General features: G+C 41.0%; 143 protein-coding genes, 3 tRNA genes and 1 pseudogene. 51 read left to right on the forward strand and 96 right to left on the reverse strand.

Annotated elements, in window-relative coordinates:
* From KHS79_RS16805 to KHS79_RS16830, 6 genes are all read left to right on the forward strand, one after another.
* The coding region (locus KHS79_RS16805; RefSeq protein ID WP_212720472.1) for an RHS repeat-associated core domain-containing protein at positions 1–1862 on the forward strand (1862 nt) is incomplete at its 5' end.
* A gap of 4 nt (positions 1863–1866) precedes the next feature.
* Complete coding sequence (locus KHS79_RS16810; protein ID WP_212720473.1) at positions 1867–2283, forward strand: DUF6896 domain-containing protein; 417 nt, start codon at positions 1867–1869, stop codon at positions 2281–2283.
* 119 nt (positions 2284–2402) lie between these two features.
* Positions 2403–2729 (forward strand): class I SAM-dependent methyltransferase, encoded by a 327-nt coding sequence (locus KHS79_RS16815; RefSeq protein WP_212720474.1) that lies wholly within the window; start codon positions 2403–2405, stop codon positions 2727–2729.
* Between the two features lie 10 nt (positions 2730–2739).
* Positions 2740–3063 (forward strand): hypothetical protein, encoded by a 324-nt coding sequence (locus KHS79_RS16820; RefSeq protein ID WP_212720475.1) that lies wholly within the window; start codon positions 2740–2742, stop codon positions 3061–3063.
* Between the two features lie 24 nt (positions 3064–3087).
* Entirely contained in the window at positions 3088–3222 is a 135-nt protein-coding gene (locus tag KHS79_RS26385) for an HNH/ENDO VII family nuclease (RefSeq protein WP_212720476.1), read from the forward strand.
* A gap of 206 nt (positions 3223–3428) precedes the next feature.
* Positions 3429–3833 (forward strand): hypothetical protein, encoded by a 405-nt coding sequence (locus KHS79_RS16830; protein WP_027710524.1) that lies wholly within the window; start codon positions 3429–3431, stop codon positions 3831–3833.
* Between the two features lie 489 nt (positions 3834–4322).
* Here the strand turns inward: KHS79_RS16830 and KHS79_RS16835 are convergent, their stop codons facing one another.
* The 24 genes from KHS79_RS16835 to KHS79_RS16945 form a co-directional block, all read right to left on the reverse strand.
* A complete protein-coding gene (locus KHS79_RS16835; protein WP_027710521.1) occupies positions 4323–5453 on the reverse strand; it encodes an acyltransferase family protein in 1131 nt (376 codons plus the stop codon).
* 295 nt (positions 5454–5748) lie between these two features.
* Positions 5749–6699: a phage baseplate assembly protein V gene (locus KHS79_RS16840; protein WP_212720477.1), complete on the reverse strand. Its 951-nt coding sequence runs from the start codon at positions 6697–6699 to the stop codon at positions 5749–5751.
* On the reverse strand, positions 6693–7376 hold the full coding sequence (locus tag KHS79_RS16845) for a hypothetical protein (RefSeq protein WP_212720478.1): 684 nt from the start codon (positions 7374–7376) through the stop codon (positions 6693–6695). Before KHS79_RS16845 ends, KHS79_RS16840 begins: the two co-directional genes overlap by 7 nt.
* Positions 7318–7914 carry a baseplate complex protein gene (locus tag KHS79_RS16850; RefSeq protein ID WP_212720479.1) on the reverse strand — a complete coding sequence of 199 codons (597 nt, stop codon included), beginning with the start codon at positions 7912–7914 and terminating at the stop codon, positions 7318–7320. The genes KHS79_RS16845 and KHS79_RS16850 overlap by 59 nt, the downstream gene beginning before the upstream one ends.
* A complete protein-coding gene (locus KHS79_RS16855; RefSeq protein ID WP_212720480.1) occupies positions 7911–8783 on the reverse strand; it encodes a hypothetical protein in 873 nt (290 codons plus the stop codon). Before KHS79_RS16855 ends, KHS79_RS16850 begins: the two co-directional genes overlap by 4 nt.
* Positions 8764–9276, reverse strand: a complete 513-nt coding sequence (locus KHS79_RS16860) for a hypothetical protein (RefSeq protein WP_212720481.1) — start codon at positions 9274–9276, stop codon at positions 8764–8766. The genes KHS79_RS16855 and KHS79_RS16860 overlap by 20 nt, the downstream gene beginning before the upstream one ends.
* On the reverse strand, positions 9269–10816 hold the full coding sequence (locus KHS79_RS16865; protein WP_212720483.1) for a phage tail protein: 1548 nt from the start codon (positions 10814–10816) through the stop codon (positions 9269–9271). The genes KHS79_RS16860 and KHS79_RS16865 overlap by 8 nt, the downstream gene beginning before the upstream one ends.
* Positions 10817–10829: 13 nt before the next feature.
* On the reverse strand, positions 10830–11426 hold the full coding sequence (locus KHS79_RS16870; RefSeq protein ID WP_212720485.1) for a phage tail protein: 597 nt from the start codon (positions 11424–11426) through the stop codon (positions 10830–10832).
* Positions 11419–12591, reverse strand: a complete 1173-nt coding sequence (locus tag KHS79_RS16875) for a baseplate J/gp47 family protein (RefSeq protein WP_212720487.1) — start codon at positions 12589–12591, stop codon at positions 11419–11421. Before KHS79_RS16875 ends, KHS79_RS16870 begins: the two co-directional genes overlap by 8 nt.
* Positions 12575–12904, reverse strand: a complete 330-nt coding sequence (locus tag KHS79_RS16880) for a DUF2590 family protein (protein WP_212720489.1) — start codon at positions 12902–12904, stop codon at positions 12575–12577. The genes KHS79_RS16875 and KHS79_RS16880 overlap by 17 nt, the downstream gene beginning before the upstream one ends.
* Complete coding sequence (locus KHS79_RS16885) at positions 12904–15216, reverse strand: phage tail tape measure protein (protein ID WP_212720491.1); 2313 nt, start codon at positions 15214–15216, stop codon at positions 12904–12906. Before KHS79_RS16885 ends, KHS79_RS16880 begins: the two co-directional genes overlap by 1 nt.
* Positions 15217–15222: 6 nt before the next feature.
* Positions 15223–15366, reverse strand: coding sequence for a DUF6890 family protein (locus KHS79_RS26390; protein ID WP_407704229.1), 144 nt, complete (start codon positions 15364–15366; stop codon positions 15223–15225).
* Positions 15367–15386: 20 nt separating this feature from the next.
* Positions 15387–15671, reverse strand: a complete 285-nt coding sequence (locus KHS79_RS16890) for a putative phage tail assembly chaperone (RefSeq protein WP_212720493.1) — start codon at positions 15669–15671, stop codon at positions 15387–15389.
* Positions 15664–15960: a hypothetical protein gene (locus tag KHS79_RS16895; protein WP_027710045.1), complete on the reverse strand. Its 297-nt coding sequence runs from the start codon at positions 15958–15960 to the stop codon at positions 15664–15666. Before KHS79_RS16895 ends, KHS79_RS16890 begins: the two co-directional genes overlap by 8 nt.
* A complete protein-coding gene (locus KHS79_RS16900) occupies positions 15941–16429 on the reverse strand; it encodes a hypothetical protein (RefSeq protein WP_212720495.1) in 489 nt (162 codons plus the stop codon). Before KHS79_RS16900 ends, KHS79_RS16895 begins: the two co-directional genes overlap by 20 nt.
* A gap of 1 nt (position 16430) precedes the next feature.
* Entirely contained in the window at positions 16431–16805 is a 375-nt protein-coding gene (locus tag KHS79_RS16905; protein ID WP_212720497.1) for a D-Ala-D-Ala carboxypeptidase family metallohydrolase, read from the reverse strand.
* A gap of 2 nt (positions 16806–16807) precedes the next feature.
* Entirely contained in the window at positions 16808–17254 is a 447-nt protein-coding gene (locus KHS79_RS16910) for a phage protein (protein WP_211233705.1), read from the reverse strand.
* Positions 17254–18369, reverse strand: a complete 1116-nt coding sequence (locus KHS79_RS16915; protein WP_212720499.1) for a DUF2586 domain-containing protein — start codon at positions 18367–18369, stop codon at positions 17254–17256. The genes KHS79_RS16910 and KHS79_RS16915 overlap by 1 nt, the downstream gene beginning before the upstream one ends.
* A 4-nt stretch (positions 18370–18373) precedes the next feature.
* The gene (locus KHS79_RS16920; RefSeq protein ID WP_212720500.1) at positions 18374–19036 is read right to left on the reverse strand and encodes a virion morphogenesis protein; all 663 of its coding nucleotides are present in this window, start codon (positions 19034–19036) and stop codon (positions 18374–18376) included.
* Positions 19020–19472, reverse strand: a complete 453-nt coding sequence (locus tag KHS79_RS16925; RefSeq protein ID WP_212720504.1) for a phage tail protein — start codon at positions 19470–19472, stop codon at positions 19020–19022. The genes KHS79_RS16920 and KHS79_RS16925 overlap by 17 nt, the downstream gene beginning before the upstream one ends.
* Positions 19469–19927 (reverse strand): head completion/stabilization protein, encoded by a 459-nt coding sequence (locus KHS79_RS16930; protein ID WP_212720505.1) that lies wholly within the window; start codon positions 19925–19927, stop codon positions 19469–19471. Before KHS79_RS16930 ends, KHS79_RS16925 begins: the two co-directional genes overlap by 4 nt.
* Before the next feature lie 97 nt (positions 19928–20024).
* Positions 20025–20696, reverse strand: a complete 672-nt coding sequence (gpM, locus tag KHS79_RS16935; RefSeq protein ID WP_212720506.1) for a phage terminase small subunit — start codon at positions 20694–20696, stop codon at positions 20025–20027.
* 2 nt (positions 20697–20698) lie between these two features.
* Positions 20699–21712 (reverse strand): phage major capsid protein, P2 family, encoded by a 1014-nt coding sequence (locus KHS79_RS16940; RefSeq protein ID WP_212720508.1) that lies wholly within the window; start codon positions 21710–21712, stop codon positions 20699–20701.
* On the reverse strand, positions 21712–22569 hold the full coding sequence (locus KHS79_RS16945; protein ID WP_212720509.1) for a GPO family capsid scaffolding protein: 858 nt from the start codon (positions 22567–22569) through the stop codon (positions 21712–21714). Before KHS79_RS16945 ends, KHS79_RS16940 begins: the two co-directional genes overlap by 1 nt.
* Positions 22570–22747: 178 nt before the next feature.
* Here KHS79_RS16945 and KHS79_RS16950 point away from each other — a divergent pair, with 178 nt between their 5' ends.
* Genes KHS79_RS16950 through KHS79_RS16960 form a run of 3 tightly spaced genes read left to right on the forward strand, consistent with a single transcriptional unit; the run spans position 22748 to position 25848 of the window.
* Positions 22748–24535, forward strand: coding sequence for a terminase large subunit domain-containing protein (locus tag KHS79_RS16950; RefSeq protein ID WP_233468477.1), 1788 nt, complete (start codon positions 22748–22750; stop codon positions 24533–24535).
* Positions 24535–25539: a phage portal protein gene (locus tag KHS79_RS16955; protein WP_212720510.1), complete on the forward strand. Its 1005-nt coding sequence runs from the start codon at positions 24535–24537 to the stop codon at positions 25537–25539. The genes KHS79_RS16950 and KHS79_RS16955 overlap by 1 nt, the downstream gene beginning before the upstream one ends.
* Positions 25540–25593: 54 nt before the next feature.
* On the forward strand, positions 25594–25848 hold the full coding sequence (locus tag KHS79_RS16960; RefSeq protein WP_212720512.1) for an ogr/Delta-like zinc finger family protein: 255 nt from the start codon (positions 25594–25596) through the stop codon (positions 25846–25848).
* Between the two features lie 512 nt (positions 25849–26360).
* Here the strand turns inward: KHS79_RS16960 and KHS79_RS26145 are convergent.
* Genes KHS79_RS26145 through KHS79_RS16970 form a run of 3 tightly spaced genes read right to left on the reverse strand, consistent with a single transcriptional unit; the run spans position 26361 to position 28071 of the window.
* Positions 26361–26489: a hypothetical protein gene (locus tag KHS79_RS26145; protein WP_267910759.1), complete on the reverse strand. Its 129-nt coding sequence runs from the start codon at positions 26487–26489 to the stop codon at positions 26361–26363.
* Positions 26486–27232: a replication protein P gene (locus KHS79_RS16965; RefSeq protein ID WP_212720514.1), complete on the reverse strand. Its 747-nt coding sequence runs from the start codon at positions 27230–27232 to the stop codon at positions 26486–26488. The genes KHS79_RS26145 and KHS79_RS16965 overlap by 4 nt, the downstream gene beginning before the upstream one ends.
* An 11-nt stretch (positions 27233–27243) precedes the next feature.
* Positions 27244–28071, reverse strand: a complete 828-nt coding sequence (locus KHS79_RS16970) for a replication protein (RefSeq protein ID WP_212720516.1) — start codon at positions 28069–28071, stop codon at positions 27244–27246.
* Positions 28072–28655: 584 nt separating this feature from the next.
* Here KHS79_RS16970 and KHS79_RS16975 point away from each other — a divergent pair.
* The 10 genes from KHS79_RS16975 (at position 28656) to KHS79_RS17020 (ending at position 34094) form a co-directional block, all read left to right on the forward strand.
* Entirely contained in the window at positions 28656–29339 is a 684-nt protein-coding gene (locus tag KHS79_RS16975; protein ID WP_212720518.1) for a helix-turn-helix domain-containing protein, read from the forward strand.
* A gap of 140 nt (positions 29340–29479) precedes the next feature.
* On the forward strand, positions 29480–29878 hold the full coding sequence (locus KHS79_RS16980; protein WP_212720520.1) for a helix-turn-helix transcriptional regulator: 399 nt from the start codon (positions 29480–29482) through the stop codon (positions 29876–29878).
* A gap of 16 nt (positions 29879–29894) precedes the next feature.
* On the forward strand, positions 29895–30194 hold the full coding sequence (locus tag KHS79_RS16985) for a hypothetical protein (protein WP_212720522.1): 300 nt from the start codon (positions 29895–29897) through the stop codon (positions 30192–30194).
* An 86-nt stretch (positions 30195–30280) separates the two neighbouring features.
* Complete coding sequence (locus KHS79_RS16990) at positions 30281–30961, forward strand: hypothetical protein (protein WP_212720523.1); 681 nt, start codon at positions 30281–30283, stop codon at positions 30959–30961.
* A gap of 36 nt (positions 30962–30997) precedes the next feature.
* A complete protein-coding gene (locus KHS79_RS16995; RefSeq protein WP_212720525.1) occupies positions 30998–31354 on the forward strand; it encodes a hypothetical protein in 357 nt (118 codons plus the stop codon).
* 9 nt (positions 31355–31363) lie between these two features.
* The gene (locus tag KHS79_RS17000; RefSeq protein WP_212720527.1) at positions 31364–32149 is read left to right on the forward strand and encodes a DUF2303 family protein; all 786 of its coding nucleotides are present in this window, start codon (positions 31364–31366) and stop codon (positions 32147–32149) included.
* Positions 32150–32210: 61 nt separating this feature from the next.
* Positions 32211–32426, forward strand: a complete 216-nt coding sequence (locus tag KHS79_RS17005) for a hypothetical protein (protein ID WP_212720532.1) — start codon at positions 32211–32213, stop codon at positions 32424–32426.
* 9 nt (positions 32427–32435) lie between these two features.
* Positions 32436–32765 (forward strand): hypothetical protein, encoded by a 330-nt coding sequence (locus tag KHS79_RS17010; protein WP_212720533.1) that lies wholly within the window; start codon positions 32436–32438, stop codon positions 32763–32765.
* A gap of 11 nt (positions 32766–32776) precedes the next feature.
* Positions 32777–32977 (forward strand): DNA-binding protein, encoded by a 201-nt coding sequence (locus KHS79_RS17015; protein WP_212720534.1) that lies wholly within the window; start codon positions 32777–32779, stop codon positions 32975–32977.
* A gap of 7 nt (positions 32978–32984) precedes the next feature.
* Positions 32985–34094: a phage integrase Arm DNA-binding domain-containing protein gene (locus tag KHS79_RS17020; protein ID WP_212720535.1), complete on the forward strand. Its 1110-nt coding sequence runs from the start codon at positions 32985–32987 to the stop codon at positions 34092–34094.
* A gap of 43 nt (positions 34095–34137) precedes the next feature.
* On the opposite strand, the gene KHS79_RS17025 is transcribed toward KHS79_RS17020, so the two are convergent.
* The 16 genes from KHS79_RS17025 to uvrB all read right to left on the reverse strand — a co-directional run bounded on the left by KHS79_RS17025 (position 34138) and on the right by uvrB (position 49754).
* Positions 34138–34638 carry a hypothetical protein gene (locus KHS79_RS17025; RefSeq protein ID WP_212720536.1) on the reverse strand — a complete coding sequence of 167 codons (501 nt, stop codon included), beginning with the start codon at positions 34636–34638 and terminating at the stop codon, positions 34138–34140.
* A gap of 239 nt (positions 34639–34877) precedes the next feature.
* A tRNA-Pro gene (locus tag KHS79_RS17030) sits at positions 34878–34954 on the reverse strand.
* A gap of 84 nt (positions 34955–35038) precedes the next feature.
* Positions 35039–35395 (reverse strand): MerR family transcriptional regulator, encoded by a 357-nt coding sequence (locus KHS79_RS17035; protein ID WP_027709078.1) that lies wholly within the window; start codon positions 35393–35395, stop codon positions 35039–35041.
* The gene (ihfA, locus tag KHS79_RS17040; protein ID WP_027709077.1) at positions 35370–35678 is read right to left on the reverse strand and encodes an integration host factor subunit alpha; all 309 of its coding nucleotides are present in this window, start codon (positions 35676–35678) and stop codon (positions 35370–35372) included. The genes KHS79_RS17035 and ihfA overlap by 26 nt, the downstream gene beginning before the upstream one ends.
* 5 nt (positions 35679–35683) lie before the next feature.
* Entirely contained in the window at positions 35684–38065 is a 2382-nt protein-coding gene (gene pheT, locus KHS79_RS17045; protein WP_212720538.1) for a phenylalanine--tRNA ligase subunit beta, read from the reverse strand.
* Between the two features lie 51 nt (positions 38066–38116).
* Positions 38117–39115: a phenylalanine--tRNA ligase subunit alpha gene (gene pheS / locus KHS79_RS17050; protein ID WP_212720542.1), complete on the reverse strand. Its 999-nt coding sequence runs from the start codon at positions 39113–39115 to the stop codon at positions 38117–38119.
* A gap of 209 nt (positions 39116–39324) precedes the next feature.
* Positions 39325–39681, reverse strand: coding sequence for a 50S ribosomal protein L20 (gene rplT / locus KHS79_RS17055; protein WP_094787767.1), 357 nt, complete (start codon positions 39679–39681; stop codon positions 39325–39327).
* A 49-nt stretch (positions 39682–39730) separates the two neighbouring features.
* The gene (gene rpmI / locus KHS79_RS17060) at positions 39731–39925 is read right to left on the reverse strand and encodes a 50S ribosomal protein L35 (protein ID WP_027709073.1); all 195 of its coding nucleotides are present in this window, start codon (positions 39923–39925) and stop codon (positions 39731–39733) included.
* A gap of 89 nt (positions 39926–40014) precedes the next feature.
* Positions 40015–40512, reverse strand: coding sequence for a translation initiation factor IF-3 (gene infC / locus KHS79_RS17065; protein WP_038291691.1), 498 nt, complete (start codon positions 40510–40512; stop codon positions 40015–40017).
* Between the two features lie 56 nt (positions 40513–40568).
* A complete protein-coding gene (thrS, locus tag KHS79_RS17070; RefSeq protein ID WP_212720544.1) occupies positions 40569–42506 on the reverse strand; it encodes a threonine--tRNA ligase in 1938 nt (645 codons plus the stop codon).
* A gap of 182 nt (positions 42507–42688) precedes the next feature.
* Entirely contained in the window at positions 42689–43399 is a 711-nt protein-coding gene (locus KHS79_RS17075) for a serine/threonine-protein kinase (protein ID WP_212720545.1), read from the reverse strand.
* A 171-nt stretch (positions 43400–43570) separates the two neighbouring features.
* A tRNA-Val gene (locus KHS79_RS17080) sits at positions 43571–43647 on the reverse strand.
* 133 nt (positions 43648–43780) lie between these two features.
* The gene (locus tag KHS79_RS17085; RefSeq protein WP_027709070.1) at positions 43781–44797 is read right to left on the reverse strand and encodes an NAD-dependent epimerase; all 1017 of its coding nucleotides are present in this window, start codon (positions 44795–44797) and stop codon (positions 43781–43783) included.
* Between the two features lie 56 nt (positions 44798–44853).
* A complete protein-coding gene (locus KHS79_RS17090) occupies positions 44854–46179 on the reverse strand; it encodes a UDP-glucose dehydrogenase family protein (RefSeq protein WP_212720547.1) in 1326 nt (441 codons plus the stop codon).
* A gap of 45 nt (positions 46180–46224) precedes the next feature.
* Positions 46225–47502: a Vi polysaccharide biosynthesis UDP-N-acetylglucosamine C-6 dehydrogenase TviB gene (tviB, locus tag KHS79_RS17095; protein WP_212720549.1), complete on the reverse strand. Its 1278-nt coding sequence runs from the start codon at positions 47500–47502 to the stop codon at positions 46225–46227.
* 236 nt (positions 47503–47738) lie between these two features.
* Complete coding sequence (uvrB, locus tag KHS79_RS17100; RefSeq protein ID WP_212720647.1) at positions 47739–49754, reverse strand: excinuclease ABC subunit UvrB; 2016 nt, start codon at positions 49752–49754, stop codon at positions 47739–47741.
* Between the two features lie 340 nt (positions 49755–50094).
* On the opposite strand from uvrB, the gene KHS79_RS17105 reads away from it, so the two are divergent.
* Positions 50095–50170, forward strand: a tRNA-Asn gene (locus tag KHS79_RS17105).
* A gap of 17 nt (positions 50171–50187) precedes the next feature.
* Here the strand turns inward: KHS79_RS17105 and KHS79_RS17110 are convergent.
* Positions 50188–50469 (reverse strand): ComEA family DNA-binding protein, encoded by a 282-nt coding sequence (locus KHS79_RS17110; RefSeq protein ID WP_094787772.1) that lies wholly within the window; start codon positions 50467–50469, stop codon positions 50188–50190.
* A 1294-nt stretch (positions 50470–51763) separates the two neighbouring features.
* A complete protein-coding gene (gene msrA, locus KHS79_RS17115) occupies positions 51764–52387 on the reverse strand; it encodes a peptide-methionine (S)-S-oxide reductase MsrA (protein ID WP_212720551.1) in 624 nt (207 codons plus the stop codon).
* Positions 52388–52589: 202 nt separating this feature from the next.
* Between msrA and KHS79_RS17120 the strand changes: the two genes are divergently transcribed.
* Positions 52590–53423: a dienelactone hydrolase family protein gene (locus tag KHS79_RS17120; protein ID WP_212720554.1), complete on the forward strand. Its 834-nt coding sequence runs from the start codon at positions 52590–52592 to the stop codon at positions 53421–53423.
* 64 nt (positions 53424–53487) lie between these two features.
* On the opposite strand, the gene glsB is transcribed toward KHS79_RS17120, so the two are convergent.
* Entirely contained in the window at positions 53488–54408 is a 921-nt protein-coding gene (glsB, locus tag KHS79_RS17125; RefSeq protein ID WP_233468478.1) for a glutaminase B, read from the reverse strand.
* A 491-nt stretch (positions 54409–54899) separates the two neighbouring features.
* On the opposite strand from glsB, the gene KHS79_RS17130 reads away from it, so the two are divergent.
* Complete coding sequence (locus KHS79_RS17130; RefSeq protein WP_212720557.1) at positions 54900–55151, forward strand: hypothetical protein; 252 nt, start codon at positions 54900–54902, stop codon at positions 55149–55151.
* A 563-nt stretch (positions 55152–55714) separates the two neighbouring features.
* Positions 55715–58030 carry an immune inhibitor A domain-containing protein gene (locus KHS79_RS17135; RefSeq protein WP_212720558.1) on the forward strand — a complete coding sequence of 772 codons (2316 nt, stop codon included), beginning with the start codon at positions 55715–55717 and terminating at the stop codon, positions 58028–58030.
* 93 nt (positions 58031–58123) lie between these two features.
* On the opposite strand, the gene KHS79_RS17140 is transcribed toward KHS79_RS17135, so the two are convergent.
* A complete protein-coding gene (locus tag KHS79_RS17140; RefSeq protein ID WP_212720560.1) occupies positions 58124–58459 on the reverse strand; it encodes a hypothetical protein in 336 nt (111 codons plus the stop codon).
* Between the two features lie 121 nt (positions 58460–58580).
* The gene (locus KHS79_RS17145; RefSeq protein ID WP_212720562.1) at positions 58581–59204 is read right to left on the reverse strand and encodes an alpha-ketoglutarate-dependent dioxygenase AlkB family protein; all 624 of its coding nucleotides are present in this window, start codon (positions 59202–59204) and stop codon (positions 58581–58583) included.
* A 112-nt stretch (positions 59205–59316) separates the two neighbouring features.
* Here KHS79_RS17145 and KHS79_RS17150 point away from each other — a divergent pair, with 112 nt between their 5' ends.
* The gene (locus KHS79_RS17150) at positions 59317–60312 is read left to right on the forward strand and encodes a ribonuclease Z (RefSeq protein ID WP_212720564.1); all 996 of its coding nucleotides are present in this window, start codon (positions 59317–59319) and stop codon (positions 60310–60312) included.
* A gap of 124 nt (positions 60313–60436) precedes the next feature.
* On the opposite strand, the gene KHS79_RS17155 is transcribed toward KHS79_RS17150, so the two are convergent.
* Positions 60437–64219 carry an RIFT barrel domain-containing protein gene (locus tag KHS79_RS17155; RefSeq protein WP_212720566.1) on the reverse strand — a complete coding sequence of 1261 codons (3783 nt, stop codon included), beginning with the start codon at positions 64217–64219 and terminating at the stop codon, positions 60437–60439.
* Positions 64220–66387: 2168 nt separating this feature from the next.
* On the opposite strand from KHS79_RS17155, the gene KHS79_RS17160 reads away from it, so the two are divergent.
* Together KHS79_RS17160 and KHS79_RS17165 are read left to right on the forward strand one after the other, a co-directional pair.
* Complete coding sequence (locus KHS79_RS17160; RefSeq protein ID WP_212720568.1) at positions 66388–67578, forward strand: adenylate/guanylate cyclase domain-containing protein; 1191 nt, start codon at positions 66388–66390, stop codon at positions 67576–67578.
* A 629-nt stretch (positions 67579–68207) separates the two neighbouring features.
* On the forward strand, positions 68208–68750 hold the full coding sequence (locus KHS79_RS17165) for a hypothetical protein (RefSeq protein ID WP_027710249.1): 543 nt from the start codon (positions 68208–68210) through the stop codon (positions 68748–68750).
* Positions 68751–68767: 17 nt separating this feature from the next.
* Here the strand turns inward: KHS79_RS17165 and KHS79_RS17170 are convergent, their stop codons facing one another.
* Positions 68768–68971: a hypothetical protein gene (locus KHS79_RS17170; protein WP_133296106.1), complete on the reverse strand. Its 204-nt coding sequence runs from the start codon at positions 68969–68971 to the stop codon at positions 68768–68770.
* 847 nt (positions 68972–69818) lie between these two features.
* Positions 69819–71249: an AAA family ATPase gene (locus tag KHS79_RS17175; protein ID WP_212720570.1), complete on the reverse strand. Its 1431-nt coding sequence runs from the start codon at positions 71247–71249 to the stop codon at positions 69819–69821.
* A 302-nt stretch (positions 71250–71551) separates the two neighbouring features.
* Between KHS79_RS17175 and KHS79_RS17180 the strand changes: the two genes are divergently transcribed.
* Both KHS79_RS17180 and KHS79_RS17185 read left to right on the forward strand, forming a co-directional pair.
* The gene (locus KHS79_RS17180; protein ID WP_212720579.1) at positions 71552–72646 is read left to right on the forward strand and encodes an NAD/NADP-dependent octopine/nopaline dehydrogenase family protein; all 1095 of its coding nucleotides are present in this window, start codon (positions 71552–71554) and stop codon (positions 72644–72646) included.
* A 176-nt stretch (positions 72647–72822) separates the two neighbouring features.
* Positions 72823–73440 (forward strand): hypothetical protein, encoded by a 618-nt coding sequence (locus KHS79_RS17185; protein WP_212720580.1) that lies wholly within the window; start codon positions 72823–72825, stop codon positions 73438–73440.
* A gap of 164 nt (positions 73441–73604) precedes the next feature.
* On the opposite strand, the gene KHS79_RS17190 is transcribed toward KHS79_RS17185, so the two are convergent.
* Positions 73605–74021, reverse strand: a complete 417-nt coding sequence (locus tag KHS79_RS17190) for a hypothetical protein (RefSeq protein WP_094787788.1) — start codon at positions 74019–74021, stop codon at positions 73605–73607.
* A 309-nt stretch (positions 74022–74330) separates the two neighbouring features.
* Between KHS79_RS17190 and KHS79_RS17195 the strand changes: the two genes are divergently transcribed.
* Genes KHS79_RS17195 through KHS79_RS17205 form a run of 3 tightly spaced genes read left to right on the forward strand, consistent with a single transcriptional unit; the run spans position 74331 to position 77789 of the window.
* Positions 74331–75962, forward strand: a complete 1632-nt coding sequence (locus tag KHS79_RS17195; RefSeq protein WP_027708887.1) for a DUF7401 domain-containing protein — start codon at positions 74331–74333, stop codon at positions 75960–75962.
* 51 nt (positions 75963–76013) lie between these two features.
* Positions 76014–76772, forward strand: coding sequence for a tRNA (N6-threonylcarbamoyladenosine(37)-N6)-methyltransferase TrmO (gene tsaA / locus KHS79_RS17200; RefSeq protein ID WP_325167629.1), 759 nt, complete (start codon positions 76014–76016; stop codon positions 76770–76772).
* A gap of 36 nt (positions 76773–76808) precedes the next feature.
* Positions 76809–77789 carry an NADPH:quinone reductase gene (locus KHS79_RS17205; protein WP_212720581.1) on the forward strand — a complete coding sequence of 327 codons (981 nt, stop codon included), beginning with the start codon at positions 76809–76811 and terminating at the stop codon, positions 77787–77789.
* A gap of 1 nt (position 77790) precedes the next feature.
* Here the strand turns inward: KHS79_RS17205 and KHS79_RS17210 are convergent, their stop codons facing one another.
* From KHS79_RS17210 to KHS79_RS17220, 3 genes are read right to left on the reverse strand one after another with little or no spacing between them, the layout of a single operon-like run.
* Complete coding sequence (locus KHS79_RS17210) at positions 77791–78525, reverse strand: amino acid ABC transporter ATP-binding protein (protein ID WP_027708884.1); 735 nt, start codon at positions 78523–78525, stop codon at positions 77791–77793.
* A 1-nt stretch (position 78526) separates the two neighbouring features.
* Positions 78527–79198, reverse strand: a complete 672-nt coding sequence (locus KHS79_RS17215; protein WP_094787792.1) for an amino acid ABC transporter permease — start codon at positions 79196–79198, stop codon at positions 78527–78529.
* On the reverse strand, positions 79195–79980 hold the full coding sequence (locus KHS79_RS17220; RefSeq protein ID WP_230400419.1) for an amino acid ABC transporter substrate-binding protein: 786 nt from the start codon (positions 79978–79980) through the stop codon (positions 79195–79197). Before KHS79_RS17220 ends, KHS79_RS17215 begins: the two co-directional genes overlap by 4 nt.
* A gap of 557 nt (positions 79981–80537) precedes the next feature.
* Here KHS79_RS17220 and udk point away from each other — a divergent pair.
* Together udk and KHS79_RS17230 are read left to right on the forward strand one after the other, a co-directional pair.
* On the forward strand, positions 80538–81158 hold the full coding sequence (udk, locus tag KHS79_RS17225) for a uridine kinase (RefSeq protein ID WP_027708881.1): 621 nt from the start codon (positions 80538–80540) through the stop codon (positions 81156–81158).
* Positions 81159–81564: 406 nt separating this feature from the next.
* Positions 81565–81951, forward strand: coding sequence for a hypothetical protein (locus KHS79_RS17230; protein WP_027708880.1), 387 nt, complete (start codon positions 81565–81567; stop codon positions 81949–81951).
* A 106-nt stretch (positions 81952–82057) separates the two neighbouring features.
* Here the strand turns inward: KHS79_RS17230 and KHS79_RS17235 are convergent, their stop codons facing one another.
* Complete coding sequence (locus KHS79_RS17235; protein WP_212720582.1) at positions 82058–83026, reverse strand: DUF3137 domain-containing protein; 969 nt, start codon at positions 83024–83026, stop codon at positions 82058–82060.
* Positions 83027–83456: 430 nt separating this feature from the next.
* On the opposite strand from KHS79_RS17235, the gene KHS79_RS17240 reads away from it, so the two are divergent.
* A complete protein-coding gene (locus KHS79_RS17240) occupies positions 83457–84602 on the forward strand; it encodes a Tim44 domain-containing protein (protein WP_212720584.1) in 1146 nt (381 codons plus the stop codon).
* An 820-nt stretch (positions 84603–85422) separates the two neighbouring features.
* On the forward strand, positions 85423–85839 hold the full coding sequence (locus KHS79_RS17245; protein WP_027708876.1) for a hypothetical protein: 417 nt from the start codon (positions 85423–85425) through the stop codon (positions 85837–85839).
* 34 nt (positions 85840–85873) lie between these two features.
* On the opposite strand, the gene KHS79_RS17250 is transcribed toward KHS79_RS17245, so the two are convergent.
* The 6 genes from KHS79_RS17250 to KHS79_RS17275 are packed head-to-tail and all read right to left on the reverse strand — an operon-like array spanning position 85874 to position 91858.
* Positions 85874–86368: a hypothetical protein gene (locus tag KHS79_RS17250; protein ID WP_212720587.1), complete on the reverse strand. Its 495-nt coding sequence runs from the start codon at positions 86366–86368 to the stop codon at positions 85874–85876.
* Complete coding sequence (locus tag KHS79_RS17255) at positions 86365–87072, reverse strand: OmpA family protein (protein WP_027708874.1); 708 nt, start codon at positions 87070–87072, stop codon at positions 86365–86367. The genes KHS79_RS17250 and KHS79_RS17255 overlap by 4 nt, the downstream gene beginning before the upstream one ends.
* A 51-nt stretch (positions 87073–87123) precedes the next feature.
* Complete coding sequence (locus tag KHS79_RS17260) at positions 87124–88338, reverse strand: hypothetical protein (RefSeq protein ID WP_212720589.1); 1215 nt, start codon at positions 88336–88338, stop codon at positions 87124–87126.
* Between the two features lie 53 nt (positions 88339–88391).
* The gene (locus KHS79_RS17265; RefSeq protein WP_027708872.1) at positions 88392–89738 is read right to left on the reverse strand and encodes a sodium ion-translocating decarboxylase subunit beta; all 1347 of its coding nucleotides are present in this window, start codon (positions 89736–89738) and stop codon (positions 88392–88394) included.
* 16 nt (positions 89739–89754) lie between these two features.
* Positions 89755–91551 (reverse strand): sodium-extruding oxaloacetate decarboxylase subunit alpha, encoded by a 1797-nt coding sequence (gene oadA, locus KHS79_RS17270; protein WP_212720591.1) that lies wholly within the window; start codon positions 91549–91551, stop codon positions 89755–89757.
* 46 nt (positions 91552–91597) lie between these two features.
* Complete coding sequence (locus KHS79_RS17275; protein WP_212720592.1) at positions 91598–91858, reverse strand: OadG family protein; 261 nt, start codon at positions 91856–91858, stop codon at positions 91598–91600.
* 754 nt (positions 91859–92612) lie between these two features.
* On the opposite strand from KHS79_RS17275, the gene KHS79_RS17280 reads away from it, so the two are divergent.
* A complete protein-coding gene (locus tag KHS79_RS17280; protein ID WP_027708869.1) occupies positions 92613–92819 on the forward strand; it encodes a YgdI/YgdR family lipoprotein in 207 nt (68 codons plus the stop codon).
* Positions 92820–93272: 453 nt separating this feature from the next.
* Positions 93273–94190, forward strand: a complete 918-nt coding sequence (locus tag KHS79_RS17285; RefSeq protein ID WP_212720593.1) for a glycerophosphodiester phosphodiesterase — start codon at positions 93273–93275, stop codon at positions 94188–94190.
* A 30-nt stretch (positions 94191–94220) separates the two neighbouring features.
* On the opposite strand, the gene KHS79_RS17290 is transcribed toward KHS79_RS17285, so the two are convergent.
* Both KHS79_RS17290 and yfcD read right to left on the reverse strand, forming a co-directional pair.
* On the reverse strand, positions 94221–95270 hold the full coding sequence (locus KHS79_RS17290) for an acyltransferase family protein (protein ID WP_212720594.1): 1050 nt from the start codon (positions 95268–95270) through the stop codon (positions 94221–94223).
* A 270-nt stretch (positions 95271–95540) separates the two neighbouring features.
* On the reverse strand, positions 95541–96077 hold the full coding sequence (gene yfcD, locus KHS79_RS17295; RefSeq protein ID WP_212720595.1) for an NUDIX hydrolase YfcD: 537 nt from the start codon (positions 96075–96077) through the stop codon (positions 95541–95543).
* A gap of 465 nt (positions 96078–96542) precedes the next feature.
* Between yfcD and ppnN the strand changes: the two genes are divergently transcribed.
* The gene (gene ppnN, locus KHS79_RS17300; RefSeq protein WP_027709979.1) at positions 96543–97922 is read left to right on the forward strand and encodes a nucleotide 5'-monophosphate nucleosidase PpnN; all 1380 of its coding nucleotides are present in this window, start codon (positions 96543–96545) and stop codon (positions 97920–97922) included.
* Between the two features lie 136 nt (positions 97923–98058).
* Here ppnN and KHS79_RS17305 read toward each other — a convergent pair whose 3' ends face one another.
* Together KHS79_RS17305 and KHS79_RS17310 are read right to left on the reverse strand one after the other, a co-directional pair.
* The gene (locus KHS79_RS17305; RefSeq protein ID WP_212720601.1) at positions 98059–98844 is read right to left on the reverse strand and encodes a substrate-binding periplasmic protein; all 786 of its coding nucleotides are present in this window, start codon (positions 98842–98844) and stop codon (positions 98059–98061) included.
* Positions 98845–99124: 280 nt separating this feature from the next.
* A complete protein-coding gene (locus KHS79_RS17310) occupies positions 99125–100276 on the reverse strand; it encodes a serine hydrolase domain-containing protein (RefSeq protein ID WP_212720603.1) in 1152 nt (383 codons plus the stop codon).
* A gap of 2055 nt (positions 100277–102331) precedes the next feature.
* On the opposite strand from KHS79_RS17310, the gene KHS79_RS17315 reads away from it, so the two are divergent.
* The 5 genes from KHS79_RS17315 to KHS79_RS17335 all read left to right on the forward strand — a co-directional run bounded on the left by KHS79_RS17315 (position 102332) and on the right by KHS79_RS17335 (position 126708).
* Entirely contained in the window at positions 102332–113992 is an 11661-nt protein-coding gene (locus KHS79_RS17315) for a non-ribosomal peptide synthetase/type I polyketide synthase (protein ID WP_212720605.1), read from the forward strand.
* Positions 113993–114001: 9 nt separating this feature from the next.
* The gene (asnB, locus tag KHS79_RS17320) at positions 114002–115846 is read left to right on the forward strand and encodes an asparagine synthase (glutamine-hydrolyzing) (RefSeq protein WP_212720606.1); all 1845 of its coding nucleotides are present in this window, start codon (positions 114002–114004) and stop codon (positions 115844–115846) included.
* A gap of 140 nt (positions 115847–115986) precedes the next feature.
* On the forward strand, positions 115987–123492 hold the full coding sequence (locus tag KHS79_RS17325; RefSeq protein ID WP_212720607.1) for a non-ribosomal peptide synthetase: 7506 nt from the start codon (positions 115987–115989) through the stop codon (positions 123490–123492).
* 55 nt (positions 123493–123547) lie between these two features.
* Positions 123548–124840: an MFS transporter gene (locus KHS79_RS17330; RefSeq protein WP_212720608.1), complete on the forward strand. Its 1293-nt coding sequence runs from the start codon at positions 123548–123550 to the stop codon at positions 124838–124840.
* Between the two features lie 416 nt (positions 124841–125256).
* Positions 125257–126708 (forward strand): hypothetical protein, encoded by a 1452-nt coding sequence (locus KHS79_RS17335; protein WP_212720610.1) that lies wholly within the window; start codon positions 125257–125259, stop codon positions 126706–126708.
* 120 nt (positions 126709–126828) lie between these two features.
* On the opposite strand, the gene KHS79_RS17340 is transcribed toward KHS79_RS17335, so the two are convergent.
* Both KHS79_RS17340 and KHS79_RS17345 read right to left on the reverse strand, forming a co-directional pair.
* Positions 126829–127299, reverse strand: a complete 471-nt coding sequence (locus KHS79_RS17340; protein WP_027710444.1) for a sll1863 family stress response protein — start codon at positions 127297–127299, stop codon at positions 126829–126831.
* 23 nt (positions 127300–127322) lie between these two features.
* Positions 127323–127604, reverse strand: a complete 282-nt coding sequence (locus KHS79_RS17345) for a sll1863 family stress response protein (protein ID WP_230413397.1) — start codon at positions 127602–127604, stop codon at positions 127323–127325.
* 982 nt (positions 127605–128586) lie between these two features.
* On the opposite strand from KHS79_RS17345, the gene KHS79_RS17350 reads away from it, so the two are divergent.
* Both KHS79_RS17350 and KHS79_RS17355 read left to right on the forward strand, forming a co-directional pair.
* Positions 128587–129615, forward strand: coding sequence for a YncE family protein (locus KHS79_RS17350; protein WP_212720612.1), 1029 nt, complete (start codon positions 128587–128589; stop codon positions 129613–129615).
* Positions 129616–129668: 53 nt separating this feature from the next.
* Positions 129669–134468 (forward strand): OmpA family protein, encoded by a 4800-nt coding sequence (locus KHS79_RS17355; RefSeq protein ID WP_212720614.1) that lies wholly within the window; start codon positions 129669–129671, stop codon positions 134466–134468.
* Between the two features lie 98 nt (positions 134469–134566).
* Here the strand turns inward: KHS79_RS17355 and hemG are convergent, their stop codons facing one another.
* From hemG to KHS79_RS17390, 7 genes are all read right to left on the reverse strand, one after another.
* Positions 134567–135109: a menaquinone-dependent protoporphyrinogen IX dehydrogenase gene (hemG, locus tag KHS79_RS17360; RefSeq protein ID WP_212720616.1), complete on the reverse strand. Its 543-nt coding sequence runs from the start codon at positions 135107–135109 to the stop codon at positions 134567–134569.
* Positions 135110–135439: 330 nt separating this feature from the next.
* Positions 135440–136714, reverse strand: coding sequence for a hypothetical protein (locus KHS79_RS17365; protein ID WP_212720619.1), 1275 nt, complete (start codon positions 136712–136714; stop codon positions 135440–135442).
* A 481-nt stretch (positions 136715–137195) separates the two neighbouring features.
* Positions 137196–138125 carry an ABC transporter permease gene (locus KHS79_RS17370; protein WP_027708283.1) on the reverse strand — a complete coding sequence of 310 codons (930 nt, stop codon included), beginning with the start codon at positions 138123–138125 and terminating at the stop codon, positions 137196–137198.
* Positions 138125–139102, reverse strand: coding sequence for an ABC transporter permease (locus KHS79_RS17375; protein WP_027708282.1), 978 nt, complete (start codon positions 139100–139102; stop codon positions 138125–138127). Before KHS79_RS17375 ends, KHS79_RS17370 begins: the two co-directional genes overlap by 1 nt.
* Positions 139103–139178: 76 nt before the next feature.
* A complete protein-coding gene (locus tag KHS79_RS17380; RefSeq protein ID WP_027708281.1) occupies positions 139179–140732 on the reverse strand; it encodes an ABC transporter substrate-binding protein in 1554 nt (517 codons plus the stop codon).
* 120 nt (positions 140733–140852) lie between these two features.
* Positions 140853–142589 (reverse strand): ABC transporter ATP-binding protein, encoded by a 1737-nt coding sequence (locus KHS79_RS17385; RefSeq protein ID WP_212720621.1) that lies wholly within the window; start codon positions 142587–142589, stop codon positions 140853–140855.
* 998 nt (positions 142590–143587) lie between these two features.
* Complete coding sequence (locus tag KHS79_RS17390; protein ID WP_027708279.1) at positions 143588–143794, reverse strand: hypothetical protein; 207 nt, start codon at positions 143792–143794, stop codon at positions 143588–143590.
* Between the two features lie 127 nt (positions 143795–143921).
* Between KHS79_RS17390 and KHS79_RS17395 the strand changes: the two genes are divergently transcribed.
* A complete protein-coding gene (locus KHS79_RS17395; RefSeq protein WP_027708278.1) occupies positions 143922–144230 on the forward strand; it encodes a hypothetical protein in 309 nt (102 codons plus the stop codon).
* Here the strand turns inward: KHS79_RS17395 and KHS79_RS17400 are convergent.
* From KHS79_RS17400 to KHS79_RS17425, 6 genes are read right to left on the reverse strand one after another with little or no spacing between them, the layout of a single operon-like run.
* Positions 144227–144895, reverse strand: coding sequence for a 2'-5' RNA ligase family protein (locus tag KHS79_RS17400; protein ID WP_212720623.1), 669 nt, complete (start codon positions 144893–144895; stop codon positions 144227–144229). The genes KHS79_RS17395 and KHS79_RS17400 overlap by 4 nt on opposite strands.
* Positions 144896–144929: 34 nt before the next feature.
* Positions 144930–146408 (reverse strand): AMP-binding protein, encoded by a 1479-nt coding sequence (locus tag KHS79_RS17405; RefSeq protein ID WP_212720624.1) that lies wholly within the window; start codon positions 146406–146408, stop codon positions 144930–144932.
* Positions 146396–147547 carry a hypothetical protein gene (locus KHS79_RS17410; protein WP_212720625.1) on the reverse strand — a complete coding sequence of 384 codons (1152 nt, stop codon included), beginning with the start codon at positions 147545–147547 and terminating at the stop codon, positions 146396–146398. The genes KHS79_RS17405 and KHS79_RS17410 overlap by 13 nt, the downstream gene beginning before the upstream one ends.
* The gene (menB, locus tag KHS79_RS17415) at positions 147547–148398 is read right to left on the reverse strand and encodes a 1,4-dihydroxy-2-naphthoyl-CoA synthase (RefSeq protein ID WP_267910758.1); all 852 of its coding nucleotides are present in this window, start codon (positions 148396–148398) and stop codon (positions 147547–147549) included. Before menB ends, KHS79_RS17410 begins: the two co-directional genes overlap by 1 nt.
* A 40-nt stretch (positions 148399–148438) precedes the next feature.
* Positions 148439–150298, reverse strand: coding sequence for a 2-succinyl-5-enolpyruvyl-6-hydroxy-3-cyclohexene-1-carboxylic-acid synthase (gene menD / locus KHS79_RS17420; RefSeq protein WP_212720626.1), 1860 nt, complete (start codon positions 150296–150298; stop codon positions 148439–148441).
* Entirely contained in the window at positions 150264–151712 is a 1449-nt protein-coding gene (locus tag KHS79_RS17425; protein WP_212720627.1) for an isochorismate synthase, read from the reverse strand. Before KHS79_RS17425 ends, menD begins: the two co-directional genes overlap by 35 nt.
* Positions 151713–151827: 115 nt before the next feature.
* Between KHS79_RS17425 and KHS79_RS17430 the strand changes: the two genes are divergently transcribed.
* On the forward strand, positions 151828–152250 hold the full coding sequence (locus KHS79_RS17430) for a hypothetical protein (RefSeq protein ID WP_212720628.1): 423 nt from the start codon (positions 151828–151830) through the stop codon (positions 152248–152250).
* On the opposite strand, the gene KHS79_RS17435 is transcribed toward KHS79_RS17430, so the two are convergent.
* Positions 152231–152464: a recombinase-like helix-turn-helix domain-containing protein gene (locus KHS79_RS17435; RefSeq protein ID WP_027708271.1), complete on the reverse strand. Its 234-nt coding sequence runs from the start codon at positions 152462–152464 to the stop codon at positions 152231–152233. The two genes, KHS79_RS17430 and KHS79_RS17435, sit on opposite strands and share 20 nt — an antisense overlap.
* A 72-nt stretch (positions 152465–152536) precedes the next feature.
* Positions 152537–155494, reverse strand: coding sequence for a DUF748 domain-containing protein (locus KHS79_RS17440; protein WP_212720632.1), 2958 nt, complete (start codon positions 155492–155494; stop codon positions 152537–152539).
* A gap of 326 nt (positions 155495–155820) precedes the next feature.
* Here KHS79_RS17440 and KHS79_RS17445 point away from each other — a divergent pair, with 326 nt between their 5' ends.
* From KHS79_RS17445 to KHS79_RS17455, 3 genes are all read left to right on the forward strand, one after another.
* Positions 155821–156363, forward strand: coding sequence for a hypothetical protein (locus tag KHS79_RS17445; protein ID WP_212720636.1), 543 nt, complete (start codon positions 155821–155823; stop codon positions 156361–156363).
* Positions 156364–156492: 129 nt separating this feature from the next.
* Positions 156493–157104 (forward strand): TetR/AcrR family transcriptional regulator, encoded by a 612-nt coding sequence (locus KHS79_RS17450; RefSeq protein ID WP_165773440.1) that lies wholly within the window; start codon positions 156493–156495, stop codon positions 157102–157104.
* A 115-nt stretch (positions 157105–157219) separates the two neighbouring features.
* Positions 157220–157357: a hypothetical protein gene (locus KHS79_RS17455; protein WP_157365445.1), complete on the forward strand. Its 138-nt coding sequence runs from the start codon at positions 157220–157222 to the stop codon at positions 157355–157357.
* A 64-nt stretch (positions 157358–157421) separates the two neighbouring features.
* Here KHS79_RS17455 and putP read toward each other — a convergent pair whose 3' ends face one another.
* From putP to ilvG, 12 genes are all read right to left on the reverse strand, one after another.
* Positions 157422–158912: a sodium/proline symporter PutP gene (putP, locus tag KHS79_RS17460; protein ID WP_094787838.1), complete on the reverse strand. Its 1491-nt coding sequence runs from the start codon at positions 158910–158912 to the stop codon at positions 157422–157424.
* A gap of 312 nt (positions 158913–159224) precedes the next feature.
* The gene (gene putA / locus KHS79_RS17465) at positions 159225–162398 is read right to left on the reverse strand and encodes a bifunctional proline dehydrogenase/L-glutamate gamma-semialdehyde dehydrogenase PutA (RefSeq protein WP_212720638.1); all 3174 of its coding nucleotides are present in this window, start codon (positions 162396–162398) and stop codon (positions 159225–159227) included.
* Between the two features lie 413 nt (positions 162399–162811).
* Positions 162812–163654: an AraC family transcriptional regulator gene (locus KHS79_RS17470; protein ID WP_212720640.1), complete on the reverse strand. Its 843-nt coding sequence runs from the start codon at positions 163652–163654 to the stop codon at positions 162812–162814.
* 148 nt (positions 163655–163802) lie between these two features.
* Complete coding sequence (locus tag KHS79_RS17475) at positions 163803–164075, reverse strand: PilZ domain-containing protein (protein ID WP_027708264.1); 273 nt, start codon at positions 164073–164075, stop codon at positions 163803–163805.
* 64 nt (positions 164076–164139) lie between these two features.
* On the reverse strand, positions 164140–164631 hold the full coding sequence (locus KHS79_RS17480; protein WP_212720642.1) for a GAF domain-containing protein: 492 nt from the start codon (positions 164629–164631) through the stop codon (positions 164140–164142).
* A gap of 10 nt (positions 164632–164641) precedes the next feature.
* On the reverse strand, positions 164642–166021 hold the full coding sequence (locus KHS79_RS17485; RefSeq protein ID WP_094787841.1) for a class II 3-deoxy-7-phosphoheptulonate synthase: 1380 nt from the start codon (positions 166019–166021) through the stop codon (positions 164642–164644).
* Between the two features lie 245 nt (positions 166022–166266).
* Entirely contained in the window at positions 166267–166689 is a 423-nt protein-coding gene (locus KHS79_RS17490; RefSeq protein WP_212720643.1) for a VOC family protein, read from the reverse strand.
* Positions 166690–166698: 9 nt separating this feature from the next.
* Complete coding sequence (locus KHS79_RS17495) at positions 166699–167391, reverse strand: aspartate/glutamate racemase family protein (RefSeq protein ID WP_212720657.1); 693 nt, start codon at positions 167389–167391, stop codon at positions 166699–166701.
* A 79-nt stretch (positions 167392–167470) separates the two neighbouring features.
* Complete coding sequence (locus KHS79_RS17500) at positions 167471–167806, reverse strand: hypothetical protein (RefSeq protein WP_094787843.1); 336 nt, start codon at positions 167804–167806, stop codon at positions 167471–167473.
* Between the two features lie 50 nt (positions 167807–167856).
* On the reverse strand, positions 167857–168957 hold the full coding sequence (locus tag KHS79_RS17505) for an agmatine deiminase family protein (protein ID WP_233468479.1): 1101 nt from the start codon (positions 168955–168957) through the stop codon (positions 167857–167859).
* Between the two features lie 199 nt (positions 168958–169156).
* A complete protein-coding gene (locus tag KHS79_RS17510) occupies positions 169157–169420 on the reverse strand; it encodes an ACT domain-containing protein (RefSeq protein ID WP_027708453.1) in 264 nt (87 codons plus the stop codon).
* On the reverse strand, positions 169407–171065 hold the full coding sequence (ilvG, locus tag KHS79_RS17515; protein WP_212720644.1) for an acetolactate synthase 2 catalytic subunit: 1659 nt from the start codon (positions 171063–171065) through the stop codon (positions 169407–169409). Before ilvG ends, KHS79_RS17510 begins: the two co-directional genes overlap by 14 nt.
* A gap of 689 nt (positions 171066–171754) precedes the next feature.
* Between ilvG and KHS79_RS17520 the strand changes: the two genes are divergently transcribed.
* Positions 171755–171991: a YdcH family protein gene (locus tag KHS79_RS17520; protein WP_027708451.1), complete on the forward strand. Its 237-nt coding sequence runs from the start codon at positions 171755–171757 to the stop codon at positions 171989–171991.
* A gap of 547 nt (positions 171992–172538) precedes the next feature.
* On the opposite strand, the pseudogene KHS79_RS17525 reads toward KHS79_RS17520, so the two are convergent.
* Positions 172539–173033: pseudogene (locus KHS79_RS17525) on the reverse strand (IS3 family transposase); the annotation flags it as partial.

Raw genomic sequence — 173033 nt, forward strand, 5'->3', positions numbered from 1 at the left:
AGTACGGTAATGGTGCGACAACGCTACGGGTGTTTGATGCCAAAACCGGACGTTTGCAAGACAGTGGCGCGTATATCAGCAGTACCACGCAAATTGAAGACCTGCACTTTGCCTACGACGCGTTAGGCAATCTCACTCAGCGGGAAGATAAACGACAGAAGATCCACGAGACGTTTGCTTATGATCAACTGAACCGTTTAACCGAAGTCACCGCCAAACTCAGTAGCAATACCTTAACCACCAGTGTGCAGTACGATGCGTTGGGCAATATTACCCATAAATCCGATGTCGGTGATTACCAGTACGCAGACAAGTGTGGCAGCCAACAAGCCGGTCCCCATGCCCTCACCAAAACCACGGGCAGCCAAAACGCTACTTACTGCTATGATGCCAACGGCAACATGACCAGTGGTAATGGTCGTACCGTGCGCTATACCGCCTTTGATAAGCCCGATCAGATCATTCGCGGAGATCATCAAATCGACTTGGTATACGGACCGGATCAAAAACGGGTACGCCGGATCGACCAAGGCCCTACCGGGTCCACCACCACAACCTACTACCAATCTGGTATTTATGAAAAGGTGGTCAGTGATACCGGCAAAATACAGCACAAGCATTACATTGCTGACGTTGCCATTATCACTAAAACCGAAAATACGGGTAGCGAAGATGGCACAAAAACCAATTACTTCCACCGAGATCACTTAAGCTCAATCACCGCCATTACCGATCAAAATGGCCAAGTAGTCGAGCGCTTCAGTTATGATCCCTGGGGTAAGCGCCGTCAGACCGACTGGCAAGCCGCGATTGATTTTACACAAATCACCAGCACCATTACCAAACGTGGCTTTACCGACCACGAGCACCTAGATGGTGTGGGCTTAATCCACATGAATGGCCGCGTTTATGATCCGAATGTGGGACGGTTTTTAAGTGCTGATCCAGTTATTCAATTTGAAAGCAATCTACAAAGCTATAACCGTTATAGCTATGGCTTCAATAATCCACTGAATGGAACTGATCCAACTGGATTTACTTGGGAAGAGTTTACGAATTGGTTATTTGGTAGCGATGACAACGCTGGAGGGGAAACTTGCAGTATATTTGATGGGTACAATTACAACCAAGGAGTTACTCCATCAACTAATGCAAGAAGCAGCTCTTTAAGTGACTTTGATAATGGATTCAGTCGCTACTCATCCCAAAGTAACAGCTCAAGTAGCATTATAAGTGAAGCATTTGGACACCAAGACTATTCAGCATTTAGTCCCTTTGCTCAATTTCCAAGTGCTTATGATTATGTCCAGTACTCAAAGCCGAAAGGACCCACAGTTGAGTCTATAAAGGGCAATGCACAACTGGGCTTTTTACAAAGCTTAGTTAGCGAAGCTCAGATCATTGACTTTCAAGAAATTACTTCAATTAAGAGCTTACAAAAAGGTATACAAACCAAGGCTAATGTAGAGGCAGCTAAGCGTGACTATAAGTATACTATGCTTACTCTTTCTGTTGTTGGTATGGTATCAAAACCTGTTGCAAAATTAGGAAAAAAAGGCATAGCAAAAACGTGGGAGTTATTTGGTCGACAAACAAAGTCTGAATTTACTAGCAAGCAAATAAAACGAATTAAAAAAAGCATAATAAAGAATGGCTATGACGAGTCAGAACCAATAGAAATTGCAATTGTTAATGGTAGAAAAATAATTATCGATGGACACCATAGAGCTAGAGCTGCAGGGGGAGCGAAGGTAGGTGATGTACCTGTAATGATACGGGAGGTAGATGCTGAAACAGCAATACGATTGGAGCAAGAGGCTGCTGAAGCAGCTCATTCCTTAGGTTTATCTCACAGGTGGTGATTAAATGAACAAACTAGTCAATCAAATTAAGATATTTATCAGCCTACAAAGGGAACTATGGGATAAACTTACCCAAGAAGTTGACTTTGATTTTGATCCATTCTTGTTAAATGCTCCGAAACAAGGATCAGTAACTCTCAATAATAAATGGAAGTATAGTAAACATGGCTTAGGTTTTCGCTTTACAGAAGAAATTACTGGGACTGTAATTGACTTTCATACAGTTAAAGCTGGAGCAGATTGCTTTGATGAATGGGGATTAGAAACATACTTTAACTCTTTAGGAGTTAAAGGGAGAAAATTACTTCAAGATAACTATGTAAATAATAAAGTACTTGATATAAAGCTTAAACATCAATTAGATCTTCTTGTGCAAGAGGGAATTCTAGAAAAAAATGAAAAATTTTATAAATTAGTTTAATACATTTGACATACTCCCCCACTAGAGCAACGACAGTCGTTTAATAGGAGAGTATGTCACCATGAACGATAACATAATAGTTGAATAAATGGCTGAATTAAATTCGTGCGGTTGAAGGCGTGGATGTTGTTGCTGATGCAACAAAACTTCCTTTTAAATCTAGAACTTTCAGCGAAGTACATTCGATAAATCCTTATGGATTTAATCCAGTTTCAGCAGAGACTGCTAGAGTTATGCAACCTGGTGGTTTATTGCATGTCACAGGTAACTCGACAAGAAACCGATTTGCTCGCTCCAGTGTAGACGAGGCTAGAGCAGCTGGTTTTGAAATTGTGAACACCGGACCAGTTTCTGCTACACATAGCTTTGGTGTTCAGCGGTCTACATCCGGAAAAGTTTTAGACACCTCTTACTCAACTACAACAATCTACAGAAAGATACAATGAGGAAGTAATAATGAACATGTCGGATGTGATGGCTTATTTATTGAGTAGGCTGGTAACTGGTTTACCAGTCAGTGAGCTTGCGAATGTGTTTGATTGCTTAATTTGGTGTATGGATGATAATGGAGCGGATATTGAGGCTGTTCGACAAGAATGGCTTTTATCTGATGATAAGAGAAAAGTAGAAGTTGCGTTAAGTATGTCAGAGACATACCCGTACGATTCAAGACAAGAGCTTATTGACGGCTTAAAATTAATTAAAAATAAATGGCCCGATTTAGAGCCTAAATGTAATGAAATATTGGGACGTTGGGATAAACAATTCCCTAATAATTAGTTGCTGCAAAGAATACAGGAGCAGATGACACAAGCCTTCCATCAACAGAATAGCAGTGTGATTCATATTGATTCCAATACAATATCTTCAGGAATTAACAGGAGCCAGTTTAATACTTGGAAGAGTAATTACTGGATGGATAGAGCCACAAACTTTTAGGTAGGTTGATATGGGCGAAATTTCTATGGAGGCAATTAGAGGGTTGCTACGACGTAACTGCTACATGGAATGATAAGATCGATCCAAACTTTACTTATCCAATGGATAAAGCCGCCGCAGGAGTTCTGAAGATATTCTATTCTCCGAAGAATTACAATATTCATATAAGTTGGCCAGTACAAAGATCGTTTGGAGGTGAATAAGTTATGCTATGTATAAAAAAGCTTGCTCGAGTCGTTTGTGGTTTATTTGTTATTTTGTCTATGAGTGGCTGCGTTGAAAGACTGCAAACTGGTCAGCCTGTTACTTCTCTCGGTGAGTTCGAGTTTGAGAGTGGTTTAACGTTATCTGTTGTCGATAACGAAGGAATTATTGATTATTCGTTGATAGATGAAAGTGGAAATCGCGTAATTAAGTCCAATCAAAGAGCCAGTATTTTTCAGCGTTGGATGATTGTTTGGGATGGAGATATTCTTTGGTTTTCAAGTGGAGATATAGGGAGTGTTGCTTGGGTTAAGGTTGATGGAAGCTTTACTTCCAAGGACATAAATAAGATCGGAGACTTGAAGGGGAATATGCCTAGAGAAATCATGGAGTTTATTAAAAGGTAATCTATCGTCCCCTAAACTAGCCCAGTTCGCTGGGCTTATTGCTGTTTGGCCGAAGCAATTTTGAATGGATTTTTGTTCAGTTAATCGCCGCCAGCGTTCTATGATCTTCCCCCCTCATTCAAGGGATTTATCTAGCCAGGGTGGTTGACCAGTACAAACTTCTCAGGCCTACCCGCCAACCTATATTTATTTTCATTAAGGCTCGCTTTTGTGGGCCTTTTTATTTCTCCGAGTAAATTTTAAAATGATAAGATCGATCCAAACTTTACTTATCCAATGGATAAAGCCGCCGCAGGAGTTCTGAAGATATCCTATTCTCCGAAGAGTTACGATATCCATATAAATTGGCCAGTACAAAGGTAAGCGCCAAAGCAACTACACCCTGCCATCAATCAAGGTAAGCAAAACTATCATCTGTTCTTTGATAAGACGAGACTAATCAATATATACTATCAAACTGATTAAGTGTGCAGACTCTCCACATAAAAATTAGTTTGATAAGACATTCTTAGTTGAAAACAATTTATTTGCTTTCGCTCTATTATCTTTATCTTTCAACGTATTAAACTGACGTTTTTTCAACTTCATACACGGTTTTTCAACTAAAAACCAAGACAGCACACCCAGTAAAAGGACAACTGTTAGCACTAAATATAGATATGAACTCGTGTGCAAATAACCAAAGTACATTAATACATTGATAACAGGTATATGGTAAATATAAATACCATATGAGAAATCATTTCCTTTTAATAAATAATTGCTTGTTTGTGTAAATGAGTAAGCAAAGGAGAAGATTGTGGTCGCTAACAGTAAAAATGCTATTGGATTAATACCATTTCCCTTATCCCAACCAAAAACATCAACGGTGACATATGATACTAGACAGTATAATGGGAGCAAGTAAAAAAATTTTCCCGACAGCATACTGTAAAAATATTCAAAATTCTTTTGAAAAAATACACCAACTAAAAACATCCATATCCAAGGTATAAAAGATACGACTAGGATTTTAAAAATAACATTATTCGCATACATTGCTTCTAGCTGATACTTAGCAATATGAAAAAACAAAAAGAAAACAATCAATACAGCTAGCTTCCAGTTTTGGTTAGTTTTTTTCGCTAATCCAAATAACCAATACAATACTGGCAAAACTAAATAGAACTGAATCTCTACCGTTATAGTCCAAAGACTTCCATTCAATACACCGGTACCAAAGTCTCGCATAAATGCAGGGTTATAGAACTGTAGAATACTAATTTGTCCTACTATCCAAATAATAAATTTATCAACATTGAAAGATCTATTATCAAAGTAACCTGTTACAAACACACTCACTAAAGCAATTACGGTACACACTATTAAAGCAGGATATAGTCTGAGGACTCTATTCCTTGTATAATCCCCTATATGAGAATTATTCTCATACGACTTACTAATGAGGAATCCACTAATAAAAAAGAAAATGGGAACGCCCGGAAAATACTCCAATAATGTTAAAAAAACCGAATCAGCATAGTTTATTTTTAAATGCGTAATGGTATGACTAATAGCTACCTGTAGAGCAGCTAATAAACGAATCACATCAAAATTGTTTGATTTAAAGGTATTATTCATGTATGACTTAACTACTGTGGACTACTACTTAACGTCTCAGCGCTACATATACACCCCATTTTGAACTAAGGCTCTAACTTAGTCCAGTTTTTCAAGGAAAACACCTTACCAAGGAAGCTTTATTTTTACTACACTATTGACTCAAGTTAAGCGCCTTCAAATGAGAAAAAGCATATATGATGTGTAAGCTTAACTATTATACTGATTAATAAGCATGATTATAGTTATAAAAGACTCTGTAATTAGTTTTAATGTCTTTAATCAAAGAATGTAATAGCCTTCTAAAGATAATTCTTTACAACATACCTTGTAAACACTTGTTCTGCCGATGTGTGTTTCCGGCTTGCGTTAGCAAGTCAGACTTATTCGTAGGCCCTGCTGGAGTATGATCATGGGTTGATAGCCCCAAAAACGCTTGCTCCACCACCGCCATAAACTCAGACAACAGCTGCAGTACATTATCGCTTTCATTTCCTAGCCAGACTTTGCCCCCGTCTTTGACTTGGGTGATTTGCTTAAGCTTAGCCAGGCTATGTTTAATACCATTAATGTGCTCCTGCATATCCTTACCCACCACGGTATGACTGTCATTACCAGTCGCCACTTTTAAATTATCAATGGCGGCCAACTCTGCCGTTCCCCCTGAATGCAGTTTTAATGCACCCATCGCCTCCAGCGTTTTGCTACCACCTATGGTTTCGGTGCTATGTTCGGCTATTGTTGTCTGTTGGCTTTGAGTGTGGGTTTCCTGGTGAATGGTTTCCAGCTGATAGTGCTGGCATTCATCCTTGATACTGGTATCCGTTAATCGTTCCCAAGCGCCGCTCTGGTCACAGCGTTGGTAGCTTATCGGATGTTGCTGCCAACGCTGTTCTCTTTGTTCCAGGCCAGGCAACGATAAACCATGAGGTAACACATGTTGTATAAACGGCTTATTGGGTAAGCCATAAGCAAAGCCCACCACAACCTGGGTACCCACTTCCGGTAACCCATAAAAACCCTGCTCTTGTCCTGCACTGGCCATCGGTACCATTAAGCTGTGTAAGATAGGCAGTTTCTTATCGGGTTTGCCCTGGGCGTCTAACACTTCCACATCCACCGCATAATGGGGCCTAAAGTCATCACAGAGGTCACCTTGTTTTGGTGTATCACTAATGGCTACAACTCGACCATAACGGGGTAAATGATAGTTGCCCGCTAATTCTGGAAATAAACTCAGCACAATACGTTTAATGGCGTCTACCATGTCACCACCATTTGGTTATTTTGCCATTGTGTTTTTTGAATACGACGACCATCGACTAACTTAACGCCAGGCCTAATATGCGGAATCGCGGCGATTTGCGCACTGTTATGCGACTGGTGATTAATTAAAAACTGATCGGGGATGGTCACGGGTTTATTGGCCCAGTAGCTGTGCTGCCAGCTGCCGACATATATTTGGCCATCGCCCTGTTGTTGCCAGCAATAATCCTCAATCGCAAACGCCTCCGCGAGGGAAGCCATGGCAAACAGCCCATTATTAAGGCTGTAAAAATAAGAAATTTTGGTGTTGGTGTAGGGTTGTTCTGGCGTAATAAAGGTCAGGCCAGTGTGTTTGGCGATCTGATTTAAGACGTCATTTAAATGTACATGCCGTAAATTCATCGGTAATGGATAATGCAAAATACCGGTTAATTCCCGGCAAAATAATTGCTGCTGGTGTTGGTCGACGGTAGTGATTTTTTCGATATAGCCTAAAAAGATTTGCTGTAAATTGTCACCATAACCAATGGCCATTTTTATGACTGATTTTGGTGTTAATGGTGTGTTAGGCCGAACCACGAACGTCGCTCGTCCTGGAGCATTCATCGCCAGCCGGATATCATGCCGTACCAGCGGTAGAGTCTGCTGGTTGATTGTCAGCACGCTGTTCAGTTTCACTGGGTCCTATCGCCTCATCGATTTCTTTTAAATACTGTTCAAACGACGTTAATTCCGGTTCGTTATTTGCGTTAGTACTGTCTTGTTGTGGTCCATCGGGTGGAATACTGTTTCCCTCGGCCTGCTGTTTTTTAGGGTCTTTTTTCGGTTGACGTTGTTCGACTTTTTCAGGGACAGAGCGGTATTCGGATAAGGTAAATTGCACCTGCCATAAGCGTTTATCTGATGCCTCACGTACACTAAAATTGTCGTTAAACTGCACCTGCCGAATATTCATCGCTTTAGCGGTCGGATCCACCAAGGTGTATACCGTTTGCTTACCTTGTTCATTGACGCTTTCCGCCAGCTCAATTAAGCGAGTTAAATGCTCGGGGCTGTTTTGGTTGATCTGCAGGGAAACGGTTAAGGTTTTTGGCTTAAAACCTTTATGCGCCCGATCGGTGGCACTGCTGGCACCGCTCAGCTCTTCATTACTGATGCGTAAATTACCCACCACTTTTAAGCTGCAGCCTTGTACCTGGTATTGCCCAATCATCATAAGCTCAACACCTCTTTTAAAAAGGCTAAGGCTGCCATGCTGCCCGTCAGTAATAAGCCCACCGTTAACACCTGGTCATGTCCAGGTGCACTTAATTGACTGAGTTGCTGGCTAATATTGCCCGTCAGGTATTGACCCACCACTTGTTGTAAGGCGTGTGTGGTGTGTTGCCAGTCCTGATTCATTTGAGCTAAGTGTTGCTGTTTTTTCGCCAGCAATGCGGTCAGCAATCCTTTGGGCGATGCATGATGACTGATGGCTTCAATGGCGGCTTGTGCGGCACCTAATTGGGTTAAATGATGTTTGGCAGTTGGCCATTGCGCTAATTTTAACGGCCGCCAATATGGCATTTGTGGCGCTTCGGGGACCTCCCATTTGTTGGTTTCTAAGCTAATCAGTGCTTTTACCCGACGCGTAATTTGCGGTAATTCGGGGATCGGCATTAATGCAGTAAAGGCGGTTAACGTCTGATAAAACGAGGTTATGTGCGGTGCCGTCAGTAATACCACTATCGCCGCCTGACTGTGTTGGGGTTGCTGTTGGTCGCGTTGATCCTGGTATTTTTTTGTCAGGGCTTTTAAGGCATTCGGTGCCGATAAATAACGATGGTGCCCTTCGCCCTCTCCCACCGTATGCTGATATGGATGCACCACACAACAATGGATACTTTGCTGTAATTGTTTTTGTAATTCACGGCGTAAATCGGGACCCGTGGACGCAATCGAAGCAGGTAAAAATCCGCTGTCATCTAGCGCATTAATTTGGGTTGCTAATGTCGTTAACTGCGTAGTCGCCTGTTTAATGAGCGTAGCCTGTTGTGCTTGCAGCTGACCGAGTGTCGAGGGTGTTTTAATCTGGACGGTTTTCATCCTCATTCCCTTCAGGCTTGGACGGAAATGGATAACGGGCTTTAATCTCAGCCACTTTCATTAACCAACGTTCTCGACGTTGACTGACCTCAGGGCGATTAAATTCCCGGTCATAGTCGTATTCATTTTTAAGGGGATCCGCTTCGATCATAAAGGCTTGCTTACGCTGTGCTTTGATGTGCTCACGTTGCGCAAAATAATGCTCCATTGGATTTTTGACGCACCAATGCCCCTCTTTATGCAACAATGCTTCATCAAATTGACAATGAAGTGGCTGCCAAGACAGCTCGTGCTGAATAATATGTTTGATGCCCTGCTGATCGATATAAAAGGCTGCATAGTCATGGGCGTTAACAATCGCCTCACCATTCCAGCGCAATGCATGAAGGGGTAGTTGGCCCAGTTTTTCTGGAATAGGATGCCCTTCAACATCACCACAGACTTTTCCGATAACAAGGTCATACGACACTAACGCTTTAAATGAATCAGGCATAAAAACGAATCCTTGTATTAATTTTTGAGTTTGGTAGCGAAGCATGTTCACCTAACTTAAATGCAAGCGAGGTAATCATGGTTTGTGCTTGATAACGGGTAGGATCGTAGCCGATGGCGCTATTATCGTTATCGATATAACGTCCCGCATAAATAGGGGCAATACTTAAATCAGTTTTCACATAGGCATCGGGATCATACACCGCTTCAATCAGAGGGTTTGGGGTGCGCGACCAATTCAATTTAACTGGGTAAACACCGGCAATGGCTTGGTCTAATAACTGAATAGCCACCAGTTGACTGGCATTTTTTAACGGCGTGATCGTCCCCTGGTCAACCCGGGCTAACAACATATCATCATAGGTTGTATCAAAGCGTTTATCGGTTTCAGCCCATTGCTCTGGATTGTAAGTACTATCCTGCAGTGCTTTTAATTCAAAACCGTTTTGCACACTCCAGCGAAGGTGATAAGTTCTATCGGGTAAATAACGAAAGGTGCGTTGTGCAAGACTGTAGTCACGGGTATTGATCCTAAGCCAACCACGAATAATAAAATGCTGCGCGTCATTAATGGTAAACGTACCATTCGCATGATGATGGATACTCAGGGTATTCGTTTCAGTTGTTATTTCAGGGTAAATCGGTAAACGAAACGCCTGATCCTTGGTTAAATACTGAGGATGAGGATTATCATGGTTCAAATGCGCCGTTAAATTATCCGTGACCCGTCGGCGATCAATCACATCCCCCTGAGCCGTAATATCCGCTAATTTGGCGACCCAATGGCGACGTTGAACGCGGTCGGTATAATCCGTTAATTCAGTATTCAGCTGAAACGCAACTTCGTTTTCTAAATCACTGGTAACACTGCCCTGCCGACACACATCCAGCCAAATCGCCGTGGGTTTGGTGTTCACTTTAATCAGGTGCGTTTCTGTGGTGACTCGCACCCCACCCACATAACCAACACCCGGTGTAATTTGATAATGGCTATCATGGCGAATGACTTTAAAACCTTCTGCAAAAAAAACAGCGTGGCCATATAAATCGAGATTCGCTAAACGCTGGCGTTCATCAATGCCGTTTAACCGTGCACTAAAATCAATTTGCCAAGTATCCGCACTGACCTCAATTTGGGTAATATCCTGAGCCCCACTGAACGCCAACATAAAATTACGGGTTAAACTATTCCCCGCCTGGGCTCCATGGGTTTTCTTTTTCCATTGGCGAGGTACATAACTGACCGCCACTAAGGTGTTATCCTCAGCGACCAGGCCTAACCAATTAAATTCAAAATCACCCACCGAGGTATCCATCACCAACGAATACACCACGGCATTGGGATTAATAAAGCCGGCCTGCGTGACGGGAGCTTGGTATTGAATGAATTCAGCGGTGGGTAAAGGTTCATGGCGGTTTTCCGGTTCTGTTTCATTTAAATCCGGCACATGCGCTAAGACAAAGTACTTAATGATCAACGGGCGTTGCATGCCTTGTTTTTCAGCAATTAAACGCTCACCGGCATGGGTAATGATTGGCATTTATTCCCTTCCCTTATAACTGAGCACACAACACCTGTTGTGCGTGATCGATGGTGCTGCTTTGGCTATATAAATATGCGGTCGTATCCAGCTGGGCGACGGCTGTCACCTGTTCATGAAAAAAAGTATTGGTCCCTATAAATAACGTCATCGGCGTGATGGTGCTAAACACATAACGCCGACAGGTACGGCCATACATCTGTAAAATAATGTCGAGTAATTCAGGATTTTGCGCGAGCTGACTATCGGATAATTTTAAGGTGATAATGTCCCAGTCCAGACCTGGGGTACGCTCATCCACTTCACAGTAGCCCACCCCTAACCGTTCTAAAATACGTTTAATACCCGCCGTGGAGCCGGCATCGACATTATTGATAAAGGCATAGGCCACCCGCTTGCGAAATAAACTCAGGGGCTCACCGTTAAAACGGCTAATATCCCGTTGCCAGGCCAATAGATTTAAAATACCTTCCGAACAGGTGACAGGATCCAACTGCGACAATGGCCAACGCAACCAACCTGCCACGTCGGTATAAAACGTCTCACAACTGTTTTTTAATTTGGTTAACTCCGGGCCACTGAGCCAAAATGGTAGCGTTAATTTAATCATGACAAACCACCGATAAGGATTGAATCGTCGGTAGCCATAACTCGCTGACAATATCGGTATTATTAAATTGCAGGGAATCAATGCCCGGAAATTGTCGGTGTAATTCCTCGGTTAATTTCGAAAAACTAAAACGACTGCGGGGATTCACCTGAGTGGGTTGATAATTATCGGTGCTATTTTCCCGAAAAGCGGTGCGAATAAAATGCGTGATATTTTGCGCGAGCTGTTGTTTTTGATCGGCGCTTAAAAAGGCGTTGGGCCATACCTCAACCTCAATATCAAAAGCTTTTTCCGGTAAAGCAAATACCTGTAAATCATCGCCATGACCATGGTTACCTTCCGCCTGAATAAAATGATTAATTTTTTCCAGGTATTCAACGGCCGGTGCATCGGCGGCAAATAAAATATAGGCATTGGCGGTGCCTGGTCCACGAGGCGCATGGTGTTCAAAATAAATATGGCGGCTATCGATCCCGGCAAACTGGGCAATTAAACTGCGATAGACACTGTCGGTATGCCACTGATTCACCGCGCCAAACTGATTGCGGGCCCGCCAGCGTAACGCCTCGTCGCTTTCTTCATCGGCGCCGGGCGAAGTAAGCCAGTCTTCCGCATTGGTGACCTGGGTAATCCCGTTAATAGGCTCCGGTAAAATCGCATAATAACCCGGTGCCAGGTTATAGGCTTTACCGGGTTGGCTGGCTTTGACGGGTGTTGTCGTGATTAATTCACCCGCCTTAAATACGGCTTCGGCCGTGGTCCGTACTTCATACACCTGGCCATTAATGGCGACGGATTGAATCGCCGTATTTTCAGGGATGGTGATCGCCAATTCAGCGGCGGCTCGTTGGAAGGTAATCACCCCTTCTGCCGTGGTCGCGGGTTTACGCTCCAGATGCACCGCCCACGCCAAAATATCTACGTAACGCCCTTTGGCATATTTTAAAAAGGCGTTGGGCAACACCTGGTCGATCAGTAGCTCAATTAACCACAACACTGGTCGGGTGACCAGTGCTGTGATAATGCGCCAAAACGGTGAATAACGGCTGTCATTACTGAGCTGACTACCCTGCTCGATGGCCAGTTGTTTAAACCGGCTTTTTAACTGCGCCTCCTCGGTGGGAATGTCGGCCTGTGCGACCAGGCTTTTAAACAGGGAGCGCATCGGTGACCTCAACCGGACCATAATCAAAGGTATCCGCCGTTAAAAAATAGCGGCCGGGACTGGATTCATGAAAAACTATGGTACCCGGAATTAAACGCTCATCGTCTTCGACTAATAACGTCAGTTCTTGAATTAACCGCTGACGTTGTTCAGGGTGACGTTCGCCAATCATTGTCACGAGTAAACCACTTTCACGAATGGCATGTTTAATATCCTGGGCTATGCTGGCACGGTCGCTAATAAGTTGCGGCTCACTGGCAATATTTAAGACAAGGTCATTATTTTCAATCAATAAATCGATAAATTGCGGCATTAGGGGGCTTCCATTTCCATTTGGTTGACTAAAAACTGGCTATCAACCGTTTGTGTATAAATATGGTTGGTTTGGTAGGTTTGTTGAGCATGTTGCTGCTGGTTGTTATTGATGGTGTTGGCTAAGCCCCCCGCAGGCACTTTCGACACCAAAGGTTTTTTTAATTGCGCAATATTCGGCTTTAAGGCCTCCTTATCAATTTCAATATGAATACCAGGGATCCTATTTATTTTTTCGATCACCCAATCGACAATACTGCCTAAAAATTCAAAGACACCAATATCGGCAAAGTTTTTTTTCAGGTCTTGCCACCACTGGCCCAGTAATTGAAAACCTTTTCCTAATAACATAATGCCTGGCGATAACAGCGAAAAGATTTTCATAATGATTTCAAAGGCACCGACATCGGCTAAATAGCCTTTAAATTGTTCCCACAAAAGGCCGACGCTATTAAAGCCCAGGGCCACATAATCAATGGCGGTTTTTAACCAGCCAAAAACCTGGGTTACCCACTGCAACACGCCAATACTGTCCAAGGCAGCGATTAACCAATGCCAGCCTTGCACTAACCAACCAATGGCATCGGTGGCCCAACTCACCACCGAATGAAACCACTCCAGGGGGAGTCCCAGCAGCGTTTGACCGAGTGCAGCACCATGGTTTTTTAGGTAGGCCCAACACACTCCGAGTAATTCGAACGCTTTAGTAATCAACCCAATACCCGGTGAAAGTAATGAAAAAATATCCAAAATAAACTGGAAAGCACCTACGTCGGATAAATACGTGGTTAATTGGTGCCAGCCTTGTACCAACCACTCAATGGCATCCGTCACCCAACCCACTAAGGTGTTAATCCAGCCTATGGATAACAAGGCGGCTTTGCAGGTTTCCCAATGTGTTATTAATTGATAAACGCCATAGGCTACCAGGGCAACAGCGCCAATAATTAATCCGACCGGACTTAATAAAAACGAAAAAGAAAATGCCAGCGCTTTACCCGCAAAACCGACACCGATAAAAGCCCACTTTAATAATGAAAGAGAACCCGTCAAAATGGGGACTAATAATTTTAAACCAGTGAGTGAGCCATAAACTAAACCACTCATTAAGGTCAGGGCTGACATGCTCGCCACTAACGTCATCACCACTAAAAAGCCATAACCTACCCAACGGGTTAGATTAGGAAATAACTGGGTCCACCGCTGTAAGGTTTGGCCTGCCTCGGTAAATCCATCAATGATCGGATTTAAGACCGGTAATAACGTTGCACCAAAGCCAATACGCACCGCGGTGATGGCTGCGCCAAAACGTTCCCAGGCATCGACTTGGGCCAATGCCATTTCTTCCGCTTTATCTAAACCCGAAATATCGCCCAGTTGATGAATCTTGCTTTGTAAACCATCGACATTTTTCATCAATAATTTAATTAAACTGACCGCCTCATCCGAACCAAAGGCTGTTTTTAACGCATCGGATTCCGCCACCTCCAAAGTCTTACCGAATTTCCCTTTTATTTTTTCGAGAATAGCCACCATCGGCAGTAAACGATCATGACTATCGGTAAATGACAAACCCAATGTGTCTTGTGCTTTGCCGACACCGGCTAAAAAGGCTTTGTACTTGTTCCCGGCTTCCGTACCCCGCATGGTGGCCTGCAGTTCGCCTAAAATACCGATTTGCTCATGCATCGCGATACCGGCGGCGGTGGCGTTAGCGCCTAATGAGGTAAAGGCCTGAGACATTTCACTACCGGTGGTTTTGAACATCTGTACGGCACTGGCCGTCTGTCCCGCCACCATGTTCACCCAATTGGCCTTGCCCATTACTTCGGCTTGCTGACTGAAAATACCGTACATGGTGCCCATGTAATTGGTAATGGTGGCGGTATCCGCTTTGGTGGCGGCCGCCAGTACGCCACTGGCTTTGGTAAACTGGGATAGCTCTTGACCACTTAAACCACTGATCGCTGATTGAATATCGTAGCTGGCACGGACAAACTCTGTCGCGGATTTGCCATATTCCACCGAAAAATCCAGGGCAGTATTACGCAGTTGTAAGAGATCATTTTCCAGCACACCCAGTGACCGTACTTCACCGATGGCCCGATCCATTTCAACGGCAGGCATTAAGGCGGCTTGTACCGTATACCCAGCACTCATGACCCCGGCCAGGCCAACACCGACATTGGCGAAGGCCTGGCTAGTACCTTGGGTTAAACGATCGATTTTATTTTGTAAGCCGGTAATCGGCCCGGTTAACCTATCCGATAGCGAAATAATAAAATCGAGTTGACTGGTGGCGGTTTGGGCCATACATCCTTACCCTTTAAATGCTTTGGCAATGCCATTGGCCACAGCGATTTGCATTTTTTCCCAATAATCGTGCTCAAAAAAACAGGCCGCGCCCATGGTTTCGGCCGTCACTGGCTCATGAGGAAAGTGTTTTTTAGCGAGCCAGTGCAATTGTAATAGGTGATTATTCGTTATTGCTTCACTGAAGTCGGTACAGGCTTTACCACGATATTTAATTCCGGCACGTAGGCTTCCATTAATGCGGTCGCAATTTGTACACCCGCAGCGGGTTGTTTTAATAACGCTTTTAACGCGTCTTTATCTTTGTCTACTACCGTTTGCATACAAAAATTATGTGCTGAAGCAATTTTATTTTTTTGATTAACCGCATTGACGAAATGATTGTGTTTATCCAGTGTCACAGTAAAACTTAACTCTTGGTCGTTTATGGATAACGTAAATGTTTGTTCACTCATCGTGGGGGTTCCCTTGGTTTAATAAAATAATAAAATCCAGACGTTTATTAATGTCATCAAAACGCTGGGTGATCGTTTCGAATTTACTGTCTATTTTCGTTTCTAAGCTTTTAATCGTGGTTTTCTTCGCAAAGTTTTCGTTAATCCACGCCTTCAGAATGAGAAATTCACGCTGATTACTGCTCATTTGGCTGTAGATATACACATTCCAGGCAATTAAATGGGTCACAAACAAACCCACAAACGACATAAATAATTTATGGCGTAATTCAGGATGCTTTTCGAGCATGACGCGTGACCTGCATAATTAAGGGCATGACATTTTTAATGGCCCGCTCGCCAAATAAAAAACCAAGCACTAACATATTAATCAATGTCAAAGCAGTTTCTTGTTGGTCGGTCAGTTGCCAGGTAGCAAACCAACACCAATCCAGGTACAAGGTGGCAAAACCCCAGACCGGACGTTGCGCACCACGCAAAAACAACAACAGCCGACCGATGACGGGTAAAGCTAAGAGATCCTGGGCGGTGCCTTCCAGCTGGCTAATACGCTGTGTGAGTAAGGCTTCTGCTTGGTTAATTAAGTGTTGTTGCTGTTGGGCGTACTTCAGCTCAAGTTGCCGGCACTCCAACGCAAATTGCTGTTTCTGTTCCGGTGAAACATCGGGCGGAAAATATTTAACCGCGGTATCCACCACCTTATCCACTAAACCACCACCGATTAAATTTGTTAGTTTTGCGGCGAGTCCTTGCAGCATGTTAATAACTCCACATCCAGGGCCGAGGTCGGGTGGCGGTTTTGGGGGCCATATCTAAATGAATAAAACGGCTGCCGCCTTTTTGCTTAATGCCAATGCCGGTAAAGCCTAGATCCAAGGCGTGCTTTAACACGGTCACGGCCTGTTCACCGCGACAGGCAATGTCAACGGCACAGCCCAGGCTATGGGCACCGGGTGTGGTTTTCTTTTTTTCTTCGGGGTGATTGGCACAGCGGTAACCACTGGTAACCGGTAACGGAAAACCACACAATATCCGCAGTTCAATCAGTCGTGACATAAAGTCAGGCTGCATCTGTTGTTGACCACAACCACAACGACAGGTTAATTCACGGTCAGAAAAAAATGAGTAGGCCATGATTACACCAGATTCTCGGTTTCTTCAGGGCGTAAATACGACACGCCATTGATTTTAATAAAATCCGGACTGGTGACGGCAAAGGGTAATTTAATGACGGATTTTTCACCGCCTTTACTGTCGATATCCAGCAAATTGGTGACTTTAATAAGGCAACCAAACGCTTCTACCCGTAATTCTTCGTCACCGGTTTTGGCAAAATACACCATGTCAAAGGGTTCCAGTCCTCGAAAACTCCCTGCTTGTTTCGCGGCATCCAAAACCAGCTGGAAATTCTGGGCATCCACTTCAAGCTCGCCAGAGGCTTCCACATCACCGTCGACGTAACCATTGGGCACGCCGTGGTTATAAACGGGTGAACGGTTATCGGTGATATCCAGTGAGGCTTTTTCGACATGCAGCATCACATCACCGAGGGTAATATCAAAACTTTTTCCCGAAATACGCATTATTTGTCCTCTTTATTGGATAAATCCAAGGCAATATTCACGGTGATGGATTTAGGGGCGTTATAGGGTTTGAGGCTTAAATATATTTCAACGTCGGTTTTACTTTTCCAAATAATTTCAATATCACTGTCCGTGGGCTGGTGAATTTCATTCGGAAAAATTCGCCCCATAAAGCGCACCGATTTACTCATTTGCCGCAACGGCGTCATAAAATAATTTTTATTACAGGCAATTGATAAATCGGTATTATTGAGTGAGCGATCGGCTATTTTACTGATCGCTAACAGCCGTATTTGGCGAGCGGCTTTATCAACGATGCGTAAATGCTCTATGACCTGATAATCACCGCCTGGTTGCTCTAACAGGCTGGCATCACCCCAATAGGTTCCCGGATAATCGGGATAGGTTTGTGGCACTGAGAGCCGTATTTTATCCAGCTCAGTGATCATGACACTGGGCAGCGCCATGCCCTCCTTATCTTTCGGGACAGGGCCTAACCCCACCAATGGACCTGTAGCGACCCGCATCGGACTGTCAGCAATGCTCACGCTGCTATTGCACAGCCGACCGGCTAACACACCGACATTATTGCCATGTAATTGAGGGACGACACACACCCGAGGGGCCGCCACGGAAATCACTAGGGCTTTTTGGCTGGCCAGGTACTGGGACCAGGTTTGTTCTGACGTGATACCTGGTGTCGTCGCCATAAAGATCATACGGCGACCATGTTCATTAATGGCGGATAATGACGCCGCATACATCGCTTGCAAATCCGTTTGATTGGCAACGGGTGTGGTAATCACCACCGCTTCTGGAGACACTTTTTGTTCCATCGCCAGCTCAAAGGCGTCTTGCCAGGTACCCCCTTCCGCTAAGGGTACCGCATACGCCGACCAGTGTTGTCCGCCATTAGCTTTGGCGGCAATTAATTGGCTTTTTAAATCAGAATCCGCTTCACCCAATAACGTATCCAGCTCGGTTTGGCTATTAATACTCAATACATCACCATGACGCTGTGGCGCTGGCCCGATAAATAAAAAGGTCCGCTCAATGGCTGTAATCGGGCCTTGAAAAAGATTTAAGTTATTGACCGTGACCTTGCCCAGTGCCATGTCATCACCTCATTGCCTGTAGGAATTCACGCAATTGCGCGTCCAGTATTTGATTAATGTCGTCATTCGTCGCCCCTAAAAAAGGCCGTGCGGCCAGGGGAATACGCCAGCGGGATTGCTGGGGTTTATCGGTTAATTCCCGCAAAATCGCGCCCGCCATACCAAAGGTTAAATGCTCGGTGATCCACGCCAGGCTAGGCCGTTTATGGCCTTTGCCGCGTTTACGTTTGATGGTAAAACCGGCTCGGATTAACGCCCGTGCGATGTTTTTGGGGCAGGGTTCGTCATACGTCGCCCGTGTTATTTTCGGTAAGTCACGGCTACTCATGGTCTGGCTTAAGCCTTCCTGTTGCCGCTTGGCAATAGCCCCCGTTACCGGATTACGCCAACCGATCACCGCCTGGTTTGCGTTGGCCTGTACGCCCATAGTGCGGGATAATCCGCGCAGCATTTTTTTACGTTTACGTCGATTTTTACGGGCGGCCATGTTTTGGCCCGAGAGTGTTTTTTGCTGACGAATACGCTGGCGGCTGTGTTTACGCACGGCTTTACCAGCATTGAGTAAGGCTTTGCGTTTATCACTGGGCGACAGTTGCAGTACGGCAAATTGCTCACGGACCGATAAACCATTGTGGCGGATATTGATGGGATTAGCGGGTGCTGGCATCGGTCACCTCACCGCGTTCAGCAATCCATAAATCATAATCCCCGGTATCCCAGCGTTTTCCTGCGTAATGAATCGGACCCTGTTCTTTCTCCACTAAACACACCGACTCACAAAAAGGAATCATCAGGCGTACATCCACTAACCCCTCTTCTGTCAGCTCATACTCAAACTCGGGTTTATCAACATCCTGCTGATTACGTTCCTGGTCATTCTCGGCCAGCCAGCCGCTGACAATGGCGACTAATGCCGTATAACTGGCTTTCACCAGGTTTAATTCAAACACGGCATCATAGCTGACCTGGGCCATTTCCAAACCCTGCTCGCCAGGCTTGGTAAGAATGTCCAGCTGATTATTTTCTGGATAGGCTTCCAGTTTTTCTGGAGTGACCAGTTTTAAATCCAGTAAATACTCTTTAAAGGCCGTGAGTTTTTTCATAATAATTCAGCGCTAATAAATAACTCGCTTTGCAATTGGCACAGCGCACGTTGTGACGCCGCCAACCAAAAGCCGTAAGTGTCGTCATTGGTTTTAGCGACATGCTCAGCTTTATCACTGGTCAAAATCGTTTGGTATTGCTTCAGCACATTGGCTTTGGTTAGGCTCATCACCGCCCGCTGATATAAAAAACAGTCACGATGTTCGCCATTCACGGTGCTGCTGGGACGCTCAGCTAAGGACGGATAGCCTTTGCTAATGACTTGGGTTTTAAAGGTTTCCAGCTGTCCATTAATAGTGATCACTGCCTGAATCAGCTCGCTTTCAATTAAATCTTCTGTGTACTCATGCAGCCGATACAACTGCTGAAAGTCACCTACGGACACCGTTGGAAAAAAGCCATCACTGACAATGTCAGCGGTCGCTGGTTGATATAAACTGTCGTGAATGCTCATACAAAGCCTTTTAAAACGACCAGGGCACAGCACCGATTAAAAAAATAAACGCGCGCGTCTTTTTTTAAGAGTGCGGCCCGGTCGGGTGCGGGGAGCTTTATTTAATTAATTTATTTCGTAATTTTTCGAGCTTAGTTTTAACCTGCACTTTTTCCCAGGTTTCATGGGCTTTTTCGTAAAACACTAACGCGTCGTCTAATTGGTTATCCGCTTCAAATTTCGAGGCTGCAATTTTATAAAAGCGCGCTTTCACTTCCTTAATGACATCCCAGGTGCCGTTCAGTAAATACTCCAGCACCCAGTCAAAAATAGTTTCCGCGTCCTCGATACGATGATCTAAGGCTTTTAACACTTCATCACAGACAAAGGTGGCCATCTCCCGACGCCGAAACGTCTCAGGCATTGGCTGTTGTTGTTGAATTGCAATGGTCGCCAGTTCGAGGGCGTCGAATAGCTGATTGGTATCAAACAGCCAAATCACCACATACACCAACACCTCATTTGGGTGTTCCCAACCGGACGCTAAATACCGTTGAATATAATCCTGATACTTAGGAATCAGTTGTCGTTTATAGTCGGCTTTGGCTTGATAACCTTGTAGTTTTTTAAGCTCGCCCAAATCCACCCGTAAACCACGCAGTTGCAATTGACAGAGCTGTTTAGCATTCGCCAGTGTGGCAAGCGCGGTTTCAGGGCTATACGGCACTCGTTCAGCCATCTGGATGGCATCCGCTTGTCGTTGCTTTTGCCGCATTGCTAAGCTCAACATGGTTACGATTCACCTTTAAACTTCAGTTTATCCGGTTCAACAAACGCTACTTTTTGATATTGCTCGACGACATAGCCCTCGTTCCGTGAATTATAATCTTCCACCTGATCGCGACGGGGATTATCCATCACCTGTTTACGCCAGGAGCTGCTTTGAAAATACAACGATAAATTATTAAAACTGGTGACCATCGCCAACCGAGGTGGCATGCCCGGAAATGAAAAAGAAGGCAATCCGCCAAAGGTTTTGATCACTTGCTGATTTTCCACTTTTTCTTTTTCAGAGGGGGTTTCACCCTGGGCGTGATACAACCGTAAGTGATAATGTGCCAATAAATCACTGCCCACTAAAAACACTAAATCAGGATCCGCTTTAAAGGGTTCACCGATCATGTATTTTAAATCCGTGGCCAATTCGTCCAGGTTGGCATAATCATCCCCCAAAATAATCGGGTTACCTTGATCGTCCTTATTAAGGATTTGATCGGGGGCTTTTTCTCTGATGATCTGCAACCAGCCTTTATTCACATCCTGTAACTGCGGGTTCGCCGCTAAATCCGTTTGCGTCGCCACACTGGTGCCATACCAACCCACCATAATCCGATCCACACCCATACGATGCTGCACCGCTCGGCTATAGCGTGACGCAAAATCTTTAAACTTGGCCCACACATCCATTTGCTCGTAGCTGATACAGACATCAGATTCAGTCTTATAGAGCTGGTAACCGTCATTATCCAAATCCACCAGGTTACGAGGGACACGGTCTTGTTTTTTGGTATTGGTGCGCCCTGTCACTGCACTGGCCACCCCTAAAAAGACTTTTTCACCCTGCAGCTCATTGACAGGTAGCACATTGATTTTTTGCAGCATGGGATTGGTGGCGACAATCGCATCATTGAGTTTTTGTTCAATGGACGGTGCAACATTAAATTTATGCGCCACATTACGTACATTATACGTACGCGCCATATTACGCTTTAAAGTGTTAAATTGCTGAATCGTTTCTGGACGCATTACAGCACCTCGTCGTGTTCTTCGGCAGGGCCTTCATTCTCAGGGATGTACGTGCCTTCCATGCTGAACTGCTTCACCACATTTTCCAGCTGGGTGAGAGACTGCTTAAGGCTGTTAAACTCCTCAGTAGAAACGCTGGATGCCTCTACGGTTGCGGTGGTTTCAGTGGTTGGTGTTGCACCAGACTCAGTCTCTTTAGATGCATCAGGCGTTGTTGAATCATCACCTTTAGCCGCCACCGTGCTGAATTTCTCCACCACGGCAGCCAACTGGGTGATGGCTTCTGCGTTTTTATTCTGACTTTCCAGCAATTGAGTAAACTGTTTATCGTCCATTGGGTTGCCTTGTTCTGGCGCGGATTTATCGCGGCTAAACATACGACTAAACCAGTGTTTTTCTGGGTTAGCGATGTCATCGTAAGTAAATTGCAAAGGTTGACTGAAATAGCTGTCAGGGTCTTGTCGGCGATGATTAAAATGTAACTGCGAAGTGCCCACACTGGCCGGCTGATCGGTAATGGCCAAACCAAATAAATAGGCTTTGCCGGTGTTACGAAAATCCGGCAGAATTTCCCCGGAGAAAAATAATTGCTGCTGTTGTTCATTTAACGCATACAAGCGTTGATTGGGCTTTATTTTAGCAAACAAACATTGTCGGTCTTTTGGATCCACTTCGGTTTTGAGTTCCACAACCTGACCGAAGTTGCCATAAAAGCGAAAATGCTCATACCAAATCATCGCGGTATATTCATCAGGGTTATAGGACTCGGCCATTTCCTTCACCGCTTGTGGCGCAATCTCGCGACCATCCACGGTCGGGCCACTTTTCATGATACAAAGCCAGTCAGTTGTCGCCATTACCTTTTCCAAGCCCTTGGGTTATTTCAGTTTATTCACGGTGGTTAAGGGTTAAATTAATGGCTTTTTTAACGACCAGCAATGCAATGATTTTCTGGTATTTCCTATTACGCGACGCTAAGTATTGATTAGGAATTTTCAGGAAGTTTAACCCATTATTTTTGCGTTAAGGTCTTTTATGATTAACGCACATCCTTTCATTATGCGTTGCAATACATCCATGAAATATTCCGAGTCGATTAAACAACAAGCCAAACAGTTGTATTTACAGCGCCATCGTGTACCTGAAATTGCTAAGCAACTGGGTATTGAATCGAAACGTATTATTTATTACTGGGCCGCCCAAGAAGGTTGGACCGACCTTATTCAAAGTGAAACCGCAGAATCCGCCCTCTCACGTCGTCTTATTGTTTTATCCGGTCGAGAAAACAAATCCGAGCGTGAACTGAATGAAATGGATCGCTTGGTCAGTCAATTAGCGAAACTGCAAAAGCATCATGTGGATCCAAAGCACATGGATGAAACGCATCCCCCCTCCTCTGCCGAAAAGTCCAAGACACGCAAAAAAAGAAAACAAATAAAAAATGATATCAGTGGTATCAACCAAGTCGATTTTGAACAGAAGTTTTTAAGTCAACTTTTTGATTATCAACGAGCACTCAGAAACGCTAAAAATGATCCACAACGGAATAGACTCCGTAATATTTTAAAAAGCCGACAAATCGGGCTAACTTATTACTTTGCCGGTGAAGCCTTTGAGGATGCCGTACTTACTGGTGATAATCAAATCTTTTTATCCGCCAGCCGTTCCCAAGCCGAAGTATTCCGCAGTTACATCCTTCAATTTGCCAAGGACTGGTTTGATATTGAGTTGAAAGGTGACCCCATTACCTTAAGCAATGGTGCCGAATTACGTTTTGTGTCCACCAATGCCAGCACCGCGCAAAGTTATCACGGTCATGTCTACACGGATGAATACTTTTGGATACCAAAATTTAAAAAGATTAATACCGTTGCTTCAGGTATGGCCATGCATAAGAAGTGGCGTAAGACGTATTTTTCAACACCCAGTGCTGTGGGTCATGAAGCGTATCCTTTCTGGACCGGGCAAGCCTTTAAAAAGAAACACCCTGATCAAGCATTCCCTACCGATGCCGAATTATCGAAAGGTATGTTATGCCCTGATGGCCAGTTTCGACAAATTATCACCATTGAAGATGCGATTGCGGGGGGTTGTGATTTATTTGATATCGACCAGTTACGTTTAGAGTATTCAGAAGACGAATTCAATAACCTACTGATGTGTCAGTTTATTGATGATAAACAAAGTGTCTTCAAGCTAACGGATTTAGAAAAATGCTGTTCTGATCGTTTATTCTGGCTGGATTATGATCCCCATGAAACCCGGCCCTTTGCGAATAATGAAGTATGGCTGGGCTTTGATCCTAGCCGCACCCAAGATGCGGCTACCTGTGTCGTTTTAGCCCCACCCAACCCGGCGTATGGTGACCGGTTTAGGGTATTAGAAAAACATCAGTGGTATAACGCCGACTTTTCCTATCAGGCAGAGCAGATTAGACAGCTGACACAGCGCTTTAATGTACAACACATAGGGATTGATATTACCGGTATTGGTCGGGGTGTCTATGACCTGGTACGCGGCTTTTTCCCCTTTGCCCGCGCCATCAATTACAGTGTCGACACTAAAAATCAATTGGTATTAAAAGGGCTGGATGTGATTCGCAAAGGTCGCTTAGCATTTGATGCGGAGATGACCGATATTCCTCACGCCTTTTTAACCATCAAACAAACCACTACCCCAAGCGGCCAAATCACCTACAGTGCCAACCGTACCCAAGAAACCGGGCACGCTGACGTCGCCTTTGCCATTCTACACGCGCTGTTTAATGAACCCATTAATACCGAATACCAGCAAGCGTCAACCTGGGATTTTGAGGATGAATAATGCAAGTCCAAAAAAATAAACCGACTCCCCCCCTGCCCAAGAACATCACGGTCTTTGGTTTTGGTGAGCCTGAGTCGGTGCTCGCCACCCAACTACACGACTATCTCGGTGTATTTGCCAATCATCAGGGCGATTATTACGAGCCCCCTGTTAGTTTAACGGGGCTCGCCAAACTGCTACGTGCCAATCCCCATCACAGCGCCTGTGCGGGTTTTAAACGTAATATGCTGGTGAAACATTATAAGGCCTGCGCCTTATTGCCCAAACCTGAACTGTATCGGGCAGGCTACGATTTTAATGTATTTGGTCAATGCTACTTTAAGCGTATTTTGAACCCCTATAAACAAACCTTGCGTTTACAGCAAGTCCCAGCGATTAATATGCGCAAAGCATTAAAGCCTGATCATTATATTTGGCTCAGTCCTGACCGAACGATTACCCGATTTAAAAAAGGGGAAATTATTGCATTAACTGAATACGATGTTAGTCAACAAGTGTATGGTATTCCCGAATACTTAAGTGCTATGCATTCTATTTTGTTAAATGAATCAGCGACCCTCTTCCGCCGCCGCTATTATGATAATGGGGCGCATGCCGGTTTTATTTTTTACACCAACGACCCAAGCTTAACCCCTGAAGGGGTGGCGAAAATGCAAGAAAAACTCAAACAGTCCAAAGGCGTGGGTAACTTTAGAAGTTTATTTCTGCACATACCCAATGGAAACGAACATTCTGTAAAAATAATTCCGGTCGGCGATATTGCCACCAAAGATGAATTTGAGCGCATTAAAAATATTAGCCGCAACGATATCATTAGCGCCTGGCGAATGCCCCCAGCTCTCGCGGGGATTATGCCGGAAAATACCGGCGGCTTTGGTGATATCCAAAAAATTAGTCAGGTGTATACGGATAATGAAATTCGTCCACTATCGGAAACCTTTATGCAATTAAATGAACATTTATCAGGAAACCAAATTCAATTCCAGCTGCCCAATTCCTTATAATAATATTTATGTCATCACCATTAGTTTAAGTGTACTTAAATAAGGAAACACCCCATGCAAGTGAACTGCCCACACTGCGAACATAAGGCCGTTATTAAATCGCGTTCAACGCTCAGCAAAGAAGTGTGTGATTTATATTGTCAGTGTAAAAATACCGACTGTAATCATGCCTTTGTGATGAAATTATCCTTTAGTCACTCTCTTTCTATCAAACCACAAGCCACCGTAAATCATGCACTTATGGCTTTGGTTCAAGAGTTAACACCCACAGAAAAGCAGCAGATTGCACAACACTTGATGGCGAGTTAATGCGCCATCAAGTGTTGCGTAAATTATTTATTCATCGGGAAGACATTGTTGATACATGAACTCCGCAAGTAGCAAAAAATATCTTAACTCCCCCGGTGTTAGTACTACAGGTTTCTTGAGATCTACCAGTGTTTCAAATATTTCGATAAATTCAATTAAATGCGTTTGAATTCGTCCTATTTTTTCCTTACTTAGGTACAAGTGACTTCCATCCTTAGCGCTAATCACTGCAAAGACTCCTATTTCACGCAATGTATAGAGTTATTATAAATTACAGATATACGACGATTTAAACCCTCTGAAATGGAAGGGGTACATCTTTCTAGTGTAAAGTTTTTTGACGGTTGAGTTGCTTAAAAGACTAATAAGTGACACATGTTACATGATCATGTCTGCAAAGTGAACAAAAAATCGAACAAATGTTTTACTTATTTAATGAGTAATTCTAAATGATATTTACAACAATAGAAGGGTACTACTTAGAACCACTCTATTAGTAATAACAAACTAATTCAAAATATAAAAATGGCTTGATGCTGAGCACATTGAGCTGACGTCTTACGTGATTCAATTTGATCCAGATAATAGCCAGCCAGTACAACGACAAAAACCAATAATGAGGCAGCTAACGTTTTTTTCATTGAACTGTACCTGACTCTGTGACTGTATCGCTTAGCAAGTTTCTGATAGCGGATAAAGCTTCTCTGGCACTCTTTAAATGGCTTAATCCACTTGATTCAACATACTGCTGATGCTGTTTATCAAAATATGCCTCATTTTGTTCTGCCAAGCTTCGTTGACCATCATTGGTCAATGCCTTGGGTATTTCATTAAGTGATTCTCCTGCTAAGACTCGGCGCGTGACGATGGCATAATTACGCTTAAAGAGTGGAAATACTTCAGCTTCCGTTCGTGTTTTTAACTCAAAATACCCCGTCTCTTGAGCGGCTACTTTTACGCCTTCATGCGACCAGTGTGCTTGCATTGGGTTATGACTATGATCACACGCTTCTCGGTAAGCCATGGCGGGTGAAGGTAACCCTACGTCTTCCGGTTGAGGTTGGCACCACTGAATAAAAGTTCCTACGCTCGGCACAAAGTCTTTATCCATGCCACGAGCTTTATTTAACCCTTTCCGTACCTGTTCAACATGGACAACACCATGCGTGATAAATCCTTTTGTCCAATTACGCTTTGCACTGGCCAAGACCTCTGGATCAGCAAAAGCTTGTTTCCAAGCTGGAAAGATTCCCACCAATTCCCGAAAAATTAAATTCACTAATTGCGCCGCATGTTCAGAGACATCCGGTTGAGCTGTCTGAGGTGGAGGACAACTTGGTTGGTCAAAGTTAATATGCGAAATAATTTCCTTGGTTGATTTCATCGTATTGGTCCTCATAGCCCTAAATCATGTCGCCAGCTGGTGTCATCCCAATTCATCGCAGTTGAAGAACTCGGGGTCGATGGCATACGTTGAACGCTTTTTTCAGTGGTAAAGCTTTGCGCTTTGAGCATCCAGTTTCGCCAAGCCGATACCCAACACTTGAAGCTTGATCCCTTAGCCCGGTGGTAATTTAAAAATTTCTCCGTTTCCAACCCAAGGTCAACATGAATCGATTTTTCATTGGCCCACTGCACAAGCTCAGGTGTCACGGCAAAGTGATCAGGTACTACAGTCGCTCGCTGAGTTACCTTTCGTTGTTGACTGGTTTGATTCGATTGTGAGTCGAAATTTTCCTGGGGGGAACTAAAGGGGGTTATAGTGTTTTTTGGTTTAGTGTATTTATGTCTTTTGTGGTGACCGTTTTCAGTCACTTTTTCTGACCGATTTCGGTCACTTACCTGACCGTTTTTGGTTTCTTTAGGTGTGACCGATTTCGGTTTGTTGAGTGACGGATTTTGGTTAGTTTCGATTTTACTAAAAAACCATTGATCACTTTGTTTATTGATACCTATTTTACGACCTTGGGTAATTATAATTTTACGCTCTTTAAGCAACCGTAAATCAGCATGCAGGTGAGTAGTAGCTCCATCGTATTGCATTAAATCGGCAAGTTGACTAGCAGAAATCCAGTCCACATCAAGGTTAAAACCAATTGTTTTTCTGAACACTGCCATTAAGATACGAAGCTGACGCCCTGAAATATCAAGACGACACATTGCTTCTAATAATTGATTATCAAATCGAACGTAACCATTGTATTTATCGTGAGATTCATCCATACTAATTACTCTTCTAGTGTTAATAAGCTGCCTTTTTCCTCCGAGAATCTGGCAGCTTTTTTTTATCTACAAAAATAAGAATCTTAATTTTTTAAACATGAAAAGATGGCTTAACCCACTAGTGTCACAAAGCAGATTCAAGAGCATTTGAAAATAAATGAGTTAAGTGGGAATCAGTTTAAGTACTTTTCACTAAACAATACCTCCTGTATTGATTGAGTGTAACAACTTCAAGGAAAGTTAAACGCTCAAAATGCAGCGTGTTAATTAGATAAAATATAACGAAATGATGTTAGATACTCCTTATCAGAACATTAGCTGTATGAACTTACAGTAAAGTTAAGCTAAGTGACGTTAATTTAAACTTGAGGTAAAGTTTTCTCACATAAACGCTAATATCTATTCGGGGTATGTGTTTTTGTCTCCCTTTACATATACCTTTGAATTTAGGCGCAAAGCCCCCTTAGCACTGGTGTTTGTGCCTTTTAGAGGTTAACATATCAACCAATACTCTCATGGGGTATCGGCTTTTTTAATATAATTATGGCTAAACGATATTTTGTCAACTTATAAGTTGATTTTTTATGGCTAATCTTTGGAAAAAACTAAGAGCACGCCGACGCGAGCTTGATCTAACTCAAAAAGAAGTAGCTGATTACTGTGGTGTCACAGTAGCATCAGTATCTCAATGGGAAGCCAAGGAGACTGATAGGCAGGCCTTTCCCAGGCAGGATAATATACAGAAGCTTAGCGAAATTTTACAGGTAGAGCCCAATTGGTTTTATACTGGAGATAACAACCAGTCACCTATAATTTCAGCCATTGCTAACTTAGAAGAAGATGACTTCATTAAAGTTAAAGCAAAAGTTGACTCACGCCAACTAAGTAAACTTTGGACTAAGTTAAAAGCTCGAAGAAAAGAGCTAGATTTAACTCAAGGAGAGATAGCTAAGTATTGCGATGTTACTACAGCAACTGTAAGCAAATGGGAGCATAAATCCATAGAAGGCCGAGCCTACCCCAGACGTGACAAGCTTGAAAAACTTTGTGAAATCTTGAAAGTTGATATGCTTTGGCTGTTAGATGAGAATAATAGTAAGACAAATACGTCAGTTGCTCAGCTAGAGCCATCAAATCAAACTCCAACCTTCCTTCAAGAACAAATGAAGGTCATTAATACCTATACAGACCTTATCGCTAAAAACAAACTTATTCCTGCAGACTTAACAATTCTTAAGGCTTTAGCTGACTACATCGAAAACAGATAGCCCTTCATAGATAAACTCTCCCCTTAACCTGTAGTGCGTGCTTACACACTACGCTTTTTCGAAAAAATATTATCATTTTAGTTGAATTTATATATTTTAATGATAAAGTAGATTTAAAAGTATCATTTAGAGACTTTGCTATGGAAAGCATAACACCCATTAATGACTACATTACTGATGGTCATTGGCAATCAAATCTTAACAACCCATATCTTGCCCCACGAGAAGTGGCCTATTGCATAGGGCTTCTGTCGGGTAAAACAGATAAGGTCATTGCCAGAGAACAAGGTGTTGAGCCCAGCTCCGTTAGCAACCGTATTAAAAACGCTCACTATAAGTTAAATACTAATAATCGAGCCCATTTAGTGGCTGAGCTTATTCGATTAAAAATTATCACGCCACTATTGATTGTATTCAGTGTAGGTGCTGTACCTGAGTGGCCAAGGGTAATGCAGGAGGACCCAAACAAACCCAGACCAGTCCGAGTAGCAAAACGATTAATAAGACGACAAGAATTACTCAATACATCACGTATATAAAGCAAGGAGGCCCTTAATGAACCCCACTGAAAATCCTTTATTTGTAAAATTATCTGAAAATGAAATGGTTCACTTTGAAACGTTACTCAAAGAGCTTGGATTTGACTCCATATTAATAACAAATACTGATTTTAATATTGAAGAAGATGGCGACACGCTAATAAATGAGTGGAATCCGGGAGAAATCAAGGACTTTCATTTTGCCATCAAGTTTTGGAATCACGATGATACGATGACTGCGTTATTTGTTAAGCCTATCACTCATAGCGCTCAATTACTGTGGGATACAGGAAAAAGCCTAAATACCACGCAATAATTTATTATCTCACAAATTAATTTAGCTTTATTTTTGCTCTGATGAAGCGTGACGGGATTTTTTTGTCTTAAAAAAAGGAAAATGACATGAAAGAAATGGAAGCTATGGTACTCGATTCATTTAACGCACTATCAAAAAGTGGCGTTATTAAGGAGACAATTGATAAGCAAGTTAAGGTTGTGGTTGACGCAGTGATTGAAACAACCCTCAGTAGTTATTCAACCTTCGGTAAGCAGCTAAAAGAAACCGTTGAACATTCACTAAATATAGATGTAAACGAACTTGATCTAGCCAGCTACAATACCTTTATATTAGAGGTAATAAGGGCCAAGTTAGATGCCTGTTTATATCAACAAGGCAAACGTCAAATTGAAGAAGGCCTTGAAAAACTACTACAACCCGCCCCTAAAGAAATCAAGCTATCTAAGCTTATCACTGATTTTATTGAATATTCTGCTGAAGATGTACAACTTGAACATTATGAGCATATTACCTTCCATTGTGACCAAACGAGACTCAACGCTACTTGGATAGCATTTGATTGTGAACCCAATAAAAGTGAGTATGCATGTGAGTATCGAATCGCTATCAATCGTAATGGTAATATTTTTTCATTACAGATCAATAATGAAAATTATAAAAACAAGCTTTTTGTCGGTGATCTGTATAATTTCGAAAAAGATTTATTCCAACTCTATACCGCAAAAAGCAAGTTTATTTTAGATGTTGATGACGTGGATACAGGATATCCATTTGCAGATGATTAATTAATAACATTTAACGACAACAAGGGTACTCATGCCATGAATGATCATACGCCTTTTAGCCAAACCGTTGCTTATATTAATCGTGGAAGTCTCAACGATGAGCTGACAGAAAAACTTTCAAACATTGTGAAAGCGGTGAGGGAAACGCAAAAAACAGGTTCCATTACCCTCCAGTTAAAAATTCAAATGTTAAGTAACAACGATGAGGATACGATAAAAATATCGCCTACGGTAAAAACCTCTATCCCTGAATATGAACAACCTAAAGCAATTTTTTGGTCCACCGCGGATGGTGATTTGTTGCGTAACGATCCCAAGCAAGGCGAGTTGGAACTCAAAACCGTGCCAGTCTCTGGCGAAACTCAAAAACTAAAATCCATCTTCAACGAGTAAGGAAAGACCATGGAACACAATCACGTTAAAGATTTAATTAAGTTAGGGGCCAGCCAGGTTATTCATAATAAAGAAGGTATTCCCTTCGTGGCGATTGGCAATGACTACAAGTTAGTGAGTATAGAGCAGTATCTCCCCCACCCTATTAAGACCCGGCAAAATATTAAAATGAATACGGTGAAATCATTTATTGATTATATTAATCGCTTTAAAAACCCGCATACAACGATTTTTGCCGATGATACGTGCCAATCCTTTAAAGCGATTATCGATTTTCACCACTCGCAAGAAGAGCCGCGTAGTGGCGCGCACACGGTAGAGTATGGCTGCCCTCTTTCACGTGAGTGGGAAGCTTGGCAAGCGATGAATAAAGAAAAAATGGATCAAACAAGCTTTGCAGAGTTTTTAGAAGAACGTGCGGAAGATATTGTCAGCCCCAGTGGCGCTGAATTATTAGAAATTGCCTTGAAGTTTAACGTCATTCGAAAAGCGGTTTTTGGTTCGGCCATGCGACTCAATACGGGTGAATATCAGTTTACCTATAGCGAAGATAATCAAAAAGGTACGGTTGAACTACCAGAACAAATCAAATTGGGATTAGCCCCTTTTCATAACGGTGAGAAGTACGAGGTTAAAGCCAAACTCTATTATCGCTTACATGATGGGCGGCTATTGCTGTGGTACAAGCTGATCCAACCTGAGCGCGTGATTGAGGACGCCTTCAAGGAAGTTACTCAGGATATCCAAAATGGTGTAGGCGACCTTATGGTAATCGAAGGTCGAGATACCCACTAACTATGACAGGTTTAGCAGGAAGCTGTCGCTAAACCACCTTTCTCATTACAAGGTGATCAATATGGAAATTAATACCTGTGCATTAACACGGAAAAATACCAATACCGTAAATAAAATAAATACGCTCATTGACCGTTTTAAAGAAGCCAAAAATAAATTGCCTCCACGTATTACCATTAGCAAAGTGCAACAAAACGAGCTGGAAGCGAATTTACGTCAATATAAATGTCTTCCCCCCTACACACTGCGTGGTATTCCGTTAGTTACAACCAAATAAGGAAAAACTATGTTAACGATAACCAGGCGTATCGGTGAGTCAGTCAAAGTGGGTGATTATCGAATAGTTTTTCGTGCAAAAAAATACAATGCCGCAGAGCTGAGTATTTTTTATCAAAACACATTACAGATTAAACAATTATCGTTTGATAACACATTAATTATCAATGATGACATCACGATATCGGCAAGACCACACTTCATGGGGTATAGAGCATCATCACCTCAAGTGGACTTTTTGATTCAAGCCCCCTTGTCCATCAAGATTGAACGAGATGAACTTGAGGCAGGAATAAAAAAACGACGCAAAAATAATTATTTTTTTAACGTAATGAGCTAAGGGACAACGCTATGATTAAAAAATTAATTTCAATCGCTGAGTGGCAAAAACAACGCTTTGAGGGAAAGGCCCCCACTTCTACCTGTATCGCCCGGTGGTGCCGAGAGGGGTTTATTCCTGCTAAAAAAATCGGTGGTCTTTGGTTTATCGATGCGGAAGCCGAAGCCATTCAATCAGGCAATGAGCTTGTAGACAGTGTATTAAAAAGTTAAAGCCGTTATGATCCCACGAAAATCCACATCCACTAAAAACCTAGAACCGAATTTATATACTTACGGCCCTGGAAATAAATATTATCGGTATAGACATCCGGTTACGGGAAAGTTTTTCTCGATGGGCACCGACCGTAACAAAGCACAAGCGGCGGCAAGAATGTTGAATGCACGGCTCATGGCGGGGGCTGAGTTGGTTGAAAAAGTAATGGGGATGACAACCGCTACCGTTTCTCTCGCCATTGACCGCTTTCAAGAGGAGTACGTCCCTACCCGTAACTTAAAATCAAACAGCTTGGAAAATATGCGGCAACGGTTAAGAAGGCTCAACCACGACTTGGGTAAAATTCCTTTACGGCAGTTAGATGTTCCCACGGTGGCGGACTACCTTGATGAAAACTTTGAGCGTGATTCCTATGTACAACACCAAGTGCTACGATTTGCCGTCACTAAAGGCTTAATGAAAGAGAACCCCGTACCCACGACGATCAATAAAAAGCGCGTTAAACAACGTAAACGATTAACCTTTGAACAGTTTAAGACCATCTACCACAAGGCTGAACCCTGGTTAAAAATAGCCATGGAGTTGGCTGTGATTACCCTGCAACGTCGTGGTGATTTAGTCGAACTGAAATATGAACATATTAAGGAAAATAAATTATTTCTTATTCAGCAAAAAACCGAAAAATGGGGGGAAGCGGCTTACTTAGCGATTGAGCTATCTCCCAAGTTACACAAGCTCATCCAACAGACTAAACAATCAGGACTCGATAGCCCTTTTATTATTCACCGACAACCCCGGCGTAACAGTAGCTGCCACATCCGGAATAAACACTGGACGTATGTTACCGGCAATACGTTAAGTCGGGAGTTCTCAAAAATACGCGACAGCTTGGAGGTATTTAAACTAATGCCTCCCGCCAGTCGACCCACGTTTCATGAAATCAGGGCACTCGGGGGTTACCTGTATGAAAAACAAGGCTTTCCTAAAGACTATATCAGAGCCTTAATGGGACACACGGAAGAATACATGACAAATCATTATCTGGAGGGACATACTGAACGCTGGACCAATGTCTCAGCTGAGTTGAATTTGGACTTGAAAGGGAACACATGAGGCTTAATTTTAAGCCTCATACATAAATTCAATAACGTGATGACTACATCGAACCGTTGACAAAGAATGCAATTAGACCGTACTTACCTTGCAAATCAACAACAGTCACTTTCATGCTTCCTTTAGTAAAGTCGGAGCCACTCAACTTTACTTGAAAATGTAGATTGTAATACTGCTTTCCATTTACAACACCAACATACTCTGAATGTGAATAAATAAATTTATCGACTCTACCAACCATCTTATACACTTTTTCAATCTGCTCTTTCAGAGTCTCTTCTGTAAACTGAACCTTCGCTAGATCATCAAATAGCTCATATATTTTTGAATGCTGTTTCTCGTTGTAAAGCCTTACCAGTGGTTCAGCTACTAGGTTTGCGCTTTCCGCAGAAACATTCTTGGTTTGGTCTTTATCCTGTTCCTGAATAGCTGCGTTATTAGCCGAATGAAGGTTAAGGGCAATATAGCCAGTAACAACCAGGTTAATACAAACCAAGGTCACCAGAACATACAACAGTGGAGACGATTTACTCTCATTAGTCACGTTAGCATTTCCTAAATCAAACGGTAATATTTTGCATAATAAATGTTAATTCAATATACACCAAGAATTCATATGAATATTTGATTAAGGCTAGTTCAAGATAGGGTATACGACTTGCGTCTTATAAAAACGGGGTGATTTTTGTGGAAAGTTTGCTTAATCCTTGCTTAATTTTGCTTAATCGAGAATGAGTCTCAAAAGCAAAAAGCCCGTAAGTCATTGACTTACGGGCTAAATTTTGGTCGGAGTGAGAGGATTCGAACCTCCGACCCCCACAACCCCATTGTGGTGCGCTACCAGGCTGCGCTACACTCCGAAACATAGAGACATCGCCTCAAATGCGGTGGGAATATTACTACAATTAGCTAAGCTTGTGAACTAGCAATTTAATGAAGCGTTATTATTTTTTTAAAACACTTAATACATCTTCTAGTTCAATAATCATCTGTCTTATTAGCTGCCTATAGTAACTCATATCTTCTTTTGAGTTTTCGCTTTCCAGTCGGTTTCTAGCTCCACCAATCGTAAAGCCTTGCTCATACAAAAGACTGCGTATTTGTCGTATAAGCAATACGTCTTGGCGCTGATAATAACGGCGATTCCCTCGCCGTTTAACTGGCTTTATTTGAGCGAACTCTTGCTCCCAGTATCGTAATACATGGGGCTTTACTTCACATAATTCACTGACCTCACCAATCGTAAAATAGCGCTTTCCAGGAATGGGTGGCAGTTCATTGTTGTTGCTTGGTTCCAGCATAGGTTTCTACCCGAGCTTTTAGTTTTTGCCCTGGGCGGAACGTAACCACACGTCGTGCACAAATAGGTATTTCCTCTCCTGTTTTTGGATTACGACCGGGACGCTCTCGTTTATCTCGCAAGTCAAAATTGCCAAAACCTGAGAGCTTAACTTGCTCATTTGCTTCCAAGGCATGACGAATTTCTTCAAAGAATAATTCAACCATATCCTTAGCTTCTCGCTTATTTAGGCCCAATTCCTCAAACAGGCGCTCCGCCATTTCTGCTTTCGTCAATGCCCCCATGGTCATTACTTCCTTAAGATTGCGTTAAACCTCTCTTCTAACTTTTGGGTCACTCTGGTCATCAAGTCGTGTACCTCATCCTCATTAAGAGTGCGTGATGGATGCTGTAACGTCAAGCCCATTGCAACACTTTTTCTATTAGGATCAATGCCTTTGCCAATATAAACGTCAAATAACTTCAGCTCTTTCAACAGTTCGCCAGCTTCAAATTCAACAATTTTCATTAAATCTGCAGCATCAACTTTTTGATCAACTACAACAGCAATATCACGGCGAACACCAGGAAACTTTGATATTTCTTGGAAACTGGCAACACTTCCTTGGGTTAATAAGTCTAGCTGTAATTCAAATTGATATACGGCTTCAGGAATATCCAGTTGCTTTTGCAGCTGTGGATGTAAACGACCTAAATAACCCACGCACTCATCTTTTAAGTAAAGCGCAGCACATTGTCCTGGATGAAAGCCTTGCCTTACTTCACGACGAAACTCAAATTGATCTGCTTTTCCACCTAAGGCGATCAACTGCTCAACAACACCTTTACAATCATAAAAATCAAATTTATCCGAGCTGCTGGTCCAATTTTCCGGGTTACGTAAGCCGCAAACCACACCAGCCAACATCTGTGGCTGTTGGAGAGTATCCCCTTCAGGCAGGAACACTTGTCCCACCTCAAACAAGCGAATACGAGATTGCTGACGATTCAAGTTGTAACTTAAAGCTTTCAGCAGCCCAGGCAGTAAACTGGTGCGCATAACGCCCATATCAGCAGAAATTGGATTAGCCAGAGACAAAGGTTCAACTTCTGGCTCAACGAGCTTCTGCAATTCCGGAGAGATAAAGCTATAGTTGATAGCCTCCCGATAACCTTGAGCAACTAAAAGACGCCGAAGTTGGCGAAGTGTCACTTTATCTTCAGGCAAACCTGTCATAGCAACATGCGCCATGGGTGAGGTAGAAGGAAGATTGTTATAGCCATATAGACGGGCTATTTCTTCAATAAGATCAACTTCCAGTCGAATATCAAAACGATAGGAAGGTATACCTACAACCCACGCACCTTCTTTTACAGTTTCCATGACCATACCCAGGCCACCAAGCAACTCAGCAATTTCTTGGTTTGAAATTTCAAGGCCTAATAAGCTACGCACACGACTAGCACGTAACTTAACAGCAATGGTATCAGGCAGCTGCTCTGGGTCAGATTGATTAGTAACAGGCCCAGGTTGTCCTCCACAAATCGATAATATAAGTTGTGTCGCACGTTCTATAGCTTTTCGCTGTAACTGGAAGTCAACACCCCGTTCAAACCGGTGAGAAGACTCAGTGTGTAAACCATATTGACGCGCCTTTCCAGCAATAAAAATGGGGTTGAAATAGGCACTTTCTAAAAACACATGGCGTGTATTGCTAGAAACACCAGAATGCTCACCGCCCATGACTCCAGCAAAAGCTAATGGCTTACTTTGGTCAGCAATGACTAATACATCACTACTTAGGGTAATTGTTTGACCATCCAATAACGTCAGTTTTTCCCCTTCTTCAGCCATTCGAACAACAATACCCCCTGCAAGCTGTTCCAGGTCAAATCCATGCAAAGGTTGCCCGAGTTCTAGCATGACATAGTTTGTAATATCCACTATTGGATCTATGCTACGCTGTCCAGCTCTTCGTAATTTCTCTTGCATCCATAGTGGTGTTTCAACGGAAACATTAACATCACGAATCACTCGTCCTACATAATTTGGGCATCCTTTTGGTGCCTTAATTTCTACAGGGAAAATTTCTTCATGTGTTGCAGAAACAGGCGACACCTCTACTGCATTCACCGCTTGACGATTTATAATTCCAACCTCTCGCGCAATGCCAGCAATACTTAAACAGTCGGCACGGTTGGGCGTCAAATCGACATCAATAATAGTGTCGTCTAGATTTAAATATTTTCGTAAATCCTCGCCGACAGGGGCATCACTCGGTAACTCCATTAAGCCATCGGATTGATCTGCCATACCCAACTCAGCCTCAGCGCATAGCATTCCAAAGCTTTCAACACCACGCAGCTTAGCTTTTCTGATTTTAAAGTTTCCAGGCAAAATCGCATTAATTTGCGCAAAAGGCGCTTTTAACCCGACTCGTGCATTTGGGGCACCACATACTACTTGGAATGTTATTTCGCCTCCTACAGACACCTGACATAGTTTCAATTTATCTGCATTAGGATGCTGGTCTGCCGCAATAATTTCACCTACGACAACCCCGGTAAACTGACCTGCTACAGCCTCTGTTCCATCGACTTCCAGTCCAGCCATAGTCAACTGTTCCACGATGGTATGGGTATCAACTTTGGGATTGACCCACTCGCGTAGCCAATGTTCACTGAATTTCATGTTCAATCCTTACTTTACACCTGGTGTATAACTTTTTGATGAGGCAAGCACTTAATTAAACTGCTCTAAAAAGCGCACATCATTTTCAAAAAACTGGCGTAAGTCTTGAACGCCGTAACGTAACATTGCCATCCGTTCTACACCCAAGCCAAAGGCATATCCGGTATATTTTTCCGAGTCAATATTGGAGTAATCAAAAACTTTTGGATGCACCATGCCACACCCCATAATTTCCAACCACCTAACTTTTCCATCACTATCCCTTCCCCACTCAATATCCACTTCGGCTGAAGGCTCTGTAAAAGGAAAATATGAAGGGCGAAATCGAACCTGTAAATCACGTCCAAAAAATGCCCGCAGAAAGTCAATAATAGTACTTTTCAAATCAGCAAAGCTTACATTTTCATCTACTAGCAGTCCTTCTACCTGATGAAACATAGGGGTATGCGTTTGGTCAGAATCACAACGATATACTTTACCAGGACAAATAATTCTAATAGGAGGCTGGCTTTGCTCCATGGTACGCACTTGCACAGGAGAAGTATGAGTTCGAAGCAACGTGTGCGCATTAAAATAAAAAGTATCATGCATTGCTCTAGCAGGATGATGACTAGGAATATTTAATGCTTCAAAATTATGATAGTCATCTTCGACTTCTGGTCCCTCTGCGACCGAAAAGCCAATTTTCTGAAAAATATCTTCTATACGCTCAATCGTCTTAGTAACTGGATGAATACTACCTAGTGACTCTATACGACCAGGCAGCGTAACATCAATCGATTCAGCAGCAAGTTGAGCTTCAAGTTGAGCCAGTTGTAATTTTTCACGACGGTCATTCAAAGCCGCTTGAAGCTGGGTTTTTGCCTCATTAATCTTGGCTCCCATAGCAGGTCGTTCATCTGCAGATAATGCACCAAGTGTTTTTAAAAACTGAGTAATTTCTCCTTTTTTACCCAGGTATTTAACCCGCACTTGATCCAGTGACTGGGTGTTTTCTGCAGTGGCTGTTTCTTCCAGCGCACTGGCTAACAGCGATTCCAAATTATTCATGGTTCACTCCGCAGACAATCTCGTTAGCGTCAATATATTTCTCTCAGCAGTTATTGTATTTTACTGCTAATAAACATGACAGACGCTTACCTCTAGTCCAACTGTTAGAAAAAATCTGATACTACCAATTCAATACGACAAACGTTGTCAAATAAAAAAAGGAGGCACATGGCCTCCTTTTAATCAAGCTAACAACAGATTGAGCTGTGTTAGGCCAGCGCTTGCTTTGCTTTCTCAACGATAGCGGCAAACGCTTGCTGCTCATGAACAGCTAAATCTGCTAAGACTTTACGATCAATCTCAACAGATGCTTTCTTCAGTCCAGCAATAAAGCGGCTATAAGAAAGACCATTGATACGTGCAGCCGCATTGATACGTGCAATCCACAAAGCGCGGAATTGACGCTTACGCTGACGGCGGTCACGATAAGCATATTGACCAGCTTTGGTTACCGCTTGCTTCGCTACGCGAAATACACGACTACGGGCACCGTAGTAACCTTTAGCTTGCTTTAAAATCTTTTTATGGCGACGACGGGCCACAACTCCACGTTTAACACGAGGCATGGTTTATTCTCCTCAGATGATACCTGTAACTGTAAGCAAAGCTTAGGGATTAGCTGGTACGCAGCATGCGTTCAACAGAAGCTTGGTCGCTACTCGCAACCATAGACGTGCCCCGCAACTGACGCTTACGCTTAGTGGTCATCTTAGTAAGAATGTGGCTTTTGAAAGCGTGCTTACGCTTGAAACCAGAAGCCGTCGCTTTGAAGCGCTTAGCAGCACCTCGTTTGGTTTTCATTTTAGGCATACAGAACTCCGCATTCATAGGCCAGGACACAAATAGACTTGTTCCTGGCTAATTTTATTGAGCAAATTCAACTACCTAATTAATTGAATTTACTTTTTCTTTTTGGGAGCCAAAACCATGATGAGTTGTCGCCCTTCCATTTTTGGGTATTGCTCAACGATCCCGATATCCTCAAGATCCGTTTCAACGCGCTTAAGCAATTCCATACCCAATTCCTGGTGGGCCATTTCTCTACCACGATAACGTAGCGAAACCTTGGCTTTGTTCCCTTCTTGTAGGAAACGTATCAGGTTGCGTAGTTTGACCTGATAATCCCCTTCTTCGGTACCCGGGCGAAACTTGATTTCTTTCACCTGAGTTTGTTTTTGCTTTTTCTTAGCGGCCGCCTTTTGCTTCTTAAGCTCGAACAAATGTTTGCCATAGTCCATGATCTTACAGACTGGAGGCTCAGCACTGTTATTTATTTCAACCAAGTCTAACTCAGCCTGCTTTGCAGTCTCCAGTGCTTCACTAATAGGCACAATACCGACCTGTGTGCCTTCGGCATCTATTAAACGCACCTCCCGAGCTTTAATCTCTTCATTCATGGCGGTTGTTGGTGTGCGTTTATCTTTTCTGTTGTCGCGCTTAATTGTGGTATCTCCTACTTCGTATCTTTCTCATTGCTGCTTCTGCCATGCTGAGAAATTTCCTGCTTTAATAAGCTGATAAAATCATCAACAGGCACAGAACCTTGGTCTTCGCCTAACCGCGTTCTGACAGCGACCGCATTCGAATCTACTTCCTTATCGCCAACTATTAGTAGATAAGGAACTTTCTGTAAAGTGTGCTCACGGATTTTAAAGCTGATTTTCTCGTTTCTCAAGTCTACAGCTGCTCTTATTCCATGTTTTTTGAGCTTTTCCTGTACCTGAGTAACATAATCCGCTTGTTTATCTGTAATGTTTAGCAATACGACTTGTGTCGGAGCCAGCCAAACAGGCATAGCACCCGCATAGTGCTCAATAAGTATACCTATAAATCGCTCAAATGAACCTAAAATTGCACGATGCAACATTACAGGTACTTTGCGTGAACCATCTTCAGCTACATATTGTGCATCCAAACGTTCAGGCATTGAAAAATCGACTTGAATTGTACCACACTGCCATACACGACCAATGCAGTCTTTTAAAGAAAACTCAACTTTGGGTCCATAAAAAGCCCCTTCACCAGGTAACTCTTCCCATGGCAATTTTTTCGCATTGAGTGCTTTAGCCAATGCCTGCTCAGATTTATCCCAAATTTCATCACTACCTACACGTTTTTCAGGTCGTGTTGAAAGCTTGTAGATAATCTCCGAAAAACCGAAGTCTGCATATACTTCATGTAGGAAGTCAATAAAGCGTGATACCTCTTGCTGAATGTCATCTTCATCACAAAAGATATGCGCATCATCCTGAGTAAACCCTCTAACCCGCATTAACCCATGCAGAGCGCCTGATGGCTCATTACGATGACAGGAACCAAACTCTGCAAGACGCAATGGCAAGTCACGATAGCTTCTTAAGCCTTGATTAAAAACCTGTATGTGGCAAGGGCAGTTCATAGGCTTTATGGCAAAGTCATGATTTTCTGACTCTGTCGTAAACATCTCATCGTGAAATTTATCCCAGTGGCCTGACTTTTCCCATAGTGCCCGTTCAACAACTTGAGGCGTTTTAATTTCCTGGTAGTCATGGTCAAGCAGTTTTTGTCGCATATACTGCTCAATTTGTTGATAAAGGGTCCAGCCAGCAGCATGCCAAAAGACCATACCAGGTGCTTCTTTCTGCATATGGAACAAGCTTAATTTTTTGCCCAGCTTTCGGTGATCCCTCTTCTCAGCCTCTTCAAGTCGTTTCAAGTATGCTTTAAGCTGCTTTTTATCTGCCCAAGCTGTCCCATAAATACGCTGCAGCATTTCATTGCTTGAGTCGCCACGCCAGTATGCTCCCGCTAATTTTGTCAGCTTAAAGGCTCGTAGAAAACGAGTATTAGGCACATGAGGACCACGACACATATCGATGTATTCTTCGTGGTAGTAGAGACCTACAGCTTTTATTGATTCATCCATATCATCAATAAGCTGTACTTTGTAGGTTTCATTACGAGACTGGAATATAGCTCTTGCTTCATCGACTGGTGTCATGCGCTTGATGACATCATAGTCTTTGATAGTCAGCTCATTAATCCGCTTTTCAATAGCCTCAACATCCTCCTGAGAGAAGGAGTGCTCATAAGCAATATCATAGTAAAAGCCATCTTCAATGACAGGGCCAATAGCCATTTTTGCATCAGGATAAAGCTGCTTTACAGCATGCCCCATAAGATGAGCAAAGGAGTGACGGATTATTTCTAGCCCTTCCTGATTCTTAGCCGTTATTATTTCAAGCTTAGCGTCTTCGGTGATTAAGTCACATGCATCAACCAACGTACCATTAACACGTCCAGCAATGGTTGCTTTAGCTAAACCTGGACCAATGTCCTTGGCAACAGTCAGTACACTGACATCATGTTCATAATGTCTTTGACTTCCATCAGGGAGGGTAATAACTGGCATAAACTTACCTTAAGTAGTGACAGTGGTGACCCATACCAAAGGCCACATGAAGCGTTGAATTCTTTACTTCAACTGCTTAGAACAGAACAAAATTAGACAAAAGGCTGGTATTTATACTGCTTTTGCAAAAAAAGTCAACTCCTGAAGATACCGTTAACCTTCACACAGCCCTGTAAATCATTCTATTCTTTGAGAACAGAACGGTTTACCCTGGAAGACAATGGCTTACGAATTTGCTGTATTAGATAACCAAGCTTTCGACACTGCCTATAGATATAACGAGTCATATCCAGCAACCAGTAAGGAACAGAAAGCCGCATGCGATATATGATGGGCCGATAAAAACAGTAGTAAGCTTTACGTAAATGCTCCCACTTAGGATCATACCCTTCTTTGTAAAAGTCAGAAATATCAACCACAAATCCCTGGCCATTTTGCATCATTACATTCTTCCCATGCACATCAAAAGGGTTAAGTCCCCGCTCTTGCGCATAGGCTAAAGCACAGGTTATATCAGTAATTACCCGCTCAGGAATTAGGCTTCCTTGGTGCACTGCATCATAAAGAGTTACGCCATGCAAGCGCTTAAGCACTAAAAACGTGTCACCTTCTGCAATTAACTCAGAATAAGCAGGATGCTTTCCTAGCTGCCGATAAACACTGGCCTCTTGAGCGACTTCTTGAAAGTGATGAGCATATACTTTTACTACCCAGTCACCCTGCTGAGGATGGACAAAAACAGCAGCATAATTTCCCACCCCCAAACATTGCCATGGCTCAGGAACTTGACTCACAATAATAGGCTCATGAGGGTGAGCTGACTCAAGCTGCAGTGAAGAATCCAGTAACGTTTGCTTAACAACGCAAAGAAAAGTTTGAACTGAATATAACAAGAATAATACCTAGCAAAGCACCAATATAAACCAAATTGTGTATTCGGCTATATATTAATACTACCCAACGTATTAAGTTGCAAGACAGTTTAAAAAGGGCTTTTTGAGTAGAAATAATCCATTTTCTATAGACAACAAAAAAGCCAGCTAAAGCTGGCTTTTTTATAAATTTGGTAGGCGCGATTGGAGTCGAACCAACGACCTCTACCATGTCAAGGTAGCGCTCTAACCAACTGAGCTACGCGCCTAAATCGTGGGCGTAAGATACCAGCAGTTTTTATAAAGCGCAAGCCCCTTTATTTAACTCATATAAGTTAAACTTAGTATTAACATATTCTCATCGCTAACTTTGACTACAAGTGTTTTGTTTGCAGAAATAACTTACACCTGATAAAAATCTCTGTACCATGCCACGAATCGTTTTATTCCTGTCTCTACAGTTGTATTTGGTCGATAACCTACATCATTGACTAGATCATCGACATCCGCATAGGTATCAGGCACATCCCCAGGCTGTAATGGCAGCAAATTCATTTGCGCTTTCTTCCCCAGTGCTTTCTCCAATGTCTCAATATAAGTAGAAAGCTCAACAGGTTGGTTGTTACCAATATTGTAAACGCGCCAAGGAGCATTAGAAGTACCTGGATCTGGCTGCATGCCTGACCAAGACGCATTAGGTTGGGCTATATTATCCAGTGTGCGAATAACCCCCTCAACAATATCATCAACATAGGTAAAGTCACGGCGGTGTTTACCATAATTAAAGACGTCTATTGTCTTACCTTCCAAAATCGCTTTTGTAAATAAAAACAGGGCCATATCCGGACGCCCCCACGGACCATATACGGTAAAGAAACGCAGGCCCGTAGTGGGCAAACGATACAAGTGAGAATAAGTATGCGCCATTAGCTCATTAGCTTTTTTACTTGCGGCATAAAGAGAAAGAGGATGATCAACATTATGATGCACTGAAAAAGGCATATTTTCATTGGCACCATAAACAGAACTTGAAGAGGCATATACAAGATGTTTCACTTGATGATGACGACATCCCTCTAAGATGTTCATAAAGCCGACAATATTACTATCAACATAAGCATGAGGATTTTCCAGAGAGTAACGAACTCCGGCCTGTGCTGCTAGATTAATCACCTTGTCAAACTTTTCAGCCGCAAATAACTGCTCTATGCCATCCTTATCCGCCAGCTCCATTTTAACGAAGCGAAAGTTTTCTGCACCAGGCTGGGAACGAATATGTGCCAAACGGGCTTCTTTCAATGTCACATCATAGTAATCATTGAGATTATCCAGCCCAACAACCTCATCACCCCGCGCCAACAACTGAATGCTGACATGGCTACCAATAAATCCGGCTGCACCGGTCACTAAAACTTTCATTGTTTATTACTTTTACCTGTCCAACGTATTATGTTGAAATTGTAATTAAAAAATAATCAATTACCGCGACCTATGCCATAGTACTGTAAACCATAATACTTAACACGATCAGGGTCGTATAAGTTTCGGCCATCAAATATAACTGGGTAACTAAGCTGCTTTTTAATCAACTCAAAGTCAGGCGCTCGAAATACATGCCACTCAGTACATACCACTAAAGCATCAGCACCTTGCAATGCTTCTTCTGGACTACCTACCAAGCTAAAGTCATTGCGGTGGCCAAATAACTCACGAGCAGCACCCATTGCTTCGGGATCGTAAGCTTGAACACGCCCTCCACTCGCCCAGATTGCACTCATGAGCGATATACTCGGAGCTTCGCGCATGTCATCAGTCTTCGGCTTAAAGGATAAACCCCATACAGCAAATGTCTTACCTTCTAAGTTATTAGAAAAATAAGCTTGTATTTTGTCAAATAAGCGAAGTTTCTGACGCTGATTCACATGAATAACAGATTGCAAAATATCGGCTCGATAGCCCACTTTATTGGCAATATTTACCAAAGCATGTAAGTCTTTTGGGAAGCAAGATCCACCAAATCCACAACCTGGGTAAATAAAATGATAGCCTATACGAGGATCAGCTCCAATGCCTTGCCTAACCTGTTCAATATCAGCACCTAACTGCTCAGCCAAATTCGCCATTTCATTCATAAAACTAATCTTTGTGGCAAGCATGGCATTAGCCGCATATTTAGTCAGTTCAGCCGATCGGGTATCCATAAACATCATACGATCATGCTGTCGATTAAAGGGCGCATATATTTCCCTCATTAACGAGCGGCATGCTTCACTATCTGTACCTACAATTATACGATCAGGGCGCATGAAATCGGCAACAGCCGCGCCTTCTTTAAGAAACTCAGGGTTGGCCACTACGTCAACTGAAAAAGCAACTTTTCGCTCCAACAGTTTTTCCCGAAAAACAGAGAGAACTTGATCAGCTGTTCCAACAGGTACTGTCGATTTAGTCACGACAATTTTATGACTATCCATGTGCGTCGCGATAGCATTAGCCACCGCCAACACATGCTGTAAATCCGCCGAACCATCTTCTTCTGGAGGTGTACCCACTGCTATAAAAAGTGTAGAAGCAAAACTAATAGCAGCCATCATGTCACAGGTGAAGTGTAACCGGTTCTTTTCTATATTCCGCAGTACGATAGGTGCCAATCCAGGCTCAAATATTGGAATTCGACCTTGCTGCAAAGCCTGGACTTTCGTTTTATCAATATCAATAACACAAACTTGATGGCCAACATCAGCAAGGCAGGCTGCTGTTACCAAGCCAACATAGCCTGCTCCAATTACAGATAATTTCATGAACCCCAGTCCAGTCTAGCTAGTTTTCGTGTGCAACTTTGTTTTTTATAAGCGAGTATCAACCCAGGATTTTGGAAAAGCACTCTTCACATCAACTACGACCGCAGCAGATTTACATAGACTGTCTAAATCTTGTTTTTTCCAATTCATAAACTGTTGATGAGCGACTGCAAGCACAACACCATCATAGATCGTATTTGGTTTTTCTGTTAATACTTCCACACCATACTCATGAGCAGCTTCTGCTGGATCAATCCAAGGATCATAAATATCAACCTGTACGCCCCATGCCTGCAATTCTTCAATGATATCAATGGCTTTGGTATTACGGAGGTCTGGACAGTTTTCTTTAAACGTCAGGCCAAGCATCAATACTTTTGCTTCAGCAATATGTATTTTTTTCTGAACCATTAGTTTAATCAGTCGCTCAGCAACATAACTACCCATCCGGTCATTAATTCTCCTACCCGCAAGAATCACTTCTGGCCGATAGCCTATTTCCTGAGCTTTATGGGTCAGATAATAAGGATCAACGCCAATGCAATGCCCACCCACCAAACCAGGACGGAAGGGTAGAAAATTCCATTTGGTGCCAGCGGCCTCAAGCACCTCCAGGGTATCAACCCCTAATTCTTCAAAAATAAGTGCTAACTCATTCACTAGCGCAATATTTAAATCACGTTGGGTGTTTTCAATGACTTTTGCGGCCTCAGCTACCTTAATACTGCTAGCTTTGTGAGTGCCGGCAACAATGATAGATGCATAAAGCTGATCAACAACCTCAGCTATTTCTGGGGTAGAGCCTGATGTTACTTTTTTGATGTTTACCAGACGATGCTCTTTATCTCCAGGATTAATCCGCTCCGGGCTGTAGCCTGCAAAAAAGTCCTGATTAAATACAAGCCCACTTTCACGTTCAATGATGGGGATACAATGCTCTTCTGTTGCACCGGGATATACCGTTGACTCATAAATAACAATATCACCTTTATTGATGACCTTCGCTAAAGCCTCACTTGCTTTAGTTAAAGGCGTCAAATCAGGTTTTTTAAACCGGTCTATAGGTGTAGGAACAGTCACAATGTAAATATCACATGCACTTAAATCTTCTAAAGTTGCACTATAGGTTAGCTTAGTAGCCTGTTTTAACTCCTCAGCGTCAACCTCCAATGTACGATCAATACCCTGTTTTAACTCAGTGATACGTTGCTCATGAATATCATATCCTACCGTATTAAGCTTCTTGCCAAACTCAACAGCAAGTGGCAGCCCAACATAACCCAACCCTATAACACCAATCGTTTTAGCAGCTAACTGCTCCATGTTGAATCAAACTCCGCATAAGTTAAATATGAATGTAAAACCAAAATAAGATTATAGGTAACACTGAACAGGTTTCTTTAATAACCAAAGTATTACCATATCATGAGAAATACCAAATACATCTACTGTACCCCTTCACTTCAATCTTTAAAAGAAAGCACCTAGCCTCACTTAATCACTAAAAGGGATACACCAATTCAATGGACACCAAGTGTAATTCAATCAACATGGAATTCTTATTGCAGGAGCGTACTTTGTTTTAGCTTTGTGATCTGATCCCTAACCGCAGCAGCTTGCTCAAACTCCAAGTCCTTTGCATGCTGATACATTTTTTCCTCAAGTTTTTTTAACAACTTAACCATTTCATGAGGGGAAGACGGTGCAGCAACAGCATAATCCTTTTTAGATTCTGCTACTTTACGTCTCTCACCTCGTTTACGCTTTCCAGGAATGACCGCTCCTTCCATGATATCCGCCACAGACTTTTGAACACTTTTGGGCGAAATCTTATTTTGCTTATTATACGTTAACTGTTTACTACGGCGTCGCTCTGTTTCCTCAATAGCTCGCTGCATCGATCCAGTCATTCTGTCAGCATAAAGAATAGCCTTACCATTAATATTTCGCGCAGCACGACCAATGGTTTGTATTAGTGAGCGCTCTGAGCGTAAAAACCCTTCTTTGTCTGCATCTAAGATTGCTATAAGAGAAACCTCTGGCATATCAAGCCCTTCTCGTAGCAGGTTTATCCCTACCAATACATCAAAGGTGCCTAATCGCAAGTCACGAATAATTTCCACACGCTCTACAGTATCAATATCAGAATGTAAGTAACGCACTTTAACATCATGTTCAGCCAGGTACTCAGTCAAGTCCTCAGCCATTCGCTTAGTAAGGACCGTAACCAGAACTCTTTCCAACTTAGTTACACGCAAGTTAATTTCGGTAAGCAAATCATCAACCTGAGACGTTGCAGGTCGAACCTCTATCTCAGGATCAATCAAACCGGTTGGCCTGACCACTTGCTCAACACGCTGCCCTTCATGTTGAGCTTCATAGTCTCCAGGTGTCGCAGATACAAAAATTGTTTGGGGTGAACGTTCCTCCCACTCTTCAAACTTCAGTGGGCGATTATCCAGTGCAGAAGGTAAGCGAAAACCAAAATTGACAAGCGTTTCTTTTCGGGAGCGATCACCTCGATACATAGCACCAATTTGTGGAATCGTCACATGTGACTCATCAATAATCAGTAAAGCATCGTCAGGCAAATAATCGAATAATGTTGGAGGCGGCTCACCTGGCTTACGTCCTGACAAGTAACGGGAGTAATTTTCAATGCCACTGCAATAACCCAGCTCAATCATCATTTCAATATCAAACTGGGTGCGCTGCTCCAGTCGTTGCGCTTCAACCAATTTATCAGCCTTTCTTAACTGAGCTAATCTTTCCTTTAGCTCAACCTTTATTTGGTCAACAGCACTAAGCACAATTTCTCTTGGTGTTACATAGTGTGTTTTTGGGTAAATGGTCACTCTTGGTAACTTAGCAGTAACAACCCCAGTAAGGGGATCAAAGACTGAGATATTTTCTATCTCTTCATCAAATAACTCTATTCGAACTGCATCAATATCGGAATCGGCAGGAAAGATATCGATAACATCGCCTTTTACCCGGTATGTTCCTCGATGTAACTCAACATCATTACGCTGATACTGCAGTTCAGCCAAACGACGCAAAATAGCTCGCTGATCAACTTGGTCTCCCCTACTTAAATGTAAAAGCATTTTTAAGTAGCTATCTGGATCACCTAAGCCATAAATAGCTGAAACCGTCGCGACAATAATGCAATCCTTTCGCTCCATCATCGCTTTAGTCGCTGAAAGGCGCATTTGTTCTATATGGTCATTGATAGATGCATCTTTCTCAATAAATGTATCTGTAGCAGGAACATAAGCTTCAGGCTGGTAGTAGTCATAATAAGAAACAAAGTATTCAACCGCATTATTCGGAAAAAACGCTTTGAATTCACCATATAGCTGAGCGGCTAATGTTTTATTGTGAGCCATGACTAAGGTGGGATGTTGAGTTTGCGCAATCACATTTGCTATTGAGAAGGTCTTACCAGATCCGGTCACACCCAGTAGAGTTTGCGATGCAAGCCCCGCTTCGATACCCCCTACTAGAGACTTAATGGCATTCGGCTGATCACCAGCAGGGTGATAGTTAGCTTCCACATGAAATGCTTTACTCATCATTAGCCTCTCAACGAAAACCTGAACTTAGGCAGTACTTTAACCTGTTTGAGCAATGTTTGCCTGCAATCGTCTATTATACTCTCATTGAAAGGCTCTGATTTAAACAGTAACTAAATCACTTTTTAACTACAGCATCACTCTTTGTATTTTACAGTACATATAGATATAAGCTTACTCATTCTGAGAAGCCTATTAAAAAGCCCCAAACTTAAATCAATTAAGTTTGGGGCTAGAAATTGCAAACCCAACAGAATTGCACTTTTAGTTATATAATGCCTATGTAGGGTATTGACGTCTACGTCAACTACGATTAGTATAGCAGCCGTTCTTTTGGGGATCCCTGATAGCTCAGTTGGTAGAGCAAATGACTGTTAATCATTGGGTCGCTGGTTCGAGTCCAGCTCGGGGAGCCAAATTATATATTTTGTACTTAGAACTCTATTTTCCCTTGATTCTTTTCTAGCGTTTTCTTACCTACACCCTTTACCTGCTCAACATCATCAAGAGAATCAAAAGCACCAAACTCTTCACGATACTCGACTATAGCTTGTGCTTTTGCTGGACCAATCCCCACTAGCGCATCCGCAATTTGCTCAGCAGTTGCCGTATTAATATTAATTGCTTGTAAAGCCGCAGCCTCTTCATTAGCAAAAGAAAATGGTGCAACTACAAGCGTAAATACCATGCACAATACCATGAATATTTTTTTCATCGGAAAAATCCTTTAAAAAATTAAATTACCCAATCATCCTTGCCGTTATTTAATATTTAAATTCCTTTAACCTTTTCCTTAAGATCAAAATAGTGGTTGGTTTCGTGCAATAAGTTACCAACTAACATTCGGCCTGTACACTACTCAACCAACACAAAAAATCAAAATATGGAATTTAATCACATAAGGTTTTGCTATAAGAATTAATCTTTATGAAAGAGGAAAGATCAATACACTATTCATTTAATATTTTTCTTAAAAGCGAGAAAACAATTTAGTACAAATCAAACAGTCAATACAATTTGATGAGAACTTATAAATAGAAAGACCTCGCTATAAATATATCTTTATTTTTAAGTATATATAACTTCATAGCATCTCTAAAAATAGTGATTTTTTTGTTAAAGTAAGGAAGCACTACACGGATGATTACAGTGTATAAAGAGTACATGAAGATCTGAGTATAGTGCTGATACAGCCATTTCGAAAAAAGTGCATTTTCAGAGAAACCCATTACAACAAATTGACTTAAATCAATTTTCTTATAAGACCTGCCAACTTATTTTATATATTTATAAAAAGATTCTTTTTCTTTCATGGCATAGAGAAACTGTGTTTTTTTTAAACCTTACACAATTTAATGAAATTTATTTACAACACACACTTTAAACAACCCAGACCAAAATACATCAAACTATGACTTGGATCATTTTAATTTTCCACACAAAGTAATAGTAAATTTCGTTTCTAAAACAATTAAAACATTAAATGCCTTTAAGTTTAAAAATTGGTTATTCATGTACGTGATTTTTTCTTTGCCGTAGGTAAATAACGTATTTAATTTCGTAGAGCTACGCATAAAAATAAATAAGGTTCTCAACTAACATTAACCTCGCGTTGAGTTACTCCCTTACTATCTCATCAGAGAAGCTAGAACCCTGACGATCCTCCTCCCCCTTTCTCGTCAGGGTATTTTTTTGTCCCCAAAAAGAAAATTTGACTTACATCAATGTTGTAAAATTACCAATCTCTCATAAAAAGCAGATACTTTTACCTTTACTACAAAAAAATTTGCATTTTTGTAGTAAACATACATATAATCAAAACCGTCGATACGTACATGGCGTAGTAGTAACAGTAAAGTTACGACTTTGGTAGCACTACTGCTTCTACTACTATTTAGTCTCACACTCTAAGGTTAGTTTTGTATGAGTAGGCTCCCTGATCCCAACTAGGATCAGGGTTTTTTTTATCCTAAGAATAAAAAATATCTTTATAAAACAATAAGTTACAATCAATTCCCGCAAGTAATTCCCGTTCCTCCTAAACCGCAATAGCCTCCAGGATTCTTAGCTAAGTACTGTTGATGGTAGTCTTCTGCATAGTAAAATGGTGGTGCATCTTCAATTGTTGTGGTTATTTGACCATACCCTGCATCACTTAAACGCTGTTGAAAATGTTGTAAACTTTCATATGCAGCGTGACGCTGCTCATTTGAATAAACCAGTATTATTGATCGATACTGTGTTCCGCTATCATTCCCCTGCCTCATTCCTTGCGTTGGATCATGAGACTCCCAAAAAATCTGCAATAGCGTTTTATAATCTACTTGCTTTGGGTCATAAATAATTCGCACAACCTCTGCGTGATTAGTTAAACCCGTACATACGTCTTGATAAGTAGGATGTTTAGTCACCCCTCCGGCATAACCTACTTGAGTAGAGTACACACCAGGCACCGACCAAAACCGCTTTTCAGCCCCCCAAAAACACCCTAAACCAAACATTGCAATATCAAGCCCATCAGGAAAAGGCTCCATCATCTTATTACCATTTACCACATGAGTTTTTGCAACTTCTATCGACATGGTGCGATCAGGGATAGTCTCCTGAGCACTGAGTAGTTTATTTTTATTCATCTCCAAGCAAACACCTCTTAAGCATGAATTATCACAAACAGTACATTAACTGAAAATCACTCTCAATATCATGTCCTACCTGCCAACAGTTCATTCACTCTCAGTCACAATGAAAAGTGTCATCGGCTTGTCTCGTTCACATATCAGAATAGTGACAAAACAATATTTTATGGGCCGTTTTAGTGTTAAGGAGAATAAAAGTATGCAATACAACTTCGCCAGATTTATCTTCCCTCTTATATTGTTACTCCCCTTTCCCGCCCTGTCAGCGGTAAAACATGAAATAGTGCACTATCAAACGACAGATGGACACAAAATGAGAGGGTATATTGCTTTCAGCGAAACATTTCCAAGCCCGCGCCCCGTGGTTATTGTGGTTCATGAGTGGTGGGGTCTAAACGATTATGCAATGAAAAGAGCTAACATGTTAGCTGAAGCAGGCTATCTGGCCTTTGCCATTGATATGTATGGGGAAGGAAAGAAAGCTGAACACCCTGACAACGCAAAAAAATTTGCTCAAGAAGCAACACAAAAGTGGCCAATTGCACAAAAGCGTTTTCAAGCCGCATTAGATACTATCAAACAGCATCCAAAAGCAGACAAAGCATTAATTGCAGCAATAGGCTACTGCTTTGGCGGCGGCGTTGTATTACAAATGGCAAGAATGGGAGAGCCTTTAACTGCCGTAGCAAGTTTCCATGGCAGCTTAAAGCCTGTTGGCAAGCCCGCCCAAGCATCAAGCTTAAAGGCAGCTGTTCGAGTTTTTAATGGTGCTGACGATAAAATGATAACAACAGACGACATTAGTGCCATAAAGCAGGAAATGCAAAAAGCTAACGCGAACTTTAAACTCTATAACTATCCAAACGCCAAACATAGTTTTACCAACCCTGCAGCAGACCAGATTGCAAAACAATTTAGCCTACCCGTCGGGTATAATGCGGAAGCCGACCAAGACTCATGGCAAAAATTACTTGAGTTTCTTGCTGTTCAATTTGAACGAGCAATGCCTGAGCCTATTCCCAATGAACCATAATTAAAATGATATGCCGTACATTTACTACAACTTATGGCCACTTAGGCTTAAGCATAAGTGATAGCTAAAAGATTGAGCGCCCCAACTTTGTGGTAAACGTCTCCAGCATTGCAGTCCCCACTAATGAGTTACCCGCCTCATTCAACGCGGGTGACCACACACAAACCGACAACTCACCAGGGATGATGGCAATGATCCCACCACCAACGCCACTTTTCCCTGGCATACCTACTCGGTAAGCAAAATCCCCTGCAGCATCATACAAACCACTTGTCGCTAATAAGGCATTTAAGCGTTTAGTTTGCTTAGGTGAAAGTATTGGTTTATCACCAAATAATGGGCGACCTCTATTTGCTAAATAGACAAAAGCTTTAGCCAAATCCACACAACTCATCATAAAAGCGCATTGCAGATAATAACTTTGTAGTACTTGGTCAACCTCATTGTTAAAATTCGCAAAGGACTTCATCAAATAAGCCATTGCCGCATTTCGTGCACTATGCGTATGTTCATATTCACTTCGTGCTACCCACTTATCAGCCATAATACGCTTATTACCTGACAACTGACGTACCAACGCTAATGACTGCTGTTTAGGTGCAGATAATCGAGATTGAAGGATATCATTCACCACAAGCGCACCTGCATTAATAAACGGGTTGCGGGGAATACCATGCTCATACTCAAGCTGACTGAGTGAGTTAAATGACTGCCCTGATGGCTCTTTACCAACCCTTGTCCACAAGTCATCCCCCACTCTATTCATGGCAAGGGTCAAACTAAATACCTTAGATATACTTTGAATTGAGAAAGGCTCAAGCGCATCCCCTGCATAACTGAGTTCTCCATCAACAGTACATACTGCGATTCCTAGCTTGTTTGCGCTGACTTTTGCTAAAGCTGGAATATAATTGGCTACTTTACCTTGTCCCAAAAGAGGGCTGACCTCAGTAAGAATATCTTCAAGCATATCGTTACTTGGCATGTTCCAACTACCTCTCCACTGCATAAATAGTCCTGCCTGATAGGGGGAGGCAATCATACATGATAACAAAGAGAATGACTGCAATTCGGTACAAATTATTTACAGAAATTCAGGGCGAGAGATACCAAACCATCCATGCTAAGCAATCAACGCTAAAAGTTCATACTAAATATGTCGTTGTTTTTTAATTAGTACTACTCCCATCCTCGCAACACATATAAATGCTCTCGTTATATCCTATTTTTTATAAGGTTAAAGTGCAGTTTCGTAGTAATATAACCACCTAATGCAAACCCAAACCTTGCCTTTACAATCTTGCATCAAGTTTAACTTTACATAAAAGTACTTTAATTAGTTTTTATGTAAACATATTATTTATATTAACCAAAATAAAGATTTTACCATATCCATCACAGCTATCAGTTAGAGCATGGTATAGTCAACATCACCTATAGGCACATTATATTGATAGCATCATAAGGGAGTTTCCAATGAAGTGTTTAACCGTTCTGCTAAAACCTACTTTTTTCCTAGTCTTACTTACAGTGGTTAGCACAACAACTCAAGCTGACGTACCAGTCGAAAATTTTGATAAAATAGCAGAGATGCTTAAAAAGTCCGGAAAACTTCCTATGACAGCAACAGAAAAAGAAACAGAGCAAGCAGTAAAAGACTATATCAAGCAGCGCAGAAAACCTTTTAAGGATTCTAAAAAGAAACCACCCCAAAAAAATGAACCTTAAGTCATACTAAATTAAGATAACTGCATATCCAAAAAAAAACCTTACGACTCTTGTCTCCAAGATAATATTTTTGTTATAACAAACGCTTAGAAGAAGGGCTTGTTTTCCATTTGAAAATAGTATTTGGCAATACAATACAAAAGGATCATTTATTTTGGTTTCATTTATAGTGCTTACCCCTTAACAAAGGGAAAGAACGGCGGTAACAGTAATATCGTCTCCTATACTCCCAAAAGGAAATACTCTCAATAAGTGGTCAGAATAAAAAGGATAAACAAGCCAAGCTCCAAATCTTCCTTATTAAGCTAAATAATGTAGTTAGTAGATAGGTTGATTATGTTTGTAACTAGCCACTCTAATGTCTCAAAAATGGCTAAAGCAAGTCACCACAAAACACGATGATATACCCAACATGAAGTTTTTTTAGGACAGGTCATTACACTGACAATAAACCCTAAAAATGATTCACGAAGGGTACATGAAATCTGTTCTGCTATTTGTCTTTAGCGTTAAGGAAAATACTTTATGCTCACACTAATAATAAAAACCGGGAGAGTTTTAACGTGTTTCAAAAGCGAGTAATGATCTCTCTGCTAGCAGGTTCTTTTCTGTTTAGCTCCTTGGCTGTTGGTAAATGTGTTCACCACTCACACCCTTTTGATTTACCACTAGCTGATAACGAAAAACTCATTAACATGCTGAAAAAATCCGGCAAACTTTCAGCTACTGCCACGACACAAGAGGAAAAACAGGCATTATCAAAGTACCTCGCCAATAAAAAAGCTCAGTTTAATAGCTTACCTCCTGGAGAGTGGGCTGATCTAGCCAATAAACGTTCAGAGGCGCAAAAACAACGAGCTAAAAACTTTTCTTCTAGTAAAAATAACCTTAACGATCGTATTTTTACTGACCAGCTCACACCGCTTAAGCCTGAAACTTATAATGGCAGTGTCACCACTGATCGTATTCTGGCAATACTCGTCGACTTTCCTGATTACTTGCATAATACAGTGACGCAAGAGTCCACCGACATGTATTATGAAGACTATCATCGCCAGCATTATCAAGACCTCCTCTTTTCACCAACCGGCTACGAAGGACCTAATGGTGAAAACCTACTATCGATGCGTCAGTTTTACAAAGCTCAGTCCGGTAGCAGTTATGCCGTGAATGGTAAAGTAGTTGGCTGGTATACGGCTAGCAAGAGTGCTCGTTATTATGGTGCTAACGCGAACTCTCAAGGTGCTCGTGAATTAGTACGGGAGGCTCTGGAAGCCGCTGCAAAAGAAATTGATCTGTCCTGGTTTGACCAAGAAGATCGTTATGATTATGACAATGATGGTAACTACCGTGAACCTGATGGTGTCATTGATCACTTGATGATTTTCCATGCCAGCGTTGGAGAGGAAGCCGGTGGTGGTGATTTAGGCGAGGATGCTATCTGGTCACACCGCTGGGATCTAGGTGACGTTTTTGTCATTCCTGGCTCAAACAACAATAGCTCTGACCGTTACCAAGGGAAAATGGCTGCTTATGATTACACCATTCAACCAATCGATGCAGCTGCGGGGGTAACCTCCCATGAATATGGTCACGACTTAGGTCTTCCTGATGAATATGATACAGAATACTCAGGTAAAGGTGAGCCTGTGTCGTATTGGTCAGTCATGTCCAGTGGTAGTTGGGCAGGATTAATTCCTGGTACAGAGCCCACAGGCTTTAGCCCATACGCGAGAGAGTTTCTGCAAGCCAATATTGGTGGTAATTGGTTAAAAGGTACATCAATTGACGTAGATACTATTACTCCATGGGGTATGACGTTCTTCCTGGACCAGGCAAGTAGTAAAGGTACTCACAACGATTATCTACGAATTAATCTTCCAGATAAACGCATCCACATTACAGCCCCAGCAAGTGGACATTATGCCTACTACAGTGATCGCGGTGACAACTTAAATAACACCATGACTGTTTCACTACCGCTGACCAAAACCAGTCAGCCCAAGCTAATCTTCAAAACCTGGTACGAAATTGAAGAAGGTTATGACTATGCTCGGGTGCTTGTTGATGGCAAACCGATCGCGGGTAATATCACCGTTGACTTTGATCCAAATGGTATTGGTTTTGGTATTGGCGTAACAGGAAGCTCAGGTGGCTGGATTGATGCTGAGTTTGACTTAAGCCAGTTTGCCGGACAGACCGTAACTCTCACCTTTAACTACATGACTGACGGTGGCGTAAGTCGACCAGGCTGGTTTATAGATGATATTCAAGTTGTAGATGGAAATGTTATCGTTTTAAAAGATGATGTAGAAGGAGATAGTTCCTCATTTGAAATGGCTGGATTTAGAAAAGACCCAGGTTACCTTTTAGCGAAAAACTACTATCTGCTTGAGTGGCGCAACCATGATGGAATAGATATGGGGTTAGCTCATATTAATCGCGGCAAAGGTCTCATGAGCTTTGATCCAGGCTTAGTCGTATGGTACGTCGACCATAGCCATACAGATAACTGGGTTGGCGTCCATCCTGGTGAAGGCTTCTTAGGGGTTGTTGACCAGGACCAGTCTGTTGTTCACTGGAAGGATGGCACTGTGGCAGAAACACGTTACCAGTTAAAAGATGCCGCATTTGGTTATAACCTGCAGTCATCACTTAATATTGAGCGTAAAGGAAAAATCATCACTGATCAGGCTCGATACAGCGACCCTGTGTTCTTTGACCGGTTACGTTATATTAACGACACTATTCCTGATGCAGGGAAAAAACTCCCTGAACTGGGTTTAACATTTGAAGTGACAGGCCAAAGTGAAGACCAAACAGTAGGTCGCGTTATGTTACGGCGCTTTGATGATAACCTGTGGGGTTCTACCCAATAAACATAGTAATACGCTAATAAGTTAAACGAAACGCTTTTATCTACTTGTATATTTCTACCTTTAGTGACATTCGTGACTAAAGGTAGAACTTTTTTATTTGGCCTTTCTATTTACCTTGAGTTTAAACCCAACCGGCTTATCTTTAATCCAGGCAACAAATCTCGCAATTTCGACATTATTTAACAGCTTTTCCAAAGAGTTATACTCTAAACCAAGGGTTTTCTCTGAGATTGTCGCATGTAAATTTTTATGGCAAGGTGTACACACCCACAAAATACGAGTAACCATATCACCTTTAGTAAATAGTTTTCTAAATTGACGACGGCTGTGGTATGTACGTGGAATTAAATGGTGTTTTGTTAACTGCTCAGGCCGATCACACAGTTGACACTTTTCTGGTCGAGGTGGCGTTTTTAAAAGCTGACTCATTTCTCTTTATTCATTCTTTAAATTACTTAACAATAACAACCTAGTTATTGATAACAAACAATTAACCGCCAAACTACTAAAGCAATAAAGCATTCACTATTATCTTTTGGCTTTGTTCTACTCAGGTTGAATTAACCCATCTAAATGTCAAATTTACGCGTGGCTCATTCACAGTCCTGAGGCTTCGCTTGGGTAAACTATGCTGCCAATTATGTTGTGTAGTACCTTGCATTAATAAACAGCTACCACTTGGGAGGGTCTGCTTAACCACTGGCAGCCTGTTTTTCTTATACTGTTTATGGCGAAGATGAAAATCGCGACTGGCGCCAAAACTCACTGAGGCAATAACTGGCTGATCCCCCAACTCAGGTTCATCATCACTATGCCATCCCATATAGTCTGATCCATTCCTGTATAAATTCAGCAGTACACTGTTAAAATGCTGACCACATACCCTTTCGACTCTTTGCTTGATGGCTGTGAGTTGTGTTGTCCAAGGCAAAGGTTGATGCTGTAGACCACTGTAGGAATAAATAGCTTCTGGGTCGCCATACCAAGCTACCTTTCGAGGAACAACAACTTGCCTACCAAAAAGTGTCAGCGTTTCCGCCTGCCAATCCACATTATTCAGGAAATACAGAAGATAAGCTTGCTGCTCAGATAAGCTAAATAGTTCGGGAAGGTAGCCTACCTCACCATCTTGCATCAATAACCACTGAAACGTCGCAGCCACCATAAGCATCATTAATTACATGATCAACTAAAAGGCACAACAAAAATTATACCGAAGGTATATATTTACTAAAGAGATAGTCAGAGTAAAATCCAAGCCGCTGTTATTTATAAGAACGACTATTATGATTGAATTTCATTTTTTAGGTACAGCGGCAGGTGTACCCACCCCCAAACGGAATGTTACCGCTTTAGGCATTCGTTTTCCTCAACAACGAAACTGGGTCTTGATCGACTGTGGTGAAGGAACCCAGCATCAACTTATGCAAAGTGAGTTAACCCTAAGCCGCTTAAACACTATTTTCTTAACCCACCTTCATGGTGATCACTGCTATGGTCTACCTGGTATACTTGCCAGCCGCTCCTTACAGGGAAGCGGTGGAGAGCAAACGCTTACCGTCATTGGACCACCAGGAACCAAACGCCTTGTTGAAACTATTATCGAGCTTACAGAGCTCAATTTAAGCTATCCATTGCAGCTCATAGAGTTCTCAACTGAAAACTGGCAAAGGCAACACTGGGATTTCTCAGGCTTTAGTGTAAAACCTGTCGAACTTTCCCACTCAATTCCTAGTTTCGCTTATCGCTTTACGGAAGCACCACGACCTGGGCGATTTGATGTTGCTAAAGCCAAAGCAGATGGTATTCCACCAGGGCCTATTTACCAGCAACTCCAGCAAGGCAAAACAGTTACCTTAGATGATGGTCGGCAGGTAAGTGGCAATCATTACATTGCTGCTCCCCCCAAACCACGGCAGTTTGTCATTGGTGGGGACAATGACAAGCCGGAATGCCTCAAGACATCGTTAATTGATTGTGATTTATTAGTACATGAAGCAACTATGACAGAAGAGATGCGTGCAGCTATTCAAGGACATGTTAGTCACTCAACCGCCAGTGGCATAGCCCAAATAGCTGAAAAGGCTCGATTACCCAATTTGGTGTTAACTCACTTCAGTGCTCGGTTTATGGATCAACCACACGCTTTACAGCGTGTGGTTGATGAAGCTCGACAATATTTTTCAGGCCAGCTGTTTTTAGCAAATGACTTTGTCCAGCTTCACTTAGATCGTGAGGGAAAATTAACGCAACACCTCCCCTCTTATACGGCACATAAGTAGACTAAAAAGACCACTTTTTATCTGCTTATTCGGATTTCACTTTTCATTTCAATAAAGAGTGAAATCCAAAACTAAAAAAGGCTGCATAACGCAGCCTTTTTGTTTGCATCTTTGTAACTTATCGCTAGAGTTCATTGGGTAAGCGGAACAGCCATACCCCTTCATCTTCTTTATTAAATCCAATAAAACAGTCGTAGTCTGGTAAATAGCGCCAACGTCCGTAAATGCCTCTGTCCCTTCGACCACCCCAACTAGCCAGTGCGCTTGGTGCTTTATTTACTGCTTGGGGCTGGAACTCTTGTATTGACCAGTCACTAGGATCAAGAATCAATACATTATTATGACCATCCCATAACACAAACACATCACGCTTACTGTCATAGTCGATACCATAATGGCGAAGTGTTGGCGCTTCATAGCTCAACATACCTTGGCCATTATCATAATAAGCAGACTGTTTTCCTTTCAGCTTGATAGGCTGAATCATCATTTCAGGTATAGATGCTTTAGGATCTTGCCAGTCTACTTCACTCAGATCATAAATGGCCAGGCTATGATTCAACAGCTGAATAAACAGCTTGCGTTTAGGATCATAAACACCAGGTGAAGCACCACCATAGTTTGGTCCTACTGGCGACTGATGAGTTACTTTATCTGCTTTTGGATCATAGGCAATCAGCTTATAACCATTGGCAACTAATAAGTAACCCGTTGAAGAATCATAGGCAGAGCTAAATTCACCTTTAATAGTAAAAGACGACTTCTGCTCCCACTTAGTATTATCACTGTCAAACCAATAGTTTTTCTCAGTGGTATAGCCAGCACCATACCGTGTTCCATTACCCATCCAGAAACGTTGAACATTCGGCAGATACTCTACACCATCATAAGAGTGTGCCGATGTTGGAGTCCCATCTTTAGTAATACAAGCAAGAGCAGGTTTTCCTTCAGCAGTTATACACCCACCATAATTATCTAGGTAATATTCACTAGGATCAGTCAACCGAGACCAACTGAGAGTATCAAAGTCCATTTGATAAACTTCGTTACCACCATAATCCGTTTTCCCTCCCCCCCAGATAATTAACTTGTTATCACCAACAGCACCTCCAGACCAGGCACCAAGCACACCTGCAGGCCCTAAAGATCCCCAGGCACTGTGATAAGAAGGGAAGGCATCACTTAATGTGTTATTGCCTTTTGCTTCAAGCCATTGGCCAGGTTGCAACTCCTCTATAAATGCCTCAAGGGATTTATGTGTAGTTGGTGTCTCAGGCGTATCATCTGTAGGAGTATTTGGTTCAGAGCCAGACCCTGGTGTTTGAGGTTCCTCTGGACTGCCATTATCAACAATAATTACACCATCATCGTCATCAGAGCCAGAATCTCCTGTATCCGGTGTATTAGGATCACTCGGTGTTGAAGGTGTACCTGGATCACTCGGTGTTCCTGGATCTGAGGGCGTTCCTGGGTTATTAGGAGAACCTGTATCAGTTGTATCACCAGGATCAGATGGGGTACCAGGTACAGTTGGCGGCTCCGGTGGTTCAGGATAACGTGGCGGCAACGTACCCGTTAATGGACCAGGCTGATTTGCAGCAACCACTTCATTCCCTGATGCTCCAGCTCCGTACTCACCCTCTAGCGAGACCTGCTTATCAGAAGAAGGTGCATACATTGAGCGTGGTACCACAGCAAACTGAGGCTCAATACTATAATCAGGCTTATAAGATCGTTGCTCAAACTTACTCCATGCTTGACTTGCACTTGGATAATTTGAGTCAGTAGCTGCTGCTAGAGCAATCTGCATATTTGCCGGGAAGCCCTCGGGAGAAGCTGCGTACCCAAGCATTTGACCAGGATTTAACTGTAAGGGGATTTGGTCTTCTGCAGCAGAAAAGGACTCAGCTAATGGAAGAATTCTTTGCGAATCACAGGGTGTACTATTCAAGCTAATAGACGTGGTTTTGTTAAAAGCTTGAGCAAATGAATCCAAAACTTTTGCTTTGTTGTTTGGCTCTAAGACACGAATTCCTTGTTGTAAGCTAGCAAAAATCCAACAGTATCCTGGATCAATCATTCTCCCCACACTGAATTTTGCACGCTTATCCATAACTTCACTTGCTTTTGCAAAGCCTAAGTCTTTCAGAAAGCCAATTGACCATGCATGAAAATCATCCATCCATGGTGATAATGCAGTTTTATTCTTATAAACAACGGCATACTCACCCGTTCTGACACCAAACCTGTCGATCAGCTCTCCTGGATCATAACCAAGGCGCTTTTTGACTTCATCGCTATCACGATCTGCTTCTTTTCGCGCGACATACAAATTGTATAAATACTCCAAGTTATTATTCATTAGCTTGGAAAAATAGTACTTCATTGGATGATTATCAGGCGTAATAAAGGCAGCTTCACCTAATGCTCTTAGTGACCAGGCCTCGCCTCTTACCTGTCCTCGCCGCAAAATACCTTCCTCTTTACGACGATAATAGGGGTGCATATTAATTAAGTTATAGTTTGCCCAGAACTGTAATTCTTCCAGTAAGTAGTAATCCCCTGTTACAACATAGGGTAAATAGGCTAAAGAGGGCTGATGAGCACTATCAGGTTTATAAGGCGATTGGCACTGCTTACACGCAGGAAAGGCTTCACTGCGATCAGTCTTTGGATTATGGTGGTCAAAATCATTTCCCCACAGCCCAGCATAAGGCCAATCATCTATACGCAGCATATACCCCGTTTTTTTATCGCGGTAATGAACAGACCAGCTTCCAGCTAAATTGGCATTACCTTCAGTAACCGTCTTCAGGCGCTTATCCTGTGACAGCAGATAAGCTGCAGACCAAGCTGGCATAGGTCCAATATCATATCGCCCCCCAGCCATTGGCATAATTGGCTCTACCGTTCCTACCTTCATTAAATCATTCTTTGCTTGGTAGTCACTGTATAAATTCGTAATTAATCCACTAGCAACATTTAGATCAGGCTGATACAAAGGAAAAGCCTTACTATTCATTAAGTAGTTACGATTAAATACAACATGAGTTAACGCTTGGCCTTGCAATAAAACATCTTTTTTCCAGCGGGCATGATGATAATGAGTGACATTAGATTTCTGATAGACTGATTGGCCGTTTGCAATCAGTTCAACGTCGTATGTCACATTACTGGGATTTGCAACATAAGAGTAGCTATTTTCAACAACGACTGTGACGCGAGCTTTTTCACGCTTTCCATAAGTTCTTACATAGAATCGTGCATGAAGCAATGGGTGTTCAACACCTCCAGCTTTAAGTGGTGCAGTAAAAATAAACTCGTTTGCTATTCCTCCTTCTAACCATTGACGCTTTAACTCTCCAGATTCAATAACATCAGCGAGTTTAGATGTATAAACATTTCCACCGACTGTCAGTTTAAGCGTAAAATCAAGGTCAAGCGCAGCTAGCTGAGTTCTATTAAGCCCTGTTGTCGATCCAGTCTCATCAATGGTAAATAAGCGAAGGGTCTGTTGTTTAGCTGACGGGATATTAACTTTGGCAGAAATAATCGCGTGTTTTAAGGAGCCATCCTGATACGTTGCTTTTTTATCAACCTGGGTCGCAATCGACTTGCCTGTGCTATCAACCAGCAGCACAGTTTTACCTTGCGGAACATCACCAACTTTAAATACATGACCAAATGTCACATAGTCTTCAGCTGCTGTTGAAGACTTTTCATGAATCATTGCCACATCAGTAATATGTTGACTGTTCGTCAGCGAGGTATCTGCTTTGGCCTGACTAAAGAAAAAAGTACCAGGTAAGGTTGACTTTGACGTCGATGCTAAGTTTGGAACAGCTTGCATTGAGGCACTAGCACCTACAACACACGCTATCAGTACGTTATATGAAAAATATCTCATAAAAAAAGAATCCCGCGCTTCAGTCTTGCTTAACCAGTTGATGAATAACCCATGATCGACCGCTCAGGTATACGATAAAAACGCCTATTTTACGAGCAATCACAACCCAAAATAGCGAACCAGTTAACAATTATTAATGGATTTTGCTTGATCATTCACAAAAGTCGACAAAACAATAACTTTTCGTAAATATATTCCTTTCCACATCCTGTGTCGGACAAAAATGGCTCAAGAAAAAACAGCACAGGTCCTACTGCCGTTAACAAATAATACTTATTCAATTCCATTGCAAAACGCAGCTGCAGAAATGGCATCACTTAAGTATTGATCAATGTATCACCACCACATTGTTTACATTCTTCCCTAAAACTCTTTCTCAATCGAAGTTCTCTTTCTAACTGAGTGGTTTACAGAGCAAAGATGACTTGTTAGCTAGTATGCTTTAAACAGAGTCAACATATTCAGCTGATCTCTCCGCCACTATCACCATTTAATCCCTTAGTAACCTGGTAAGATAATTATTTCCCTTAATTTAGCCTTCTGTACAATACATTCCCTAAGGAATAGTTGTCGCTATCATGAGCATTGGTAATATCCTCAGCGAGGAGTACGCAAAATTCTCTTTGCACAGTTTTACTTTACCAAGGTTTTAGTCGTGCTAATCGTAAACAAATTGACTAAACAAAACGTTGCTTATGCTCTCAGTTTAGTCATTTCAATATCGTTAAACACCAAATAAAAATAATTGAAAAAGTTTACACTACACTAACTGCCTAGTTCACAAATTACTTTTTGCTGACCTGTCAAGCTATCCGTGAGTTCATTTAAAATCCCTCTAAAAAAGAAGTATATAGCAGGTTTATTTAACTACCTGGCCTTACCCTCTACAGTTGAGTAAAATGGCATCAATCGTAGTACTGCTGCTTGTTATTTATGAAAAAGAATAGCTCAAAAACTCATTCTACCCACTTATAAATTCCAACCATAGAACTCAACTATCATTTACTCTACTTGTTACAATATAATACAAACCAACTCAAACTGATTTTTTATTTACATAAAAACGTCAAGTTTAAAGTATTATATTCAAATATAACTAAGTAGGTTGAGTGTCCAAAAGGTATCAAGTTCATTCAAAATGTCATAAAACTACCAACTCGTGTTAATCATCAATAAAGATTCAAAATTATTTCTCTTTAAACGCAGTTTCATTAAATATTTTCTATATTTTCAAAAAAAACATGATAAATAACTGCCTGGTCAAGTATAACCTGTTGATAACAGTGATATACCCTTCTCATTTTTATTCGCCCGCTTACCCTAACGGGACTGCTAAGCTTTCCTGGTGAGCTTCAGAGACATTAGTGGAGCCTGCTGTCAGAATTTCAAATCTCAGTCACTTATTAAGAGACTTCATCGCTAAAGAGTCCTACTTAGCAGTTTTTAAAACCGTCACTATTGCTATCACGGGTCTTAACAGGCCAAGCCTGGCCCACTAAAAACTATTCGTTTTGGGGATAAATAATCAGGACATTTCGATGTGTAGTAGCCTGTAAGACAAAGGATACAACAACCAAACCTTCAGATAAGGGTTTACCGTGTGTTTGACGAGCGTTATGCAGTCCTTGGGGAAAAGCACTTAAAATAAAGGCTTTTTAGAAAGTAAAATTATCTGTAATTGCCCTGGCTACGCCATGAAGACATCAATTTATATAAATATAAAATAAACTAATACCTAATCACACTTTATCGAAATTTCTTTAAAGCCACAAAAAACAATATACACCTAAAAACTAGTTAAGTAGTGCTTATTGCATTTTTTGCACTTGATTAGTGCAACTATTACCCCTACCGGATTTTGATTTTATTTAGCAGTAAAATATACACTACGATCAATAACTGCAGCCATATACTTTCAATAGTTCAAGGTGAATTATAAGCAATTCGTAAATTCAATAACCTGTAAAATGTTAAAGCAAACCATTCTTTTAGATTGAACTTTAAAGCTGCCTTAACCAGCAGTAAGAAAATAAGCAAAGCTTTAATTTTTCATTCTCAGCTCAATAGTACGGAGTATTCATCACTTAGCAATCAAAAGTTAGTACATAGCAAGTTAGAGGTTATACTTTCAATTATTCCATAATATTTTTTTGGTATAAAAAATCAAAATGTCAATAAAAATCTGGCCCGACTCGCTCATTGAGTGGATAGCTACATCGGCAATTGATGTCAACCACCCTGCAGCCTGGATTGAGCTATTAATTGAACGAATGATACAAACTGGCCTCCCACTTGCTAGAGTTAAAATATCACATCAAATTCTTCATCCCCAACTAGCAGGTATTAGCTATTGTTGGACTGATAGTAGTCAAGAAATAGAAATCATTAAATCAACTCAAGGCCTGCTTGAAAGAGATGCCTACTTATCAAGTCCCTTGTACCCCGTTTGTGAGGGGAAAACGACTAAAGTAAGGTGTCCACTTTATAAATTACAGGCACCATTTGACTACCCAATTCTTAATAATTTAAAAGCTGACGGAATCACTGATTATCTTGTGCTACCTTTAAACTTCTCAGGAGGTCGCATTGGCGCAATTATCTTTGCAACTAGAAAAATTAATGGTTTTAGTGATCCTCAGATAGTCTATTTACAAGAAATAACCCATGCCGTTACCCGAGGTATTGAAATACTTATACTGAATGAAACAGCGCTATCATTGCTTAATGCATATCTAGGTAAAACAGCGGGTAAACGTGTATTATCTGGTGTTGTCCAACAAGGAAAAGGAGAAACAATTGAAGCTATTATTTGGTTTTCAGATTTAAGGGCCTCAACAAGACTTTCAGAGACCCTATCTCCCGACCATTATCTCACTCTATTAAACCAATACTTTGAGTGTCTAGCAGGAAGCGTTTTGCAAAAAGGAGGTGAAGTACTACGTTTTATTGGTGATGCAGTACTTGCCATTTTTCCTATTGGGGATCATAACTTTAAAACTTGGAACAGTGCTTGTGAAGCAGCGCTATGCGCGGTGAGAGAGGCTGACAACGAAGTCAATAAGTTAAACCAATCCCGCCAAAAAGCCAAACTTCCTACCATTGAATACGGTGTTGCACTTCATGTAGGAGAGGTTCACTACGGCAATATTGGCACTTCAGAAAGAGTTGAGTTTACAGTTATAGGAAAAGCCGCTAATGAAGCAGCAAAAATTGAATCACTATGTAAAGTGTTGTGTAAAAAGGTCATTCTTTCTGAAAACTTTACACTATATCATGACGGTGCTTTGCAATACCTCGGCCAGCACATACTTCCAGGATCACAACAAAAAGTTAATCTTTACAGCATTGATCTTCCTTAATTTCCTCGCCCGAGAAGAGTGCTATTTAAACGGCTATCTACTAAGTTATGAGATTAAAAAATTGACTTAATCTCGTCGTTAGGCATATACAGAAGAAATTAATCTGATAATATCAATTTTGCACATGCTAGCATTGTCGTAATTATCTACGGTTTAAATAGCTTTATTGGTTTTTAGCCTTGCAAATTGACCAGGACAATTACATAACAAAAAGTTTGTGATAGATAGACAATAGAAGCCCATCCTTGGTTTCTAATGCTGATAGTGTTTTCAGCACCTGTTCTCTCTACCAGAACCTATTAACACATTCACGCTATGTAAACCCACTTTTTGTGATGCCCAATCACTGTATTAATAAACAGCATAACCTAATCAGCTAAATAACCAAAACACGAGGATGTGAATCAGGTCCTATACAACAACGGCTATTCAATGAACAATTACCCTCTAGCTTAGACGCTATGCGTATTGCATTATTTATTTCAGGGAATGCTTAAGTAAGCAACAAAAGTCCAATAAAGCTTAAGCCTTTTAAACGGATACACTATTGACCTTTTGTATCAAGCTCCCCTGAAACTCACATACAGCAGGCATCTGCTATAAAGAATACATACTGTTAAGGAAGCCTAATGCCTCTTAAAACCTGCTTACTTGCTGTTTTCACAAGCTTTATACTTCTTGGTTGCAGTGGGCTACATAAGAAAGGAAGCTCCTCAGCTCCAGATCAGGTCACACTTCTCTTGAACCAACGTCTATTATTACAGCAAGGGCTAGCAGATTACAGTCAAACCTTCCCCATATTAAGTTCCATCTCGACCTGCACACTACAAGACAAATCACGCCCCTTCTGCGGCTTTGCTTATTCTGATTACCAACAGCAATATATAATGATAGAAATTTGTTCAACTCGAAAAGGCACTGCTGACCGGCCAGGTGAAGGTCTTTATTTTATTACACCCAATAAGGGGATCAGCTACTACCCATGGTACTCACCTCAGTTTAATAAATCTGCATGCCAAACTAAAAAGGGTACATCGACAGAAGAAGCTAAGTATATTCTAAAGTTTGCTGGCAGCAATGTAGATAGGTTGATTTATCTCTTTAGGACAAGTAATAAGGAAGCCTTTATACAACTACGTGTAGGCGAACAAAAGTTGAACATAGTTCAATAATCTTGCTATTACAGCCATTATTTATGCCCGTGATAACGCTGGTATTCCCATACGGGGTGCCAGTAACTCGACGCAAAACTTTGTGATGAAACATGTTCTATAGTCGATTTTTGAATAACTTGCATGCGCTGACGACGCCTTAGCTTAATCCAATGCCACGACAATAAAAACCACTGTACACCTACATGTTGCTGGAAGTGTACCCTAAAGTTCTTTTTCATTTCTTATTTCCTTTCAATTACATATTACTTTACAGAAGCAAGCCTGCCCTGAGACTTCATTATTTAAAGGTCCTGCTAGCACTTTTAAAAAAACTTGGGCTACTATCGCCAGTCTCAATAGACCAGACTAAGCACACTAAACCCCCTTCGTACTGGCTACACTTTAACGACGCCTTAAACGAACGAATATTCATTATGCTTTATATTCATAGCCATCTACGCTATATAAAGATAATGAATAAATATCTAATAAGAAAAAGCGTAATAAACAAGCTCTAAAGCTTTTCAATATCAAACCTTTTCAAGCACAAATAGACAAAAACTCCTTTCGTAAATCGTTTTGGGATTTGTTATCCGCATTACTCACCATATCTACTCGTTACTTAGATAGCAGATAAAAATAAATGAAATATTTTACACGGCAATATCCGTATTTATACCTAAAATCAAGCAGGGTATTTTTTGTAGTAGGTTATTATTAATACTATCTATGACAATTGGTTGCCGCTTCATTGACAGCACGAGGAACTATTTTAGTCACTTCTAACATTTTTTTGTCACATACCTGACAACAGCGCTCTACGAATGAAATAGGCATCTATGCGAGTATCAACAAGCTATTCACAGAAAGTTAAGAGGTTACATCTTTATTATGTGCTTTTTTATTTTGTCGTAGTTGATCAATCACTATCACAAAAGCCATACCCAGACCCTACAGATGCATAAAAAATAAACTTAACACTAAGCTAATTAACATCTGACTACGTAATAGTGAAACGAACTGTCAATACTACACATCTAAAGCAGTTTAGGCAAATATACCATTCATGAGTCATTAAAACTAAACTTACATAGGTATTGTCTTTTTTTCACATATCGCAGCTAATTCTAATATCGGCTTTGCATGACTACAAACGAAGATAATATGCTGCTTCGCCTTTAGCATCAAACTATATAAATCAAAGCGCTTTTGCTGATACGCTACTTTACACAATGTCTTATAGCGTATTTCTGGTGATTTACGAAACTTCCAAAACTGCTGTACTCCCAGCACAATAATCCTATCAGCTTCCAATCCAGCTAAACTGCAACTTAAACTAAAAAGTAGTTTAGCTGGTTTGTCTGCAGAGTAATCATGCTTGTTTTCAGTAACAACCAGTGTTTGAGTATACTTAGACCAATAATCATTTAATTTTTTCAATAGCCAACCATGGTGAGAAACAACTAGCAGTGTATTATCTTCGGAGGAACAAAGTAACTCCTTGATTAACTTGTTCGCCAAACTCATTTCTTCAGCTATATTTTTTACTGAATACAGCCAGGGGCGTCTTCCTTCTGTTTTTTCATCAAAAACACTCAAAACCGGTTTACCCAAATTTAGCAATCCACCCAAACGCAAGGCTGAACGGACTTGAACTTTTGATGATCTAAGTTGTGAAGACAATACAATAGTTTCCGTCAAACGAATTCCAAGCTGCTGTTGATCTGAAGTCTCAATTGAACATGCACTTGACAAAACCATTGATGAAGCAGAGTGTATTAAATATTTAATCATATCCTTCTGCAGGGGACTGGCTAAGTGTATATCATCAATGATTAGTAGTCGGCTTTTGATGGAGGCGTTAGCATAGGCCTTTTTTAATAAAATAAGCCTGTCATCGGCATCAATTCGATCAATCTTCTTTCGCAGCAGTTGCTGATAAATACCATACACATGCTGTATAAACGCTCGCTCTTGATCAGATAAAGTCTGCCACCATAAGACTATTTGTTGTTGATATACCTCACCACTAAAAGACAGCTGCTTAATCCAGCGTAACAATACACTTAACCATTCCAGCTGCGTTGTTTTTGCATTATTACCCGTAGCCAGGAGACTTTCATATAGCAGCTGTATACGCACCCCTTCAGAAATAACTTTGGGTTGAGGCGCTAAAAGCAATGAGTTCAAAGTATGACAGCAATTAGCAAAACGACTACCACATTGCTGTATTGTTTTTCGTAGTTGCCAACAACTGTAAGAGTTAGTCGAAACAACTACAATATCACTTTCTAACCAGCCCTGTTTCTCCAGCTCTTTAATCAAGTATGCCAATAGTGTTGTTTTACCCGTACCACTTATACCTAAAAGCTCAACAGCTTGTTCAGGATGTACTATCTTAGCCAATAGGGTTTGTAATGGTGAAGAATAATTACTTCGCTCTGAGAGTTCTGATAAACCTATTGCGTCATTCGGCCTCGTCAACGAGCAAACGGGTACAGTAAGATCATTATGCATTTTGGATTCTCAGTCCCTCATTGACATACTATGCTTTAGACTCAATAAAAAAATCCAGGTCAATTACCACCGCCATAGCATCCTACACTTGTTTTACATTTTATCATGCCTTAATGAGGTAAAGACTAATAAGCACTTCATACTATTGAAATGAAAATGCTATTTAAATGCTATTTGCGTTCACTAAATAGCTTTGCTTTGCTTAAACGTATGCGATTCAAAAAAATGACAAAAATTCCCCGTTAACACAAACTGATGGAGTTGATGTCTTACAAATGCTGGCTGGAAAGGGAGTTTAACCAATGAAAGTAGCTGTAATGGGTGCTGGAGGTGGAGGCGTTGCACTTGCAAGCCATCTTGCTCAGCAGGGGTTCCAAACCGCCCTTTATGCACCACCTGAACACGCCAAGAATGCTTATGCAATTTCAGAGCAACAAGGTGAAATACATGTTACAGGTGACCACCCTCTAACCTGTAAAGTTGACACAGTAACACTGGATATACGGCAAGCGATTCATGGCGCAGAAATCATTTTCATGGTTGTTCCAGCCTTTGGCCAGGAAGCGCTCTTTGAAAACATGATCCCCTTTTTAGTAGACGAGCAAGTCATTGCTGTGATGCCTGGTAACTTTGCAACTTACCCCTTGCAATGTATGCTCGAAAAAGTTCGCCCTACTTTGGATATTACGTTAATAGAGAGTTCATCTTTACTCCATGTTGCTGAAATAGAAGAGCCTGGTACCGTCCATATTGCCTCACAACATAAGAACCTCTTAGAGTTCAGTGTGTATCCAGAATACCAAACGCAAAAAGCACAAACACTGTTACAAAAGTGCATGCCTGAAACCCACATAAAAATTGTCAATAATTACTTAGCCATTGGTTTAAACTCTCCAAATGGCATTGTTCACCCAGCCTTGACTATTCTTAATTGTGGCTATATAGAAAGTACTCATGGTGAGTTTTATTTTTATAAAGATGGCATGACACCTGCTGTTTGCAAAATTATTAATGCGCTTGATAAAGAGCGCCAGGCCATAGGCAAGGCTTATGGTCTGGACTTACCCGCCTTACTGGATATTATTCATCACTACTATGGCATTAATGCATTATCATTAAGGGATTTTGCACTCACCTCAGCCGTACATAATCAGCGCTACAGCGCGCCAACCTGTTATAGCCATCGTTATATTTCCGAAGATGTACCTTACCTTTTAGTACCTTGGCTTTCTCTTGCTAAAGCAGCCAATGTGAATACACCGGTTCTTAAAAGTATCATATCCATTGCATCTGAACTGGTGGATTGCAATTTTGTAAAAAAAGGTCGATTAATTAGCCACTTCCTACCTTCACAGCCTATTGTTCCTCTCCATCTAAGCAGTCAACAAGCCGTATAAAGATAAACAGTTCACATCTATCAACAAAACAATTATCATAGCCAGAGAGACGTAAGTCTCCCTGGTTATGTGACACATCACATCTTAATTATCATATTGTCTCCATTCTTCTTAGGAATATCGACCTACAGAAATGAGCATATTGTAAAAAACGCACTTGTTACGCTTTTACTTTTATGAAGTCTTTAATTTTACTCGCCATCATGACTTGTATGATGTCTGGATGTGCCATTAAATCTGATTTATTACCAGCTCGTGCTCCTCAGGTCCTTGCACCACAAGTAATGCCAGAAATAGCAGTAAAAGTGATCTCACTAAGTAATGGCCAGCTCTCTTCTCTTGGTGCTGCATACCGCACCAGCAATGATATCTACCCACTGCTTATGTCTCTTGGGCTTTCCCCAAGCTACAGCATAAATCAAGAAACCTCTTACCAAATCAGGCTTACCGTAGACCGGGGTGATTCACTTCATAATAATAGTTCATTGTGGTTTTACTCCACAGCAACAATAGGCTGGCTTGTTCCTGCCAAAGTTACATATAGCAGTACCATGACAGCAGAAGTTTTCTACCAAAAAAAACTAATTAAACGTTATCAATATCATGATAAATTCGAAACCTGGTATTTTACACTCGGTTTTTTAGCAGGGTCATCACGCTACCCAAGACATGTGCGAACAGATATAGAAAAAAATATGCTACATCATTTAGTGTATGATATGCAGTTAGATAAATTGCTTCACGAAAATCATTTATCTCCAAAACTCATTGCTGAAACCAATACCGCACACTAACGGCAAAATGCAAGGCAGCACACATTTTGACATAAGTGGATATTGACGTTTTCGTCGCTTAGGTCGGCAGCCTGCCAGTCAATGCTATTGCAACACTGGCAGATCTAGAGATATTGATGAAGTAAAAGTCAGGGGGGGAGTATTAATATTGCTCTTCAACACATCTAAAGTAAAACAATAACAATAGTACTCAATAAAGCTGCGCCAGCTGCTGTACCAACACAAGCAAACTGCCATTGTTGAACCAACTGCTCAGCACCATAAATTTGCTTCGCCCTATTTTTATAACTTTGAACCAATTGAGGTATCATATAAAAACCAGCAGCGAAAAGGCCTGCCGCCACAGTCACCATGATAACAGCAGCAATAAATACAGGTTTAGATAATAAAAACATAAGAAAAACACAGAGGGTGGATATAGCGCCTAATACAGGAAAACTTACAGGTAATACTTGTTCTAACAGTAGTCCTTCACGCAGCTCATCATTCAACCGCCAAAAGCATTGAGGTAGCAAGACACAAGCAAGTATAGCGGCTGCTAGCGTCGACAAGCTAATAAGGGTAATGATTAAAAACGCCATGATGAGTCTCCGTGCTCGCTTTCTGCAAACAGCTAACTTCTCTTAGCTGTTATGAGGTATCTTAATTATTCGTTTTACGCAATTGATCAATCGAAAAAATCTAGTTAGAAATGTCAAAGTTGACAGTGAGTATTTTATACACGATTAATGAAATACAAACTGATGATCAGGTCTCTATTTCACATTCTAATTGAGAACAACCTTCAAAGGGCTCAGTAAAAGTAGATTTATTTCACAATATATTGATGCTAGAGTGACTAACCGTGTTTAATCACTTGTAGCACGTTCTAATAGAAAGGTTAATTATACATGCCATCTAACCAAGCTCTTGCAGCTCAGTTATTAGCATCAGTAGCACAAGAAATTGAAGAAGCAGGCGACTCAACGGCACCCGACTGGCGCGCGATATACTCAATGGGCTGGCGCACACCTGCTGACTTTATCAGTGAGCTTTTACCCATTGGCCTAGAAGTTTCTAATAATTCATCTTCATCCCCCTATCATAACGAAGCCTTTGAACGACTTTTGTTTGCCAGTTTACTGCAGTTAATGATCGATATTCGAGAAGGTCGAACCAATGCAGAAGAAGGTTGGCAGCAAGTCCAACTTCAACTCACTAACTATATGAATAGTGAGCAAATCAATGGCGAGGCCATGATGAGTATTATTGGCCTCCTGGCCAGTCTTGATTTGCCAATGGATGTTAACTTTATTGACCAAACAAAAGAGTGGCAGTCTGATTACTACTCAGAAAAAGTCGATCATGCTTCTGAGCTTGTGACATTGGAGCCACAGGAAGCACTGCAACTGTTGCTTGATGAAGAAGCAATCCAAACCGAGTATGACTTTTATCTATTATTTGCTGAGCAACTAACGTTTATTCGTGACTCCATACTTGATCCGCTACTGCAATCATTATTGCAGACGCATCATGATAATATCCGAGAAGGCACATTGCTCTTTTTACTTCATAAGCAAAAAGAAGTACGGCAAACCTTACTTAAGTTACTCCAAACTTCTCAGTATCAGCGACTCGTTACCCCGCTTGGCCTGCGACGCCTGATTACCATTCGCAACTGGATTGACAAGCCTGAACAAGCGACTCTAGACCGTATAATTCGTAGTATTCGAAAGCAAGGCACCCCCTGTGCACACTATGAAGTACCAGAGCAAGCCAATATAGAGAAAGTTTTCAGCTCTGCGGTCGATGGTGCAGGCGCCCAATCCATTGTCATTTTATGCAAAGAATACGGGCAATACCGACTAATAGGTATTTTGCTTAAGGAAAAGTTAGGCATTATTGATGGCTGGCTAACCCCGTTAAGCTCCAAACGTAGCTGTGAAAATATTATCAGCCACTTACGACAGGAAGTGTATACACTGTCTATTTCTATCAATTACTTACAAACCGTTTTACCACATTTTTTAGCCTTAAACTCACAGTCAGGGCAGCCACTCACTGCAGAAGTTCTGATGACACTTGAATATTGCGGACTGAAACAATGGCAACCCCAACCCCTTGATTATCAAAACATAATGGCTAACTGGCAACAGGAGTACCCGGACATTTTCACTCCCACAGCCTTACAGCAAGCTATGCGCCGGAATAAATTATGGGTCGTCAGAAATTTTGATTCACTCATGTGGTTTGAAAGTGATGCAGATATTATTAAAAAAGCACAACACGTGTTAGAAGAAGAGCATCAAGGTCCTTTTGTCAGTTATCTGCTTGAGCCATACCGCGAAAAATGGCAATCCCGCTTTATTCGTTTAGCACTATGGGCTGCTAACAACAGTCAAAAGCGGGGACCCAAATGGCAGGATTTTGCAACACTGAGCTGGGCACTGAATAATGAGACCCCACTGGAAAGAATTTCTGTTTTTGATTGTATTGCTGCAGAGTCACTTGCCGTTGCCGAAGATGAGTTATATGCTGAATAGCCGCTAATACAGCGGCATTTTGTGCTGATAAAGTAAAACAGGTTCAACTCCGTGTCTATTACCCCTATTAGCCTAAATCCGATAGGTATTATTCACTCCTGCTTCAAAGAAAAATTTGGCATTCCCAAACAGTCACGATTGGCGCCAGCGGCAACTGCTGACTTAGTGCTTTCTCCCCCCTTCAACCGTGCAGAAGCAGTCAAAGGCTTAGAACAGTTTTCGCATATCTGGATAACATTTATTTTCCATCAGACTCAAAGTGATGATTGGTTACCCACAATTCGACCTCCACGCCTCGGTGGTAAGCAACGCTTAGGTGTTTTCGCAACACGCTCTACCCACCGCCCAAACCCTTTAGGTCTTTCAGCAGTAAAACTGGATGGCATTAATATTAAGGGTAGTGAAATTTGCTTAAAACTTAGCGGCGTAGACTTATTAGATCAAACACCGGTTTTGGATATTAAACCCTATCTGCCTTATGCTGATATCATTACTGATGCAACTTATGGTTATGCTGATCAGCCCTTTGACAACCAAACTCCAAATAAACTGAATATATTATTTACAAGTGATGTACAACAGTTTTGTATAAACTACCAAGCTCAAACAGGCCGTGCTTTAGCTCAACTCATTGAACAAACATTAGCCCAAGACCCAAGACCTGCCTATCTGCGCAATAAACCCATAGCTGATAATGAGCCACCTCGCTATCATGGTATATCACTTTGGAATCTCAACATTCGCTGGTATTACTCCACAGCAGGAATAGTTGTGGATGATATCCAGATAGTTAATACAGATAACGTATAACAACAAATACAATACATGTGTATTGAGGAAAATATCATGCAAGCTATTCGTGTACATCAACATGGTGATACTGACGTATTACAAGAACAGCGCATTGACATGCCCCAAGTGGCAAAGAGCCAAGTTCTCATAAAGATAATGGCCGCTGGCGTTAACCCTGTTGATACTTACATACGTGCTGGCAGCAATAATTATACAGCTCAATTTCCCTATACACCGGGTAAAGATGGTGCCGGTACTATTGAAGCATTAGGCGAAAATATTCAGCACTTAAAGGTAGGTGATCGTGTCTATTGTTCAGGCAGCATTACCGGAACCTGTGCTGAGTTTGCTCTGTGTGAAGCCTCTCAAGTTCATCCATTACCCGATAACATTACATTTGCCCAGGGCGCCTGTTTGGGCACACCTTATACCACAGCCTATCGCGCATTAATTCAAAAAGCTCAAGCAAAACCTGGCGAAACAGTTTTAATTCATGGTGCCTCTGGCGGTGTAGGTACTGCCGCACTGCAAATAGCCAAAGCTCATGGTTTAAAAGTAATTGCCAGTGCTGGCAGCGATTCGGGAAGGCAGCTGCTTACCTTATTGGGTGCAGACTATGTTATTGATCATCATCAGGCAGACCACCTGACACTGCTTCCTAAAAATATTATTGGCAATGGGATTAACATTATTTTAGAAATGTTAGCCAATAAAAATTTAGGCCACGATTTACCTGCTCTTGCCTTTAATGGTCGTGTCATAGTGATTGGCAGCCGGGGTGAAGTCAGCATTAATCCACGACTACTGATGGCAAAAGATGCAATGGTTATCGGTATGGCGTTATTTAACAGCAGTCCAGCAGAATTATTAGAAACATTTGAGTATTTATATAGCGGGCTATCTCAAGGATTACTGGACCCGGTTGTGCGTGATGTCTTTGCGTTAAGCAATATTGCTAAAGCGCATCACGCTGTCATGCAGCCTGGTGCTGCAGGCAATATTGTGGTCACCCCCCATGGTAACCATGAACACTAAGTTAAGCCCCAAGGTGTTCTAAAAACCGTTGAGTTCGTGGGTCCTTAGGGGAGGAAAAGAGCTGGTGGGGTGTATCTCGCTCCACAAGCTCACCGTCACTCATAAACCAGACTTCGCTGGCCAGTTGCTTGGCAAAGCGCAACTCATGAGTCACTACCATCATTGTCATTTCTTTTTTAGCGAGCTGGCGTAGTAATGTTAAAATATCAGCGACAATTTCAGGGTCCAGCGCAGATGTAGGCTCATCTAACAACATGACCTTACTATCGGTTGCTAAAGCTCGGCCAATCCCTACCCGCTGTTGCTGTCCTCCAGATAGCATAGCAGGATACACGTCACGCTTATCTGCTAATCCTACTTCAGAAAGGATATTCATGGCTTTGTTTTCAGCCTCAGCAAAAGGCATTTTTTTAACCACCAACAGACTTTCCATAATATTTTGAATAGCGGTTTTATTTTTAAATAAAGCAAAATTCTGAAAAACAAACGACGTATATTGACGCAGTTTTAATACTTGCTGTTTTGTATAACGCTCACTATCAACGGTTAAATCATCAATGGTAATACTGCCTGAAGTTGGCACTTCCAAATAATTCAAACAACGTAAAAGGCTTGACTTTCCTGTGCCTGAAGGGCCGATAATAGCAATAATATCTCCCTTCTTAATCGAAAAGTTTAAGTCATTAAAAACAGTTTGCGTGCCATAGGTTTTACTGAGTCCATTTACCGAAATCATACTATCGATACCCCCGGCTTAACCGCACTTCCAACCAATGCTGCCCTTTAGTACATAGCACAACAATAAACCAATACACTAGAGCCACCACCAAATAGCTTTCAAAAAACTTAAAGCTACTCGCGGCTTCCAACTGTGCTTTCGCCATGATTTCAGCCACACCTAATGTAAATGCTAGGGATGTTGATTTGAGCAGATCAATAAAATTATTCATTAATGGTGGAATCGCAATACGTGCAGCCTGAGGCAAAATAATACGACGCATCGCCTGAATTTCTGTTAAGCCAATACTTAACGCAGCCTCTCGCTGGGATGACTCAACACTTAATATGGCGGCTCTCATACTCTCTGCCATATAAGCGGCAAAGTGCAAGCTTAGCCCTGCGATGGCTGCTTGAAATGCAGTCATATCTTTTAGTGCAGGAAATAATTGGGGTAAGCCATAATAGAATAAAAAAAGCTGAACCAGTAAAGGTGTGCCTCTGAAAAACGAAATAAAAAGGTCCGCTAACCAAACCAGCCCAGGCCATTTAAACACCTTGGTAAGAGCCAACAATAGCCCTGTTAACAGGGCTATTACTAACGATATAGCAGCCATACCCAGTGTAATGTGCAAATACTTTAGAATTATTGGGAGTAACTCTAGGGCATAGTGTACATCAAATTGAATCATGGTTTCGCCGTTATATCCGCATCAAACCAGTGTTTTGAAATACGCGCCAGAGAACCATCAGCACGCATTGCTGCCAGCGCTTCGTTAACCTGCTGTTGAAGCTTTGTACCTGCCTCATTCTTTTTAAAAGGTAAAGCATTAGCAATAGTCTCAACAGGTTTTCCAGCTAACTTCAGTGGTAAGTTTGATTTTTTAATCAATGCCAATACAGATACCTTATCCATCATAAAGGCATCCATTCTACCTATCGCAACATCTTGCTCCATACCACCATCATAGGCTGTGATATTAATTTGATCGCCAACTGATGAGTTTCGTAAAACCTGCTCAAAGTTTGAGCCTAAATTCACAGCCACTTTTTTGCCGACTAAATCATTTATACCCTGAATCGAGGTATTATCTTTATGAACAACCAACTGTGCTCCATCATAAACATAAGGGTCAGAAAATAAATATTTCTTTGCCCGCTCATCCGTAATGGTAATTTGATTTGAAATCGTATCAATTTTTCCTGTTTCCAACATACCAAACAGGCCAGAAAACTTAGCGGTTACAAACTCAACTTTATAGCCCTGACGCTTACCGATTTCATTCCAAAGGTCAATTTCAAAGCCTTGCAACTTATCCTTCTCTACAAAAGTAAAGGGATAGTAGCTCCCAGAACTTCCCACTTTTATTGTTTTTTCTGTGCTAGCACTTTCTGAAGACTGTTCACATCCGGCTAACAGCACCATTAGTGGAAATAACACCCAAAGAGTACGTTGCAGCATACGTTTGCTCATACAAGTTCACCTACTAAAAAACTAAAGGCACCGATGTGATGTATAGTGGCTGGGCAATGATCTTTTACCTTGATAATGTTTCATTACCAATCATGCTATAACGCCACAGAGGACTCTACCCAGAAAAACGGCCCTTCATGCTTGCTAAATGCACGCTAGAAAGGCATAGCACTGGGTCTCTCGTGTTGACGCGGAAGCATACCGGAATCTTAAGCTATTGAATAATAATAAAAAATAACACATTTATACTAAATATGCATATAGAGAGTACTATAGACTCATTATTCCCTGTCGCAGGATGCTATTAAAGTAGGAATCATCTCCCCATAGGTGACTACTCCTACCTCACGAGCGCAAGTTTCATCTCCTTTTACTTTCAACAACAGCAAAAACCACTTAAGTTTTATATTAAGCAGTGATTTATCCATCAGTTATCATCAAATAAACAACCCACGAACACCGATAGGTAAAAAAACTGATGCACTTCACATAGAAATTTCAGTAGAATCGCAAAAATTTTGACTCTGTACCGTGCAAGTTCCCTAAGGCTATCATCGATGTCTCAAAAAACGATATTAGTGGGTATTGCTGGCGCATCAGCATCTGGTAAAAGCTTATTAGCACAGACGCTGGCCAAAGAATTACCATCAGAACACTTAGTTGTTATCTCTGAAGACTCTTACTATAAAGACCAAAGCCACTTAACTATGGAGGAACGAGTCAAAACCAACTACGATCATCCTAGTTCTCTCGACCATGGTTTGCTGATCCAGCATATGCAGGAGCTTAAAAAAGGCAATGCGGTACAAGTACCTGTTTATGACTACTCCATTCATAACCGTCGAACAGAAACACGTACCGTTCAACCAACCAAGGTTGTTATTATCGAAGGGATTCTGCTGCTAGCAACCCCTGAACTACGAGAAGAGTTTGATCTTCGCTTTTATATGGACACCCCACTGGATGTTTGTCTACTGCGCCGCTTACAACGAGATATCATTAGCCGCGGTCGCGATATCAACATGGTTATTTCGCAGTATCAGGAAACCGTCCGCCCTATGTATTTAAGATTTATTGAGCCTTCCCGCCAGTATGCTGACCTGATTATTCCTCACGGCGGCAAAAACCGCATAGCGATTGACCTTATCAAAACCAAAATTCACTCATTAATTAATTGAAGAACAACTTAAGTGACTTTTGCTTTTCAGAAAGACAAATAACTCACTACCAGTCTACGGTGCCTGTAAAAACAGGCACTCAGTATCTTTTGACGCACAACGTCATCCGCCCTCAATAGCCAGCAAGTTTTATCGACAACGCATTTAATCACTTTTCTAAAGCTTAATATCATTGTCATCTGACTTGACTGACGTTTAAACCCATATCGTGCTGATTTTGGCTATGTTTACAAAAGGAGAAAAACAAACCGTAAAGGATTACACGTTGTGTGCTGGTTATCGCAACGCACTTAAACCTATAGCAACCTTTGAACTGTCGTCCAATACACGCACACTAAGAGTACAAATACACAACAAACATTTGATAACAATGTACATAAATCAACTCTGGAGTAAGGGCAAGGCTATGCGGAAGATAAGTTATTTGTTAATCGCCTGTGGGTTAAGTTTTATAGTTGCCGGCTGTAGTCACATTGAAAAAATGCACGCAAAATACCCTCTTGCCGTCTATTTCTCATCTATCAATGATTACATCACTGTTCGAGCATACAGCCAAGAAGGCAGCCCTATTGCCGGAGGCAATATCAAAGTCTTTAACGACTTTGATCGTGTAATTATTGATGAGTCTTTGAGTGACCGAGGGATTTACCGTTTTCGTTACCCTATCAACACCGTTAAGCTAACGGTCATTATTACTGATAATGAAGGAAAGCAAGGAAAACGTTACATTGAAAAAGAAGATATACGTCCTGTGTATCCTGACCGTTACAGTCAATGGTGGCTGAATCAGTAGAAATTACTTTGTATATTTTTAAAACCTAACAACAAGTGAGTAACAACACATCTTGTTTACCTCCTTGAAATAAACAGATAACACTGTTGTTACTCAACTCATATGTTTACGATGCGCGGGAAGTCAAACCAAGATCATAAAAAACAGTAAATACGCGCATAAGATCACCATACCAGCTCATTACATCGTCAGCATAGAAGTTATCAAAGTATATATTTCTGGAGCGATCAAATATATGTAAGCCATTTACAGCAATAGTAACGTGGCCATCTGCAACCGTAATATACACATTATTTCCAAACTTCTGCTGCAACGACAGGATCCGAAGCATAAAACGCTCCGAAAGCAATGACTTTGCTAGCATAGAATCTGAAGCAAGCACCACAAAACTTCGCTCAAACTCAGCGAATTTTACTGGGCAGCGCTCCAATCTTGAATAGCATTTTGCCCCCAAATACTCAGGATCAAAATCTGGCTTATTTTTTGGCAAAATAACAACTTGACCTTTACTTGCCAACTCAAATTCCGCCCGAATCAACACACCACTAAATAACTCTTTATCTTGAGCTAAACATTTAATGAGTGGATTTGAAGACTCATTTTGATGCTTAACAGTAACTGTTGAGGCTTCAAAATGGACACCATCGTACTCTCCTGACAAGTAGTCTTGCCCAGAATAAGCATTGAATGGCAGAGGAATTAGCTTGGCGTCTGTAAAGACATGCTGTGAAATTACACGCGCAGGTGCGTAGTGTAAATTTCCATCAACAAACTGAACAAGCTTGGGAAAGATTTCAGCATAACATCGTTCATTAAAGGCTTGTTTTGCCTGTTTATACTGGTCATTTACCAACCAGCCAATCACAGCAGCTGATGCCAGAATAAAAAATAAAATCCAAGTACTACTGGAAAACACTAACGCAGCAATAATAATTGCCGCTAGCCAAACCAGCAGCCCTTTCTGCACACTTTGATAAAGGGTATTGCCTATCAGTTCGCTCTGCTTGACCAAATCTCCCTTACCTTCGGTAAATGCATCTACATAAAACGCGGTGAGTTCATCAATCGACTTCATGAAATACCTCAGTATTCCCTGTTTTATCATACTTTAAGGGTGAGCTTTTACATTATAAACATAACTAAGACGTCATGTTGCAAAAAAATTTCCCTGGCAGATTAATGGATTTGCAGAGCTAAGTCCCAAAACAGTAAACCTGCTCCGTAGGGGATAGCCCCCCTTCAATTAACTATTTCTGCTTCTACCCAGATCAACTACAACAAGCAAATAAGCAAGTACTCATTTTCTTTTAAGCGAGTGGCTCTAATGTGCATACAAAAACACGACACATTAGCGCCTGCATCAACCAGTGCATCACAATACACAAAATTTGCTACTCTTGACACTTACCACACTGCTGCTGATAAACGCCAATTGCAGCAAACGTTCTGACTGGGCATAATTTCAACTTTGGCAGTAACTGTGTTTGACAATTGGAGCTATCGCATTGAAGCGTCTGCAACTGGCTATTTTATACTGTTGTATCAGTATAATGTTCCTCAGCCCCTTACTCTCAGCTGAAGAGGCTACTTCAACCCCCTCAACAGAACAGCATGAGTCCAGCTTAGCGGAATCAGAGAATGATGACCGTATATTGGCAAATGTGATTGGGTCTGGCCTTGTAGCCTGGTTACTTTATGGTAGTGACTTTGATGGGCTGGAACTGATAGATATTGTTATTATCGCCTGCGCAGTTTGTTTATTGGTCTTTTGGTTCCGACGCCAATCTGGTGCCTCGCCTTCTCAAGGACATAGTAGATTTAGAGAAGAGCCAACCTTTGCCGAGCAAGCACTTCAAAATGAGCACTACTCAGTAGAAACAGGGTTACGTGAAAGCAACCTCCATCTGCAAGCTCAACGAACCATAAATACTGCACCGCAACCGCAACCGCAACCGCAACCGCAACCGCAACCGCAACCGCAACCGCAACCGCAACCGCAACCGCAACCGCAACCGCAACCGCAAACAACTGTAACGCCTGTTCGTGGAGATATCACTATTCCTTACACTCCACCAGTCCATGCTCAACAGCCAGCTGCTAAACCAACTAAGCAGCCTCCTGTATCATATCCAGAAAACCCAGCGGTCTCTGCCTCTGATCCAGACCCAATTGCAGAGGAAGTAGCCAACCCACCCCCACAACCCAATACTCGGTCAGCGGCCGTCCAAGCACTTGCCTCTTTAGAAGCTGAGCAAGTCAACCCGCATTTTGAGCAGTTTGATCTGCCCCCAAACTTCAACCCTGAGCAATACTTAGAACAAGCCAAAGCAGACTTTAAGCAACTTCATCATGCACTTACTCACCATCAGGACAGTGTAATCGCCAGTCTCACCTCACCTGAATTATATGAGCAGTTATTGAGTGACCGAGAAAACATGGAGAGCCAACCCTCTACATCGATTGTCACTGTTTTCAATGATATTACCCATGCTAATCATATGGGAGATATCAGCATGCTCAGCATTAAATTTCATGGCTGGATGAAGCTATCTGATCAGAAAGATGTAATTGCTTACGCTCACCTTTGGCATTTGGAGAAACTATCCAGTGAGGACAGTTGGAAAATAGTAGGCATACAACAACTTCGATAACCTTGTTTCTGATCATTTCTCTATAACTAAGACAGTGCATTTTTCTATAATAACGGTGATTGCTATCACTAGCCTTAACAGGTCAGACTAGCCCCACTAAAAGCTTTTGCTGTGGATTTACAATTACTTTCCAGCAAAATGACTTCAATCCACATTAATCTAATATAATTTTTTGTATTGTGATTCAATCGAATTTATAATAGAATCGCTGACGTCTTGGTACTTCTAGTGTAGTAGGCCGCCTAAATATACGACTTTAAACGTATAAGCGCCTGACTTAACGAATAAATCTAACCACCTAATTTTTAGATTTATAGTAAAGCTACCGAGAAAACCTGCAGAGCCAAAGGACCCAAATAGCCTCTGCATTGTTTTTACCTTGGTTTTCAATTTTTGACGTGCTAAGGAAGCTTGTTGATGATTGCCATTGGTAAAACGTAGCCATTGCATCTCTATTTTTATGAAATTAAGAAGTTAATTGTTTCTTTGGAAGACAATGTATTACAACCAAACCGTTAGTCACATATTAAAGCAGCACAACTAATACTACGTGCAAAGCTTTTAGTTTCTTGTCAAATCAAGAGTAGCCCCGAATTTAAGCTTCAAGTTGCCTATGCAGCTGGAAGGTGATTGTTTTTTATGATTTATCTATAACGAATTAATTACGTAAAAATTTAGCTTTTTCTTTTCTTTTTTTAACTGTTTGCTAACGGGTTAATGTCTGATTAACCAGACATTATTGATGTAAAGCAAACATGAAATTGCAGTATTAATTCGTGAACAAGGTAGTGATAAGGCTTAATCAATAGCCGGAGATAGTATGCCAAAGTATTTATACCCAACAGTCTACGAACAGTTTACTGGTCAAAAACCACCCGAGCCTCAAGAGCGAGAGGAAAAACCCAAGCGTCCACGCCGTACACACGGTCACCCTTACCGGATGCGCCACAATATGCAACAAACTCAAGAACAGTTGCCGAGTGACACGTACTACCCTCAACAACAGGAAGTTAACACCTCTAACCACAGAAACAACCAAGCAAAGGGTCAATACCCATACTCGCGAGGCAATCGGCACTACACATCAGGTAACAGCCATGATTATCAGCCTACCGAGAACGCTTATCCGAGCCGACGGAATAATGCAAACACTCGCGTAACCTATAAGAAAAAACGTCAATATAATCAGCCTCAAATTGGTATATTTCAACCAAAGCATGACTATAACCAGTATTAACTAGTACTTTAGTAGCATACTTGGTTTGAGACTTTCAAAATAAGAGTGGGTAGGGTGGATAGGCTACAAAAAATGCCTGTAGCGAAAACTGACAAATAATCAGTTGATTATACCCTGCCCGACGTTTAATTCGCTGATCAAATCCTTTATAGCGAATTTTCTGTAGACATAAATGACAAATGGAAAACTTCTGATACTGTATCGAATTTAACAGGTTTTCGTTCGCAGAAATCACCAAAGAAGCTGACTGCTTACACATATACTCAACCTGTTCGCAGTAACTAACATGCAGCGTTTGCTCCTTACCTGCAACAATAATTCTGCTATTTTTATAGGCGATAGTTTGATCACAAAGTATTCGTAAATACCGGCTTTCAATCGTCAGTGTTGCTTCAGATAAGATAATACGCTCATTACCTGTCAGATGCTTTTCCGGATTAAATATCTCAAAATAACCTAGCTTCTTAGCCCCCATTTTTTCTTTTAATTGATTAAAAGCGTCAAATGCTAAAAAATTAATGAGCCTCACTGAATACCTTCTATAATTTCAGCTATTCTAGCTTCAGCATCTGTTCTTAACCTAAACTCAACACGACGCGACTGTGCACTGTTTTCCTCATGACTTTCTGTATAAATCAATTTTGAAGAAGACAACCCATTGGCTGTTAAGTGCGCTTTTAGCCATGGCTTTTCTTGTTGCACAAGTTCATGCTCCAGCGCAAGTAAATAGGCAAGTGTTGTTCGTGTTCTTGCCTGGGATAATGCCATATTTTTAACATAAGCATCATCCTGATCGAAGGCATTATCCCAACCACTATCGGTATGCCCTTCAATTCTAACCTCTTCCACAGCGCCTCTAAAATCACCATCCGTAATAATTTTCAAGTAGCGAGGAAAAAAGTTAGCGAGAATCATCTGAAATTCAGTTTTCAGCTCTGACTTACCACGATCAAATAAACTATCTGTATTATTAAAACGGATACTGGCATCATCACTTAATGTTGCGCCCCAGCGCGGCAAATCATCCTTAAACTCTGTATATAGCCGTGTATGCAAGTCCAATTTGAGCCGCTGATAAATAAGTGCCACATTACGAATTTTATTACGCTCGTGCTCAATAACCACCACAAACAGTACCGCAATCAGCATGAAGATCATCAACAGGCCAGCCATTAAATCACTCATCGCCACCCAATGAGACTCACTCTCGGCGGCATGCTCTTCAGTAAACATCGTAGCACCCTTAGTTAAAACGTATTAGTTTTATCCCTCAATGGCTTGGCATTACGCGTCCATTGCTTCAGCAATAGTTATTATTTTTCGTAATTTTTCAGTGAGTGGTGCATAGTCACTAACAAACTTTTCTGACAAGGCTGTCAATTGATAACCAAAGGTTTCAAGTGACTTATTTAATTGGGTCGTTAATAGATCGTCTAGTTGCTGCCAATGTTTTTCTGAAAGCGTAACTAAGTTTTCTCCCTGCTTATCCAGCACATGTTGATAGTGCTGTAACTGACTCACTAGGCCCTGATGTTCAAGCACAAGGTCTTTTGCTGTTTCAGTCAACAAATGCTTCATTTGCTGTTGGTTCATGGTCAGCGTATCTGCCAACCCCGAAGTTAAACTAATAATACGCTCTTCCAGTTTAGGTAAACCACTGGAGGCAGAATTAACAATTGTCGCTAATAACTTAAGATAATCCTCCAGGCCTTTTGCCTGTTGCTCTAGCCCACCCAATAATTGTTCCAATGCGCCAGATACCTGAGCAAAAACACCCGTCTGAGTCACTACTCGCTCATGTGCTGCAGTGGCTTCATTCATAATTTGCTGGGAGACTTTTTGTTGCGCGACAAATTCATCCAACTGCTGCTGTGTAACCTGTTGCCACTCAAGCATTCTGCCAACGGCTTTATTTAATGCTTGAAAGTTTTCACCATACTGCACTTCAATTTTTTCATTAAACTCAATCATCAGCTCACGCAAGCTTGCCTGTAGTGCTTGTGTTTGTTTGGCCGTCAATGCCTGTTGATGCTGCTCATAAATACACTGCAACTGAACGATAGCCTGTTTAAGCTCCTCATGCATAACAACAATTGACTGTTGCAAGTTGTTACCTTGCAGTTGAATGACATCACGAATCTCACCTAACAGCTCTAACTGCGTCTGATAATGAGTGGTTTCTGCTCGGCTTGGCTTACTCAACACAAACCGAGCTTTAATCGTAAGTGCAGCACTCAACCCCGCAATAGATGACCAAAAAGCGGTTTTTAATCCTTCAATCAGCATGGGTACACTGGCTTGAATATCGGTTGTATCAAAATCCTTTAAGCCTAAAGCAATCCCTAAAAAGGTTCCAAAAATACCGATACTGGTGAGGAGCGTAGGTGCATGATTAACGGTTCTAGGCTGAAAAGCAGCAATGTGGAAGTAAACCGCTAAGAGAATAATAAGACCAATGAGGGAGGCCGTCAGCCAGGTAAGTTCAATATGCGCTTCCATGTGCTTGTGCTTGATTGGGCGCCACCCTTATTGAGGATGACGCACAGATGACTTTATAAACCAGAAACGTACTTAATCATAACACCAGCCGCCACAGCAGAACCAATCACACCGGCAACATTTGGTCCCATAGCATGCATTAATAAGAAGTTATGAGGGTTAGCTTCCAGTCCCAGCTTATTTGATACTCTAGCAGCCATCGGCACAGCAGACACCCCTGCCGAACCAATTAATGGATTAACCTTATGTTTACTGACTTTATTCATCACTTTTGCCATAAGTACTCCTGTCGCAGTACCAATTGCAAAGGCAACAATCCCCAGCGCTAAAATCCCTAAAGTTTCGGTTTGCAAAAACTTATCCGCGACTAATTTTGAACCAACAGATAATCCTAAAAAGATGGTGACAATATTAATTAGGGCATTTTGCGCTGTGTCACTCAACCGGTCAACAACACCACATTCACGCATTAAATTCCCAAAACAGAACATACCTAATAATGGGGCAGCATCTGGAATAAATAGCGCTACTAAGATTAATAAAACCAGCGGGAAGCAGATTTTTTCCGTTTTAGACACATGACGCAATTGAGTCATCTCAATTTTTCGCTCAGCCTCCGTTGTTAACGCACGCATAATGGGTGGCTGAATCAACGGAACCAATGCCATATAAGAGTAAGCAGCAATGGCTATAGCACCTAGCAGATGGGGTGCCAGCACACTGGACACATAAATCGCCGTAGGCCCATCTGCACCACCAATGATACCAATGGCGGCAGCATCAGCCACCGAAAAGTCCATCAGGCCAGTAGCCGAAAGACCAAGCGCCCCTAAAACCGTCGCAAAAATGCCAAACTGAGCAGCAGCCCCTAGAAACAAAGTTTTGGGATTAGCAAGTAACGGCCCAAAGTCTGTCATCGCCCCTACCCCCATAAAGATCAATAAGGGGAAGACGCCACTACCAATACCTACTGAATAAAAATAATACAACACGCCATGATTATATTGTAAATCAAGTGCTGTATTCATAGCCGCCATTTGCAGGTGCTGGGAAGCTGAGGCGTATTCTTTTAACAACAACATTGGATCTGTTGTTTTAACTTGAAGTGCCCCTGCAATAGCCGTTACCACATGCTGAGCATGCTGTTGTAAACCAATATCATCAGAAACCAGGTAACTAGCCGCCTGATACAGTGCTTTGTCTAAAGCAGAAAAAGCCAGTCCTGCTTCAGGAATATTGGCAAGAATCCCCCCAAAACCAATAGGAACAAGTAACAAAGGTTCAAAGTTTTTACGAATGGCAAGAAATAACAGCAATAAGCCAATTACAATCATTGCAAACTGGCCAAAACCTAAGTTATACAGCCCTGACCCTTGCCAAAGTGCATAGAGTTTTTCCATTGAAGCTACACCTTTATTACGCCAGAGTCAGCAGCGGATCACCCACTACTACCGTATCGCCATCCTTCACGTTGACAGTGATCACTTTACCTGTTTTATGGGCTCGAACCTCTGTTTCCATTTTCATCGCTTCCAGTACTACAAGCACATCACCCTCTTGCACGGTTTGCCCTGGCGTAACATGCACCTTCCATATTGTCCCTGCAAGGGGTGCCGATACGGGTTCTCCAGCCGCAGAGTCTTGACTGCTAGAAGCTGTAGCCGCTGGCTGACCGGATGCTGCAGCCACTGACTGTATATCACCGCCTTCAGCAACTTCCACGACATAAGCCTGACCATTCACTTTAACGGTATAGACGTCATTACCACTTACTGTTTTTGTTGTCGATTTGACCTGAGCTGGAGCCACTTCTTCTCCTGTTGGTACAGGTTCAAAGGCATCAGGATTACCTCTGTTTTGCAGAAACTTCAATCCAACTTGTGGAAAGAGTGCATAAATCAACACATCGTCCACTACCTCATCAGCTAGGGTAAAGCCTTTTTCTTTAGCAAGTGCTGCCACTTCTTTAACCAGTTTATCCATTTCTGGCTGAATTAAATCACCTGGACGACAGGTGATGGCTTCTTTACCTTCTAATACTCTGTTCTGCAATTCAGCATTAAAAGGTGCAGGTGCTGCACCGTATTCGCCTTTTAGGATGGCCGCCGTTTCTTTTGAGATATTTTTATAGCGCTCACCTGTCAGCACATTAAGCACCGCCTGTGTACCCACTATTTGTGAAGTAGGTGTCACTAGAGGGATATGACCTAAATCCTTTCTGACTTCAGGAATTTCTTCTAATACCTGATCAAATTTGTCCAACGCACCCTGCTCTTTTAACTGATTCTCCATATTGGTCAACATACCACCTGGTACTTGAGCCACCAGTATACGAGAGTCGACGCCTTTTAATTTGCCCTCAAATTTAGCGTATTTCTTTCTTACTTCACGGAAGTAAGCTGCAATTTCTTCAAGCAGTAGCAGATTCAGCCCGGTATCCCGCTCAGTATTTTGTAGAGCAGCAACAATAGACTCTGTTGGCGTATGGCCATAGGTCATACTCATTGAGGAAATAGCCGTATCCACATTATCAATGCCTGCTTCAATGGCTTTCATGAGGGTCATCGGTGAAAGACCTGCAGTAGCATGGCAATGAAGTTGAATCGGAATAGACAGTGAGCTTTTTAAGCGAGAGACGAGTTCAAAAGCATCATAGGGCTTTAAAATACCGGCCATATCTTTAATGGCAACTGAATCTGCCCCCATATCTTCAATACGTTTTGCCAGATCCACCCAGTTCTCAATGGTATGCACTGGACTCGTTGTATAAGAAATCGTCCCTTGCGCATGTTTACCTTGTTTTTTAACAGCAACCATTGCCGTTTGAAGGTTACGAGGATCATTCATCGCATCAAATACTCTGAACACATCCACGCCATTTTTAACGGCACGCTCGACAAACTTTTCTACAACATCATCTGCATAGTGACGATAGCCTAGTAAATTTTGTCCTCTTAATAGCATCTGCTGGGGGGTCTTGGGCATCACTTTTTTCAGCTCGCGGATGCGATGCCAAGGGTCTTCTCCCAAAAAGCGTATACATGAGTCAAAGGTTGCACCCCCCCATGACTCCAACGACCAGAAACCAACCTGATCGAGCTTACTGGCAATAGGTAACATGTCATCTAAGCGCAGACGTGTTGCGAACAATGACTGATGTGCGTCCCGTAATACAACATCGGTAATTCCAAGGGGCTTTTTATTTTCACTCATGGGGAGAGGCCTTTTCCATCGCTAACCAAAAATGAATTGTTATCTGTTAGTCCCGATCAGTATGCTTTTTACGATATTGCTGGATAGCTGCAGAGATAACCGCAATCAGTTGTGTATCTTCTGCGTCTGTAGGGACAGGACTCGCTTTTGCCAACTTAGCAAGCATTATTTTTTCGGGGAAAAATTTCTGAACAACTGCTGACATGAACTCCGTGGCATAAACCAGCAGTGTTAAGAACACAAATACAAACCCCATTCCAAGCAACATCAAGTAAAGACCTTCGGTCATTAATTCAGCAGGGGTCATAGACTTTCCTTAACTAGAATTCCACACTGTTAAGCGATATCCAGTATAAACAATATCCACATCTTACGTTGTTCATTCCCTACACGCCTGATGTCTTCCTTCTTTATCTATAAAAGTCAGTATTCGTTATTTAGGGTGGATATCTACAAATATCTTGTTTCAGTGTTTAACTTAAAACTTTATGGATGACGTTAGTGTTTTATCGGGTCATTAATGTACATTGAATCAATTCGTTAGGCAAACATTGCTGTATTAATACGTATTGTGTTTGACTTAATTCAATTTTTTTGATGACTAATAATGGTTAGTTCGTGGCCAACCAGTCAGCATATAGTCAGTTACCTACAACACAGATTTAAAACATCTGCATTATCCGCAAACCAAATTAATGAAACAGGTCTCAATAATTTTATTGTATGTCTGGAGCTTTAAATATTACTTAGTAGAATAAGTTAAAAAGCTATTTAACCTGTAATCACAAAAGATTCTATCAAGTCTTTCTTTTAAACAGCAGAGGCTTGAGCTAAAACAGGAGTGTAGCGCCAGGAAGGCGGAGTCAAACGTTAGCCTACTAACACTAACGTTTTAGTACATGAATGAACTTTGTAATGATCAACAAGAAAACCTGAAAGATAGCCCAGCAGATAGGAACTAAACACTGCATAAGCCGCCTATTCTTGCATCAATCAGGTATACTCCTAAGCTTAATACAATAAGGGAGTAGAATTGATCACCCTTTAGTAGGAGTTGTCAAATGAGAGCTGTATTACCCCTTGTATTATTTACTCTACTCGCAGGCTGTTCCAGTCCCCACTTGATCACACTGCAAGATGGTACTCACATCCAAACGGTCGATGAGCCTGACTTCAATGAGGACACAGGCTTTTATGAATACGAGACAGAAAGTGGTGATGAAGAATCTGTCAATAAAAATACTGTCAAAAAAATTAGAGAGTTATAATATTCTGTTAGAAAGGCAAATAGGATTTACACATAAATGGACGTTAAACACAGGCTAGCTCAAAACAAAATGATCTAAGGTGAGCTAGTCTGTAACAGATTATCACTCATGATTAAGCTTACTCTCCAGCCTAGAGCAATCGCACATTATTTTCTTTTCAAGTAGCTTTGTCCGACAGAGCATACATTGAATTGTCATTGTGATAAGCACTTTAAAGTAGTTATTTACATTTACTAATAGTTATTTACTTTTGCTAAAGTTGCATGACAACCACTCACACAGTACATTATGTTTGAATGAAAATCCTATGACTTCTGCATAGAGGATACATGCAGTAACAACCGACTCATAATTTGATTATCTAAAGGGCCTGCCCTCCAATTTGCATTTGGCGATAAGCGTTGTACAACAAGGTAGTCGGTTAATAACAACAAATACAACAGTGAGATGAGCATGAAGCGCCTTGCGACAATAGTGATACTGCTACTGGTGAGCCTTTACCTTATTCCTTTCACCATAACTACACTGTCCGCTCCCCCAGTTGCCCCTAGTATTATCCAGGCTCAAGAATCACCTCTGGTGATTGCGCACCGCGGTGGTAAAGGATTATGGCCTGAAAACACCTTATTTGCCTTTAATAACGCCATTAAACTTGGGGTTGATATGCTAGAAATGGATGTTCGAAGCACTGCTGACGGCACTCTGATCATCATGCATGACCCTCAAGTTGATCGCACAACAAATGGTCAAGGTAAAGTCAGTGATTTGTCATGGAAAGATCTACAACAATTAGATGCGGGTTATTATTGGACAAACGATAAAGGACAAACCTATCCCTATCGGAACAAGGGAATAACGATTCCGAGCTTATCAGCGGTGTTAACCTCTTTTCCCGAAAAACCAATGGTTATCGAAATCAAAGAGGCAGGAATTGAACAGCGTGTGTGCGATACTATTCGAAAACATAATATGCAACAGCATGTAATTATTGGCTCATTTATAGCCGCATCTCTTCATACATTTCGTGAAGCCTGCCCTAAAGTCGCGACATCTGCCACTCATAACGAAGTTAAAAACATGGTGATTCTTGATACAGTGGGTTTAGGTCATTTATACCGCCCACCTGCCATTGCATTACAAGTTCCTGAGTATTACGAAGATCGACTCATAACCTCCCCTTCTTTGCTAGCCACCGCAAGCCAGCACCAACTTTGGGTACAAGTATGGACAGTAAATGACACCACACAAATGCAACGACTCATAAAACAAGACATTAATGGCATTATTACTGATTATCCAGATCGACTAATTAACCTGAAACAACAGTTTTTTTTAAAACCGGTCCAGGCTTCAAATGAACATGCTCGCTAACTAAAGACTTAAACACACAGCAAGCTGCCCCTATTTTCCATTGAATAACAAACGCAATAGGGGCAAACGAAGAATGAGAAAATGGTGAATACACAATGAAAGTAACATCGCACAGGCCACAATAAGGCTAAACCCGAAATACATGTTCAGCTCTAGCTGAACAACCCATAACCCAAGGTAAATTACAATCAAATGATGAAAAAGATAAATACTATAAGAAGCATCAGATAAATAAAAGAATACTCGTGACTGACGATTAAATAATTTTGAAAAGAAGCAAAAGCAGAATTGACATGAAAGCCAGGTAATTAAACCTTGCAAGTAAACCTCAACAACCTCTAAACCAAGCCCAGAAAACAGTTTTGGTACAATCGCAAGACTAACACAAGCACTGACTAGCAAGAATAAATACAACCACTGAAAACTGGCAAATATACACTGCATATTTTTATTCCGATAAAGAAAGAGGCCAAACAAAAAATACTGAAGGTAAATCAAAAAGCTAAAAAGTGTAATACCACCGAGCGAAATACTATATATAGGTATAACTTTACCCAACCCAATAACAAAAAAATCATACATAGGCAGCAATAAAATAAGCCAGCGTCTTGATAGAATTTCACTGGCACTGATCGCAAACATACCTTTAAAAAAAGGCAGTTGCCTGGCGACCCACACTAACAAAACGGTAAATAAAAAATACCAGCACAAATTAATAAGAAACCATAAATGTGAAACCCATCCTGAACCTAAAAAGAATCGTTGTAGCGTAAAATTACCTAACAGGTATTCTTGCACCGAATTAATCAGCAATACTGTTGATACTAGCGGAATAATAATTCGTTTCGAACGCAGTTTAATAAAGACTGGCTCACCATACTTAACAACGGTCATTAAGCAAAAAAAACCAGAAACAATAAAAAAAGCTGGCATCCTGAACAAATGAATGACTTGACTTAATTCTGAAAAAAATACAGCCCGTTCGCTGCTGACAACTTTCCAAACATGATCAGGGTTATAAATTTGTGCTGCATGCAAAACAACACCTAACAGCATCAATGTGCTGCGCATTGCATCCATGTAATAAAGCCTCATGCCTATTCTCACTCTGCATTGTAAACCCAGAGTAAACTTTGCAGAATTCAAGCCAAATAAATGGCTATCAACACTCGCTTTATTGAATCAAACAAATAAAAGGCATGTAGCGATTACGAAATAATTACGACCGTAATATTTCAAAAAAAGACAGGTGAGGTGTTAAAGAATACAACATGATTGTTTATAACAGCAGAAAGCCCTGCTTGGCTTCCTGCAAGGATATACCCACAATAGTTATGTTAGTAAGCATGTTTAAACAGCAATGGCAAGCTTAGGCCACAGTCGCTGTAAGGCAATTAAGCTATCAGGTGTAAACTGCAAAGAATGGGGTGAACGCAACACATCTTCAGGCCACAACTGAACAATATTTTCAACCTCATCGGCTTCCAAAGTTAATGGACCATCGTACTCACACGTATAAACCTTCCCCCAAACCCGCAGCTCCGATTCTTGGAAATAAAAGTGAAAGTAACTATGTAAAGGTACACCTGTGATCCCCATTTCTTCTGCTAACTCACGATAGGCAGCTTGTTCATAGTCTTCCCCTGCTTGTACCACTCCACCTGCTGCAAGATCATAAAAGCCTGGGTACACGTCTTTGGTCGGTGTTCGTTTTTGAACAAACAATTGTCCAAGGGGGTTAAAGACAAACACATACACTGCCCGATGACAAAGCCCCTGTTTGCGCATTTCAGACCGGGTACTTTCACCAATACATTCATTTTGTTCGTTAACGATGGTCACCCGCTCATGATTGATAGCGTTTTTTGTTATTAATTCACGTGGCATGGCTCTCCCTCATTATTGTTATCATACATAGCCATCACTGCAGCTATTGTACTAGGCTTATCACACCATACCATGATGTTGACTGATGGCCCACCCCCTGCCAATCAATCTCATCACCAAATTGACGGTCTTACCTCGCTTCATGAATACTATACTCTTCGCGAATGATTTTTAGGCTTTGTTACCATCGCTCTTCACCCCAGTCATTTAGTTTATCTAAACTCCTGGGGCTTCATCGCTCGGTGGCCTCGCCTAAATAACCCTTCGCTGTGAGTATATACCACTTTATTTTGACACCTAAAAATGATTCATTATGGGTATAGAACATAGATTCCTTAACTTAGCCTTTACTACCAAATGCTCATGATGATGACTGTTTCTTTTATGTGTTATTGAACTCATTCGCTAAATGTTTTATCTACAATTAACTTAGGTACGTTAACAAAAGACACAGATAGAGTTCATATGAGTGAAACATTAATCTCAACACTAGTCAGCCCCAGTGGCAGCATGAGTGTCCTTTCCAATAATGAAGTTAAACAACTTCAAGACACTACCAAAGGGGGACTTTACCAACTATTTCGCCAATGCTCATTGGCCGTTTTAAACTGTGATGAGCATTCAGATAACCCGTATAAAATTCTTGAGAAGTATCAAAGTTATGATATTCGGATTATCCACGAGCACAGAGGTCTAAAGTTACAGCTGCTTAATGCCCCTGGCAATGCCTTTGTCGATGGACAATTGATCAAAGGGATCAAACAAAACCTATTTGCTGTCGTGCGAGATATTCTTTATGTCGCCAATGAAGTCAAACTTCACGCAGCAGTTAATACCGAAAGCTCTAGTGACATCACCAATATGGTATTTCATGTCTTACGCCATGCTAATGCTTTTCGCCCCAAAATACACCCTGACATTGTAGTATGTTGGGGAGGACACTCCATTGGCGAAGTTGAATATAAATACACCAAACGTGTTGGCTATCAGCTTGGACTACGTGGGATGAACATTTGTACAGGCTGTGGTCCTGGCGCCATGAAAGGTCCCATGAAAGGTGCCAATATTGCCCATGCCAAACAACGCATCAATGGTAGTCGTTTTATAGGGCTGACAGAGCCAGGTATTATTGCCGCCGAGTCACCTAATCCTATCGTCAATGAATTAGTTATCATGCCCGATATTGAAAAGCGTTTAGAAGCGTTTGTCCGGATGGGGCATGGTATCATTGTCTTCCCTGGAGGACCGGGAACATTTGAGGAAATTCTGTATATTTTAGGTATTTTATTACACCCCAATAATCGAGATATTCCATTTCCTGTTATCTTCACTGGTCCCAGTACCGCAAAAAGTTACTTTGCAGATATACACCAGTTTATTGGTAAGACCCTTGGTCTTGAAGCCCAACAACGCTATAAAATCATTATTGATGATCCTGAAACTGTGGCTAGGGAAGTTAAGTTTGGTTTGGATGAGGTCACCCGTTTCAGACGGCAGACAGGTGATGCTTTTTACTATAACTGGCAGTTGACTGTAGACCATGAGTTTCAACAGACTTTCGAGCCTACCCACGAAAATATGGCCAGTCTAGAGTTATCTAAACAGTTACCCGCCTATAAGCTAGCTGCTAACTTACGACGAGCTATGTCAGGTATTGTTGCAGGTAATGTAAAAGAAGTTGGCATTACAGCCATTACAGAGCATGGCCCTTACAAGCTGTTTGGAGACCCTGAACTCACAGAAGATATCAACCAATTACTGCATTCCTTTGTTATCAACCAGCGAATGAAACTACCCGGCAGTGGTGACTATGAACCATGCTATGAAATCATAGGTAAACAGTAGACTTAACTTGAGTACCCATTATTGTAAGCACACTTCATAATGGGTACTTTTTTACACCTCGCTTCCTCTACGCGTTTGCTAAAACACCCACATGATTTAGTGAGCAATTTATTTAGAAACTTAATCAAGTCCGTTGTTATTGATTATAGCCACCCACTAATAAATCTTCCCGCCATTTCTCCAGTAAACCTTCACTTTGCAACTGCTTAACGCCTTTATTAAAGTCCTTTAATAGCTGCTCTGACTGTGCATTGTTGCGAGAAAACAATAAGTGCCCTTTTGCTTCAACAAGTGGCTTGGGATTAAACTCAACGAGATGTACTACAGCCTTATCAAATTTTTCCGCTAATAGCCCAAAACCAGCAACAGTTCCCATTGGAAACAAGTCAATTCTAGCAGCAAACAGCTTCTTAAAGTTTTTGTCATCTGCTGATGCAGTCTGCACATTCAATTTACCAGATTCTGCTAAATCCCAGAATTCTTTTGTATAAGTATACCCTGTCGTTGCACCAATGGTTTTACCTGAAAGATCAGTCAGCTTATGCCACTCTTTCAATGGGTTGCTTTTTAGGTGAAAAAATACGGTCTTTTCCGTCATTACAGGCTCACTGTAAATAAAGTCCTTTTCTCTGTCTGGCGAGTGAAACCAAAAAGATGTCGCATGATAATCCCCTTTTTTAGTAGATTCATAAGCACGTTTCCAAGGAAAAAATTTAAACTCCACTTTATAATCGCCAGCTTTTTTAAATGCTTCTGTTATCACATGGCTAACAAACCCTTTATGCTTTAAACTTTCTGAAACCCAGGGTTGATACTCACCAGTTGCAATTAATACCGTAGTTTCAGCCCTGCTAATTATTGAATAACCCATAATCAATAATGCGATACACCATCTGCTGAATAGTTCACAACCTGTTTTCATTTAAGCACCCTATAAACATCACAATACTGTCACATTCAGATTAGTACATCATAAGCGCATCATCGAATTAGATAAGACCACCATGTGTCACTGTATAAAAAAAAGCCTCAACACCTGCTTCTCAAACCAACTCAAGTCTTGAAAATAAACTTTTTGCAGTCTCCCTATCACGCCTAAATAACCATTAATGAATATTTTGATATACAATCTTTTACTGGGTAATGTAGTATAAGCTGTTTACCGCAGCCTCATTTGGAAGGATGAAACACACTTAGCATTTCTATTGATTTAAAACGGACATGGTAATATCTAAATACTTAAACAGATCATCAGCCATATAACGAACCTGATGGCTGCTTTTCTTTTCTCCAAGCCGAACAACAACAGTGTTCATTGCCGGAATGACCAAAATATATTGACCTTTGATACCTTGTAATACTATGACTTCTTTATTCTCATAGGTTGTTAACCAAAAGTGATAACCATAAAAGTCAACTGGCTGGTCATCTTTGTGGCCCTTGAGATACTTTGCAGGCTGTGTGGCATTAAGCAGATAATTTCGAGGAATAACCTGCTTATCTTGCCACAACCCTTCGTTTAATATCAGTTGACCAATACGAGCAAAATCACGTGCACTGCTAAAAAAACAACAAAAGGCTTTTTCTTCTCCATCAGCTTGGTCCAAAGACCATAAAGCAGGTTGATTTGCACCTATTGGCTGCCATAATTTTGTAGACGCATAATCAGACACTGTTATTCCTGTCGCCTTTTCAAGCACTTCAGCAAGAATCTGCGTATTAATACTCGCATAGTGAAAGTGCAAGCCAGGTTGTTCTGACACTTGCAATGTATTAACAAGACTCACTAAATGTTGCCCATAATACGCCTGTGCTGTAACAGAAAAGGGACTACTGTAACTTTCTTCCCAGCTTAAACCCGAACTCATTGTTAATACGTCTTTAATGCTAATATGCTTACGCTGCCCTTGGCTAAACGCAGGCAAAAAATCACTTAATTTCTGCTCTAAGTCACGAATATGTCCCTCTGATATCGCTATGCCCACTAGTAAAGAAACGATACTTTTAGCCATTGAAAAGGAGTTAGCGCGAATATGCTCATCATAACCTTGCCAGTATTTCTCTAATAACAGTTCACCATTTTTTATAATCAAAAATGCTTTCGAATCATATTCACCTAATACTGACTTAGCTTCATCACTCAAGTTAACTTGATTATAATTTTGTGCCTTTGGCCAAGGCATAGCATTGTCAGCGGCAACAACTCGATTATTAAATATTTGATAATCATCAAGATCTGCTTTTTGATACAATAAAAGTGAAGGTAAATAGCGGTAAGGTCCAGACACCAAAAGGAGCATAATAATCATTGTCAATACTAACGTGCAGCCAATAATCCATTTTAAAGGTTGCATTATTTATACCTTGTCAGTAGTAAAGATTTTCCATGATATCGTACACCCTTCACGACTCATTTAGTTTTTTTGTCAGCCTTCTTAACCATTATCAAAAAACTGCTAACAAGCATTTATCAATATAATCTTATAAGCATCTTTAAAAACCGTGCCTTTTTGTAAGAGTAAATCAGCACGGCACAGGGAATCACAGTGTATAAGGAATACATATGCATCCGACTACAGCTTTTGACACGGCTATCACGAAAAAGTGTATTTTCATTTTTAGAGGCCACCTGTCCTTGAAAGCTGTTTTTAATCATAATGTGCCAATATACTTGACTCGTCGCCTAAAAGGAGTACGCATTAAATAATACGGTTGATAACGCCTTGACGCAACAACTATAGTCTTAGACTTGTGCTTTTCCAAGCTATATCCCCCATGTAAGGCTAGGACAATCGCATATAATTTTCCTTTAGAGCACCTGTACCCAAAGTCTACATAATACCCTTCGAACACGCCGTTAACCCTTCCCTGGAGGCCCCTTATATCAGAATAGTTGTCGCATCCATGCGGCAAACAGTTAAGCAGCCTTTATAACACCCTTAATTTATATTGAGCTATTACCGTTACTTAAGCGAGATTGGGGTATAGCACAACGAGGGCTGGCAATACTGGAATTTGTTTGTGAAGTAGGTGTCGGGAGCACCGTGATCAGTAGAGACCAAGGATGGTCTTCTGCTACGGGAGGAACAAATGAATTCCAGCATTGCATAAGTATAATCTCTGATCATCACAAACTCTTTTTATATGCGATTGCCCTTTACTATAACCCTCAGCATAAGCAAAGATTAATAGTCATACTCACTGCTTATAATCTAAGCAAAGTTTTTAACCGTTGGACATGCATTTAAAAAGTATTGCTAAGTGTACTCAACAGGTATTATACAATCTGTTCATAAACGGCTTTAGAGATTTTTTTTGTTAAAGCTTTGATATAGAGCTTACCCTATACTAATCACCAAGCGATCAAATGAGACACTTTCTGTATATTAACGACAAATTAGCATCATTTTTAAACAAATAAAACATTAATAATTACTAATAATTAATTTAACTCTCCACATTGAAAGAAAGATGCGCTATAGTCCACAGAGTCTTTACAATGGGAGTTCACAAAGTATTATACGAATAAATTAGGATAAGATAATATAAATTATTCCATAAAGTTTTACCCTAAACATAAATATACATCTAATGTATTACTTTGATATTCTTTTACAAAGAAACCACATTATGAAGTTCCGAATAAGTGAAAGGATTATACTAAAGAGCAGCCTTTAAAAGACAAGCATGTGTAATAAAATAAATTCAGTGGTAGATGGTTTTCTAGAAAGGTATACCCAAAACGAAGTTTTTTTAGGGGCGGCCGTCAAGCGATGAAGCCCCCGGAGCTTATATTAATAAGTGACTGGGGTGAAGAGTGCTGATAACAAACCCTAAAAATGATTCGTGAAGGGTATATATACAATAGAAGTAGTCTTTACAATTGAAAACTCTTAGCTTAATTAAGAAAAGACAGCTTAGAGTTTCTTGCATAAGAAAAAGCACTATAACCATATAAGAAATTTTAGTAGAAGGATTTTATACCCTATGAACACAAGAGTGTCGTTGGCCAGTAAAAAACCTTATAAGTTGATATTAGTGAATGGCTATAATGATAAGCTCAGATAGTAACCTCTCTGTGTCGAGGGCTACATAATCGTTTCCTGAAAAGAGAGTTATCCAGGGGCACTCAATGATTTATATTTCTGTCCACTCAAAGCAACTAAATACTTTTATAGATCAAGCTACAATAATATTACCCTGAACGTATACTTATACTATTTTCAATAATCAAAAGTAGACAAACCTCTTACTGACTCAACACTTTCTTAAGCATATTGCCAGCATAAAATTTAAAATTAAGTCTACGGTAATGGTGATTCAAATAGTGTTAACAGACCTTAGCATAAATTCTGAGCATATCTAGAAAAATAATAACAATTGGCAAAATAGAAATATGGAGTATCTATATGAAGAAGTATGAAAGTTTAGTTGATATACTACAACAACACAAATCATCTACTCAGCAGCTTGTCTTTTGCAATAATGTTAATAATGAAAAAAAAATAACGTACCAAACACTTTATAGAAATTCACTTAAGCAGCTGCAACATTTAACTGAAAAAGGGGTCTCACAAGGAGATCAGCTCATTTTTCAAGTTCAGGATAATTATCAGTTCGTAGTTACTTTTTGGGCATGTATTCTAGGTGGTATTATTGCAGTACCTATTTCAGTTGGGGCAAAAAAAGAAAATCTAAAAAAAGTTTTTTCTATCTGGAATATACTCGAGCGTCCTCGATTATGCTATGACCAAGCATCATATCTAACTAATTTAACAAGTTATGGTGAACAAGTTGGTCTTAACGATATCGTTACATCTATGAACCAGAGTGGGATTGATTTAAACGAGATCTCCCATGATGATGCCCCTCCCACCCCTACAACACTACTATCTATACCTGCAGATGATATTGCCTTTATTCAGTTTTCATCTGGATCAACCGGAAACCCAAAAGGTGTTGTTCTCACCCATCGAAATTTAGTCGCAAATGTTAAAGCCATTGCTAAAGCTGCTGAAATTTCAGTTAATGATACCATGATTAGCTGGATGCCTCTTACCCATGATATGGGGCTTATTGCCGTACACTTAACCGGTATGCTTAAAGGCATAAAACAAGTGCTAATAAACACACCCACTTTTATTAGAAAACCCGCTTTATGGCTCGATAAAACATCATTACATCGTGGCACTTTACTGTATACCCCGAACTATGGTTTAAAATTTCTTTTGGACGCAATAAAAGGTAAAAAGCTCAACTGGGATTTATCTTGCGTACGTCTTATTTTCAATGGTGCAGAGCCTATATCATTAGATCTGGCAGAAAACTTTCTTAAACAACTGGCTGAGTACAAACTACCCTATAACAGTATGTATCCCGTTTATGGATTAGCTGAAGCTTGCGTTGCTGTATCCTTCCCTAAACCTAGTGCACCAATGCAAGCACACCATCTTTGTAGAAAACAACTTAACTATATGGATAAAGTTAATCCTGTTGAAAGAAATGCAAAAAATGCTGTCACTTTTTTAGAGGTAGGCCAGGCAATCAATGAATGTGAAATCAAAGTAGCTGATGAAAAAGGAAACATTCTTCCCGATTATCATATAGGACTCATCTACATTAAAGGAACTAATGTCACATCAGGGTATTTTCACGATACTATCGCAACAGAAAAAGTACTACATAATGATGGTTGGCTAAATACAGGTGATTTGGGCTTTTTATACAACAATCAACTTATCATCACGGGAAGAGCCAAAGATATCATTATCATCAATGGTCAAAACTATTATGCCCATGATATTGAACAACTTTGCATGGGTATTCAAGACTTACAGTTAAGAGATATTGTTGCTACTTCTCACGCTGATGACCCAGGCATAGAAAGCTTAATTATTTTTATTCGCTATAAAAAAGATTTAGCTTCATTTATCACATTAAGTAATAAAATTAAACAACATATTCATAATATCACTGGACTAACGATTAAAGATATCATTCCAATCAAATCAATTCCCAAAACCACTAGCGGTAAAGTAAGACGCTTCGAACTTCAACAACAATATGCCCAAGACCAATATCTGAACACGCTAGCCGAAATTCGAAAAGCATCACTACCAGCTTCTGACATATCAGAACTCAACAATGTAAGTACCAGCTTATCTAATGCTGATAATGCAACTAATTCGATAAAAATTAAACATCATTTAAGCAATGAACTACTTCAGTTACTAGGATATATTCCTGACAACCTGCAAGATAAGTTTTCTGACCATGGTATTGATTCTCTAAAAGCTGTCGAGCTGCGAAATGCTTTACAGAACGCATTAAATATTGATATTCCCGTATCAGCAACGTTTGATTATCCAACCCTACAGCAGTTAATAGACTACCTTACTGGCTTGTTGGTCCAGTCACCAGTAAAACCAAATGACAATAACCATTGCCATGAACCTACTCAACAAGTTAAGCAGGATAATATTGCTATTATTGGCTTTGCTGGTCAGTTTCCAGGAGGGCAGTTTTCAGCCGATGAGTTTTTTGAAACCCTGCTTGATGGATACGACCTGTCGTCCCTTATCCCTTCTGAGCGCTGGTCTCCTCAAACATTTTATCACCCAGGGAATAAACCTGGGTTTAGTAAAACACAACACGGCTATTTTTTGAAAAACATTGAGCAATTTGATGCAGTTTTTTTTAATATTACTCCGATTGAAGCACAAGAAATTGACCCTCAACAGCGCCTGCTATTAATGCTTGCTCAACATGCCATTGATCATGCCGGCATTAAAAATGAATCACTTAATGGATCAAACACTGGTGTTTATATTGGTTTATCCAATAGTGATTACGCCCATCAAACATTTCAAGATACTTACACGCCTCATTTAAAAGAACATAGCTTAACTGGCTGCATTACCAGCACAGCTTCAGGCCGAATTGCCTATCATTATGGATTACAAGGTCCCTGTCTAACATTAGACACTGCATGTTCGTCATCCCTAGTTGGAATCGACTTAGCACGGTCCAGCTTATTAGCAGGTCAATGTGATATGGCACTGGTTGGTGGTATTAACTTAATGTTAACACCCCAAGGTTACGTAAGCTTAAGTAAAGTCAATGCCCTTTCACCTGACGGTAAATGTAAAGTGTTTGATGAACAGGCAGACGGCTATGGTCGTGGAGAAGGTGGCGCAGTATTAATTTTAAAGAGGTTATCAGATGCTCAACGAGATGGAGATGTCATTTGGTCAATTCTAGCCGGCTCTGCTGTTAATCATGATGGAAAAAGCAGCGGTTTAACTGTACCAAATGGGCTAGCACAAGAAAAAGTTATTAAGCAAGCAATGGCTGCAGCCAACGTTAATACCAGTGATATTAGCTACATTGAAGCTCATGGTACAGGCACCAAGTTAGGTGATCCTCAGGAAATAAATGCATTAACTAATGTTTTTCAAAAAAGAGATAAGAAAAATTCTATTTTGATAGGCTCAGTCAAAGCCAATATTGGTCACTTAGAAAGTGCGGCAGGGGTAGCAGGCGTTATTAAAGTAATTCTTGGTATGAATAAACGCTTAATGCCAAAGAATATACATTTATTATCACCAAACACTTTAATTCCTTGGGATAATACCCCACTAAAACCACTGACAGAAAATCATTATTTTGACTCTCAGGGCCAATTAACCTGTGGCATAAGCTCCTTTGGTATATCAGGAACGAACAGTCATGTTATTTTACAGTCGCCCTCTTCCCATCCCATTCCATTTAAAGATGTAACTCATCAAAAAATTCCTGCAATTTCTGTCTTTGCAGCGCATTCCAGTAAAAGTCTGAAACAGTCATTTAAAAAAATGATTCAGTTTCTGGAAAATACACCATATACAATTGATGAAGTGGCAATAGCAACTCAGCGCTGCACTCAACACTATGCACACCGTCATGCCTTTATCGCTGACAGCAAGCTGTCTCTCATACAACAGTTAACATATGCTTTAACTGATTCAGCATTAACAGCAGGCCACCCTAACTCTCTAATATCAAATCAACATCATCTTGATAGAGGTAAAATTGCTTTTATCTTTACAGGACAAGGCTCACAATATATCAATATAGCTTCTGAACTATACAATGTATTTCCAGCATTTAAAAAAGCACTAATACAATGTGATAACGCCTTTCAACCTTATCTAGATGAATCACTCATCAGGCTGATATTTAATAACAAAAATTCAGATGATTTAACTAATACACTTTACGCACAACCTATTATTTTTTCTATAAGTTATGCATTAGTCACTCTTTTGAAAACATTTAATATAACCCCTGATTATGTGTTAGGTCATAGTATCGGTCAGTTTATGGCTGCTTACACGGCTGGCGTGTTCAGCTTTAATGATGCAGTTCATTTAGTTGCTTTAAGGGCAAAAGCAATGAGTGAGGTATCAGAACCAGGAACTATGATTGCAGTGCAACATTCTGTTAGCGAAATAAAAGAATACCTAACTCAGAAGTATCCATCTATTAGCATTGCAGCCATCAATAGTCCAACAGATATCACCTTATCAGGTAGTGTTAAGAATATAGAACGATTATCAACAGACTTTACGCAACAAAAAATTCGCTTTCAGAGTCTTAATGTCTCTCATGCATTCCACTCTCCACTTATGAAGAGTGCCCTTGAAATATTTGGTGAATGTTTAAGCCAAATAAAACTTTCTCCACCTAACATACCTATCATTTCTGACTTAACAGGTCAAATTGCTACCACTGAGCATCATACAGAAATTACAACTCATGAGTACTGGCTCAAACATATCATAAGTACAGTTAACTTTAATGAAGCCCTTGATACATTAATCGCTAAAAAATGCCAGGCAGTGGTAGAAATCGGTGGTACTGCCACATTGTCGACGTTTCTTACAAAAAAAATAAATAGTCAATATAAACCGAGCATTATTCCCACACTGAGAGGCCCTCAAAAATCTTCCCTTGCATCCTTTGCATCTATGCTTACAAATTACTATATATGTATAGGACAGGTTAATTGGCAAGCACTACCAGTTGAGTATATAAATAAAGCAATTAATTTACCTTATTACAGTTTTGACACAACTGCCTACCCAATTCATCGTACCCACCTAAAAAATACTATTAATAATAGTCATTCACCGCAAAGCTTAAGCCAGCAAGATTCATCGCAGAAAACAGCTAATATTACTTCTCCTCCTCTTAAGATACTAGAAAACCTGATTCATACTATATCTGGCATCTTGATAAATGATGATAATAGTCGTAAGCCTTTCATTGCGCTAGGCTTTGACTCATTAATGCTTACGCGTTTAAAAGCCTCTATTCAAGAAAAATTTGATATTGAAATTCCCTTAGCAGATTTTTATAGCAAACTGAATACCTATCACCAATTGATTTCATATTTACAACTTCAACCCTCATTTACTACAGACTCGACACAAAGCAAAAAAGAATCTGAAATTCAATCTGATGCGATATCAACACCGACAGAAAGTTCGAAGTTTAGCGCCAGATCCAATAATAATCTCTTCAGTGATCATCACTTAATCCCTGACGGCGACACACTTCAAACGTTATTGAGTAAACAGTTGGACTCATTCCAGTCTCTTTGTCGAGAGCAACTTAACCTGTTTACTCAAAAACCGCAAAATGAAAATATGGGTAGTAATAAAATATCACTGCCCCATGAGCAATGTCAGATAAACCAAGACTTTCCAAAGCAAATTTCACAAATGGATAGTCACAACAATCGAACACGATCTTGCTTACGCCCAAAAAAACCAGTAACTAATTTTAGATTAGCCAAATTTACCGATGACAATTTAACAGAACAACAAACCCGTTTTATTGAGAGACTCATAAAAGATTACACAGCCAAAACAAACAAATCAAAGCAGTTCAGCATCAACTACAATCAAGATTTTTCTCATTATTTAACAACGCTTAACTTCCGTAAATCGTTAAAAAATATGCTTTATCCTTTGGTATTCAGTCAGGCGCAAGGGCAGTATTTATGGGATATAGATAACAATCGTTATCTTGATCTGGCTATGGGTTATGGCGTACATTTTTTTGGTCACAAACCTGAATTTGTAGTAAAAGCGGTCAAAAAACAGTTAGCAGAAGGCTTCGCATTAAGTCCTCACCCTGAATTATTGGGAGAAGTGAGCGGATTAATTAAAACGCTCACGGGTGTTGACCGCGTATCATTCTGTAATACTGGCTCTGAAGCCGTTATGTTTGCACTGCGTATAGCTCGAACCAAAACACAACGTAATAAGATTGTTAAATTTTCAGGTTCCTATCATGGTACCTATGATGCAATCCTCGCTGAACAAGATGAATATGGCAGTTACCCTACTACCGATGGTATTACCCAATCGGCAGTGGAGGATACCATTGTACTCCCTTATGGTGATCCTCAATCGCTGCAACTCATTCGTGAAATAGGAGATGAATTGGCTGCTGTTTTGGTTGAGCCTGTACAAAGCCGAAACCCAAGTTTACAACCTAAAGCATTTCTAAAAGAGCTACGAGCAATAACGAAAGAATTGGGTGCAGCATTAATATTTGATGAAGTTATAACCGGTTTTCGTCTACACCCTGCTGGAGCACAAGGTTATTTTGATATAAAAGCAGATCTCGTTACTTATGGCAAAGTCATTGGTGGTGGACTTCCTATCGGAATTGTCGCAGGAACCAGTTACTTTATGGATAGTATTGATGGTGGAACATGGCATTACCATGATGATTCTCTACCAGAGCAGCCCGTCACCTTTATTGCTGGTACTTTTGCTAATCATCCATTAGCATTAGCTGCAGCCAAAGCTGTCTTGGAAGAAATCAAACAGCATTCAAGCATAATTTACCAGCAACCCCATGCATTAACTGAAAAACTAGCAGCTCAGCTAAATCAATACTTTCATGAAAATAAAGTACCACTTTGCATTAAATACTGTGGACCTATCTTCCGTTTTGAATCCTTCGGTCGTTATTCATTGGCTCTGCAGCCCATTGAAATGGACTTATTCTTTTATTTGTTAATGCTTAAAGGCGTTTATACTTGGGAGCGCCGCATCTGTTTTCTATCCACTTTGCACACTGAGGCTGATATTACATTTCTTGTTCAAGCGGTGATTGAATCTATTTCAATCTTACGAGCAGGTGGATTTAGTTTTACAGTGGATGAGGAGCCAGAACCAACGCCACCGAATAAAAAGAAAGTGCCTTCTAAAGATGAAGCATTAGCAGTCTCTAAAAATACCTCATCGTTGTCTCCTGTATTAATGAGTTCTGCTCAAAAGCGCCTCTATACATTGAATAAATTACAGGGTGCAAATAATACCTATCACCTGCCTTACATTGCAGCTGTACGGGGAAATTTTAACCCCAAATATATACAGTTGGCGCTAAATATATTAGCAGAACGACACCTTAGCTTGACAACAACGTTTCATCTTGAGGGAGATAGGTTTATAAGAAGGGCTCACCCACCTTCTGTAAAAAACATAGACTTATTAAATAACAATAAAAAACTGCTATTTTTAGAGTGTGCTAAAACTGAAAAAGATAACGTCAACCAAGAAATTCAAGATTTTTTTAGACCTTTTTGTCTTGAAAAAGATCCGATGTTAAGAGCTAAGCTAATAACACACTCACCCTCAGAGCATACATTTTTAATCGATATGCATCACATTGCGGCAGATGGATTTTCTGCCAATATTATTATTAAAGAGTTTGTTAAAATATATACCTCATGTTCCAGACAAAAAGCATCTAATTTTGATATTGGTTTAGCAAATCTACCTACCCCCTTGCAATTTGGTGATTTTGTTGAGTGGGAGCAGTCATATTATAAATCAAATAAATTTAAGCGTGATCAAGCATTTTGGCAATATCAGTTTGCTGATTATAAAAGTACTGAAGAGTTACCTTTAGACTTTAAGCGAGGTAAAAAACAATCTTTTTCAGGAAAAACAGCATCATTCACATTATCAAAACCACAAACAATGCTGCTCAAAAAATGTGCATCGAAACATACTGTAACACCTTACATGCTATTGCTGAGCAGCTGCCATATTTTAGTGAGGCATTTATCTCAACAGAATGAGATTATCATTGGCACACCAGTTGCCTTACGCGATCAGCCTGATTTTGAAACCATTGTCGGTATGCTTACTAACACGCTTGTTTACCGCACACATGTAGACTTAGCACAGTCTTTTCCTGACTTTTTAACTCAAATAAAACAGCAGTGTATTGAATACTATGAGCATCAAGCATTTCCTTTTGAAGCCCTCATCAATTTACTTACAACTAAACGTGAAATAAACCGTAATCCAGTATTTGATATCAGCTTTGTCTATGAGCAGGCTGACGACCGTGAAATCACAATAGAAGGCTTACAGTTTACGTCACAACCTATTGAAAATATAGCTAATAACTATGACTTTTCATTCGAAGCGATTGAACAAAGCGAACAGCTAATAATTAACTTCCATTATAATGGCCAGCTTTTTAAGCAAGAAACGATACAGCAATGGCTTAAATTTACACAAGCGCTATTAAACAATATCATAAGTAACCCTGATCAATCACTTTATGAACTTGTACTTAACTCCCAAAAAAAACTCCCTTTCTCTTCCTTAGTTCAATCTAACCACTTAAATAATAAAGTTGAAAATAAACGGCAATACTGGCCTCCGTACACGTCACTACTTGAACGATTTAGTGATGTATGTAGTCACAATCCACATACAAAAGCCCTGCAATATGGCTGTAAAACGTTTACCTATCATCAACTAGATAATACAACCAGCCATTTTGCACATTACTTACACACTCATTTTCAACTCCCTACACAATCACCTATTGTCATACTCATCAATCAAGGTGACTTGCTAATACAAAGCCTGCTATCAACTCAAAAAATTAACGGTATTTATGTCCCTATCGACCCAGACACACCTACAGCCCGTATTGAATACATTATAAATGATTGTGATGCAAAACTAGTGATTACTGAAAGTGTTTTCTTGTCAACATTACAACCTATAACTGAAAAGAAACACATCCCTTGCTGCTCAATTGACAGCGTAATAAAAAGTGAATGGTCACAAGTGTCCTCATCTCCCATCACAATGCCTATAGATGATAAACAAGAAGTGATCAGTACTATTCCTGCCAAACAATTAGCCTATATTATTTATACCTCAGGTACGACAGGGGTACCTAAAGGCGTAAAAATAAATCAAGAATCACTTTTGAATTATTTTCACTGGTTAACCTCAAAGTATCAACTTTCATCCTCAGATAGCAGTTTATTACTTTCCTCTTACGCCTATGATTTGGGTTATACTACATTATGGGGTTGTTTATTATCAGGGGCATGTTTACACCTAATGGATAAAGATGAACGGCATAATATTAGTTATGTCATTGATTACATTTCACACAACCAACTCACATTCCTAAAATTAACGCCGTCATTATTCCATGTATTGCTTCAGCATCCTCACTTCACTTCTCAGTTAGACTGGCAATTACGGCTAATCTTCTTGGGAGGAGAGCCTTTACGAGCCAATGATGTAAATGAATACTTTAAAATTTTTAAAGAAACTCAATTTGTAAATCATTATGGCCCAACAGAAACAACCATTGGTTGTATTGCTCATGACTTTACTATAAATAACTTTGAATGTTATCAGGGCACATGTACTATCGGTAAACCTATAAAAAATAATCACATTGTTTTGCTTAATAGTAATAACCAACTCGTATCAGCAGATGAAGAAGGTGAAATATGTATTTCTGGTCCATGTTTGGCCTCAGGTTATATCAACCAAGATTCACTCACAGCTGAAAAATTTATACCTCATCCTTTAACCTCTGATACCCAGTTGTATAAAACTGGGGATATTGGTCAATGGTTAAATGGCAGACTATACCTTAAAGGACGTATTGATAACCAGGTAAAAATCAGAGGATACCGCGTTGAACTGGATGAGATCAGCCATACGTTAGAAGGCCACCCCAATGTTATTCGCGCATTTACACGTTCACAATCTCATACCAGTGGCAATGAGCTTTATACATATTACCAGTTAAGTGCTCCCAGTACTTCGACAGAACTACGAACCTATTTACAAAATCAATTACCCGAAGTAATGATACCTTCGTTTCTACATGAAGTTGCCGAGTTTAAAACAAATAATAATGGAAAAATTGATATAACAAGCTTGCCTACTGTTTCTCAGCATCTGTCTAAAAATCCATTACCCGAAAATAAACAGGGTTCTCCTTCACAAGCAATAACTCCATTACAAGAAACTATCTATGCTACTTGGCAACACTATTTAGAACGAACAGATATAAATATTGAAGACAACTTTTTTGAATTGGGTGGACATAGTATAAAAGCAATGTTGATTGCTGCCGCATTGTCAAAAGCGCTAGCCCATGACATATCCATTAATGAAATATTTAACCACCCTACTATTCTCCAGTTAAGCCAGTGGATTGAAGCCAATTCAACATCTTCCATTAAATCGCCCTCCCCATATATTACATCGTCGCACATCCCTTCACTGCCTTCGCAAGCAAATTATGCCTTATCTATTGCACAAAGACGTTTATGGCTTGCCTGTCAAACCCAAGCATTAAATACTGCTTATAATGTACATGCTGCTTATCAACTAACAGGTGAAATCAATATCACCGCCTTTAAGCACGCACTTAATACACTTATTGAACGCCACGAAATATTAAGAACTAATTTTATTTTCACCGAAGGAGAACCACGGCAGGTTGTTCATGATAGTATTGATCCACCATTAACTATATTATTTGAGAGCCTACCTGAACCTGAAAATAATGAACAACTGCATAGCTATTATCAAAAAGAAGCCAGTTATTCTTTTAACCTTGCAGCAGAGCCGCTCTTCCATATAACAGTTTTTATTGACCATCTGAACAAATCGCATATCATGTTGTTTAATGCTCATCATATAATTTGCGATGGTTGGTCCAATGCTATCTTTTTAAAAGAGTTAAGTGAGCTATATCAGTGCTATCAATGTAGTACAGCTCATACTTTATCCCCACTGACAATACAGGGTAAAGAATACGCAGCATGGCAAAACATGTTGATGACCACTTCAGCCGCGAAGCAAGCGAAAGAGTTTTGGCAAGACTATCTACAACATGCGCAACCCTTAAGTCGGTTAGCTTCATCCCATTCAATTGAGAGCCATACACATTGTCAAGCAAAAATGGCTGATAACTTTATAGGTAAGTGGTGTAGTACGACTATTGACCAGTCTTTAAAAGAAAAAATTGAGTTATACTGTCAACAGCACGAAGTGAGTTTATATACATTTTTTACAGCCATCACTTCAATATTTTTAGCCCACCATTATGGATGTCATGATGTGACATTGGCATCGCCTGTTGCTGATCGTCAACATCCCCAATTACAGAATCAAATTGGGTTCTATCTCAATACCCTACTAGTAAGAGTAAAACTGGATAACAAAGAGCCATTTGCGACCTACCTTCAGAGCGTAAAACAGAACATTCAACAAATACTTCACAATCAGTTTTATCCTATCGACTCAATATTAGAAGACATCTGTTCCCATAAGAATCAACCGTTAGATAATCAAACCACCCAGACACCCGCTGACTTTTTTAATGTGTTATTGAATGTTATGACCTACGATCATTATTCTGCAAATACATTCGGAGATTTAACATTTACAAAAGTATTAGAATCGTCAACAACCAGTCGAGCACATTTAAATATTATGTTTATTCAGTCATCGTCTTCTATAGAGCTTGCTATAGAGTATAGTTTAAAACTATTTAATGAGGATGATATTAAAACTATTCAATATACGCTAATCAATTTGATGAATCACTGCCTGGAGCAACCAAATCAATCCATCGCTGAAATTAAATCAAGTTTAATCAGCCATCAAGAGAAACAATCTCAAACTGATTTTGTCAACTCCATGTTAGCCATTGATGAAGTATTCTAGGAAGTCATTATGTGTGGAATAGCAGGAATTTTTAGCTTACAACGCCAACCAGATAGTGCAGACGTACTCAGGATGATGGATAAACTCCATCATCGAGGACCTGATGACCAAGGTTTGTATTGCAATGACAACGTTAGCCTTGGATTTAAGCGTTTATCCTTTATTGACTTACAACAAGGCAATCAACCTTTATTCAATGAACAAGAAGATATTATCTGTGTTGTCAATGGTGAAATATTTAACTACGTTGACTTGAGAAAAGAGCTAATAAGTCGTGGACACCAGTTTCGCAGTCATACTGATTGCGAAGTTATTCCTCATTTATATGAAGAGTATGGGCTTGATTTTCCTAATAAACTAAATGGGCAATATGCCATTGCACTCTACGACAGGCGCCTTGAAAAATTGATATTAGTTAGAGACCAGGTTGGTATTGCACCAATTTTTTATTTTGAAAAAAATGGTGAGTTACTTTTTGCTTCAGAAATTAAAGCGCTATTAACCTACCCCACTGTGGATCGGACTCTCGATCTCATTAGCCTTGATCAAATTGTCACCTTTCCTGGCATGGTCAGCCCTCGCACGATGTTTAAAGAGATCCATGCCTTACCACCAGGACACTTAATGACCATCGACCGTCAGGGTCAACAGCTTCATCAGTACTGGGATCTAGACTATCCAACCAATGAGTCCGCTCCCTTTCAGCATGAGGCCTATTATATTGAACAGTTAGATGAGCTATTACATCAAGCTATTCATTATCGTTTACATGCTGATGTACCTATCGGTTTTTATTTAAGTGGTGGATTAGATTCCTCGCTGCTAGCAGCCATGGCCAGACAGGCTATGCCTAATCATCCTTTCTCAACATTTTCAATTGGTTTTAACCAAACTGATATTGACGAACGACATCATCAAACAACTGTTGCTCAACATATACGCTCTAGACACTATCAACAAGTATTTGACTGGCAGGAAATCTGTGCTCGTTTATCACAAGCAGTGTTAACAGCTGAATCGCCGCTAAAGGAATCCTACAATACCTGCTCACTCGCACTGTCAGAAATGGTGCATCAACATGGTGTAAAAGGTGTACTTACTGGTGAAGGTGCTGATGAACTATTTGCAGGTTATGTTGGTTATCGCTTAGATCAACATGATCGGCTCAATGCTGATAGTGCTGATTTAGAGTTGCTTCTTGAGCAAAAGGCCAGAAAAAAACTTTGGGGAGATTCAAATTTCTTTTATGAAAAAAACTACCACGAATTTCAAGAACTAAAACAGTGCTTTTATTCTGATGAAGTCAATAATGCACTAAAAATAAATAATGCAGTATCTAGTCCACTTATTGAGCATGGTAAAATTAAAGATAGACACTCTATACACCAACGTTCATATGTCGACTTTAAACTACGTATTGCGGATCATTTACTTGCAGATCATGGTGATCGGGTCGTTTTTGCCAATTCAATTGAAGCTCGCTATCCCTTTTTAGATAAAGATCTAATTCACTTTATCCGTAAAATCCCACCACAGTTAATGATTAAAAATGGAACTGAAAAATATCTACTTAAAAAAGTAGCTGAGAAATACTTACCGCCTTCTGTTATTAATCGCAAGAAGTTTTCATTTGTAGCACCTGGAAGTCCTTATATTGTCAATAATAATCCAGATTGGGTCATGGACCTTCTATCAAGAGAGACTATTAAAAAGCAGGGGCTTTTTAACCCCGATACGATTGAACACCTCACCAATCAATATTTACAAAAAGACGTCACTGTTAACCAGACCTTTGAAACCGATTTTTTAATGATTGCTATTACAACAGGTCTATTTTTTGATGCATTTACTTAGGGCTTGTTAAATGCCATTTTAATGTAATTCCAGTTTGCAGTAATTTTTTTCGAGATTCTTGTTTAGATAATTAGAATATACCCACAGCGAAGGGTATAAAATATCTAAATATAGCACTTTATAATTACAGGATAGTAAGTATGGATAAGTATTTTGTGCAACAGCAGTTTTCCCATGTATCTCATCAGTTTCCTGACAATATTGCCGTTGCCGAAGAAGAGCGCTCTATTTCATATCAATGTCTTGAAAAGTACAGCAATCAACTAGCCCATAAATTGATTAGCCATCAACCTGAATCCTCTCACCAGGTATCGATAGGCTTATTCCTGCCAAAAGGCATTGAGTATATTCTAAGTAATCTAGCAGTATTAAAAAGTGGTCACGTATTCATCCCCCTGGCTACTGAGCTACCTCATGAACGCCTGAATGATATTTTAACGAAAGCGAAGCCTGCTGGACTTATTACAGACCAGGTCCACTATGAGGAATTAAAAAATATTTTATTGCTATTAAACCTCGATTCCATAAAAATACATGTTATTCAGTATAATACTGAGTCTCTACTTTATACTGGTCTTTCATCGACCGTTACACCTTTATCCCAACCATTAACACCACTTGTCACGAGTGTTGAGCTACCAACTCTTACGCTTACCCCAGAAGATAGTAACTATATCCTTTTTACTTCTGGCACTACAGGTAATCCGAAAGCAATCATCGGTTGCCATAAAAGCTTAAGCCACTTCATTCACTGGGAAATAAAAGAGTTTCAACTGACAGACTCTGTTAAAGTAGCCAACTTTGCCCCAACTACATTTGACGTTAGCTTACGTGATATTTATGTTCCTTTGTTATCTGGTGGTACCTGCTGTATTCCTTCCCCAAAAACATTATACAACCCAGGGCGGCTCCTCGAGTGGATTATTAACACAGGTATTACTCTTCTACACTGTGTGCCCTCTATTTTCCGTTTGTTAATGAATGAGTTAGAAGCCAATAAAGGAGTAACTCATCAACTCAAACAGCTAAGCTTTATTCTATTGGCAGGAGAACCCCTACTAGGGCGCGATGTAAACCGCTGGTATCAATTAATCGGACAACGTGTTGAACTCGTTAATTTGTATGGCCCATCAGAAACTACCTTAGCGAAACTATTTTATCGTATTCCTGGTCCCGTTGAAGCGACTAATAAACCGTTACCCATTGGTCTTCCATTACCTAATACCGCAGTATTAATCTTAGATAATGAAGCACTATGCCGTGCTGGAGAAATCGGCGAAATTTATATAAAAACGCCATTTCGTAGTAAAGGATACCTTGATGACCCTGAGCTAACAAATCAAAGCTTTATTCAAAACCCTTTAAATCCCGATGTTCATGATATTATTTATAAGACCGGTGACTTGGGTTGTTATCAGCAGGACTGGTCTGTTGAAATTTTGGGTCGGTTAGATCGACAGGTAAAGCTGAATGGTATTCGTGTTGAATTAGCAGATATTGAAGGCCATATTCTTTCTCTTGAGGAAATCGATCACTGCTTTTTAACATTGCATTCTGATGATAACGATACTCAACGACTCGTTTGCTATTATACTTGTCGCCAATCCATTACTGACGATGAACTTAAAAAATTAATCTCAAAAAAGGTTGCTCCACAACTTTTGCCATCTCTATTTATTCAACTAGAGCAATTTCCTTTGCTGATGAATGGTAAAGTTGATCGAAAAAGTTTACCTAATCCTTTATTGTATCTAAATCAACAAGAGTCCCATTCAACAGAACCACTGAGCACAACAGAAAGCACCCTTCTTAAAATCTGGACTCATTGTCTTGGACTTTCTACTATCAGCACACATCATCGCTTTTTTGAGTTAGGTGGCACATCTCTGACTGCAATGAAAGTCATTGCTGAACTCTATCGAGCACTTGGTGTAGAAGTGTCTATTCAAGCTTTTTACCAGCACGACAGTATCGCATCGCTGGCAAGTCATATAGACGACATATATGCTAACGGTCCACAACGTGATAATAATGAAGTGAGCTCAACCCAAGCTCAACAACAAAATACATCAGAACCATCATCTTTTACTTATACACCTCTCCCCTTAGCACCAATACAAGCACATTATCCACTGGCTGACCAGCAGAAGAGCCTATGGGTAATGGAAACACTCGCTGAAACTGAAGTTAGTTATTCGATACCTGGGGCCTGTCAGATTCATGGTTCATTTGACTCAAACCGTTTAGCTCAAGCTTTACAAGCGCTAATACAACAACATGACAGTTTACACATGGCGATTACCAGTAAAAATAAATTGCCGCAATGTATAATTCAGTCAGATTACCAGCTACCTCTTGAGTTCATTGATTTAACCGCTGCTTATAAAATTGATAAGCAACAAACCATGATTGATCTTCAACAGCGGATGTATAACGATAGTCAAAGCCGCTTTCAACTTGATAAAGCGCCACTATTTAACGTTAAGCTGTATAAGCTTACAAGCCAACAACATGTTTTGTATTACTGTTTTCACCATATTATTGCTGATGCATGGTCAATCGATATATTTCTTCAGTCACTCATTCAGGCTTATCATGATATCAACACTCTCAAACCATTAAGTTACCAATACCAAGATTACTGCTACTCTCAACAACACCATAAAAACTCAACGGCATATCAGCAACATCAAACCTACTGGTTACAACAGTTAAAGGGTACGATTCCAGCTCTGAATTTACCAACCGACTTCAGTCGCCCGCCACAAAAACAGTATAAAGGTGCTGAATACTGCTTTAGTATATCGCCTTCGTTAACCCAGCAGCTCAAATCACTCTGCAAACAACAACATTGTAGTTTATTCACTGTACTGATGTCTGCGTATAGCGTATTTCTCAATAAATATACTGCACAAAAAGATATCATCATTGGTTTCCCCACTGCAGGGCGAAAACATCCTGACCTTGCACATCTAATAGGTATGTTTGTCAACACATTACCTCTAAGGATTAATGTTGCGTGCGATGATGACATTTTAAGCTTAATAGGCCAAATCGAAAGCAAAATAAAGGATGCACTACACCATCAGTCATTTCCATTAGAAGCGATGATTGATGCAGTACAACACCAGAGCAACGCTTTAACGACAAATGATGCCAGCCGGCATCCATTATTTGATACGCTGTTTGTACTTCAAAATACCAGTAATACAAACACAACCAGTATTGATAATATTACTTTTGAACATATTAGCTTACCGCAAACAGTTGCTTGGTATGACTTAATTTTAAATTGTATGGAAGTTGATGACTCAATACGTTGCAAAATTATTTATGATACAGACCTATTTAAACCTAAAACGATTCAACGAATGGGAAAACACTTTGTCGAGTTAATAGCGCAGTTTGTTGCTCAAACAAGTCAACCCATTAGCTCACTATCATTACTCGACCAAACACACTATCAACAACTTAATATAACATTACAGCCTAAATTTAAGTCATTGCCTTTTACTAATATCCATACCTCCTTTGAACAACAGGTTATTAAATCTCCTTCTGCAATAGCGCTTAAATTTTTCGATTGCTCGATTTCATACCATGAACTTAACCAAAGCGCTAATAAACTTGCTCGCTATTTACTTGAGCATAATGTAAAACCAGGAGATATTGTTGCCACACATTTACCTCGATCTCCCTCAATTATTATTGCAACACTGGCTATTTTAAAAGTAGGAGCAATCTATTTACCAATAGATACTCAATCCCCTATATCACGTAAAACCTACATTCTGAATGACAGTGGGGCTAAGTTTATCATCTGTGCTAAACCGTCAACCACAGAAGAAATTAAAAAGGCTATAGCCATAAAACATATCATGATTGATAGTGACTCCTTTGACCATTATTCAGCCGAAAATCCACTGTTAACTGATAAACCATCAGATATTGCCTATATTATTTACACGTCTGGCTCAACAGGTAAACCAAAGGGTACACAAGGCCATCACCAAGGTATCATAAATCTTGCCCAGTATTTTGGTCAGTATTTAGCACTTACGCCTAGCGACTGTTTTCTTCAATTTGCTAACTGTGCCTTTGATGCATCATTATTCGAAACTTTTATTACCTTATTAAATGGATGTACACTTAGTCTTGTCTCTGATGAAGTTATTGATGACTTTAGAACATTTGAAGCTTACTTAAACCAACAACATGTCACAGTGGCTGTGCTTCCTCCCACCTATTTACGTCACTTAATACCCAATAATATTCAGAGCCTGAAAACATTAATAACAGCAGGCTCAGCAACCCATTACTCGCTAGTTGAAAAATGGTGGGATAAAGTTCGTTATATTAATGCCTATGGGCCTACTGAAGCTTCAGTATGTGCCAGTGTTTTTGATGTTTCCCAATTTCCACTAGCAGCTCTAAAAGAAAATTATAAATCGATTCCTATTGGTTTTCCTATTGATAACGTACGTTTAGATATTGTTGACGTAAACCTGCAACTCTTACCCGATGGTATTCCCGGTGAGTTATGTATTTCTGGTTTAAGTGTTGCGCTTGGCTATCATTGCCAACCCGAGTTAACAAACAAAGCGTTTATGCCCAACCCTCATGCGCCCAAACTCATGATGTACAAAACAGGTGACATGGCACGTAGGCTTGAAGATGGTACGATTGAGTTTTTGGGCAGAAAAGATGATCAGGTGAAAGTACGTGGTTATCGAATCGAACTTGCTGAAATTGAAGCTACAATACAGCAATTATCTTATATACAAGACGCTGTGGTTGTTGTTGATACTCAAGAACAATTACATGGTTTTTACCTGGGTGAAGATCATCATGCAACTGATATTCGAGCAGTACTTCATCAACAACTACCCTCCTATATGGTGCCACATACATTAACAGCTCACTCCGTTTTTCCACTCACACCCAATGGCAAAATAGATAAAGATGCTTTATTAAAAAGTTGTCTTTTAACAAAAGTGGATTCTCAATCACTGGCCAAACCAGATAGTCAATCTCTCTCCAGATCAACAGCCTATGATATAAGCTCAAAGCTTACTGATGCATGTAAACATGTGTTGAACGTAAACAAGATTGCGCTTGATAAAGGTTTTGTCTCACAAGGAGGCGACTCACTAAAAGCAATACAAGTCGTTGCCTTACTACGTAAAAAAGGAATCGATGTCAAAGCCAAACAAGTTTTACATGCAACATCGTTATCAACACTTTGTGAACAGGTTTCTCTACAAGTTCCTTCAGCAATTGCACAAAGTGTTCAGAGCAGTTATCAGCCGCTAAAAAGCATACCTCTTACCCCAATACAACACTGGTTTTTTCATCATTACCAAGGTGATCAACAACGCTTTTTTCAGACCATTTTACTGCATAATCAACAGGGTATACATTACACATCTCTAAATCGTGCATTTCAATGTTTAGTAAAACACCATGAAGCATTACGGCTTTCATTTAATAAACAACACCTACAGTGTCTTTCTAGTGAGGAGCTTTTCGTTAATTTTCATCACATTACATTAGTCAGTAATGATATTGCTCTCATGAAACCACATATTTCAGCAATTACAGAACAGGACTGGCTGAGCAAAACGCCTATGATTCAGGGGATTGTATTTCATACACCCGATCAAGCTGATTACTTATTTTTAATTGCTCACCATTTAATTATTGACACTGTATCGTGGCATATATTAGTAGATGATTTGACTACTGCTTATCAAGCCGCTTACAAAGAGCAAGACTTTAACATACCCACAAGTAGCTCATTTCAGCAATGGGCCTATGAATTAGCCCAATATCAACACCACGAATTACTGCTAGCTGAAAAAAAATATTGGCAACATACAGAGCAAGCTATCCACAACGCATTTAAACTGTATCCAAACTCAACAGGTGCTTCAACAACAAAGACGCTCCATTTAAACTTCAATCAATCAGATACAGACATATTGCTAAAGCAAAGCCATCAACTTGATATAACGGTACAAACATTATTATTAACAGTACACGCCAGAGCCATGGCATTAATATTTGGTCCACATCATTATGCATTTGCAATTGAGCATCATGGACGCGAAGATTTATTTGAATCGATCGATATCACCAGAACTGTTGGCTGGTTTACGAGTGTCTTTCCTTTTATTATTGATCAAACTGAACAGCTATCACTCACAGAGAACGCACGACAAATCCAAACAGCACTTGGTACTGTTCCCAATAATGGTATAGGGTACGGAATTCTTAAATACCTCAATATCGACCCAAAAGAAACTGAAGCTTGTTCTACCTTAGAACTCGATCCTGATCTCCAAATCATTTTCAATTACTATGGCAATCAAACTAATAGTCAAAACACTAATACGCAACCCTTTATATCAGTAGACCAGTCACAACTCAGCATCCCTTCCCTAGAGCAAACCATGCACTATGGAATTGAGTTAAGTGCAATAATTATTGAAGGTAAACTACAACTCGCACTACGTTATCAATCTAAATACATCAATGACGAACAGGCCAGTCAATGGTTAGCTCAGGTAAAAAATGAACTAAATGCTTACCAATCTAATGACTGTAAACAACAGTCCTTCGATAAACAGCTGGCAAAGCTTAAAAATAAGTTTAACCTCCCCGGTCTGGTTGTTGGCATTCAGTATCCTGATGGAAAAAGAAAACTGAGCAGCTTGGGTATTTGTAATCTTAAAACCGGTCAACCACTGTCTACATCACATACTTTTCATATTGGCAGCTTAAGTAAAACATTTATTGCTACTTTAGTATTTCAACTTATTGATCAACAGCAATTACAACTTGAGCAGACATTAGCGGACTTTTTTGATGATCATTTTTTTGAGAAATATGCGTTCAATAAGCATATTACCATAGGGCAGTTACTCTCACACCGTTCAGGTTTAGCTGATTATATCAAAAATACTGAGTTGCTTTCAGCAATCCAGCAAAACCCTCAAAAGCAATGGTCAGCACTGTCTCTTCTTGATTTTGCGACAGAGATTAATAAAACCGTTGACTGTCAACCTATCAACTCAACGAATTTATGGCACTACTCAAGCACTAACTATATTTTATTAGGTTTAATTATTGAGTATGTTACCCATCAACCATTAGCCCAGACTATTTCATCTCATATTTTTTCACCTTTGGCTTTAACACAGACTTCTCTGGATAATAATACTGATACAACCTTGGCTATACATCAATCACTTGCGACGGGACATGACATTGAAGGCAACCCTGTTGCTCTCAAAAACACGTCATATGCGGGATGTGCTGGAAGCATGATATCATCTGTTGATGACTTGCTAACCTGGCAACATGCATTTATCGAAGGATCGCTACTTACTACCGAAAGTCATCAACAGATGTTTGACTTTTTACCTTTGCCTGATCATGTTACCCCAGCATCGGACATTAAGGCTGGATTTGGTGTATTTAGTATTGCAGGGAGAATAGGTCATTTAGGTGACATTCAAGGTTATGAAGCCGCAATGCTGTCACAGGATAATACCCATATTATTATATTAATAAATGGTCAGACACAACAAAGCGCTTTTTCCTTTAATGGTTCACTCATACAATCTGTGTGTGATTTAATTTAGTTATACCTTGATTAAAGAGCAACCAGTCTGCTGGTTGCTCTTGGAGGTAATCCCTTTGAAGTTATCATTACTTACAACTAATTTCATGTTACTTTGGACTGGTCATATTATCAGTCAGTTTGGTAGTCAAATTGCTGCTATTTCGCTCATATTTTGGTTAAAAGATCAAACCGGGCTTGCATCTATTATGGGACTATCCAGCTTAATGTTGTCCCTGTCCCGTGCTTTCTTTTCTCCTTTAGGTGGTGTCATTGCGGATCGGTATGATCGTAAAAAAATTCTTATTTATTCCGATATATGCGCTGGTCTTGCTGCATGTACGCTACCTTTTAGTTTAGTTTTTTTTCCAGAACATTTACCATTGCTCATTGGCATTGTTTTACTAATGCAAATTATATTTGGTTCTACTTTAGGTTTTTATGATCCAGCATATTCTGCTTTATTAGTCGAAATTGTAAGTAAAAAAAATATATCTTTAGCCAATGCTATCAAAAATGCCACCATTCAATTAGCCTTATTAACTGGGCAAGGCATTGGTCTTTTTCTTTATGCTCAATTTGGAATCGTATTTATTCTACTTACTAACAGCGTATCTTTTTTCCTCTCGGCAATTGCTGAAAGTTTCATCAAACAGTCTATACAGACTAAATCAAATGATTCCAAGAGCCCACCTCACTCGTCACCTTCCAGACAAGTAGCTAGTCGCTTAGAACAAGATACTCAAGAAACCTTTTTACAAAGCCTGAAACATGGTTTTGTATTTGCCTGGCAAACGCATTTCATACGCACACTGCTTTTATTAATTGGTTTCGTAAATTTTTTTGAAGGTCCCTTTGTAGTATTACTGCCCTTTTTTATTGATGAAGTACTTGGTGTTTCGGCAATATGGTACGGTTACCTTATTGCTGGCTTTGGTGTTGGTGCGCTAGCTGGCTACTTAACACTTCCCCTGTTTAAGACACATATTAAAGATTTTACTTATTTTACCAAAATAAACCTGCTGTTATTTGGAGTAGTCTTACTAAGCCTAGGATTAATCCAATCAGTGTATGCAACATTAGCGCTATTTTCACTAGCAGGTTATTTTTTTGGTGTCATTAATATTATGATAGAAAGTGCCCTATTAACTTATACTTCTGATAGTATGCGTGGACGCGTGATGGGTGTCTACTGGATCACTACTCGTTTAATGTTACCTTTAGGCATGGTAATAGCGGGCGTTATCAATGACTTCTTTGAGCAAAGTTCAGTGACTTTGTTTATTGTCTCCGGAATCGCTATTTTAATTACTGCTTTATTTATTTTCCAAAAAGAGTCTTTTAATACACAACTTTCAGAACTATATTAGCTAGCCTCAGTAAGCACTCCCGTAAGCTTTCGTACTGCCTGCACCTGCAGGATATTTTACTACCCCCCAGCCACCGGCGTAGATAAACAGCTGGGGGTTTTATGACATGATGGTTATTTCTAAAATCACCAGCTAACAGTACGTTCAAATAATATCAACTCAACTATACCCAAAACGAAGGGTTTTTAGGGGCTGCGGTCAAGCGATGAAGCCCCCGGAGCTTATATTACTAAGTGACTGGGGTGAAGAGCGCTGACAACAAACCCTAAAAATAATTCGTGAAGGGTATAAAACAATTTACTATAAAAGTTTACATATATTAACTTGATGGGTGTGGGCTAGTTAAAAAATCAAATACATCAGTTTTGTTATCATCTTCAATGAAAGTATTGGAGTATACGACAGGAACCCCAGTTATGCGTTTTAAGCCTCTTGATGTTCGTCCTTTTAGAAAACGATTAGAAGACGACAAGTCTTATGACATTGTGGAAGATCGCTACTGGGAAGCAGATCAAACTATGTCAATCTATGGTGACCCTGAACTGGGCACATCTGTTTGGGATGATGTTCGCAGTCTCGAACAGACAGACTATGGTATACCCCTGTTACCTTATGTTATTCGAGATAAGGTACCTCCCATTCCTGAGCGAGCGGTACCCCCTGTCCCACCACCCAATACTGAACCTGACCTAAACTACAAAATTGTTATCGAGGTCGCAGGCATCAAGCATCCTTCTAGTCAACGTTTATATTTAGAGGCGAGCCAGGAAAATGATTTAGCTCAGGAGCTAAAAACTGCGGATACTTATCGAAAAGACAACAACCCCTACCGTAGTCTGGTTGTTTTTCATAACATTCCCAATATTCCTCGTAAACTGGGACTACGCATTGCAATGCATGGTCGTGGAGAACCACCTCTATTATTACCCCTCATAGACTCAATTCAGCCTGTTCCCAAAAGTACAGACAAAGACCGTTGGGAAAATATTATTATTCCCGTTAAGCCACTTGGGTATATCACTGAAAATCAAATCCGTCCAGAGGCAGATGTTTTACCTGAGTCTGGATGGATTTATGTTTTTTGGAAAAACAAACTCTGGCGAGAGCTTCAAGTTGGTAAACACCAAACCTACCGTGATACACGTCTAAGCTATTATCGTAATACGCGTCATAGTAAACTCAACCCAACCAACACCATGGAGCGAGAAGCTCTGGGTACTGCTTATGACTCAATTTGGATTCCCTATAAACTGAACGGCGAAGTTCAGCAAAATGCCACTGGCATTAAAATGATGTACAGCAAACGACAGCTTTCGTGGGAAGAAATTGATCGTCTGGAAAGTATGCCAAGTAAGTTATCTTCAAGAGCAACGGCCATTGATGCCCTCAGTATTTATGAAACGAATCAAGGCTTTGATCTTGAGGATGGCCCTATTGGCCCTATTGCTCCCGCCTTATTAGACCAAAATCCAGATGTTATTCCCCCACGTCAAAACAGTCGTATCAATCCAGCTCAATACTTGGATCGTAATCGACAAAATAAAATATCAGTTGCCTACCTTGATGCAACGCCACGAGGCTTAGTAGTCAAGTTCGAGTATGGTATAGGCAAAGAAAAGCCCAAAGATCAAATGCTAACACTGCAGGCTGATGAAGGCTGGAGCCACACGCTTTTTGCCAGTGATATGGAAGAAATCGAAGCTGGCTGGCTACAGGCTGTTTTCGAAGACTATCCTGAAGGAGCTACGTTTGACTTAATTAAAGACTCAAACAAACCTGGTGTCCTTCCTCAATATCTATTTTACGACCTTACTATTGAAGATGTTCAAGCGAATGATCAATTATCCCAATCATTTGCAACAACCTAATTTTCTGACTGGCAAAGAAATTTTTTTTAATAATAACATTATGAAATAGGGGTTAAACAACAAACCCCTAATTCATTATTAGCGCAGTACCCTTCGTTTAGCTTATGTACAACAAAAGGCTTATTCTTTCTCAGTACCTTTAAACTCACTTTTAGCATTGTCCCAAGCCTGCTGAAAGGATGAAAACGCATTCGAAAAACCTTGCTTCATTTCATCCCAGGCATCAGCAGTACTGTTTTTCATCCCACCGTACCACTCCGCTAGCTCATTGCGCTGTTTATGAAGCTCATTAAGTGCAGAGCGGGTTTTAGCCCGAGTGGCTTCACTCATTTGATCCCAGTTTTTATCGATATCTTCTTGCATCTCATGAATGCGCATATCAACTTTATCCAGGGCCGAAGAGACTTTTGCCATTGCCTGATCCCGCTTTTCCACTGAATAATTTTTTACAGCACGAAGCGCTTCTTGAGATTCTTGCTTTACCTCTTCAATAGAGGTTGTATTTTCAGCTTCTTGAGCCATACAAACCATACTTGACAATACCACCGATGACAGCATGAACGCTGCACAAACCGACTTCAAAACAGCCATGGCTAAAAACCTCAATTTCTATATTACTTAAAACGTGAAGCCGCAGATTTCAATGCTTCACTCAATGATTCCCAAGCTAACTCGACACCGGTTTTTACATCCTCCCATGCATCATCACTGGCAGCTTTTAGCTCTTGAAGCTTAGCATGCGCTTCTTGGCGCTTCTTACGAATATTCTCAAGCTGCTCGTGGTACTCATGGCGTGTATCTTCTTTAACATGCTCTGCTTTAGATTTGAGCCTGTCAATCTCTTCATTCCAGTGGTCAAGTTGTTCTTGCAATTTCTTTTCGTATGTTTCTTTCATACTCATGATAAGATTCCCATAACCATTCAGTCACAACATAGCCTTCACTGTACAACACCTTCGTTACATATACTCTTTAGCAATGATTACTTTATTGTGACAAAACATTTGACCATTCGGATATCTAGTAATTCCTTAACTGAGAATAATTAATCGATTCCAAAAAGCTTTTTACATCATACTATACCCAATACGAATGGTTTTTAGGTGCGGCCATCGAGTGACGAAGCCCCATGAGCCTATATTAATAGGTAATTGGGGTGAGGAATGAAGATAACAAAATCTAGAAATCATTCGTGAAAGGTATACACGCTAACATTCGTTTTTATAACGTCAATAATAAGCATTTTACTCAAAGCAAAATAATTATATAACCTATTAATGTCCAGCCAATAAGCACTGGCAAGATAAATAATATGAAACCATTTGCAGCATGGATGCTGCAACTGAGCCTCCAGGGACGGATTCACGGCGGGTTGAATATTACTTATGTTGTCCAGTGCAACTCAGCCTGACCAATACCACCACATAAAAAATTAACTGGGTAAAATAGTTATATATAAGACTCTTTTTGAACTCATTAATAAATACTAACTGTTACACAGTAAACAAAGCTTGCTAATGATAAGTACGTTTAGTGTATTGACAGCAAGACAGCTTATTTATTCCACCCGTGCCAAAAGGCCATCCTTGGCCTCTGGCACTCATGATGCGTCCCTCGCATCAGCTCCATAAACAAACTACCTTACTGTCCTTCAGCATTGTGCGTTCAGACAACACCTTCAACCTCTTGCTTAGTAGGAAATCAACAATCAATTACATAAGATTACAGTTTGATGATCTGAGCATTAATCTTAAACAAAAGACACACAGTGTATTGCTTTATTCCACACATGCTCACACCACATTGAGGCATAGTTAAAAATCCTAAACGACTGTTTTTGCTATTATTTAGAGAGATAATTCTTGGGGAAGTAACCTTATGCCAAAATCCATTTTTATCACCATAATCAGCCTTGTGTTGATTACCGGTTGTGAACAAAGTAGCGAACAGCAACCTGCTCAAAGAAAAGAGGCAGCAAACGCTGAAGCATCATCCTCTCAAGCAATGCCTCAGGCCCCAGAGTTAAAGGTCATTAAGGAAGACATTAGTGATAGCAGCCTTTACAAAGAGCCTCGTATTCAGTTTATATGGGATGCGCCTCCTAACCGAGAAGATGGTAAAGACGAAGTCTGGAGTATGAGTTTAAATGGTGATGAGCTTCGTCAAGTAGCGAGCCATGAAGAACTAATTTGTGACGAAGATGGTAGAACTGGTCAAAATGGCACAACTGTTGTTCGCTCACCCAATAACCGTTATTTAGCCTATGCATGGTCCCCCTTTGGGCCAAAATATCTGCGCTGTATTTTAGACTTAAAAACGCGCAAAACTACTGTGATTGCAGATAGTGTAGGTATACCTTCATTTAACTGGAGTCAAGACAGTAGATTCCTTTATTTTCTAGATGGTCGAGCTGTAAAAAAATACGACCTTAAAACTAATAAACTCAGCGATTATCCTCTCCAGTTTGGCACACCGATGTACTTATATGAAAATGATACGAAAGTATTTGCCAGAGACAATCAATCTCTAAAAATATATGATTTTAAATCAGGAAAAGTATTAAAAGAATGGGATACAGGTCAAAGATTATCACACACTCTTATACAAGGAAGCCCCTCTAGCCAAAAATTTATATATATATCATCCAAAAACTCAAATAAATTGGGCATATACACTTTTAATAGTCCTTTGCAGCCTATTTATGAATTTCGACTTCCAAGAATAGCTCTCATCGGCCCCAAAGGTAAATTCCTTTATATGTATAATATTTCTCAGGGCATGAGCTGGATAGAAAAAGTCAATATTGAAACAGATGAAATTATTAATCTACCATACTTACCGAAACCTGGAAAAAAGCGATATAGAATCTTCAACCTCACTCTTTACGCCAATAAGCGCTCTATCTAATAAATAACACGTAATTTAAGTAAAATCATTATTTTTTACCAAGGAGTAGTAAGTTGGCAGGATTTAAAAGAGTCATTAAAGATAGAGCTTATTTATTTTCTATTCCTGTTGATAGCCAGGGAATACCATCAGGTGAGGCAACGCTTCTCCCCAATATATTAATTGCCAAAAAGTCAAAGGTAATAAAATCATCCACTAAGTATGATAAAGGTGCTCTTTATAAAGGTGTTAATGAGCCTTTATTATTACAGACAGATGATACAGGTGCCATTGTCAATATTGATACTAACTTTAAAAATAATAGTACTAAAGAGAATTCACCGGGATGGAGTCTAGGTGATCCAGTCAACCTACACCTTAAAGAGGAAGAGTTTTTTATCCCCCCCTTATCTGCAGCAAGTTTTTTTTACAGTGCGAATTATTCCAATAGTACAAAAGAAGACTCTTCTATTGGTGATGAAAGCTGGGCACAAATCATGGCAAATGCTTTTAGTCAGCTAGAAGGCGGATTTGAGGCTAATACAACGAAGTTAAAAGCAATAGAAATACCTGTAACAAAACAAGGTAATACTAAAGCCTGGATGCGAAAACCAGACAAGGAAAAAGTCGCACAAAAAAATGAAGACGAGATTATATACCAACAATGGTATAACAATTATAGCGATAAAACTGTTCGTGGTTACTTTGTGCCATTCTTTAAGACGATTATTGTCAGCTTTTCTAGTGAAGAGTTTCTAAACTCTACTGTCAGCATACTTGATAAAACAACAAACAAAACGATTATCCAAGCCGTACTAGTACAGTCTATCACAACTAAAAACCGTACTATTACTGTAGCAATACTTCCTTGCCCTCCCGATTTCCAAGAAGATCTTTATAGAATAATGGTTTCTCCGTCACTAAGAGCAATTGACTATTTATCATCATTATCTACAAACAAAAAAATAATTGATGATGGTTTTTATATACTTAAAGAAAAAATCCGTTTTGGCATAAAAAGACCATCAGGTGACTTTGAATTAATTAATGGTGATCCCTTCAGTCTTGAAGAAGCCATGGTAAAACAATTCCCTAATCTTTATGCAAGCTATGTACAAAGAGCTACTGATATGGGGGATATACCAAAAACTCAAGTAGATGAGCCAAAACCTAGTCTTGAGGGACTTGAGTCTATTATTCACGGCTATAATGTAACTAAAACCTATACTGATTTTGGTGCGGCAATTCTTGGTGCTGATGGTCCAAAAGCATGGGGAAGCATTTTCTTTAATGGCATCAAAGAGGTCACAGAAGACCAAACATTAAAATCTATGATAGACCTCGCCTTTTCTGGCAAAGACCTCCTAGAACATGCTAAAAAACTAACAGGTCCTATCAATTTAGCTGAGCAAACAAAATTCAGCGATTATTTTACTCGTTCTTGGTGGCTAACCCATCAGGACTATGATAAAACCTTTGCTCATGCCATTCGTATTCCTGAACGCTTTATGGCGCCTGCATTGAAGGCTTTGACAATTGCTGATACCGCTGTATCTGCCTACTCTTTTTACAATGATGTCAAAGGAGTCAGTGATTCCTATAAAAAAGTTGATGATGCAACCGGAGAAATGGTAGGTGCTGTTAAAGCCTATGATGAACATATTGCAGTACCTGTTGAAGAAACTGAAGATAAAGAAAAGATAGAAAATTATCAGAAAAAACTTAAAGAATTAGAACTATCCAGTAACGATACTCAAGTCACTGAGGACGAAAAAAATGGTTCTCTCTTCCTTCGAGTAACCTTTCAGCTTGATAAAAGTACAACAGACTTTGATGGTAGTTTACAAAAGCTTGCCGATGCCCTGAAGTTTCTGCCTTATTTATCCATCACATTAGAAGGACACGCCTGCCCTTTAGGGACTGCACGTTACAATGAAGTACTCTCTTTAGAACGCGCAAAAGCAGTTAAAAATAAACTACTGGCTCTTGCCGATGGTGTTACATCAAACCGTATCAACGTAATCGGCAAGGGTGAAACGGAGCCCGTAAAAAATGCTAGTGGTCAAGTTGACCATATAAAAAGCCGTCGTGTTGTGGCGGTTGTGCCGAAAAACCCTACAAATTTCCTCTATCCGCCCAGTCGAGAGGGAATTGATATGTTGGAAAAACATCGAAGTCGTGCTGTTGCTGCTCAAGCAGGAATTGATGATGCATTGATTGCAGCAACAGAATCTGCATTTGATATGGTCACGGGCGTACTGTCTTTTGTCCCTGTTGTTCAAGCCTTTGCCATTGGTATTCGAACAGCAAAAGAAGGAGCCAAAGCTCTTTTTTCAGTGATTGATGAAATCAATAACTTAGTCCATGGGCACGGAGTCCAAGAAGCGAAAAAACTATTTAATAGTCACCAAGAACTAGACTATGTTAATGCTACATTAAGCTTAATGGACAATAGTAAACAAAATGAATATTTTCAAAAGCTTTACCAGCAATTCCATATTCGAGCTATGGCAATTAATGGTTTGGTGGGGTTAATCTTCAGAGCCAGTGCTCAAGCCAGCAAAAATAATTCTCAAGGAGATGCTGCATACCAAGCCGCTATTGATGAATTATTTATTAATGAATATATTGAAAATTATATTTTAAACGATGGCTGGTATGCTGATTTCAACCCAATTGTACCCATAGGTTTAGATGAATATTGGGTAACACGAGTTGAATGGGCTTCTATGATAGACCGCCTTTCATTTGGTTACTATAAAAAAGAAGAAACCATTAAAAAATGGACCGAAGAAGACTTCAATGATGAAGAAAAAGACTTTGCCCGTGACACTATTGAAACAGGCAAAGGTATTTATGAAGTTTATTCTCCAATTACTGCAAATACAGAGGCAGCCTCTGACCCCACAACACTTTTTACTGGGCTAGTAAATTTCAAAAGTACAAATATAATTCAAGGTGCTAGCTATGTTGGTGCTCGTTATAATGCTCCAATTGATGAGACAATAAAAGCACAATTTCAAACGCTTTTTCCTATTCATTATATTAGTAACAAAAGTCTTATTTCCTTGATGCGTGCTTTTAAAACTGATTATAATGCCGAGCTTGATTATGACAGTTATGAGCATACCTTAATTTATGCAAGAGAACGTTTTTCTCAAAATAATGATGAATGGAAACTTGTAAGCTCACTTAAGACTATTACTCCCTATCATCAAATACGAATTATTATCATCTTAAAAGCTGAAATAGGAAAGCAGCTTAAATCATGGGATGAACAAGGCTTAACCTATATTATTCCAGCAGAGTTTCAGTGTGTACGCTGTGACCTGATAAACATGAATGGTCCAAAGCAAACTACATGGATACGTAAACTTACAGCTAATGACTTATTACCAAACGATAAAACCTCTGCTGTTAATCAAATGTTGAATGATGGAACACTTTACGGAGTCGTTTATCACCCATCCTACCAATATGGCAGTCAGATCATCTTTGGTACTAAACCGATGGCGTCTCAGTTTATAGCCGAACGTCGAAAAGGACTTTTTACCCTTTTCGGTGCCTGGTCGATGCAATACTACTTTACCGTCACATTGGCAAATAATGGCAGTACTCATCGTCTCATTCGTGTTTCTGGCAATGAGCATCAAAATAAGTTTTTTCATAGCTTTGGACGGAATTATAACGCCGTCTTTAGTTTATCCTTAGACCCTGAACGTGAATATCAACGGACTGATCCCAAGGATGCCAGCAAAACCATTAAGGTCAAAGATGAACACTTACTTCTTGATCCTGCATTTCTTGCCATTACAGAAGAAGGGGTAAAATACCCTGAATTGTTTAATAATCCTAAAGTGCATATGCTTGTTAAACTAGAGGGCATGAAAAAGTATGCATTTCCTGATCTAGACTACTTAAAATCCCTCGATGACGAGCGGGTCCACTATTATAACCCTATTGCAGCCAGTTATGGCCCCATGGCTAAAATTAACTATGACTGGAATACACCGCTGGAAATTGTGATTTTAGTTGTAAGCGATGAAATAGATACATCCACGTTAGAGTCGTATAAAAACCAAAACATCAACTGGAAAAACATCCCTGCCTCAGTCACACTATCGGAGTTTACTGATGGTACTGAAGGCCCAACGTTTGGTGTGCAGCTTGAATATATTGGTGATATTGTTCGGGAAGGCCGTGGTGAGCAAACAATCAAGTGGGATTTAATCGACAAAGAAAATGCCAGTGCACTAACCCAGGACTTAATGGATAGCTTATCCAGTAGTGGAGCCCTGACTTCGATTTCAGAGCTATCAAAAGATCCGATCAGTCGTAGCTGGGGGCTCAATTTAATTGATCTTATTGCTGGGAATGATATCTATGCTGATAGGCGAAAAAACATCTTTGCGGTAAGAATTATTCCTGAATATCACAACTTTACAGGCAAAACAGTAAGAGCACTCCGCCCTTTTGGGATTACTAATGAGCATTGGAACTATACGAGTGACACAGCTATTACTGGAAGACCAGGTTTTGGCCGAGGCAGCAGTACTGTATTCTGGGGATTTAATGCAAAAATAACATCCAGTGGTAACAGTGGCTTGGATAATGATGATGTTGAAGGCTCTTATGTGTTATCACTACCCAAAAAACTATACGACTTTGAAAATACACCCTGGACAGCCTATAAAGATAAAAGCAAAACACAAGAAGCTGCTAAGTGGTTCCAAAATAATAAAAAGGTCAAAACCTATAAAACACTTGACGCCGCTTTTTACTTAAGCTCCGAGCAAGAAAAGAAAAAAGCTATTAAGAAGTGGATAACCGAAGACAGCAGTAAAATGGTTGTGTATCAAGAGTATTTTGATTAATAAAAAGGCTAGGGCAGTGCTGACTCAAATAGTGTTAACAGCCCCTGGATAAAGCACATCGAGAAAGCTGTCGCAAGGAAGCGGCAGCTTTTGCATAATTATGCCGATGACAAAATCAAGTCAGAAAATTTATTAGAAAAGTCTGTTACCTGTGACCAGTCTGTAAACTCATAGTCCTTACTTGTATCTGTAGGACCATTTGTCATCTTCATAATGAGTTTAACGAGTAATTTATCAGTCAGAGCATATTTAGAATACTGTAGTGCTCCTGCAAAAACACCCACCATATCAGGACGAAAGTTCAACTCCAGAAGCCACTTTTTCAGATAAGGGTTTGAGTCTATCTGGTCCCGATTAACTTTTCTGGCTGTGAGATTAACTGAAATAAGCCCTGTTTGCTTCGCATCTAGCTGTTGACTATGCTCTTTAATCCACCGTGTTAAGGCTTTTGGGTGCGCACCATGTCTTACTCCACCCGCTATGAGTACAGCAGAATACTTTTCTATATTGATTGACTCACCGTTAGCAGTCAGTGCTACGACACATGTTGATAGCTGACACGACATATGCTGAGCAATAAACTGCATGATTTTTTTAGTTTGACCATCACGGGAATAATATAGTAAAAGCACGGGTTTCATTATACAGCCCAACACATCCTATTAATACTTAAATATCTTTGCTGGAATAAAACACAGCGTATTGGGATAAGGCAATAGGTACAGTAATCATTTTTCAACTAACGTTAACTTACATCAATTTTTAAACATGTAATGCACAAATCCTAACGTCATGAAAAATAATACTATACCCTTCACGAATGATTTCTAGGTTTTGCTATCTTCACTCCTCACCCCAATCACCTATTAATATAGGCTCATGGGGCTTCGTCACTCGATGGCCGCACCCTTGTGCCCTTGGGGTATAAAAACCATTCGTATTGGGTATATTATTCACATAAGTGGGAAGGGCTAGCCAACATGAGACTGTTGACTTTTTAAATCAAGATACTGCTTTTCTAAGTGTCGATAATCGTGAGATATTTTCTTTAGCCTGTTAAGTACACTATTATACGATTGCCTTATTTTTTCTTCATCGGTTTTGTCTGATAAACGCTTTATTTTCTCATCCTTTTTACTAAGATCAATCAACAGATTTTTATTTTCCAGTTCCAGCTGATTAACCATAGATAATAATTGCTCAGTTTCCTGCTTGTTTTTTTCAACCATTCGTCTTATTGCCACATCATCTTTTACAGCATCACACATACTATTAAACGATGTACTTTCTAAGGCAACAACTTTATTTTTCAAGATAGTAATAAAATTATGATCTTTGTAAATTTCTTCTTCTAATAGCTTAATTTGCTCTTGAGCTTCATCAATTAAGCTTGTCATATTAAGTATAATCTTATGAGATTGTTCTTGATCTACCCCGACTTGCATTTGATGAATATACGCTTTATAGGAGTCTTTCAGTCGTTCCAGATAATCAACTCTTTTTTTATAGAAAGTAATCTCACGTTTATGCTGCTCAACAACAATTTTATTGTACTCTTCTGACAAAGTACCTTCAATTTTTCCTGTATGTTTTATATATCGCTCAGTAATGTACGAGAAAAGTCGGTTTAAACCAGTAATTAACTCGTTAAATTGCTCACTAGTATTATCACTTTTTCTAAATGACTCTCTTTCAAGTTTTAGAATTGCCTTTAGCAATGTATAAGCACTTTGATTAGTCATATGGCCAATAGCAATCGCACTTAGAGGGATCGTACCAAATCGGTATTCCTGATTCTCTACCTCCTTTAGCCTTTCATCAATTATATCTTCATAGCTTTTTTGCTTAGTAGCTAAAAGCTTCTTACATTCATTTTGAAGTTCTTGCATTAAATTAGCGTAGCCTTCGCCGGCTAATCTTTCATAGTCAGGGTAGTTCTCTGCTTGTTCAAGCGCCCTCAATTCAATTAATATAACATTTCGGCGAACAGTATAAATATGTACTTTTGTAATATCTTCAGTTAAAAATGACGACACCTCCTTTTCTTCTGGAAGTTCTGCGTAATGATCTAATTTACTTAAATGTTTTTCGAGTTGAGTGAGTAGTTGCTTATCATTCCCCTCCCCCGAATTGAGCTTTTTAAGATGAGATGATAGTTTATAATAGCGATACAATACAAAGCAGGTCATGCATACTGCAACCCCCACCACTTCCAGTAAAACGATCTTTGTATAGTCAAGCTCCATCCCTTGCACTCCATTGCCTTTAATAACCGTGACGACATTATGATTGTTTTATTTCATTATTTAAACTATGTCGTTTTTATGAAAAATTGCCTAAGGCTTTATAATTCATAACATACAGTCTTTATTGCATACTCCTGACACAACTTACCCATCAACTCTCCTTATTAAGCCAAAAGGCAAGGGATTAAAGTGCTGTATAACATATTTTCAATCTTTTCTATAAGCTAGTGTTACCTGTTACAAGGTTGTCATATAGCATAAGACAGGTATTGATTAACAGGTATAGTATATACCTTTAACTACAACCTAACATCAGCTAACAAAACATAAAGTATTGATTGCTTATTAATGAAAACTTCCTTGATATGATCAATCAAAAAAATATCATTGGCAAAATGCAATCTCTCAAGGGGTATACCCTTAAAAGAGTACACCCACAGTAAAGAAGATATGAAAATATAAGGTTGCGTATAACGAAAAACTAACCTTTGTACAGTTTCGGGTTTAGTACATCACGCAACCAATCACCTAACAGGTTAATGACCAGTACTAAAACAATAAGGAAAAGACCAGGAATTATCGTTATCCACCACTGCCCACTCTGTAGGTAATCAAACCCACTTTTAATTAATGAACCCAATGAAGGTTGGGTTACCGGCATACCGAGTCCCAAAAAGGAAAGAGCCGCTTCACTAATAATTGCGTTGGCAATTTGAACGGTAGAGATGACAAAAATTGGAGACAAACAATTAGGCAAAATATGACGAAACATAATGCGTACTGTTGTAAAGCCCATAACTTGGGCTGCTTGAACGTACTCTTTTTCTTTTTCGGCAAGTACACAGGCACGTATAGTTCGTGCATACTGCGGCCATTCTGCAACACCTATGACAAAAATCAGTATCACCATTGCAAACTGACTGTACAAATCACCGCCGACAAAAGCACGAAAAAAAGCCAGCACAATAATAGCCAACATAAGAGACGAAAAAGACAGCTGAATATCCGCTAAACGCATTAACAAGCTATCCACTCGGCCGCCTGCATAACCGGCTACCAAACCAATAATCACGCCTAATAAGCACTGCAAAACAACAGCACAAATACCAATTAATAAAGATACTCTTGCACCATAAAGAATGGCACTCAGAATATCCCGCCCCTGATCATCTGTACCTAGTAAAAATCGCTCATCACCCTCTTCAGTCCAAACCGGTGGAATCTCGCCATCCATGACATCCAATGTGGCGAGATCATTCGGATTATGTGAGGTTAATAAGGGTGCAAAAATAGCAGCCAAAATAATTAACAATAAAATTGAAGCACTAATAAAAGCAACTTTATCTCGAACAAAATGATAAAACACATTCGAGTTACTAATACGTCCCCAAAGCGACTGTTCGCTATTCATTACTTACCTCCAGCCACTTTAATTGTTGGATCTATAAACCCATAAATTAAATCAACCAACGTATTGGTGATTACAAAGATTAACCCAACAAAAACTAAGTATCCAATAATCAGCGGTGTATCACTTCGGTTAATAGCTTCCAGAAACATAAAGCCCATTCCAGGCCATTGGAAAACGGTTTCTGTCAAAATGGTATACGCTACCATAGTGCCTATCTGTACGCCTCCGACAGTGATCACAGGTAGCATGGTGTTCTTAAGTGCCAGACGGAACCAGATACGGTATTTATCCAGACCTTTTGCCCAGGCAAACTTGATATACTCACTATGCAAAACTTCTGTCATTTCAGAGCGTATTAATCGAATAAATAATGGAAGCATTAAGCTCGATAATGTGATGCTTGGTAAAATTAAGTGTGCTAAACCATCAAGTGTGAATAAACCTGTTTCCCAGGGTCCCCATACTGAGATTAATTCGCCACGTCCAAAAACAGGAAGATAATCAAGTATCACACCAAAAATAAACATCAAAAAAATGCCGGTTAGAAATACAGGGACAGATATACCGACAATGCTTGCACCCATAATGAACTTTGTAAGCCAGCTTCTTGGCTTAATGGCACAGTACACACCGAGAGGGACTGAAAAAAATATAATGATTAGTGTTGCCCCAAATACCAGTTCTAGCGTTGCTGGCAATTTAGATAAAATGACATCAGTTACAGGCTTTTTATAAAAATAAGATTGTCCCAAATCACCTTGCACTGCACCCTTTAGAAACCGACCATACTGCACAATAAATGGATCATTTAACCCTAGTTTTTCACGTAATGCCTCACGCTCTTCTTCTGATACAGACTCACCCACCATTTCTCTGACAGGGTCACCTAACGAATCTTTAATCGTAAACCCTATCAGACTAATGATAAACATCACCACAACTGCTTGTAGCAGACGCTTTAGCAAAAATATGATCATAACTTGACAACCACAGCCTATGAGCTGCACGCAATATATTTTTTAGAAAATATATGCGTGCATTAAAAAAAGCGAATTATTTAACGACCAGATCGCCTACATAAGGGAAGTTCATGACATTAACAACAGGTGCTAACTGAACATTTTTCTTTGCAGCCCAAGCAAGGTCTTGCCAATGTAAAGGAATAAATGCTGCTTCGTCATAGAGAATTTTTTCTGCTTTCTGCAGCAGGGTTTGACGTTTAGCGAGATCTGTCTCTTCTGAGCTTTGTAATACCAATTTATCTACTTCAGGGTTACAGTAGTTACCGCTGTTGTATTGACCAAAGCCTGTTTCGGAGTTTGGACACATCGCCAGAAACTCTATAAAGTTTGCTGAGTCCTCGGTATCCGCATGCCAGCCAAGCATCATAATATCTGCTGCACGCTTATCAAACTCAGGCCAGTACTGCGCTTTTGGCATGGTTTTCAAGTCAACCTGAATATTAATTTTAGCCAACATATTCGCCACAGCTTGTGCAATTTTGGCGTCATTTACATAACGATTATTAGGCGCCATCATTGTTACTTTCAGGCCTTTTTCATAACCTGCTTCTTTCATAAGTTGCTTAGCTTTTTTCAAGTCATATCGCAACTTAATATCTTCTGAATACCCCATGTACCCTTTAGGACTGTGCTGAGCAGCAGGTGTCCCCAACCCTTTCATTAACTTTTTAGCAATACCTGCATTATTAATGGCATAGTCAATGGCCAACCGGACTTTAGGATTTTTAAAGGCTTCCACACGTTTTTGATTTAACTGAAAAGTGATAATCCGTGTTCCATCGAGGGTAACCATATCCACTTTGTCGCTTTTTTCTAAGCGGTCATAGTCTGTTGGAGGCACAGGGCTGATAAAATCAACATCACCTGCCAATAGCGCAGATACGCGGGTTGCATCCTCTTTAATCGGGGTCAGAATAATTTCTGAAACATTACCTGGAGATTTTTTATCCCAATAATCATCATAACGCTTAAACTCAACTTTCACACCCTGCTCACGTTGCGTCACAATAAATGGGCCTGTGCCAGAAAAATTACGAGAAGCATAGGAATTACCATGTTTTACCAGGGCATCCTTGGATTTACCATTTTCGTCAAAGCCAGTATAAAACTTACTGTCTAGAGGGAAAACATAAGTGGCTACGTTCAGCAGCAACGGATAAGGCTTATTCGTTACCAGATCAATGGTATAACGATCTACCACTTTAGCAGATTCAAAAGGCGCGAAAATCGCTTTAAAATCTGGACTGGTTCTTAGGCGGTTAAACGTCCATTTAACATCTAGTGCGGTAAACTCATTGCCAGAATGGAATTTTACACCTTTACGCAGATAAAAGCGCATAGTTCGATCATCGATACGCTCCCAGCGCTCAGCCAAGCGACCTTCAAATTTTAACTCTTGTGTCCAACGCACCAGTGGATCTCCCACCATATGCGACAGCTGCAGTGTACCACCCGACAGTTGTTCGTGCAGATCAAGTGAGACTGGATCAGCATCATAGGCAACCTTCAAGGTTTTTGCGAAAGCCCCCGCACTAAGCGTTGTAGCCAATAACGCACTGGCTAATAAGGCAGCTCCTCTTCTCATGTTTCTACTCCTATTATTATCATAAGATTTCATTTCTACTCATCCATTATTTCAACAGTTCTTTTCTGTAAATAAAATAATCAGATGGCAGAACATTACCCACGTTATCATATGGGTAACTTACCCTTGCTGAACCATTAATCCCTCTCGAGATAAGTGATCCATATGAGGTATTAGTGCGAGTAAGTTTTTGGTGTAGTCATGCTGTGGCGATATAAAGAGCGCCTCAGTTTCATTTTGTTCTAAAATTTTTCCGTATCTCATCACTGAGACACGATCACACATTTGTCGGATGACAGGTAAATCATGGGAAATAAATAACATGGTTAAACCCAGCTCATCCTGCAAGTCTTTCAGCAAATTCAAAATCTGTGCTTGCACTGATACATCAAGTGCAGAGGTAGGCTCATCACAAATAAGCAGTTGTGGGCGTGTTGCTAACGCTCGCGCTATTGAAATACGTTGCCGCTGCCCCCCTGAAAATTCATGTGGAAATTTTATGCCTGTTCGTCGCCCTAAGCCAACATGATCAAGCAAGTCACCTACAATCATTTCCACTTCTTTTCGGCTACCCGCCAGTTTATGAAAATAAATAGGCTCAGCAATAATATCCTGTACTCGCATACGAGGATTCATTGATGAATAGGGGTTTTGAAAAACCATTTGAATCTGTCGTCGTATTGGCCGGCGTTCACGCTCACTCATCGCACTAATTTCTTGGTCTGCAAAAAAAATACGACCTGACTCAGGAGGGTATATGCCTGCAATGACTCGCGCAATGGTCGACTTACCACTGCCACTTTCCCCAACAAGACCAAATGTTTCACCTTTTTTTACCGTAAATGAAACATCATCTGAGGCTTGAATATAACGACGATTTTTTGCCAGCAGTGCGTTTTTAGTAATAAATCGAAGGTTGACATGTTCTACACGAAGTAAATCTTCCCCTTTAGCAACAGAAGAAACATCGCTTTCACTTGTTTGGCCTAACCAGTGATTAGAAACATCGATCTGGCTAAACTCTACACTGGCTTTTTCAATATAATTCACCAGTGGAAAACGTTTGAGCTTTACATCCGCACGAGGCACTGCACTGATTAAACTTTTAGTATAAGGGTGCTCTGGCCGCTGCAATATCTGTTCGGTGGTCCCACTCTCTACTAAATTCCCCTGGTACATCACCGCCACTCTATCCGTGATATTAGCAATCACCCCCATATCATGAGTGACCAAAATACACCCAACCTGACGTTTTTTACAGAGCGACCGAATTAATTGCAGTATTTGATCTTGAATTGAAACATCCAGGGCTGTAGTAGGCTCATCAGCAATAATCAAGGCTGGGTCAGCACTCAACGCAATGGCAATACCTACTCGTTGCCTCATACCTCCAGAGAACTGATGAGGATATTGTTTTATGCGTATTTCAGGCTCCGGAATGCCCACCTGCTCCAACATGTTCAGCGCTTTCTGCTTAGCCGACTCTTGAGTAACATCAAGATTGGCCAATATTGTTTCCATTAACTGCTCTTCAACCGTAAATAATGGATTAAGCGATGTCATCGGATCCTGAAAAATAAAACCTATTTCTGCACCACGAATTTGACGAATGCGGCTTGCAGGTAAGCTTGATATTTTTTCACCTTTTAAAAAAACATCTCCACCCGCTACTCTTCCAGGAGGACTAAGCAAGTCAATAATGGCATTACCAATAGTAGACTTACCTGCACCACTTTCACCAACGAGTCCTAGAATTTCTCCTGGATTAACTTCAAAACTTACATCTTCCACCGCTACAGCTACACCATGACGGGAAGGGAATTCTATTTTTAAATTATTTACTTCAAGTAAGGCCATGCATTTCCCCAAGTCTTGCTAGGCAAAACAACGCGATTACACTACAGATAGTCAAAGCGCAATCCTATACTCCTATAACATACCGATGACGAATCTTTTTTAGTGGAGCTAGTCTTAATTAACCAGACTAGTCCCGTTTAAAACCCTTCGTTTTTGGCATAATCAGCTATAGGATTATAAATTAATTAAGCTACACCAGCTTCTGTAAACCTACAATTATACCGCACTCATTATGTAACTGTACCTAACAAAGTATTAACTTCTCTTATTAACTGGATATTTATAGGCTGATTATTTACATTTGAATATCCAGCTAAGACTGAAAATACTACTATATAAGCACTAGCCTGCTGTTAGTAGCAAATTAATTAGCATTCTATACTCCGACACTTTATTAGTCGTATACACATTCAGGTGCTAATCTCTCGATATATTTATTATTAGGCTAAGCAGCCACTCAACCATTTAGCCGCAGCTATATATTTTATTATTACGAGTGAAATGTTTCTCCCTGCATTACACCCTTAACCTATCACTTTTATCATTATGTATAGATAACGTATATATCATACTTACTCGCTTACCAAACCATTAATTAGATATCACTTATAAATAAACTGGTACATTAGCACCAACAGTACGCTTTATTACTTGCTTTTAGTTAAGATTGTATTCGTACTGTAGCGTTATGTTAATTTATATCGAAATAAAGTAAACACACACAAGGTATATTGCACGTTTTTTATGCAAAAAAACACTTAAACGTGTATTTTTTAACCAGCACACCCAAGCTATGTTAATTACGTCATAACCTTTTTGTGTTTTGCTTGCTGATTAAAGTAGGCACAAAAGGATTGTCTCAATGATGAAATCATCAGTGTGTATCATAATCACACACTGATAAAACGATGTGAGGATAAAACGCTTTATCTGGCAAAAGGCTTTGCAAACCAGTAATGATTCGCACTGAGCAGCTTGCTTGACAACCTCAAGCTACATCAGGGCGCTTTTTGGTCAGGATCCAACGCATTTTGAATTAAGTTAACGTAACGCTCCAGTTGACTCATATCGGTCGACAAATTGGTACTGCTGGAAGCGTTCACCTTAATAAGTTCTAATGCTGCTTCCACTGCAATTCGCCGCTTCTGATACTTATCCAAGTGATCATCATTGTAATTATAAAGTTTAATAAAGTGACTAATCATCACTGTCATCCTGTAGTAGTGCTATGCTTCTTTAGGTTATATAGCATACTCAGAATGAAGATGTGTTATTTCTAATCCTTTACTGAGCCATACATACACCAGCCAATGAACGATAAGGAGATTGATCATGCCTGCTTTAAGCGCTCACCAGGATAGTACTACTCACAAGCTTATTGTGACGTTAGTTGACACAATTATGCAGCGCAGTACAGATAGCGAAGTTATTCAGCAGTTTCTTATTGGACAAGGTGTTTACTCACGTCAGCAGGTTCGGCAACTCAGCGATGAAATCATTACTGCGGTGTATCGTGCTTTATTAATCAAGCACTATCAGCAACTACCAGATCAGCAGCTAATGACTGAAATGCGTATTTATGGCTTAGCTTATTCGGTTAATCTAACGGAAGATTATAGTGCCGCGGCCGTTGCCTATTAAATGTCTTCTGCACGCTCTAGGGCTACCGTGGCCACCACATCATACTGAGCACCGCGAGAATGCAATTCACTGGCAATCAGTACTATTTTTTCAACTGTGAATCCCTGTAAACGTTTTGGTAGTTCAACAAGCTCAGGGTATAACTGCTGTAAAGACGCAGGTTTACCCCGAGCCACACTCACATGAGCAAAGAATGCTTTTTTATAGTTTGCTCTTTGATAATGCATTTCAGCCTGTTGAGTGTAATGCTGAGCACCTTCCCCATCCCTTACCATAACTGTTGCACTCTGCGCTTTTATTGCAGCTTTTCGTACTAAGTCAGCCAATGCACGCAGCTCTAGTTTAGGCTCAAGAGACAAAGCTAAAACCCTAGCTTTTGCAGGCCTTGGCAATAAATGCCATGGTCCTAGTTCTGCCTGGAACATGCCTGCCTCTCCCCTTAGGATCAACAGATTCACTTGCTCAACCATGGCGGGAATAGCATCTATAGGAAAGGCACCCATAAAGTGCAAAGTGCAGTGTAAAAATGCAGGATCAAGCCAGCGAACGCCTGATACTTTGGGGTGAATACAGGAGTTTGTATGCTTTTTCAGCCAAGCAATAAGTTTTTTCCCTTGCTCAGGAGGATATTGAACAGCCCAAAATAGTCGCATAGTGTGAGCCATAAATACCCACTCAATCTCAGGTTTCTAGGGCCTGTTAACACTTAGCAATAAGTTCAAGCTGAAGCTCTGCACATTTTTGTAATTGGCGCCTGCTCACTTTTAAGCCTTCAGCCTGCAGGTCTTCAGGCCATTCAAGCCAATAATCAGGCACCCAAAAGCTGGGAAGCTGATCAGTAATTGCTCGTTGCCACAACGTTGGTTGCCAGTGACAAGCCGCTGAGACTTCAACTACTGCAGCAGGACGCTGACCAAACTCATCATCTGCGATAGCACATACCCATGCACGTTGAACGCCAGGCTGTTGATACAGTATGGACTCAATTGCCTCTGGCTGGATATTTTCACCCCCTGAAATAAACTGGGCATCGAGTCGACCTAATACTTTTAATTGTTTTGGTCGTAACGATCTCTCCACAGGGTGCCACTGACCTATGTCTCTGGTCGCAAACCAGCCATCCTCATTGATTACAGATTTAATTTTTCCTTGCTGCCAATAACCAAGACATAAGGTTTCACCCCTAACCCAAATTTCACCACTGGTATGCAGCTTAATTTGCCGATGAGGTAAACACTCACCAGCTTGTTGACTATCACCTTGCCAACGTCCCAGAGTTACCATAGCGGTCATTTCAGTCAGCCCATAACTCATCCAGCTTTGAATAGATGCAGGTAAAGCCGCTAATAATGAGTCAGGTACAGGCCCTCCGCCCATGATAATAGTCTTTAATTGCCCTGAGTCACTGGATAACCCCTGTGCTAATAGACGCTGTAGTTGAGTAGCTACTAAAGAGCTATGCGTAATTGGCATCTGCAAGTAAACCGCTAACTGATGAGCCTTATCAGTTGCAATGGCTAAGGCAGCACCTGCCAGCCACACGCGCCATAATGTTGCTAAGCCACCCACATGATATAAGGGCAGCGAAAGCAACCAGCAGTCGCTTGCTTGCAAGGGTAGTTCCGCTAGGGTTCCCAAAGCACTCGCCCAATAATTGCGCAAACTATGAGCAACGACTTTAGGCTCACCAGTGGAGCCTGAGGTAAATAACAGCGTCACTGGCTGATTTTCTTTACCAAGAGCAATTGGCAAGTTTTGGCTTTCCTCTCTTTGCCACTCCGCTGAATGATCAGGAAAAGTGACTTTCAGGAGAGGTACTTGTAAAGCATCTGCTGTAGATTCAGGAAAGGCAAAACACGCATCGACCTTGCCAGCAAGATGTGTGGTGGCACCTGCAGATATGGCTGGATTTAATGGAATGACTACTGCCCTGCAACGCCACAATGCCAACAGCAAAATCACCTGTTGCAATGAGTGACCCAGCTGGATAACAACCTGATCACCAGGAGCAACCTGTTGCACTAGCTGCCGTTGAACAGCAGAGACAATGTGGTCAAAAGCTGAGTAGCTTAGTACTGCTTCATGCTGAAGGTAAACGGCAGCACGGTCAGGGTGATGAGTCGCTTGAGCACGAACAGGGCAAAAAAACATGTCTCTCTCTGAAGCTACTGAGTCCATATCAGCTCCTGACTGGCTGCAGGTAAAGCACCTGGTGAATCAAAGCAACTCCACATTCTAGGCGTACGCTCAAGCTTGGCCTGCATCAGTTGTAAGGTATCCAATCCTGCCCAGGCTAACCCTGGCAGCTGAGTAGCAAACCACTCCAGCTGACTAACACCTAAACTACTCTCAAACGCAGAACTTAACACCACAGACTTGCCTGCTTTTGTAGCCAACTCAGCCCACTGCCGGGTTTGCCATAAACCACCCAACAAAGCAGGTTTTAATACAACTGTCGACAAACCTTCATCATGCCAAATTGCTTGCTCTGCAAATACTGGACTCGTCGTGGCTGAAGCCCCCCGCTGGTCATTACTTTGTGTACATTCTGATGAAGTATGAATAGTGGCCTGTAAAGTTTCATCCCAGGCATAAGCTACGCCACTTCGTTGAAAGAACTCACTTAGCTGTCTATTACGGGTTAGTGGCTCCTCGAAATAAAACACTTGCAGGCTATCGACTAAGTTCACCGCATCATCAAGGGCCATCGCCTGGTTACCATCTAAGCAAAGCACTAATGCTGGAGAAAGTTGCTTTGTTAAAGACAGCAACTGTACTCTTGTTGCTTGCCAAGGTGCATGGCTGACTTTCACTTTAATGGCCTTTATAGGGTCTTCCCCTTCAATCGACCAATCATTACTGAAGCATCTAGCACCTTTATATTTTTCCGCTAATAACCACTCAGGCAGATCGGTGATCAATGCACAACGGGGAATAATAGCTTTATTACCAATAGAAAGTGGCTGCTGACGCATCAGTTCAAGCCAAGCGGCTTCCAGCCCCATCCTACAACTATTGGGGACGGGAGATGAATGCCACTGATAGAAACTTGGTTGTTGTAACCAGTCCCAGTATTGAGGAATACGCTTATTTAACCAACAGCTTAAGTGCTCTACTAACCAGGCCTGACAACCACTTAAATCCATATCACTAAAGCCAGCCAGTGGTGCCACTTCGCCTTGCCCACAAAAGCCATCCGAATCCCAAATGCTAACCAGTAATCCTTCACGAAAGTGATTTTGATTGGCAAAGGGCTTAGTTCCACTTAAAGGAATCTGGTAACGGCTCAAGCAAATACGACGAATGCACCTGGCCATTAGGGCTTACGTTTAAATTTTGTAAACGCTGGAGGACGCTTCTCTAAAAAGGCATCTCTTCCCTCTTGTGCTTCCTCTGACATATAAAACAACAGTGTGGCATTACCCGCTAACTCCTGAAGACCAGCCTGCCCATCACAGTCCGCATTTAATGCAGCCTTCAAACAGCGTAATGCCATCGGTGAATTTTCTAGCATTTGCTGACACCATGCGACGGTCTCTTTTTCAAGTTCAGCCAACGGCACCACATGATTCACCAAGCCCATAGACTGTGCTTGCTGTGCATCGTATTGACGGCATAAAAACCATATTTCCCGGGCTTTCTTTTGACCAACAATACGAGCTAAATAACTTGCTCCATAGCCTCCATCAAACGAGCCTACTTTTGGACCCGTTTGACCAAAACGCGCATTGTCAGCGGCAATGGTTAAATCACACACCAAGTGCAGTACATGGCCTCCTCCTATGGCATAACCGGCGACCATAGCGACAACTGGTTTTGGACACGTGCGGATTTGCCGTTGTAAATCCAGCACATTTAAATGCTGTGTACCTCCACTATCTGCATAACCATATTCCCCTCTTACCCGTTGATCCCCCCCTGAACAGAAAGCCAGATCACCTGCGCCAGTGAGAATGATGACGCCCACTGCCTCATCATAACGAGCATGATGAAAAGCTTGCTGCAACTCCTGTATTGTCTGTGGGCGAAAGGCATTTCTGACTTCAGGCCGGTTAATGATTATCTTGGCAATACCCCCTGCGGTTTGGTAAACGATATCCTGAAATCCATAATCTTGGGTTTGCCAGTCCATTACTTGCTCAATACGAGATGTCACCAACTCAGTCATTAATTACTCTTCCTACACAAAATTTCAAAACAGTAGCTATTCATTTCACTGTTACATTTGAATCAGCCTGGTTAAACCAGCGGTTGCAACATGCTTCAACTGACTTCCTCAATATCTGCAGCTGCTGATACGCTTGTTCATTAACTGTATTAATTTCAATCAACGTTGATGTCTTACGATTGAGAGCCGCTTGATAATCATGCTTAAAGTCAGCAACTCGCTTAGGGTTACAGTAATCCATTGAAAACAATTTGGCAGCGGCTTGAAAGCGAACACCATGAGCGGCAGTAAAGTAATCCTGCCGAACTTGCTGCATTAAAGGAAAGTGGTGAAAAATACCACCGCCATCATCATTCAGCACAATCACGACTAAAGGACTATTAAGTTGCTTAAGTAGCAGTAGCGAGTTCAAATCATGCAATAATGATAGGTCACCCAAAAATAACGTCACTGGCTTACCTGAGCCTTGCGCCACTCCAGCAGCCGTCGCCAGCAAACCATCAATTCCACTTGCCCCCCGGTTCGCAAACAGCTGCCAGGTAGATCGGCTTCCCATAACGGCATCCAATAAACGAATGGCCATACTATTGCCAGCAAAAAGAATACCTGACTCAGGAAGATCATCTTTAAGAATTACCGGAATAGCCAATGCAGATATAAGATCATCTTCTTGTGGGAGTTGCTGTAAAAAAGTCCCGGCTAGCGGCTCTCTGAATTGCTGTAACGTGTTCAGCCAAGAGGATGGAGTGCGAGGCAATAATTGCTGAATAAACTGCTTACACCAAACTTCAGGTAATGCCTGTACACGAAAATTAACCCTATGGTTTGGATCATGACGATCTAAAGATGAAGCAATAAGCCAGTAATTGCCCTCATACTGTTGCAAATAGTTCAGTAACGCCTTAGCGATAAGGTGTGTACCAAACTGAAACACAACACTGGTCTGCCCTAACCAATCCTTTACAGCAGGATGCCCCAGCCAAAGACTATGCTGAGGCAACAGCAAGGGATGCTCACCTATTAGGCCAATAGCTTGCACATCAGCAATTACTGGCCACTGTAAGTGTTCTGCCAATACCATAATCGCTGCAACATCAGCAGAAGTAAGTCCAGCCCCTAAAACGACAAGACCATATTGGTTGGACATCATTTGCTCAGCCGATGCTGCAGATTCAACTTCACGGCTTTCCAGCAATCCAGATATTTCATCGCAGAGTGTCTTATTAGAGTATTGAGTGTATTGCGTATAAGGTTGGGTACTTGTTAACCAGCGAGTGAGTGGCTGTAAAACGACATCGGCCGAAAATGTATTGTCCACTGAACTGTCAGTCACATCCGCATAAAGGGGCTCACGAAATGACCAGTTCAAGTGGACCGGTCCTTGCTGGCTACTACTCATTGCTTGAGACACTAATACATCTATTGTCGAAAGCACAAATGCAGGATTCACTTCTACGGTTGGAACCGGTAGTTGCATCTCATACTGGAGATAAGCACCAAATATTCCTGGTTGCTGTATTGCCTGATTAGCACCACAGCCTAGTAATTCAGGGGGGCGATCAGCGGTCAGTACAATCAGTGGGGTGTGAGTCATAGCAGCTTCCACCACTGCGGGTAACAGGTTAGCAACAGCTGTCCCCGAGGTGGTGATGATTGCAACAGGCTGCCCAGTAGCTTTTGCTAGCCCCAAAGCAAAAAAGCCTAACCCTCGCTCGTCAGGGTGCACATGTACCTTTATTTGTGGCACATGCTGTAACTGCAACACCAAAGGCGCTGAGCGAGACCCCGGCGCCACACACACATGTTCAACTCCTAGGCGGTACAACTCTTGTAATGCAAGCCATGCCCAACAAGCACTGATACTATTAAAACTGGGCAATCGCATTATCGGTTGCTGCATGCTGCATATACTCCATAAACTGCGAAAGTTTTTGATCTAACTCTTGCCACTCTTGGCTCGCCACAGAACCTTCAACCAGCCCAGCACCGCTGAATAAATCGACCAGATAGTGATAACTCTGCTCAGGCTGTGCGCTTTTATCACCACATCTGTTATTGGCTTTTCGATGCACATGGGCACTGCGAATTGTGACACAAAATTCGGCCTGATTTCTGCTCCAAAAACCCAGCACTCCTGCATACCAGCCGCGGGGATAAGTTTCTAACTGACTGATCATTTGCTCAGCAGCATCAGCAGGGAAACCTTTTACAGCAGGTGTTGGGTGTAATGCTGTCAGGATATCGGCAACACTCGTGCTAGGTAAAAGCTGAGCCTTAATCGGCTGAAATAAGTGATGTATATAAGGTAGTGTTTTTACACTTAACGGACCCAGGGTTTGCTGACTGACAAGCAATGCCAGCTGCTGCTGTATATATTTAACAACCCACTGATTCTCTTGCTGCAACTTAGCACTTTCAAACAAGGCATTGCTGTACTGTTTGTCTCTCTCAGGATCTGCATGTTTGCCCATAGAGCCAGCCAACGCTTCTGTAGTTAACTCTTTATTCTCAAGACTAAACAGCTGTTCTGGGGAGCAGCCCACGAACCCTTCGCCAGGGCGTAAGCTTAAACAAAACGGATAACTCAAGTGCTGCTGACTAGCCTGCCACATTGCTAGCAGTTGCCAGGGTGTGACTTGCTGATTGAAGATCAAACGTCGCCGTCGACTCAAGACTACTTTATCGCACTGACCTTTCTTAAACGCCGCTAAACTCGCCCTAACCTGCTGCTGCCATCTTTTGGCATTCGGCTCATCATGCAGGTGAACATAACGAGGTAATGAGGCTTGCTCCTGCATGGTCCAACACAGACATGAAACCAGCTTACGCAGTGCTTGTTGTTTGATAGACCATTGCTCAGCATGTGTTAAGTAAGTTTGGAATACCAGATGCTGTTGGCCACCCTGTGCTTCCAGGGACAGACTGGGTAAAAAAAACAGTGCACCAGGAAAATTTTGCCAGGTCTGGGCCTGATCAAAGCCAGCCCCCCCCCAGTACTTCGGAGTACCATCACCTATAACAGGGCAGGCTAACCGTTGCTCTACCCGCGCATTTAGCTGGCTAACCAGTCCTCTGTCCTTAAGTGTGTCGGCGCTACCCAAGGCCGCTACTGTGAGTTTATGCTCTCGCTGCTGCCAAAAAAGTTGAGGCACAACAGACTGAGCCGCTAACCAGCTTGGCCACTGTGTAACATCAGAGTTTATCGGGAGCCTTACACGACAGATGATGGGCCAAGATGTGCCTTTTATACAGTAGGTGTTAACCAGTTTTTCCAGCTTAGCTAAGCCGCCCTTTACAGTCTGGCAATCAATCATAAACTTCTTCGTTCCAACCTTTACCCAAAAGACCTGCACAATTTACACATTCACTTATATTAAAGCTTAGTGCTACACTGCAGATCCGTATTTCACGAAGTTTTCAGTACTTGTTATGGCAACAAATGGCTTATCCGCTCAGCAATGGTTAAATGCGAACCAAGCTCACCTGACACCCACCAAGGTGATGAAGATACGCGAAAATATTTTGAAAAAGCTACAGACATTAGCAGAGGATAGCGGTGAAACAGCAGGCTTAATTGAAGCATTAGATGTGATTGATAGCTGGCTGCAGCTTGCTGCTACACCAGAGCATCAAAAACCAAACCAACATAATACTTCATCCCATGAACCAGTATTACCCACTGGCAACGAAAAGTGGGATTTAACGCCTCTTATTCCTGAGGTATCAAGCCAACAACAGGCTCTCTCAGCAAACCAAAAGCAACAAGCTTTTACTGAACTACTCAAAAATAACCCCTACCCTTTATCAGAAACAGAAACCCCACACTCCAACACTAGTGAAGGGCAATCTTGAGGCGCTGACACTCAGCAACCAGCATTTCATAATGCCAAGGCTGCCCATCCGGAGAAGTCACTGCTTGCTCATTTAACTTTTGACATACCTGCTTGATATTGTGATGTTTCTTTAGCAAGCGTTGGATGGCATGCCTCCGCTGCTCATCCACTTCAGCCGCATGCTGATCTGACTTCGCTGAACGCTTTTTAACTTCCACTTTCAGGTCTTTCATTTACTTATCCTTGTGTTTTATGCCAAAAATCATCACTAATACGTACACACCTGTCGATACACATCAGGTGCCTTACTTTTCACCAATGACTTGCAGTCCCAGTAGCGTAGGGATGGTATTATCCTTATCTGGCTTCATCAGCGTGTTGACCTCTAGCAACGCAACTCGCTCCTTCGCTAAACCATACTGATCAATAAGAAAATCAGCAATAGCTTGAGCCCGCCTCTCAGCCAACGAACGTATAGTGATTGGTGGTACAGGTATTTTAACCACTAGCTGCTCAGCTAACTGTTGAGCATCCTGTGTAACTTGTTTTGCTAATGACTTAATACGCCCCTGTTCAAGCCAGGTCTCATACAACCCTATGAGCGCCTCCTGCCGTTGTAAGGTAGTCAATTCAAATGCTTCTTTTCCTAGGGTTTCTGCCAGTTTAGGGTTCTGTTTGAGGTAAGTTTGCTGAAGTTGTTGCTCCAGCAACTGAAACGCGATTGCTTTACTATCCAGCAACTCATTGGCCTGTCCAGTAATTGTTAATTGCAGTTTAGGGCGTTCTTGAAGCGCTTTGACTAGCTGATGCAATCGATCCTGAAATGCTGGTGCTATTTCATAGCTTCCTGGCTTAAAGTCCAGCTGTTGAATATCTTCAGAACCTTCTGGCAACAACCCTGCAAGTGCCGTAAATGGAGAGGTTACTACTTTAGTAATATTGCTAAAAAGTGCTTTTAGGATCAACCCACCATAACTGATATCTGGCTGGGATAAATTGCCTTTCACAGGCAAGTCCAGATCGATATTTCCGCGGCTGTCTTTTAACAGAGCAATACCCAGCTTAAGAGGTACATCAACAGCTTCGGGGCTGTTAACCTTTTCGCCCAAGGTTAACTGTCGGATCACAAAACGATTATCCGCTACCAACTGGTTATCCTTTACCTGGTAGTGTAAATCAGCCTGCAAGCTCCCGGACTTAATCGCGTATCCTACAAACTGTCCTGAATAAGGCGTAAGACTGCGCAGTGGCAACCGCTCAAAATGCATTTTTAAGTTGGCTTGCTGATGGAAATTGAGCGGGAGGAACTCACCTGAAATACTCACGGGTGACTGTTTTTCAACCTGCCCACTCAAATCAATTTTTGCCAGCTTTGGCTGCTGAGTATCAATCGGACCAATGTATCCTGAAAGCTTTTCTACATCACTGGCAAACTTTCTCACCAAAGACTCATCGCTAAAATGCATTTTTCCATTAGTGATGGCCAACCGCTGTAACGAAAAGGCAAACTCTGACTTACTCCCTGTATTTTTCTTTTCGCCACTTGCTTTTTTCTCGCCAGCAGTCGTTTGTTGTTCATCTTCTGAGGCCAGCTGCAGTAAATTCAACTTACGCTGACGATTAATTTGCATATCAATAAATGGCTTAGTAAGCGCCAACTCATTAATGGTCAAAGCCAACGGTTGCATAGAAAAATTAAGTTGATCCCCTTGCAGTGATTGCCAGGAGAGTAAGCGTTGATTCTTCAAGTTAGCAAGCTGTAAATCTGAAACTACCAGTGTACCTTGAACTTTCCAGGCATCAGGCTGCTGTAAATTACCGATAATGCGTAGCTCACTTCCCAGCTGACCACTGTTGACCTTTAAGCGCCGAACCTTGATATAAGGCGATGCAACCGCAAGTCCTAACTTGGCAACGTTGAGTTGCCAATGAGTAGCACCCGACTTCAGGTTTAGCTCACCTTTGGCTGAGACATCACCTGAAGGCATGAGCTGACTACTGACGGAAATAGTGATGGGCTTATTAATGTCACTGGATACCCCTTTTACAGAGGCGCTTGCCAAACGAACTTGATGATCAACAGCTGGTGTAATCTGTTGATTCTGAAGGTGTAAATTTCCTTTCGATACCTGAATATCTGCCACTTGCCACTGCCAAGGTGTTGTTTCAGCAGGCTCATCAGGTGCTGCAGGAAAAAAGGGCAAGTCTTTGGGTTGACCATCTTGTCCCAACGTCAATCGGAGCTCTGGACCTGAGACCTGAATACTGGGAATCAACAGTCGCTGTTTACTTAAGACCAGCTCCAGATCTTTCACCATTGCTTCTGTTAAAGATGCAGTCCAGGCTGCTGTTGTTGTCACAGCAATATCTTGAACTGCAATCTTTTTAGCTTTTGCTGTCAGCCCAGACTTAGGATGCCAGGCTAGACCAGCATCCCACATCAGCTTGCCTTTATTAATTTTAAGATTTGAACCCAACGATGACAGCCATGGCTGTATAAAACCAAGGTTAATATCTTGCCCCTGAACCTGTAGCTTAGCCTGCTGTTCGGCAATATTCGCGTTACCAGAAGCGGTTACCACGCCCCCTGTATCCAGGGTTGATGTCAGTGATAGGGCTGTAGATTGGCCAACTTGGGTGCTCACATTGTGGAGTGATAAGTTAATATCATCCACCGTCACATCCTTACCTTGCTTCAGGCGTTGATCTCGATAAATCACTTTACCTTCTGTTATTGCGATCTTATCGATAAGCACATTGGGCAAAGCTGTCGTATTTTTAACACTTTCTTTTTTATCTGACGTTAAATGTTTATCTTCTTGTGATGATGTGCTTTCTGGTGCGAGCTTCATCCAGTTAAGCTGGCCTGAAGTATCAATATCCACTAAGGCATACGGCTGCTGTAAGCTAATTGATGGCAATCTTACTTGCCCAGTGATAAGAGGCCACACATCAACGTTAAAATCCAGAGCATTAAAGCCAGCCTGTTTAATAGACTTTGCCTGTGGGTTTGGTTGATACTCCAGCGTCATATCATGCGCTGAAACTTGCAAAGTAAAAGGGTTAATGGCTAGTTTGTTGAGCTTAATTTGATAGTCAGGCTTATCGGCAAGCATCCAGTCAAAGATGTCAGATGCAAAATAAGGTATTACCAAGCCGACAGTAGCAGCATAGCCGGCATATATCCCACCTACAATAAGTAGCCAGCGACGCCCGCGCCGAAAAAAAGGACGATCTTTTTTTTGCTCGGTATTTTCAACCATAACCATCGCTCAAAAAATTTATAACAAAAGGCTAAATATACTAACACGCTACATTAGGAAAATAACCAGACCAATCATGTCTACTCATTAGCAAAAGCAAAGGTAATCACTGAACGAGTGTACAACTGACTCTGCACAATATTTTTTTCATTACTTTCACTATTTGTAAAGACGACAGGTGTTTCAGGATCATAATTTGATCCTAGCAATTAAAAACATCCAGCAGTATTCAGTCTAGAGCTGATGCAAAAACAGTCTAAGCCCTGACGATAGCAAGACTAATACTTATATTTAAGGGAGAATCACTCAACAAGGGTTGTGACACCATGAAACGACTTTACTATTTAGCCGATAACATTGACGATGTTGAACGTATTTCAGAAGACTTACATGCTGAAGGTATCACCAACTGGCGTTTCCACGTCTTAAGTCGAGATGATGCGGGCCTGTATAACCACCAGCTCCATGCGGCAAACCCAATACAGCGCTGCGATATGATTCATCGTGGTGAACAAGGTGCGATGATTGGCTTATTAGCTGGTTGCTTCGCGGGCTACTTTGCTCTCCAGCTCACGCCAACCGGCAGCGATGTCCACTGGATGACATTCGTGGCAGTGATAGTGCTATTTACAATGTTTGGTACCTGGGTTGGCGGCCTCGCAGGACTCTCTCATGAGAATTATAAAATTAGTCAGTTTCATGATGCCCTGGACAGTGGTAAATATTTGATTATGGTTGATGCACGACGTCACGAAGAGCCTAGAGTTCGTGCCAATATGAATCAATATCACCCTGAGGCTAGCTATGTGGGCGTAGACTCTGTTTTCACCAACCCTCTGGCGCACCTTCATCCTACTAATCATCTTTGAGCGCACTGCGATCCACAGGACTAAGCCTGGGCTGTTAAAGCAGCATTGCTCACTACTAGACATTCAATGTGCTCGGTGTCAACATGTGTCGTACTTTATAAAAAAGCAAATCTAAGGTTGTCGCGACACATGCAAAAACCTTCTTATCACCACGGTAACCTAAAAGCAGCTTTACTTTCAGTGGCCCTTGACCACGTTCGACAGTATGGCGCAGATAAAGTCAGTCTTAGAGCACTGGCGCGTGACTTAGGAGTTTCTCAAACTGCACCCTATCGCCACTTTGCAGATAAAGATGCACTGCTCGCTGAACTTGCCGCCGAAGGTTTCAATTTACTAGCACATGCCCTACAACCCGCCACCCAAACGGCTCAGCAAGATCCCATTCAGGCCATGGAGCAAGCTGGTGTCAGCTATGTCAACTTTGCGCTTACTCATCCAGAACATTATCGCTTGATGTTTGGTAGTGCCCACTTCCATGAAAAATGCTTTCCTGGGCTGGATCGCACCACGGAGCAATCCTACGATGCCATCTTGCAAATCATTGAGGCAGGCATTAGCCAGGGTGTATTTCGCAATACCGCTACGGAGTTATTAGCGCTAAGTGCCTGGTCTACTGTCCATGGTTTAGCATCATTGCTTATTGATGGGCTTATTGACCAAAGCTGTGTCGACGATAAGGAGCAGCTTATGAAAGCCATTGCCAATACACTTATGCAGGGCATTTTAACTCACCCTGCTTAATACACTTATCAACTTATTAAAGCAGTGTTTCTTTTAAAGGCCTATGCTAAACAATTAAAAGCACCTCTGTTAAGTCCTCCGTGCTTATTAAGTCCTTCAGTTTACTCGCTAGCTCATGGCCAATAAAAAATATCAATGGTTGGAAAAGTTAAATGATATTGAACATCAAATTGGTGATGTTTTGCTGTGGGTTATTGCCATTGGAGCGATACTCTGGCCTTGCTATGTATGGTTAAAAGGAATTGCAGAGTAGTAACAAAAAAATAAGGCGGCACCTGCCGCCCTATTTCATCAAGCCAACAATGTTTTTAATAAACTTACATTGTATCCAAGCTTGCCTTCATTTTTTCAAACTGTTGATTAATTTCCTCTGATGGCTCATCTGTGGCTAAGGTGACACCAATAATAGCTACCAGTGAAAGAATAATACCTGGAATGATTTCATATAAATCAAACCAACCACCTTCAAACTGTTTCCATACCACTACGGTCAAGCCACCTACGATAATACCTGCCAATGCACCAGGCAAATTCATGCGCTTCCAATACAGGGAGAGAACCAATGCCGGCCCAAATGCAGCGCCAAAACCAGCCCAAGCGTATGAGACTAAATCAAGTACTTTGCTGTTTTCATCCAACGCAAGTAATGTCGCTACTACGGCAATACTTAAGACGGCAATCCGGCCAATAAGCATCACTTGTTTTGGACTTGCATCTTTTTTGACAATCGCTTTATAAAAGTCTTCGGCCACTGCTGATGAGCACACTAAAAGCTGGGAATCAGCCGTACTCATAATGGCGGCTAAAATAGCGGCTAATAAAATACCTGCAATTACAGGATGAAATAGCGCATTCACCATCACCATAAAAACAGTTTCTGAGTCACCGATTGTTTGCTCCATGCCAATTCCAGCAAAACCAACTAAGGCTGCACCAAACAAGCTTATTGCTGTCCAGCTAACGGCAATTCTTCTTGCTGTTGGAATTTCTTTATTCGCACGAGCCGCCTTAAAGCGCGCAAGAATATGAGGTTGCCCAAAATAGCCTAACCCCCAGCCCAGCAAACTAAGGACTGCAATGAGTGAAAGCGGATCACCCTTAACATCATTAAACAAGGTCAAAAGCTCTGGGTTTTTCGTCTTAACGGCGGTAAGGGTTGCCTCAAGCCCGCCATTGGTTTGAATAGCAATGACTGGCACAATCAGTAATGCAGCAGCCATCAGGAGACCTTGCACCAGGTCCGTCCAGGACACGGCTAAAAACCCACCAAATAAGGTATATGAAACAACACACACCATGCCAATCAATACCGCCCATGTATAATCAACCCCAAAAACCTGATTGAATAGTTTGCCACCAGCCACTAATCCAGAGCTGGTATAAAACAAGAAAAAGAGCAAGATAAATATGGCACAAATCACTTGCAGCAAGCTGGTGCGATCTGCAAAACGGTTTGAGAAAAATTCAGGTAACGTTAATGAGTTGTTGGCGATAATACTGTAGGTGCGCAACCGACGAGCCACAATTAGCCAATTAAGCCATGTGCCCACCAACAAGCCTATTGCTAGCCAGGCTGACTCCATCCCGGATGCAAAGGCATAACCGGGTAACCCAAGTAACAACCAACCACTCATATCCGAAGCCCCTGCACTTAATGCAGCAGGCCATGGGCCTAATGAGCGTCCTCCCAAAAAGTAATCCGTAGAATCTGCTGTCCGCCGATAAGCCCACCAGCCAATCAACAACATTCCTACGAGGTACACTAAAAACGTTGAGGTAATAATTACGTTATTTACTGCTTCTGACATCAAGTTAAACCCCACTACTGGTAGTGTCTTCCGACACGTTATTGTTATTCTCCAAAAAGCATCCCAGCTAATCCAGAGCATTGCTGTCGTAAAATCCACGGGCAAAACGAATTGCTCACTTCACTCGTGTTAATTTATTAGCTCCTTGCTCACTCTTGTTATGAAATCAACCCTGGGTCAACGCTGACCAGAGGTTGATTAAGCACTGCGCCAATGAAGACAGCAGCGATAAAAACCTGCAGCCACTTTTGGACTGCTCAGGCATTTTTAAAAAAGAAAAGGCGCGAGTCTACACTGACCCACGCCTAAAGGCTACACGCTCTCGGTACCCAGTGACAATAGCGTCGCATTGCCACCCACTGCAGTGGTATTAACCGTGCGCGTGCGTTCTGTAGCAAATCGATAAAGATAATGGGGGCCTCCAGCCTTGGGACCTGTTCCAGATAACCCTTGTCCACCAAATGGCTGTACCCCTACAACAGCACCAATTTGGTTACGATTAATATACACATTACCAATGCGTACCCTGCGATCAATATACTCAGCAGTTGCTTCGTTTCGGGTATGAATGCCCAGTGTCAGTCCATAACCCGCCTGGTTGATCTGCTCTAGCAACTGATCAAGCTCCTGAGCCGCATAAGTCACTACGTGCAAAATCGGCCCAAAGTTTTCCTTCTCCAACTGAGCCATCGAATTAATTTTGAAAGCAACAGGTGCAACGAAGTGACCTTTTTGAGCAGAAGGCAAGGCTCCCTCGGCAATAACCTCAGCCTCTTGCTGCATTTGTTCAATATGCCTAATCAGTAGTTGTCTGGCATCGCTATCAATTACTGGTCCAACATCAGTGGATAATGCACTCGGATCACCGACTTTTAACTCCGCCATCGCCCCTGCCAACAGTTGCAGTATGCGTGGTGCCACGTCTTGCTGCACAAATAACACCCGCAGTGCAGAGCAACGCTGCCCGGCAGACGCAAATGCTGATTGCACAACATCTCGAACCACCTGTTCAGGAAGTGCAGTGCTATCCACAATCATGGCATTCTGACCACCGGTTTCAGCAATAAACGGAATTATGGCCCCCTTTCGTGCAGCCAGTGTCCGGTTTATGGCTTGAGCCGTTTGGGTAGAGCCGGTAAAGGCCACCCCCCCTATTCGCTCATCCGCAACGAGTTTGGCACCAACTGTTGCCCCATCACCTGGCAAGCATTGAATAACATTACTGGGTATACCGGCTTGCAGTAACAGTTCAACAGCCCGATACGCGATCAAGCTAGTTTGTTCCGCAGGCTTTGCAATCACTGTATTGCCTGATACTAATGCAGCAACAACCTGCCCCATAAAAATAGCCAGTGGAAAGTTCCAAGGGCTAATACAGACAAAAACACCTCGACCTTGCCAGTACAAGTGATTACTTTCTCCCGTAGGGCCAGGCATCACTTGCTCAGCACCAAACATTTGCTGCCCCAACAGCCCATAGTAGCGACAAAAGTCAACGGCTTCTCGAATCTCATCAATACTATCTTGGATAGTCTTACCTGCTTCTCGATGACAGAGTGCAATCAACTCAGCCATATTCGCTTCCAGCAAATCAGCAACACGCTGCAAACAGGCAGCACGCTCAGAGACTGGCGTGATATTCCAACTGGCCCAACTGTCATAAGCCACTTGCACAGCCTCTGTAACTTGCTCATCCGTAGCCCATGAAACACGACCAACCTTATCGTCAGAATTGTAAGGACTGACAACAGGTTCTACGTTCTTATCAAGCAACGGCTTGCCATTGATTAATGGACCTGCTTGCCACTGGTGATGCATAAAACTCTGTCGTTGCTCTGCCAATGGTTGCCACTCGGATTGAATAGCAATGTTGAAGCCTTTGGAGTTCAGGCGTTGGCTACCGTAGAGATGAGATGGCAGAGGAATGCGGTTATTGGCGACACAGGCGTACTGCTGAATTTGTGCTACTGGATGTTTAACCAGTTCAGAAACGGGGGTTCTGGCATCCACTAAGCGGTGCACGAAAGATGAGTTAGCACCATTTTCTAACAATCGACGTACCAGGTAGGGCAATAAGTCTTTGTGTGCACCTACAGGTGCATAAATTCTCACGCTCTGCTTATAGTTGGTAATGACGGTATTATACAGCGCATCGCCCATACCATGCAGCCGCTGGAACTCGAACTCTTTGTGAGTTGCCATAGTTAACACGCTGGCTACGGTATGCGCATTATGACTGGCGAACTGAGGGTAAATGAGTCCTCTTAAGTGCCCTTCCAATAAAAAGCGCGCACAAACCAAATAGGAAATATCAGTCGCTTCTTTACGGGTAAAAACCGGATATCCAGCTAACCCCAGTTGTTGACAGTGCTTGATCTCACTATCCCAGTAAGCACCTTTCACCAAGCGAACGGGTATGCAATCACGCTGTTGCTTCGCTAATGATGCAAGCCAGGCTAAAGCCGGTAAAGCACGCTTAGAATAAGCCTGTACGACTAACCCCAACTTGCCCCAACCCTGGCTTACCGGATCTCGATAAAGCTTCTCAAACAACTGCAGTGATAGCTCTAAACGATCAGCCTCCTCAGCATCAATAGTAATGGCTACATCATGCTCGCGAGCCAGAGTAATTAATGAACGTACTGTCTCAAATAATTCAGTTAATACCCGCTGTGAGTGAGTTGGTTCATAACGAGGGTGAAGTGCCGATAGCTTGATCGAAATAGAAGGGCGTGGTGTCGTACCCTCACTTTTATAGTTATCTTTGCCTACAGCCGCTATCGCCTGCGCATAATCATCATAATATTTTTTAGCATCAGTCTGAGTGAGTGCTGCCTCACCCAACATATCAAAAGAATAAGTGAAACCTTTGTCCCTGGGCTTATAGCTGTTCTTCAACGCTTCTTTTATAGTACGCCCCAGCACAAAGTGCTTGCCCATGATTTTCATAGCTTGGTGCATTGCCTGCCGCACCACGGGCTCACCTAAACGGTTAACTAATCGATTAATGACATTAGTGGGCGCACCATCAATTTGGCTATCTAGCGTAACAACCTTCCCTGTCAGCAATAACCCCCAAGTCGACATATTGACTAACACAGAGTCACTTTTCTTTAAGTGACCCTTCCAGTCGGCCACGCTCAACTTATCTTTAATCAAGGCATCAGCAGTCTCTGCATCAGGAATACGCATCAAAGCTTCCGCCAAACACATCAGCAAAATGCCTTCTTGCGTATCCAGGCTGTACTCAAGCAAGAGGGCATCAATCATATGAATAGCATCATCTTGAGCTCGAACCTGCTCAATTAACCGGGTGGCTTGTTCAGTGACTTTTTGAAGTTGTTGGGCATCAGGTTCAGCTTCAGCAATAAGCTGTTGTACATAACCTGTTTCATCAACTGCATAATTTTGGCTGATGAATGGCCATAAGGTTTGTGGTTGTTGCTGAATAAAGGCTGGATCAAATACCTGTTTGACCGGAAACATACACCCTCCCCGACAGCCTGGTCACAAACCATCGAGCAATAGGCAAACTCACCCCAAACACAAAGGATGGTTTTCTCTGCAGTTACCCTAATTGGCGATAGGTGGCGTGCTAGGCTGTACAAAAAAATGCTTTGTTTGTTATCAACCCCTGACCCGAGTTGTTAATTGTTATGAGCCAAGGTTCCAAAAAATAAAGCGATGGTTTTAAGTGTTATACCCACAGCAAAGAACAGCCTCCACAGGGTATAACTGTTGTTATTAACCCAAATGTAACGTCAGGAAGGTTACAGGTCTTACAAAAAACTATGATTTTTTTGTAAAAAACTCTGATTTAGGACTATGCATTTCTTAAAATTGCATTTTTAGCTGATTTTTAACGCAGCACTTGCAAGCGCAATAGTTTTTCGACAGCCTCACATTGAGAGACAAGCACCATGACTCCACTTACGCAACTGGCCTGGGGTTTGTCCCGTCTTCTGTTTTAATGCATGAGTCAAAGCACTCTGACTAGAGAACCCTGCCTGTTGAGCAATATCAATGAGAGACAAAGAGGTTGTAGTAAGTAACGCTTTAGCACGCTGAATTCGCAGTTGAGTAACATATTGATGAGGGGTCAATCCTGACTGAGCCTTGAATACTGCGTGAAAGTGGCTCGGGCTTAAACAAGCTTGACGTGCAAGCTGGATAATTGAAATCTTTTGATGTAAATGACGTTCCACATAACTTTCGAGCCGGCAAAAGTCGAGAGGGGCATTAGGTAATTTGCTGTTTGATGCGTTAATACCTAATTCACTATTGTATTTTACCAATGGACCCACACAGGTTTTCACATTAGCAATTGACTGAATGCGCTCGCCTACCGCCAGCATGAAACTGACAGCCAAGTGCTGTGCCAGTGCAGTGTTATGAGGAAAACGCTGAACTTCTCGTGCAGCAACATGAATCAGTTGTCTTAACTCAGGATCCAGCTCAAAATAGCCCGGTTGATTAAATAAACGCTCTACAATTTCTGGCGAAATATGACTAGACGAACCATTTAAAGGAATGTTCACCACCCATATACGGTTTTCACCACACCCACAAAAGTAATGGGAGCAGTCTGAAGGAACCAGGCAACCTTTACCTGAATCAACCCAACTACCTTTACCCGCAATTTCAAACTCAGTAGTACCTTCAAGACCAACAACAAGTTGATGAAAAGAGTGCTGATGCCGTTTACTTTGCTGCGGCAGACTCATAACTTCGACTGCATGCATTGTGCTACACCCCACGCAGAATGAGGATCATTTTTCTTGTACGTTTATTCTGGGCGAGGATAGCTCGCTGCACATGACAATGCAACGACTGGATTAATGCAGGATAAAGTAGTCCACATCATAGAAAGATTAAAGAGGCGTTAAGAAGCTAGTCACGATCTTTATTAATCATACGCAATCCAAAACCATTGTCGGTATGACGCACAACTTCCATTTGTAAGCGAGGGGCATCACCTCCAGGTAAACCAACAACCTGAATATCTACCACTGTTCCCAACTCTGGAAAAAAGTCGTCTGCAAGAAGAAATACCCCACCATCGGAAATATCTTGAGTTTTTAGACGCTTAGAATCACCTTCTGGTATGGTCACTTCAACAACAAACGTTACTTTTGTGCGGTCAGTACGCCGTTTTTCCGTCATAGGTTATTGAGACCCCAATACAACTACTCCATAGCTAAGCACAAGCCCTGCCATATCTCCAGTTTTAGGACCATTTATTTAAAAGTAAATCCGTTATGGACTGCAGCCCCACAGCATCCTCCTGATCAAAACGTGCCAGGCTTGGACTATCAATATCTAATACTCCACGACAGTTTCCTTGTTTATCAAATAGCGGTATAACCAGCTCACTACGTGATGCACTATCACAGGCAATATGCCCAGGAAACTGCTGAACATCTGCAACAACCTGAGTTGTTCCTTTCGCTACAGCAGTGCCACACACCCCCTGTCCAACAGGTATCCGGTTACACGCAGGTTTGCCTTGAAAAGGCCCTAAAACCAGTTCTTTATCAGATAAAAGATAAAAGCCAGCCCAGTTAATATCGGCTAATTGCCAAAACAGTAAACTACTTAAGTTAGCAAGGGATGAAATCAAGTCATCATCCCCCTCAAGCAGACCTGCAGCCAAAAGCTGCAGGTCATTATAAAAAGCCGGTTTTTCCATATCAGACAGCTGGTCTGCTATCTCAATCATTAGCTCACCTTTACCCGTTAGTTTTTGAGCCGTTAAGATAATACTGCCGACACTCTTTTAGCGTTTCTGAAATAAGAAATGCTAACTCCAGCGCTTGATCTGCATTTAAACGAGGATCGCAATGTGTATGGTAACGATCGCATAATCCCTCTTCGGTAATCGCTTGAGCACCACCTATACACTCAGTAACATTTTGCCCTGTCATTTCAAAATGAACGCCTCCAGCATAAGTGCCTTCAGCCTGATGCGCAGCAAAGAAGTGTTTAACCTCAGCCAATATGTCATCAAACGCACGTGTTTTGTAGCCTGTCCCTGCTTTAATGGTATTACCATGCATAGGGTCACAGCTCCACAACACTTGCTTTCCTTCTTTTTGGACTGCCTGGATAAGTCGTGGCAAGTTCTTTTCAACCAACCCCGCTCCCATCCGCACGATGACATTGATTCGGCCTGGCTCATTGGCTGGATTCAATGTATCTAATAAGGTAATAAGATCGTCAGTGTTGGTCGTAGGCCCTGCTTTTATTCCAATCGGGTTATGTACCCCTCGTAAAAACTCCACATGGGCACCTTCAACTTGTCGGGTACGATCACCAATCCACAACATATGCGCAGAACAGTCATACCAGTCACCCGTTAGGCTATCCTGACGAGTAAGCGCTTCTTCATAATTCAATAAAAGTGCTTCATGTGAAGTGTAAAAATCTGTCTCACGAATGGCTGATGTGTTATGACTTGAAATACCACAGGCCGCCATGAACGCAAGCGCCTCATCAATACGGTCAGCAAGATGTTGATAACGCTCACCCTGACTGCTGTTAGCCAAAAACCCTAAATTCCAACGATGTACCTGATGTAAGTCTGCCAAGCCTCCTTGGGCAAACGCACGTAATAAGTTTAGGGTCGCGGCAGATTGATTATATGCACGTACTAAGCGGTGAGGATCAGGGGTTCTTGCTTCTGCGGTAAAATCAATACAGTTGATAATATCACCACGATAACTTGGCAGTTCAACACCATCAATCACTTCTGTACCTGCAGATCGAGGTTTAGCAAACTGGCCCGCAAGCCGTCCAACTTTAACCACCGGACAAGCAGCGGCAAACGTCAGCACCACTGCCATCTGCAACATCACTTTGAAAGTGTCTCGAATATTTGTCGCATTAAACTCCGCAAAGCTTTCCGCACAATCGCCACCTTGCAATAGAAATGCCTTACCTGCAGTCACATCTTCAAAATGTTGGCGTAACTGTCGTACTTCACCTGCAAACACTAGTGGAGGCATTTGAGCCAGGTTTTGCTCAACCAGGTTTAGTGTATTTTGATCGGGGTACGTTGGTTGTTGCTGGATAGGGAAGTTTCTCCATCCGGAGGGAGTCCACTGCTTCATAAATAATTACTTGCTCACTTAAATTGCAATCATTACCCAATAATCGATTTTCAAAGCTAATAACGGTTTAATACAAGCCCTTAGTGAGCAGCATAAAACAGCACTATAAGAGTACACACTTTTCATAACACTTTTACCTGTTTTTATTAATGCTTTGCAGTAAAAGCTTTAAACTGTATACATCACTAAGGGTCTTCATCCAAGATATCCACCATCTATAAGGTGTATTATTTGGTAAGCCCAGATTATGCAAGGTTAGTATAGTCTTCGCAAATGTTCTTTGAGTGTAGCTGCTCAATAAAACCAGTCTCATCGCGAATACTCACATGGTTTCCATCTGGGTCGACGATATTAATAACTAACCCCCATTCATGTTCGACAATGCCTGCATTTGAATCATAGGCTCTAACATTATCTAACGCTGCCTGAATATCTTTTACATTGAGCCTGAGTTTGGTCGCGCTTTCTTCAACTGACTTTCCTTCGCGCTTTGCAACGCCTTCCGTTTCAATCATTAAATAAGCAGTACCCAATGCCAAACACGTCAGTCGAAAGTCTCCATCCACTTTTTCAAACATTAAGGGCAAGTCGAATAATTCACGATAAAATGCTACACATTCATCATAGTTTTCTGTGTTTAGAATAATACCATAGCGCTCAATATCCATATCTGCTCCTTATGATAACGCGATATTTACTGCAAAGTCGGCATGAATACGAGTGGTATCAAACAATGCAACTTGAGTATCACTCTGTTTGACAAGTAAGCCTATCTCTGTACAGCCCAAAATAACACCTTCAGCTCCTTGCTCACTTAACTTATCAATAATATTTAAATAAGCCTTTTTGGATGCATCTGAAACCTTTCCTTGACACAGCTCTTGATATATAACCTGATGTACAATTTGCCTATCCTGGTCATTTGGCGTCAGTACATTTAACCCGTACTTTTCGTGCAAACGACCTTTATAAAAAGCATCTTCCATAGTAAAAGCCGTACCAAGCAACCCTACCGTTTTAATATCTTGAGAAACAAGTTTTTTAGCCGTTGCATCTGCAATATGTAATAATGGGACTGCTATTTTACTTTCTATATAAGGTGCTACTTTATGCATAGTATTTGTACAAATTATAATAAAGTCAGCCCCTGCAGACTCAAGACAGATGGCTTTTTTTGCCAGTAAGTGAGCTGCCTCATCCCATTTGCCGGTATGCTGCAACCTCTCTAGAGGTGCAAAGTCAATACTGTATAAAATAATTTCTGCCGAGTGTAGCCCACCTAATTTTGATTTAACTGCATCATTTATGTGTTGATAATAACTGGCAGTACTTTCCCAACTCATCCCTCCCAACAGCCCAATTGTTTTCATCATATAATTCACCTATTTGAGCCAAAATATGCGCAGCGTATTTCAACGTTAATTATAAAAAAATATTTAACGTATTGAGCTATATTCCTTCTTCAGCTATTGAACGATCAACTTGAATAAACTCAATAGGTGCACCATTTTCTTCAATAAAAGCAACGATAACTCCTGGACTAGGGCTATTAGGTTTGATGATCACATTTTTCCCTTCAATTGCAGCACTAAGATCTTCAACCTCAAAGGCAACATGAGGTAGCTCTTTTACAATATTTGGAAAATTTGCATCTTCGTCATACCTTACCCATTCGATTCCATATTCATTCTTCCCATAGCCACTTACATACATTTTTAAATGAGGTAAATATTTTTCATCTGGTAGTTTTTGCTTTGTAGGAATACCTAAATGGTGATACTTCATAAAAAAACATTCCTGCTCTTCAAGTCATAGATACTAGCAATAGTTTCTTTTTAAACATAAGGTTCCTGTTGTGTAGTACAGTGAATACTGCCGCCCCCCGCCGCAATACCATCAATTTTTATCTGTTCTATCGTTCGCTTTGGAAATACTTCCTGTAGAGTTTTTTTAGCGGCCTGATCTGCAGCTTTATCACCAAACCCTTGCATAATAACTGCACCATTACATAAGTAAAAACCAATATAGCCTGCCGCAAAATCCTCTGACGCGTATTCCTCACGAATTGTCATTGGTCCTTCTAGCGTAAGCACCTTCAGTGGCTTACCTTGTGCATCCTTAGCAGCACGTAGTAATTCTAAATGACGTTTTGTGACGTCATGATCAAATGAGTGAGGATCAGGATCATAACCCGCTAATACTACCCCAGGTTTTGCAAAACGAGCGTAAAAGTCTGTATGTCCATCAGTAATATCTTTACCTTTAATTCCGGGTAGCCATATTATCTTATTTAAACCTAACAGAGGCATCAGCCAATCTTCAAACTGAGCTTTAGAAATACCTGGATTTCTATTTTTATTTAACGTACAACTTTCAGTAATGATGGCAGTACCTTGACCATCAACTTCTATCCCCCCACCTTCTAGTACCAGCCGGGTATTTAAAAGCTTAACACCAGCCTTACTGGCAACTAGTTTGGCTACCTTAGCGTCATGATTATGCTGCTGCTTATTGCCCCAACCATTAAAATTAAAGTCAACCGCTGCTTTTTGTCCTTGCTGTGTCATCACAAATACAGGCCCTGTATCTCGCATCCACAGGTCATTCAAATCCGCAACAACTAACTCTACCTTATCACCCACCATCTGTCGTGCTAAGTCATACTCACTCTCACGCACTAACATTGAAACAGGTTCATAATGAGCAATTGTTCGAGCAATTGTGGCTAAGTTTTGTTGTACGACTGGTAACAGTTCAGCTCCCCAGATAGATTCTTCGGCGCCAAATGCCATCCACGTCCGCTCATGGGGCTGCCCTTCTTCAGGTGCAAACCAGTCCATGCTACTTTCAGGTTGCTCGCCAGCGACAAGGTTTTGCATACAAAAGCCTGTAACAAGAATACTTGTGTTATAAATAAAACGTCTTCTTGTCAGCATTATAATCCCCTTACCCACAAGTCCATTATGTAGCATAACAAGCTGATTAGTGACTTTCTTATATTTTTTTAATTTATACCCTTCATAATGTATATACACCCACAACAAAGGATATAAGCGAAAAAACGTACTCTACGAACCCTATTTAAAAGTATACTAAACACTTTTAAATAGGATTCTTTATTTTAAACGTTAATGATCAGATAGCCACAGAGCGAATCATACGTTTCATTTTTACAGGAGTTAACTCACGAATATCATACTGTTTCGCCAGTTGCATTATCAACGACTGCTGGGAGCGCTGACTATTGACAGCCAAGTCAATCTGGTAATAACGCTCATTTCGATCCAGTTTTGCTGAAAAGTTCATTATTTCAAAACCACGTACACGACTTGTGTTAAGAATGCGCTCTAAGCACCCCGGGGTATTGCGAGCAACTAAATGTAAATTAAACTGTGGCATTTTTTGTACACTCCATCATTTCCGAATTTGCAGCACCAGGGGGAACCAGTGGCCAGACATTTTGCTGAGGGTCAATTTCTACATGTAATAAAAATGCGCCTGGAGCGCTTAGTAACGTTTGTAATGCTTTTTTTATTTGATTTTTATGCTTGATATGGAGGGCAGGAATATTAAAAGCATTCGCAACTGCGACAAAGTCAGGATTATCATTTAACTCGACTGAGCTATATCGTTCCGTGAAAAATAGTTCCTGCCACTGCTTAACCATTCCCAGGCGATGATTATCAAAAATAATTATTTTAATGGGTAATCGATAACGATTTATTGTAGCTAGCTCCTGTATATTCATCATAATAGAGCCGTCACCAGAGAAGCAGATTACCGTACTATCAGGTTTAGCAAACTGAGCTCCTATCGCCGCAGGCAAACCAAAACCCATCGTCCCTAGTCCACCACTTGAAAGAAACTGTCTAGGGTGGTGAACAGGATAATGCTGGGCCACCCACATCTGATGCTGGCCAACATCCGTTGTAATAATAGTATTATCAAAGACCAACTCTCCCAGTTCCTTAATAAGTGCAGGCGCATAAATACTTTCACCAGGATGGTCATAACGCCAACAATGCGTCTGCCTTAAGGTTTGGCAATGTTGCTGCCAAGGACTAATATCCAATTTTTGGGACAGTGCTTTAAGGCTATGTTTTAAGTCACCATGTAAGATAACATCAGGTTGACGAAGTTTTCCGAACTCAGCAGCATCAATATCCAAATGAATAACTTTTGCTTTTGGAGCAAATGTATCTAACTTTCCTGTTACACGATCATCAAATCGTGCCCCAACGCAAATCAAAAGATCACAACCTTGTACCGCTAAATTTGCAGCTTTGGTTCCATGCATACCCAGCATACCCAAATAATTTGGGTTTTGCTCCGTATCATTTCCCAAGCCTTTTAATGTCACAACGGATGGAATTCCCGTCTCTTGCGAAAACGCTCTAAACCTTTCTACAGCATCAGCCAAAACTACGCCACCGCCACTATAAAGGACAGGCCGCTGACTTTGAGCAATTAAATGCTTAGCTTGGCGAATTGATTCATCACCGCAACAAACGGGGTCGTCAATCGTCATCTGCAAGTTTAACGGTACAATTTGAGCTAATTGAATATCCTTTGGTACATCAATTAATACTGGTCCGGGACGTCCAGACTGGGCAATAACCATTGCTTCTTCAAGGATTCGTGGCAGTTCTTGAATATTTTTTACAAGGTAATTGTGCTTTACGACAGGGATCGACATACCCAAGATGTCCACTTCTTGAAACGCATCTGTGCCAATTAAAGGTGAAGCAACTTGACCCGTTATAAACAACAGAGGGATAGAGTCCAGATAAGCATTTGCAATACCCGTAAGTAGGTTTGTAGCGCCAGGGCCTGAAGTTGCAAGACAAACCCCGAGTTTACCTGAGCTACGGGCATAAGCCTCTGCAGCCAAAGCAGCACCTTGCTCATGGCGACATAGGATATGGTCAAGCTGGCTATCATATAAAGCATCATAGACAGGCATGATTGCGCCACCAGGATAACCGAACAATGTTGAAACACCCGCCTGCTGTAATGCCTGAATAATATACTCTGCGCCATTCATGCTGTAATTACCATTAACTATTATAAGCTGCCAAAAAAAAACCCCCGGGGTTTTGCCTCGGGGGTTTTTAGGTATCCTTTCTTTAGTTGCTATGCAGGAAAACCCCCTCGTTGGTGAATAATCACCACGAGTTTAATAATCTTAATGAGTTTACCTACAAATAAATCGTACATATCAAAAACTAATGTCATAAACCTGTCTAAATTAGAGCTTCGCTAACCAACCAATTTAAAGCTCTAAACAATTTTCAAAAAAATATTGATGAAAATGAACGTTTTAAATAAATTCACCAACATTAATTAAGCTGTACAAACGTTCTATATAGACCTTGCCAACTCAACATAAATAAACCGCTTACTAGTCTAGCCGAATTTCACTGCAAGCAAGAGCAACACTTAATTCCTAGATGTACTTATCAATACACTTAACGAAATATATGCGTATAGACTGCTCTCTTACTAACCATGGCTTGCAGTGTCGAGCTATAACCAAATAACAGCATAGTTTGATGATGATTACAACCCTAAATTTAACTTTTTCCTATTAACTAGTTGAGTGAGACATCATCTTAGCCTTCTTCAGGACTATTTCTCACAACGTAATCTGACTAGTGGTGATTTTTTAAACTGGCAGGGTGTATTTGTATTATCTACACTTGTAATGTGAAACCTAAATGCTGGAGGAGCGCAATGATTCGGCATAAACATAGCCTGGTTGAAGAATTTCCTCATTATCGCGACAAAATTTCCCGCCTAAAGCAAGAAAATCCTGAGTTTGCAAAACTAGCAGCTGAGTACCATGAAATTGACCATCAACTCCATGGTTTGCAAATGCGAGAGATACCCATTGATGATGGCTTTTATGGCTCACTCAAAAGAAAAAGGGTTCATATTAAGGATCAAATTTATTCTGCCCTAACAGATTAATAACCCAAGAAATAAACAAGTAATTCTTTCTTGAAATGATGGTCAACACATCTACTGTGGTAGAGTTATGGCATCAATTCTACAGGCGCGAACAATGTTAGTATTTTCATAGAGCCTTAGATACAGAGCTATAACAATAACGTTAGGTCATTATGATTAAAGATTAAATCAGAACTGCCAAGCATCATACAATAGTAAGACCAGTAGCCTATTATGAATAGGCTACTAGAGAAACTCATTCGTTATCTCTTGTATGACTAATTCAACTTGTCCAAAAGTACATGTACTCATGCGACATAACCATATTGTTTTTTTACTTTATGATGTTACCTCTTTAAATAATAAATAAATTAAAACAATTGTCGTTTTCATTGAAAAAGCTATTAACTACTTTAGAAAACTGAGCCTTGAATAGAATAGATTGAAGAATAAAAAGCACCGTTGTAAGCTAAACACACTAATTTTAATGCTAAGATATGAACAAAAAGACAACACGGAGTGTAGCTCAGCCTGGTAGAGCATTGTCGTCTGGTACGGCCTGACTTTTCTAGACAGTTTCTAGGTTTTGAAAATACGCTGCTTCAGCGTTTGCTGGTGAGCACCTGTCATTGTGTGTGTGACGCCTATTGGATTATAAAACATTTCAATATAATGGAATATCACCTGCCTAGCTTCGTCTCTTGTCTTAAATCCCTTTTTCGGTACGCATTCTTTTTTCAAGTTACTGAAAAAACTTTCAGCGACAGCATTATCCCAACAATTACCTCGCCTACTCATACTTGGCTCAAGATTTAAATCTTTTAACAGGCTATGAAAATTCGCACTCGTATATTGCGATCCTTGATCTGAGTGAAACATCACTGTACTTTGGGGTTTCCTGCGCCAATAGGCTGCGCTTAGCGCGTTCATTACCAACTCTTCGTTAATCCGCACACTCATCGACCAGCCCACTACATTGCGCACGAACAGGTCGATGACCACGGCTAAATACAAGAAGCCCTCACCTGTTTTGACATAGGTAATATCAGAAACCCAGCATTGG

It is taken from the genome of Zooshikella ganghwensis, assembly GCF_018263875.1.
GTDB lineage: Bacteria > Pseudomonadota > Gammaproteobacteria > Pseudomonadales > Zooshikellaceae > Zooshikella > Zooshikella ganghwensis.

Bases quoted from the DNA above. Each gene is read 5' to 3' on its own strand.
- KHS79_RS16810 (WP_212720473.1), top strand. From the start codon at position 1,867: ATGAACAAACTAGTCAATCAAATTAAGATATTTATCAGCCTACAAAGG.
- KHS79_RS16820 (WP_212720475.1), top strand. From the start codon at position 2,740: ATGAACATGTCGGATGTGATGGCTTATTTATTGAGTAGGCTGGTAACT.
- KHS79_RS26385 (WP_212720476.1), top strand. From the start codon at position 3,088: ATGACACAAGCCTTCCATCAACAGAATAGCAGTGTGATTCATATTGAT.
- KHS79_RS16830 (WP_027710524.1), top strand. From the start codon at position 3,429: ATGCTATGTATAAAAAAGCTTGCTCGAGTCGTTTGTGGTTTATTTGTT.
- KHS79_RS16835 (WP_027710521.1), bottom strand. From the start codon at position 5,453: ATGAATAATACCTTTAAATCAAACAATTTTGATGTGATTCGTTTATTA.
- KHS79_RS16840 (WP_212720477.1), bottom strand. From the start codon at position 6,699: ATGGTAGACGCCATTAAACGTATTGTGCTGAGTTTATTTCCAGAATTA.
- KHS79_RS16850 (WP_212720479.1), bottom strand. From the start codon at position 7,914: ATGATGATTGGGCAATACCAGGTACAAGGCTGCAGCTTAAAAGTGGTG.
- KHS79_RS16855 (WP_212720480.1), bottom strand. From the start codon at position 8,783: ATGAAAACCGTCCAGATTAAAACACCCTCGACACTCGGTCAGCTGCAA.
- KHS79_RS16860 (WP_212720481.1), bottom strand. From the start codon at position 9,276: ATGCCTGATTCATTTAAAGCGTTAGTGTCGTATGACCTTGTTATCGGA.
- KHS79_RS16865 (WP_212720483.1), bottom strand. From the start codon at position 10,816: ATGCCAATCATTACCCATGCCGGTGAGCGTTTAATTGCTGAAAAACAA.
- KHS79_RS16870 (WP_212720485.1), bottom strand. From the start codon at position 11,426: ATGATTAAATTAACGCTACCATTTTGGCTCAGTGGCCCGGAGTTAACC.
- KHS79_RS16875 (WP_212720487.1), bottom strand. From the start codon at position 12,591: ATGCGCTCCCTGTTTAAAAGCCTGGTCGCACAGGCCGACATTCCCACC.
- KHS79_RS16880 (WP_212720489.1), bottom strand. From the start codon at position 12,904: ATGCCGCAATTTATCGATTTATTGATTGAAAATAATGACCTTGTCTTA.
- KHS79_RS16885 (WP_212720491.1), bottom strand. From the start codon at position 15,216: ATGGCCCAAACCGCCACCAGTCAACTCGATTTTATTATTTCGCTATCG.
- KHS79_RS16890 (WP_212720493.1), bottom strand. From the start codon at position 15,671: ATGAGTGAACAAACATTTACGTTATCCATAAACGACCAAGAGTTAAGT.
- KHS79_RS16895 (WP_027710045.1), bottom strand. From the start codon at position 15,960: ATGCTCGAAAAGCATCCTGAATTACGCCATAAATTATTTATGTCGTTT.
- KHS79_RS16900 (WP_212720495.1), bottom strand. From the start codon at position 16,429: ATGCTGCAAGGACTCGCCGCAAAACTAACAAATTTAATCGGTGGTGGT.
- KHS79_RS16905 (WP_212720497.1), bottom strand. From the start codon at position 16,805: ATGGCCTACTCATTTTTTTCTGACCGTGAATTAACCTGTCGTTGTGGT.
- KHS79_RS16910 (WP_211233705.1), bottom strand. From the start codon at position 17,254: ATGCGTATTTCGGGAAAAAGTTTTGATATTACCCTCGGTGATGTGATG.
- KHS79_RS16915 (WP_212720499.1), bottom strand. From the start codon at position 18,369: ATGGCACTGGGCAAGGTCACGGTCAATAACTTAAATCTTTTTCAAGGC.
- KHS79_RS16920 (WP_212720500.1), bottom strand. From the start codon at position 19,036: ATGCCAGCACCCGCTAATCCCATCAATATCCGCCACAATGGTTTATCG.
- KHS79_RS16925 (WP_212720504.1), bottom strand. From the start codon at position 19,472: ATGAAAAAACTCACGGCCTTTAAAGAGTATTTACTGGATTTAAAACTG.
- KHS79_RS16930 (WP_212720505.1), bottom strand. From the start codon at position 19,927: ATGAGCATTCACGACAGTTTATATCAACCAGCGACCGCTGACATTGTC.
- gpM (WP_212720506.1), bottom strand. From the start codon at position 20,696: ATGTTGAGCTTAGCAATGCGGCAAAAGCAACGACAAGCGGATGCCATC.
- KHS79_RS16940 (WP_212720508.1), bottom strand. From the start codon at position 21,712: ATGCGTCCAGAAACGATTCAGCAATTTAACACTTTAAAGCGTAATATG.
- KHS79_RS16945 (WP_212720509.1), bottom strand. From the start codon at position 22,569: ATGGCGACAACTGACTGGCTTTGTATCATGAAAAGTGGCCCGACCGTG.
- KHS79_RS16950 (WP_233468477.1), top strand. From the start codon at position 22,748: ATGATTAACGCACATCCTTTCATTATGCGTTGCAATACATCCATGAAA.
- KHS79_RS16955 (WP_212720510.1), top strand. From the start codon at position 24,535: ATGCAAGTCCAAAAAAATAAACCGACTCCCCCCCTGCCCAAGAACATC.
- KHS79_RS16960 (WP_212720512.1), top strand. From the start codon at position 25,594: ATGCAAGTGAACTGCCCACACTGCGAACATAAGGCCGTTATTAAATCG.
- KHS79_RS26145 (WP_267910759.1), bottom strand. From the start codon at position 26,489: ATGAAAAAAACGTTAGCTGCCTCATTATTGGTTTTTGTCGTTGTACTG.
- KHS79_RS16965 (WP_212720514.1), bottom strand. From the start codon at position 27,232: ATGAAATCAACCAAGGAAATTATTTCGCATATTAACTTTGACCAACCA.
- KHS79_RS16970 (WP_212720516.1), bottom strand. From the start codon at position 28,071: ATGGATGAATCTCACGATAAATACAATGGTTACGTTCGATTTGATAAT.
- KHS79_RS16975 (WP_212720518.1), top strand. From the start codon at position 28,656: ATGGCTAATCTTTGGAAAAAACTAAGAGCACGCCGACGCGAGCTTGAT.
- KHS79_RS16980 (WP_212720520.1), top strand. From the start codon at position 29,480: ATGGAAAGCATAACACCCATTAATGACTACATTACTGATGGTCATTGG.
- KHS79_RS16985 (WP_212720522.1), top strand. From the start codon at position 29,895: ATGAACCCCACTGAAAATCCTTTATTTGTAAAATTATCTGAAAATGAA.
- KHS79_RS16990 (WP_212720523.1), top strand. From the start codon at position 30,281: ATGAAAGAAATGGAAGCTATGGTACTCGATTCATTTAACGCACTATCA.
- KHS79_RS16995 (WP_212720525.1), top strand. From the start codon at position 30,998: ATGAATGATCATACGCCTTTTAGCCAAACCGTTGCTTATATTAATCGT.
- KHS79_RS17000 (WP_212720527.1), top strand. From the start codon at position 31,364: ATGGAACACAATCACGTTAAAGATTTAATTAAGTTAGGGGCCAGCCAG.
- KHS79_RS17005 (WP_212720532.1), top strand. From the start codon at position 32,211: ATGGAAATTAATACCTGTGCATTAACACGGAAAAATACCAATACCGTA.
- KHS79_RS17010 (WP_212720533.1), top strand. From the start codon at position 32,436: ATGTTAACGATAACCAGGCGTATCGGTGAGTCAGTCAAAGTGGGTGAT.
- KHS79_RS17015 (WP_212720534.1), top strand. From the start codon at position 32,777: ATGATTAAAAAATTAATTTCAATCGCTGAGTGGCAAAAACAACGCTTT.
- KHS79_RS17020 (WP_212720535.1), top strand. From the start codon at position 32,985: ATGATCCCACGAAAATCCACATCCACTAAAAACCTAGAACCGAATTTA.
- KHS79_RS17035 (WP_027709078.1), bottom strand. From the start codon at position 35,395: ATGCTGGAACCAAGCAACAACAATGAACTGCCACCCATTCCTGGAAAG.
- ihfA (WP_027709077.1), bottom strand. From the start codon at position 35,678: ATGGGGGCATTGACGAAAGCAGAAATGGCGGAGCGCCTGTTTGAGGAA.
- pheT (WP_212720538.1), bottom strand. From the start codon at position 38,065: ATGAAATTCAGTGAACATTGGCTACGCGAGTGGGTCAATCCCAAAGTT.
- pheS (WP_212720542.1), bottom strand. From the start codon at position 39,115: ATGAATAATTTGGAATCGCTGTTAGCCAGTGCGCTGGAAGAAACAGCC.
- rplT (WP_094787767.1), bottom strand. From the start codon at position 39,681: ATGCCTCGTGTTAAACGTGGAGTTGTGGCCCGTCGTCGCCATAAAAAG.
- rpmI (WP_027709073.1), bottom strand. From the start codon at position 39,925: ATGCCTAAAATGAAAACCAAACGAGGTGCTGCTAAGCGCTTCAAAGCG.
- infC (WP_038291691.1), bottom strand. From the start codon at position 40,512: ATGAATGAAGAGATTAAAGCTCGGGAGGTGCGTTTAATAGATGCCGAA.
- thrS (WP_212720544.1), bottom strand. From the start codon at position 42,506: ATGCCAGTTATTACCCTCCCTGATGGAAGTCAAAGACATTATGAACAT.
- KHS79_RS17085 (WP_027709070.1), bottom strand. From the start codon at position 44,797: ATGAAAGTTTTAGTGACCGGTGCAGCCGGATTTATTGGTAGCCATGTC.
- KHS79_RS17090 (WP_212720547.1), bottom strand. From the start codon at position 46,179: ATGAAATTATCTGTAATTGGAGCAGGCTATGTTGGCTTGGTAACAGCA.
- tviB (WP_212720549.1), bottom strand. From the start codon at position 47,502: ATGGAGCAGTTAGCTGCTAAAACGATTGGTGTTATAGGGTTGGGTTAT.
- uvrB (WP_212720647.1), bottom strand. From the start codon at position 49,754: ATGAGTAAAGCATTTCATGTGGAAGCTAACTATCACCCTGCTGGTGAT.
- KHS79_RS17110 (WP_094787772.1), bottom strand. From the start codon at position 50,469: ATGAAAAAAATATTCATGGTATTGTGCATGGTATTTACGCTTGTAGTT.
- msrA (WP_212720551.1), bottom strand. From the start codon at position 52,387: ATGAATAAAAATAAACTACTCAGTGCTCAGGAGACTATCCCTGATCGC.
- KHS79_RS17120 (WP_212720554.1), top strand. From the start codon at position 52,590: ATGCAATACAACTTCGCCAGATTTATCTTCCCTCTTATATTGTTACTC.
- glsB (WP_233468478.1), bottom strand. From the start codon at position 54,408: ATGCCAAGTAACGATATGCTTGAAGATATTCTTACTGAGGTCAGCCCT.
- KHS79_RS17130 (WP_212720557.1), top strand. From the start codon at position 54,900: ATGAAGTGTTTAACCGTTCTGCTAAAACCTACTTTTTTCCTAGTCTTA.
- KHS79_RS17140 (WP_212720560.1), bottom strand. From the start codon at position 58,459: ATGAGTCAGCTTTTAAAAACGCCACCTCGACCAGAAAAGTGTCAACTG.
- KHS79_RS17145 (WP_212720562.1), bottom strand. From the start codon at position 59,204: ATGATGCTTATGGTGGCTGCGACGTTTCAGTGGTTATTGATGCAAGAT.
- KHS79_RS17150 (WP_212720564.1), top strand. From the start codon at position 59,317: ATGATTGAATTTCATTTTTTAGGTACAGCGGCAGGTGTACCCACCCCC.
- KHS79_RS17155 (WP_212720566.1), bottom strand. From the start codon at position 64,219: ATGAGATATTTTTCATATAACGTACTGATAGCGTGTGTTGTAGGTGCT.
- KHS79_RS17160 (WP_212720568.1), top strand. From the start codon at position 66,388: ATGTCAATAAAAATCTGGCCCGACTCGCTCATTGAGTGGATAGCTACA.
- KHS79_RS17165 (WP_027710249.1), top strand. From the start codon at position 68,208: ATGCCTCTTAAAACCTGCTTACTTGCTGTTTTCACAAGCTTTATACTT.
- KHS79_RS17170 (WP_133296106.1), bottom strand. From the start codon at position 68,971: ATGAAAAAGAACTTTAGGGTACACTTCCAGCAACATGTAGGTGTACAG.
- KHS79_RS17175 (WP_212720570.1), bottom strand. From the start codon at position 71,249: ATGCATAATGATCTTACTGTACCCGTTTGCTCGTTGACGAGGCCGAAT.
- KHS79_RS17180 (WP_212720579.1), top strand. From the start codon at position 71,552: ATGAAAGTAGCTGTAATGGGTGCTGGAGGTGGAGGCGTTGCACTTGCA.
- KHS79_RS17185 (WP_212720580.1), top strand. From the start codon at position 72,823: ATGAAGTCTTTAATTTTACTCGCCATCATGACTTGTATGATGTCTGGA.
- KHS79_RS17190 (WP_094787788.1), bottom strand. From the start codon at position 74,021: ATGGCGTTTTTAATCATTACCCTTATTAGCTTGTCGACGCTAGCAGCC.
- KHS79_RS17195 (WP_027708887.1), top strand. From the start codon at position 74,331: ATGCCATCTAACCAAGCTCTTGCAGCTCAGTTATTAGCATCAGTAGCA.
- KHS79_RS17205 (WP_212720581.1), top strand. From the start codon at position 76,809: ATGCAAGCTATTCGTGTACATCAACATGGTGATACTGACGTATTACAA.
- KHS79_RS17210 (WP_027708884.1), bottom strand. From the start codon at position 78,525: ATGATTTCGGTAAATGGACTCAGTAAAACCTATGGCACGCAAACTGTT.
- KHS79_RS17215 (WP_094787792.1), bottom strand. From the start codon at position 79,198: ATGATTCAATTTGATGTACACTATGCCCTAGAGTTACTCCCAATAATT.
- KHS79_RS17220 (WP_230400419.1), bottom strand. From the start codon at position 79,980: ATGAGCAAACGTATGCTGCAACGTACTCTTTGGGTGTTATTTCCACTA.
- udk (WP_027708881.1), top strand. From the start codon at position 80,538: ATGTCTCAAAAAACGATATTAGTGGGTATTGCTGGCGCATCAGCATCT.
- KHS79_RS17230 (WP_027708880.1), top strand. From the start codon at position 81,565: ATGCGGAAGATAAGTTATTTGTTAATCGCCTGTGGGTTAAGTTTTATA.
- KHS79_RS17235 (WP_212720582.1), bottom strand. From the start codon at position 83,026: ATGAAGTCGATTGATGAACTCACCGCGTTTTATGTAGATGCATTTACC.
- KHS79_RS17245 (WP_027708876.1), top strand. From the start codon at position 85,423: ATGCCAAAGTATTTATACCCAACAGTCTACGAACAGTTTACTGGTCAA.
- KHS79_RS17255 (WP_027708874.1), bottom strand. From the start codon at position 87,072: ATGTTTACTGAAGAGCATGCCGCCGAGAGTGAGTCTCATTGGGTGGCG.
- KHS79_RS17260 (WP_212720589.1), bottom strand. From the start codon at position 88,338: ATGGAAGCGCATATTGAACTTACCTGGCTGACGGCCTCCCTCATTGGT.
- KHS79_RS17265 (WP_027708872.1), bottom strand. From the start codon at position 89,738: ATGGAAAAACTCTATGCACTTTGGCAAGGGTCAGGGCTGTATAACTTA.
- oadA (WP_212720591.1), bottom strand. From the start codon at position 91,551: ATGAGTGAAAATAAAAAGCCCCTTGGAATTACCGATGTTGTATTACGG.
- KHS79_RS17275 (WP_212720592.1), bottom strand. From the start codon at position 91,858: ATGACCCCTGCTGAATTAATGACCGAAGGTCTTTACTTGATGTTGCTT.
- KHS79_RS17280 (WP_027708869.1), top strand. From the start codon at position 92,613: ATGAGAGCTGTATTACCCCTTGTATTATTTACTCTACTCGCAGGCTGT.
- KHS79_RS17285 (WP_212720593.1), top strand. From the start codon at position 93,273: ATGAAGCGCCTTGCGACAATAGTGATACTGCTACTGGTGAGCCTTTAC.
- KHS79_RS17290 (WP_212720594.1), bottom strand. From the start codon at position 95,270: ATGGATGCAATGCGCAGCACATTGATGCTGTTAGGTGTTGTTTTGCAT.
- yfcD (WP_212720595.1), bottom strand. From the start codon at position 96,077: ATGCCACGTGAATTAATAACAAAAAACGCTATCAATCATGAGCGGGTG.
- ppnN (WP_027709979.1), top strand. From the start codon at position 96,543: ATGAGTGAAACATTAATCTCAACACTAGTCAGCCCCAGTGGCAGCATG.
- KHS79_RS17305 (WP_212720601.1), bottom strand. From the start codon at position 98,844: ATGAAAACAGGTTGTGAACTATTCAGCAGATGGTGTATCGCATTATTG.
- KHS79_RS17310 (WP_212720603.1), bottom strand. From the start codon at position 100,276: ATGCAACCTTTAAAATGGATTATTGGCTGCACGTTAGTATTGACAATG.
- KHS79_RS17315 (WP_212720605.1), top strand. From the start codon at position 102,332: ATGAAGAAGTATGAAAGTTTAGTTGATATACTACAACAACACAAATCA.
- asnB (WP_212720606.1), top strand. From the start codon at position 114,002: ATGTGTGGAATAGCAGGAATTTTTAGCTTACAACGCCAACCAGATAGT.
- KHS79_RS17325 (WP_212720607.1), top strand. From the start codon at position 115,987: ATGGATAAGTATTTTGTGCAACAGCAGTTTTCCCATGTATCTCATCAG.
- KHS79_RS17335 (WP_212720610.1), top strand. From the start codon at position 125,257: ATGCGTTTTAAGCCTCTTGATGTTCGTCCTTTTAGAAAACGATTAGAA.
- KHS79_RS17340 (WP_027710444.1), bottom strand. From the start codon at position 127,299: ATGGCTGTTTTGAAGTCGGTTTGTGCAGCGTTCATGCTGTCATCGGTG.
- KHS79_RS17345 (WP_230413397.1), bottom strand. From the start codon at position 127,604: ATGAAAGAAACATACGAAAAGAAATTGCAAGAACAACTTGACCACTGG.
- KHS79_RS17350 (WP_212720612.1), top strand. From the start codon at position 128,587: ATGCCAAAATCCATTTTTATCACCATAATCAGCCTTGTGTTGATTACC.
- hemG (WP_212720616.1), bottom strand. From the start codon at position 135,109: ATGAAACCCGTGCTTTTACTATATTATTCCCGTGATGGTCAAACTAAA.
- KHS79_RS17365 (WP_212720619.1), bottom strand. From the start codon at position 136,714: ATGGAGCTTGACTATACAAAGATCGTTTTACTGGAAGTGGTGGGGGTT.
- KHS79_RS17370 (WP_027708283.1), bottom strand. From the start codon at position 138,125: ATGAATAGCGAACAGTCGCTTTGGGGACGTATTAGTAACTCGAATGTG.
- KHS79_RS17375 (WP_027708282.1), bottom strand. From the start codon at position 139,102: ATGATCATATTTTTGCTAAAGCGTCTGCTACAAGCAGTTGTGGTGATG.
- KHS79_RS17380 (WP_027708281.1), bottom strand. From the start codon at position 140,732: ATGAGAAGAGGAGCTGCCTTATTAGCCAGTGCGTTATTGGCTACAACG.
- KHS79_RS17385 (WP_212720621.1), bottom strand. From the start codon at position 142,589: ATGGCCTTACTTGAAGTAAATAATTTAAAAATAGAATTCCCTTCCCGT.
- KHS79_RS17390 (WP_027708279.1), bottom strand. From the start codon at position 143,794: ATGATTAGTCACTTTATTAAACTTTATAATTACAATGATGATCACTTG.
- KHS79_RS17395 (WP_027708278.1), top strand. From the start codon at position 143,922: ATGCCTGCTTTAAGCGCTCACCAGGATAGTACTACTCACAAGCTTATT.
- KHS79_RS17400 (WP_212720623.1), bottom strand. From the start codon at position 144,895: ATGGCTCACACTATGCGACTATTTTGGGCTGTTCAATATCCTCCTGAG.
- KHS79_RS17405 (WP_212720624.1), bottom strand. From the start codon at position 146,408: ATGGACTCAGTAGCTTCAGAGAGAGACATGTTTTTTTGCCCTGTTCGT.
- KHS79_RS17410 (WP_212720625.1), bottom strand. From the start codon at position 147,547: ATGGCCAGGTGCATTCGTCGTATTTGCTTGAGCCGTTACCAGATTCCT.
- menB (WP_267910758.1), bottom strand. From the start codon at position 148,398: ATGACTGAGTTGGTGACATCTCGTATTGAGCAAGTAATGGACTGGCAA.
- menD (WP_212720626.1), bottom strand. From the start codon at position 150,298: ATGCAGCAACCGATAATGCGATTGCCCAGTTTTAATAGTATCAGTGCT.
- KHS79_RS17425 (WP_212720627.1), bottom strand. From the start codon at position 151,712: ATGATTGATTGCCAGACTGTAAAGGGCGGCTTAGCTAAGCTGGAAAAA.
- KHS79_RS17430 (WP_212720628.1), top strand. From the start codon at position 151,828: ATGGCAACAAATGGCTTATCCGCTCAGCAATGGTTAAATGCGAACCAA.
- KHS79_RS17435 (WP_027708271.1), bottom strand. From the start codon at position 152,464: ATGAAAGACCTGAAAGTGGAAGTTAAAAAGCGTTCAGCGAAGTCAGAT.
- KHS79_RS17440 (WP_212720632.1), bottom strand. From the start codon at position 155,494: ATGGTTGAAAATACCGAGCAAAAAAAAGATCGTCCTTTTTTTCGGCGC.
- KHS79_RS17445 (WP_212720636.1), top strand. From the start codon at position 155,821: ATGAAACGACTTTACTATTTAGCCGATAACATTGACGATGTTGAACGT.
- KHS79_RS17450 (WP_165773440.1), top strand. From the start codon at position 156,493: ATGCAAAAACCTTCTTATCACCACGGTAACCTAAAAGCAGCTTTACTT.
- KHS79_RS17455 (WP_157365445.1), top strand. From the start codon at position 157,220: ATGGCCAATAAAAAATATCAATGGTTGGAAAAGTTAAATGATATTGAA.
- putP (WP_094787838.1), bottom strand. From the start codon at position 158,912: ATGTCAGAAGCAGTAAATAACGTAATTATTACCTCAACGTTTTTAGTG.
- putA (WP_212720638.1), bottom strand. From the start codon at position 162,398: ATGTTTCCGGTCAAACAGGTATTTGATCCAGCCTTTATTCAGCAACAA.
- KHS79_RS17470 (WP_212720640.1), bottom strand. From the start codon at position 163,654: ATGCATGCAGTCGAAGTTATGAGTCTGCCGCAGCAAAGTAAACGGCAT.
- KHS79_RS17475 (WP_027708264.1), bottom strand. From the start codon at position 164,075: ATGACGGAAAAACGGCGTACTGACCGCACAAAAGTAACGTTTGTTGTT.
- KHS79_RS17480 (WP_212720642.1), bottom strand. From the start codon at position 164,631: ATGATTGAGATAGCAGACCAGCTGTCTGATATGGAAAAACCGGCTTTT.
- KHS79_RS17485 (WP_094787841.1), bottom strand. From the start codon at position 166,021: ATGAAGCAGTGGACTCCCTCCGGATGGAGAAACTTCCCTATCCAGCAA.
- KHS79_RS17490 (WP_212720643.1), bottom strand. From the start codon at position 166,689: ATGGATATTGAGCGCTATGGTATTATTCTAAACACAGAAAACTATGAT.
- KHS79_RS17495 (WP_212720657.1), bottom strand. From the start codon at position 167,391: ATGAAAACAATTGGGCTGTTGGGAGGGATGAGTTGGGAAAGTACTGCC.
- KHS79_RS17500 (WP_094787843.1), bottom strand. From the start codon at position 167,806: ATGAAGTATCACCATTTAGGTATTCCTACAAAGCAAAAACTACCAGAT.
- KHS79_RS17505 (WP_233468479.1), bottom strand. From the start codon at position 168,957: ATGCTGACAAGAAGACGTTTTATTTATAACACAAGTATTCTTGTTACA.
- KHS79_RS17510 (WP_027708453.1), bottom strand. From the start codon at position 169,420: ATGCCACAGTTTAATTTACATTTAGTTGCTCGCAATACCCCGGGGTGC.
- ilvG (WP_212720644.1), bottom strand. From the start codon at position 171,065: ATGAATGGCGCAGAGTATATTATTCAGGCATTACAGCAGGCGGGTGTT.
- KHS79_RS17520 (WP_027708451.1), top strand. From the start codon at position 171,755: ATGATTCGGCATAAACATAGCCTGGTTGAAGAATTTCCTCATTATCGC.